Below are 230,686 nucleotides of genomic sequence, written 5' to 3'. Positions count from 1 at the left end.
GTCAGGGTGCGATTGATCAGGATCTTTATTATTCCTACGGACAGTCAGAGGATGGTGCAAGTACTTTAAGTACGTCTTCTGCTTGGGGACCCAAATTTGATGGACAGTATTATTACCAGTACGATCCTAATTTCTATCGTTTGACACCTCCAGAGCGGACTTTATGGAGACCCTATGAAAACAACCGAAAGGATCTTTTCCAAACGGAGCTCACGTCTACCAATTCGATCAGTATTTCTGGTGCCACAGAAAAGACCAGCTCAAGGTTTTCTTATACGAATGTGACGAATAAATGGATTATTCCCAACATGGGCTATAATAGGAATACCATCGCGATGCAGTTCAATAATAAGATTACGGATAAGTTGAGTCTTTCAACAAAAATTAATTTTAATAATAGAGGATCAGACAATTTACCAAATAGCGGTTATAACAATCAAAGTTACATGTACTTTGTACGGGGCATTGTGCCGAATGTGAATGCAGCTTGGCTAGAGCAGAATTGGATTCCAGGAAAGGAAGGAATTGAACAGATGACTCCGTTTTCAAACCTGTTGGATAATCCAAGAACCATATCTTATGATATGATCAATGCGCAGGATAAAAACAATATTATTGGAAATTTACAGGCCGATTATAAATTCAATAAGGAGTTGAATTTGATGGTGCGGACAGGAATCGATTGGAGCTATGATAAACGCAAACAATCGAGACCATTTGATACCTATAAATATGCTTATGGCTATTACCGGGAGCAGTCCATCAATAACCAGGAAATTACTTCCGACTTTTTATTGCAATATAACAATCAACGGAACAATCTTCACAAATTTGGCGCATCGGTTGGAGGTTCATTGATGCACAATAAGTATATTAAAGATGATGCTTACGCTAATAGTCTTATTTATCCAAACCAATATAATTTTGCCAATGCGAGGGAAAAAATCGTTTATTTACCTTACCGCGAGGAATATGCAGCCAATAGCTTATATGCCTTACTAAATTATAGTTATAAGGATATGATTTTTGTCGATGCAACGAATCGTATCGACTGGGCGAGTACATTAGCATCTCCGAAACGGAATGAAGTTAAACCATTTATATACCCTTCGCTTAATACAAGTTTTGTTATTTCCCAATTGCTAAACCTGCCAAAAGCGATAAATTTTTGGAAAGTCAGAGCATCGATTGCTCAAGTCGGAGGTGGAGGAAAACGGGCTTATCTAAACTCTTATGGTTACCGTAGTGTTGAGGGGACCACTGGAGGGCTTACAAATCCAACCACCGTTCCAGATGAAAATCTGACGTTCGAAAGTACGCGTTCTTATGAAGTAGGAACAGATTTTAGAATGTTCAGAGATCGACTTAGATTAGATCTTACTCTGTATTCAAACTCGACATTTGATCAGATTATTGAGTCTCCGCTGGATCCTTCAAGCGGTTTCAGAAATCAGATTACGAATGCTGGCGAGGTACGGAATAGGGGGATAGAGATTGCGCTTTCTGGCGATATTATCAAGAAGAAAGATGGCTTAAATTGGAATATGTATGGAAATTTTACGAGCTATGATTCGAAAGTTATTTCCATACCTGCAGATCTGCAAGGAGAATTAGTGCTATCCACGTTGTTTGGAAGTAGAGGAACAATTGTGGCCATACCTGGTAAACGATTTGGTGATATCTATGGACTCGGATATGAGCGAAATCAGGATGGTCAAATTATTTATGAAAATGGACTTCCTGTATTGTCCCAACAGAACATGTATATCGGTAATCCAAATGCAACGACCAAATTTGGTTGGGGGAATGAATTTAAATACAAAGGATTTAGATTTAATTTCTTATTTGATGGTCAATTCGGCGGAGTGGGATATTCGTTGACGCATGCCGTATTGATGGAAGAGGGAAAATTAAAAAAGACAATTCCGGGACGATATAATGGTATTATCGGCGATGGTGTTGTGAAGAATAGTGATGGAAGCTACAGCAAGAATACAGTTGTTGCGTCTGCTGGAGATTATTATGCTAAACATTTTAACCGGGATAATATAGAATCAAATACGTTTTCCACGGACTTTATAAAGCTTCGTGAGGTCAGATTTGACTATACATTACCTAAGTCTTTTGTTGAACGCTTGAAAATTGAGCGCGCATCAATTGGCGTGTACGGAAGAGATCTGTTTGTCATGACCAAATGGCCTTCATTTGACCCAGAGTTTGGATCGCTAAATTCAAGCGGTATTGAGAAGGGCGCAGAGATTGCCCAGTTCCCTTCAACCCGCACAATGGGTGTCAATTTATCATTCTCATTTTAAATCCAGCGTATTATGAAAAAGAATATAAGAAAAGCTTTTATTTTGTTGGCAGCCTGTGGGATACTACAGAGCTGTACAAAAGATTTTGTCGCAATAAATACAAATCCAAATGCAATTTCTGCGGCAGCGCCACAAAGTCTCATCGCGCCAGCTTTACTCAATGTGTTAAACACAAATTTATCACGGAATATGCGCATCAACAACGAGCTTATGCAAGTGACTGTAACGGTGAATGATGCATTGGAGATTCAACGGTATGAAATCAGACCGTCAGAAGCGGAATCTACCTGGTCCGGATGGTACGTACAGTTGACGAATATACGCGACATTTATCAGAAGGCAGGGGAAGGGCAGCAGAAGGGTTACCAGACATACCAGGGTATTTCGCTTATATTGGATGCTTGGGTGAGTTCGTTAATAACTGATATGTATGGTGATGTACCTTATACAGACAGCAATAAAGGGTATAGTGATAGTAATTTAACTCCTGTATTTGATAAACAGTCCGATATTTATGCGGATATCTTTAGAAAATTAGAAGAGGCCAATACGCTTTTGAAAGGTAAGGTTGCTGTCGAATCGACCAATTTAGCGATGGATCCTATATTTAATTCAGATCCTGGAAAATGGCAGAAATTTGGTAATTCTTTATATCTCCGATTATTGCTACGTATAGCACATAAGTCAGAAACCAATGCCGTTGCAAAGATCAAAGAAATATTAGAAACGAATGCCGCTGAATATCCGGTGATGCAAAGCAATGCCGAAACGGCTGCTTTATACTACACCAATGTACAGCCTTATATGAATCCTTATTTTAATAGCCGTGACATAGATTTTAATGGAAACAAAGGCTATTCAGAGTTTTTTATCAATAATCTGCTGGACCTTTCAGACCCACGATTAAAAATTTGGGCCACTGAAGCCACATTAGGAGTATATGGCGGTATGCAGTCCGGATACCAGAGAGGAAATGTCCCCGAGCAACAATCAACGCTTTTAACAAGTCTAAAAGCCGACTCGCATATGGGGAATATCATGAATTACGCCGAGTTGCAATTTATTATTGCTGAATGTGGTATGAGAGGGTATGCTCAGGTTGATGCGCCTGGAGCCTATTTAAAGGGGGTGAACGCGGCTATGGAATACTGGGGGCTAACAGCGCCAGCATCTTACCTAAGCAGTGCAAAGGTTCAGTTGCTGCCCACAGATAGTGATCATGCGAAATTGAAAAAGGTGCATTTGCAAAAATACTATGCGATGCTATTTACGGATTTCCAACAGTGGTACGAATATCGTAGAACCCAATTATTGGATTTATACAAAGGTCCGGGCTTGTTGAATCAAGGGAAAATGCCAGTACGTTTAAATTATCCAACAATTGTACAATCTTTAAACAAAGTAAATTATCAGGATGCTGTGAGTCGTATGGGGGGAGACGGGATAAATGAAAAAATGTGGTGGCAACCTTCAATCAACTAATCAATGAAAAAGTTAAAATCAATACTATGCAGTATGTTGGCGATGTCAGCATTGCTGTCCGGCTGTATCAAAGACAACGTCAATGAATCGATAGGGACGCTAAATCCTGAAATATCGTTGTATGCGCTACGCAGTCTATATAAAAATGCCGATTTACAGCTTAATGCGTCTTCGCTACAAGGGGCAGAACATATCAAAGTAGTGGTCGTTTCGCATGCGGAAAATAAGAATTTACCAGAAAATACACTTGCTGTACAGAATATTTGGCGAAATCAACGCCGTGGAATATTAGTTCAGGTACCCAATGCGTCTGAATTTAAATTTGGAGATTCGGTTCAGATCAATATTAGCGGTTCAAAACTGATTAAAAAAGATGGCTTATTAGTTCTTTCAGTCGATAATAATCAACAGCTTAAAGTCTACTCATCTGGTAATACTATTGCCCCATTACCTGTTGCTGTTTCCAGTCTAAAGTCGAAGTTTGATGAGTTTGAATCAACCTATATCGATATTACAGCCGATGTTGAACCTGAACCCGCAGCTGGGACAGCGTTGAAAGGAGATAAAATCTTAATGGATGGTGATAAAAATGAGATTATATTGCATACACAAGATAATGCGACATTTGCTGGGGAGTCCATCGCTCCAAGTGCATCATTCAGAGGAATTGCATTCAAGGAGGGCGAAAAGCTACAAGTTAGGATGCAGAGTTATGCTGATATGGCTTATGCCAGCGGTAAGTTATATGCAGGTTGGCCTGAAACTTTTGATGCTGTAGATGCGAGTGTGAAAGGTAGCTATGATATGAAGGATAAAAACGCGGTCTCCTTTCCAACGGGGCAATGGAACCTGTATCAGGCTATTCTAGGAACAACTGCTGGTCGTGATCGTATCGTTTCTGGAAAAAATGCCATCCGTATGCAGCAGAACTTAAGTGTTGATGGTTATGTGCAAATGAATTTTGATGTGCCGAATGGGGCCTCAAAAGTAACGCTTTGGTATGGTTCGTATTACACCGATCGTTCGTGTACGTTCAAGTTGGAATACTCGACCGACGGAGGAACGACATGGAAGCAAACAGGCGAGCCTATTTCGGACGCGCATACAACGACAGAGAGCATGAATTCAAAACAGGCTGTATTCTTAATGAATATTCAGGGGCCGGTTCGTTTTAGAGTTACCAAACTTGGATTAGGGACAAGTAACAATGTGATTAATAACGGAAGGTTGGGATTGGACGATATTGCTATTTATAAAAGTTATTAATTTGAAAAATTGATTTTCAAATGGCCCCATTGGATTGTGTAATCCAATGGGGCTTTTTTATCATCAGCTATTATCTCAACTCATCAAAAAAAATCGTTATCTTCATTATATAACTATAAACGAAGACTTATGAACTTAACAGATTTAGTTACAGGTGGAGTAGGCTCTAAAGCGATAGAGACTATTTCAAAAATTACTGGTATCAGCGAATCCAAGGCAAAATGGATTGTAGCAGCGGCAGTTCCTTTGATGATTGCAGCATTGAATTACAATGCGAAAAACAAGGGGCAGGCGGAGAACATTGATAAGGCTATTGACCAGCATAGCAGTAGCGGGATTCTCGATAAAATTGGAGATCTATTTGGACAGGGAGGAGCGGAGCAAAATGTTTCTGAAGACGGTAATAAAATTGTCAACCATATGTTCGGCCAAAATACCGAAGTCGTGACACAGCATATAGCGGATAAAGCAGGCTTGAGTTCTTCTCAAGTGACGGGTGTACTGGCCACACTTGCTCCTATCGTAATGGGATATTTAGGGCAACAAAAGCAGGCTTCAAGCGGCGGTGGGATTGGTGATCTGATCGGCTCTGTGCTTGGTGGTGGAACACAACAAAATGCAGGTGGCGGTATGTTGGGTGGTATATTAGGCTCTTTTTTAGGCGGTAGCCAAGAAGAACAGGCGCAAGCAACTGAGCAGCCGGCATCGGGAGGTAGTGTTACCGACATGTTGGGTGGATTGGCAGGTAGTTTTTTTGATAAAAATAACGATGGGCAGGCAAAGGGCAATATTCTTGATTCAATCGCCGGTATGTTTGGCAAGTAAGCTGTGTTCGGTTATTATTTTTCTTGATAAAAAACTAGTATGGGATGAAGCTAAGATGGTGCAGATCCTAAACAGGAAGCGGTCGGAAGTTCTACACTTCCGACCGCTTCCTGTTTGTTCAATTTGTATTAATCTTCGGCCGATACTTTCGGTGGAAAATTTTTATGTTTTCTTTTGCTGATTTTGTCAATATTGACGGGTTGAGGTACCTTGACATAATATCCTGTTCCGTCATATTCACGTTTATTGGGATTTTCCTTACATGCTGGCGAACAGCATCCATCCATCTCCCAGCCGCACTCATCACATTGTGTGAAATGTTCATTACAAGTTGGGTTGGCGCAGTTGATCATTTTGGTGGTTTGCTTGCCACAGTTAAAACAAGTTGATACCACGGATGGGTTGACAGAATTTACATCGACAGTAACACGATTGTCAAAGACGTAGCATTGACCTTCAAAATCTTCACCACCTGCTTCCTTTCCGTATTTGATAATGCCGCCATGTAATTGATAAACATCCTCGAAGCCTTCTTTTAACAAGAGAGCAGATGCCTTCTCACATTTGATACCCCCTGTGCAGTACGTTAATATTTTTTTTCCTTTATATTGTTCGAGCTCTTTGATTTTCTCGGGGAACTCGCGGAAATTGTCAATATCGAGGGTAACAGCATTTTTAAAATGACCAACATTGTGCTCGTAATTTGAGCGTACATCCAATACAACCACATCCTCTTGGTCTTTCATGGCTAAGAAATCCTTCGGTTCAAGGTGCACACCGGTTTGACGGTTGGGGTCAATTTCTTTTGGATCTCTCAAACCAGAGTGAACAATTTCGGCTTTGTAGCGGCAATGCATTTTAATGAATGATGGTTCATCTACATCGTCAATTTTGAACTCTGTTTTATTGAAACGACCATCGGCATAAATGGCATCCATATAGCTTTTACAGGATTCTACAGTACCCGAAACAGTTCCATTAAGACCTTCATCAGCGACAATGATACGGCCGACTAAGTCCAGTGATTTACAAAATTCTAAATGATCTGATGCGAATTTTTCGGCATCCTCGATAGGGCTGTAACAATAGTACAGCAAAGTTTGATATTGTGTCATGATATTCATTGATACCGCTGCAAACGGCGTTTAATGCTAAAAATAAATTTAGTGCAAAGCTACGAAAAATAATAAGTGGAATAAAATGACCCTCGTCACCTTTTCTTCAAAGGTTCGAGGAGGTATTCCAAGCCATTCAGCTTTATTTCATAGAGTGTTGCTAACTGCTGGCCTAGTTTTCCCTTTGGAAAGCCTTTTTGGTTATACCACACGAGATAGGGCTCAGGAAGATTACATAAGGTGTATCCCTGGTATTTGCCAAATGGCATCTTGACTGTAACAAGTTCGGTTAAAATTTCAGGATTCAACATTAGTCTTGAGGTTTTCCATAATTGAGACGGTACCAAACTGCTTTTAGCGCAATGACGCCATGATTGAATAAATTGGGAATGGCTCCATAGTAGCGTTTGAATATCGCAAAACGCTCTTTCAAGGATTCCTGATGTCTTTGTTTTGACATCCCGCCCACAAGATACCGGGCAACATATTGCTGTGCATTGACCGTTTTTTTTGCCTTTTTGGCACAACGGATAACCCAGTCAATATCAGCGCATAATTTATAATTGAGATCGTATGGCTCGACGATTTCCCGCTTGATGTAGATCGCCTGATGACAGATATTCATGCCGTAGCGAAAGCTTTTCCAGTCGAAATGAGCCGGAACCTTGTGCCGCCGTTCACCAATAATATTCCTGTTGTCGTCCACGAGGATTGTTTCGCCGTAAAGAATATCTGCGTTATCGCTCAGTTTGGCGAGGTTCTCAATGCTATTCAGATCATAGATCTCGTCTCCAGAATTTAAAAAGAGAACATAATCGCCTGTTGCTAAGGCTAAACCCTTATTCATGGCATCATAGATACCCTTATCCTTTTCGGAGAGGATGACGGCGATTTTATCCTTGTATTTTTGGATGATCTCTAACGTTCCGTCGGTTGATTGTCCATCAATGACAATATACTCTATATGACCATAGCTCTGATTGACAACAGATTTCAGGGTGTGTTCTATGTCACGCACATTGTTGTAAACGACAGTTATAATCGAAAATTTAGGATGAGCAGACATGTTTTTTATGTATTGAATTTATTTATTTTCTTCTTCAGGAATCGGATGCCACGGTTGAATAAAGATCCTTTCCGATGGGCGTAGAAATACTTGATGGCTTCATAAGCTTGCTTGTTTTCTGAAATTTCCGTCGGAAAATACCGTATAGGACTTTCCGCTAGTGTAACCTGATACGTAGCTTCTGCAGCTGTATGTGTACCCGAACCATCGTTACCAATATTTTGCGTCATTGAATTCCTTGGATACAAAACTAAACCATTTTTTTTGAATACAGAAGCGTACCAGCGTATGGCCCAAGAGTTGATCTTTCCGGCTTTAAATTCTTGCACTTGTTTCCAAAAGTTTTCTTTTCCCTCGATACTGAATTGGTGTATTTGGTCGGCGGTAAAATCCGATACAAGTTCATCAATATTGGGATTGAAATGTTGCCAGGCGCGGTCCCAGGTTGCCCAGCCCCAACTATTGGCGACCCGAAAAAAGAAAGTCTCCGGCAGTTTATCTAAATCTTTTAACGGATAACCATAACCGCTAATCTCCATGACCCGATCTTGATCTTTATAGCGTTCCAGTGCCTGATTGAAATAGTCTAGTGCAAATACCGCAGTTTCCAGATCGTCTTCCAAAACAATAATCTTTCCATGGGCATTGACCACTTTTGTAACACCATCGATCACATTGGCTGCCAAACCCCAATTTTCTGTCCTTTCTACAACAATAACCTCTTTAAAGTTCCATTGCTTATTGATAATCTTTCGTACTTCAGTAATTGCCTGAACAGATTTTTCGTTTTTTGCAGCATCCGAATAGATGTATAGCGTGGTCTGGTCTGCTAATATATTATTTTCTAAAGCTGAGAGTGTTCTTATTGTGTGATCAGGACGATTGTACACAAAAAGTATGACTGGAGCAGTATTGTTCATTTATCAATAGATTTTGTTGAAGGCTTTTTTGTTGGTCACACGGGTACGGTAAACTGCTCCTGTTTTGCCCAGCAATCTAAAAGCAATGTTTAAGTAGCTTTTTGCTTCAAAAGCATGACCTTTAAAAAATGAAGACGCCATTTTCTTTAGACTTGCCAATATTGCCATGGAAAAAGCTTTTACAAAAGTATAATTGATATTGCAATATTCTGTCAAATGATAGACAAATTCGCTTTTCAGAAAGGCCTTTCGGTCTATTTTACGTTGTTGCCTATCGTGGTAGGCTTTGGCTCCTTCAGCGAGAATAATGCTTAATCCGTAGTACTTGATGCGGTTGGCATAATCTTTATCTTCTCCATAATGGAAAAAGATCGGTGCGAAACCACCGACTTTTCGGATCACCAGATTTGGGATAAACCAAAATGCAGCATTGACGAACGTGCAAATTCGATTAGAATTTTCGATGATGGCGTTTTTTGTATAGACAGCAAAACCATAGTCCAGTGTTGTTTCGGTTCCATCGTAATGAATAGGTGAGATAATTCCGATATTGTCTGCGTTGACTTTCACTAAGTTGGCAATACAGTCCCGATCCAGCCAGGCGTCCTGATTGACCAAAAATGCATAATCATACTTTTCTTTCAAAACAATATCAAGTCCAAGGTTGTTGGCCTTTCCAAAACCTAAATTTTCGGAACTTTCTATCAGTCTTATTGTTGGATACTTTTCTTTTATGATCTGTGTTGTGTTGTCTGACGAATTGTTGTCTACAACTAAAATATCTGTTGGGTAGCTTGAATCCAATAAGCTGGGTAAGCACTTGTGAATCCAAGGCTCAAAATTATAAGAGACGATTATGGTGAGAATCCTGGCCATCTATTTTTTTCGGATAACTGTTAGGAAATAGTGGTATAATTCCAACAAAATACTGGGTTTAAAGATTCTATTTACGATGATATAACTGCATACTGCAATTCCAATTGTACTTGCAAACCGAAGATAGAGGTTGGCGATGGCTGCGGTGGCATAATGTGCTGCTAAGCAGCTTATCGCTGCCAATAGAGCATAAGCAAAAATATCTGTTAGCAGATAACGAAATGAATAGTTCATATAAGGTTTGGCTGATATGTACCAAACGAATATCCAGAGGGCATTTAATGCCGAGGTCAATCCAATGAGCAGTTCTAGGCCTAATGATTTGCCGAAAAATAGGATGGCAATTTGGAGTAGGCCAAAAACAATGATATTCCGCATATAAACTTCAGGTTTCCCCTTGCTAATGATTAAGTTAGAGAAAACATTGCTTACAGAATCAAATGCGGCACCAATACAAAATATTTGAAGAAATATGGCGCTTTGCGCCCATTTGTCGGTGATCGCAATAGTAATAAAATCTTGTGCTACCGTGGTTAAACCCAATAACATTGGAAAGGCTAAAAAGGCTGTAAAGGAAATCAGTTTGCGAAAAACCCGAACTTGTCTATCCTTATCATCTTCTATTTCTTTTAAAATAGGCTGTGTCACATTATTGACCATATTAGTCAATATATTCTGGGCCATGATGCTCCAACGATTTGGATTCACGGTATACCCCAGTTCTTCAGCGGTATAATGCCGGCCTAAGATCGCTGCATATATATTTTTGTTGATATTGATAAAAATATTGGTGACCAGTATTTTGCTGCTAAATCCTAAAATGTCACGAATAGGTTTAAGATCGAACTGGAAAGTAGGCCTGAATTTGGAAAAATACCAGAATCCGAGCATATTGAAACCACTATAGGAGACAATTTGGATCGCATATGCCCAATAGGCATAGTCCTTATAGGCTAAATAAACGCCAACTATATTTGATGCGATCAGAGCAAAGGTGCCTGTGATGACCCTTTCTTTGATTTTTAAATTCCGGAAGAGGTAAGCATTGTGCGCAATACCAAAGCTACCTAACCAAAAGGATAAAAAGGTAAATCTGCTTAGTTCTACAAGTACTGGCTGATTATAGTATAAGGCGATAAGAGGAGCTGCAAAAAATAGAACGATATAAATAAATGTTCCAATCCCTACACTTGTCCAGAATACCGCATTATAATCTTTATGTTCGACTTCTTTTTTATTGACAATCCCATACACAAATCCACTTTCTTGGAAAGCAGAAGCGAGAACAGAAAAGATGGTGATCATAGCGACTAAACCATAGTCTTCTGCTGTTAGCTTACGGTTTAGAAGGATGCCGAAGCCGAAGCCCAAAAACTGCTGGATGATACTGGCCATACCACCCCATAGCAGTCCTTTTGTTGTTTTTGATTTTAAAGAGTCATTTTTCGTTTGCGATGACATGCTAAATTAAATGAGCGGCAATATTAAAGTATTGCAATTGTATTCGCAAATTCTTTTAGGGAAACATCAGTTGGATTGACATCGGTAATCAAATAGGAAATATCACGTAACGGAACTACTTTCATTTTTTGAACTGAATTAAGTTTTTCCGCAATGCTCAGAATAGCTACTTTTTTTGAGCATTTAATCATCGCACGTTTGATTTGCACCACTTCCCAGTCTGAATCGGTCACCCCATCTTCTACGGAAAGAGAATTTGTTCCCAACAAACAAAGATCGACTTTAAGATCGGCCAGTTCATTAGCGACTTGGGCTCCCGAAACAATGTTTGTATTGCGTGAAAGTTTTCCGCCAACTAAAATGACTTCAAGATTTGGCTTTTCGGCCAATTCTAGTGCAACTAATGGACTTATAGTAAAAAACGTACACTGCAGGTGATCGGGTATTGTTCTCGCTAATTCAATTAAGGTTGTCCCGCCTCCGACTAAAACAGTCATTCCATTGGAGATTAAAGTGCTTGCTTTCTTGGCAATTTCTTTCTTTGCCTCCTTGGCATATACGTTTCCATCCTGAAAAGGGAACTGAAATGATTTTGATAATGCTCCACCATAGACTTTTAGAACTTTACCATTCTCAGCAAGTTCGTTCAAGTCGCGTCTGATTGTATCTTCAGACACATTCAGCTGAACACTGAGGTCTGAGGATAAAACTTTATTATGTAGGTTGATCTGATGTATGATGAATGCTTGTCTTTCTTCCTTTAACATTGGTCTTTTGGTTTTTAATCGGAATTTTAAAATTAATTGAGAAATCAGTCTAAATGTAGTGAAAATTATTCTTCCTTTTTATCAATTTTTGTTATGCCAGCTTTGAACCTCGGTTTGAAGCCTGTAGGCTTGCTGGCAGCAGGTTCCTGTGTTTCTATGCTGTCGTTTTCAGGTTCAGCCTTTACGCTCGTATCTAACTTAATTTCGTCTTTCGTATCGGGCAGCTGTGTTTGTTCAGCAGTTTCTATTTTGGTTACTCCGGCTTTAAACCTCGGTTTGAAGCCTGTAGGCTTGCTGGCAGCAGGTTCCTGTGTTTCTGTGCTGTTGTTTTCAGGTTCAGCCTTTACGCTCGGATCTAACTTAATTTCTTCTTTGGTATCGGGCAGCTGTGTTTGTTCAGCAGTTTCTGTTTTGGTTACTCCGGCTTTGAACCTCGGTTTGAAACCCGTAGGTTTACTGGCAGCAGGTTCCTGTGTTTCTGTGCTGTTGTTTTCAGGTTCAGCCTTTATGCTCGCATCTAACTTAAGTTCGTCTTTCGTATCGGACAGCGGTGTCTGGTCAGCAGTTTCTGCTTTGGTTATTCCAGCTTTAAACCTTGGTTTGAATCCTGTAGGTTTTGGAGCCGATGTCGATGCTTCGTCGGTCGTTTCTTCGGATGCTGGAGTGCTTGCCGCTGCGTCAGGAGCTTTGGTTACTCCAGCTTTGAACCTCGGTTTGAAACCCGTTGGTTTTGGAGCCGCCGTCGTCGCTTCGTCGGTCGTTTCTTCGGATGCAGGAGTGCTTGCCGCTGCGTCAGGAGCTTTGGTAACTCCGGCCTTGAACCTCGGTTTGAAGCCTGTCGGTATTGAATCTGGAGTGGATTCCGCTGAATCAGCTATTTCCTGTTTGGATGTTGCTTGAGCTTCATCTTTTACAGCGGCAGAAGGAGCCTTGAATCGCGGTTTAAAGCCTGCTGGTTTTGCCGTAGGAATACTGGAGGTCTCGGATGATGCATCTGGGGTAACCTGCTTTTCAACAGGTTTTGCAATAACAGTTTCCTCCTCTGCTAAATGGAAACTTTTTCGAAGCTTGTTGAACCAAAACTTTTTGCTGTGGTCAAAACTCTTTTCTCCCATAGCAGAATAATGTGCTTTGAACTCTTCAAATAAAGGTTCATCTGCAGCTTTTAAAGCTTTTAAATCAATTTTCTTTTTTATGAAAAATTCTTCAAAAGTCATTCTGGTACGAGTTTGATTTAGTCTATTACAAATGTAGTAATTTTTCTGACGGGGCTAGGCGGTGCTTTAAATAAAAAAGAGCGACAAGCGCTCTTTTTTATAGTTTTATAGGTTCAATAGCTTAAGCCATATTATGGTAAACTGCTTGAACATCGTCATCTTCTTCGATTTTATCGATCATCTTCAATACATCAGCAGCTTGTTCTTCCGTAATATCTGAATGCGATAATGCGATACGTTCCAATTTTGCAGATGTTACTTCAATTCCCTTTTCTTCCAGTAATTTTTGCATATTACCAAAGTCTTCAAAGGAAGTTTGAACGACAGCAATATCATTGCCTTCTTCATCAGATTCTACGTACAATTCTTCTAAGCCTCCATCGATCAACTCTAATTCAAGCTCTTCTAGGTCCAGTTCATCTGTTGCAGCAAAACGGAAAATGGATTTACGATTGAAAATAAAATCCAATGATCCTGTTTTCCCCAGTGAACCACCTGCTTTTGTGAAATAGCTACGGATGTTTCCTACGGTGCGGTTGGTGTTATCTGTTGCAGTTTCAATTAATACAGGTACGCCATGAGGGCCGTAGCCTTCGTATACATATTCTTCGTAACCTTTTGAATCTTTTTCCGAAGCACGTTTGATTGCGGCTTCGATACGATCCTTTGGCATATTTACTGCCTTGGCATTGTGTATTGCTGTACGAAGTCTCGAGTTAGTTTCAGGGTGAGGGCCGCTTTCTTTAACCGCCATAGCGATTTCTTTACCTAAACGTGTAAATTGAACGGCCATTTTGGCCCAGCGTTTGAATTTCCGCTCTTTTCTGAATTCGAAAGCTCTTCCCATTGTTATATTTTGTTTTTAAGATTTTCAATCATGTCGACTGTCATCTTCTGGATGTCAAATTCCGGCGTCCAGTTCCAGTCTTTTCTTGCATAAGAATCGTCTAGACTAGCAGGCCATGAATCGGCAATCTGTTGTCTTGGATCGTTCTCGATGTAAGAGATTGCAAAATTAGGAAGAATTTTTTTAATTTCTTGCGCAAGTTCTTTTGGAGTAAACGTAATTCCACCAAGGTTATAGCTGTGGCGAATGCTTAGGCTTTCTTTGGGTGCATCCATTAATTCGAGTGTACCACGGATGGCATCCTCCATATAGAGCATTGGTAAGGCCGTGTTTTCAGATAAGAAGCAGGCGTAAGTCCCGGTTTTCAATGCTTCATAAAAAATATCGACTGCATAATCCGTTGTACCACCCCCTGGTTCTGTTTTCCAAGAAATGATACCTGGATAACGGACACTGCGAATATCCAGACCACGGTGTTCTTGATACCATTCTATAAGGCGCTCACCTGCAAGCTTGCTGATGCCATAAATTGTGTTCGGATCCATTACGCAATATTGTTCGGTATTTGTTTTCGGAGAATGCGGTCCAAAAACAGCAATCGAGCTTGGCCAAAATATCTTTGAAACTTTATAGCTCACGGCTAGATCAAGCACATTCAACAGACCATTCATGTTCAATTCCCAAGCCTTCTCAGGGTATTTTTCACCTGTAGCTGAAAGCATGGCAGCTAATAGATATACTTGAGTAGGTTTATATTGTTGAAATAATGTCTCGAGTCCATTTTTGTCAAGGACATTAGCGATTTCGAAATTTTCGTCAGGGCTTTTAATCTGTGGTTCTCTAATGTCAGTGGTTACAACATTCTCTGCACCAAATTTTTTGCGCAAGGCGATAGCTAATTCTGTGCCGATCTGGCCATTTGCACCAATGATAATAATGCTTTCTTTCATTTGTAAGTTTTATTTTATGAAGCTCCTGCTTTCACTATAATGAGTGTTTATGCTCAAAAATATAAATGAATCGCTTCGCTCGTTTCTTCCTATCGATATGATAGGATCTAGCCTGACATAATTTACGTTTCATCATGTAATGAAAAATGAAATTTCAACCATGGCGGTTTATGATGCAAATATAAAGGCTTTTCAGTATCTATCAACTTTGTGGTCTTTTAGGAAGTCGGGAAAAAATGTTAATTTTTAGACTCTTGGGACTGTTTTTATGAGATTTTAAACTGTTTCAATCGTTTGTTCTTTTTTTTTGAATAAGCGGTGAAAATTTTTATTTTTTTTGAATTGCTTTAATTCTAATTTTATAGCATGAATCAAAGAACTTAACGATTCCATTTTAGCAATTTAGGCGGGAAAATGCTAAATGTTGTGACATTTTTAGCTAAGCGCTTAATATTTTGTTATTTTAATAGTGGAATTGGGGAATATTTTTTAAATTTGAAGAATTCATTCTTCGAGAATCAACTAAAAACAAAATCAAATAACAATTTTAATATACACAATTTAAACACAGACAAAAATGAAAGTGGCAGTAGTCGGCGCAACAGGCCTTGTAGGTACTGAGATGCTAACCGTGTTGGCGGCGCGAAATTTCCCAGTAACAGAATTAATTCCAGTAGCTTCAGAGCGTAGTAAGGGTAAGGAAATTGAATTCAAGGGAAAGAAGTATAAGGTGGTTACACCATCTGAGGCTATTGCTTTGAAACCTGATGTTGCGTTATTTTCTGCTGGCGGTGATACCTCGAAAGAATTTGCCCCTCAATTTGCAGAAGCTGGAATTACAGTGATCGACAATTCTTCAGCATGGCGTATGGATCCATCGAAAAAGTTGGTTGTTCCAGAAGTAAATGGTGATGTGTTAGCTGCTGAAGATAAAATTATTGCAAACCCGAATTGTTCAACTATACAAATGGTGGTGGCTTTAAAGCCATTACATGATAAATATAAAATCAAACGTGTTGTCGTTTCTACCTACCAATCTGTAACAGGTACAGGTGTTAAGGCCGTTAACCAATTGATGGATGAACGTGCCGGAAAAGATGGTGAAAAAGCTTATCCTTATCAGATTGATCTGAACGTGATTCCGCATATTGATGTTTTCCAAGAAAATGGATACACCAAAGAGGAGATGAAGATGATTTTGGAAACAAATAAAATCATGCGTGATGATTCTATTAAAGTAACTGCAACGACAGTGCGTATTCCTGTTATGGGAGGACACTCTGAATCATTGAATATCGAATTTGAAAATGACTTTGATTTGAATGATGTACGTGCAGCTTTAGCCGCGCAAAGTGGCTGTATTGTTGTTGACGATCCTGCGTCACTACAATATCCAATGCCAAAGGATGCACACGGTAGAGATGAGGTTTTTGTAGGACGCATCCGTCGTGATGAATCTCAGCCAAATACGCTGAACATGTGGGTAGTAGCGGATAACTTACGTAAGGGGGCTGCAACAAATGCAGTTCAGGTAGCGGAGTTATTGGCTGAAAAAGGATTGATCTAACTCAAGTAGATTCCATAATAAATATTGAGCCCCCATGAATTCGTTCATGGGGGCTCTTTTTGTTCCATCAGCAAATCACAATTTAGATACTTATGATTTGGTCCTTGATGTCGGGGCTATAAATTATGGTGTCAATGTTGTGGGGTGGATCGAAAATTCAATCTTGTCATTCAACGGAGCATAGCTTTCTTTGCTTTGCTCTTCCAGTCGATCTGGAAATAGAATGCCGAAAAGATGATCCGTTTCGTGCTGAAAAATAACAGCAGTAAAACCCTCGATATTTTCTTCGATAACTTTACCTTCTTTATTGATGTATTGCAGGCGGATCGCATAACTCCGTAATACATCTTCTTTACGGTTGGGGATAGAAAGACAGCCTTCTGCACCTTTGCGCTTCAGTTTGGAGCGCCATAGAATTTTAGGATTTACATAGAATTCAAATGGCTGATCCGGTTTGTCAAATCGCTGTACCCAGATTAAATTTTTATTGATGCCGATCTGTGGCGCTGCGATGCCTACACCGGGGTGATTGGGATCACGTACAGTCGCGAACATTCTTTTGGAAAGAGACTCAATCAATGGGTCGTTGTATTTGACATCACTGCTTGTCGCTTTTAAAACTCTCAGATCTTTATCGTCTGTTGTTTGCAATACGCGAAGAATTGCATTTTCATCTCCTGATAAAATGATTTTCTTGTCGGCAGCACTGAACTCCTGTCCTGCGTTAAGATTGACTGGTCTTTCATTCTTTGACTTATGAAATGCTTTTTCTCCGGCCATAATTTTTGTTTCTAAATTGTTCTCGACTGGGGGTACTGGGCAACGGTACCCGTTGCTATAGGCACAGTATGGGTTGTAGGCTTTGTTAAAGTCTATCTTAACATCGTTTCCTTTAATGTCGTCTGTGGATAAATCAATATACCGGCCCCCACTGTAGCTTTCCTGACCATTTGTTAAATCTAAAAATGGTAAAAATAAATGTTTTTTGTATGCAGGATTTTGAAATAATGCAACACTTTGGTAGACATTCAACGTATGTTCTTTTCCATGAAGCGTAAATGTTATGATAGCATAACGTTTGTATTCGTTGCTTGTGCCGTCGTAGGTCGGCATCCGGAATACCGGTTCATCAAACAGCACCTCAATTTTGGCGTTGACTTTATAGCTGGCGTCTACAGGAAAGTAATCCAAAAAAGCTACTTGATCTGGCTTTAAGGGGCCATATTGTTCTTTCGCCAATTCAGCGGCTTTTTCTTCACGAAGAGCGGTAATGTTTTGCTCGTATTTACTTTGAGCATGCGTATTCAAGCATAAGGCCAAAAGGAAACTGGCAATGAGTGTTTTTTTCATTTGTTTACATATTTATTTGCCCGATTTCACACAGTCAAATGCCCTGTTGCTTTTGCTGTTATTTTGATCCGTTTACTTATAGGGTAAGTCGGTAGACCCGCTATGATCGGATTGAATTCGGTGATCTATTGCCCCAAAAAGCAAGTTAGTTTGCTTTTGTTAAATAGTCTATCAAAGTTATAGTTTTTTTTGATTAAAAAGTCAGAATTAAAAGATCAAAAATGAAAAGGGCATGTATTGAAAAGAAGTGTCCAATTGAAATATTACATCTTCCTGTGTAATACTCAGGACTACTTTGTATTTTTGTGAAAAATATATATCCATGAGATTGATGGCCTTTGATTACGGTACAAAACGAATAGGGGTTGCGGTGACCGATCCAATGCAAATTATTGCTACAGCATTGACGACGGTACACCCGCAGGATATCTGGACATACTTAGCCGATTATTTACAGACAGAACAGGTGGAAACTTTTGTTGTAGGCAAGCCACGGCAACTGGATGGGACCGACTCTGAATCCGCACAGCATGTTGTCGGGTTTATTCGAAAACTGAAAAAGACTTATCCCACAATTGCTGTCGCTGAAATAGACGAGCGTTTTACTTCTAAAATGGCTTCTGCAGCGATCGCACAAAGTGGCAAAAAAAAGAAGGATCGTCAACAAAAAGGGCTGATTGACACGGTGTCTGCAACGATTATTTTGCAAAGCTACATGGATAGCCGTAATTTTTAGATACACAGCGACTAATACGTCAAAATAAGAATGAATAAAAAATAGAAGGATGAAGAGCATATTATTTTTTACCGAGGATACGGATTTCAAATTAAAAGAAAAGGGAAAGATTCGTCAATGGATTGCTGATGCCATCAAAGGCGAAGGATTTAAGCGTGTGGGCGAATTGAGCTTTATCCTTTGCTCGGATGCTTACTTGCTTGAAATCAATAAGCAATATTTAAATCACGACACCTATACTGATATCGTTACTTTTGATTCTTCCGAATATGAGGACACCATCGCCGGCGATATTTTTATCAGTGTGGAACGTATTCAGGAGAATGCCGAAAAATTTAAGGTTGATGTGCGAGACGAGCTTCATCGGGTGATCATTCATGGTGTAATGCATCTGTGCGGCTATCCGGATAAAAAGCCGGCAGATAAAGCCAAGATGACCGCCAAGGAGGATGAGTATCTCGGTAAAAGAAACTTTTAATATACTCCTTCGTGCATTCATTAGGACCCACAGTTCGGTGAACCGACTGAAGATTCTATTTTACTCGAGAGAAGGAAGCAATACATAAAAAAAGCGCTTTACAATTTGTAAAACGCTTTTTTTATGTTGTTTCTAACGACTAGAATCTTTCAAATTGAGAGAAGAAGAAGTTTCCTTCAATAGCAGCATTCTCATCTGAATCCGATCCATGTATAGCGTTTGCATCAATAGATTTAGCATATTTGTTACGGATTGTACCTTCAGCTGCATCAGCAGGATTAGTCGCGCCGATCAATGTGCGGAAATCCTCAACAGCATTATCTTTTTCCAGGATTGCAGCAACGATAGGACCTGAAGTCATAAAGTTTACCAACTCACCATAGAAAGGACGCTCTTTGTGTACTGCATAGAATGCACCTGCTGTCTCTTGAGAAAGTTGGATGTATTTCATTGCAATGATTTTAAAACCACCAGCAATGATATCGTTCAAGATTGCACCGATGTGACCGTTCGCTACTGCGTCAGGTTTGATCATCGTAAAAGTTCTGTTAGTTGCCATTATTTTAATTTTTTTGCAAAATTAGATAAATTGCTTTTCATATGCAATATCATTACGCCTCAATATAGACACAATTATTGATAAGCCGACTAGCTGATGTCACCCTTATCGCTAAATTATTGGTTTTTGTTCCCGGATTTGTGCCTCTACTGAAATAGATGTTTCCTTTTGTTCCCAGCCCAATGTTTTTCTCTGTATGTAACAAAACTTTGTATCTGGCCGTTTATAGAAAAGTAAAAAAACAATTGATCTAAGTTCAATACGAATATGTAACTTTGTGTTATTATGGCATTAAATCTAACAGTAGACATCGATAAAGATTCAGGCTTTTGCTTTGGAGTGGTATACGCTATTGATATGGCAGAGGAAATTTTGGAGGAAGAGGGTTATCTTTATTGTTTGGGAGATATCGTTCATAATGACGAAGAAGTTGCCCGATTGAAAGCAAAAGGCTTACGCATTATCGATCATGCCGCCCTGCCGACCTTGAGCAATGAAAAGGTATTGATCCGTGCTCATGGTGAAGCCCCCGAGACTTATCGTGTTGCTTTGGAAAATAACATTACCTTGATAGATGCCTCTTGTCCTGTAGTGCTCAAACTACAGAACCGTATAAAAACGTCGTTCGATCAAGAGGAGAAAATTTTAATCTTTGGGAAGCACGGGCATGCTGAAGTGATCGGCTTGCAGGGGCAGACAAATAATGAAGCCTTAGTTTTTCAGGATATTTCCGAATTGGATCAAGTCGAATTGCCCGCCTCATTTACCTTATACAGCCAGACAACAAAAAGCGTGGATAAATTTTATGCCATCAAAGACGAACTGATCAGGCGAGGGTATGAAGTGAAAGCTAATGATACCATTTGTCGACAAGTTTCCAATCGATACGAAGATCTTGGCGCTTTCGCCAGACAATATGATAAGATCGTTTTTGTCTCAGGTAAGAAATCCTCCAATGGAAAGGTGCTGTTTGAAGTTTGTCAGAATGCCAATCCCGCTAGTTATTTTATTTCTGATCCTGCTGAATTAGATGCATCAGTCTTTGCTGAAAATGACCGTATTGGTATCTGTGGTGCCACTTCAACGCCAATGTGGTTGATGAAAGATGTAAAAGCAAGTTTAGAAGCATTATAAGCACAATTACCCGTCACAGATATTTCATAATTCCGCGGTTTAGATCCGGAGTGCATTCTTTTTTGCGTAGCTTTGTAAGCTATGAGCAATAAAGGCAAAAAAGGTATTCTTTTAGTACAATTGGGTACACCTGATAGTCCCACTACTCCAGATGTAAAGAGATATTTAACGGAGTTCCTAATGGATCCGCGAGTTATTGATATTCCTTATTTTCAACGCACCTTATTGGTCAAGGGAATCATTGCACGTACACGTGCGCCCAAATCGGCAAAAGTATACGAAACGATTTGGGATAAAGAAACGGGATCACCTTTGATGCACTACAGTATTTTGCAACGCAATCTGCTTCAAGAAGCGTTGGGTGAAGAATACCATGTGGAATTAGCGATGCGTTACCAAAACCCATCGATTGAGGCTGCATTGAAAAATATGGAGGGTCTATTTTTGGAGTCCATTCGTGTCATTCCTTTATTTCCACAGTACGCTTCAGCAACATCGGGTTCGGTCATCGATCGTGTCATGGAGCTTATTCGCAAATGGAATTATCTGCCAGAAATCAGTTTCGTAAGCAATTTCTGTACGGACGACTTAATGGCAGAAACTTATGCGGATCATGCCCGTAGGCACGATTTGGAAAGTTTTGACCATTTTGTCTTTAGTTATCACGGCCTTCCTGTGCGGCAGCTTGGAAAAGTAGATCCGACAGGTCAGCTTAAATGCCCCGAATCAGGCTGTGATTCTTGTAAAATGACAGTCAATTCATATTGCTATCTTTCGCAATGTTATGCGACAACACGGACGATAGCTGCCAAGCTCGGGTTGAAAAAAGAACAATATTCGCTCTGCTTTCAATCCCGTTTGGGTAAAGAACCCTGGATACAGCCCTATACCTCCGATTTACTGCATGATCTTGCCGCTAAGGGTTATAAGAAGTTATTAATTTTTAGTCCTGCTTTTGTGGCGGATTGTATCGAGACCATTGATGAAATTGGCGTGGAATATGCTAATGAATTTAAACATTTAGGGGGGGAGGAAGTGTGTTTGGTAGAGAGTCTTAATGATGATCCCAAATGGATCGAATCTTTAAAACAATTGGCGCTTAATGCCAAAAACTAAAATCGATAAAAGATGTTGTTAGTAAACGCGTGTGTATTACTCATATTGGATTTTTATATTTTCTTTGCGCTCCGTGCAACGAAGATTAAATTTCCCAAAACAAAAGTATTTTCCATTCTCTGGTGGTCTTATTCTGTTTTACTGCTATTGGGCGTTTTTATCTCAGCACAATATAGTATTCCTTTAATCGTACGGTCGGTTATTTTAGTCGCCTTTTTTCTGACAGCGGCGTCAAAGATATTTTTCTTTTTGATTTTGTTGATTGATGATATCCGACGTGGGGGTGTATGGTTGAAGCGTCTGTTCGCAAAAAAGAGATCTGTTGAGGATTTAGTCGACGATGCCGGAGACCCTTTACCAGAGAATCCAGTGAAAGGGATTAGCCGATCCGAATTTTTGACCAAAGCTGGTATTCTAGTTGGTGCCTCACCCTTGATACCCTTGAGCTGGGGAATTATTTCAGGAGCCTACGACTATCGTGTAAGGAGAGTCCCCTTGTATTTGCCAAATTTGCCCAAAGCATTCCATGGAATGACCATTGCGCAGATTTCAGATGTGCACTCAGGATCTTTCTATAATAAAAAGGCTGTCAGCGGTGGTATTGATATGCTTTTAAAGGAAAAAGCGGATGTGACATTTTTTACCGGTGATATCGTGAATGCCCAAGCTTCTGAAATGCGTGGTTATCAAGATATTTTTGCGCGTGTGAAATCTGATTTAGGTGTGTTTTCTACATTAGGTAACCACGATTATGGTGACTATTATTATGGTAAAGAAGATTCTCCTGCAAAGCGTAAGAACCTCCAGGATGTTATCGATGTGCATAAAATCATGGGCTGGGATCTTTTAATGGATGAAAATCGTAAGATTAAGGTCGACGGTGAAGAGCTTTGTATTGTCGGGGTCCAGAATTGGGGGACAGGTCGTTTTCCGAAACATGGTGATATCAAAAAAGCATTAATGGGTACCGAAGAGCAACCTGTTAAGTTGCTGTTATCGCACGATCCGTCGCATTGGCGGGCTCAGGTATTGGATACCGACGTGGATGTGATGTTTGCCGGACATACACATGGTATGCAATTTGGTGTAAGGTCCGAGATGTTGCAATGGAGTCCGGTACAATATATCTATAAGGAATGGGCAGGGCTTTATCGTGCGCAACAGAACAAACGATTATATGTTAATGTCGGCTATGGCTTTTTGGGTTATCCAGGACGTGTTGGAATTCTGCCTGAAATTACCATATTCGAATTGCTAAAAGCGCAGGACCCAAAGTTTAAAGCCTAAAAAATCCCCTTTGACTTTTGAGTTAATATAGCTATAATTGTGTATTCTGTACACCAGTTATACATAACATGCAATCAACTTTAAACTTTGGGGACTCTCCCCACACACGTGTTAATATTCTTACCGGGGAAAAAGTACTTGTGTCTCCGCATCGTAGTAAAAGACCATGGCAAGGGCAAGTAGAAGATCTTCCCCGGGATAATAGACCGGAATATGATCCCCAATGCTATTTGTGTCCGACAAATAAACGAGCAGATGGTGATATCAATCCAGATTATAAAGAAAGTTTTGTCTTTGTGAACGATTTCTCAGCTTTATTAAAAGATACAAGCCAGCAGGAATTTAATGAAGATGAATTATTTATCGCCGAAACCGAAAAAGGAATCTGTAAAGTAATTGCATTCACCCCGCGGCACGATCTTACACTACCCGAAATGGATCAGGCTGCAATCAAATCGGTGGTCGATCTTTGGCAAAAAGAGTTTGTCGAACTTTCGAAGGTTGACTGGATCAAATACATTCAGATTTTCGAAAATAAAGGTGCGATTATGGGCTGTAGTAATCCGCATCCCCACGGGCAGATCTGGTCACAAAATCATTTGCCTGTAGAAATCCAGAAAGAATGCGTTCAGCAACAGCACTATTTCAATAAATATCAACGTACCATCCTGTCAGATTATGTTAAAGCGGAGTTGAGAAAAGAAGAGCGCATTATTGACGAAAATGATTCTTTTGTTTCGCTAGTCCCTTTCTGGGCCGCCTGGCCTTACGAAACGATGATTGTGAGCAAACGATCTATCCAAAACATTGCCGGCTTTGACGAGAAGGAAAAGTCGGATTTTGCCGCTATCCTCAAGTTGCTGACGACGCGTTATGACAATCTCTTCAAAACATCCTTCCCTTATTCTGCAGGAATGCATCAGTCCCCAGTAAATGACGGTGACCACCCGGAATGGCACTGGCATATGCACTTCTATCCACCACTGTTACGTTCTGCTACCGTTAAAAAGTTTATGGTTGGTTATGAAATGCTAGCGAATCCACAACGTGATATCACACCGGAGGTTGCCGCAGAACAGTTGCGAAATTGTTCGACAGTACATTATAAAGCTAAATAAGATGATAACAAAAGATACAATTGTAAATAAATTTAAAGAACTCTATCAAGAAGAACCTCTTGTCGTTACTTCACCCGGCCGGATTAATATCATTGGAGAACATACGGATTATAACGATGGATTTGTATTGCCTGCTGCAATTGACAAAGCAATATATGTTGCTGTAAGCAAGCGATCGGATGATAACATTGTGCTTTACGCGGAAGACTACAAGGAACGTCATGAGGTCAAGCTAGCGGCTATTGCTATTTCTGAGAAACATTGGCCAAACTATATTTTGGGGGTTGTTGACCAGTACCTGAAACGTGGTGCAACACTAGGTGGCTTCAACCTGTATATTGATGGTGATGTGCCACTGGGTGCTGGATTATCGTCTTCAGCAGCCGTTGAATGTGCCGTTACCTTAGCACTCAGCGAACTGTTCGATTTGCAGGTCGAACGACTCGATATTCCACAGATTGCTCAAAAGGCCGAACATACGTATGCTGGTGTGATGTGTGGTATCATGGATCAGTTTGCTTCAGCCTTTGGTAAAGAAAAAAATGTCATCAAACTGGATTGCCGCACCTTGGGTTTCGCGTATGTTCCACTTGATCTTAAGGGTTATGAAGTTGTATTATTGAATACAAACGTAAAGCATTCATTAGCTTCCACAGCTTACAATACACGTCGTGAACAATGTGAACAAGCTTCTGCATGGGTGCAGGAGAAGTACCCCGCTGTAAAGAACTTGCGCGATGTAACCATAGCGATGCTTGATGAATTGGTGAAAGATAAAGATGCCGATATCTATGCGAAAGCAAGCTTTGTGGTTCGTGAGAATGAACGCGTAGAGAAATCCTGTGATGCACTACGCTCGGGAGATGTTGTTCAGCTTGGACAGTATATTTTTCAGAGCCATGAGGGATTAAGTAAAGTGTATCAAGTCAGTTGTCCGGAACTGGATTATCTAGTGGATTACGTCAAGCAGTTTCCTGAGGTGATCGGTGCCCGAATGATGGGTGGCGGTTTCGGTGGATGTACAATCAATATCGTAAAAGAAGGCGTACTACCTTCAATTTTGCCAACACTTGAAAAAGAATACAAAGAGAAATTTGATAAAGAACTTTCGGTCATTCAGGTCAGGATTGCCGATGGTACCCGCGTACTTTAATAAAAAATAGGTGTGCAGTAAGGGGAATAACATTCACGTGCTATTCCCCTTCTTTTTTTTGCCTTTTTTGATAAGGACCTACCACATAAGTCCTAGTCAAGCTGATTCAATGCCTGTTTTAAGTCGGCGATGAGATCATCGGCATGTTCGATACCAACAGAGATACGCAACATCCCTAGCGTGATTCCCGAAGCTTCTTTCTGTTCCTTCGTATGGTGACCTCCCCACATACTCGCAGGGTGTACAATAAGCGATTCGACACCCCCCAAACTGGCCGCGTTAATAAATATGTGCAGTCCATTGATGAGTTTCTGTGCATTTAAAAATGCATCCTCTTCATCTTTACCATTGATATCGATGCAAATCATACCCGAAAATCCACTCATTTGTTGGGCTGCGAGCTCATGTTGTGGATGATTGGGTAATCCAGGATAACTGACTTTTTTGATTTTTGGATGTTGATCCAGAAACTCTGCCAGCTTCAGCGCATTGGTATTGATCTGTTCGACGCGTAGACTTAATGTTTTTAACCCCCGTAATAATAACCAGGAATCAAGCGGTGCGAGTGATGCGCCCAAAGCGACGGATCGTTTCCATACGCTGGCGATATAGTCCTGCGTACCGCAGACGATACCAGCAGTGAGGTCACTATGTCCACCTAAGTATTTCGTGGCACTGTGGACAACGACGTCTATTCCAAAATCTGTCGGTGTTTGATTGATAGGGGAGGCAAATGTGTTATCGACCATGCTCTGAATCCCATGTTGTTTGGCGAGTTTCCCGATCGCTTTTAGGTCTGTGATATGGAGATTAGGGTTCGATGGAGTCTCTATATAAATCAGCTTGGTATTTGCCTGAATAGCTTCGCCAAACGCTGAAACATCGGTCTGGTCTACGGCGGTAACCGTGATGCCATAATCTGTTAAGAACTCTTTAAAGAAAATAGCTGTTCCGGAATAATGTGCATGTTGGGCGACAATGTGATCCCCCGATTTAACGATGGCCAATATGGCTGTACTGATCGCTGCCATACCTGTTGCAAAGACCAGTGCATCCTCCGTTTTTTCCAATTTTGCTAGGATGGAGGCTACTTGGCTATTCGTCGGGTTGCCATGACGATGATAAAAATAAGGGTGTTTCGGTTCGGTCGCAGCTTTGATGTATTCCGTTGGATCAGGATCCGCAATGTAAGTGGATGTCTGATAGATTGGCGTAGTTACTGCAGATGTCTGGTTGAATTGCTGTCCTTCATGGACGAGTATCGTTTCGGTATTGGTAGCCATGCTAATAATGTTGATTGATGCTTGTATTACCTTAAGAGTCTATAATTCGATCTTGTCGAATCTTTGATCGTAAGGAACCCTTCGCTCGTTTGAAAGCATTGTTGGTGCTAATAGCGCGAAGACGGTTTATCTTGTATCTCAAATATAAATAAAATCTACTCAATATGTAGATTTTATTTATATCGGGTGCATCAATATGGCTTACAACATTAATACGTCTTACAACATTTCTTTCAGCAGGCTCAACGCATACCCAATGGTATTCACATTGTTTAACGCTAAACGAAGCTGGCCTTTGACTTCTTTGAGGTTGCTGATCTCGGGATGGCTTTGTACAAAGGACAGCACACGGCCGAATTGATCTGATTCAAAGTAGCTGGATTTGGGGTTGTTGACAAAATAACCTTTCAATGTATGCTTTTTATACGCTATTTTTTCAAACCCGATCGTCTTCCCAAACCACTGTAAACGGAGTGTATTGAATAATTCAAAGACTTCGCGTGGGATAGGGCCAAAGCGATCTTCAAGTTCTTTTTCAAAGGCTGCCAATTGCTGCTCGTTTTCCAATTTGGAGAGTTCAGTATACAGATTATACCGTTCTGTAATATTGGTTACATATTCATCAGGGATCAATACCTCAAGGTCTGTGTCAATCTGCGTAAAGGACACATATTTTCGTTCTTTCTCATCCGCGAATACTGCCGAAAACTCGTCCTCTTTTAGCTCCTGAATAGCTTCGTCTAAGATTTTATGATACATTTCGAAACCGATCTCGGCAATAAAGCCCGATTGCTCGCCTCCCAAGAGATTTCCCGAGCCACGTATATCTAAATCGCGCATGGCAACATTAAATCCAGAGCCCAGTTCCGAAAACTCTTCTATTGCAGAAAGTCGTTTATAGGCTTCCGGTGTTAAGGTCGACAATGGCGGACTCAGTAGATAACAAAAAGCTTTCTTATTGGAGCGGCCCACCCGACCCCGCATTTGGTGCAGGTCGCTCAGGCCAAACATATGGGCGTGATTGATAATGATCGTATTCGCATTTGGGATATCAAGACCCGCTTCAATAATCGTTGTTGCAATTAAGACATCAAAATCGTGATTGATAAACTTAAGCATCACATCCTCGAGCTCATCACCCTCCAGTTGGCCGTGTGCAACACCGACCCGTGCTCCGGGAACCAGCTTGCGAATCAAATTGCCCAGCTGCGGTAGATCTGCAACACGATTGTGGATAAAGAATACCTGCCCGCCACGATCAAGTTCGTAACTGACGGCCTCTCCGATTAGTGTTTCATTGAAAACATGGAGTTCGGTCTGTACGGGCTGCCGGTTGGGTGGTGGAGTCGAGATGATACTTAGATCGCGGGCCCCCATCAATGAAAAGTGCAATGTTCTTGGAATTGGCGTTGCTGTCAATGTTAGCGAGTCTACATTCGCACGCATGACTTTCAATTTTTCCTTGACCGAGACCCCAAACTTTTGTTCCTCATCGATAATCATCAGGCCGAGATCTTTGAATTTGACATCTTTGCTAACAAGGCGGTGTGTACCAATGATAATGTCTATTTTTCCTTCAGCGAGCCTGGCTAAGGTATCTTTGATCTGTTTGCTTGTCTTGAAACGGTTGATATAGTCGATCGTGCACGGAAGACCCTTTAGACGCTCCGAAAATGTCCGGTAGTGCTGTAATGCCAGGATAGTCGTCGGTACCAGGACAGCAACTTGTTTACTGTCTGCTACAGCTTTGAAGGCTGCACGGATGGCAACCTCCGTTTTTCCGAAGCCTACATCCCCACAGATCAATCGGTCCATCGGATGTGGCGATTCCATATCTTTTTTCACATCGGCAGTAGCCTTTTCTTGATCGGGTGTATCTTCATAAATAAAGGAGGCCTCCAGCTCATTCTGTAGGTAGCTATCCGGTGAGAACGCATTTCCATGCTGTGCCTTTCGTTTGGCATAAAGCATGATCAAGTCGCGCGCAATATCCTTGACTTTTTTCTTGGTCGTCTTCTTGAGTTTGTCCCAGGCGTCGGTACCCAATTTATTCATTTTGGGAACAGTTCCCTCCTTACCGGAATATTTGGAAATACGGTTTAAAGAGTTGATGTTCACATACAAAAGATCATTGTCCGCATAGATCAAGCGGATCATTTCCTGAGACTTACCGTTGACATCTACTTTCTCCAAACCTCCGTAGCGGCCGACACCATGGTCAATGTGTGTAATGAAATCGCCCGGTTTAAGATCTCGTAGATCTTTGAGCGTAATTGCCTGTGAGCGCTCGTAAGCCTTCTTACGTTTATATTTATAATAACGGTCAAATATCTGGTGATCCGTGTAACAGGCTAACTTTAAACTGTCGTCTCTAAAACCTTCGCGTAACGCTTTATGAATCGGAATGAAGGTGGCTGATTTATCGAGATCTTCCAGAATCGTATAGATGCGTTCGACCTGTTTGGTCGAATCTGAAAAGATCAGATTCTGAATCCGCTGGCTCTCATTCTCTTTGAAATTATGGATTAAGAGATTAAAATCTTTATTGAATGAAGGTTGGGGATGTATATCGAACTTGAACGTGGCTTCAGCTTTATAAAAGAACTGTTTGCCGAATTCGATGATGGGAAACTCAAAAAATAACGCATTGAGGTTTTTCTCGTCTGTAAATTCATAGGCTGGATTATGCCATTCCGGATTATCCTTTTTCTGCTTATCGGTTAACCCCGCCCATAATTTTTCCGCTTTCTTTAACCCATCTTTCACAATATCTAACGTAAATTGAGCGTCTTTGATCCAGATTGTAGCGTCCTGATCTACATATTCCAATAAAGAAATGTGTTGGGATGTCAGGAATTTCGCTTGAACATTTGGTACAATGGTTACTTTGTGGATTTTTTTGACAGACAGCTGGGATTCAATGTCAAATGTACGTATGCTTTCGATGTCATCGCCAAAGAATTCAATACGGTATGGGAGGTCATTCGAAAAAGAAAAGATATCTACAATGCCACCGCGTATCGCAAATTGTCCTGGTTCATACACAAAGTCGACACGTTCGAAATCATATTCGATCAAAAATTCGTTGATGAAATCAATACTTAGCGCCGTGTTTTCTGTTATTTCTAAGGTGTTTTTATCCAGGTCGTTGCGGTTGATCACTTTCTCCGCGATAGCCTCTGGATAAGTAACAACCATTTTCGGTAATTCCGACGTATGATTGAGCGAACTTAATGTCTCCGCACGTTGCAATACATTGGCGGAGTCCGTTTGCGTAAAATCAAATGCTTTGCGGTAAGACGAAGGGAAAAAAAGAACCTGCTTATCCAACAGGCTTTCCAGGTCACTTAAAAAATAAGAAGCGTCTTCATGAGTCGGTAAGATAAAGACCATTGGACGTTCCTGTAAGTTGTAAGAAGATACGGCTATGAATGCATCCGAAGAACCAATAAGCCCTTTCAACTGAATCTTGGGGTTTTTGGATTGTAAAGCCTTGGTAAGCGACTGAACAGTTTCGCTTTGGCTGTATTTTTCTAATATTTCTTGAATTCCCACGAGCAAAAATTTCGAATAAGTGCGAATTTAACGAAATAGTATCAAGTATCGGGTATGAAGTACTAAATTTTTTGGTAAAAAAATAGCTGACTTGCTCGTTAAGAAGGAGATGACTTTGTGAAGCTCAAAAGCTATAATAGATGAATCTGTGCAGGGGCTTATTTCGCGAGGTAAAAAGTATAGGCAAAAGCGAGCAACACCAATAAGGTGGCCAGGTAAATTAATTTATATTGCTCATAAGCTGTAACATGAAAGGATCCAATTTTAACGCGGTTTTTGCTATTTCTCATAACTAATTTAGGTCGAGGTCAATCTTCTGTTCACTAATATAGCTTTTAAGTGTTGTATTACCAAAAGCATCCAGTGTATTTTGAAAATCTTCCCGATAGTCAAATTGAAAGTCTTCATGAAGTTTACTGTATTTGCCCACCGCATGCTTGATACGCCCTGTTATATATTTATGTAATTTATGGGCAGCAGACTGATAGGAGGAGGCGAAAAGCCTGTCGTAATCAGCGATGGCTCTCTTTAGGATATAGCATCTGAATTCTACTTCACTGATTTTATCCTTCGTGACTTTTTCGTGCTCATTCACTAAACCGCTTGCTTGTTTGATAAGCTTGCTAAGCGCGATAAAATTACTGTGTTGTGGCGTATTACCAATTTGACTCAAACCACTATCGAACAATTGTTGCAGCTGCTTTCGTAGTTTTTCAATACGTTCCTCTAAATCCTCCGCATTCTCCAATAATTGGAAATGCAATTGCTTGATCAGCATTTTGTCCTTGCTTATCAGGCGTACGAGGAGTTTGTCTTTTTCCTTTTGGGGTAGGTCAAGGACAGCTTTCTTTAGTTCGGCATCTTGATGTAAGGACATAATCTGTGTGTTTTAGTGTAAAGAGAGTTATTGAGCGAAAATTCAGGCACGCTGTCAGTGTGCCCGAATAAATTGCTCGTTTCATCAGCCGGAGTTTATGTACGCAATAGCTGCCCCACATTTACCGTCGCTTGCTATTAATACAATATTCTGAACTTAATTGTATTGTCGATCTGTTTGAGTTGTTTCAATAGATCTTTATCATATTCACCTTGTATATCGGTTACCGCATAGCCAATGTCACTTTTGGTCATTAGAAATTGTGCAACGATATTGATGTTATTTTGGGCATAGACCTTATTAATCTGAGCCATAATTCCGGGAACATTTTGGTGGATATGCAGCAATCTTGTGACCTGTTTTACTTTTGGTAAAATTAGATTTGGGAAGTTGCGACTTAAATAAGTATCACCATTGTTGATAAAATCGGCCATTCGACGCGGAATAAACTCTGAATTTTTCTTTTTATTTTTCTTGTCGTCGAAAACGACAATACCTTTTGCATTGCAGATATCCTTATTGATATGCCCTTTGATATCGCCCAAATATCCGATTGTTTTTAATTTGTCGGCCTGTTGAAGCTGTTCATCACTGATGTCGATATTGTCGCCCAAGAGCAGCATCCCTACATCCTTTACATACTTTTCTTCGAATGTATCTTTTGTGCGGATAGAAAAACCGTCTCTTTTTAAGATATGAGCCGCTATTTCTGGTACATCTCCCACGATCAAACAAAGGATACGATTTTTAGGATAAGAGATGGCACGGGGCAGATCATTTACATATAAGAACTCATCAAAACTAGGTGTGATGAAGTCTGCTTTCTCAGTGACACTTTTACGTTGGATATTCTCTGTGAATGCAAAGAATTTTTCAATTAATCCCGATTCCTTCAGTTGAAAATCTGAATAACCGTCACCAATGCCAAACAGTCTTCCTTCAATATTTAATTGTTTTAATAATTGCACTTTTCCACCTTCATTTGATAATGGATTCTCTTCGTCAAAACCGATAATATTACCGTCTTCATCAAATCTGAATGTATTGGCATAGATATTTTCGGTCTTGATATGATACGGTGTAACAACAGGTGTAATAAACTCCTTAAAACCTCCTGAAACGATCCATGCGGTGTCGGCGTGTTTCTTGAAAAATTCACGATTTCGGGAAAAAGAGGTTGAAACTTTTTTCTTAAGATGTGAAACAAGTTTATCTAGATGAGATTTATTGGCATTTAATAGTTTTACGCGACCAGCCAAAGCCTCACGGAAAGATAGTTTACCCTCCATGGCAAGATTGGTGTACCGCTCAATTTCGTGATAGATAGATTCGCGATCCGGATGGTTCTCAAGAGAGATTCGTGCAAGTTCATCAAGTGCCTCTACTTGTGTAAATGTACTATCAAAATCAATGATGTAATAGTTTTTCATCTTGTTATTTTTTTATGAAACGATCGTGAGAGTGCTGAATGCTAATCTCCGATATCGGTAGGTGCCGATGGTTTCAAGGTTCGGTTGTTTGTTATGTTATCGTTTTATTGTTTGTTATATAAATCTGCAATTTCCTTCAGCGTTTGTTCCAAAGGCCGATAACTGTGGTTTAGGAGCCTCTGGATTTTAGCGTTGGAATACTGCAATTTGGCACTTGAAGCCGCCGCTGTTTCCTTTGTCAATGTTGAATCCGATTTTTTAAATACGGAAAGCATGCTGGAAACAGTAGAGGCAATTTGGAGTAAGGTCTCGGAAACTTCGATTGTCGGTTCTGGCTTGTTCATTAATACACTTGCCACGCTCAACAGATCCTTGTTGCTTATATTGAGATGATTAATGATATAGCGTTCAGCAGTAATATCGTCTCGCTCCATCAATTGAATCATGATCGCGGCAACATCCTCTACATCAACAACACCAACACTTCCTTTTGGGTAAAATCGTAGCCCTTTATTGATCATTGAAAAAATAGCTCCAGAGCCTTTGTCGTTGGCCGAAGCACCTAAAATTACGGCGGGGTTGACAATTACTGCACTTAAACCTTCGTTAATGCCACGCCATACCTCCATCTCCGCCTGATATTTTGACAACGAATAGTTGGATGTCAGTGAATTGTGCTCCCAGTGGTCTTTCTCGGATACCGGCAGGTTGTCTCTATTTGTCCCTAAAGCTGCGATTGAGCTGACATGGAGTAAGCGAATGCCCTTTTCAAGGCAAAGATTGACCACATTTGTCGTTCCTTCCACATTCACTTTAAAAAGCGCTTTAGCATCTTTCTTTTGGTAGGAAACCAATGCTGCACAATGGAAAACTTTAGTAACGCCTTCAAGAGCATCTTCTAATTCAAAATAATTGTTGATATCAGCGTCGATCCATTGCACCAACGAAGAAGATAACAACGAGGCCGGAATAGTCGATTGAGCTCTTTTGATGGCTATGACGTCAATTCCTTGGTCTATCAACTGTCTGATTAGTGTAGACCCTAAAAAACCTGTTCCTCCAGTTATTAATATCACTTGATAAAGATACTGTTAAAAATAATGTTTTCAAAAGTTAGTTAATAAATGGATATTTGTGTGAATTGCATCCTGAAAAAACCTTCATGCTTTCGCGGGTATCAAATACCATGAAAGTCAAGGTAGATTCTTTCAGTCCAATTAAAACAGTCGCTTTCAGAACAAATAGGAGATTTTACAAATTATAGCTTATGTCATCACTGTCCGTATTCTTTAGCCCGATTTCAATTACAGGTTTTGCTCCTGAGCATGGGTTCTTGAGTTCTCAACTAGGAAACGTTATTCAAGCCTATGAAACAGATTTTCCGAGCTGGGAAACGGATAAACAGCCTCAGTTGGCTATTGTCGGTGTGGAGGAAGATCGTGCATCCATCAATAATAATGGAACGGATAAAGCGCCGGATGCTGTTCGAAAACATCTTTATGCACTATATCAGGGCGATTATACGATGAATATCGTTGATTTGGGAAATATCAAAGCAGGTAATACGATTCAAGATACCTATATCGCTTTAAAATCTGTCGTGGAGGAACTGGTCAAAGAGAATATTCTTCCGATTATCATTGGCGGTGGACAGGACCTTACCTATGCACAATATTTGGGGTATCAAAATTTAGAACGAAAGATCGAGCTAGCGATTATAGATGCTCGGTTTGACCTTGATGAGGAGAACGCCGAAAATGTAAGCCTGAATTCCCGATCTTATGTGAACCATATTATTTTGCATCAGCCTGACTATTTATTCAATTTAAATGCCATAGCCTATCAAACTTACCTCGTCAGTAAAGAGTCTATCCATATGTATGATAAACTATTTTTTAATGCAACACGAGTCGGTATGATTGCGGGTAAAATGGACCAATCAGAGCCTTTGATCCGAGCAGCGGATTTGATTAGTTTTGACATAGGAGCCATTCGGGCCTCTGAGGCGCCTGGAAATGCCAATGCAATGCCCAATGGTTTATTTGGCGATGAAGCTTGTCAACTTGCCCGTTATGCGGGGATGTCGGATAAATGTTCTTCCATCGGTTTTTATGAATTCAATCCAACATTTGATCCAATGGAACAGACGGCTATGTTGGTCTCGCAAATGATTTGGTGCTTTATTGATGGTTATTATAATCGGAAACAAGATACGCCGTTGTATCCCAAATCATCTTATATCATTTATCGCACCACACTGGAAAACGAGGAGCATGAATTGGTCTTTGTGAAAAGTAAAAAATCAGACCGCTGGTGGATTCAAGTGCCTTATTTTGGATCTAAATCAGTCAACGAACGCTATTACCTCGTGCCTTGCCGTTATGAAGACTATCAATTGGCTGTCTCAGGTGAAATGCCCGATCTATGGTGGAAAACACACCAAAAATTGCAATAAAGCTTCGTTGAACGGTACATTGCTCTGATTCTGCTTCGATGGCGAAGCGGATGATGCACCTTGTAAATTGACAACAGCTTGCTAACTGACTACAGACTTTTTATAAGTGTTTTTAGTCGTGCAGATCCATTAAGTTTGAGATGTTATAGGTTTAATAAATGCAATGATGGTTAAACAGACCTGCTCAGGTAAGCATACACCATCTTCAGAAAATACAAATCATGGAAATATTTTTCTTTGCGGGAATCGTATTGTTATTGGTCATTTTGATCGTATTGGTATTAAAAAAGAATACCGATTCCAGTGCTGGTCCTGCATACAATAAAGAGGTTGAAACACTAAAAATTGAGCTTGCCAGATCGCAACAGCGGGAACAAAGTTTGCTGGAAGAACGCCTTATGCTAAAAAATGAATTGGATAAGGAACGGGAGAATCTTCTGGTCGCAGAGCGGTCTTTAGAAAGTACACGTTCATTTTATGAGGCGCAGCTCGATAAATTTCAGGAACAGAAGAATGAAATCGCCGAGATTAAACGGCAGTTCAACAATGAGTTTCAGGTTATTGCCAATAAAATATTGGAAGAGAAGACACAAAAGTTTACAGAGACCAATCATCGTTCCCTGGGGTTGATTTTGGACCCATTGAAGGAAAAAATCAAATTGTTTGAAGAGAAAGTCGATAAAAATTACAATCAGGAGGCAGCGGAAAGAAATTCTTTAAAGGGAGTTGTCCTTCAGCTGGTCGAACAGAGTCTTAAAATTAAAGACGAAGCCAATAGCCTAACCAAGGCATTAAAAGGGGATACCAAAAAGCAAGGCAATTGGGGCGAGGTAATTTTAGAGCGGGTCCTGGAGCGTTCTGGACTGATGCGCGATCGCGAATTTAGATTACAGGTCTCTCTTATGGATGCCGAAGGAAGAAGAATGCAGCCCGACGCGATTATCGACCTTCCTGAAGATAAACACCTGATTGTGGATTCAAAAGTTTCGCTAATTGCGTACGAACGTTGGATCAACGCCGACACGGATGAGGATCGTGCAATTTTCGCAAAACAACACGTACAGTCCGTGGAAAATCACGTGAAAGAACTTTCCGCAAAAAACTACCACGAGTTGTATGGTATAGAATCGCCAGAATTTGTATTGCTATTTATGCCCATAGAGTCGGCTTTGAGTATGTCTGTGGCGCAAAAACCAGATTTGTTTAGCGAGGCTTGGGATCGCAAAGTTGTTATTGTAAGTCCTTCTACCTTATTGGCAACCCTGCGTACCATAGCAAGTATCTGGAAACAGGAACGTCAGACCAGGAATGTAATTGAAATAGCAAAGGAAGCAGGAAGCCTTTACGATAAATTTGTGAGCTTTCTGAACGATATGGAGCAGGTGCAGAATCAGTTGGAGCGCGCATTAAAAAGCCATGAAGATGCAACTAAAAAACTTTCTACAGGAGCTGGGAATGTGATTGGAAAAGTAGAGAAATTAAAACGTTTAGGAGCTAAAGCAAATAAACAGATCGATTCCAAATTTTTAGATGAGGAAGATTAACGATGAGGAAGATTAACAAAAACGGACTTGCCGAAAGGTAAGCCCGTTTATAATTTTTAGCTTCGAAATGCAAAACCTACTTTGCTAACTTCTGCTAGCGGTTCTACTAAAGCTCTTTCATGCGCTTATTGATGGAAACATCAACATACGTATCCTTTAAACGGTCTACGGCTTCTTTTTGAACGGTGACATTGGTGTCTGATTCGTAATCATGAATAGTCCTTTGGTTTTGGACTTCGTTGTCATAAGGATCCTTTCCTGCCAAAAGTTTGACGATTACCGGAAGACATTCGAGGAAGACAAAAAGCAACGCAATAAAAAATACAGCATTTGCATTGGACTCGTTAACCTTTCCATTGGCATCGTACCTTAGATTGCCCAGCGCAGAGTTGCGGTCTGCAAAACCAGCGACATTGACGGCGCTGTCCAAAGAAGCGTTGGATAAAACTTTTTGGTCCAATATCCCTTCAAATTTCTGTTTCTGGCGTATAGCGTTTTGCTGGGTCGTTATCTTGTTCCGTAAAGTGTCCAAATAGCCCTCTTTTTTCTTCAGCTCTTCTTCTTTCATTTTGGCATAAGGGCCATACCCCATGACACCGGACGTTTCAGTTGTTTTGTTACCGAATATCTCGTAGTTCAATTTTGTACGGTCATTTTTAATGCTGGATTCCAATGAGTCACGTTCTGTCGTGGTTGCTTTCAAAAGTGCAACTTCATTGGCATATTTCTTATTGAAAGTACTGTTGAGCGTGTCAATTTTAGCGCGTTGGTCGGCAAGAAACCGTACACGGAGGTTTTCCCGGATCTCTTTATCGAAGATTTTTAACTCCAATGGCCTAGAGATAACCAACCCGATCAAAATAGCCAATAAAATTCGCGGCAGGGCCTGCAGAAGCTGCATAAAGCCACTTTTGGATTTATTAATACTGAGCACAATATAGCGATCCATGTTAAATATCGCTAAACCCCAAATAATACCAAATACAATAGCTAAAAGCCAGTCAAATGTTCCCCCACTAAAGACGAAATACATGGCATAACCACCCGAAAGGCTGGCAAACAATCCCGTAAAAAAAATAGTAGCACCTATGGCTGTGTACTTACTATGTTCTTCCGGATATTTTTCAAGAGTTTCTTGATGTATCCCCGCACATCTCCAAAAGAAACGGTTAATATCGCTCATTAATATATTTTTACTCAAATTGACAGATTATTTTTAACAAGATTTATGAATAAGTTTTTGTTTTACAATAGGATGACTGTTTTCATGCTCCTTTGTAACGCCTCCCCCAGAAGACACAGCATTTGCCTAATTTTATTATCTTTGAAAAAAATCAGGAATAATCAGATAATATGAAGAAAAGACAACTTTTGCCATTCTTTGCGATAGTGGCAACTGCATTTGTTGGTTGTGAGGAAAAAAAAGTGATGACAGATAATCCTCTTTTATTGGCTTACGAAACCCCATTTAATGTACCACCTTTTGACAAGATCAAAACAGAGCATTTTAGGCCAGCGTTTGATGAAGCAATAAAAATACACAATTTGGAAATTGACACAATAGTCAACAATTCGGATAAAGCAACATTTCAAAATACGATAGTCGCCTTAGAAAATGCGGGTGGATTACTGAATAATGTATCAACTGTATTTTATAATCTCAATAGTGCCAATACGAATGACAGTATTCAGGCAATAGCGAAAGATCTGGCCCCCATCTTATCGAGTCATTCGGATGAAATCTCGATGAATACCAAATTATTTGACCGTATCAAAACAGTTTGGAGCAGCCGAAATACACTTGGACTGGACGAACAGGATAATAAACTGTTAGAAGAAACCTATAAGAGTTTTGTTCGTTCTGGCGCAAATCTAAAGGATGCGGATAAGGAAAAAATGAAAAAAATTAATGCTGAACTTTCAACATTAACAACACAATTCGGACAAAATTTGCTTGCTGAAACCAATGCTTATACATTGGTCGTTGATTCCGCGAGCCAATTGGAAGGCTTGCCGGAATCGTTGAAAACGGCAGCAGCTGAAGAAGCCTTAGCAAAAGGAAAGAAAGACAAATGGGTCTTTACCTTACAGAATCCGTCCATTATGCCCTTTCTTCAGTATGCAAAAAATCGTGAGTTGAGAAAACAGCTTTGGGAAGCCTATCAGTTGCGTGGCAATCAAGATAACACCAACGATAACAAGGCAATCATTCAAAAAATTGTTAATCTCCGTCTTCAAAAAGCAAAATTATTGGGTTATTCTTCACATGCAGCTTATGTACTCGAGGAATCCATGGCGAAGAATCCGACCAATGTCTATGCACTGTTAAATAAACTTTGGACTCCAGCACTTGCTAAAGCGAAAGGCGAGGAGGCTGATATCGCACAGGAAATTAAAGCTGAAGGCGGCAATTTTGCTGTCGCTCCTTACGATTGGAGATATTATACAGAGATTATTCGCAAAAAACGTTTTGCATTGAATGAAGACGAAATTAAACCTTATCTGAGTCTTCCGGCAGTTCGTGAAGGAGCATTCGGTGTCGCCAATAAATTATATGGTTTGACATTCGTAGCCTTAAACAATGTCCCAACCTACCATAAAGACGTAGAAGTGTATGAAGTTAAAGACAAAGACGGTTCACATTTAGGTCTCTTATACGCTGATTTTTTCCCGCGCGAATCAAAAAGAGGCGGTGCCTGGATGACTTCTTATCGTAATCAGTCGACAAAAGATGGAAAACGTGTTGCTCCGGTAATTTCCATCGTATGCAATTTCACAAAACCAGTGGGAAAAAATCCTGCCTTGTTGACATTTGATGAAGCAACTACCTTGTTCCATGAGTTTGGACATGCGTTGCATGGTCTTCTTTCCAATGTAAGATACCGCTCAATGGCCGGAACTTCTGTACCACGTGACTTTGTTGAGTTACCTTCACAGGTGATGGAAAATTGGGCAGCAGATCCAGAGGTATTAAAAACATATGCTAAGCATTATAAGACGAAAGAAGCGATGCCAGATTCATTGATTCAGAAAATGGAAAAGGCCGGTACCTTTGATCAAGGATTTGCAACCGTTGAATACCTTTCTGCTGCGTTGTTAGACATGGATTATCATGCTACCACAAAAGAAATTTCAAAAGATATTAATGGCTTTGAAAAAACGGCAATGAAAAAAATAGGTATTATTGATGCTATTATTCCGCGCTATAGAAGTACATATTTTCAACATATTTTCGCAGGTGGGTATTCTGCAGGTTATTATGCTTATATCTGGTCTGAAGTATTGGATTCGGATGCTTTTGCAGCTTTCAAGGAAAAATCATTGTACGATCAAGTGACAGCAGATTCTTTCCGTAAGAATATTCTTGAAAAAGGAGGTACAGATGATCCTGCTAAGATGTACCGTACGTTTAGAGGTGCGGATCCAGATCCAAAATATCTATTGAAAAAGAGAGGTTTGAACTAATACTCACTAATCAAAAAAAGGCGATATAGAAATATATCGCCTTTTTTTTGTTCAGGTACTTGTTATTCTAAAAACTATTCTTACATTTGAATATTATTTATAATGAGTCTAAATAAATAAAGATGCTATGTGTGACACAAAAATTCTAAGCCAAAGAGGAGATACCCATATTAGTGTTTGCCATAAGTGTCAGACCTATTATATCTGGCAACAAAGTTTTGTACTGACATTTACGAAGAAAAAATTCTTCGACTTCTTGAATATTACGAAAAGTAATGGGGATGAACTCTTTTTTAGCACATTTCCAGATGGTGAATTTCGATTGATCATGAAAACACCTTATCCAGATATCGTATTTTCATTTGACGAAGAACAATGGCAGAATTTCAGAGATGCGCTCCAAGAATCTTATTACATGAATGAGTTTTATGGAATGCTGAATAATTAAGATAAAAAGTCCTGTTGCATCGCTTGTGTTTCATCTCTCTTTCCTTATGCGTTGACAACAGGCACAAACAAAACCCTCAGTTATAGCTGCATAAGTGTACGCAACTGTATCCTGAGGGTTCTTTTTTACCTATATATTGATTACTCGCCTATCGCGTAATATTTAAAATCAAGGTCTTCAAGTTCCTTACGGTTCAATAGTTTACGGCCATCGAACACAAATGCAGGCTTTTTCATGTGCTCCTTGATTTTGGCCCAGTCATAGTTCTTAAATTCATCCCATTCAGTCAATACTGCAATTGCATGTGCATCATTGCAAGCCTCATAGGCGGTATTGACCACCTTTACCAAGGCCCTGTTTTCTTCCGAAGATCGGGTATTCAGATAATCGAGGTCGGCATAGATGCGTTCAGCAGAAACTTTGGGGTCATAGACCGTGATTTCAGCTTGTTCACTCAATAGATAATCAGCCACATAGATCGCTGCAGATTCACGGGTATCATTCGTGTCTTTTTTGAATGCCCAGCCTAAGAAAGCAATCTTTTTGCCCGATACAGTATTATACAATGTTTGGATAATGTTGTCTGCAAATCGCTGTTTTTGATAATCATTCATCAAAATCACCTGATCCCAATACTCGGCAACCTCTGTGAGACCGTAACTCCGTGCGATATAAACTAAATTTAGGATATCTTTTTGAAAACAAGAGCCTCCAAAACCTACAGAAGCTTTCAGAAATTTGGATCCAATTCTGGAATCCATACCGATCGCCTTGGAAACTTCATCTACATTCGCGCCTGTTTTCTCGCATAGTGCCGAGATGGAATTAATGGAGGAGACGCGTTGTGCTAAAAAGGCATTTGCGGTTAGTTTTGACAGTTCAGACGACCAAAGGTTTGTTGTGAGAATCTTGTCGCGACTTACCCAATGTGCATAGATATCGACCAATGCAGCAATAGCTTCATCATTCTCTCCACCTATAAGCACGCGGTCCGGATTGATTAAATCCTGTATCGCTGTTCCTTCAGCCAAAAATTCAGGGTTGGAAAGAATATGGAAATTAACACCATTACCCGTGTTATCCAGGATACTTTTTAAAGCTGCCGCTGTGCGAACGGGTAAAGTCGATTTTTCAACGACAATTTTGTCGTTTTTGGCAACCGCTGCGATCTGCCGTGCACAAAGTTCAATATACTTTAAGTCCGCAGCCATCCCCTTGCCTTTTCCGTAATTCTTAGTCGGTGTATTGACCGAAATAAAAATCATGTCGGCCTCGTCGATAGCTTTTTCGATATCGGTTGAGAAAAACAAATTGCGATGACGCGCTTCCGCAACAATCTCTTGTAAACCGGGCTCGTATACAGGAAGGTTATCGAGATTTTCATCATTCCAAGCCGCGATACGGGCTGCATTGACGTCGACGATCGTAATCTCAATATGTGGACATTGCTTTGCAACAACTGACATGGTAGGTCCACCAACATAACCAGCACCGATACAGCATATTTTCTTGATTGTTTTGCTCATTTTGATTATCTTAATCAGCTATAAATTGAAGAACAAACTTAGATAAATTGCTTTTGATATGCAATACAAAGCACAGCATATCAAAACAATTTATTTATAGGAGCTGGCTCATCACTTGTTCTGCTTTCTATTTGCATAATTGCCCTTATGCAATGCTATTAAAGAAGCCATTTCGTAGTGGAGATGCAAAAGATTTATTCTAATTTTACATTAAAAAAGAAACGTTTTGATAAAGCAGGAAGTTATTGATAAGGTACTGGAAACAGCACGGATAGAGGAGGTGGTGGGAGACTTCGTGGATTTAAAGAAACGGGGAACTTCTTTGATCGGAAATTGTCCTTTTCACCATGAAAAGACACCCTCCTTCCACGTTTCTGTTTCGAAGGGCATCTATAAGTGTTTTGGTTGTGGTGTCGGTGGGGATTCCCTTAAATTCGTCATGGAACTGGAAAAGTTCTCATACCCCGAAGCCATTCGTTATTTAGCCGATAAATATTCCATTCAAATTGAAGAAGTTGAGCGTTCTCCAGCCCAGCTTGCCGCGCAGGATAAACGGGAAAGTCTATATGTGCTAAGCGCTTGGGCCAGTAAATTCTTCGCCGAGCAACTCTGGAAAACTGAAATGGGGCAGGTCATCGGACTCAACTATTTCAAGGAGCGCGGCTACCGTGAGGATATCATCAAAAAATTTGAATTGGGTTATTCGCCTGAGGAATGGACGGCATTGGTCGATAAAGCACAGGTAGCGGGTTTTCACCCAGATTATTTGGCCGCGAGTGGTTTGGCTATTGAACGCGATGATAAATCTTTATATGATCGTTTCCGTGGCCGGGTCATGTTTCCGATTCATAACCTTACAGGCCGTGTCATTGGCTTTGGTGGGCGGACACTAAAGACCGACAAAAAAGTCGCCAAATATGTAAACTCTCCTGAAAGCGAAATCTACCATAAATCCGATGTACTGTATGGATTGAATTTTGCCAAAAAAGCAATTATGGAAGAGGATAATTGCTACTTGGTCGAGGGCTATGCAGATGTTCTCTCGGTACATCAAGCTGGAGTCGAAAATGTTGTTTCCTCCTCAGGAACTTCCTTGACAACAGGTCAGATCAAGCTTATTTCCAGATTCACCAAAAATGTGACCATATTGTATGATGGGGATGAAGCGGGGATCAAAGCCTCCCTACGCGGTACAGATATGCTGCTCGAAGAAGGCTTAAACGTGAAGGTACTGCTTTTTCCCGACGGTAATGACCCCGATTCTTATGTGCAAAAGTTTGGTGCCACGGCTTTTAAAGATTATGTCAAATCCAATCAGCAGGACTTTATTTTCTACAAAACGAATATTCTGCTTCGTGATGCCAATAATGATCCAATAAAAAGGGCCGAGGTTATTCGCGATGTGGTCGAAAGTATTGCATTGATTCCCGATGAAATTAAGGTTTCTGTTTTTATCCGCGAATGTAGCAGCCTTTTGGATATCGAAGAGCGTATTTTGTTGGCTGAACTCAACAAGATTAGGCTCAATAGAGCAAAGAAGGCGGATAAGGATGCTGCTCGTAAAACTCAGAGTCCGCCGCCAAATACAGGGATGCCCCCTTTCGGAATGGACGGGCCACCGCCGGATTTCTTTATGACAGATGATGAAAGGGCGGGATTACCTCCCATAGAGTCTGTAGAACAGCCTGCACAGCTGACTTCGGAAATTCTCCAGGAACGTGAGATCGTCCGAATTTTAATCAACTATGGTGATTATCTGGCAACCTGGGAAGGTGACGGTGATATTCCAGTTGCAGGATTGCTATTGGGAAATATCAGCGACATTGAATTTAAGGATAAAGCTGCGGCTTATATTTTAAACGTCTATAGAGAAGCTGCGGAAAAATACGAAATTCCAGATACGAAACAATTCTATTCAAACTCTGACCCTGCTATAGCAGATTTGGCGATCAATTGCGTTGCCAGTAAATATTCGCTCAGCGAAAATTGGAATGACGATAAGCGTAAAATTTATGTAACGCAAGAATACGAACATCTAAAACAACTTGTCGTTACAGCGATCTATCGGATCAAGAAACGTAAGATCGAAGCAGAAATGCATCATATTCGCGAAGAAATGAAACATGAACAAGATGTGGCCAACCTGGAAGTCCTTATTTTTAAATATCAAAAATTAAAAGAAGCCGAACGTCTATTAGGCGGCTTTCTGGGCAACACTATTGTAAAGTAATCTTTGATATGGCAAAGCATCTTGAAACGGGCGAATGGGGCGAGCAAATGGCCATGGAATACCTCGTCAAGATAGGCTATAAAATAGTGTTAAGAAATTGGCGATTTAAGAATTTAGAAGTAGATTTGATTATCGTGGACAAGAATACCTTGGTATTTGTTGAAGTAAAAACGCGGTCGGGAACGGATTTCGGCGAACCTTACGAATTTGTGGATCGCAAAAAACAGCGTCTACTGATTCGTGCAGCTCAGGCTTATATTCTTAAAACAGGTTATGTCGGTGAAGTCAGATTTGATGTTGTCGCAATAACAAAATCTCCCAAAACAGCACTCAATCATATCAAAGATGCGTTTTGGGATAGTTGAGGATACGTACTTATAAATAACTATACATAGATGAGAAAAATAACTTATTTTATGGCAATTGCAGCACTAGCTTTTGCTTCTTGTAAGTCAAAAAAATCAAGTTTGGAATTTGCCTCTCCTGGAGCAAATCAAGCTGTTTTAAAAGGTGCTCAGGTCCAATTGAAATTGAAATTTGAATCTGTATCAATGGACTCTGTGGCTTATTTTGTAGATGATAAACATGTAGGGTCATCAACAGATACAACGGCAATTACGGTTGATACCAAAGACATGGCCTATGGTACACGTAATATTTCCGCCCTGGTATACAATGCTGGAAAACCCGATTCTGTTTCAAGTACATTTTATGTTGTACCTGAAAATGCGAAGAACTATGGTTTTGAGGTTGTCAACAAATACCCGCACGATACCACAGCTTTTACACAAGGGCTACAGTTTGCGGATGGTATTCTCTACGAATCCAATGGCCGTTATGGAGAGTCCAACTTGAGAAAGGTCGATCTAAAAACAGGCAAAGTACTCCAGGAGATCAAATTTGATGAAAAGACTTTTGCCGAAGGAATGACATTGGTTGGTAATAAGTTATTTATGTTGACTTGGCAACAGGGAGAAGGATATGTCTTTGATAAAAATTCTTTTGTCAAGGAAAGTTCCTTTAAATATGAAAATAGCAAAGAAGGTTGGGGCTTGACCTACGATGGCCAGCATTTGATAAAGTCTGATGGATCCAATAAATTGTTCTTTTTAGATGCAACGACCGGTAAAGAGCTAAATGCTATCGGAGTTTACGATGAAGCTGGACCCGTGGATGAACTTAATGAACTGGAATATATAGACGGCAAAGTCTACGCAAATGTCTATCAAAAGGATGTTATTGTTATTATAAATCCTCAAACAGGAGCGGTAGAAGGACGGATTAATCTTGTTGGTATCTATGAGCATACTTCCGCTTATGACAATGAATTGAATGGAATTGCTTACGATCAAGCTGGAAAACGTCTTTTTATAACAGGGAAGTTATGGAATACATTATTTGAGATCAAGACAGTTGAAAAATAAATGAACTTCAAGTCTTGATCCTTCTTCGTAAGGTCGACAGTATTGCAAGTTTGTGTAAAATTAGAAGGGGGTATCCAAAAGATTGGATACCCCCTTTTTCATGCAATTTTATACGTATTCCGCTGCCACATCATTTTAGAGATTCAATTCTCAACGGGTCTGATTTGGCTTTTTGAGCATTTTCTTTTTTATTGGCCCCATTCTTTTTTGAAGTATGGATGTTATCGTATGAGGCATGCAATTCAATCTTTTGTATAATGATGCCTCAAGGGCTGAGACAGATCGCTTTTAGAAGTGTATGGAGTGAATGAAACATTATGGCGAGCAGATCTCCGGGAGCGTGCCTCTCTAATAAAGAAGAGCAGAGTTTACCCGACATCAATATAGCTGATGGGTGTATGCTATTATTGTTGGCTGATTTCGCTAGAATAGGCAGTTATAAAAGGAAACTAAAAACCCCTTTGAACCAGTAGGAGCAAAATAGTTAAAGCAAAAAAAGGAATGAAGTTTGAAACTCCATTCCTTTTTTTATATTGATTTAATTTCGATTAATAAATCGGAGTAAACATCCAAGTATCGTCAAAACGAGATGAACCGTTAAGTCCAGTCGTGATGTAACCGTTGTTTCCTACAGCGAAACCAACAGCATCTTGGCGTGCTGAACCAGCGAAAGCGCCGTTATCATTTGTCCAGTAGTCACCAGAAATATTATATTTCCATGTACTATTGATTACTGCATTTTTGTAACCACCAACAACGAATGGTGTACCATTGATCGCGAACGCAGAGGCATTTGAACGAGTCAAATCGTACGTATATGAATTATCAGCTCTATTGATATCGTTCAATTTAGTCCATTTGCTACCATCAAATTTATAGAAATCTTTTGGGTAAGAACCGTTAGAAATACCACCACCTACATAGGCTACATTATTGACAACAAAAGAGAAAGCTGCTTTTCTTTTCGCTGAAAAAGGAGCATCACTAATTGCTTGCCAAGTATTAGCAGCAGGATCATATTTGTAAAACTCATTGGTATTTGTTGTTCCACCACTAACTACAGTTTCACCGGTTCCAACATAAGCCGCACCGTTTAAAGTAAAAGCTACTGCATTAGACAAAGCAATAGGAAGTGGAGCAATGCTTGACCAAGCACCTTTTCCGCCGTTAGCTGTAGGGTCAAATTTGTAGAAATCTGTTAGGTTGTTTGTTCCGTCATTTCCACCACCAACATAACCGACATTACCAATGGAAAAGCCGATGGCACCGTTTCTATCAACACCTGTGAAAGGTGCTTTTTCAGCCCAAGTATCTGATGCTGCGTCATACGCATACGTGTCTTTCACGCGGAATGGTTTACCACCAGCGTTACTTGCTAGACCAGTAGTGACATATGCAACGTTATTTATCAAAAAGCTAGCAGCAGATGAAGTTTGTGGCCCTTTAAAAGCAGCTTTTGCAAACCATTCATCTGATTTGGTTGTGCTGTCGTCACTTTTTTTACAAGAAGAGATAGTTGTAACTGTAAATACAAAAGCTAATAAAACGAGTAGCCAATTTTTCTTGTTCATAAATTATTGAAATTTAGTATAAAGGATGTTTAATTTAATTTTCGGATCATTCTCATTATCTTTTGCCAATATTAACCTGTCTCCAGTTGAAAACAAACTCGATGTCGGTAAAGATAGATATAATGAAGTGTTTTTGTATGCTGTTGTTTTAATTTTTGTCAAATATTCAATCAGATTGAATGTATATTTTCCATTGGAACCAAAATCATCGCCAGGAACTAATGTAGGTGCTTGCACACTTCTAGAATCAGTCGCATAGGGTGTTAATAACATACTAATTGGGTTCCCGTTTGGACTGGCAATCATCAAAATTACATTCTTGGGTTGCGCAAAATTTGTTTTGGCTCCATTTTCTACTTCGATGATCAGTTCCGCTTTATTGATTGCAATGGATGGATTGTTCACCAATTCTAATAACGTTGGAAATTCAATTTTTGCTACAACACCAGTTGAGCCTTCTAAAAATACATTGCCATCAGTTTGTTGACTTGCAAGTTGCGGATTTTTTAAGGTCATCGGCGCAAATTTTGTTGCAGAGCGATCTGCTTCAATTTGATTATACTGATAAGCCTTGTTATCAATGGAAAAATATTGTTTGCCAACGGATTTTGTTCCTTCATTATTCAGGAATGAATAATGGACCTGTAAAAATACAGTGTCTTTGAATCCAATTACTGCCGTATTGCTATTGTCAGGGACAAGTGCCAATCCTTTGAAATACTCTTGGAAACTTGTACTATTTTGAATTCGGTTATCATTATTTTTGATCATTGTAAACAACTCATTGCTAATGCTGTTGTTGAATCTAAAAAATAAGGAATCTGCCGATTGTATACGCGGTTTAAAGGAAAGTTGTGCCAGTGGGGTATTTTCATAGGCAAACTTTTGTTTACTGAATATCGCTGCTGAACTTACAAAAACAGGACGTTCATCAACAGGTTTGGTTAAATCAATCTGTGTTTGCGTAATTTCTTCTGTGACACGGTGTACTGCTATCTTTTGTACTTTCGTTGTATCACCGTAAAAATATTTGTTTGGCTTTAATACCAAGGTTACAGAATCCAAGGTAGCATCATCAGGTATAGAAGCATTACTTATCGTTCCTACTCCTAGGCGCATATAAGCTGTAGACTTCATGCTACCCGTAACAGCATTGCTATTCTTTCCTACGAGCATTGTTCCAGTAGCAGAAGTCGGAATATCGTCCAATTGATAAGTCGAAACTTTGGCGGAAACCGTATCAATTGGTACTAAACCGATTGTTTCATCTCTTGAACTATCCAATGAGAGCGAAATGTCTTTATTACAACCAACAAAAGCGGCCAATGTAAAAAGTGGAAGTAAAAGTTGAATACTACGTCTCTTAAAGTCTTTAATCATATTAATTTTTGAATAGTGCAAAAGTAATCAATGCGAACTGTTAATCAGTGTTATATTTTGTTAAATATGGTTAATTACCACAGCGATTGCAAATCTAGTAATTTAAATTTGTTTTAGTTATGGGTAGAAGATTTAAATTACTGATCAGTTTGATCGTTTTAATAGGGGCAGGAATTACTGTAGTGCTAGGCTTTTGGCTTTATGGAAGTTATACCAATCGTCGCGACCTGTTCCTTTCTACCGCAGAGCGTTCACTCTTCAATGCTGTTCAGGAGGCATACCAAGCGCGCAATGGTGATCGGAAGTTAGATGGCCACGAGGCTGATCGGAATCGCCTCCTCCAAGATGTAAAACGAGAGCTTCTGGGCTTATTGCCAGCTGCTGAACTCGATAAGGCTTTACAACGTGTAAGCGCCGAACGACCTAAAAACGAGCGATTTGATCGCGAGATCCACAGTAGGCGGGAGAAAATGTTTCCCAAAGACCGCGAAGGGCAAGGCGCAATTATCCCGCCCTTTCTGTTCCGTGACTTTGAGATGAACAAAGCCAATCTGGATTTGATCGAAAGGAAGTTTAAAGAATCCCTGAACAATAAGAGCATAGCAGTACCATTTGAAATGGCTATTGTCACGATTCCACACGATCAAATCAAAGATGTACGACGCAAATACCGCGAAGCAAATCTTGCTTGGACGAGACCCATGATGGTTAATCCCATAAAAAATGAATTTCTTGTTATCAAGTTTCAGGAGGATTGGAAGTATTTGCTGTATAGCTTAAGTTGGCAGCTGTTGATCTCACTGCTTTTGATTGGACTGCTGCTTGGGACATTCTTCTATTTGATGAAAACCATTCTCAACCAAAATAAGATGGCCGAGCTGCGTAAGAACTTTGTCGATAACATGACGCATGAACTAAAAACACCGGTTTCCACTGTGATGGCAGCTATAGAAGCGATACAGTTGTATGGTGTACAGGATGACCGGGAAAAGATGAATCGTTATCTGAATATCTCCAAAAAAGAACTGGAGCATCTGTCCAATATGATTGAAAAAGTGCTTCAGATGGATATTGATGCAACGAGAGGGATTGTGCTGCAGCGTTCTGATTTTGATCTTGTCGCGATGGTGAAAGGAGCCATTGAAGTTGCGCAGCTGAATAAGGCCAAGCAAGTGGACTTTAAGCTCATTGCCGTTCCAAGTGAGATAAGGATCAATGGCGATGAAGCCCACTTAAAAAATGTGATCAATAATTTACTGGAAAACGCGATAAAATATGCTGGACAGCACGTTTATATCGAGGTAGAAGTGAAGGAAATGAAAGAAAATGTCCATATTCGTATTACAGATAATGGTAACGGAATATCCGCAGAATACCATAATCAAATCTTTGATATGTTCTTTCGGGTTCCTTCCGGTAATCTGCACGATGTGAAGGGTTTTGGCTTGGGGCTTGCTTATGTCAAGCAGGTTGTAAAAAGGCACGAGGGCAAGATCACAGTGGACAGTGAGCTGGAAAAAGGGAGTACCTTTAATATCCGATTACCTTACAAATAAAAAGCAATATTTATATTTCAGAAAGAAAATAGGGCCGTTTATCGGACAGTAATTAGGCTGATTTATCCTAAAGATTTCTTAGAAACAAAGCCGAAATATATTTTGATTGAATGACAACGCTATGATTGAAATTTTATATGTAGAAGATGAGCCAAGTCTTGGGATGATCGTTGCCGATAGCCTGGAGGCGAATGGATTTAATGTCACCCATTGTAGCAATGGTCATGAAGCCTTGGAAGCATTTACAGCGGCTCGGCCGGATATTTTGGTCGTAGATGTCATGATGCCCGTGATGGATGGCTTTACATTGGCAACAAAAATACGCGAATCAGACACGCAGATACCCATTATCTTCTTGACGGCCAAAGTGCAGACAGAGGATGTTGTAAAGGGATTTCGTTTGGGCGGAGACGATTACGTCAAAAAACCGTTTAAGATTGAAGAATTGGTTGTGCGGATAGAGTCCCTGTTAAAAAATAGCCCCAAAATGCTGTTCGGCCAAAAGCTGATGATAGGAGACTATAGCCTCGATAGCCTAAAACATCAGTTGACCTATCAAGGTGAGGTGCTTAAGCTGTCTTTCCGTGAAAGTGAACTGCTGCGGAAGTTATACGAACAAAAAGATAAGGTCATCCCACGCGAGGATATCATGCGAGCCTATTGGAGTCATGATAAATATTTTACGGGACGAAGCTTGGATGTGTTTATCAGCCGGATACGAAAATACCTCAGTCAGGATGACCGCATCAAGATTACCAATGTCAGAGGAGTTGGCTATATGCTTACTGTTGATTGATTGATTGATTGATTGATTGATTGATTGATTGATTGATTGATTGATTGATTGATCGGAGTGTTCCACGTGGATTGGCAATGGTGCATATTAACGACGGGTTTTCATTTCTCCTTTTCTGCCGAGTCCCCGAATATGGTAGGTAAAACTTAATATGGCGTAGCGTGTTATTGCATTTGATTGGGATACACGTACCCAAAGATCATTGACCTGCTGATTGATGTTTTTATTGTCATTAAATAGATCAAATACCGTGAGATTGATCTCGGCATTCCTACGTTTGAACAATTTCTTGCCGATAGAGACATTCCACAACAAACTTGTCGTACTTGGTGAATTCAGGATGCTGCCATTGTAAAGGTAGTTGAACGTTGAATTGAGCGTCCAAGTTTTTAATAAAGTCAATGCAATGGAATTACCAATGGTATGTTTATAGACCGAATAATTCGATTTTTCGCTGGCTGAGTTCTTGGAGAAGGCGATGTTTCCATTGTAATCCAGTCCGATAATGACATCCTTACTGAATGCCGTGTTTACACCGACCCGTTGACTCAGGCCGTACGTTTGCGCATTGACCTTTTCGAGATTCAATAAGGTGTAATTCTGGTTGAAATAGAGGTTATTGTTTAGGTTGAAGTTAAGTTTCCATGGTTCAAGGCGGTATCCAAGGCTATTTTGCCATTTGAGATTATAGACCCCATTGAAATTTTCGGGCCTGATGTATTGCCCACCAGGCCCGAGTATAACATCCGCTGCGATCGTAAATGCTGAATCTGTGGTGAAAATGGTATTGGAGATTTTATGTTCAATAAAATCTGCTGTAATGTCAGAGGTGAAACTTCTGCCCGAGCCTTTATTGATCGATCTAAATTGTACCACAAGGTTATGGTCATATTCTTGCTTAAGATCCGGATTTCCCGAGCTAATGCGTAGTGGATTTTGATTGTCTATAAAATCTTGCAATTGCTCGATGGAAGGGGTATTTGTCTTTGCATTATACCGAAACTCGACCCGAGTATCCTTATTGAAATTATATTGGAAGTTGAGGTTAGGTAGTAGGCTATTGAAGCGGCTTTTTGTGGTCAGTATATTCGGAAACAATTTATCATTGACCTGTGAAGCCGTCTGATAATCTAAACCAATCTGAAATCTTATGCTATCCTTTTTGTTAAATAAGTAGGAAACCCCACCGCTATGGTAAACAAAATCATTCCGGAATTCATTGGAAAGACGATTTTTTAATTCCCCTAGCTGGCCTGTTTCGGCCAGAAATTCATAGGTCCTGCGGTCCGAATAGCGTGCCGTATTCCGAAAAGTATAATTCCCTTGCAACCGGGAATACTTACCGAGCATCTCGGTATAGGCTATCTTTGAGCGAAAGCCGTTATTGTCACCCATGGTATAGTTCCTATTGTTGACGGTGTCGACCCGGCTGAATAAGCCCTCTTTATAATAGGAGTTTAGCGCAAAATTTTCCGCATGACTCTTGTTGCTGTTAAATGAACCATTGAAATTAAAACTGATCGTGCGCCCAGGTTTGTTGAGTCTCCGCATGTAAGTGAGGTCTCCGCCCCAGTTGAAGTTTTCTCCAAAGCTCTTATTCCTACGGTCGGAACTATTCAGCATTTCTGCTAGATTTAACAAGGTATTGCCTGTGGAACTTGTATTCCTATCGTTACTTTGATAGGAGAAATTAGGCTGAAAGTCCAGTTTCTGAATCGAATCTATCTTCCAGTTTGCGCGGATAGAGAAAGCATGATTGTTGCCGTAAGTGCTGTTTAATTGATCTTGATTGTTGATTTGGTTGGCCCGGTTACCTGCCGTATATTCTGTTTTATTTTGGCTGACGATGTTATTGTCCGTATAGTTGTAGGTATAATTCGCATTGAAGTCCATGCGGTCATCGAAAAAGCGATCCAAGTAGTTGAAACCGGCGTTAAAGCGCGTCGTCACCCCTTGTCCGGTACGTCCTCTGGTGTTTCCGCGGGTCGCAAAACCATTGGGCTGATTAACATTGTTGGTATTGATGTCAATTGAATATTGCCGTTTGGGGTTCATTTTGGTTACCTGTGTATTGACGGCATATTTTCGGTCGGGACCCGCACCTCCGGAGAGCTTGCCAAAATAGGATTTTCTTTTATCAGGCTTGGTGACAATATTGATCACTTTCATGCGTTTTCCATCGTCAAAACCACTAAACTTGGCCTGCTCGGTTTTGTCATCGATAATTTGGATCTTGGCGATAACATCGGCCGGAAGGTTTTTTAGAGCAACCTTAGGATCGGTACTAAAAAACTCCCGACCATCAATAATAATCTTATTGACAGGTTCGCCCTGCGCTTTTACATTGCCATCTTCATCAATTTCAACACCAGGAATCTGTTTGACCAATTCGTCAGCATCTGCAAAATCCTGCGTGATATATTTCTTGGTGTCAAACTCCAGCGTATCTCCTTTAACCTGTATACTGCTCGAAGAAATGTTAATTTCATCCAGTACAATCTCGGCATTCGTGAGTTTAAACATTAAATCGATTGTTTGCCCGATTAGTTTTACACGCCGAAGATCCATGCTGTAGCCCATCGGCTGTGTACTGACCAAATAATCTCCGTTGGGAAGTGTACTGCTGCTGAACCGGCCCAAAATGTCCGTCGGAACCTGGACTTTACTGGAATCTTTTACCGCTATAATGGTGATGCTTGCACCTCTGATAGGCTGCGAAGTCGTATTGTCAAGCAGCTTGCCCGTAATATACTGTTGGGCTTGCCCGTTTTTCCCCAATAGCGATAAGCAGATAGAAAAGAACAAAATGGTCCAAAGTTTGATCTTCATCGGTCGAGGTGCAAATGTGTTTTAATGTGTTGTTGACGGTTATATAATTTTATTTCCCAAAAATATGGCACTATTTGTTACGAATTATTATCATTTTAGTTACAATAACCCCAAGTGAATGGAAAGATTAGATATATTTGCAGTAGAATTATAAAATCAACTGAACAAGTCCGTATAACGATCGAGTGATATGCGGATATAGATTAAAAAAATAAAAGATGAAAGAAAGTGTTTTGAGTAGAAAAGAGCGTATTATGAAAGAAGCCTTGTTGCTTTTTTCAGATCAAGGCTATACGAATACCTCTACCAAAACGATTGCCCAAAATGCAGGAGTTTCCGAAGCATTAATCTTTAAACATTTTGGGAATAAAGACGCACTGTTGGTTTATTTGATTAAATCAGGTTATCGTAAGGTTCTTACGCACCACCGCGGAATGATGACCTATCGTGAACCAAAGGAATTTTTGCGCACAATGATCAATCTACCCAATAAATTGGTTACCGCGGAACCCTTATTTTGGAAATTGCAGGAGCGTTTGTCTCATCACCCCTTTTCCAAACAACAGCACGAGCAGTTTATGAAGCCTGTGCAGCCCATTATCCATCGTGCTTTTGAAGATCTGAACTATGAAAATCCAGATCTCGAAACACAATTTCTCTTGTTGATTATCGACAAGCTGTGGAAAAAGGAAGCGATAGGTGAATTGGAAAATGTGATGGAGTTGACGCTGTTTCTAGAGAAAAAATATAACCTGATTTAGCTTAAAAAACTGAATTATAGTCTTTTCTAAACATCTATTCCTTGATAAAGTTCTTTCGTGCTTATCAAACCGATAATTGAATTGTAATCGTTGGATGGCAGTTGTATTCCGGCGCTGTTATTTTTCTATATATTAAGTGTTAGTATTGCTCACACCAATTGACATGCGGTATATTTCAGCTCTGCACCTTACGAATTGCTGTTTTATGCGTGTTTATATGAAATTGTTGCAAAAACAATTTCATATTGTCCAAAATAATAACGTCCTTAGTATTTCTATTTTAAATACATTATACAAACTAATTTATGTTCAAAAAACTCGGTCTGGGAATATTGGCATTAGTCGGCACAATTTCTTTTTTGAAAGCTCAGGACAAAAAAGATTTTGTGAAATACATCAACTCCCAGCATGCATGGGTCGATGCGGTATTCAATACGTTGACGCCAAAAGAAAAAGTTGCACAGTTATTTTTGGTTAGGGCACACACCAATTTAGGACAGAAATATATTGACTCCGTAGCTCAGGTTATACAGGACCAACATTTGGGCGGTCTCGTTGTTTTTCAGGGCGGTCCTGTCCGCCATGTTGATATGTTCAATCGGTATCAATCCCTGTCCAAGGTCCCATTGATGGTGACATTTGATGGCGAGTGGGGATTAGGCATGCGTATGCCAGATTCTACTTTGTCGTTCCCTTATCAGATGACTTTAGGGGCCGTTCAGGATAATCAGCTGATTTATCGCATGGGACGTGAGGTTGCTTTAGACTTCCAACGTATAGGTATGCATTTCAATTTTGCCCCTGATGTGGATATCAACAATAACCCTAAAAATCCCGTTATCGGTATCCGCTCCTTCGGTGATAATAAATATAATGTAACCCAGAAAGCTAAAGCGTATATGGACGGTATGGTGGATGGTGGTATCCTGGCTTCCATTAAACACTTCCCGGGGCATGGCGATACAGATGTGGATTCTCATTATGATCTGCCGCAACTACCTTTCGACAAAAAACGTTTGGATACCCTGGAGTTGTATCCGTTCAAAGAGCTTATTAAAGCCGGTGCACCTGCTGTTATGGTGGCCCACATGAATATTCCGAGTTTAGATGACACGCCTAATATGCCATCTTCCATCTCTAAAAAGGTTGTAACCGATCTTTTGCGTAATGAACTTGGCTTTAAAGGACTAACAGTTACTGATGCAATGGACATGAAAGGTGTAAAGAAGTTTTTTCCAAATGGAGAAGCCGACGTACAGGCGATTATCGCAGGGCATGATTTACTTGAAGTGTCGGAGAATAGCAAGCGTGCGATCGATTTGATTGTAAAAGCTATTGAAGAAGGACGTATCGCGCAGGCCGATATCGATGCGCGGGTAAAACGAGTGCTTGCCGCTAAGCTCTGGCTTGGTTTAGATAAATATCAGGCAACTGTACAACAGAATCTATACCATGATTTACATCGTGCTTCAGCTGTTCAACTCATTGACGAACTGTCCGATGCAGCGATCACCGCTTTGAACTCGATAGAAAAATTAAAATCCTTCAAAAAGGATTTACCTACGGCTATTATCAACATTGGTATTACAGCCAATCAGACCTTCCAAAATGAATTGGCTAGTGCACTCACAAATGAAACACAATATTTCATCACGGATAGCACAAGTAAAGATGATATCAAACGTCTTACCAAAGAAATCAAGAAGAACAAACAATTTATTATTGCCGTACACGATACGAGACTTCGTCCACGTCCGACCATGGTATTAAATAAAGATGTTCAGGGCCTGATGAAGAAATTTGCAAAAAAATCAATCCTGACTTTATTTACCAATGCCTATGCTGTGGATGGATTTGAAGCATCCAAAAAAGCAAAAACAATTTTGCTGGCCTATCAAAATGATGCTTTCATGCAGAAAGCGGCAGTGAAAACTATTTTAGGGCAAAATACGCCGAAAGGAAAACTCCCTGTTACGATAAACAAAAAATTTAAATACGGACAGGGGAAATAAAGCATTATAAAATCACACCAACACGGTACCTCTTCCAAAAATGGCCCTCCTGCAATTGCAAAGCCATTTCGGAAGGGGTATTTTTTTTAGCAGCACTTAAATCTCTTCATGGGCGGACCTGCTATCTGATGGCTTACTTTCATTTTTCATGCGATCAATAGCTGTAACGACATATTTGTACTGTTGATGCTGCTTGATATCGTCATCCGTATATTGAAGCTTATCGCCATCAAAGGTGATAAAGATGATTTTTCCAGGATCCTTAATGTTCACTTTTTCATCGAGATTGAACCGATAGACCACGTAGCCATAAGCAGACTCCCCATCAGTGGCCAAATCTGGTTTTTGCCAAAATAAGGTGTTCATTTTACCATTGGCCGAATTTTTAACCAGAAGACCGAAAGGTGCATTGGGTGGGATACTATCTAACCACGGCATTGTAGGGGGTAAAGCTGGTGTACGATACAGGTCATTTCGCATGGAATCCTGCAGTCCAACAAGATTGTCCGTGAGTGATTTGGAACTGAAATAAATACTTCCTTCCACGTCGTGCTCCTCTCTTAAGTGGCGTACCTGTCTGGGAATTTGGCTGCGGTCTGTCCAGCCGATTTTATTTTCTGTAACACGATAAGCCCCATGCCCCACATAAAAGTGACGGCCATAGGTGTGTTTCTGCCACCAGTCAACTAAGATCTCATATGCTGCAGCACGATTTTTGAAAGGAAAGTAGATCTGGGGATTGATGTAGTCTATCCAGCCTTCCTGCATCCATTTTACACCATCAGCATATAGTTCACGGTAAGCACTCAGCCCACGGGTATCTGAGCCAGCAGAATTATTTTCTTTGTTGTCCCATACGCCACAGGGGCTAATGCCATATTTTACATAAGGTTTTATCTTTTTGATGGCAACACCAAGATCGTGTACCAGTACGTTGACATTGTTGCGTCGCCAGTCGTCAATTTTCTCGATCCCGTTGTTATATTGACCAAAGGTAATCTGATCCGGTACCGGTGTATTTCTGCTATCAGGATAGGGGTAAAAGTAATCATCGAAATGAATACCATCTACATCGTAGTTTTTGACGACATCCATAATCACATCAATGATATATTTACGCACTTCCGGAATACCAGGGTTGAAAAGCTTCTTGCCAGCATAGGTGAAGAACCATTCTGGGTGGCGCTTGGTAATATGGTCATCCGAAAAATGGGCCGGATTTAATGTTGTCGAAGCACGATACGGATTGAACCAGGCATGTAGCTCCATCCCTCTTTTGTGGGCCTCGGTGATCGCAAATTCCAGGGGGTCATAAAATGGTGACGGAGGCAGGCCTTGTTTTCCGGTCAGGTATCTACTCCAGGGTTCTCTGCCCTTTGCATAGAAAGCATCGGCAGCAGGACGCACCTGCAAAATAATCGCATTCAGCCCCGCGCTGCGGTGTTGGTCCAGTAAATCAATAAACTCCTGTTTTTGCAGTGCGACATTATTGCCCGCTTTGACAGAGGGCCAGTCTATATTACCTATGGTTGCAACCCACACGCCACGAAACTCCCGCTTAGGTAGTTGTTGGGAATACGTTCTAATCGAAAATAAACAGATAACAATGGTAAAAAAAGAATATAAATATGTTTTTCCCGTCATTCTATAAATTATAGCCAACAAAGATAGGGAAGCATTTCTTACTTTTTCCCTAAAAAATGTAAGATGTTTGTTGGATACTTGTTAAAAGAACCTGAGCTTGGTTTTCAAATTGATAATAATGCAAATACAGGTAACATTGTACTTTATTTGTACTAATTTAGTTGCGGTTTTCACAAAAGCAATAGCTTGATCAGCTAACCGCAATAAAAAAGATTATGAGCAAAGAACAAATATCCGTTTTTGACATGTTTAAGATTGGTATCGGCCCCTCGAGTTCGCATACCTTAGGACCTTGGCGTGCAGCCCAGCAATTTACCGCTGTGCTCAAGTCAAAAGGCCTATTGCATGAAGTCGAACAAGTCAAAATTCTGCTATATGGTTCTTTGGCGAAAACCGGTGCCGGGCACGGTACTGATATTGCTGTTCTACTGGGGCTAAGTGGAGATGATCCGGTTACCTTTGATGTCAATCGAGTGACACCCAAAGTCGAACATATCAAGGCGGTCGGTGAACTGGAAGTCGCTGGCGAACGGACAATTCCTTTTTCCTACCAGGAAGACCTCCTGTTTCTATATGCTGAGAGCTTACCTTTCCATCCCAATGCCGTTACCTTTCAGGCCTTCCTATCCAGTGGTAGGGCGATTACCGAAACTTATTATTCTATAGGTGGCGGTTTTGTGGTCCAAGAAAATGATACGGAAAGCGTCCTGTCTGAAGTAGATCTTCCATTCCCTGTGGATACTGCACACGAACTCTTGCATTGGACGATGAAAACAGGGCTGAAAATCTCTGAGCTGGTCCTTGAAAATGAATGTGCATGGCGTGAAGAAAGTGAAACCGTAGCAGGCGTATTGAATATTTATAAAACAATACACGAATGTATCTACCGGGGCTGTCATACAGGCGGAACATTACCTGGGGGCTTAAACGTTGAACGTAGAGCCGCCAAACTAAATAAGAAATTAATGCAGGGACGCAGTTATCAAGATTACGAGTCCTGGATAGCGGCCATTCGTGAGGGCGGCCAAAACTTCCAATATATTCTTGATTGGGTAAGTTGTTTTGCACTTGCCGTAAATGAAGAGAACGCCTCTTTCGGACGCGTGGTTACAGCGCCTACCAATGGAGCTTCGGGCGTTATCCCGGCTGTATTGCAATATTATATTACTTTCCACGACGGAATGCGTGAGAACAAAATTATCCAATTTATTCTTACAGCATCTGAAATCGGTTCGATCTTTAAGAAAAATGCAACGATCTCTGCTGCAATGGGCGGCTGTCAAGCGGAGATTGGCGTTTCATCAGCGATGGCTGCCGGAGCGCTGACAGAAGTGTTGGGTGGATCGCAGCGTCAGGTGCTGATGGCTGCCGAGATTGCGATGGAACATCATCTTGGATTAACATGTGATCCAATTGGTGGATTGGTTCAGATTCCATGTATTGAGCGTAATACTATGGGAGCCATTAAGGCAATTACTGCTGCGCAGTTAGCACTGCAATCGAACCCAGATAAGGCAAAAGTGAGCCTGGATACTGTGGTTAAGACGATGTGGGAGACCGCTTTGGATATGAATGCTAAATATAAAGAAACAGCAGACGGTGGACTTGCCGTCAATATTCCATTGAGTTTGCCAGAATGTTAATGACTGTCTGAGTTTTCTCGTTTTTCGTATCTTTGACGCGGTAAAATAGATATATTCTTATAAATAGCGTAAACGAATGAAATATTGTGCAATCGCCTCCGGAAGTAATGGAAACTGTTATTATGTGGCTAAAGATGATTCTGCTATTTTGATAGATGCTGGAATCAACAGCAAACATATACACCTTCGGATGTACAATCTGGGGCTTTTACCGACTCAGATCAAAGCAATTTTCATTACCCATGAACATTCTGATCATATCAGAGGCCTATCAGTATTTGCCAAAAAATATAATCTACCGGTTTATATCACCAAGGGGAGTTACGATGGTACCCGATTGCATCTTCCATCCCATTTGGTCCATATAATCTCTCCGGACGAAGTCGTTGAAATTGGAGGTCTCAAGGTGTATGGTATTCCCAAATATCACGATGCCAAAGAACCCTGTAGTTTCCTTGTTTCAGATGGAACATACAATATCGGGGTATTGACGGATATAGGACGGCCTTGTGAAAATGTACAGCATGTTATTCAGCATTCGGATGTATTGCTTCTGGAATCAAATTATGATGAGGAAATGTTGCGTACAGGACGCTATTCGTATTTTCTGAAAAACCGGATCAGCAGTGGTTGGGGACACCTTTCAAATCGTGTTGCCGTCGAACTGTTTAACGCTTATAAAACCGATCGCCTTAAACATCTTATCTTAACTCACCTCTCCGGTGAGAATAATACGGTCGATCTGGTGCAGCAAACTTTCGAACCACACTGCGAACGTATCCAGCTTCATGTAGCAACACGCTATCAGGAAACAGAATTATTCGACCTGAAAGTTGTGCTAGAGAATCATGTAACAGCTTTTTCAATTCCTTCTGCACTCTCTTCCTAGTTTAAAATGCTCTTTTTGTTCGTTTTATTTCTTCAGTTAAAGCGTAAGAATACTGTAAAATGAAAAAATTAGTTGTTTTAAAAAGATTTCCTGTTATATTTGCTTTGTTTTTAATCAGTCTAAATAATATCTTTTTCACTTATTTGGACACAGGAAACAAAAAACACCATGTAATAGACGGCAATCTATCACATGGCGTTAATCTACATACAGCGGCAACTGCATGTAGATGACTGAAACAGCACGCTGTGTCAGTACTCCCGATATACGATATGGAAGAACTTGCAAGATAACGAATTTTATTATTTTATTCGTTGTTAAGCATATGCAAAACCTGCAAATTCTCCCATAATAAGTTGAAGAAAACTAAACATCAATCAACATATTATGAAAATTTTAATTTCATTTTTTACATTCCTTACGGTATTACTGTGTAGTCATACTAGTCATGCCCATGCCCTTTGGATTGAATCATCTTCTTATGGAACGTTAAACCAATCCCATGAAGTCAAGGTATATTACGGCGAGTTTGCAACGAATGAAAGAGATCAGGTCGACAAATGGTACTCCGACGTGAAGGACTTCTCATTAATGTTGCATGCCCCGGGACAGGAACCCGTCAAGCTTCAATTGACGAATCAAGGCGATCACTTTAGCGGTTCATTCCAACCTACAGCAGCCGGAACCTATTTCCTATCCATTGTTAAAGCACCTAAAGATCTAGGCGGTAAAACGAAATATGAATTTTCTTCCTTAGTGCCTGTTATCGTAGGAAAGTCTGCAACACTCGATTATAAATATGTAAAAAGCCCATTGCAAATTGAGTTGCTTGGTGCGGCTAACGCAAAAAAGGGGCAACGTATACAAGCAAAGATCACCAGCTTCGGCAAAGCTGTTCCACAGGCCAAAGTTTCTGTTTTTTCGGCTACTGGTTGGGGAAAAGAGTTTGTTGCGGACGAGAATGGTATCCTGACATTTGATGCAATTTGGTCGGGGCCATACGTTTTGGAAGCAAGTACGTTTGCTGAGACAGCAGGTGAACATGAAGGAAAACCCTATGCTTCGGCATGGCAGGGAAGTACAACTTTTATTACCATCAAATAACTGCAGATACAGCGCAGACAAAATAATAAAGGGTCCATCTGAAACGATGGAAACACCAATGGATCCTTGCAAAAAAAGAATATCTACTATAAAAAACATCTACCACACTACATTCATGAATAAAACTTTATCCTTTCTGGCTATTCCTATGATTAGTTCGGTTTTCTCTGTTGCACAGGCACAGACGAACAAAATAATTGAGGGAATTCTTATCAATGAAAAATCTGAACCGATCACAGGGGCGACAGTAAAATTAACCAATACGGGTGCGACCACCAGTACCGATAATGAGGGGCATTTCGCTTTTCATAAGCTTTCATCCAAAACTTATCATATTGAGATTAAGGCGATTGGTTATAGTAAGCATACGATGGAGGTGAATGCAAAAGATGAGGTGACAAACCTTGGGCCCATCATCGTAAAAGACCAATCGCAGGCCATCGACGAAGTTGCGGTTTATGGTAAATACTATGAGCATTATAAGTTTGACAGTATCTCCGGATCGTTACGTCTTAAAACACCAATCTTAGAGTTACCTCAAAATATACAGGTTATTTCTGCTGATTTAATGGCCGATCAGCAAGTTTTTGATATTGTGGATGGTATTACGCGTAATGTTAGTGGCGCAACACGTCAGGGCCATTGGGACAACCAATATGCCAATATCCGTATGCGTGGCTCTAAGATCCCTGCATTCCGTAATGGGATGAACATTGAAGCTTCTTGGGGGCCTACAGCCGAAGATGCAAGTATGATCGAGCGGATCGAATTTGTAAAAGGACCAGCCGGTTTTATGCTTGCCAATGGCGAACCTGGCGGGTTTTATAATGTCGTAACTAAAAAACCGACAGGAAATACCAAGGGATCTGTGACGCTGAATACAGGTAGTTTTAGTACCTATCGCGCTGCCGTTGACTTGGATGGTAAATTGCGCAAAGATGGCAAACTGCTTTACCGTCTGAATGTGGCCGGACAACAAAAAGATTTTTTTACAAAATATAATTACAGTAACCGGCTTGTTATAGCGCCAGTGGTTACCTATAAAGTAGATTCTTTGACGAACTTAACATTTGAATACACCTACCAAGGGTCTACCTACCTATCAAATGGTAATTATACGTTCTCACCCAAAGGATTTGCCGATCCGGGTATTGCCAATGACTTCTTCTATGGTGATCCCTCCATGGAGCCCGGAAAGCTAAAAGACCATAGTGCCTATATTTACCTGGATCGCAAACTAAACGAAAACTGGAAGTTGCATGCACAGATGGCCTATTTCAATTTTGATATGAAAGCCACCAGTACATGGCTGAATTACATGAAAGCCAATGGCGATATGCCACGTTATTACAGTATTGCCGACGAACATGGTGAAAATAGTTTTGGTCAGGTTTCTTTAAACGGAGAAGAATATACCGGAAGCGTTCGTCATCGGATTTTGGTGGGAGCCGACTATGGTAATAAGAAGTTCTGGGGCGATTTTAGAACGATTTTAGATTCGATTCCTTCAGCTCCGCTCAACGTCTATGATCCTAAATACGGTATTCCAGGCAGTGTATTCCCTACGCTGGATCGTTCGCAGAGTGTAAAGGTCCGTGCGGGCGGTAGCAACTACGTGACTTCAACAAACTATATGTCATTCTACGCGCACGATGAATTGGCGTTCCTGGAAGAGAAATTGCGTTTATCGCTTGGCTTACGCTATACAATTAATGAGACCATAGGAAAAACGTCTGTAGCTGACAGAACCGATAAAGCATTTACGCCGAGGGTAGGGTTGAGCTATTCGATCGATAAATCCATGAGTGTATATGGCTTGTTTGATCAATCTTTTGTTCCTGTCGCTGGTACCGACTGGGAAGGTAATGCTTTCAAACCAATACGCGGAAATGATTTAGAAGCAGGTGTTAAGAAAGAGTGGATGGGTGGAAAATGGATCTCCACGTTAAGTGCCTACACTATTGCCCGTAAAAATGCGCTGGTAGCTGACCCCGATCCGAGTCACGTCGTTAATGGTGTGTCATTCCAGACCCAATTGGGAGAAACCAGAAGCAAGGGTATCGAATTTGATGTCACCGGTGAAATTATTAAGGGGCTGAATGTGAATGCAAATTATGCCTTGACAGATTCGAAGATCTCCAAAGATACCAAAGAAGAAAATATAGGTAATATCACTCCGAATACGGCCAAACATACAGCCAATGCATTTGTATCCTATCGTATTCAGGATGGGAAAGTGCGTGGACTTGGCTTTATGGGAAGTGTTCAGGGAATGTTTGACCGTGCAGTTGGGACAACAAAAGAAAGTAATTTCAAGAATTATCTGCGTACCGATGCAGGCATCAGCTATCAAAAAGGGAAGTATGCCCTTTCGGTCGTAATCAATAATGTGTTGGACAACCGCAAATTGCTGACTGCTGGATCGATCTCCAAAGCAAGTGCGGCCGTTCAGAAGCTCGGTGGTGTGGATTATTATTCCTATATCGTCGAAGCCAGACGTAACTTCCGCATGGGAGTGACCTATAAATTTTAACGGACCGATCCAGATAAATTATAGAATCGATGTATAGTACACTGTTAATCGTTATACTCATGGGAGCCTATCTTTTTTACAACACGAGCAAAAAGGTGAAGTTTGGCCCTAGACCACAATGGCTCGAAAAATTGTGCGCACAAACGAAGTTTGTGCGCACATTGAGCATGCTACTGTTGATCTTTCCATTTATAGCTGTTCTTTATCTGCAAGGCTTTGGAGCAGGTTTTTTTGCTTTTTTTGCCTATTTCATGTGCATGATGTGTCTTGTGGTCCTATTAAATCCTTATCGCTATTTCAAATTATACCCAATTATGGGATTGTATGTATTTAGCCTTTGTGTTGAATTATTGATTTCTTAACCGATTAAATATGCCTGCTAATAAAAAATACCTCAGTACGCCCTTTCAGCGATTCCTGAAAATTACAGCCGGATTTATCGGTGGTTATGTCGTCATGATCTCTTTCCACGTTTTGGTCACTCATATTTTTGAGAAAAAGGATGTTGTTGCCACGGCTTGCTTCACGGGCTATCTCCTATGGGCAGTACTGCTCTTATTGGCCTTTCTTGCTAAGAGTGGATGGAAAATATGGGGGATATATTTAGTGTTGGCTGTCCTTTTCTCCCTGCCCTATTTCTTCAAACTGTAAGTCATCATGAATAACCGAAATTATAATATTTACTTCAATACACATACCATTAGCGGCATTATCATCTGCGCCATCCTCTATGTGATATTTTTTGCGGGATCATTTGCATTTTTTAGAAACGAAATCGCTGCCTGGCAGAATAACACGTCGTATAAGACCTATCGCGAAGATCATAAAAACGTTGATCATTTGCTCGACTCACTCAGAGGACAAACAAATTTGCATGGACGCGATATTACCTTTTATATGCACCGGGAAGGGACTTCAGCCTACTTGGGCTTGAGTGCATCCAACGATAGTATACTCAATAAAGAAAACCTGGCGAAGATCACGCCTGAACAAAAAGCTGCAAAAAAGAATAGCCGCAGAAGAGGTGGAGATGATGATTCAAAGAACTTTACCTATAATTTTGCCAATAAAAAGGCTGGAGACTATGTGCAGAATTACGATATGGGCGAGTTTTTATTTCGTTTGCATTTCTTGGCCCAGCTCAATCAGGTGCCGATTCGGGTAGGCATAGCGCCATTTGGTTATCTTATTGCAGGTATTACCGCTTTTATTTTTCTGTTTGCCCTTATTACCGGGTTATTGCTGCATTGGGATAAGATCGTCTCAAATTTCTTTGTGTTCAGACCCTTCAGTAAATGGAAAACGGTATGGACCGATATGCACACCGCATTGGGCGTCATTGGTTTTCCGTTTCAATTTATCTTCGCGGTAACAGGTACGTTCTTGATCATCAATTCAGTACTCGCTTTGCCGCTGAGCAAGTTGTTGTATGATGGTGATCAGCAAAAAATGTATCAGGAGATGGGGGTTAGTGCCGAAACCAATTTTCCTTATACCTACAAACCTTTAAATGCAGACATTAATATCGCTCCATTTTTAGATCTGGCAAAACACAAATGGCCGGAAGCCGATTTTCAGCGTATTACGATCAAAAACTACGCAGACTCCAATATGCATGTTATCATGGAGCTGGAACCGCATTTTAACAAAAGCTTTGCTGGATCGGGGCTGTTGTCTGTGCGAGCGGCCGACAATAAAGTTGTTGCCGAGAAATCACCAGTTAGCGATGCTAGCTATGCAGATGGGGTGCGCAGCATTATATACCGGTTGCATTATGGCGATTATGGAGGCTATCCGCTCAAGATGGTGTACTTTATTTTGGGAGTTATGGGCTGTCTTGTTATTATCTCGGGTATATTGATCTGGTTGGTAGCGCGTGACAAAAACAACGTAATTCCACGAAAACGAAAATTCAATTTCTGGGCGGCCAATATTTTCACGGCAATATGTTTGACGATGTTACCTGTCACTGCATTGACTTTCATTGCTATTAAATTGAGCCCTGAGGTCAATCAGGATTTTATATACCGCGTTTATTTCTATAGCTGGCTCCTATTTTCACTGTATTACATTATCCGGAGAAGCATACGCAGAACCAATCGCGAAACATTGCTGGTTGGAAGCATATTGGCATTTTTTATTCCACTTGCCAATGGTTTTATGACTGGTAACTGGATCTGGGATACCTTCCGCAATGGACAGCGGGATATTTTCGTCGTCGACTTTTTATGGCTGATGATCGGTATAATTGGTGTAATCGCCTATAACAAGACTAAAAAATTCTTTGAGACGATTCGTTAACAAAGATTCTTTTCTCTCTGCGAAGTGTATACACTTTGTTTTTTAATTCCAAGGGTGCTCACAAGGTGCCCTTGGAACGTTTATAGGGTACGGCTTAAATACCTTTAAGGTCAGATCCTGGTAGACAACGCCTCATGGCGCAGAGCAATTCTTATCCAAGGATACCATACTGATGATCGCGGAAATTTCCTCTTACAATACAGCCTTAAAAAATCGGCCGAGGCGCATCAGATCCTGTGCTGTCTTTTCGTTCCAGTCCACAGCATAGTTAAGCCGAATACAGTTCTTAAACTGATCGTGCTGTGTAAACATCCTTCCCGGTGCAAAACTCAACTTTTGCCTAAGCGCATAATCGTAGAGCACCGTTGAGTCTATCTTTTTGTCCAGCTCTAACCAAAGTACAAAGCCACCTTCGGGCTGCGACATTTTGGTATTTTCCGGAAAATGGGCCTCAATGCTGTTTCTAAAATTGACATAATTGCTGTACAGTTTTTTTCTGAAGCTATTGAGGTGATGGTCGTACCGGCCGATCTGTAAGAATTTGGAAACAGCTTCCTGGTAAATTGCAGGCTGCGAAATCGTTTGTATGAGCTTTTGTTTTAGGATCTTATCTTTGTATTGCCCGGGCTCAACCCAACCGAGCCGAAAACTTGGGGCTAATACTTTGGTAAATGATCCACACCACATCACCAGTCCCTCTTCGTCAAAATATTTGCATGGTTTGGGCCGTGACGAACCGAAATAGATGTTTCCATATAGGTCGTCTTCAATCAATGGAATATGGTGGTGTGCGAGCAGTTTGACAAGCTCTTTCTTGTGCTCCTCAGGCATGAGTGCGCCCAATGGATTGCTAAAGTTGGTGACAAAACAACAGACATCAATTTTATGAATAACTTTTTTCAGGGCATCCAATTCAATTCCCGTAATAGGGTGGGTCGGAATCTCGATGGTTTTGAGGCCCAGTAGTTGAAAAGCCTGAATAAAGCCAAAGTAAAGGGGGCTTTCTACCGCTATGGTGTCGCCGGGATTAGTGACGGCACGAAGGCAGCTGTAGATGGCATTCATGGCGCCCGAAGTGATAATAAGATCCTCGTCACTTATTTTTCCTTCAAGTACCAATGACCATTTGGCAATTTCTTTCCGTAAGCTTGGACTTCCCTGTACCTGTCCATATTGATCACCGTAATCATGCAGCTCATGAACCGACTCTATAATGCATCGATTAAGTTTCTGAATCGGAAGTAATGATGCACTGGGTAAACCCAGTGAAAAGCGTGTAATTTCCTTGTCTTCCAGGGAGTGGAAAACTTTATCGATCAATGCCGCGGGATCTTGTTTCTTTTCGTCGATTTTGAAGGTAGAAATGGACGGGATAGCCATCCGACGAAGCCCGGATCGGCTAACGAAATAGCCTGATTTGGGGCGTGATTCAATGAGCGATCGACTCTCTAGTTCCATATAGGCACTTTTTGCCGTATTTAAACTTACATTGTATAATTTCTGAGCGCTGCGGACAGAAGGTAAACGATCGCCATAGACCAAGGAACCATTTTTGATCTGGTTCTCAACAATATTGGCTATTTTTTTATATAACAGTTGCTGTTCCATCCTTATGCTAATTTACTGTTTCTGTTTTGATTTAACCAGTTATTATATCGGCGGATTCCTTTTATGAGCGATTCTTCCGAACCAAATAGGTTCATCAACTGTTGCTCAAAGAAGGATTGCGCTTTGTTCATAAATACGTTGGAAAGCGTATCCGAAATAGGACCGTCGTAGGTCATTTCGACCGACAGTAAATTCTTTCTGCAGAGTATTACAGACGAAAAGGCTTTTAATTGATTGCCTTGGTCGAGCACCAGGAAAGGCATGCTTATGCGTGCTGTATCTACCTGCTTTTTGTTTTGTATTTCTTTGATAAGCGCTAAATCAGAAAGATCCACTTGTCTGATCAGATACGGTTGATGTGCAGTTGTCGCCATAAGAATAAATCTTTTTGCTAATTTAAGAAGGGTACAGGATGCCGTTTAGGTACAGAGTGCCGTTAAAATAGGGGTACAGAAAAAAATTAGGTTGTCCGGTGATTTTTGTAATTTCCATTTGAGATCTTTACACTACGAAAAGGATATCTCCGGATCTATAAATTATGAAGTAGTATGCACAGCTTATTTCCTTTATTTATCGCAATGATTGCGATCATCGTATTGATCGAAATGTGGGCGACCAAACTACGGGTAGCCTATCCCATTCTCTTGGTTCTGGCGGGGCTATTCATTAGTTTTATTCCCACTTTGCCCGTAGTGACGATTGATCCGGACGTCATCTTTCTCATTTTTCTACCGCCCTTGCTTTGCGAGGCTTCTTGGTCAATTTCGTTTAAGGAGATGAAGAAATGGTGGCGTATTATCGGGAGTTTTGCCTTCTTGGTTGTATTCTTTACGGCACTTTCTGTCGCGGTTGTTGCCAATTATTATATACCGGGCTTTACACTAGCGTTGGGCTTTCTGCTGGGAGGCATTGTGTCACCGCCAGATGCTGTCAGCACAGGAGCGATTATGAAATTTGTGAAAGTTCCCAAAGCTACTTCTGCGATCCTGGAAGGCGAAAGCCTATTAAATGATGCTTCTTCCTTGATCATTGTACGTTTTGCTCTTATTGCTGTTGGGACAGGTCAATTTGTATGGGGACAAGCTGCGGTATCCTTTATCTGGATGCTGGTCGGTGGTGTGGGTATTGGCCTGTTATTGGGTTGGTTTTTTATACAGGCACACAAGCGTCTACCGACAGATGCGCCCTCGGATATTGCACTTACCTTGATTGAACCTTACTTTATGTATTGGATCGCAGAGCAATTTCATAGCTCAGGGGTGTTGGCTGTCGTTGCCGGTGGCCTTTTGATGTCCGGTCAGCGGCTGACATTTCTCAATAGTACGAGCCGGGTGCGGGGGCTGAGTGTCTGGGAGAGTTTTGTGTTTATCCTGAACGGTATCGTATTTTTTATTATTGGATTAGATCTTCCGGAGATTGTTGCGGGTTTGCGGTCCAATGGAACGTCGCTGTTGGAAGCCATCGGGTACGGTCTTTTGGTAACGGGAGTATTGATCCTTGCCCGTATTATCAGCTCGTATGCAGCCATGATTGCTACCCTTATTTTTCGCCCGGGTGTGGCGCCAAGATCGAGATCTACCAATCAGCGTTTTCTAATGCCTCTTTTGTTGGGCTGGACCGGCATGCGTGGTGTGGTGTCATTGGCAGCAGCATTATCCATTCCTGTCGTTATGAATGGTGTGGCTATTCCGCAGCGAAACCTGATCTTATTTATCACCTTTGTCGTGATCTTATCCACGCTCTTGATACAAGGGCTTACCTTGCCCTACTTAATCAGAAGGACTAGGCTGTTCGAAACATTTGAAGAAGAGCCCGAAGAGCAGGTCCGTAGTCGCATGAAGCAAGGATTGAAACATCATGTTTACCAATTTCTGAAAGATAAACATGAGAAAGAACTGCACAACCGTGATGTTATGGACCGCATTTTGAAACATTGGGAAGAAAAGGTGAATGCGGCCGATGATTCGTGGATGAATGAAAAAACGAAAGTGATATTTATGGAGCTTTTGGATGTACAAAGGGAGTATCTTCAGAAGCTAAACTGTGAGTCGACCATTGACGAGGGGATTGTTCGTTCGCAGTTATATCAACTGGACTTGGAAGAAGAGCGGTTGCGACGGATTTAGTCATAGAATTTTATAAATGCCTCAGGGCAATAATGTATTTTTAACTAAAGGTTCCAATGAGGAGCCATGCTGAAATATGAAGGTAATTATAACAGGAGCCACCGGAATGGTTGGCGAAGGCGTTTTGCTGGAATGTCTACAAAATGAAAAGGTAACAGCCGTGCTGAGCATTTCCCGCCGGACTGCTGCCATTCAGCATCCAAAATTAAAGGAACTTTTGGTCGAAGACTTTACTAAACTTTCGCTATTTAGAGATGCGATTGCGGGCTATGATGCCTGCTTTTACTGTGCTGGCGTGAGTTCTGTGGGAATGAAAGAAGACAAGTACCGTTATATTACTTATGATACAACACTAGCTTTTGCAAAGTCCCTGCTGGAAATCAATTCGGAGATCAGTTTTATTTATGTTTCCGGAGGAAGCACCGATAGTACGGAGCAAGGCAAAGTGATGTGGGCTAGGGTTAAGGGTAAAACAGAGAATGATCTTGCCAAATTACCGTTCAAAAAGGAGTATAACTTTAGACCAGGAGCAATGACGACTGTTTCAGGGCAAAAGCATGCCAATCCCTTTGCTTTTGTGGCCAAAATAATCAAATTTTTTGCCCCTTCAGCAGTACTTTCCCTACATGAAGTCGGACGTGCCATGATACATGCCGTGGAAAGAGATAACGTTAAGAATATATTGGAAATTAAAGATATTCGGGCCCTTGCTTGACCGCTTAGTTAAATATTTATATAGCAATCGGAATAATCCCGATTATTTGCAAATTATTTGACATAATTATAATTGGTTTATTCCTTCATAAGCGGCCTTCTATTCAACTTGTTCGACCAGCTGTTGGCTAGAAATTTTCTCGAAATAGCTTTCCATCTCTTGGTTACACCTTTCTATAAACGTTTTTGTGCGTTTTTGCAATTCTATAATTGTTAGTGGATTTCCTTTATAATTTGCATTATATCTAAATTCCTGCTGTGCTTCCGTAATGTTTTTGAAGGCGTTAAGCTGATCTTGATGATCCAAGCAAAATATGAAGTAGGCATCAGGAACTATCAATTTGCAGAGTTGCATGAGGAAAGTAAGGTTGACCCGTTGCGGTTTGTATTGAAGTACGGTATTGATTACGCCAAGACAAACTTGTTCCAGCGCTTGAGATAGCATAAAATATACGGCCTCTATGCTTATTGCCGAGCAGTATTCCTCATAAGGCAAGTATAATGTGCGCGCATTATTATAGCGCGTCTTCCATTGTTGACGTACATAATCTAGATTTAGCTGTGGGGCAACGATGCTTTCCAGATCGATATTGGCCATGGATGTATTTTGCAACCAGATGTCACCTGCTTTCAGGAGTGAAAGAAAAAAGGGATGACCCTTTGAAAACTGTTTGCTGAAAACGGCTGAGTTTTCCAGGGCCAGCGTGAGCGACACATTGTTGGGAAGCATATCCGCAATGAATTGTGTTAAATTATTGAGTTCGCCATTTAAAGTCTCATAAGCAACAAAAATATAGTAGGAATGGGTGATGTGGTCCTTTTTGGCTCTTTGGAGCGCATTATGGTATCTGTGATAATCAGAGTCATAACCAAAACAAGCAACCAAAGCAGGTGTACAATAACATTCAATTGCATTAAGAATAAGATCCCGAAAATTGGAGTTACAATAATCTTTTTTGTATATATCATTGTTATTTTTGTAATTTTCAACTTCGTTATTACTATTTTGAAGAATGGTTAGTTTTACCCTTATTTCTTCGTAGAGAAGATTGGAATAATCGTATATCCAGTTTAATGTATTGATCGCAATCTGATAGGCTGTTTCTAATACATCTTCATCGATAAAATAATCAAAGTGATATCGATAGTCGATGTAAGCCTTGTTAATTTTCTCCAAAGCCTGTTTTTTTTCGTTATTATCGGCTAGTGTGCCGAGGCGATCGTCGAAAGATTTGAGATAGTTTATATGGTTTTTTAAGGAATGGGACTTCTTATCCTCAACAACGAGGATATTTTCGGATGTTCGAAATGCAAGCTCTAAAGCTTGATGTAGCATGAATGCTGCGTGTGCATAATTTTTATGCTCAAAATAGAAATTGTAGCCATCAATAAAAGATCGAATCTTGCTCTTTTCCTTTTCGATATATGTCCGTGTTTTTTCGATGACTTCGTCACTTTTATTATTGGGTAAGACAAGGGGAATCTCTTGCACAGGATTCTGATAAATGCGGTTTTCAGGTTGGCAAATAAGATAGGCCCGGCCTAAACCTTGATCCACTTTTTGTTGTATTTCGTGCGTGAAGTTCACATTGATATACACATTGGGATAGGAGCCAACAGTTTTGTTTATCAGACTGTTGGCGTCGGAAAATCGAATTCCGGCATTTGAGGTAAGATTGACCTGTAGCATCTGATACTTTTTACCTTCGTGGTCAAAAGTCCATTGGTAGATTTCATCGACAGCAACAGCACGAAGGATTGCCTCGATAATAGGGTTAATATCGATATTCATAATATGGGTTGAATAAATGGTTGTATTTAGTTTTACAAATTTCCTAAGCGATCGCCTTGGTAAATTTTATTTCATCTTTATTGGTAAGGAGATAGCAGAGCTCAATCAATTTTTGAAAGTTGAGGAGGAATTCAGGGATATCCAGATCCCCATAGTATACTGTGCCTTTGTTCAATACGAATCCTCTGTGCATGAGATCTGTAAGGTTGTCGCGCCAATCGAAAATTGGATAGGTAAATAGCATTTTAATGAGATAGTACTCTGGATAACTCGCTTCCAGTAGTGATAGAGCTGTGAAATTTCCAATTGTATTTTTGTCCCGGAATATATAATATAAGGAGACCTCTCGGCGTGGAGTTAATGCTATTTCTGCATCTCTATCAACAAACCAAAAGACTTCCTCGTATAAAATATCTAAGAGTGTTATTGACTGGGTAAATAGCCAAAATCTACTTTCAGGAATATATACTTTAAACGCATTATCCCAGCTTTTAAAGTCCCTCTCTGCTGATATATATAGGCTGTTAATGAATGCTTGCCAGTCCTGTAGATCTTCTCCTCCCAAAATGTTTTTGATTTTTTGGAGGGTCTCGGTCTTTTGTGGACTTTTCTTTATTTCACCTGTCAATGTGTTGATTTTTTCAGATGTTGGAGTTTCTTCCGCTAAATTTTCAGAAATTTCGCTCTTTGCATTTTTTTCCTGATAAGATTCAGGGGTATTCGGCAGAATTGCATCTTCATAGATCTTTCCGAGAGCAGCAGCTAGGCGCAGTAGGAATTCTTTTATAGCAAGAATTTCATGGCCGTTGTCGCCTAAAAAGCCATTATCTCTGTCTCCTAAACTTATCCATAAATCATCAAGAATGTTGTACCATTGTTGTAAAGACTCATAAGAAAAAAAACGGCTAATGCTGTCTGCTGCAGTATCAATATTGCTTGCCGATGAGTCTGTTGCTAATAGCTGATTCCAGTAGTCTGAAACGCCTTTGTTGAACTTCAGCGGTTGTTCTATTGTTTTTAGTTTACATTTCCTAAAAATAACATAGGCCAATTCCACCTGTTCAATTAATTTTCTAGTGAGATATCCGGTAGAGGAACGTGGTGGGTTCATCTTTGCGTTTGAAGCCGCGTTAATTAGCGTATTTAGGTCCGCTAACCAGTCACGTATGGATGTTTCGCTTTCAAAGAACCCAATGAGATATTTCATCGGATCGTCGATGTGTTCTTGGGTTAAATAGCGAAAATGTTTCGCTTTTAGTTTCTTTTGCGTATTTTTCATCAGATTATATGTTTTAAAGTTGATGAAACTGCTGCTAGGGCTCATTACGATCTGTGCACTGATCTATAGCCTTGTTGGTTTCATATATTTTTTGATTAATAAAATAGTTTATAATTGTCTTCGATAAAGCTAAATTAAGAACTATTTTTCGGTAAAACAAATATTTTATATTAAAATTTTCGGTAATGAGTTCTGTTTTGAAGAGAATTAAGATTGTCGCAGATAGAGAAGGGATGAGTGTGTCCGCCTTTGAGGCAACTATTGGAGCGAGTAAGGGCGTTTTTACACGTGCATTGGCCAATGGTACAGATATTCAATCTAAATGGTTAATTAACCTCGTTGAAAAATACCCTCAATACTCTTCTGAATGGCTATTAAAAGGTGAAGGCGAGATGTTAAAAACTGTGCCTGTAGCAAAAGAAGAGGAGGAAAGTTATCTAACACCCGAGTTAGAAGGGGTAACTAATGCTGTTATCTATACATTAAAACAAGTTGTTGCCTCACAAAATATTACCATAAAGTCGCAAGAGAAGACAATTATGTCTTTGGAGCGATTATTGTCTTCATTAGAGCGTGAGCTTGATTCGTTAAGAAATAAATAAACAGCCAACATTTAAAAAAGCTATAAGTGAATGTAAAGGAACGTGTGCTGCTGATCGCTGAAACCAAAGGTATCAGTAAGACCGAATTTTTCAAAGATGTACAACTTTCCTATGCAAACTTTAAGGGAGGGCAGAAAAATACTGCACTCAGTTCAGATGCTATGGTGGCAATATTGTCCAAACATCCTGACATTAGTCCAGCCTGGTTGCTCATGGGTGAAGGGACTATGATGCGAAAGGATGAGAAGGGGGCGCTCGGTGCTCTACCTGCCGAAACAGCTCATGTCACTGCCGAAGGTCTTGGTATTTATAAGCAGCTGGTCAATGCCTTAGAGCAAACGGTCAAGGCACAAGAAAAAACCATCCTCTCATTGGAAGGTCAGGTGAGTTTACTGCAACGCAAATAATGACATCCGGTAGTTTATACATCTGATCGTTCCCTACCTCAAAAAATACCTGATTCCGGTGATTTCATTGGCCTCCTTTTTGTTTTAATTTCGTTATTGCAACGGTGCGTGTTTGACCGGTAGCCAGGAAAAGTTTCTGTTGCATTTATTGATGTCTCGTTCCCTGCTGTTGATCGCAATGGAGCGACCACTGGTCATGTATTCAAAGAATTAATTTTATGCCAAAAAAAGGATTACTCATGCTCTGCTTTTTTGTTAGTTGGTTTGTGCATCACGCAGTAGGACAGCCAGCGGGTCAACGGCCACTTTATACCTCAACATGGGGGCACCTTTTCCGTGAAGCAGGAAATAATAAAGACCTCTTGGGAGTTTTTCCAACAGAGGCACCTGTGTATCTGTTGGATTCCACCAATACGCAGTACAAAGTGCAGGTGAATAATGGGGATATCGGTTTTATAGACCGTCAGCCTCTGAAAAGTGCCATGGATGGAAAAAGGTCTGCCGGAGAACCACAACAATATTTCTATCGCGGAACCGAAGGCGCTCAATGCCCACATTTCTATGTACAGGTCTCGCAATTGCGCGTGCGTAAGGCACCCAATACCACAAGTACCGCTGTGCGTAGGGCGGGGCTCAATGAAATGGTATGTATCGATTATGTGCCGCTCTACACAGATGGATGGGTCTACATCGGAGACCACTTCCATGAAAATCCGGAGTACATTCAGATGAAATTTTTGGGTGCTGAGTTAAGCTATGACAAGGTCCTTAAAGAATATTTGGCTGTCAAAGGGAAGAACCAGGAGGAAGAACTGATACAGGCAGGCCGTCTACGTGAAATCGGCTGGACGAAGTATTCCAAGTTAAAACAGGCGCTTACCTATTGGAAGGAATCTTACGACAAAGCGGGAAAAGTGGACCCCAAGGTTGATATCGATTTTGAACTGTTAATGGCCGATAAATTTCAACATGAGTTCCAGTCCGAAGTGTACACAAAGAAACTGAAGGCCTTAAACTTCCATTTCGAATGGAAAGGAGTGTCTTTATTTGATGGTAAAATCACAGATGGACAAATGAAGCAACTGGCGCTGCAGGGGGTTACCGAAATCTCCGATATGCCCGAATGTGGCTGGGAGCCGCGGTATTATTATAAAACACCGAATATGATCGTTGCCTTTGAAGAAAATTATAAAGGCAAAGTGGTCGGAACCTTGTATAAGCTATTTTTTAGTGCGGGTGAAGCTATTGTGTTGGGGGACCAGCGGATGGATGCCAATTATGCGGAAAGAGACTTTGTAAACCACTTTGGTGAACTGCTTTCGGCAGACTGGATTTCAACGCCACATACTTTCTATATTCAAAATGGCGATGCAGGATTATTTATTTTCAGATTTGTTGATGGGAAACTCGCCAGCTATGAGTGTATGTATTATTGTTGATATTCGGAAATAGCGTCGGGGTCACGTAAATCCAAGTGTCTGAAAATGTCCCTCGTTTGTGTCTTTAGTAGGGGTTTTATTAACCATGAGGAACAGGGATGCTCAAAAAAGTAAGGCCCTTTGAAAGGAGATTAAAATTCCGCTTTCAAAGGGCCTTTGTATGTTATTGAAAACTTAAATTACACTATTTGCATTTCAAAGAGTTGGGCAATATGGCCTTTAAGTTTCCCTTTCACGTCTTCCATATCAACTTCTTTGCCAAGCTCCCGTTTTAAAGACGTTACATCCTTATCGTCGATGCCGCAAGGAATGATGTTGCCGAAATAATCAAGATCTGTATTGACATTGAATGCGAAGCCATGCATGGTCACCCAGCGTGAAGCACGCACGCCCATTGCACAGATCTTGCGTGCAGTTGGTTTATCCGGTTCTATCCATACTCCCGTAAACCCGGGATATCTCCCTGCTTCGATACCATAATCCGCACAGGTCAATATGATAGCTTCTTCCAGTGTACGCAGATACAGATGGATATCCGTAAAGAAGTTGTCGAGATCCAGTATCGGATAACCGACAATCTGTCCCGGACCATGATAGGTAATGTCGCCACCACGGTTGATCTTGTAGAATTTGGCCTCTTTCTCTTCCAGTCCTTTCTCATCTAGGAGCAGGTATTCCTCGTGCCCGCTTTTCCCTAAGGTGTAAACATGGGGATGTGCTGTAAAGATCAAGTAATTTGGGGTATTTGCTGCTGTTGCATTGACTCTATTGTCATGTTTGATGTCCAATACGCCCTTAAAGATGGATTCTTGTCTGTCCCAGGCTTCCTGATAATCGACAAGGCCCCAATCTTGAAACTGCACCTCTTTGTTCATTTCGTATTTTATTAAGCTGTGAACAGGTATAAGGCCCGTTCACAGCATTGTTTGTCAAAATTAATACAATAAGTTATTGTAAGGGTAGCGTTCATTGTGCATTTTCACAATAATATCGTAAAGTTTTTGTTTGAACTCTTCGATATTCGTTTTATTCGTTGCTGATAGAAAGATTGCTGGATCAGAATTTTTTGCCATCCAGGAATTACGAAAATCATCCAACGTGACCTCGATTTCCTCACCATCGTGTCCTTCTTCGACGGCCGGTTTATAAAGGTCAATTTTGTTGAACACTGTAATCACCGGTTTGTCAAGTGCTTTAAGATCCTTCAATGTTTCGTTTACCGCCTGGATATGATCTTCAAAATTCGGATGCGAGATGTCGACCACATGGATCAGGACATCGGCTTCCCGAACTTCATCCAATGTGGATTTGAAACATTCCACCAAATGGTGCGGTAGTTTGCGGATAAAACCAACGGTATCTGAAAGCAAAAAAGGAAGGTTGTCGATCACAACTTTACGTACCGTCGTATCCAATGTTGCGAAAAGTTTATTCTCGATCAGTACATCAGACTTGGAGATCATATTCATGATCGTTGATTTTCCGACATTGGTGTAACCTACCAAAGCTACACGGATCATCTCGCCACGGTTTTTTCGTTGTGTCTCGTTTTGCTTGTCGATTGCTTTTAGGCGTTCTTTGAACAGGGAAATCTTGTCCAGGATGATCCGTCTATCGGTCTCGATCTGTGACTCACCCGGACCACGCATACCAATACCCCCGCGCTGACGTTCCAAGTGGGTCCACATACGGGTCAGACGTGGTAATAGATATTGCAGCTGTGCCAATTCGACCTGTGTCTTTGCCTGTGCAGTTTTGGCATGTCGGGCAAAGATGTCCAGGATAAGGTTGGAGCGGTCCAATATCTTGCGTTTCAATTCTTTCTCAATATTACGCAGCTGCGAAGGTGAAAGCTCATCGTCGAAAACAACGATGTCAATTTCCTCCGCTTCAACGTATGCTTTTATTTCTTCCAGCTTTCCACTGCCGACAAATGTAGCGCGATCTGGGAAGCCCAGTTTCTGTGTAAACATGCCTTTGGTCTCGCCACCGGCAGTCTGTACCAAAAATTCAAGTTCCTCCAAATATTCCTTTGCTTTTGTCTCCGTCACACTTGGCGTGATCACACTCACCAGGACGGCTGTTTCGGGTTTTATTGCTGTATCGTGTATTTTAATTCTGGCCATTTTGTACTATTAAGTCTTTCAAGTGAAGTAGGGAGGTCATTAAGCTTTGCAATGTATGCTATTGCCTACCTCTTGTTATACGTTCACTTTTTAAATTATTTTCAATGAGCTTGTAAGCCCGGTTTTTGTTTGAAAAGGTAAATTTAAGAATTTATGCGTTTGTACACCACACAAGACTGATGCCGATTATGACATAATTCTCCATTAACCAATAAATTTCCTGTGATTTGCTTACCAGGGCAACTCAAAATATGTAAGCGTTCGGTCGCCATCTTTTGCCTAGTAAAAGAAGGGATATTTTTCTATATCATGTTCATAATGATGCAAAAGTAAATAAATTTGGTTTTATATACAAAAAAGATAAATTGTCTTCAAGAACTAATAAAAACAATTCGTATCCTATTTATGTTGACGAGTGGCCTTTAGATCCCAATGCGCTCTATTTATTCACTTAAACACGTTATCGATTTATTTGCTGGCCCCGCTTTTTATTTCGAAAATGACATGCGATTAAGAAATCTTGTCCCAGGCAATGCCATCTGATTTTCTGGCGAGGAAGCTTCGCAGCAACTGATTCTTTTCGCTTTGTAGCGTTGGGTCTTCTTTGAAGATAGCAATGACCGTGTTGCGGCATTCTGTAAGCAATGCCTGATCTGTCGCCAGATTCGCCATCTTGAGGTCAAGTACACCCGATTGTTGCGTGCCGGAGATGTCGCCCGGGCCACGTAACTGTAGATCGACTTCTGCAATTTCAAATCCGTCATTGGTACGCACCATGGTATCCAGCCTTAATCGTCCTTCTTTGCTCAGCTTATTGCCCGACATCAGAATACAGAAAGACTGTTCAGCACCACGGCCTACACGACCACGCAATTGATGCAGCTGGGATAGTCCAAATCGTTCGGAATTTTCAATGACCATCACCGATGCATTGGGAACATTAACGCCCACCTCGATAACGGTAGTGGCAACCATAATCTGTGTTTCGTGTTTGACAAAGCGCTGCATCTCAAAGTCCTTGTCCTTTACAGGCATCTTGCCATGAACAATACTGATCTTGTATTGTGGTAATGGAAATTCACGTTGTAAGTTCTCCAAACCTGCTTCAAGGTAGATCAGGTCCAGTTTTTCGCTTTCCTTGATGAGGGGATATACCACATAGACCTGTCTTCCCTTGGCGATCTCCTCACGCATAAAACCAAACATCCGTAAACGGGAGCTTTCAAAAAAGTGAACAGTCTTAATCGGTTTACGCCCAGCAGGTAATTCGTCAATTACAGAGATGTCCAAGTCGCCATACATGGTCATGGCCAATGTGCGTGGAATTGGTGTCGCTGTCATGACCAACATATGCGGTGGAATGACATTCTTGCGCCAGAGTTTGGCCCGTTGTTCCACGCCAAAGCGGTGTTGTTCGTCAATAACAACGAAGCCCAGGTTCTTGAACTGTACCTTATCCTCGATCAGGGCGTGGGTGCCAATTAAAATATCTAAGCTGCCATCTTCCAGTGCCTGGTGGATCAAACGGCGTTCCTTTGTGCTTGTGGATCCTGTAAGTAGCTTGATATTGACGATGTCATCGCCCACGAGCTGCTTTAGTCCATGATAATGCTGTGTCGCCAGGATTTCTGTAGGAGCCATCATACAAGCCTGAAATCCATTGTCGACAGCAAGCAGCATGCTCATGAGGGCAACAACTGTTTTCCCGGAACCTACATCGCCCTGTACCAGGCGGTTCATCTGCGCACCTGTATTGGTATCCATGCGGATTTCCTTTACAACGCGTTTCTGCGCTCCTGTTAAAGGAAATGGAAGGCGCTCGTTAAAGAACGTGTTGAATTTTTCACCGACTTTATTGAACCGCTGGCCTCTGAATTTCTGTGTGTTGAGCTGCTTGTTGTTGAGCAGCTTCAGCTGAATAAAAAATAGCTCTTCAAATTTGATGCGTTTGATGGCCTGGTTCAGCTCCTTTTGATCGCTTGGAAAATGGATGGAAGCAAAAGCCTGTTGCCTGGAAATGAGACCATGTTTAGCAAGCACATCCTGGGGAAGCGATTCGTCAATACTACGGAATACGGTTTCCAATGCAGTCTGTTGTAAGCGTTGGATTCCCTTGGTATCCAGATTAAACTTTTTGAGTTTTTCTGTCGATGAATAAACCGGCTGTAAACTCATATTGCCGATCTGTTTTACCTGCGGGTTATACAGATCCATTTCGGGATGGGTAATGGATAGCTGGCCATTGAATTCGCTCGGCTTGCCATATATAATATAGGCGGATCCGACTTTCAATGATTTTTGAAGCCAGGGGATGGACTGAAACCAGACCAGTTCCATGGAGCCGGTCTCATCTTTGAATGAGCCAACAAGACGTTTCGTTCTCTTTTCGCCCACGAGCTGTAAAGAAACCAGACGGCCCAGCACCTGTGCAGCCATCATATCGGGATGAAGTTTCCGGATTTTATGAAACTCCGTACGGTCGATATAACGGAAAGGATACTGTGTCAATAGATCACCAATCGTAAATACCTGTAGCTCTTTTTTGAGTACATCTGCTTTTTGTGGACCTACACCTTTGAGGTATTCTATCGGGGTAATTAAACGTAATTCAGCCATTCTTCTTGATGGCTAAATTACGAAAAATTTATGCGTTTATGGAGCTGTTTCTTAGGCTCGAGTAACTATTTTGAAGCGGATTCTTCATATTTAATGTCCGCTTTTCCTTCTTTACAGATCACGCCCAATGGTTTGCGATAAGATATACAATTTATTTTGGGCGCCATCATTGGTTGGTATATTTCCATTAGTCGGTTGTTGTCATTGATCATGTTTTGCAAGGTTGTTTTGTCTACCGATTTATGATAGGGGAGGTAACTTGTTCCACATACTGTCCGTATTTCTATCATTTCCCATTCTGTGGCATCAGAACATGCTTTAGGGCTCGCAAAGGCAATGATTTTACTGTATTTTTCATCGGATAGGGATTCGAGTTCCTTTTCTGTTTTGTCCTTGTAGGGATTTTCTAAATGTGATTCTGATTTACAAACAACAAATAGCATGCAACATGCCAGGAGGGTGATAAAACCCAGGATTGAGAGATTTTTCATAATATTCTTCTTGGTTTTTTTAATTGAACGGGTAATTCTTTATCTCTGCTACAGGAACTTTCTATTAAGTTTTTGTTAAGAGAAATTTGATTTTGAAATCTTTTGTGGTTGATTTCTGTTGTATTGTAGGTTCGAAACAACAATATGTTGGTAAAAATGTAGTTTTAAAACAACATAATTTAGTTGACTTGTAATATAGAAACAACAGTCTGGAAACTTTGATTAATTTTCAAGATATCATAAAAAAGGGGCAATCCAGCTATGGATTGCCCCTTTTTGAGATTTATCTCGGCTAATCTCTTGATTAGAAATTACCCTTATTTACATCCCACCAAAGTCTGGTACCGCCGTTGTCAGGTCCGCCCAACAAGGAGATTGCAGATTGTACTTCAGCTGCATTTGTATTGTATTCATTTTGTGGGAACGGTAAACGACGGATCTGTATTTTAGTGTCGATCAGTCCACCGCTATTGTTGACCACAACAGGGAATAGACGCGGATATCCTGTACGGCGGAATTCACTCCAGGCCTCTTGTCCTTCAGGGAAGATCGCCAACCATTTTTGCGTAATGATACGTTCCAATTTTTCTTCGTTGGTAGCGCCCTCATTCCATTTGATGGTCAGTGCGCTAGGTGAAGCTGCGTTATTCTTCGCGTTGAAAGGATCCTCGTAAGCCGCTGCCTTACTTGTATTATCATTGAGATAAGTGCTTAACCCAGCTGATACACCCCATTGTGTAAAGGACGTTTCCACTCCTTTTTCATAAAGTGATTGCGCTGTTCCCCCAGCATTGTTCCAACCTCTCAATGCTGCTTCGGCACGGAGGAAGTAAACCTCAGCAGCAGTCATTAATATCGGTGCTGTAGTCGCTACGAAAGTTGGCGTTGTACCTTCGGTATTCAAAGCCGATAGCTTTTGGTATTTATCCTTTTCGATGCCGTCTGCTCCTGCACGGATTCCGATATATTTTCCCGCGAAAGCTGTTGTTGTTGCGTCTTTAATGACGGGAGACATATACTTAGAGATACGAGGGTCGTTCAATCCGGTCATATAAGACGAAAGTGTCGCATTGATACGCGTGTCAGCCCAGTTTTTGGAAATAAACCAAAGTGGGTTGCTGTAGGTTCCGTCTGCTGGTACAGTGATCTTGAAGTTTTCGCTATTACTTTCCAATACACCGCCATTTGCTGGATCCAATGCTTTTTCAGCTTGTGTTTTTGCTAAAGTTGCATCGATTTTAACCAAACGCATCGCTAAACGAAGACGTAACGAATTGGCGATTTTTAGCCAATTTTTAAATCTGACCTGATTATCGGTATTCGGAAATACCAAATCGATCTGGTCTATTTTAGCAGCCATTGGGCTATCCGCTTTGTATGATTTTAATGCTGTTACAGCCTCATCGAGCTCTTTGAAGAAAGCAGCATATACATCGGATTGTTTGTCGTATGGAACAGTATTGGAGGTGCCTACTTTACTATAGGGGATAGGACCATAGATATCTGTCACTCGGCTGGCAGCTTCTACTTTGATCACCAAAGCCGAACCCCATAATGCAGGGTAAGTCTCTGCAAGTCCATTGCTTTTTAGCTTTTCAATAGATTTAATAACATTCAAATAGAGTACTTTAAATGGTTCTCCATTCCATCCATTTACCATGGCGTAATTCAGGTTGTTCTGCCCGCTATTAAACGGAGTAGGAGACATGAAGAAACCTGAAAATACATCCGCATTTAGATTCTGTTGTACCTGATAGGAATTGGGATCGCCCGCGCCCGAGAAATTGTAAATAGACATCTGTGCATTTCGCAAGAAAATGACAAGATCTTGGCCATCACCTTTTAAATCCTCATCCGTAACGCCAATGTTATTTTTGTTATAGTCCTCAAAATTCTTGGTACAACTACTTAAGGTGCCGCCAAGCATTAAAAAAGCGAGTGAGAACTTGGATATGTTTTTTATGTTAAATTTCATCTTTTAATCGTTTGTATTTTAAGACTATATAAAATATCCTCGTCATTTCTACCGATATATGTGTTTTTTAACGAGGGATATTTCATTGTTGGTCGTTTAGAAAGTCGCATTTAGTGTAAGACCATAATTACGTGTTGCCGGCATCATAAAGATATCCACCCCACTTAAGGAATTACCCGTAGACATCGTTACTTCAGGATCGAATGGAGCCTTTTTCGAAATATAGAATAGGTTTCTTCCTACAGCATTTACGCGAAGTTTTTTGAAGAAACTGTCTTTAATATTGAAGTCATAACCGAAAGTCAATTCACGCAACCGCACAACCGTTCCGTCGTAAATATATTGGCTGCTAACCGGACCCATACCAGCCGTGGAAGTGTACCATTTTTCGGCGTCCACTGTTGTTACGGCTTTACCGCTTGGTGTAACCCCATTGATGCTAACACCGCCATTGGCACGGGCGTCGCCACTCGCTTTCGAGACACCGTAACCGTCAAGCAACGCTTGCGTCACGGACATCACTTCGTAGTCAAATTTACCATCGATCAGGAAGCTTAAGTTGAAATTTTTATAATTGAAACTGTTGTTCCAGCCCATTTGCCAAATTGGGTTTGAATTTCCGAGTTTGGTATAGGTGTTGTTTTTCTGCGGAATACCGTCCTCGGAAATAAGAATCCTTCCTTGGTCGTCACGTATAAAATCTTGACCATAGATGTCTCCGAAAGAACCACCAACTTGCAATTTAGATGCAAAATTATTACGTCCCTCACCTGTTAGGGTAAATTCAGAAATACCGTCTGCAAGTTTTACAATTTTGTTTTTATTGTACGTAAAGTTGAGGCTGGTTGTCCATTTAAAATTGTCATTTCTGATCGCATCCAATGATACCAATGCTTCTACCCCTTGATTTTGAATGTCGCCGGCATTAACTGCATACATGTTGTTGAGGGATGCATTTCCAGCTGCAATTTTGAAAAACTGATTGGTAGTGTTTGTTTTGTAATAAGTAACATCCACATTCAAACGGTTATTCCACATGCGCCATTCCGTACCGATCTCCAAGGAAGCCGTTTTTTCTGGTTTTAATTCCTTCAAAAAGGCAATATCATTCACCGTTAGTACCGCATATGGGTCTACCCGGTTGGTAAGCAAGGTGGTGTAAGGAGGAAGATCATTTCCGACTTTTGCGTATGAACCCCGAATTTTGGCCATATTCACAAATTCAGGTAGATTAAGCTTGTCGTTCAAAACGATGCCCAAACCGACCGACGGATAAGCGTATGGGTTTTGCGGTGTATAGGCTAATGTGCTCGACCAATCCCAACGCGAAGTCAGATCCAAATAAATCCAGTTGTCATAGGCTAAGTTAGCCGATGCAAATACCGATTGCAATTGTCTTCGGTTTGCAGACAATGTCGAAGTGACCGGAGTTGTCGTATTTTGGATAAAGAACTGATTGGGAACTTTGAGTCCATCTTTACCGCTGGTAAAATCTGTACCTTCTGTTTTCCAGTCGGTGATACTCGTTCCAACCAATCCTGTGATTTGTAATTTATCGCCAATATTAAAGTTCATGTTGGCCGTTAAATCACCGTATTGTTGGGTGATCGTGGTATTGGTATAGCTATAAGCTCCATTTTCACGCGCTAAAATGTGCTGTGTGCCGGCATAAGCTTTCCGGTCCCATACTTCGCTGGTACGGTCTACACTACCGCGGGCCTGCACGCTGATCCAAGGTGCAATTTTGTATTTCGCACTACCATTCAAGAGCAAACGATTACGTGTTGAACGTGTAGAATTACGGTTCATAATCCACCAAGGATTTTGTTGGGTGGTTTCGTCGTCCGAAAGCGTAAACCAGTTTTGATCGTAAAGATTACGGCCTGTGTTGAACGTTTCGAAATTTTTATAATCTGCAATATTTAAGCTGCGAGGTAATAGGTAGGTTCCAACCAATGGATTATAATAGAAACCTGAAGTAGGCGCATTATCTAATTTTTGCGTAATGTAATTGGCACTTCCTTCAACGGTCAGCTTATTATCAAAGAATGAAGCACTTTCCTTGAGATTGAAGTTGTGACGCATCAGGTCATTTTCTGGAAGAATACCTTTTGCAAGGGTATTGGCATAAGAAAAATACGTTTGGTTTTTCTCGTTACCACCTGACAAAGTCAATGAATTGGTGAAGTTGCTACCCGTACGGAAAAATTCACCTAAGTTATCATAGTCGGCACCATTGGTTTTGTCGCCCCAGCTAAATACACTGGTGTTACTGTTTTTGCCACCCGAACCTTGACCATATTGGCTTTGGAATTTCGGTGTTGATACAGCCTGTTCGATCTGTGCACTTGAGGAGAAGTTGATCGTTGTGCGGCCTTGTTTACCTGATTTCGTTGTTACCAAGATAACGCCGTTGGCCGCTTGGCTACCATATAATGCCGCCGCAGATGCTCCTTTTAATACGGAGATATTTTCGATGTCTTCTGGGTTGATCAATGAAATAGGGTCGCCACCATCACGTTGTCCGCCGAAAACGTTGTCTGGCTGGCTTGCTAATGTCTGATTGTTGATCGGAACACCATCAACAACATAAAGTACTTGATTGTTCCCAGAAGCCGATTTGTTACCACGCAAAATAACTTTTGCTGAACCACCTGGTCCAGAAGAGCTGGAAGCAATGTTAACACCTGCAACTTTACCGTTTAAATTATTCGCCAAGTTGGTGCTTTTAACTTTGTTTAATTCGTCACCACTGACCTGTTGCGTAGAGTATGTTAATGATTTTTGTGCACGGCTAATACCCAAAGCAGTAACGACCACACTTTCCAGTTGCTGTGTCTGTTCGTCTAGACTTACCGTCACTGTCGTTTCGCCGGGACCAAGAGTTACCGTTTTGTTTTCATAGCCGACCGTACTGATGTTTAATATGCGGTTTTTGTCATCGACATTGATCTGGAATGCACCTTTAACATCCGTAGAACTTGCGTTGGAAGTGCCCAATACTTTGATCGTGGCACCTGGAATAGGAGCTTTGGTTTTAGCGTCTACAACCGTTCCCTTTACTTGGCTGGTTTGCGCGTGCAATAAAGATGCTGAAAAAAGTATTGTTGGAACAATACCTAACACCCTTAATGTAGAGTATAATTTGTTATTCATATAGTATATGTGTTATATTCAGTTTTTTATATACATATTTTCATAACGGTGAAATTTTAATGAAATGGGCTAATTCCATTTAGCATTTTGGTTAGAAGAGAAGATATTGAATAATCGGGGGGCAAAATAAGTGATTATTTGTAATAGTGTGTTTGCTATTCAATACCTGTTATAAGAAAAAAGAGCGGTATGATTTCCCTTAATAAAGATCTAATTTACTATAGTTGAGCAAAAATCAAAAATTTTATGAAACAAAAATGATACACTTTAACTGTTTTTAGTGTTTAATATTTTGATAATCAGTGTATTTTGTGTTTTGTCATTTTTTTTGTCGCATTTTAGCTGGTTGGTGGATATGAATAAAATAACTGTTTTCTGCTAGAAACTGGCCATTCCATGTGGATGAAGTTTCCTATTGCATTGGGTATCATTGTGCTTAACCGCGTGATGGCCTTGCAAAAACCTGTTTGATGTTTGCAGCATTAAATAGCATGATCGCAACCAGTATAATTCCGTAAGCGACATATTTGATTGGAGAAACGGGTTCTCCGAAATAGGTTGCAGCCAAAGTAAAAGCGATCAGTGGATTAATATAGAGCAGAACGCCAGTCGTTGTTGATGAAATGCCAATGAGTGCATACATGCTCAGGAATAGGGGGATAATCGTGAATAGCGATGCGATAAGAACTATGGTGCCCCAAAATATGGGGTCTGAAGGAATTGCATGATGATTATAGATTAGTTTGGGGATCACAAATAATGCACATATACTGAGCTGGACCGCCAATTGATTGAGTTTATCGAAACCCGTAGATACCCGTTGTACGATCAGATAAAAAGCGTAACAGGTAGCAATAGTGATAGCCCATAGGACATCATGAAGCGAGCCATTTGCAAGGAGGCAAACGCTGCCAAAGGCAATAAAAAGCGCTGTTTTTTGCCAGTTCGTTAGCTTTTCCTGGAGCATGAGATAGGCACCCGCCGCCGTGATCAGGGGGCAGGTCAGGTAAGCCAATGCCGCAGACTGAATGCTAATATGGTTGACCGCATAGATATAAGTAAACCAGTTGCCAAAGATTAACGCCGAAGCGAGGAAGGTAAGACAAATTTGACGGATCTTGCCCACTCGAGGTAGAAGCTGAAACTTAAGAATATCAGCTTTAAAGGTTTTTCTTCGAAACAGCAGCAGGTATATCCAAAGGATCAGGAGCGCAGTTATTATTCTAAAATAGAGAATATCCTCGGCCGGATAGACGCGTATCCAGCGTACAGGGATAGACATAAAACCCCAGATAAAAGGGGCCAAAAAAGCCGCGAAAAGATATTTTCCGCGGCTTGCTGTTTCGTTGTTATTTTCCACGGATTAATCTTTCCAGGCAATGACCGAAATTTCGACATTTACGTTCTTAGGAAGGGTTTTTACCGCAACACACTCACGCGCTGGTTGCGCTTCCTTAAAATATTCGGCATAGACTTCATTGACTAAGGCAAAATTACCCATATCACTTAAGAAAATCGAAGCTTTGACAACATCTTCAAAAGTATATCCCGCATTGGTCAAGATAGCTTCTACATTTTTTAGTACCTGATGCGCTTCGTCTTTTACACCCGAAGAAATTAATTCCATTGTTTCGGGAACCAGAGGAATTTGTCCAGAGACATATAATGTATTACCGGCTTTGATTGCCTGGTTATATGGTCCTATTGCAGCAGGAGCTTTGTCGGTATTTAAAATTTCTTTTTTTGACATGGATAACAATGTTTAGGATGTAAAAAATATTTTGTAGATAAGGCCCAATAAAAAGACAATAATGGCCGTTGCATTAATAATATGCATAGCTTTTATGCTGCCATTTGTGGGGCGATCGGCGTTACGCTTTCTAAAGAAGTACATGGAACTAAGTTACAACAGTAAATTAGAAAGTGAAAATGAAAAGATCAAAAACTTTGAACGGATTTCTTGTAGGCTACGAAACAAAATCTTATGCAAGTGACAGGTTTTTTTTGAATTTTGGTAACTTGGTAATGAAATAGAATTTATATGAATAATAAGATAGCATTAATTGGTGGCAAAATATACACTGGTGAGTCGATTTTGGAGCAAAGAGCATTGCTGATCAGCGAAGGTAAAATTGTAGCGATTGTCCATGATGATGAGGTGCCTGCAGATTATACCAGTTATCCAGTCGGCGGGTCTAATATTTGTGCTGGGCTGATTGACCTTCAATTGTATGGTGACGGATCGGACTTGTATTCTGCCGAACGTAGTGTAGCCTCTTTGGAACGCATCGCTGAGGGTTTGGTCCGTAAAGGCACAACTTCTTTTATGATGACCTTAGCGACCAATACCATTCCCTTATTTAAGGACGCCATTCGGGTGGCAGAAGGCTTTCGGCACGATGCATTTCTAGGATTGCATCTGGAAGGCCCCTTTTTGAATCCTAAAAAACGGGGTGCGCATCCCGCGGAATTAATTATCGAGCCTACAAAGGAAAAGATTGACGATCTTTTGTCCGGAAATCAGGTTGTCAAGATGATGACCATTGCTCCTGAATGTATCGCTGATGATATCTTACAGCATTTGCAGAGCTATAATCTATTGCTCAGTGCAGGACATAGTGATGCGACTTTTGAGGAAGGTACCCACGGTTATGATCTGGGGATTCCAACAAGTACCCACCTGTTTAATGCCATGTCGCCGTTACATCATCGCGAAGTCGGGTTAGTCGGCGCAATTTTTAATCATCCGACAGCACAAGCAAGTATTATTGTCGACGGACATCATGTCAGCTTTGAAGCCGTAAAAATTGCGAAACGTCAGATGGGGGAGCGGCTGTTTATGATTACAGATGCGGTAGCCGCCTGCGATAAAGACATCTATCATCACGTCTTGAACGATGGCTATTATTCCCTGCCTGATGGCACCATTTCAGGAGCGGCAATCTCCTTGCTTGAGGGGGTAAAAAATGCTGTGCAAAAAGTTGGTATATCGCTTGATGAAGCGATCCGAATGGCAACACGGTATCCTGCAAATCTTTTAAAAAGGACGGATATTGGAAACCTCAATAAGGGGAGCATAGCGAATGTCATTGTCTTTAACGACGACTTTAAGCTGGAGCAGGTGATCTTCGATGGAGAGTTCAAGCATTGATCTATGTCGGAGAAGATTAACCGATTGGCCGTGATTGACTAATATTATATGTATCTTCGTTCGTTATTTTGAAAAAACACTATTCTATAGCTTGATGAAACGTTCCCTATTATTTTTAGCGACAGCACTTTTTGTTTTATCTTCTTGTTCATCCAAGAAAAATAAGAAACAGGAGCCTGTCAATACCACAACTACAAATGTCGAAATTGTAAAAAAAGATCCACCTTCGGTACCCAAGCGCGAACGGGTGAAAAATACAATTGAAACAAAAGAACAGCCGGTTGCAGAAAAGAAGAAGGAAATTGTTGTCGATCTTCCGGTGTTACCGCGCGAGTTTCGCGCCGCTTGGGTGGCTTCTGTTGCCAATATCAATTGGCCGAGCAAAAATAACCTGAGTACCGCCGAGCAGCAACAGGAAGCAATTGGTATTTTGGATTTTTTGAAAAACAATAATTTTAATGCTGTTGTTTTTCAGGTGCGTCCATCAGCCGATGCATTTTATAAAAGTGATCTTGAACCCTGGTCTTATTTTTTGACAGGTACAGAAGGACAGGCACCTTCCCCTTATTATGACCCGCTTGATTTTTGGGTTGAGCAGGCGCATAAACGAGGAATTGAGCTGCATGTTTGGTTGAACCCCTACCGTGCTCATCATACTGCTGGCGGTGCTGTTACTTCAGCTTCCATGGCACGTAAAATGCCTGAGTCGGTTGTCAAATTGAAACAGGGCTATTATTGGTTTGATCCTTCTAAACAATCTACACAGGACCACGCTGCACGTGTGGTTATGGATATTGTCAAGCGTTATGATATCGATGGTGTGCATTTCGATGATTATTTCTATCCTTACGCGGAATATAATGGTGGACAGGATTTCCCGGATTCGGATAGTTACAATGAATACAAACGTAATGGCGGGGATCTATCACGCGGAGACTTCCGCAGAAATAGTGTGAATACCTTTATCGAACGGATTTATAAGGATATTAAGAAAGAGAAGAATTTTGTAAAATTCGGTATCAGTCCCTTTGGTATCTGGAAACCGGGTTATCCGTCAGGAATCCAGGGATCTAGCCAGTATGATATGCTTTACGCAGATGCTAAATTATGGTTGAACAAAGGCTGGATAGACTATTTTGCTCCCCAGTTGTATTGGCCTATACAGCCAGCCAGACAAAGCTATACGGCTTTGTTAAAATGGTGGGAAAGTGAGAATACCATGGGACGCCACCTTTGGCCGGGCATCAATACGGTTGGCAGACGTGGTCCGGAATATGTTCAGGAAATTGTTAATCAAGTGGAGGCAGCACGTACGCTATTGCCTGATAACCGAGAAGGGGTGATCCACTGGAGTCTGGCAGGGCTTACCAAAAACCCGGCCATGACACAAGCTTTGGTGAATGGGCCTTATCAGGTGAAAGCATTGGTACCAACAAGTCCTTGGTTAAATGCAAATCCTTTGTTGAAACCTACTTTGCTGGTAACTCCACAGGGAGGTACTACTTTTGTGAAATGGCAGCACCAGCAAATTGATCAGGTTGCAAAATGGGTATTGTATCTCAACTACGGTGGCGTATGGCAATATGAAATATTGGAGCCTGGGGTTACAGGTAAGGACATCCCAACGACATTGAACAACAAAAAACTACAGTATGTTGCGGTAAAGGCTGTTGACCGTTTGAGCAACGAAGGTCCTTATGCCGCAGAGAAGATAAAATAACGAGCTGTTGTTTCATCAACGCGTAAAAAAGGGATATCTGAATTTTGGATATCCCTTTTTTGTATCATTATCTATCGGTAATGGTCAGGACGAACCTTCTGTTGGCGCGTGTACGTAAGCCCATGTGATTCATTCAGGTTTTGTTTTGAATTGTAATCTATCCAAAGTAAATTTATGGGTATGGAAGAAATCTATAAAACGGTAAGCGAATCTGTGATTCGGATGTCACAGCTGATGTTGCCCTCCAATGCTAATTTTGGCGGTAAAATTCACGGCGGTTATATTTTATCTTTGATGGATCAGATCGCTTTTGCGGTGGCATCTAAATTTTCTGCACATTATTGTGTGACGGCCTCCGTTGGCAAAGTTGATTTTTTGAAGCCTATTGAGGTGGGCGAATTGGTGACATTGATCGCTTCTGTGAATTATGTAGGTAACTCTTCTATGGAAGTCGGTATTCGGGTCGAAGCCATGAATATTCAGACGGGCGAAACCAAGCATTGTAATTCCTCTTATTTTACGATGGTGGCAAAAGATGAAACAGGCAAGCCCGCCCGGGTGCCAAGGTTAATATTGGAGACCGAAAAAGATGTATTTCGTTTCTACCGCTGTGTGGTGAAGATGGAAGTCGACAAAGAAAGAGACCGTGCTATTCATGATCTGGAGACAGATTCTGCGGAGCAGCAGGCCTATATCAAGCAGCATTTTGATGTGAAGATCAGTCTGAGCTCCTAGGCCTTCTTTCCTTTCTTACCATTCAAATGTCCCTAGATATTTACTGTCTGTGCATTCATCGCTTCCGTCTGTTTTGTAGAAAAATACATAGACATGATAGTTGCCGACGGTTTGCTGTCGGGATAGGATAGCTGTCTGTGTTTTATGCGTAAGAGGATTCATGCTTTCATTTGTGAAAGCGCATTCATCGGGATTGTATAGCAGCAAACGGCAATTACTCGAGCTGATGTTATGTTGTGATGCAGTATCTGCATCATATTCCCAGGTGAGTGTAAATGTTCCTGTCTCTTCATCTACCTGAAATGTATGGGTGGAAATGGGATTGGGGGTTCCTTTACTCACGCGAAAGTTTTCAAAATTGATGACATAGCCAGTTGCCGTTTTTTCTACGGCATTATTGAGGTTGTAAGACATCGCATTGCCATATGCTTTCTTCTCGGGGTTATAATTTTTAAATCCGACCCGTATTAAATCTAGCATTGGGGAGATAAATTTTTGGATGAGGGAGAAACGTGACCTTGATTGAATTTGATCTGCAGAAGGTTTTTTTCTACTTTTCTTAGGTAAGCCCCTTGCATAGGTTGTATTTCCATTGGTAACAAATACTACTGATCCTGCTTTGCCCGAAAGCGTGCCATTGGCACCGTTTTTAATGACTGCCATAATCTAAGTTAATTGCGATTGATTTTTCTTTAAGTTACAAAATAAATAGGTATTGATCAATAGTAGATTCAACCTTTTTTCGGATTTACAACGAATCTTGAACGGAATTTAGTCGGACTTTATTCGCTTGCAACCGAAGAAGCACCGAAGGAGTACCGAACAAGTACCGAAGAAGCACCGAGTAATCTCCGAATACAGTAGCTAATAATTAGTCTAAAATGGCGGTGTAAATCGAATATTCCTTTGCATAAGCACGCTGTTATGTGTTGGATGCTGCATGCTATTGGTGGTTTTGTTGTGCTAATGTTTGTTTTCTGCTATCAAATTCGGTGAAAAGGTCTTGCTAAATGCTTTTATAAGATGTTTTGGTTTTTATTTTGCTGTGCTATGCGTTTTTGTATCTGTTTTTATAGGAATTAATGGTTTTTTTGCTGTCAGATTGTGCGTTAATGTGTTTATTGTTATTTCTTTTTCAAATAATTATGCATAAGCTTGCAAAAATAGGAAGCTTTTCATACTATTGTGTAGTAATTGATATAAACTTAGGGTTGGAACCGCCCGTTATGGAAAATTATTAACAACTAACTAAAAACCATGAATAAAAAAATTCTCTTATTCTGTTCAGGGGTGATGCTGTCAACCAGTTTATGGGCACAGACCAAAACTGTAACGGGTAAAGTGACGAATGCTTCTGATGGTGGTACAATGCCTAATGTAACCGTAAGCATCAAAGGTAAATCTGTCAGTACACAAACTAAGCCTGATGGAAGTTTCACCATCAATGCGGAGCCAGGCGATATTTTGATTTTCAGAGCCGTGGGTTCTCAGGAAAGACAACAACTGGTTGGGACAAATGCAACGATCAATGTTACGCTTTCTGGCAGTGAGGAGGCGCTTGAAGAGGTGGTTGTGACGGCCATGGGAATTAAGAAGGAAAAAAAAGCGCTTGGCTATGCTGTTCAGGACATAAAATCGGATGAGTTGATGAAGAATAAGACGGCAAACGTGGTCAATTCATTGGCAGGGAAGATTGCAGGGGTTAATGTAACACAGGCTTCGGGTTCTGCCGGTGCCGGAGCGCAGATTATTCTTCGCGGCGGAACTTCTCTTGAGCGCGACAACCAGCCCTTGTTTGTTGTAGACGGTGTGATCTACGATAACTCTACGGTTATTGGAGGAAATAGTGCCTTCGATGGCGCTCAAGCAACAGCAACCTCTAACAGTAACCGGGTGATGGATATTAATCCCGAAGATATCGACAATGTGTCGGTGTTGAAAGGTCCGGCTGCGGCAGCCTTATACGGGTCAAGAGCTGCTGCGGGAGCTATTATCATTACGACGAAAAAGGGACAAGAAGGGCGTACGGAGATTGGTTTTTCAAGTAGATTTTCAAATAATTGGGTGAATCGCTTGCCAGAGCAGCAAGGAAAATACAAACGTGGCTATTATAACAGTGCGGGTGTACTGGATGATTATACCACGCAATCCTGGGGCGAAAAATTTGGAAGTAATGATGTTGTTTATAACAACGTGAAAGATTTCTTCCAGCATTCGACGGTATTTGACAATACCGTTAATTTATCCGGCGGAAATAAAAATGGATCATTCTATTTGTCTGGTTCCCGCTTTGATCAAAAGGGTATCGTACCTAATACAAGCTTTGATAAAACCACGTTCCGCTTTAATGGGGATCAAAAATTTGGTAAACTGACGGTGGGCGCTAATGTGGGGTATTCGCTGGCAAATACAGATAAAACTCTAACTTCTGCGGGGCTATGGGGATCAGGTGGTACAGGAGCGATGGAGTCCCTGTACAGCTGGTCAAGAAGTGATAATATGAAGAAATACCTCAACGATGACGGGTCGAAGTATCGGATGTTTGAGGGCCGCCAGCCGCTAGAATCTGATGTCGAAAATCCATACTGGACAATCAATAAAAATATTTTGGGCGATAACACTGAGCGTATTACAGGTAGTATCAATGCAAGTATGCCCATCTTCGATTGGTGGAGCCTGACCTATCGTGTCGGGATGGATAGTTATCTGACTAAAAACTCAACTATTATCGGTGAAGGTGGTGCAATTAAGAAACCTTGGCAAAAAGGTATGATGTCGGAAAGTGATTTCAAATACAACTATTGGTCTTCCAACATCATGTCCAATTTTAATAAAAAAGTAGGCGATTTTGATTTAGGCGCTTTGGTGGGATTTTTCTCGGAACAAACCAAGACGACAACAAACCGCCGTATGGGCTATCATTTTGAGGTAGATAATTTTTACAGCTTCGAAAATATAGCTGCAGCGAATAAACAGTTCGCAGTAAACAATACAAAAAAACGTCTTTTTGGTTTGTACGGTGAGTTAAGAGCTTCGTATAAAAATATGTTGTTTTTGAATGTTACGGGAAGAAATGACTGGACCTCAACGTTACCAGTAGACAATAGGTCTTATTTTTATCCTTCTGTTGGTGGTAGCTTTGTGTTTACCGAACTCATGAAAGACAGTCGCCCAGACTGGTTGGATTTTGGAAAGCTGAGAGCTTCCTGGGCGCGCGTGGGTAAGGACGCAAATCCGTATGTAACCAATACCTACCTTTGGAAGCCTGTTGAATATTTAGGTGGAATTGTAGGCGCGGGAAATAACTGGCAGAAAGGTAATCCGTTTTTGAAACCTGAAACAACAGGTTCGTTTGAAGTCGGTGCTGAATTGCGCTTTTTTAAGGGGCGATTGGGCGTGGATTATGCCTACTATACCAATAATTCCTATAACCAGATTCTGTCTCCACGTTTAGGACAATCGACAGGATATATTTTCATCTCAGTCAACGGTGGCGATATCTACAATAAAGGGATGGAGTTGTCCTTAACTGGTAAGCCGATTGTGAAAAACGACTTTGTTTGGGAATCTACGTTAAACATGTCCAGAAACAAAGGGACAGTAGATAACTTGCTCGCAGGGGTCAATATTTTGTATGTCACAGACGTGCAGGTAGGGAATGCGAAAGCTGCATCCTTTAACGGAGGAAACTTTATGGGGATCTCAGGTTCGCAATGGACCCGTACACCTGATGGAAAAGTTGTTTTGGACGCTAATACGGGTATGCCAACAAGTGACAACCAGACGACATATAATATCGGAAACCGTGAGCCTAAGCTGACAGGTGGATTCAATAACAGCTTGACTTATAAAAATTTTAATCTGTCCTTCCTGTTTGATTTCCGTATAGGTGGCGATATTTATAACGGTACAGATTATGCGATGACGATTAATGGAATGAGCAAGCGAACCGAAGATCGTGATCAGCTGATTTTGGACGGAGCCATCCGTAACGGCGGAACAAACGACGCTCCGGTGTACGAAAACAAAACATTCACTTTCTTGGCCGACCAGATGTACACGATTAAAGGTGTGTCAACAAGCGGACGGAAGATTATCCAAGATTATTGGAGTGATTTCTACGCCCGTGAAAGTGCGAACTTTATGGTGAAAACAAACTGGTTGCGCTTGCGGAATATCTCGATGTCCTACAACTTTTCGGACGGTGTCCTGAAGAATGCCGGTGTTTCCAAAGTGGTAAAAGGTCTTACAGCTACTTTGACTGGTACTAATCTTTGGTTGTTGACCAACTACAAAGGGCTTGATCCGGAGGCCTCCGCTGCCGGATCTGGTGTAACGGGATCTAGTTCGGTAGGTATTGATTACAACGGTGTGCCAAGTACAGCCGGTGTTATGTTTGGTTTAAATTTTAGATTTTAAGATAGAAAAGTCATGAATAAATATAAGAGAATAGTCTCATTTCTGTTGGTTCTAACTTTATTTTCGTCCTGTAGTAAGAATTGGTTGGATATCAATATAGACCCGAATACGCCATCCAGCACCGTGGCTTCGGTTCAGAGTCGTTTGGCTTGGATACAGCATTATTACATGTATGCACAAGGGACAGCGGGGACACGGGCGGGGTTTGTGACACAGCAACTGACATTTGTCAACGGTACTGCATCAAACAGTATGATTGCTGGCTGGAACCCTGCGGCAGGTATGTCGACCACACCTTATCAGTTTTTCTTTGTCGGTGCAGGGGCAAATTTTAAGGATATGGAAGATAAGGCTACGGCCGATAAGGCTTACCATTATCTTGGTGCATTGCATGCTATCCGTGCCATGGGTTTTATGCTAATGACGGATTGGTATGGTGAGATGCCTTACACGGAGGCCTTGGGTACCATCATAACGCCAAAATTTGATGGTGGAAAAGTGATTTTCGAGGGTTGTCTTGCTGATATTGATAAGGCAATTGAATACTTTAATATGACACAGCCTGGCACTGCTGCCCCCTTGTCGGCCGGCGACAGTTGGAATGGTGGCGATGTAAGTAAGTGGCTGAAGATGTGTTATGGCTTAAAAGCGCGATGGTTGAATAACCTATCGAAAAAGAGCGCTTTGTACAAACCGGATGATGTATTGGCGGCGTTAAATAAGGCTGCCACTTCTGTGGGAGAAAGCACAGTGATAGCCCATATGGATGATGCGACTGATAATATCGGGGATATCCTATTTGCAGATCCTGTAAAAACGTCTATCGTTTTTAATAATGCGGGTATGAATACCAATACTTTGGTTACGAAATGGTATGAGAATTTATTAACCAATTTTGACAATAAAGGCATAGAGGATCCGCGGGCAGACAAATTATTACCTTGGGCAGAATACGGTTATCCCAAAAAGATGATCCGTTCCAAGGGAGTAGATATGCAGTCTACTATCCGCATGAACTCCGGGCCTATAGCGTCCTCTTATAATGATAAAGATGTGGCTATTCAGAGTAATGGCCGTACGGTAAACCCACACTCCTGGTATATTAACAGTGCCAATACAGCACGTTGGGGGGATACCGTTTATGTATCCATTAAAAGTAGTTCCAAGGGATATGACAGCGATGTGTCAGATACCTATAGATGGAAAGATGGTACCGTGGCTGCTTCAGGTACATTTTATTCGCGTCCCGATGCGCCTACTCATCTGGTTGCATACCCCGAAATGTGCTTTATTAAAGCTGAGGTCTTATTTAATAAGGGAGATAAAGCAGGTGCCTTCAATGCCTATAAAGAGGGAATTAAAGCACATATTGACTTAATGAATATAAAGCTGGGTTCTTATACAGACGCCAGTCCGAGCAAATCGCCAATGACCCAGGCCAAGATCGATAATTTTCTAAACAATGGCATTGGTACGGCGGGAGATATTACATTGGCTAAAATTATGACGCAAAAATTTATCGCACTTTCGTTTTCACAGCAAAACTGGAATGATATGCGTCGCTATGATTTTAGTAGTTCAGTCTATCCCGGTTGGTCAGTTCCCTATGAGTACACGGTGACCGCAGCAGCACAAACTAAAATACCGCAAGGAAAGCAGTTCAGAAGAGTACGTCAGGTTTCACATGAGATCAACTACAATTCCGATAATTTAAAAGCATCTCATCCGAATGCGTTAAATGACGATATCTGGTCATTCCCGGTTTGGTGGGATACCAAAGAATAATTTTAAATTTGAAAGCCGCAACTGCGGCTTTCTTTATCTAGTTTGTTTTTGTTATGAAATATTGTATTAATTTCCTTCTTCTTTTTATACCATTTGTGCTTTTTGCACAATCGCCCAAGATTATTCAAAAACCGATTACCTGGGATAAGGACCGTATTCAACTTTCATTGGAGTACCTCAAAAATCGGCACGGTCTATCGCAGTCGACTCCGGTTATCCATCCCAAAATGGTGGTAGTGCATTGGACCGCGAATAACAGCGTGAAAGCGACCTTTAATACATTCAATCCTACGCGGCTTCCGGGGCGTCCGGAACTGACCAAGGCCAGTGCCTTGAACGTATCTTCGCAATTTGTCATCGATCGTGACGGTACGATTTATCAGTTTTTACCAGATTCTATTTTTGCACGGCATACCATAGGTCTCAATTATTGTGCAATAGGGATAGAAAATATAGGTAGTCGCCAGAACCCACTGACTGATGCACAATTGAAAGCGAACGAAGAGCTTATCCGTTACCTCAGTAAAAAATATCCCATCGAATTTGTTTTAGGTCACCATGAGTACCAACGATTTAAGAAAACAAGCTGGTGGAAAGAAACTGATCCCAATTACATCACGGGTAAAGATGATCCGGGAGATAAATTTATGCATGAGCTAAGAAAGCATCTTGTCGATCTGAAATTGAACCCCCTACCTTAATTCATGCATAATCGAAGAATTTCGTTCTGCAGGTAAATTGCGTTTTCCTACAGGAATAAGTAATAAGTGTGCAATTGGTGATCGTTTTGCAATATATTTTGCTGGTTTGCTGTATTTTGCTGCATTGTTAATAAAATGTTAATTGTATTTGATTTGTTACGTGAGCGTGTGCTCTGCACACTTACTTATTTTTCTTTTTAATCGTCGGATTTAATGTAATTGACTGTATTTCAGTTTTTTGTAATGTGTTTTTGCTTTCAGTCTCAACTAATATATTCCGGTTTAATTCCTGTTACAGAAGTAATTTGTAAGTGAATACTTACTTTCTTTTGCGTTTTTATGTTGCTTTAAGTTTTAAAAACGAAAAGTTCTACTTACTTTTATTCTGATTTTCAATTATTCGTGCATAAAACTGCAATTTGTGTATGATCTAAGAGTCTATTTATGATGAAAAATGCCTTATTAAAGCTATCCTTTTTAATTTCTGTTTTTGCTTGGGTTTCCTGTGGGAATTCGTTGAAGTCTACGCAAGCGAGCAAAACCGCAGTAAACAGCATGACCGGCCGGGTAACGAGCCAAGTTGTTATTCCGGGTGCAGATCAACTTACGCTGTATTTACCACAACTAAAAGGTAAGAAAGTGGGAATAATGGGGAATCAAACTTCCATTGTAGGGGCTGATAAAAAACATCTTGTCGATGTCTTGATCGATAATAAGGTTGATTTGAAGTTTGCCTTTGCGCCTGAACATGGTTTCCGCGGGAACGTTGAACGTGGTGAGAAGTTTGGGAATGATGTTGATCAAAAGACTGGTTTGCCGCTGTTTACATTGTATGGAGGTAATAAGAAACAAGATTCTATCGTCAATTCAATTGATGTGATGATCTTCGACCTGCAGGACGTTGGGGCGCGCTTTTATACATACATCACTTCTTTGCACCGTGTAATGGAATTATGTGCAAAGCATAATAAAAAATTAATTGTACTGGATCGTCCAAATCCAAATGGCGACCAGGTGGATGGACCTGTAAGGCATGATGATAAGTTTAAATCAGATGTTTCCTGGCATAAAATAGCCATGATCCATGGTTTAACAATCGGCGAGCTGGCGCAGATGATCAATGGAGAGCGGTGGCTTGAGAATGGCCGCCAGGCCGATGTAACGATTGTACAGGTCAAAAATTGGAATCATAACAGTAGGTATGAGCTGCCGGTCATCCCATCGCCAAGTCTGCCAAATTATCTTTCTGTTCGGTTGTACCTTTCATTATGTCTTTTTGAAGGTACAGATATTTCGGTAGGTCGGGGTACGGATTGGCCGTTCCAGGTATTAGGTTATACAAATCCGGTCTATGGCTCCTTTACTTTTACACCGGGCGAACGTCACGGTATGTCCAAACATGTGGAGGGCAAAGGAACAGTCAATTATGGTGTTGATTTGCGCGGTCTGGATGCTGATCATCAAAAATTTACCTTAAAATATCTGTTGGACTTTTATCAAAAGACACCTGATAAATCCACTTTCTTCGCGCGGCCTGAATTTTTTGATAAGCTTGCGGGGACAGATCAATTACGTAAGCAAATCCTTGCCGGACAATCTGAAGCTCAGATTCGTGCTTCTTGGTCCGATGACCTGAAAGCCTATAAGCAAATGCGTAAAAAGTATCTGCTTTATACTGATTTCGAATAGCAATAACTAACAATATTAACTAGAATCATTTATTTTAAAACTCTATAATCAATGCGAAAATTTGTACTATTTTCTGTTGCTCTTGGATTGAGTTTTCCTTCTGAATCCTATTCTTTTGCAAAAAAAGAAGGTGCTTTGAATCGCGACAATTTAACAAGCGCCTTTCTGAGTTCTTCTGCAAAAAATGCGTTTCAAAATACGGTGCAAGGTACTGTAAAGGATGGAAAAGGTCCAGTCTCTGGGGTAAGCGTGTCTGTGATTGGCGGTACTGCGTCAACTAAGACTGATGCTCAGGGGCATTTTAAAATTACAGCTGCCGTGGGGAGCAAGTTGCGTTTTTCGTCTGTAGGATACGTGACGAAGGAGGTTGCCATTACTTCAGCTACGCTTGATGTAACATTAGCGGACGATAATCAAGCGTTGGACGAAGTGGTCGTTGTCGGTTACGGTACCCAGAAAAAAGGTAACCTAACTGGTGCGGTTTCATCGATCAATGTGAAGGAGAATCTACAGAGTCGTCCGATCGCCGATGTCGGCCGGGCAATTCAAGGGACGACGCCAGGATTTAGTGTTACTGTACCGAGTGGTGAGGTTGGATCTGATCCTACCATGCGTATTCGTGGTGCAATATCTTCCATTCAAGGGAATAGTAGTCCATTGATCTTGGTGGATAATGTGGAAATCCCGAGTATCCAATATGTAAATCCGGATGATGTTGAGTCGATCACCGTATTAAAAGATGCTGCCTCTTCGTCCATCTATGGTGCGAAAGCTGCTTTTGGTGTCGTATTGATTAAGACGAAAACAGGTGGAAGTGCGGAAAAGGTTACCGTAAATTATTCTAATAACTTCTCATTCCAAAATCCATATAAAAAGTTGGAAATGGGACGTGTTAATGCCTTGAAATATACCATTGACGCATTAGAAAGAGTTGGCGGAACCGAAACTGGTGCTTTCTATAAAGTAAATAGAGAAAGTTATGAACGCGCAGTGGAGTGGGATAAAAAATATGGATCTTCAATCGGGAAAGATGATCCAACGGTATATGGCAGAGACTGGTATGTAGATCCGGGGTCGCCGACGAAAAAGTACGGTGTTAGAACGTATGATCCATATGATTATATGGTGCGCGAGTGGGCTCCCACACAAACACATAACTTATCTTTAAATGGTACCATTAAGAAGACACAATATACAGCTTCATTTGGTTCGTTAAACCAAAGCGGTATGTTAAAGGCCGGCGATTCGGATAAGTTTAAACGGTATAATGCTGCATTAAGACTAAATACCGAACTGAATAAATATGTGACTATTAGGGGTGGAGCGATGTTTGCACAACGGAACAAGATCTATCCTTATGCGACAAACTCAACAACGGCCGATCCATGGTTGTACATGTATCGCTGGAGTTCCCTTTATCCAATGGGCTATGACGAAAATAACAACCCAATAAGGAGTCCATGGAGTGAAAATGAGGCGGCAAACCAAGCTTCCATGCTTCGCAATTATATTAATTTAAGCGCTGGTGCTACAGTTAATATAATGAAGAATTGGAAAGTAGATGTAGACTATACATTTACCAATGAGGATTATAACTGGCGTAAAAACGGGACGAGATATACAGCAGCCAATTCTTGGGTAGCAGCTAAACAACGGTTTGATGCACAAGGAAATCCAGTTTATGTCAATAAAGAAGGAGCTGTTGTCAATAAGGGAGATGCTGATGCAACTTTAGCTTATGATCTTTCCAATGATATGTATACAGCGAATGGTTCTGCGCAAGATCATATCTATATGCGTTCACAAAATGAACATAAGCATACTGTCAATGCATTTACAACGTATGAGCTCGACTTGAATGATGATCATAACTTTAAATTTATCCTTGGTTTAAATAGAGTAACAAACGATGGTTCTTACCATTGGACACAGCGTGCTGATTTATTGGATATCACAAATCCTCAGTTTGATTTGGCTGTGGGCCAAATTACGGGTAGCGGTGGTGAGTATTGGGAATCACAATTAGGGTATTTTGGCCGTGTGAACTATGCGTATAAGAATAAGTATCTATTTGAAGGTAATATCCGTTATGATGGTTCCTCCAAGTTTCCAACAGATTTGAAATGGCGATGGTTTCCATCCTTTTCAGCAGGCTGGGTAGTTTCAGAAGAAAAATTCATGGACTGGTCAAGGGCTACATTAAATCAGTTGAAGTTTAGAGGTTCATGGGGTGTTATCGGAAATCAAACGGTACCTTCTGATCTTTATGTTTCAAACATGGATGCGGGTCAGATTAATTACATCGTCAATGGCGCATTGTTGAATTCTGTGGGCACGCCAAAACTGAATTGGCCAAACGTTACGTGGGAAGATCTGGAGACCCTGGATTTCGGTGCGGATGCCAGATTCTTCAAGAATAAATTAGGTTTGACGTTTGACTGGTATCAGAAGAAGACCAAAAATATGTTTGCTCCTTTGGAAGGAACAACACTGACCTTGGGTTCTGCGGCGCCTTGGGGTAACTTCGGTACCTTGACGACCAAAGGCTTTGAATTGGCCATCGATTTTAATCACCGATTTGAGAATGGATTGGGTATTAATTTTAGGGCTAATTTGGATGACTCTAAATCTGTTTTTAGTGGCTATACGTCATTACGCACTACCGGTGTGAATTATAATGGTCGGGTATATGGTGATATTTGGGGGTATGAGACAGACCGTCTGTACCAATACAATGATTTTGTATTGGATGGAAATAACAATCCGCAGTTGGTAAAACCAAATGCAGATATGACCAAATATTATGGAAGTACAGATAACGTCTATCTCTTGAAAGAGGGGCCGAATGGTGAAAAGCCTGTCTATCAGCCACGATTCCAAAATTCAACTAATTTCTATTTTGGTCCTGGGGATGTTAAATTCAAAGATTTGAATGGTGACGGCGAGATCGATAATGGTGACGGTACGATCGATAATCCTGGCGATATGAAGATCATTGGTAATTCGACGCCTCGTTATCAGTATGGCTTTAGATTTGGTGCTGATTGGAAAGGCTTCGATGTTTCAGCATTTTTCCAAGGTGTGGGGCAACGTAAAGTTTGGGGAGCAGGATTCTTGGCGATTCCAGGATTTAACACTTCAGATGGAGCGATGCCTGCAAGCTTTGTAAACGATTACTGGACGAAAGATAATCAAGGAGCATTCTATCCGGCTGCATTCAACAACGGCGGTAGTGCGAATGTCAATAATATGCAAGTTCAGTCCCGCTATCTGTTGGATATGTCGTATTTGAGAATTAAGAACCTAACTGTGGGGTATACAATTCCTCAGCATATCGTGCAACGAGCTAAGATAAATAACTTACGTGTTTATGTTTCGTTGGAGAATTTCTTCACTTGGGATAAGCTTCGTGGCTTACCGATTGATCCGGAAGAGGTGGAAGGCTTCTCGATTTTTAATGAAACGAATTACAACGGTGGACGTACAGGTGTTGGAACACCAACATTTAAGAGTGCCTCATTTGGTGTTCAGTTAAACTTTTAAACGAATTTGACAGATGAAATTAAATAGAATAAAAATTGGATCTATCATGCTTTCCGCCATGTTATTGGGGGTGGGCTGTAGTAAGGATGTGCTGGATAGGCCTGATCAAACTAAAGTAATCGATGAAAACTTTTGGAGAAATGAAGCTGATGTTCGTTTGTATGCAAATGATTTTTATTTAAATTATTTTGTTGGCTATAATACTTTTTATGGTACGGCCTATGCTCCCTTAGTGGGATATAACTATGCAGATGACTTTACTTCTGAAGGAACGCAAGGTGGCTTTGAGTCAGTTGTTCCGACGAGTAGAGGTGCGAGTACGGTGACACCTGATATGTTGACGACCTACTCAGGGCCGACCTGGAATTTTTACTGGGTTAGAAAGGCTAATGTGATGTTGACCAGGATTGAAACAAAGGCCAAGTCAAAATTGTCAGAGGCTGAGTATAAGCACTGGACTGCAGTAGCTCGTTTTTTTAGAGGCTACGAATATAGTAGGTTAGTTTCTGTGTTTGGTGATGTGCCTTATTTTGATGTTGAAGTTGATCCTATGGATCAGGCTACAATGTATAAGGAACGTACCAAGCGCGGGGAGGTTATGGATAAAGTCTATACAGATTTTGAGTATGTGCTTGATAATATGCGTGCTGATGACGGAAAAGGTTATGTAAATAAATATGCAGCAGCGGCACTTATTTCTAACCTCATGTTGTTTGAAGGTTCCTGGGAAAAATACCATGGCTTGGATCAAGATCGTGCGAAAAAGTATCTCGCGCTTGCGGTTAAAGCGTCCGAAGTTGTCATGAATAGTGGAAAGTGGTCTTTTGGAAGTGATTTTAAAAGCCTGTTCGCATCTGAAGATCTTTCAAGCAATCCAGAGGTAATTTTCTTCAGAACTTATAATGATGCCTTGAAAGTAACGCACGCCGTAGGTTCTTACAGTAATGGTACTGAAGGGCAGAAGGGCGTTAACTTGGATTTGTTGAAATCTTTTATCTGTAACGATGGAAAGGTTTGGCAAAACTCAGCGCTCACAAATGCTTCGGACTTTTCGATGAAATCTTTGGCGAGAACGAGAGACCCACGGTTTGAAGCTTCGTTGATGGATACCGTTAATACAGCTTCATCAACATTTGCTTACGGTCATAAATTTGCTGCTAGAGAAGCCTTGACGTATATTGGAAAAACTTATCCAGCAAAATGGAGTAGTAATACAAATACAAATGATGCTCCGATTGTGCGTCTTGGTGAGGTTGTGTTGAATTGGATTGAGGCAAGGCAGATTCTTGCGGAGTTTTTTGGTGGAGCAGCTGTTACCCAAGGTGATTTGGATAAATCAATCAATGCGGTACGGAATAGGCCGCTAGACGCAGATGCCATAGCTAAAGGGGTAAAGAAAACGGCACCTTTGACATTAAATTCCCTGCCGAACGATCCAAGCCGCGATGCGGATGTGTCGCCGTTGATGTGGGAAATCAGACGTGAACGAAGAATGGAATTTGTATATGAGTATGCGCGATTGAATGATATCCGTCGCTGGAAAAAATTGGATTATATGAACTTTTCGCGCAATGTCGATTATTCACTAGGTCCCTGGGTAAATATCAAAAAGGATCTTCCAAATCGTTTGACAAAAGCTTACGAAGGTGTTTTGAAAGTCCGTGACGCAGCAGGAAATACAATCACGTACAATGGTAAAAACGCCGATGCTATGGTGGGATATTACGTTGTTCCGAAATTTGCAAACAGGGTAAGTTTTACCGATCGGTCGTACTTGGCTCCTGTTGGACTGAATCAGATTCAACAATATGCAAATTTGGGCTATATCTTAACACAGACGCCAGGCTGGCAATAGATAGCATTGTATTAAAAGGCCTTTCTGAATTTCAGAAAGGCTTTTTTACATAATGAATTTTGATTTACATGAAGATGCATAAAAATGCAATATCATTTCTGTTTTATGCATAAAAACGCTATTTTTAAGAAAACATTACGCATGAGGTTTCCAATTATCACCTTTTTTATTGCATTATCCTGCGTTTTTAACGTTGCGATAGCACAGCAGTCCTTCAAATTTGCCCACGTAACAGACACGCATGTCGGTGGTGCAACAGGTGAGGAGGATTTGCGACGTACTGTAAAGGACCTGAATACATTGAAAGATATTGATTTTGTTATAGTCTCCGGAGATATCACTGAGTTTGGTGCTGATCATGAGTTAAAGCTTGCGAAGCGAATCTTAGATAGTTTGCAGCTGCCTTGGTATGTGGTTCCGGGAAATCACGATGGTAATTGGTCAGAAAATGGAGCCAACACGTTTCGCACCGTTTTTGGTGGCGAAACCTTTTTCTTTAAGCATAAAGGCTACGCATTCATTGGAACCAATTCAGGCCCCAATATGCGCATGAGTCCTGGTCAAATTCCTCGGGAAAACCTGGTTTGGATGGATTCCATTTTTGCAGCGAATCCGGATAAACAGCTTCCATTGATCTATATTAATCATTATCCACAGGATTCATCGTTAAATAACTGGTTTGACGCACTGAGAAGAGTTAAAACGCGGAATGTCCAGTTGGCGCTTTGTGGGCATGGTCATGCCAATAAATTATACGATTGGGAAGGAATTCCGGGGGTGATGGGACGGTCTAATCTGCGTGCGAATAAAGCGGTTGGAGGTTATAATATTGTGACCATCGCCGATGGTAAAGCGAGTTATCAAGAGCGTAATCCCGGTGTAGGAATGCAGGAGAAACCTTGGGTTGTTGTTCCAATGTTCGACCATCATTATGAAAATGAAACGATAAGCTACCCGAGACCAAGTTATGCTGTGAACGCAAAATATGCGGACCAGGTTAAAGTTAATTGGACGTTTGAAGACGCCAGCGATATCGGGGCGGGACTAGCCGTTTACAAAAATAGCGTGATTACATCAAATACCGCGGGCGATATCTTTGCGCTTGACTTAAAAACTGGCAAAAAGCTATGGGCATACCGTACCGGCGGTAAAGTTTATTCTACGCCTGCTGTGTGGAAAGGGATTGTCGTGGCGGGATCATCGGATCATGCAATTTATGCGGTAGATGCCGGTAATGGCAAGTTGTTGTGGAAGGTGGAGACTGAGAAGGCGGTTTTGGGTTCACCCTTGCTACATGATGGCGTGGCTTTTATCGGTGGCTCGGATGGTAAGTTTAGAGCGCTGGACATCAAGACGGGAGCTGTAAAGTGGAGTTTTGACCAGGTCAAAGGATTTGTATCGACGCTGCCAACGTATTATTTGGGGAATGTAATTTTTGGTTCCTGGAGCAATGGATTCTATGCTTTGGATGCCAAAACGGGTAAGCTTTCGTGGGAGTGGAATAATGGACAGGCCAATCGGATGTTTTCTGCTGCGGCATGCAATCCGGTGGGGGTAAACAATCGTGTTTTTGTAGTTGCACCGGATCGTTTTATGACAGCACTGGATGCGAAGAACGGTGCGGTCATCTGGCGGGAAAAGAAAGATACCATTCGGGTGCGCGAGTCTATGGGGTTGGCTGCAGATGATAAATTGGTTTATGTGAAGACGATGGATGGGGATCTTTTAGGTATTTCGGTTGCTGGTGATCGTATGGATGTTGCCTGGAAGTCCAAACTTAAATTGCCCTACGAATTGACACCTTCTGCAATTACATCCAATGGCAAGTTGGTCTTTGTGCCGAGTCATTCGGGTTTGCTATCTGGAGTTGACGCAAAAACAGGCGCGGTAGTATGGCAATATAAAATATCCAATGGAATGGTTAATCCCGTTGCACTAAATGGGAGAAATACCGTGATAGCGAGTACGATGGATGGCAAAATAGTTTCATTACAGTTTTAAGCAATCGATTGAAATGATCTTTTTGAAAATAAATGCCTTGATATGATAAAAAAATGTCTAAACTTCTTAAATTTACGTCAAGCTTTTTTGCTTGTTTTTGCATGTTTTGTTTGTAACTTTGCGAAAGCACAGCAAAATGCTTGGATTAGAATAAACCAATTGGGCTATACTCCAGCGGGCAAGAAGGTCGCGGTATGGGGTGGGAAATCAATCAGGCAGCTTCGTTCTTTTGAAATTAAAAACGCACGAACGGGTAAAACAGTCTATGTACATCCTGTTGGAAAAGATTATGGGGCTTATGGTCCTTTTGTTCAGAGCTTTCGTTTTGATTTCTCTTCCGTGCAGGATACTGGACGCTTTTTTGTTCAGGCCGGAGATGTGAAGTCTCCAACATTCCGAATCGCTCGGGACGTTTATAAAGGAGCGGCAGATTTTGCACTGCGTTATATGCGGCAACAACGGACATTGTTCAACCCTTTTCTGAACGATAGCTGCCATACACACGATGGCTTTGCGCTGTATGCAGGAAAGGTTGGCATTCCCGATAGCTCCCGTATCGATGCGGGTGGCGGTTGGCATGATGCTTCTGATTATTTGCAATATGCGACAACGTCAGCAAATGCAACATTTCATCTGTTAGCGGCTTACCGCGATTTTCCAAAGGTGTTTGGTGATCTAAAGCAAGCAAATGGTCTTGATGGAAAAAATGGCCGGGCCGATGTGCTCGATGAGGCAAAATGGGGCTTGGATTGGCTGTTGAAAATGCATCCCAAGGCCAACCAAATGTACAATCAGATTGGTGATGACCGGGATCATGCCAGCATGCGGATGCCAAAGGAAGATCCTTACTATGGTCGTGGATTTGAGAGACCGGTGTATTTTATCGATGGCGAGCCACAGCAGCGTGGCAAGTTTATGAACAATACAACCGGGACAAGCTCTACTGCTGGTAAATTTAGTAGTGCTTTTCGCCTGGGGGCGATGTTGTTTGACAAAGGGGATCGGAAATATGCAACGCTGCTTTCGAAGAAATCGGAAACAGCCTATGCTTATGCCAATATAAAACCAGGCGTGACACAGACAGTTTCTGTGAAATCGCCCTATATTTATGCCGAAGATAATTGGGTAGACGATATGCAGTTGGCCGCTGCAATGGGTTTTTCGATGACAAAAAAAGAAAAGTTTGCACGAGAAGCCTTACGCTTCGCCCGGCAAGAAAAGATTACACCTTGGATGGTTAGCGATACTGCTGCACATTATCAGTGGTATCCTTTTATCAATCTTGGGCATTATGAGTTGGCAAAAGGATTAAAAGGACAAGATCGCGAGGAGATTGTTTCCTATTATAAACAGGGGATTGAGCAAGTCAATCGGAGAGCTGAGAAAAACGCTTTTTTTCGGGGAGTTCCCTTTATTTGGTGTAGCAACAACTTAACGGTATCCTTTGCGATCCAATGTCTCTGGTATAAAGAATTGACGGGAGATGCACATTTTGATGAGCTAGCCCAAGCTAATTTTGACTGGTTATTCGGGGCGAACCCTTGGGGCACGAGTATGGTATATGGTCTTCCGGCTGGAGGCGATACACCTGTCGATCCGCATTCGGCGTTTACCTTTCTTGGAAAGCATCCGATCGACGGCGGATTGGTTGATGGGCCCATTATGGCATCCACGTACCGCAATCTGATTGGTATCAAGTTGAATAATCCGGATAGCTATGCGGAGTTTCAAAGTGATCTGGCGGTCTATCATGACGACTACGGAGATTATAGTACGAATGAGCCGACAATGGATGGTACCGCTTCGTTGATTTATCTGTTGGCTTCAAAGGAGGGTAAGGCCATGGAGGAGCCTACCGGAAAAAAGTAACACGGGATGTTTTTGGAGCTATTGTCCGGGGCGACTCGACAAAACGGCAGGTGGCCCTGGTGTTTACCGGTCATGATTTATCTGAGGGTACTGCTGAGGTATTAGCAAGTCTAAAGCATAATGGCGTTAAAGGCTCTTTTTTCCTGACAGGTGATTATCTCAGAACTCCAGGTTTTAAGCCGTATGTCCGTCAGATGTTAAGCGATGGCCATTGGATTTCGGGGCATTCCGATAAACATATTCTGATGAGTGACTGGGGGAGTAGGGATGTGCTTTTGGTCAAACGTGACTCTTTTGTCGCTGATCTAAAAGCAAACCTGAAAGCACTGGAAGGCGCGGGTGTCAAAAGAGAGCAGCTGTCCTATTATATTCCTTCTTATGAATGGTATAATAGTGAAACAGTCGACTGGGCAAAGGCAGTTGGTCTAAATTCGGTTAATTATACACCAGGAATACGGACTGCGGCTGATTATACCTATCCTGAAATGGGGGGGCGTTATTTATCGTCGACAGCGATTCTCGACAATCTCTGGTCTTACGAAGCTCGATATGGGCTCAATGGATTTTTGATATTGATTCATATGGGAACTGATGGTCGGCGGAAAGATAAGCTGTATCATCATTTGGATGATATCATTAGCATATTAAAGGGGAAAGGGTATCAACTTGTGGATGTACCCGATTTATTGAAATAAAGAAATACAATATATACTAATAATGGTAAATACAACGGAGAAAGATTCGAATTATCAGGATTTGGACAAGATGTCTGTGCATGAGTTATTGACAAATATCAATAATGAGGATAAATCTGTGCCACTTGCTGTAGAGCAGGCTATCCCTCAGATTGAAGCATTAGTCAAAGTCACTGTGGAGAAAATGAAGGCTGGTGGTCGAACTTTTTATATCGGCGCTGGTACAAGTGGCCGTTTGGGCGTGCTGGATGCGTCTGAATTACCTCCGACATACGGCGTTCCATTTGAATGGATCATTGGGTTGATTGCTGGTGGTGATACTGCAATTAGAAAAGCAGTTGAATTTGCAGAAGATGATCTGGAGCAAGCATGGAAAGATATGGAAGCGTATGATATTGATGAAAACGATGTTGTTATCGGCATTGCGGCTTCTGGAACCACACCTTATGTTATCGGCGGATTGAAAACGGCAAACGAGAAAGGGCTTGTGACGGGCTGTATTGTCTGTAACGGAGGGTCCCCGATTGCGGAAATAGCGCAGTATCCGGTTGAAGTTATTGTTGGGCCAGAATTTGTTACCGGGTCTACGCGAATGAAATCGGGTACAGCACAGAAATTTGTGTTAAATATGTTCAGTACCGCAGTGATGATCCAATTGGGTAGGGTAAAGGGGAACAAGATGGTCGATATGCAATTGTCAAACCATAAGCTGGTCGGTCGTGGTGTACGTATCATTATGGATCAGACCGGGGCGCTTGAAGAAGAAGCTGCGGCTTTGCTTGAGCAATTTGGTAATGTAAGACAGGCAATCGAAGCTTATCAGGATACCCATTGAGCATAACCTATTAAAATCACCTATTTAAAAACAAACTATGTCACCAGTAATATTATTATCTTTTATAATAATCTATTTTGCAGTTCTGCTTGCTGTAGCTCACTTCACCTCGAAGGGAGCTTCCGATAACTCGACTTTTTTTGTCGCAAACCGGAACTCTAAATGGTATATGGTCGCCTTTGGGATGATCGGTACCGCGCTCTCCGGCGTAACTTTTATCTCGGTTCCCGGCGCAGTCGGTGCGTCTGAATTTAGCTATTTTCAATTTGTTCTTGGGAACGCCGTTGGTTTTGTCATTATTGCCTATGTATTGCTTCCGCTCTATTATAGAATGAACTTGACTTCCATTTATACGTATTTGGAAGAACGTTTTGGGCACACCACGTACAAGACCGGTGCTGCTATTTTTTTGGTTTCCCGTACGATCGGTTCGGCGTTTCGTCTTTATCTGGTCGCAATCGTATTGCAGCATTTTATTTTTGATGCCTGGAATGTGCCTTTCGCGATTACGGTCGTTATATGTTTGGTGTTAATCTGGATGTATACAAACAAGGGTGGCTTAAAGACGATTATTGTGACAGATACCCTACAGACTACCTTTTTAGTGACCGCAGTAATTCTCTCTATCTATTTTATGGCCAAAGGATTAGATTTTGGTATCGTCGATACTTTCGAGGCTGTAAAAGAAAGTAGTTATTCCAAGATCTTTTTCTGGGATGATTTTGTCGGCAGTAAAGCAAATTTTTGGAAACAATTCTTGGGAGGAATTTTTGTGACCATTGCGATGACTGGGCTTGATCAGGATCTAATGCAAAAGAACTTATCGATGGGGACCATTAAAGAAGCCCAAAAGAACATGATCACTTTTACAAGTGTTTTTGTGGTCATTAATATTTTCTTTTTAGCTGTCGGTGCTTTGCTGTATATCTATGCGGCTAAAAACGGAATTGATGTGACTCAATTAGCAACACGCGATTATTTGTACCCAGAAATTGCATTAAACCACTTGGCTATTGTTCCTGCAATCATCTTTATGATGGGGTTAACGGCTGCTACTTTTGCAACGACAGATAGTGCGCTAACGGCATTGACAACATCTTTCTGTGTGGACTTTCTAAATTTCAATAAAAAAGAAAATCCCAATGATCCAGCGCTGATCAAGCAGCGTAATTATGTGCATTTTGGTTTTTCCATTGTGATGCTGTTGGTTATTCTGGTCTTTAAGCTGATCAATGATGACTCGGTCGTCAATGCAATCTTTACTGCGGCGAGTTATACCTATGGACCTTTATTGGGTTTATTCGTTTTCGGAATATTCACAAAATATGCCGTGCGGGATAACGCTGTACCTTATATCTGTGTACTTTCGCCTACCGTCTTATTTTTGCTTAAAACCTATGTTATTGAAGTGTATACACCTTATGTTATCGGATTGGATTTGATCATTATTAATGGTTTTATCACGTTTGTGATGCTTTTGATCAGTTCTCCAGGTAAAGCAAGTGAAAAAGCATTGTCCCATAATTAATGCACTTCGGCTATAAAAAATTTCTCCATTAGTGAGAAGATGTAAATACAAGTATTGATTTTGATTTGTACGTACAGAAAAATTAAGTTAAGTTTGATATACTTAGTTTTTCTGTACGTATGTATCATAGCATAAATGAGACTACGGAGTTTATCCGTAGAAAAATTGGAGATTTTACTCCAGAGTTCGGTATCATCCTAGGTACTGGTTTAGGTAAGTTGGTGGATGAAATTGAAGTCGAGTATCAGCTGATGTATTCCAATATACCAAATTTCCCCATTTCGACTGTTGAATTTCATTCTGGTAAGCTCATTTTTGGAAAATTGAGTGGCCGCAATGTGGTTGCTATGCAGGGGAGGTTGCATTATTATGAAGGTTACGATATGCAACAAATTACCTTTCCGATCCGTATCATGAAAGTTTTGGGGGTACAAAAATTGTTTGTTTCCAACGCTGCGGGCTCCCTGAATCCTGATGTGAAAAAAGGTGACCTTGGAATTATTGAAGATCATATCAATTTGTTGCCGGATAATCCGCTACGCGGACAGAATTTGGCCGAGTTTGGTCCACGATTTCCGGATATGAGCGAGCCTTATAACCGAAAGATGATTGGACAGGCTCTTGAAATTGCAGCCAAACATGCTATTGCTGCGCGAAAAGTTGTTTATGTTTCTTCCGCAGGTCCAAATTTGGAAACAAAAGCGGAATATCGTTATATGCGCCTGATCGGTGGGGATGTGGTCGGTATGAGTACCGTTCCAGAAGTGATTGTTGCTAATCATATGGCACTGCCGGTATTTGCGATTTCTGTTGTTACGGATGAAGGCTTTCACGAGGAGCTTAAACCCGTATCATTACAGGAAATTGTTAATGTTGCGGAGAAAGCGGAACCTAAAATGACATTAATTTTGAAAGAATTAATAGCTTTGCAATAAATTACCTCTTCATGTATCTCTGTTGAAGGAGAAGGTTGTTGGATTTGTGTGCGGTGAAGGGTAATTGGTTCATTGAGGTGAATTTAGCTTTTTTGGTTTTTATATAATTTTAGATGAAGTTGATCGTACGCATACTTGCCGCATGGTGTGTTTTATTTATTTATTCCGTGGATGTCATTGCGCAGAGCAAAGAGGATTGGAGTAGCGCATTGGATTCGGCCAGAGCCAAAGAGGACGGGAAGAAAGATTCTGTCATCCTTTCTGCGAAGTATATCCGATATGCCACACTGGATATGTTAAAAAAAGGAACTTATACACGGCAGATCGATACATCACATCATAATTATCAATATTATAATCCGCAGAATTTACCTTGGAATCCCAGTGTGAACCTTGGGGCTTATGGCCTTGCCACACGGGATCTATTGTTCCAGCCTAAAAAGACCATTGGCTTTCAGTCTGGTTTTACAGCGTTGGAACGTTATTTATTGAACCCCGATTCGGTCCAATATTTTAGGGCCCGGGCGAGGTACTCCGAATTGTCCGCGGTAGGATTCTTTTTTAATGACCAGGTTTTTAGGGCTCGGGTGGCGCAGAATATCAATTCCCAATGGAATATGAATGTCGATTTCCATTCTACTAAAACGGATGGATTTTACCTTGGACAGAATTATTCGGATTTAAAGGCTTCAGTTGCTTCTTGGTATGAATCGAAAAATAACCGGTATAATTTGTTGATCAATGGCGTATTTAATCGTTTGGATGCCATGGAGAATGGCTCTATTACAGAAGATCTTCCATTTGCGCCTGGAAATAGACAGTCTCCTGATCGATTTATACCGAAATTCTATGATGCCGGTAACACAAGGGTACCTCGATCTAAGTGGTGGGATAATTCATTCTTCCTGAGACAGTCACTTTATTTGGGACGATTGGATACGATCGATAAAGGCAAGCCGACCATGCAGATCCATCCGACCAATAGTATGGCGCATAATACGCGTATCCGAAGGCAGACATACAGCTTCTTCAAGAACATGGATGACCAAAATGCAGCATTACCATACAATAATAGAGCATTGGCGCTAAACAATGATAAGACGTTGATCACGAATGTTTCCAATGAATTTGAATATAACTTTTTTCTTAGAGGGAAGTCGGTCTTTAAGAACGAGGCAAAGTTGAATTTGGCTTTTCAGCACGACATGAACTGGGTGGAGCAGAATCAGTTGGACTCCATGCGGTATTACAATAATACATCAGCCTATCCACAGCCGCTGAAGAAACTGCCGGATAGCACAACATTTGATCGTTTTTATCAGAACGGAATTGTGAAAGGTGAATTAGGGTATAAGTTTTCAGATCGTCTTGATTTTAGTTTAAAAGCGAATCAAATCGTATTTGGCCACAACTTTGGAGATTTCTTGTATGAAGCTAAAGCGGATATCTCGATGGGGGATAAAATCGGAAAGGTGACGTTGTCAGCTTATTCACAGAACAAATCTCCGGAGATGGTTTTCGAGAATTTAAATTATACCTACGGAAAATGGAATGATTTAGATCTTAAAAAGATGAAAATTCAGAATCTGGGTTTTCAATATGCCAATCCGATGCTTGGTTTCCATGGTAAGGTGGAGTATTTTTTGATGAACAATTATACCTATTTCGAAGAGTTGTCCAATCCACAGAACGATCCTAAGAAGGATAAATGGATTGTTCCGACACAATTGGATAAAGCTAATTTGCTGAAGGTAACCGTTGGACAAAAATTTAAACTAAACCATTTTACCTTCGATAATCTCGTGGTCTATCAAAAGACAGATCAACAGGATGCATTGGCAGTTCCCGAGTTGTATACCTGGCATAGTTTGTATTACAGTAACCTGTTTTACAAAGTTATTGATTATAGTATCGGTCTGGATGCAAAGTTCAATACACCTTATGCCAATCCGAATTATTCAATTGGGACAGGACAGTTTTACAATGCTTACAAACAGATTGAGTTTTCGACATATCCAATCATGGATCTATGGATTACAGCGAATATACAACGGGTGAATATGTTTTTGAGTTATAATTTTTTAAATCAGAACTTCTATCCGCATGGTTACTATACGGTCAGACGTTATCCGATGAATAGTGCTAATTTTAGATTTGGTATTTCTTGGAAGTTCTATGATTAAAAATTATTTCGGTGTTTCTTAGCTTGTTGTGATATTAAAGGCATAAAATCTTATAAAATAATTTTGAGAATAGAATTTTTAAGCTATATTTGCACACGCAATTAGGGAACGGCGTTCTTTAAAAAAGTATGGAGGCTTAGCTCAGCTGGTTCAGAGCATCTGCCTTACAAGCAGAGGGTCACAGGTTCGAATCCTGTAGCCTCCACCATACAAAGTCGGAGAATTAGCTCAGCTGGTTCAGAGCATCTGCCTTACAAGCAGAGGGTCACTGGTTCGAATCCAGTATTCTCCACCAATCCAAAACGGAGGCTTAGCTCAGCTGGTTCAGAGCATCTGCCTTACAAGCAGAGGGTCACAGGTTCGAATCCTGTAGCCTCCACAAAAGCATCATCAATTGGTGCTTTTTTTTCGTTAGGGGGTTTAGCTCAGCTGGTTTAGAGCACTACCTCGACAAGGTAGGGGTCACTGGTTCGAACCCAGTAATCCCCACGATAAAAAAAGCGTTCTTCATGAACGCTTTTTTTATGGGCTGAATTCGCTGTAAATTTGAAAGTCCCCGATCCGGTATTCAATCTATCTCGGGAATCTTTCGCATTTATTTTCTAACTATTTCCGTTTCTTCCCTAGTTTAATTCCGTAACCTGTTGTCCATTCAATAAAATCAGCTTTACCGCCATGGGCTTTAATGGAAACACCGGCAAAGAAATCTTTGTAAACTTTATAACGTACTCCTGCTCTTAAATACACGGGCATGCTCTCGCCATTGAATTCGTTGCGATGAAGATAGACTCCTACATTTCCGTTGATATAAAGGCGTGAATTTAACACATGATCAATGTAGAATGCGGGGCCGTAAGAAAATAAAGCGGAGAATTTTCCGGCTTTGTCGCCGGCAACCTTCTCGTCGTTTCCACTGGCTGAATAAAATGCATCAAACCCAGCGCCAAGCCGCCATTTGTAGCCGAAATGCTTGCTGCAGTATGCACCTAGCATAGATTTAAAATATTGGCCATCGTGTTCGCGATCAATCTGTTTGAAGCCAAAGGCATAGTTGAAATGGAGTTCCTCTGTTTTCTCCATTTGTGGAATACTACTTTTTCTATAATCAAAAGGCTTGTTTGTTGGTGTATACGAAACGGATAGGCTCAACGGGACGAGGTTTATCCCTGTGTTCGGTAATGCCAGGGCGCCATTGCTGAAGTGGTGGAAGGCTGCACCAGCCCCTACCTGAAAGTTTTTATTTAGGCGGTAGTTGACCTGAAGTCCAAGATCAATAAATACATTGTTTTTGCTGCCAATAAGTAGGTTGAACGGATTGTCCTCCTCATTATAGGGGTTGAATCTCCCGGAAAGACCGAGCGCAATGCGGTAGTTGAAATTCCATCTTGAATTTACTTTTGGCCGAATAGGAATGGCGACAAAGCCATAGGCGGCGAAAGGTCGTCCGAGGTGCTCCTGACCAAAAGTACTGCTGTAGATGCCTATGCCGTATATTGGATAGTTGTATATTTCATTGTAAATACTCTTTAATGAGTCTTGAAACTGGGTCTGAAAACCGACTCTAAAATTTAACCCACTATAGTATGAGTCAGCAAGGGTTTCTTTGGAGCGCTCATTGAATTTGAGTTCGCCCCCGCTTTCATGTTCAAGTTGGAATATAAGTCTCGTCTTAGCTGGGGTACGGCTTTGTAAAGTGTCATTCGGATTTTCTATTCGGGGTGTGACCTGTGCTGTGGCACGAAAGGAGAGCAGTGTCAGGGCCACAAAAGCAAGTATTCTTGATCTCATGAAATAAAACGTTAGCGTTTTTTAAAATTTTTGCAAAAATAAGAATGATATATCATTGTAACAACAGTATTTAAACAGTAGCGAAATCAAGTTATAAAAAATGCCATTTTTCAGCCACACCATGTCGGTTAGTGGTGAGAGAAATTAGGCAGCTTAACTATCAGGCTGTCAAATGGGTAAATAATTATTGTTTATGTCTGTAATTATATTGCATATAAAAAGCAATTTATCTAAGTTTGAGGTGAAAAGAAAAAGGAAATATGATTAAAAACCTATTTAGAATTACTGCTGTTACGTTTGCACTAACAACAGCAGGGTGTGCTTTGTTTGCTCAAAACGCCAAATTTGATTGGAAAGAAGCATCTGAGGGGGGGTACACCTACAAGTACGTCACGAATGACCCTACACATTCACGGTTTTACAAGTTAAAAAATGGCTTAACGGTGATTTTGAGCCCGACCAAAAAAGAACCACGTATCCAAACTTACATTGCGACAAAAGCGGGGAGCAAAACAGACCCGAAAGATCACACCGGTTTGGCCCATTATCTGGAGCATATGCTGTTTAAAGGAACCGATAAATTTGGTTCTAAAGACTGGGCAAAGGAAAAACCTTTGTTAGATCAGATTGATGCGCTCTATGAGAAATACAATGGTACAACAGATGAAACCGAACGGAAAGCAATCTATAAGGAAATCGATAAAGTATCTGGAGAGGCTGCGAAATATGCTATTGCGAATGAATACGATAAATTGATGGCATCAATGGGAGCGGAAGGTACTAATGCATTCACCTCATTTGAGCAGACAGTCTATCAGGAGCAAATTCCTAGTAATGTAATGGATAAGTATCTCGCTGTACAGGCAGAACGGTTTAGATATCCGGTATTGCGTCTGTTCCATACTGAGCTGGAAGCTGTGTATGAAGAGAAAAATATCAGTCTGGATAAAGATAATCGTAAGGCTGTAGAATCGATGTTTTCAGCTGCTTTTCCTAATAATAATTATGGAAAGCAGACGACAATTGGTACTGTAGAGCACCTTAAAAACCCATCTTTGAAAGCGATTCGTGAATATTTTCACACCTACTATGTCCCTAACAATATGGGGGTCATTATGTCGGGTGATTTTGATCCTACAGAGGTGGTGAAAAAGGTGGATAAGGCCTTTGCTTTTATGCAGGCGAAAGAAATTCCGGCCTACACGTTTGATGCAGAGAAACCAATTTTAACTCCTGTTGTCCGCGAGGTTAAAGGTCCGGATGCTGAATTTATGTTAATGGGATTTCGTTTTCCTGGCGCTGCAACAAAGGATGCCCGTATGCTCAATCTGATGAGTCAGATCTTGACAAATGGTTCTGCCGGTCTGATTGATCTGGATTTGGTGAAGAATCAAAAATTATTAGGTGCAGGTGCTTTTCCGTATGTGTTAAAAGACTATTCTCTGCTTCTGTTGCAGGGTAATCCTAGTCAGGGACAGAGCTTGGAACAGGTGCAACAGCTGCTGTTACAAGAGTTGGCAAAATTGAGAAAAGGAGAGTTTTCGGATGAGCTGATCACGGCGATTGTGAACAACGCTAAGAAAGACGAAATCAAGCAAAATGAAAGTTATGGTGATCGTGCTGAATCATTGATGGATGCCTTTACTTCGGGTCAGGATTGGGCGTCTGTCGTGGGCTATTCGGATGAGTTGAATAAAATCACCAAGCAAGATGTGGTTGATTTTGCTAACAAATATTTGAATGACAATAATTATGTTGTTGTTTATAAGCGTAAGGGAGTTGATAATAATGTCGTTAAAGTTGTTAAACCTGAGATTACTCCCGTAACGGTCAATCGTGATGACCAGTCTGATTTCTTGAAGAAAGTAGAAGCATTGCCAGAGGATAAAATTCAGCCTGTATGGGTAGATTACAACAAAGATATTCAGAAGGCTACTGCAAACGGTTTGCCAGTACTTGCTGTAAAGAACTCAGATAATGAACTGTTTTCGCTGTCTTATCGTTTTGATGGTGGAAAATGGAGCAATAAATTGCTTTCATTGGCTGCGGGTTATCTAGAATTTTTAGGTACAAAAGATAAATCCAGTGAGCAGTTTAGCAAGGATTTTTATCAATTGGCGTCTGATTTTTCAGTGTCTGCAGGAAATGAAGAAACTATGGTGTCGATTTCAGGCTTGAATTCAAACTTTATAGCTACACAGAACTTGATTCAGGATTTATTGCGTAATTGTGTTGCTGATCAGGAGGCTTTCAAAATGTATATTGCCCGTCTTAAAAAAGCGAGAGCAAATGCGAAAGAAAACAAGGGAGCGATCATGGAAGGCCTAAAATCTTATGCTAAATACGGCGCTAAAAATCCATTTAATAATGTGTTTACAGACGCGGAATTGGATGCTTTAAAAGCGGAGGATTTGGTGAAGGCATTGCACGATTTGGCTAATATGAAACATACGATGCTTTATTTTGGCCCGTTAACTGCCGCGGAATTTGTAGCGAAAGCGAAGCCTTTGAAACAAGGGGCTGGAGAGTATGTTCCGGCGAAAAAGGCGGTCGTGTTCGCAGAATTGCCAACAAGCAAGAACCAGGTTCTTTTTGCTAATTTCGAAATGAAGCAGGCTGAAGTATTTTGGTATAGAAGCTCAGGAGTATACAGTAGTGCCTTGACACCGACTGTTTCTCTGTTTAATAATTACTTTGGTGGCGGCATGGGAAGTATTGTCTTCCAGACTATCCGTGAATCGAAAGCATTGGCTTATTCAACTTATGCCTATTATGGACAGCCTTATAAAAAAGAAAACCATTACACCGTTGGGGCCTATGTTGGGACGCAGGCTGATAAGTTTAACGATGCGATTAAAGGCATGAATGAGCTGCTGGATGTGTTGCCTGAAAGCGCTAAAGGGTTGGATATTGCGAAAGTAAGTCTGGAAAAATCAATTGCCAGTGAACGTGTGTTGAATGCGTCTATATTAGGTAGTTATCTAGCTGCACAACGTTTGGGAAATGCAACTGATATTCGTAAAGTTGTCTATGAGCAAGCGCCAAAATTAACTTATGGTGACCTAAGCACTTTCCATAAGAAAGAGATGAGTCAAAAGCCGTACGTTTATTGTATTGTAGCGAAGGAAGAAAGTCTTAAGCCAGAGGATCTTGCGAAACTGGGCGAGGTTAAAAAGCTGGATCTTAAAGAGATCTTCGGCTATTAGATCCCGGATTGCTTGTCTTAAGAATTAGATTAGCGTATGATACGAAAGAAGCCTCCGGTGTTTGCCGGAGGCTTCTTTCGTATCAGGTTTTGTGATGCCCTTTGTTTTTTATTCTTGTTTCACGCTACGGAATCCTTGTTTCACTGTTCGCGAGTAGGATTAGTTTTAAGGTGAATTCGCTATCATGGCTACTAAAACTAGCGTATTAAAACCGGATAATCTCCTCAATCTGTTCGTTGATAAATTGCAGCGTATCTTCTTTGAATAACTGCCCTTCATCATTCAGTTCGTTCTGAACATTGGGTAGAAAGATCTTAAGGGGAAGCACGTGCATTCTTAAGTAGTGGCATATGCCCGTCAGGTGATCTATGCCGCGGAGGTTGCCATAGCGACCTGAGGATAACCCAACCAATGCAACTTTCTTGTGATAAAAACTAATCGGAAATGTACAGCAGTCAATGAACAGTTTCAGTGCTCCTGGAATACTTCCATTGTATTCGGGAGCGATGAAAATAAATAGCTCAGCTTTACTGACCATTTCTTGGATGGGTTCAAATGCGGTGCTTCTTTTTCCGTAAAGATCTGTTTCTAAAATGTTTGCTGGTAGATCTTCCAACGAAAAGATGTTACTTTCAATTGACTTACGATCAAGTAATTGCTGGTAGCATTTTGCTATTTTTAACGTCTTACTATTGGGACGGTTTGTTCCGGATATTATTAAAATCATTGTGTTGTTGATACTTATAAAAAGCGCATTTTCAAAGTGGATACATATCTTGATTTTTTGTATCTTAGCATCCTGAGGATATGTGCTTTCGATCAATCAAAAGTACGAAATATGCTGAATTAGTTTTGTTAATTTGAATCGCAGATTAAAATTTGGGCAAATTGATCTTCAGAAACGTGAAATGTAGTATAAAATGACATTTTAATTAAGAAAGGTTTTCATTCAAGATGGGAAAAGTAATTGCAATCGCAAATCAAAAGGGTGGGGTCGGAAAAACCACAACGTCAATTAATTTGGCGGCTAGTTTGGCGGTTTTAGAATATAAAACATTGTTGGTCGATGCAGATCCCCAAGCAAACTCTACTTCTGGGATTGGCTTTGACCCTCGTACAATCAGCGCAAGTGTATACGAATGTTTAGTGAATGATTTGGATCCTCGTGAGGCTATTCAATCAACAGAAACGCCAAATTTGGATCTTTTACCGGCTCATATTGATTTGGTTGGGGCAGAAATTGAGATGATCAATATGCACGAAAGGGAGTACAAGATGAAAAAAATCTTGGATCAGGTGAAACAGGATTATGATTTTATTATCATCGATTGTTCGCCTTCCTTAGGCTTAATTACAATCAATGCACTATCTGCTTCGGACTCAGTTATCATTCCGGTACAGTGCGAATACTTTGCCCTAGAAGGACTTGGTAAGCTGTTGAACACAATTAAAATCGTTCAAAACCGTTTAAATACAAGTTTGGAGATCGAAGGAATTTTGTTGACCATGTATGATGTTCGTTTAAGATTGTCAAATCAGGTGGTCGAGGAAGTGAAAACACATTTCACAGATTTAGTTTTTGATACGATTATTCAGCGAAATACCCGTTTGAGCGAAGCTCCAAGCTTTGGAATTTCTGTTATCATGCATGATGCGTCCTGCAAAGGGGCAATAAATTATTTGAATTTGGCACGCGAGATTTTACAGAAAAACGGGCATCTTAATGAAATGAATAAAACAGTAACCGCATAATATGGCAGCACATCAGCGTAAAACAGGACTGGGAAGAGGCTTAGGTGCGCTATTAAACGATAGTGTAGAAGTTCCTGCTAAAGGTAATCAGCAAGTGGAAGAAGCTCCTCTAGTTACACCAACTGCAGTAAAAACAACAAAAGAGAATGGCAGTATCAGCCATGTCCGTGTAGAAGAAATATCTGTCAACCCTTTTCAGCCGCGTACAGAATTTGATCCGGTTGCCTTACAGGAGTTATCGGAATCGATTAGTTTACAGGGTTTAATTCAGCCGATTACCGTACGTAAAATTTCGGACGGAAATTATCAGTTGATTTCCGGAGAGCGGCGTCTCCGCGCTTCGCGCTTGGCCGGTATCACCGAAATTCCAGCGTATATCCGTACCGCCAACGACCAGCAGATGCTGGAGATGGCCCTGATTGAGAATATTCAACGGGAGAACTTAAATGCTATTGAAGTAGCCTTAAGCTTTCAGCGTATGATTGAGGAGTGTAATTTAAAACAGGAAGAATTGGGTGAACGTGTTAGTAAAAACCGTTCTACTGTTACAAATTATCTCCGTTTATTAAAACTTCCACCTGTCATTCAAGCGGCAATACGCGATGGAGCCTTGACTATGGGACATGCTCGTGCCCTGATTAATATTCCAGAGGTTGATAAGCAGCTTTATATCTTTAAGTTGATTATTGATCAAGGTTTATCCGTCCGTAAGGCGGAGGAGTTGGTTCGTGAGTTACAAAAAGGCGGTAAGAAAAAAGCTGGAAAAGATAAAGCTCCGATGTCTTTTCAATTGCAGAAAATTGAAGATGATCTGGCGTCGAAATTTTCTTCTCGGGTCAAATTGAATCTGAAGAGCACGAAAGGAAAGGGTGCTATTGAGATACCTTTTGAGTCGGAAGATGATTTAAGTCGCATTCTTGAATTGTTAGATTGGTAATATGGCCAAGTTAATAAGCTTGATATTTGCGGTGTTTGCACTGTCGGTAGTACATGGACAGACTGTGGATACAATTCCTAAGAAACAGTTGGCACCCGTCAAAATAGATAGCATAAAGCAAAAATCGGTACAGGATACCGTAAAGAAGGAATCTCGGAAGGAACGTAAAAAACGGGAGAAGGAGGAGGCGAAGGCGAAAGAGAAGGTTGTGTTTAAAGATTCAACCCGTTTGGCTATCGAAGCAAAAAATAAACAAGCTTGGAAGCGCTCTTTAGTACTTCCAGGCTGGGGACAATATACAAATGGCGGCGTTTGGTGGATAAAAGTACCTGCAATCTATGGTGGCTTAATAACAACCGTACTTGTTTTCGATTTTAATAACCGTTATTATAAGGAATTACTGGGGGTATTACAAGACAAAGCTCTTGGTAAGCCGATTGATCCTTATTACATCGGAATCTCCGACCAATCTATCATCCGGGCAAAAGATAATGCGCGGCGAAATCGAGATCTCATGGTGCTACTTACGTTAGGTGTTTATGGCCTGAATGTCGCAGAAGCTTATATCGACTCGATGCTTAAATATCGCTGGAGTATCGGTGATGATAAACCCAAAAAAACGGCTTTCTTAATAGGACCTACTTTAATGGATGCTAGTCTCGCGTCGGGAACTTATTCGTTTAAACCTACGGTCGGACTTAAATTGACCATGAAATTCAATTAAAATCTCCTGTTTTAAAGGTTATATTTTGATTCCTTTTGTTTATTCATGAGTTTATTTCTTTATTAAGGGATTCATATAGCCCAAGCAAATTTAAGACAATAAGGACTGAACAGTTTTATTTTCATACGGGTTTATGGTTTTAAACATGGGTATTTCATTGAAATTTTTTAATTTTAAAAATAAACTATACTTTTTTCTAAATATATGAACATCATTCTCTTGGGATATGGCAAAATGGGGCAGATTATCGAAAGATACGCGCTGAAAAGAGGCCATCAAATTTTTTTAGTTGTCGATGAACATAATCGTCCTAACCTGACTGCTGATGATATTAAAGGTGCTGATGTCGCAATAGACTTTAGTGTACCTTCTGCAGCATTGGATAATATGAATCTTTGTCTTGAGGCAGGTGTACCTATTGTCGTCGGAACAACCGGTTGGTATGATCAACTGGAGGATGTTAAGGCGAAGTGTTTGGATGCTGATGGTTCTATTTTGTATGGATCCAACTTCTCTATCGGAGTGAATGTATTCTTCCATATCAATAGAATTTTGGCGAAGGCATTGCAGCCTTATAAACAATATGATGTTCAGGTAGAGGAAATACACCACATTCACAAATTGGATGCACCAAGTGGTACAGCAATTACGATTGCAGAGGGGATATTGGATAATAGCGATGTGAAAACCAATTGGGTAAATACTGTTGTTGGTGAACAGGATGAGCTTATTCCAAAACCACAGGAACTTTTAATAGAAAGTCATCGAATTGAAGAGGTTCCGGGAACACATACGGTACTTTATAGTTCTGAGGTTGACCAAATAGAATTTAAACATACCGCACATAGCCGTGATGGATTTGCTTTAGGAGCTGTAGTTGCTGCTGAATGGTTGAATGGCAAAAAAGGTTTCTATCAGGTTACTGAAATTTTTGATTTTAATAAATAGTACTAATTAGTAGATTATGGGATTAATTATATTTGCGGTTTTAACAGCAATATCGGGATATGGTTTGTGGCAATTGTTTGTTAAAGCTGGCAGAAATGGCTGGGAAGCGATCGTGCCTTTTTATAGCCAGTATATTCAGGCAAAATTGACGGGAAGACCTACATGGTGGGTAATTTTATTGCTCGTGCCAATTGTCAATGTCTTTGTTTTCTATAATCTTTACCTTGATTTTATCCATTGTTTTGGAAAACGCCGGTTTTGGGAGAATGCTGCTGCTGTTTTAGTGCCTTTTATCGTTCTGCCCATGTGGGCAAAGGACAACAATGTGCGTTTTTTGAATGGTTTATATGCAAAGAATTTAAAGGCAGCTACTCAGGAAGGTATTGAACTGACCGAGGAGAAACGTGCCGAAATTGCACTTGAATCTTACAAAGATTATAAAATTAAATATCCGTACAAGAAATCCATGGTACGCGAATGGGCAGATGCCATTGTATTTGCAACTGTAGCAGCGTCACTTATTCGTGGTTTTCTGATCGAGGCTTATATGATTCCTACAGGATCGATGGAGCGTACCTTGTTGATCGGGGATTTCTTATTTGTAAGCAAGTTAAATTATGGACCACGGGTTCCTAACACACCGATTGCCTTTCCTTTTGCGCATCATACGATGCCCATCACTGGTGGGAAAGCATATTCTGAATTTATTGAACTACCCTATAAACGTTTGCCAGGATTTCAAAAGATTGAGCGTAATGATGTCGTTGTTTTCAATTTTCCTGCAGGTGACACTGTCGCGCTCGAGAACCAAAATGCAAGTTATTACGATCTTGTTCGGGCTTATGGCTGGCAGACTGTCAATTCCCAATTTACGATCCAGGCAAGACCTATTGATAAAAGGGAGAACTATATTAAACGCTGTGTCGGACTGCCGGGCGATAAAATTTTCATGAAGGACGCTAAACTCTTTGTGAACGATCAACCGGGTTTTGATCCTCCAGAAAGCCAATTGGACTATCTCGTCTTAACGGATGGTACCCCATTAAATATGGATAGATTACGGGAGTTGAGAATAGAAGCGGCTGGTGGAGATCAGCAGCCTGGTGTTTATCAGTTGTTCATGACAAAAGATGAATTAGCTATAGTAAAATCGTGGTCGAATGTCAAAGAAATCAGAAGAAATCCTGGTGGTGAAGGTGCTTATCCGTACGATCCACAATACAAATGGAATTTTGACAATTTTGGGCCGATTTTAATCCCGAAGAAAGGATGGACAGTGGCATTAAATGCACAGACTCTGCCCATTTATGAAAGAGCGATCCGCGTTTACGAAAACAATAAGTTAGAAAAACGTTCGGATGGGATCTATATAAATGATGTGAAAGTAGACCATTATACGTTTAAAATGGATTATTTTTGGATGATGGGTGATAATCGCCATAATTCCTTGGATTCAAGAGGTTGGGGATTTGTTCCCGAAGATCATGTTGTCGGAAAGGCTTTATTTACTTGGATGAGCTGGGATGAGATTGGTACAGGACTTTCGAAAATTCGCTGGAACCGTATCTTTAAAGGAATTCATTAGCAACTGCCATTTGAGCAATAACACCGCTATTTGGGGTGCAATAAAAAAGGGCTTTCGTTGTGAAAGCCCTTTTTTATGAATCTGTGTTTTCTCTCAGCAAGAGAAAACCTTTGTGATCTCGTTTGGAGCTGCTGGTGACAGCGAAATTACGAATGTTTTAATGAATATTTTTGCAGTTTCTCAATCACAAGGGTGCTGACTGATGAATGCTATTCCCTGAACGTTGCATTACTTCAAACAAGCAAGATAACGTTTGATCGTTTCCTCTAGCCCTAAGTATAGTGCATCCGAAATGAGCGCATGGCCTATGCTAACTTCCAGGAGTTCGGGGATATGTTGGTTGAAATATTGCAGATTGTTAAGATCTAAGTCATGGCCCGCATTTAGACCTAATCCAACTTCACGTGCTTTTAATGCAGCTTTGAAATAGGGTTTTATTGCAAGTTCTTTATCGAAGCCATACTCCGTAGCAAATCCTTCTGTATATAGCTCAATGCGATCTGTTCCTGTTTCGGCCGCGGCCTCTACCATTTCTTCGACGGGATCAACAAAGATAGAAACACGTATACCTGCATCTTTGAACAATTTACACATATCTTGTAGATAGGCTTTGTTTTTAATGGTATCCCAGCCATGGTTAGAGGTTAATTGTCCTTCGGTATCGGGCACTAAGGTTACCTGTGCTGGTTTATTGGCCAATACAAGGTCAATAAACTTCTGTTCTTGGCAATTCCCTTCAATATTGAGTTCGGTCTGGATTTCTGCTTTTAGATCAAAAACATCCTGATATCGAATATGTCTTTCATCAGGTCGTGGATGCACAGTGATACCTTGAGCGCCAAAACGTTCACAGGCTAGTGCCGCAGATACTAGATTGGGGTTATTGCCACCTCTAGAATTTCTGAGCGTTGCGATTTTATTGATATTTACTGAAAGTCTAGTCATTTTCCTGTATGTTATGATGTAAAAATACAAATAATATCTATTTTTTTTTAACTTGCATATATGGATGGAATCGACTATAGCCTGTTTAGCGGCTTTCGCCTATTGGACGTTATTGATATCATATTGGTAGCGATTATTATCTACTATATCTATAGTTTGATTAGGGGGACCATTGCCGTTAATATCCTGATTGGCGTAGCACTGTTTTATGGCGTTTATATTGTCGTCAAACAGATGCATATGCGCTTGCTGACTGAGATATTTGGCGGTTTTATATCCGTAGGATCCATTGCTTTGATTGTTGTATTCCAGCAGGAAATCAGGCGGTTCTTACTACACGTGGGAAAGAATATATCCATGAAACGAAAAAAAGTTTTTTGGTCGTTTATCGGGAATAAAAAGGCAATACAAAAAGATTTGACGGAGGATCTAAAACCCGTTATTGAAGCCTGTAGAAGCATGTCGCGTACACGGACGGGAGCTCTATTAGTTTTCTCAAAGTATTTTGACGAGGAATATTATCAGAGCAGCGGTGAGTATATTGATGCCCATATCTCCAAGCGCTTGATTGAAAGTATCTTTCATAAAAATAGCCCATTACATGATGGTGCGGTGGTTATTGTTGATTTTAAGATTATGACAGCATCTTGTGTGCTACCATTGTCGGATAGTGAGGATTTACCGCTGCAATTCGGACTACGGCATCGTGCTGCAATTGGAGTGACGGAAATCTCGGATGCGATTGCTGTTATTGTCTCTGAAGAGACTGGTGAGATATCTTTTGCGAAGGATGGAAACGTCAATATGAACGTTTCACCAGAAGAACTTGAGCAATTGCTAAAAGACGAGTTATAAAACTAAAAGCCGAGCTGTAAAAAAGGCCTTAAATGGAATGCCCCCAAAAAGTTAGATGCTTTCTAGGGGCATTTTAGATAGAGATACCTATTTTTTTGCGGCGTTGATCACTTGTGTGTTCAATTTGATGTATTCACTATTTTTATCTGCTGTGGCAACTTCAAGACCTTTGGTTGCTGTTTCTATCGCACCTTTTTTATCACCAGCTTTTAATTGCGCTTTTGCTTTCCAATAAAGGACGTGGGCAGCTTTGGGTTGAGCTTTGGCTGCTTCGTCAAACCAGTTTAGTGCTTTATTTAGATCTAAGTTATTGCTGAAGTAATATTGGGCTGCGGCAAAATAAGGTTTTTTCTCACCCTTCATAGCCTCGTCGATGGAAGCTAATATTTTAGCCTGTTGATTGACTTTGAGATCAACCTTTACGGACGTTTTTTCCCAAGCCAGATTCAATACAGCACCTGTAGGTGTAACATTATCAAAAGAAATGGTAAATGTCTCCACTGGATTTGCTAAGGTCTGCGGTTTAACATTGAAGCGTAAGGCATCTTCAGTTTGTTTATAGGTATAGGCACCCCATTGTTTTGTGTTTTTACTAATAATAATGGTCCACTCTGATTTGTTCGGGATCGTGAAAAGCGCATAGGTTCCGGCAGAAAGCTTATGTCCATTCAACTCAACATCACCTTCAAAGGTTAATGTGGTATTTGTATTTGCACCTGTGCGCCATACTTCGTTGTAAGGAACAAGATCACCAAAAATCTTACGGCCGTTCATGCTTGGACGACTATAGTTTAGCGTCACATTTTCAATCCCTAATCCCTGTGTGATTGTTTGAGCACTACTTGCTGCAGGTAGTTTTAACTGAGCAAAGGATTCGTTTGCAGTAAACATCAGGGCTGCTGCAAAAGCAATGGCAAAGAATTTCTTTTTCATTTGTTCGATAATTACATTGTGAGCTTGTTTGCTCGATTATTTATGAATATAGAATTTTGCGACTTAATGGTTGAGGCTCATTTATTTCGGTTGAGGCACTCTACATCATGGCATTTGAAATGAACCCTGTTGCAATCGAACGAAGATTCATCACTTAAAAATAGGAAGAATTTCACAAAAAAGGGCATCTATTTTTAGACGCCCTTTCGTTATACCAATATTTTGTTTTGATATTAATTTTCTTTTCCGATTTTGTGCCCTTTCGTGGCAAAAAACAAGATATATAAGTATGCTGGAACCATTGCAAAGAGAAATGCATGTTGAAAATCAACATGTAAAGTGTCCTTCAGGTAACCATAGATTAAAGGCCAAATTGCTCCTCCGGCAATACCCATAATCATAATGCCAGATCCTGTTTTTGTAAATCGTCCCAGCCCTTTGATTCCCAGAGGGAAAATAGCTGGCCACATCAATGCATTTGCGACACCTAATAAGGCAACAAAGATATAGGACGTTAGACCTGTAGAAAATGCGGAAATTGCAGTGAAGGTAATTCCGACAATTGTACAGATACGCAACGCTGTCTGTTGTGATACGAATTTTGGAATAGAAATAATACCAATAAAATAACCAACAAGCATGCAGACAAGGGTGAAAGTAGTACCATATTTGACAAAAAATGGAGGTAGAGATAATAATCTTCCATAAGTGCCAATGATATCACCTGCCATTACTTCCACTGCTACGCAGAAGAAGATAGCGAGAAATCCTAAAAATAGATGTGGAAACTGGAAGATACTTGTCTTTTTAGTACCAGATACAGTAGCTTCATCTGTTGTTTCTTCTTCCTTATTGACATCAACCTCTGGCATTTTTACCGCGAATACGACAATAGCTAGAATCGCAACACCAATGGCTACGCCAATATAAGGACCGTGAAGTCTTTCCGATAATTCAGCGAGCAAAGCATCATGCTCTGCCCCCGCTTTCAGTTCTTTAATTTTGCTGGAAATACTGTCGTAATCTTTTAATAAAATACTTCCTAAAACCACTGGTACTATCATACCGGCTGTTTTATTGAAAATCCCTACAATAGAGATCCGCTGGGCAGCACTTTCTATTGGCCCGATGATACTGAGGTATGGATTGATCGCAGTCTGTAATAGCGCCATACCTGAAGCTTGGACAAAGATTGCAACAAGGAAGAGTTGATAGCTTAGGTTAGATGCGGCTGGAATAATAATAACTGCACCAATAATAATTAAGACCAAACTGGCAACTAGGCCATTTTTAAAACCTATTTTACCTAAAATCCATGAACTCGGCAATGCCAGGAAAAAATAGGCTATATACGAGGCAAAAAGGATTAAAAACGCTTGTGTATCTGTCTCCAAATTAAATGCCAATCGTACAAATGGAATCAATGCCCCATTGGCCCAGGTGATATACCCTAGAATAAAAAATAATGCACAGCAAATAAGCATAGGAACTATCGCTGTTTTACCCGAATTAGGATTAGTGGTCATTTTTTTAATTATATTTAGTTAAGTTATCGTTCACAGATTGGAAATCAGTCAAAAAAATAGCTTTAGACAAACGATTGCATGCAATTTTTGTTGATTTTTAAAATATCCATCCTACAAGACTACTTAAATTTATTGAATATTGGAAATAAATAAAGGCATATTTTTGGAGTATTTTGATAATTAATTGACAAAAAAAAGGAGGATAAATTGTGAAATTTATCCTCCTTTGCTTATAAACGTTGTCGAATTTTAATTGGACCAAGTTGATAAATCGAGTTAGCAGGAGCCATACAGTCCTCGTTATTTTGGAACGATTGCTACTGTAAGTCTTGAGATACAATTTAATTTGTTGAAACGATCGTACATTTTTATTTCCCAAATGTGTGTGGACCGGCCAATATGTATTGGACGACATTTCGCGGTGATTACACCGCTACTGACCGGGCGTATGTGATTGGCATTTACTTCAAGTCCCACACCGCGGTATTTGTCAGGGTCAACCACGAGATTGGATGCGATACTTCCCAAAGATTCCGCCAGAACGACAGAAGCACCGCCATGTAAAATGCCGTGCGGCTGTTTGACTTTATCTGTTACAGGCATGGTCGCCGTGATGGAGTTGTCATCTATTTCTGTTGCTTGAATCTCGAGCAGACCTGACAGATATTTATTGAAGAATACGTTAATTTCCTCAATGCTGTAATGCTGAAACCAAATTTTTGACATCGTCTGAGTTTAAATAACGTTCTTGGATAATAATGCGGTGATGATTGAGATGGCCCGCAATGACATACAAAAGCGCTTTTACACTTGTCAGCCGTTCAGATGCCATGCCCTTACGTTCTAGTTCCACATCGTTAAAACTATTGAAAAGCATCATGTTAGCTTTGCGAAGAAAGGTGAATTCTTTGCTTAAACTTTCTAATGTGCGGTCGTTGTAACGGGAATATTGAATGAGATAGTCTTGGTCATACCCGGCAAGCTCTTTAAGGTCATTACGTGAAAAACGCAATGCCCGGTAAGCCATGATACGCTCATTATCGATGACGTGGCCAACAACTTCTTTGATGGTCCACTTATCTTCGGCGTATTTAAAATTACCTCTTTCCTCAGGAATCGTGTCCAGAAATGCTGGAAAGGAGAGCGTTTGTTCTTCTAGTGCATCAAACACGTTATCGACGACAGTCTCAATATAAGGTGCGTAGACTGCTGGATATTCGTCAGATTTGAGTGGCTTCATATTTTAAATTGCTTTTTAAGATTATTCGAAATGTTGTTCCTTTACCTACTTCAGATTCTTTTACAAAAATTTGTCCCTGGTGGTACCGCACCATTCTTTTTGTCAGACTAAGGCCAAGCCCCCAACCTCTTTTCCGTGTTGTGAAACCCGGCTGGAAAACAGATTCAAAATTAGATCTCGGAATTCCTTTGCCTGTATCACTAATGTCTATAAAAATTTCTTCTTTCGCAATATTTTCTGAAATATTAACAGTTATCTTTCCTTCTGTGCCAATGGCATTTACTCCGTTTTTCAATAAATTTTCGATAATCCAATCAAAGAGTGGAATATTGAGTTGTGCTTCAAGATGTGTGTCGCCTTTTAATTCGAAAGCAATTTTATTACTGGTTCGTATGCGAAAATAATCCATATAATTTTTGATGACATCATAGAGGTTATGGTTGGTCAGTACGGGAGTAGATCCTATTTTGGAGAAGCGGTCAGCGACGATTTCAAGTCGTTTAATGTCATTTTCCATTTCATTTAGCGTGTCATCTTCTTCGGCATCAAATTTTATGCGAATCAATTCTAACCAGCCCATCAGTGACGAAATAGGGGTGCCCAACTGATGTGCCGCTTCTTTGGTTAGTCCGACCCAAACAAGATTTTGTTCAGATTTTCGGATGGAGTTGAAAACCGTATAGGCAATAATGAGAAAGAGGGCAATCAATGATAATTGTACATAAGGAAACACCCTTAACTGTTGCAAAAACCAAGAATCCTTATAATAAACATGCCATTTTTGACCATTTTCCAATTCCAATGTAATCGGAGGATGGCTCTTCTTCATAAACGCAAGCTGCTTTTGAAAATATGCCGGATCATAATCGAGATGTTTTGTAACACTGTCGTTGTGTCCGGGTTTAATATTTGTCTTTGTGGAATCGAGGTTACGCCAGAAAATAATGTCTTCCTTATCGTCAGTAATAATTGCTGGTAAATTTAGGCTGTCTCTTACGGCGTAAATAAATGTAATGAATTCATCATCAACGTCGGGCATGGTCATGATATTTTTGGTACTCATAGCCCATACCTCAGCCTTTGAACGTTCGGCATGCGCAAGATTTCGAACGAGGTAGTTGGTATAAACCAAAGAGGCGACAGCAATGACTGCTGCAAAGATAAGCAAGATAAATTTCCAGCGTTGCTGGCTAATCTGATAGGGTTTCATGATTACGTATACGTGTCCTTCATTTGCAAATTACTGAATAAATGTCTGTTTTCTGCACTTTTATTTCATTGAAGAAGTTAACGTACCATCCAAATCAAAAATTTTGTGGTAATTTTGCGGCATGAGTTCAGAAAGAAAAGTAAGAGTGCGTTTTGCACCGAGCCCGACAGGTGGTCTTCACCTTGGTGGGGTACGTACAGCTTTGTTTAATTTTCTCTATGCGCGTCAGCATCAGGGAGATTTTATTTTACGTGTCGAGGATACGGACCAAACTCGTTTTGTCCCAGGTGCTGAGGAGTATATCAACGAATGTTTAGCATGGTGTGGTCTGTCTCCAGATGAAAGCCCGTTAAAAGGGGGCGAGTACGGACCTTACCGTCAAAGTGAGCGAAAACCATCTTACCGGAAATATGCTGAGCAGTTGATCGAGAATGGTTATGCTTATTATGCATTTGATACTGCAGAGGAATTGGATGAGCAACGTAAATTGCAGCCTAATTTTCGCTATAGCCACGAAAATAGACTTCAACTGCGTAATTCATTGAGTCTGTCTGAGACTGAAACTCAACAATTATTGGATGCGGGGACTCCGCATACCATTCGTATAAAGATTCCTACCGATGAAACGGTAACATTCACGGATATGATCCGTGGAAAGGTTGCTTTTGATACAAATCTTGTCGATGACAAGGTGTTGCTTAAAGCAGATGGCATGCCGACTTATCATCTGGCAGTTGTTGTCGATGATAAAGCTATGGAAATATCGCATGTTTTCCGTGGTGAAGAGTGGTTGCCTTCGGCGCCTATCCATATTTTATTGTGGGAATACCTCGGCTGGGGTGATAGCATGCCAGGTTGGGCACACCTTCCATTAATTCTGAAACCAGATGGAAATGGTAAATTAAGTAAGCGTGATGGCGATCGCTTGGGCTTCCCTGTTTATGCAATGAACTGGACTGATGCGAAATCTGGTGATACAACAAAAGGATTCCGTGAGATGGGCTTCTTGCCAGAAGCTTTTGTCAATATGCTTGGGGTGTTGGGCTGGAATGATGGAACTGAACAGGAGATTTTCTCCTTAGATGAATTGATCCAGAAATTTGGTGTTGACCGTATCAGTAAAGCTGGGGCAAAATTTGATTTTGAAAAAGCAAAATGGTTCAACCATGAATGGATTAAACGCACATCGACAGAATCTCTGTTGCCACAGATCAATACAGTTTTGGAGCATCATCAAGTAGAAGCCGATGCCGCTTATGTGAGCCGAGTATTGGATGCCGTGAAAGAACGTTTAACCTTTGTTGAAGACTTTTGGACTCAGGCGTCCTTCTTCTTTTCGCAGCCTGCGGAATATGATTTGAGCGCGGTAAAACCTAAATGGTCTGCTGAGAAAACTGCATTTTTTGAGGATATTAACCAATCATTCGAAGGATTTAATACCTGGAAGGCTGCTGAATTGGAACCCTTCTTCAAAGATGCGATTCAGGCATCAGGGATGAAGATGGGTGAGCTTATGATGCCATTCCGGATTATGCTGGTAGGGGGTAAGTTTGGACCAGATGTATTTCAGATTGTTGAATTACTTGGTCAACAAGAGGTCATAGCGCGTGTGAAAAAAGCACTTAAAGAATTCGATGCTTAAATAGCTTTAAGTACGAGATACTGAAAAGGGGTTGTCTGCATTGCTATGCAAACAGCCCCTTTTTTCTGAAAGAGGTTGTTTATTGATTGCTGTTGTTTTTATCAAGTCATCAATGCGCGATTAAGTCATCAATGCGCGCGCGATACGCGGTTGATTAGCCAAAAAGAATCTTCCGTTCGGGTTCTTAACTGTTGTTGCTCGCGAAATCATGGAGCTTGTCTATAGGGGGGAGCGGCCTCATTTACAAGTATGGTATCCTTAGGCGCATGAAAAGTGTTTTGGCTGGGCCGAATAAAAATATTAGCCCCGTTATTAGTATTCCTAGTATCCCTAGATAAGTAAATATCTCCATGTTACTGATTAACGTTGCTTGCTGACTTAGGGTTCCCGAAATACTTTTGCTGGCAATACGGCTTGCTATCTGATCGCCATATATTCCGGCATATTTCTCCATTAATGTATCCCAATAGTTTATTGTTAAGGTATTGCTTGTATTCAATGTTTGTTCGAGTTGAATATAATGTTTTTGATTTAGTACATAACTGACGTTTTGGATAAGAGCAAATCCGACATTCGTACTCCAGAACCGAGCTGTTGTGCCCATAAGACCTGCATTGCCAACGTGATGGGATTCGACACCAGTTAAGATATAGATAACAAGCGGTGTAAAGAGCCATCCCTGACCTATTCCTTGAATAAACAAAGGAAGACCGATTGCCCAAATTGTGGTGTCAGGGTAAAATGTGGGTACAAATAGAAAACATGAGGTCGCCAAAATCAAAAAGCCGAAACCAAAGATATATTTAGGAGATACATCGCGCAGGAGTAAAAAACCTGAACTACCGACACCCAGTATTGTGCCAAACACGTTGATGTACTGTACATCAATAATATAATGCCAGGGCCACTTCCAAACTGTAGCCATTACAGTATAAACATTATTGAGGCAGCTACGAATAATATAAAACAGAAAAAACAGGGTAACACCAAAGATCACATTTTTGTATCTCAAGATCTCAAAATGAAAAAGGGGTCTTTTGACCGTCTTTTGTTTAATCATAAAGAGTGCGCCGAAAATAAGGGAAAGGGCGAAGTTTATGGTGATATTGGCGTGTTCAAACCAATAGTATTTGCGACCATAAATTAAGACATAAGCTCCACAGCTCAATGATATCAATAAAAACAAGCAACTTGCCAGATCTAATTGATAGAGGGGGAATTTTTTACCCAAGCGATTATTGTTAAGTAACAGCAAAGCTATTGCAATCACAATCAAATGCCAATAGAGGACGACGTGGATCATATCTTGCCATCCGTAATCCATAATACTTTCTTTGAGTAAGGAGGTCGTTAAAGTTGATCCCGTAAGCATAAAGGTGTACAGGAAAAAATAAGCAATCGTACGGCTTTTGGCATGCCTAATTTGCATCATAAGCAAGGGAAGAAAGCAAGCTCCTTCCAATACACAGAAAATACCTTCTACCACGCGCAGAATGCCAATAAGAAATGGATCTCTTGTCAGCGAAATGCCTAGTAGGATCAAAATGGAAAGACTGCAGGTCAAAAGAATATATGTTCTTACTCTGAAGAAGGAAAATAGCCGCTGAAATAGAAGTAAAGCAACGACAATGGCGCCATACATCAGGGATAGAAAATACTGAATATCCTCGGCTTCAATGTCCAGTACCGAAGCGGTAAATGCCGTATTGGAATGGAAGAGAGACATTAACATGAGATGTGGGAACATCGCTAATATCATTAACGGAAGTTTTATCCATTCGGGCACCCAACTATAGTATAAAGATTTATTCATACGCATGATGATTAGGATTGATGGGTAGCATGGATAACCACATTCATACCGGCACGCAATTTCTTAAGATCCTGTTTTGGATCAAATACAATTTTAATAGGAATCCGTTGTTCAATCTTTACGAAATTTCCGGTTGCATTGTCTTGAGGTATCACGGAAAATTTGGAACCTGATGCTGGGGAAAAAGAGTGAATTTTTCCTTTAAAACTAAGTTTGGGAAAGGCATCAACCTGTATCGTGACTACAGTACCTTCTGAAAGGTTTTCGAGTTGAGTCTCTCTAAAATTAGCGTTGATCCATTTTTCCTCGCTAATGACGTTGGCTAGTGTCTGGCCTTCCTTTACAAATTGTCCTGGTTGGATCGTTCGTTTGCCAACAAAGCCATCGTAGGGAGCGGTTACTACGGTATAGGAGAGAAAAAGCTGTGCATTTGTTTTCGCAGCCTTTTTGATATTGATATTAGCTCTTGCCGGCAATTCGTTTGCTTTTTCTTTGCTGCTGTTCAGTTGAGCTGAATTATATTCTTCCGTAATGGCGTGCAATTGCGCCAATGCGATATCGTATGCTGCTTTGGCATTATCGTACTGCTGTCTGGTGGCAGCCTCAGCTTCAAATAAATTCTTGAACCGATTGTAATCCTGTTGGGTCTGCCATACACTTACTTTTGCAGCCTCTAATCTTGCCTTTTGAACCGAAATACTATTAGCTGCCGCATCGGCTGTTTTGCTGAGAACCTCGGCATTTCTCTCACTACTTTGGAGTTCGGCATTCGCCATATCCACCTTGGTTTGATACTCGCTCGCGTCTATAATAAGCAGCGTGTCGCCTCGATGAACATATTGATTTTCCTCAAATCGTACCTCTTTAATAAAACCAGCGATTCTACTGGCAATGGGTGTAACATATTGATCAATTTGAGCGTCATTTGTCGTGACATACTGATTAGTAAAAATGAGGTGTCTGACTAAGACGCCAATACCGGTCAATAATAATAGGCTGGCAAATATGACGAGCACTTTATTAAATCCCTTTGTTTTGTCTTTTTTATCTTCTTTATTCATTGTTGTTTAATTGCGCGTTTTTCAATTGTTTGCTTTGCCTGTGCTTATTCCTTTGTATGTGCTTGACGTATCCTTTACCTTAAAATCATCAAAGCTTCCAGCTCAAAAAGTCTCGGAGCCATTCATCCAGTTCAGCTATGCTGTACTCGAAGTAGCAATTTTTCTGGTTTTGTATTTGACTTAAACAGGAGTACTCGGAATACGAGCAAATTTCCTCTGAGCACATGAGCATATGGCTGTACAAAGATACTGTGAGATAGAAACGTTTTGTTTTGTATAGTCGGACGAATATATGTTCATTTGCGCCATGTTGTAGGAAAAGTGTAATTTTAAGTTATGGAAGAGGAAAAACTGGCAGCTATTGATGCTGATCAATATGATTTTTATGTAGACCACATGTATGTCGATCGTATCGATTCTCGGGAGTATAAACATAAAAAGGCACGGTTGCTCTATGCCGAAGGTGGAATTGTTCATGTGTTTACAGCAACAAAGCACTGGTACTTACCGGCAAGATTTTACATGTGGATTCCGGCAAATACAACCTATCATCTGGAAAGCACAAGCTCCCGTATCCCGCTATATAGTTTTTATTTCAAGGAGCGGCAGCAGATGCCGTCCGTACTTTCAGTACCGAATATATTTCTTAGCAATGATCTGGTGCGTGAAATGTTTTTATTTGCTCAGGATTGGAGCGGAGGGGTCAGTAAAACGACCGATTATTCAAAATACTGTCTCTTGCGCGCGATGATGGCTATCATTCCGGATACAAGTTCACCAATAGATGCTTTCCCGATGCAGCATCCCTATCCTAAAAGTGAGAAACTCAGGAGTGTGGCTAGATATCTGAACAGCAACATTGATAAGGCCTTTACCATAGAACAGATTGCGGCTCGCTTTGGAATGAGTAGCCGCTCGTTGTCCAGACTTTTCAAAGACGATATGGGCATCAGTTATATTCGGTTTTTAAGAGCCATACGAATTGCAAAAGCTTTGGAGCTGATGTCAGAGAATAGCTATTCCATTCTAGAAATAGCCATGCGCGTGGGATACAACGAGCTGTCTTCTTTTAGTAATATTTTTACGCGTGTAACAGGTATCCGTCCATCGATATATATGGCGAAGATTAATGAATATAAACAGTAATATTTTATTTAGGCCAAAAGTTCCTGCAGATCTTCCTGAGATAGTGACTTGATAAAGCTTTCTTCTGTCGTGATCAGGCTTTGTGCAATCGATTTCTTTTTATTCTGTAAAGCCAGTATCTTTTCTTCGACGGTATCTTTACTGATAAATTTATAGATAAACACATTGCGCGTTTGACCGATGCGGTGTGAACGGTCTACGGCCTGTTGTTCCACAGCTGGATTCCACCACGGATCCAGAATAAAAACATAGTCCGCTTCAATCAGATTGAGTCCCACCCCACCTGCTTTTATCGATATAAGAAATAACTTAGTATCGTTGTTTTTACGAAATTGGCTAACGGCTTCATCCCGGTTCTTTGTGCCGCCATCTAGGTAGGCATAATTTATTCCTTTATTATCGAAATACTGACGGAAGATATTGAGCTGTTTTACGAACTGGGAGAAAATCAGTACTTTGTTGCCCCTTTGCATGACCATTTCAAGCGTTTCAATGACAGCGTCGAACTTGCCGGAAGCACCCGAGAACTTCTCATCCACCATTCGGGGATGATTGGCTAATTGTCGGAGCTTTGTCAAGCCCTGCAACAGCGCAATTTGGGTAGATTTTGGCTTGCTGTCCAATTGTCCGTCAAGAATGGCATTGCGATATTCAGATTTGACTTTTTCGTACAACTCGGATTGTTTTTCAGTCATTTCACAATAAAGTACCTGTTCAGTTTTTGGCGGTAATTCTGTTGCCACCTGATCTTTTGTACGTCTTAATATAAAAGGTTTGACAATCGCTTGAAGACGCTGCGCCTTTTCTTCATCTTTTTTCTTTTCTATGGGCTGTACAAATTCCTTCTGAAAATAGGTATAGCTTCCTAGTAATCCTGGATTGGTGAAGTGCATCTGTGCCCAAAGATCCGAAACGGAATTTTCTACAGGAGTTCCACTCAAGGCCAATTTGTTTTTGCTTTTTAGGCTTTTGATGGCTTTAAACGATTTGGAAGTTGGGTTTTTGATATTCTGGCTCTCATCGAGGATAATGTAATTAAAATAAAAGCCACTCAAGGTTTCTTCATCAATGCGGGCAATCCCGTAGGTAGTAATGACCAAATCATATTTAGCGAAAAGCGAGGCATCTTTAATGCGGTTGTTTCCGGTATGAAGGTGAATATTAAGCTGTGGCGCAAATTGCTGTGCTTCTTTTTGCCAGTTGTATACCAATGATGTTGGCAAGACCAAAAGTGAGGTACGGACATCCTGTTCGTCTTGGAGTTGTTCTTTTTGCTGTTGCAATAACGCTAAAGTCTGTATGGTTTTACCTAAACCCATATCATCTGCAAGACAGCCGCCAAATTTATACTGCTTCAAAAAATTAAACCAATTGTATCCTGCTTTTTGGTATGGGCGAAGATTTCCCTTGAAATGTTTTGGTTCGGGAATATCAGCAATCTCTTCAAAGTTGGCTAGATTCTGTAGTTTTCGTGTAAATAACAGTTTTGTATGCTCACTAATTTCAAAGAGTAGACCAATATGTACCTTATTTAGTTTGAGCTCATGTCGGTCTGCAGAAAATTGGAAGAGATGGTTGTATTTTGCAAACCATTCTTCCGGAATCATGGCAATTTCTCCATTTGGTAAGGTGAATTCCTTAATATTATTAAGGATATGGTTGCGCAGCTGAATAAATGGAATCTCATAGGGCCCAAATTTTGCGATAGCACTTATATCAAACCAATCATTGTCTTCATCAATGGAGATATCTAAGGAGGTGTGCCCTATGAAGAAGCGTTTTTCTTCACTATTTTGTATAATGTGGAATCCAAGAGCCTCCAGTTGTTCTTGATGGTTGTTCATCCAGTCAAATACTGAAAGCCGTTTTCCAGTTTGGTTTGCTGGCGTTAATAAGCCGAGTTGGAGATCAACATCCTGTAGTCCCAATTTTTTTAAGCTTTCATGTTGTTGTTCTTCCCATTGCAACGATCGTTTGACACGGTGGAATATATATTGATCATCTTGCGCATTATATTCCATACGAACAGTAACCTTATTCTCGGCTCCCGCGGTAAAGGTATGCGGTCCGTACTTGAATTGCAGTTGTAATTGCGAGGCTCCATCCTCGACATAAATCAAATGGAGGAGTGGAATTGCTTGGTGCTGGTGGGTCTGAATTTCAAATCCTTCGGCATAGACATGATAACGTTCAATCAGTCCACATACAAAGGTTTCGAAATATTTTTTTTCAGTGCTTCTACCGACAGAAATGTAACGTTTATTCAGGAAAGGGCTGAGCTTCTTGCCCTCAAGGGCCTGATCGAAATAATATAGGGTATTGTTTAAAAGTAACCATGCTTGTACATTGGTCAAGACAATGGCATTTTTGAACATAAACTCCAGACGCTGATTTTCGTATTTGATTGTCGGGAAATAACGTGTTTCTTCTTCGTTTCGTCGAAAATGAAATAGAATCGATGCCGCAGAGGTTGCCAATTTAATTTCTTGATCTGCTGGATAACCATCTTTGCTCATCATGAAAAGTGGTTTGTCTCCAATAGCTTCAAAAAATTGGATCATTTTTTCATCTATTTTAGGCCGAAGAAGTTCATACAACTTTTTATCGAAAACTTTGGAAAAGAAATCGACAGGTCTAATTGCTTTTTTATAGTATTTTTTGATGAGATGCGTTTGTTCGATTTCATCGAGCAATCGAATCAGTTTGTAATCTACTTCATCCAATTCCGCGGCGTAAGCATCGACAGTATTGCTAAATATACGCTGATAACGTAGTGAGTAAGTCCCGTTGGGATTGAGTTTGACCATGTGTGGCTCAATAAGATAGCCAAGATAGGGATGCTCACATATAGAATAAACGATTTTATATACTGGAAATGACTTTGACTGTTGCATTAAAAATAGCGGACCTTATAAATAAAGGTTTCTAATATACAATAAAATATACCATTAATTGCAATTTGCACGTTGAAATTTTAAAAATCGATTCCAAGGGATAGCCTCGTTAAGATCCTGTACTAACCTTCATTATGAAGTTGTTCACAGGTATCGTTAAATGCCAAAGATAACAGGTCGTCCTTCACGGCTTGATTTACCTGAGTTGAAAATTTGAGTTGTAATTAGCTTGACTCGCTATAGGAGTAAAAATCTAATAGTTTCCTTCAAAGACAAATTGTGCTGGACCTTTTAAGAATACCTCTGAGAAATGGGAGCCCTTCTTATGGAATGAAATATAAAGCTGCCCTCCTAATACGCGAATAGGAATAGTGATATCACCTTCTAAATTTTGCTGCAGAGCAACAGCCATCGCTGCTGCAGTTGCTCCAGTGCCGCAGGCATAGGTTTCATCTTCAACACCGCGCTCAAAAGTACGGAGGAAATAACCATCTCCTTCCGCTTCAATGAAATTTACATTGATGCCTTCTTTTTCATAAGTAGCATTGTTGCGAATTGCGTAGCCATCTTGGAAGACATTTTTATCCTGCAGATTTTTTACAAACTCAACATAATGTGGAGACCCCGTTTGTAATACATAAGCTTCACCATCACGTGTATAATCTTGTACATCGATCATTTGCAGGTTGACAAGGTCTGCTGCTAGCGAGGCATGGTGTATGCCGTCTACTGCCAAAAAGACAGTTTTGTCAGTAATGATGCCTAAGTCGCGTGCAAAAGCGACGATACAACGGCCCCCGTTACCACACATGCTGCCTTCTCTGCCGTCGGCATTATAATAAATCATCTCAAAATCGTAATTTTCCTTGTTTTGAAGCAGCATTAAGCCATCGGCACCAATGCCAAACCGACGGTTACAGAGTTTTTCTACCAATGCTTCATCTGCGCGGTCAAATGCACTGTCGCGGTTGTCTACTAAAATGAAGTCATTTCCTGCGCCCTGATATTTTGAAAATCTTACTTTTGATGCCATTACGTTGATTTGTAGTAACAAAAATACGTTTTTTTGTTACAAAAAACCGGGTAAAAGTTAAGATTTGTTAAAATGATTGCATTTGTCTAGCAATTAACATTTTTTAACGTGTCGGATTTTCCGAAGGCCTTGAAATGGTATTACATTTGAACATATCCGAATAAAATCGGTAATTTTAGGAGCAAAAGTTATCAGCATATATTAGGACATTTTAAAATAGAAATAAGTTTATGAATAAGGTCGGTTTAACGCTATTAACGGCTGTTTTCGGTGGAGCGGTAGCATTAGGTGGTTACAAGCTTATTGAGAATAAGAAGTTGGATGGTATGTCTTTCGAAGACAAACAAAAAGTTTATTTTGCAAACAATCCTACAGGAGTTATGTCTTCAACAGGCAATCCTGATTTCACCCAGGCTGCCGCAATAGTGTCGCCAGGTGTAGTGCATATTAAGACAACCTATAGCCGTAAAGGATCACAGCAATCGCAAGGTTCTCCGTTCGATATGTTTGAAGAGTTTTTTGGCATGCCACAAGGTGGTGGACGTCGTCAAATGCAGGCGCAACCTGTGCAGGCATCCGGATCAGGTGTAATTATCTCGGATGATGGTTATATTGTAACGAATAACCACGTCGTAGAAGATGCAGATAAAATTGAAGTCGTATTAACAGACAAACGTACGTTTGAAGCCAAATTGATCGGACGTGATCCGAATACAGATTTAGCCTTGTTGAAAGTGTCAGGCAAGGGGCTTCCTGTCGTCAAGTTAGGTAACTCAGATAATGTCAATGTCGGTGAATGGGTGTTGGCTTTTGGATACCCGCTAGGGCTTCAATCTACAGTTACCGCAGGTATCATTAGTGCAAAGGGTCGTCAGATCGGTATTCTGAGTGAAGGTCAGCAACAACGTGGTAATCCATTTGGTGGTGGACAGGATCAAATCCCGGTGAGTTCAGCGATAGAATCCTTTATTCAAACAGATGCTGTTATCAATAAAGGAAATAGTGGTGGTGCGTTGACGAATGCTTCGGGAGAATTGATTGGTATTAACTCTGCTATCGCTTCTCCGACAGGAACATATGCGGGTTATGGTTTTGCGATTCCGGTCAATTTGGTGAAAAAGATTGTCGATGACTTTGTCGAATACGGTAATGTAAAACGCGGTTATATCGGTGTTACCTATACCGAAATAACACCTGAACTTGCTAAAGAGAAAGGTTTTACAGATGTTGATGGCTTGTATGTTCAAGACGTTGTAGCTGGTGGTGCCGCAGAGGCTGCAGGTGTTAAAAAAGGAGATATCCTGACCAAGATTAATGGAAAAGTGATCACAGGTTCACCTGTCTTAAGTGAAACTATAGGTCGTGCGCGTCCTGGAGATAAGGTCAATGTCACCTACAAACGTGATGGTAAGGAAAAACAAGTAACCATGACATTGAAAGGGGAAGAATCCTTGAAGACCGCAAATACCGGCGGTAAAGCTTCTAAAAGTGCAACGGAGATTTACAATAAATTGGGTGCAAGCTTTATTCCTGCTTCAGCTCAGAAGAAAAAAGAGCTGGGTGTCAACTCTGGAGTTGTTGTGACCCAAGTGAATCGTGGTGGCATCTTTGATTACTTCGGTGTAGAGCGTGGATTGGTCATTACTGAGGTTAATGGAAAAGCTGTAAATACAGTAGACGATGTTGAAACTGCGCTTGGCGCAACACAACGTAATATTGTGCGATTGAAAGGGGTATCTCCTCAAGGTGGTGCTGTTCAATTGAGCTTCCCAGTAGAATATTAAGCGTTGAATTAAGAATTGGTTGATTAATATAGTTTAGGTGGTTCTAGCCGTAAGGTTAGGCCACCTTTTTTTTCTGAAAGTGTCTGATCTTATTGGCCAGAAAAAACCTTCAGTTTGCTTTCATTGCTGTTGGTGGCTGCGAAGTCATGAAGGTTTTATCCTTTGTATTATGATCACGTTTTTTCATTAAGGGAGTAATGAACTCGCTATGCTTGGTTTACTAAGCATTGTTTAATTTCATTGGCTTTAATGAACTCAGTTATTGGTCAGAATGATTTTTAGGCGGGTTTTTCCGCTGTTTTTGTATGCGAAATCAGGAAAATTTGGTGGATATGCTATGTCACTTGGTAACATGTAGGTCAATTTTAAGCTGGTTGTTTCCTTAATAATTTTAGTTTAGCTATTTTGCGGAATGAAGTGCCGAACAGCGCCAGTACTTGTTAAGCTGCGTCTTTCTGGCCTGATGATTTATTATATATTTTGCTATCGACAAGAATGAGAGCCTGATTATATGGGCTAAAGGCGTTCTTTGCGTCCTTTAGTTGGATCAGTCAACGGTATCGCGATTGCTTGATAGTTTTTTAAAATTATAGAGATGAAGATTTTAATGGTTTGTTTGGGCAATATCTGTCGTTCGCCCCTTGCACATGGTATATTAAAACAAAAAGTTGCGGATAATCAATTAAATTGGGTCGTTGAATCGGCGGGTACAGGTGACTGGCACATTGGTGAAGCACCCGACCGTAGGGCGATAGCCATTGCAAAGAAGTATGGTGTCGATATTTCCGGTCAGCGGGCCCGACATTTCAAGCCGCATTTTTTTGCCGAATATGATCTTATATTTGTGATGGATAGACAAAATTATGAAGATGTATGCGCTCAGGTGATTGATAAGGAAGACCTGAACAAAGTGAAATTGTTTTTAGGAGATGATGTTGTTCCCGATCCGTATTTTGACGATAATTTGTTCGATCCAGTTTTTCAGATGATTGATCAGCGCTGTGCAGAGGTTATTGCAAAAGGAGGGAATCTAACGGCATAAGTGTATTTATTTATCTTAGTTTGTTTAAAACAAAAAAATGAAGGCAGCAGAAGTAAATAAGAAGTGGAGCATTCTACAGGATGAAATTGCTTCACTATTCGATATGGAAAAGCCGGACATCAAAGTCTGTTTATTCCTCATTGGTGTTCAGGAATTGGGTAAAGGTGCTCAAAAGTTCTCAAAACGGGAAAAAGAAGAATTGATGCACATTGCGACCTGTCGTCTTTTCAGTGCAATGGGATTTTATAATCTGAAAGGTCTGGATGAAGAGGGGTGGCCACATTGGGAATTGGTAAAACCTATTCCTAACTATACGCTTTTGGAACAAGAACTGATTATGAAGTCCTTGATCATAAATTATTTTGAGGAATTAAACGTTATCTAGAAGATAGCACAATTGAAAAAATTGGAAGTTCTAATTGGGAGCATATAATTATTAACAGATGAAATTTTTAAAGGCTAGTTTAATAGCAGTATTCTGCTTTTTGCAGGTTTTGGCATTTGCGGCTAAACCCGAGTTTAAATATGTACAGATCGTTACTGACAAGGGAACCTGTGTGCTGCGGTTATATAATGAGACACCTAAACATCGGGATAACTTTGTCAAATTGGCAAAAAGTAAATATTACGACGGGACTTTGTTCCATCGTGTCATCCAGAATTTTATGATTCAGGGTGGTGATCCTGATTCAAGAAATGCCGTTGGTGGCGCTCAATTAGGTAATGGAGGACCAGGGTATACAATTCCTGCAGAGATTCAGGATGGTTTATTCCATAAAAAAGGTACTATCGGAGCGGCTCGAGATAATAATCCCGCAAAGGCTTCTTCAGGTTCTCAATTTTATCTCGTTCAGGGAAAGGTATTCACCCCTGAAGACCTCGATCGTTTGGAGCAAACACGAATGAATGGTAAGAAATTTTCGGAAGTGCAACGTCAGGCGTATACGACTATTGGTGGAGCTCCGCATTTGGATTGGAATTATACCGTATTTGGTGAGCTGGTCAAAGGCGTGGATGTCATCGATCAGATTGCAGCTGTGAAAACCGATAAGCACGATAGGCCAGAAGTCGACCAAAAAATGAGCATGCACGTGCTCACAAGACGAGAAGCGTTAAACCTGGAGCGAGAACTAAAAGGTCTAAAACCTCAGACGGGTATCTTTTCTAAAATTGGTGATCTGTTCTCTTCCAAGGATTATTAATGTCGTTATGATTCGCAAATCAGGGGTTGAAGAGCTTTTTCCCTTATTATTTAGCATCTCAATATTCAAAAAATGAAAATAGTAACCTATAATGTGAATGGTTTACGTGCAGCCTTGAAGAAAGATTGGTTAGGCTGGTTGAAAACTGTAAATGCAGATGTCATCTGTCTTCAGGAGATTAAAGCTACACCGGATCAAATTCCTGAAATTGCTTTGTTGGAACAGATGGGCTATGAGCATTACTGGTATCCCGCTCAAAAAAAAGGCTATAGCGGAGTCGCCTTGTTTACGCGTATCACACCTAAGCATATTGAGTATGGTTGCGGCCATGAAGATTATGATTTTGAAGGACGTATTATCCGTGCTGATTTTGATCAGGTTTCCGTGATGAGTACTTATTTTCCATCAGGTACGACAGGAGACTTGCGACAGGATTTTAAATACCGTTTTCTGGCGGATTTTCAGTTATATAGCGATAAGCTTTTGGTCGAAAAACCGAATTTGGTCGTTTGTGGTGATTATAATATTTGTCACCGTGCTATTGATATTCACAATCCAAAATCAAATGCAAATTCTTCGGGATTTCTTCCAGAGGAGCGCGAATGGATGGAGAATTTTATTAATTCGGGCTATATCGACTCTTTTCGCCATTTAAATCCGGATCCGCACCATTACAGTTGGTGGAGTTACCGTGCTGGAGCACGTGCGAAAAACCTAGGTTGGCGTATTGATTATAATATGGTTTCAAAACCTCTGGCAGAGAAAATCAAATCGTCCAGCATAATGCCAGATGCTGTCCATTCCGATCATTGCCCGGTATTGTTGGAGCTTGCCGTCTAATTAGATGGCATCTCACAAAAAAAGGCTTTCATATGCATGAAAGCCTTTTTTTTGTGAAGCACGAGGGACATTATTAACTAATTATTTCCCCTGGCTATGGATAATGGAAAGTTGCTGGGCAACTTTCTCTGCAATCGTTAAAAATGATTTCGTTACAGGGTCTTCGGTATCTATGGCAACTGGGAAACCATTATCTCCAGCATCAGAAATGCCTTTTAATAAAGGGATTTCACCAAGGAAAGGAACTTTATATTCTTCTGCTAAACGTTTTCCACCGTCTTTACCAAAAATATAGTATTTATTTTCTGGCAGCTCAGCCGGGGTAAAATAGGCCATATTTTCTATGACGCCCAATAATGGAATATTGATGCTATCCATTAAGAACATTCCAATTCCTTTGACGGCGTCGGCCAGGGCAACGTGCTGCGGCGTAGTGACAATCACAGCTCCGGCAATAGGGAATGTCTGCGATACGGTGATATGGATGTCACCAGTGCCAGGAGGCATATCAACGACCAAGTAATCCAGTTCGCCCCAGTGCGCATCGTTAAAAAGCTGCTTGATTGCGGAGGTGGTCATTGGACCACGCCATGGAATAGGTTGGTTTGGATCGGTGAAAAATCCTATTGAAAGTAATTTCAGCCCAAATTTTTCAAGCGGTTCAATTTTAACCTGTCCGTCTGGCATTTCTACCGAACCTGGCTTAGCGCCTTCCAATCCAAACATAATCGGAAGCGATGGTCCATAGATATCGGCATCTAAAAGTCCTGTTTTAGCACCTTTGGCATGGAGAGCAAGAGCTAGATTGGCGGCAACCGTAGATTTACCAACTCCACCTTTGCCTGAAGATACCAAAATGATATTTTTAATACCCGACACTTGTGCACCTTGCTTCCCAATCACATTGGAAGTCATATTGATCTGAACTTCGAGATTTTTGTCGATGAAATGGGCTATAGCGTTTCGACAAGCATGCTCAATATGGTCTTTAAGCGGGCAAGCTGGCGTAGTTAAAATGACATCGAAAGAAATTTTTTGGCCTTCGATTTCGATATTTTGAATCATATTCAATGTTACAAGATCCTTTTTCAAATCAGGCTCTTCAACATAGGATAATGCATTTAATACTTGTTCTTTGGTAACCATCTGTTATTCATTTGTAATCACGGATTACAAAACTACTCATTGCAGATCAATTTCATGTCATTTCTTTGTTTTTAATGGGATTTAGAAAGCTGTATTACACTAAAAGGGATGGGACATTAATCTTCCATAGTTCAGGTTCAAAACATGAAGTGAGTATTCCTATTCTTTAAACGGACCTAATAGGGACCTGATAGGGACCTCATTCGGACTTCATTCGGATGAACACCTATAAAACCCGTTTTAAATCCCTATAAAATAAGTTGTAAATTCCTGCTAGAAAATAAGCTTATTGGACGTTGTCATGCCGGTGGTCGGAATGGCTTTTATCATTTTTATCCGTCTCTGTGTGCTTAGAAAAACTTCATGTATAATTCCTCAATAAATAAATTCCTCAATAGGCAGAGGAGAGATCGATAAATTACGTATATATGCCACGCAATTAAATTGCATATAAAAGCTAATTTATCTAAGTTTGACTGTTGATATGCACGAATTTGCATTAAGTAATAATTATGTCCAATCGATTTATAACATCTTTTAAGTCCCGCAAGTGGCGATGGCTTTATATTGCGCTAGCTGCTATGCTGGTTTTGGCTATTGCAGTTGGTGCCTATGCTTATCAGAAAAGAGATGCCATGCTCATGGGAGCAATCAACAAAGCGAAAGCAAAGTTGCTTGAAAAGTATGATATGGAATTGAAGATCCAATATTATGCCTTCCAGGGAATTAGTGCAGTACAGTTTAAGAATATACAATTGTTGCCCAGACATCGCGATCAATTGGCACAAATCAATGATCTTACGGTATCTGTAAAATTGTGGCCTTTGCTATTCGGAGATGTAAAATTGGGGCAGGTTATTTTGGATAATGGGACCGTTTCTCTTGTTAAAAAAGACTCGGTCAGTAACTACGATTTCTTATTCAAGAAACAGAAAAAAGATACCGTAGAAAATGATAATCCAAAACAGAATCTGGCAGCTTTAGCAGATCGATTGTTGAAAAATGTGTTTTTTAAGGTTCCAAATGATCTTGATCTCAAGAATCTTGAGCTTTCCTATCGCGATGACAGCACTTCACAGCGCATTGTCATTCCCTCTGCGGTGATCGACGGTGGAGATATGGAAACGAAGTTCCTGCTAAACGACCATGAAGCGGCCTGGAATCTGACTGGAACAATAGATTCGGATAATCAAGAATGTGACCTTCGCCTTTTTTCTGATAAAAAGGAGGTCAATCTTCCCTTGTTGCAACGCAAATTTGGTCTTGCAGTAAGTTTTGATGAAATATCCTTCCGACTGGACAAGGCGCACAGGAGGAATAAGGAATTGCTGGAATTGCATGGGCAATGGGGCTTTAAAAATTTGAAAGTAAATCACTGGCGTATTTCTAGTAAAGATGTCATCTTTCCTGAAGCCATCATGCAGGGGGCATTGAATATTGGAGCATCATCGATTGAAGTGAGTAAAGAAAGTACCGTACAGGTCAAAGATTTTGTGTTTTCCCCTTATGTCAAGTATGTGCACAAGCCGGAGAAAGAGCTCTTCTTAGCCATACACACAGATAAGATCGAGGCACAGCACTTTTTTGATGCCATGCCAGTTGGATTATTTCCAGGTTTAGACGGTATTCAGGTGGAGGGGCATATTCAATACGATCTAAACTTTGCGCTCGAAATAAAAAAGCCCGAAAAGCTTCTTTTCTCTTCCAAAATGGATGATAGGGATTTAAAAGTCGTTAAATGGGGAGAGGCTGATATTGCGATGCTAAATACGCCTTTCACGTATACAGCTTACGAAGATGGTAAGCCGATGCGGGAGATTGTGGTGGGGCCTCAAAACCCTAATTTTACACCGCTAGATCAAATATCCCGTTATATGCAGATTAGTTTGATCAATACAGAAGACCCCTTTTTCTTTAAACACAAGGGCTTTGAGGAGAAGGCTTTTAAGCTCTCCATTGCTACAAATATCAAGGAAAAAGGGTTTAAGCGCGGGGCGAGTACGATATCTATGCAACTGGTAAAAAATGTTTTTCTAAATCGGAATAAGACCGTTGTGCGGAAGCTGGAAGAAATTTTGCTGGTATGGCTGATGGAGCGTTCACAGCAAGTCAGCAAACAACGCATGTACGAGGTTTACCTGAATGTCATCGAATGGGGGAATAATGTATATGGTATCACCGAAGCTGCGCGCTATTATTTTGGAAAAACACCGGCACAGTTGGGGCTTGGAGAGAGTATATTTTTGTCCAGTATCGTTCCACGACCTAAAAAAGGACTCAACTTTTTTGATTGGACAGGGCACCTGAAAGGGAATATGTTGCGCTATTTTAATACCTATGGTCATATTATGACCAAAACAGGGCAGATTAGTGTGGATTCAACAACTTCAAATTATGGTTTTTATGAAGTTGTTCTGCAACCGCATCTGCGGGCAGCTCGACCAGCTGTGGTAGATTCGGTTGATGTATTTGATATGGGAGATGATCCATTGTTGTTCGATCGTCTCGAAAGTAGCTCTCCTGCCGATAATCTTGAAAGTGTATCTGTTCCAAAGAAGCTAAAACAAATGGATCTAACGGAAAAGAAAGATGAGGAGGCGACTGAACCAGAGAAACCAAAACGATCGCTATTTGACAAGATATTGGGACGTAAAAAAGAAGAAAAACAAAACGACGCACACAAATAGTGTCTGTGACGAAAGAAGGATATTAACATGAAAAAGATAGAAATTGACGGATTGCTTTTCGAACCTTTATTTGAAGAAGAACAAATTCAGAAGCGAGTGCGCCTAATGGGGATTGATATAAGCCGGCGTTATGAACACAAACTGCCTGTTTTTATAGGTGTCTTGAATGGATGTTTTATGTTTATGGCAGATTTGCTTAAGCAAATTGATGTTCCTTGTGAGATGTCCTTTATTAAGTTGGCATCTTATATTGGAACGGGACAATCTGAATTAAACGAGCTTTTAGGACTTGGTATCGACCTTGAAGGTCGGGATGTGATTATTGTAGAAGATATTGTCGACTCCGGGCATTCACTCAAATACACCTTGGATGCTGTAAAAAAATTAAATCCAGCCAGTGTGATTGCTTGCGCACTTTTGGTTAAACCTGAGGCACTGCAGTATCATTTTGAGGAACTAACTTATGTTGGCTTTGAAATAAGTAAGGAATTTGTAGTTGGGTATGGTATGGACTTTAATGGTCTTTGTCGGAATCTCCCCGATATTTATAAAAACGTAGCAATCTAATGTGCTATCAAGTGATCGTTAGATTTTAATGGTAGAATTTCGCTCTATTCAAGCGTTTGATCGCTGTATAATGCTTTCAGATTGATGAGCAAAATTTCCAGATCAGACAAGGGGAATTTAGAGACAGTTTCAAACATTTCCTTTTCATCAAATTTAATGACCAAGACACCTTTATGATCTTCTTCATAGCCCGCTTTTTGTATTGTAAAGTCTATCTTTTCAAAATCAAATTCTTTTAGACTTCCTTTAAACCATTGGTAGTTAGCTGCGTAATTAAATTTGTTTTTTTGAAAATGAATAATTTCAGTGCCATAGGTATTCCATAGTGAAACCCGGATCATATACCATGCTATTAATCCGAATATACCATAGAAGACAACACTCATAAGTGTTACCCCGTCATTGAGAACATTGGCAATGAAGCCGCCTAATGGGAGAATTATCGTCATTATGGTCAGTAAATAGATGAATATTCTGGCAACTAGCGGTCCCTTTTTTTCTTTTAATACCAATTGGTTTTGTGTTAGGTCGATTTGATTCATAGCTGGCATTTCTGTTCTTAAAGGTTCGTTTTTTATGGGGTAGAGCACTTGTTTTGATTCTTTCAAATTGATTTGCGAAATCGATGCGCATTTTACTGGCTAGCCTATTTAAACGAACAGGTTTCGATATGGTCGTTCACCATTCCAACGGCCTGCATATACGCATAACAAATGGTAGAGCCGAAAAATTTGAACCCTCTTTTCTTCATATCTTTTGCTATCTTATCAGAAATAACTGTCGTTGCAGGTACCTGTTGCAAACTGCTCCAGTGGTTTACAATCGGTTGTTTTTCGGGCAAAAAGCTGTATAAGTAGTCATAGAAGCTACCATATTCTGCTTGGATTTTCTTGAAATGTTGCGCATTGGTAATGGTGGATTCAATTTTATTCCTGTGTTTGATGATTCCCGAATCGCTCAAAAGCCTCGCAACATGTTCATTGGTATAGGCCGCGACTTGATCAACATCAAAGTTGGCAAAAGCTTCTTGGTATGCTGCTCTTCGACGAAGAATTGTGATCCAGCTTAAGCCAGCTTGTGCAGACTCCAGGATCAAAAATTCAAATAAAGTTTTGTCATCGCGGACTTGTCGCCCCCATTCTTTATCGTGATAGTCTACATATTGCGGATCAGAACCGCACCATTGACAACGTATGATTTCTTTGTACATGTTCTCTGAAGATTTTTTGAATGCAATATAACTTTTTATCCTAACTTTACGACCAAAATTAAAGAGTTTCGAATAGAGACGGTTCATGAGTATTTCATTGCCGTTAAGAGAATTCATTTTAATGAGCGTAACTATCTTCAAATATCATCTTCTATTTGTAGTGCTTCTGCTATTTTCAATTACGGGATTGAATGCGCAGCGGCGGACTTTTCGGGCGGTTGTACAAAACAGCAGCACAGTTAAGGCCGATAGTCTAAATGTAGTAAAAGATTCTGTTGAATCGCCAAACCAGAAAGTCTTGGCATCTTTGAACCCTGCGTTACAGAATCAATATCGGATCGTAACCGTGAACGGGGAAGGGCTGAAGGTTCATAACATTTATAATTTTGATGTAAAGCAGTATTTTCAGGGTGAATTAAGAAATAGCAATTTGGATCGGCAATATGGCACGCTCAAGGCTCATCGTGAAAATTGGATTTTATTTACAGTTCTCGCATTAATTTTTGGTGTTGGGATGATTCGGGTATTCTTCCCGTCAGATATCAAATTGGTTTTTCAGGGCTATTGGGACGATCGGGTCTTACTATCAGTAAGTAAGGAGGATACGATACTGACATCTTGGCCATTTATTTTTCTGTTTATATTATTCTCTGGGGCAATAGGCTTATTTGTAAGTCTATTTTATGCGTATGAATTAAATAGATTTGATTTTATTACTTTTCCCAATTATATGAAGACTGTGGGAATGGTTGGCGCTTTGTTTGCACTAAAAATCGGGTTTATTCGGTTCTTATCCTTTGTGTTTCAAATCAGAAAGTTGGTAAAAGAATATGTGACCGTGCTGTATCTGATTTATTTCAATACACTTTTTTTAATGCTTCCTGTATTATTAATTTTGAGTCTTGTGCCTTTGACATCGGTGGGTGTGGTGCTGCATTTGGCCATCGTTGGAGCGGCCTTACTCTTTTTCTATCGATTTCTTAAGACAGCGACTCATATTATGTCCATGTATAAATTTTCAATTTCCTATTTAATTTTGTACCTTTGTTGCCTAGAAATAGCACCAATATTAATACTGTTAAGATTATTGAGCTAAAACTGGTTAATATGCAAACTTCAGACGTAGAAAGAGCAAAGAAGGTAAAAAGTGTACTGGTGACTTTACCAAAACCTGAAAACGATAAGTCCCCTTATTATGATTTAGCAAAGAAATACGGGTTAAAATTAGATTTTCGAGGTTTTATACACGTAGAAGGAGTTCCTGCCAAAGATGTGCGTAGGGATAAGGTTAATCTAGCAGATTATTCTGCCGTAATATTTACGAGTAGAAATGCTGTAGATCATTATTTTAGAATTTGCGAAGAGATGCGGTTTGAAGTGTCTGCAGAAATGAAATATTTCTGTATTTCAGAGACGATTGCCCTTTATCTTCAGAAGTATATTCAATATAGAAAACGGAAGATTTTCTTTGGTAAACAGACCGCGAAAGACCTTGAAGAGGTATTGAAAAAACACAAAGGGGAGAATTTTTTGTTCCCTTGTTCGGATGTTGCTAATGAGGAAACAAGTAATTGGTTACTACAAAACGGCTATAAATTTACACCAGCTGTGCTTTTTAGGACTGTGGTAAGCGATTTGACGGATTTGAAAGATGTTTTCTACGATGTTATCGTGTTCTTTAGTCCTTCAAGTGTACAGTCCTTATATGATAACTTCCCTGATTTTAAGCAGAATAATACAAGGATTGCAGCATTTGGCGCTTCTACGCAACAGGCTCTTTTAGATCACGGATTAATTTTAGATATCCCTGCTCCAACACCAAAAGCGCCAAGTATGACGATGGCTGTCGAAGAATATATCAAAAAGGTAAATAAGTAGTAGCCTAACATAAGGTAAATAACAAAAAAAGGGTTCTTAAGACCCTTTTTTTGTTATTTATGCAATTTTAAGGACCACAAAATCGCTAAAGACTTCTATGGGGAAGGGCGTTTTATCATTCCGAATCGATGTCGGTACGACGACAATTTTACGTATCGGCAGATGATCAATAGCTGTGGTATGTTCCTCTTGTAAAAGATAGATGAATAATATGTTTATCTTAAGGGGGTAGAAATGGTTGCGAGTCGAATCGATGATGTTAAAAAGTAATAAAAGTGACGAAGGTCATGGAGATTTTAAATATATTTCTATTAAATTGCTAGGAGTAATTTGTTCCAATTAAAAATAAAGCATAGGCAATATTTTTAAAATTTGATAGAAATATTTTTTTTATGTTTGTAATTAAGCAAAATTAGTCAGTCGTGAAGTTAAAGCAAGTTGATAAAATTTCGGGCATTCAATCAGAGGACTTCTTAAAGAATTATCTGAAACCAGGTTTTCCTGTAATTATATCAGATTTTATCAGTGCAGAAAGTCCAGCATGGAAGAAATGGAGTTATGATTACTTTAAGGAAATCGCAGGAGATATAAAAATAGATGTCTATGGAAAAGAGGAGGAATCAATGGACCGTGCTGCCAGTGCTCCTGTTGGCCATATGACATTTGCAGAGTATTTGGATCTGATCACAAAAGAACCTACTGAGTTACGGTTGTTTTTGTTCAATCTGCTCAAAATACGTCCTGAACTGAAAAACGATGTTATTTATAATGATGTCACCGGAGGTAAGGTCTTGCAATGGTTGCCATTTATGTTCTTTGGTGGAGAGGGGTCAAGTACCCGTAATCATTTCGATATCGATATGTCACACGTATTTATCTCTCAATTTCAAGGATTAAAACGTATTTGGCTTTTTCCGAATGATCAATCTGATTTGATGTACAAATTGCCCTACAATTTTCATAGTATTGCCAACCCAAAATATAGTAGTGAAGAGGAATATCCCGGAATTAAGTACCTAGAAGGTTATGAAGCAGTCATTCATCCTGGCGAAACCTTATATATGCCAGCAGGCTGGTGGCATTACATTCAATATGAGACAGAGGGCTATTCGATTTCTGTTAGGGCATTAGCAAATTCGATCAGTGAAAAGTTGAAGGGGGCGCGTAATCTGTTTATCACGAGACATTTTGACAATACCATGCGAAAGATCTTCAAAGACCATTGGTTCCACTACAAAATCAAAACGGCGAAACGCCGAGCCAATAATGCAATCAAAAGAAACAAACGTTAATATAGAAAGGGGAATTTTACATTCCCCTTTTGTTTTTAAATACACTTATGTACCACTGATGTACCGCATTTAGTTTTATCTCTCCCTATTAAAGCCTTTGTTGTACTTATTCTTCTGCATCAGCCCATTTACTCGCTTCCCGGTAGAATAGTGTATAAGGGTCGCTTGGATAAACTACCGTGTCCGGATTATGTCGAAATGGAATAGCCGGATTAAAGATTTCCTGAAGAGTATCCCGCAAGAATTCGACAAAATTCTCTTTCTGGAAAGCAAGGAATTCATCGGTCAATACCCCTTCTTTACCACTGAATAATGTGCCCTCTTCCCGCATTTTACGCGCAACATAGAGATGGGGTTCAAGTTGTTTTCTTCCTGTCTTCTGTTCGAATACATAGGCATAAAATAGGGTTTGGACCATCGCCTTATTTTCGGTGTTTGGCGCAAATACCTGATCAATTCCTTTAAACATGATCGAATCACCACCTGTTTTGTAATCGACAATTCTACTGATAATACGATCGTCGTGTGTTACGACCTCGTCTACCCGGTCAATAATACCGTAAAGTGTGACCTGTTGTTCTTCTCCATTGATCTGAATAGGAAAGGGCAGTACATAATCGTTGTCGTTCTCGAGTTCAATAATCCGAAATGCTTTGTAGTTGTTGATGTCATATTCGAGATACATCTTGACATACTCGCAGGCAATTTTCAGCATGATCCGCTGCAAGCTGTTTAAATCATTTGTTGCCTTTAATTCGATCTGATATTGCAGGCCTATTTCACGGATCACCTGTGCCTCTACCTTGTCGAACTGCTTCTGCAAGACACTTGTGGGCGTAAAGTCCTGTTGTCCTTTGAACGGTAGGAATATCTTCTCCATCACATTGTGGATGACAGTTCCCAGTTTATTCATCTCAAATTCCTGAGAGATGGAAGGGGGCTCTTTAATGCCGGCAATATGTTTTAGAAAAAATTGCAACGGGGACTGCAGATAAGTCGTCAGTGCCGTTGCAGATATCCGTTTCTGGTTGACGATAAAGTCCTGGTACATCTTTTCCCAAACCTCGCCACGCTTCTCAATAACAATTTCTTGGGCTTTATCCGCAAATTGAATGGTCTGTTGCTGAATTTTTCGGTCAAATCTAAATTTACTTTCAAACTCCAGCTGTTTGATAAAGCGACTTTCTTCGCCAGTAGAGCTTTCGTCAACCAAGCCATTGTAGAAAATATGTATTCCTTCACTGTATTGAAAATGGCGATAAAATAAATAGGCCGACAAGGCATCCTGATTTTCTAATATGGGAAGCCCATAAGCACTTCTTAGGCTGTTAGGAATAAAAGTAGGTGAATTTGACGTTTTGGGTAGAATGCCTTCATTTGCTCCTAGAATATAGACGTTGTCAAAATTTAAACAACGACTTTCCAAGAGCCCCATTATCTGAATACCTTCTAGGGGATCACCTTCTATGGCCGAATTTATTGGGGCGATGGCTTTTTTAATCAAGCCGATTTGGAAGCTGATACTTAATGGAGCAACAGTTTCAAAGCCCAATAGCAGCTGATTCAATGTTTTCTTTGTTTCAATCAGGAGGTTGTTGTCAATTTGGCGGATACGCTCCTGAGAAGAAATACTGTGCAACAGATCATCAACGAGCAGGATGAGCGAGGGTATCAAATAGGCTGAATTGTCAATCGGTACAAAAAATTGAGGCAAAGAGCTTTTGATATGAAGTTCCTCCAATGCGATCTCAAAGAGCTGTTTATCGGCAATCTCCTTCTGAATCTGAAGTTTGTCGGCTAAAGAAACCATACTGAGCGGATGGTTGATGAAGGTTTCTATTATCTGATAAGGAATCTTCCGTTTCTTGAACTGGGATATCTCCAAATGGACTTCCAGCCATAGGTCCAGTATTCCGTAAATTGGAGACTGTGTCAAGGGATATCCTGTTGTGATATTGGGTTTGACCTCGGGTAGACTTTGCAGCAAAGGGACAAGTAGGTTTTCATCCGCTAGGAGAATGGCGGATGTTTGTTCCATTTTATTATTGCGTTCGAGAATGTCATACAGCAATTTTGTTTGGCTGATCTTTCCGGTGCTGGCATATAGATTTACGGTTGAGGTCCTATTGCCAATAATATTCGGGCTATCGCCTAAAGCGTTGACCAAACCTGTTTGAAAAATATTACGTCGAATAAAAAGGCCGGCCTCTTGCATCGTGTCTTCGAGGTAATAGGCATCGGCATCAAAGTAGAATAATGCACGGCCTTCATCCTGCCATTGTTTAAATAATTTTGTTTCGGCCTTGTTCAGTGCATTGAAACCGACAAAAAGGATGTGCTGGAAGGAAGATGCAAACTGCTGATGCGTAGCCTTACCTTCAACCAGATCACGGTAGACTGTCGGATAGTTTGTTTGGCCCTCTGTTTTAAGCTTTTCTTTGAATCGATCATATAATACGGGCAGTCTTTTCCAAAGTTGAAGAAAACGCTCTTGTACTCCACTATGCCCCGCAATAGAAAAAGACTGCCAAAATTGACGGATAAACCCTTGCTGCTCTTGTGTGAGATGTTGGAAAGCGATGTCGATTTTGGTATTGTCATAAAGTTCTAAGTAAATCTGCTCGATGGGGACGAGGTCGTAATCCAGTTGGCCGAAGTCGCTCAATATAATTTCGGCAATCGGATAAAATTCTTCCAGCGTTTCTGGTAGTTTGCCTTCAGCGACCAATAACTCATTATGAATATTAAACAGGTGGAAAAATTGGGTTAAAGGACTGGCTTCGGTATCGTCGGTCGAAAGCCTAAGAAACTCTTGGATCGTAAAGAACTGTGGCGACCAAATGGCCTGTCCGTACACTTCAGAAAGATGTTTTTTGAGATAGGTAATTGGCCGTTTATTATTAAACACGATGGCTATTTCACTCAGGTCGTTTCCAAAACGCTTTTGAATGTCTGCTGCTACTAATTTTAGAAAGGCTGTTTGCATCGTGCTGTTATTTTACTTCAGTTAATTGATTTGATTTCGCATAGTAGAGATAGGCTTTAACGTTGCTGTAGCCCAGGTTCTCCAAATTCTTTTTATAATTGTCGACTTGATATTTGTGTCCGATATAGTCTGTTTGTGTGAATTTAAAATCCAGTACAATTGTTTCCTCTTTGGAAGTGAAGACTTTATCAGGACGAATGGTCTCTCCTTTGGCGGTAATGATGCTCGCTTCGTTCCAGATTTTATAGTTTCCTGTGAGCCATTTATTGATCATGGGGTGCTGCCAGATCTGATTGATTTCCTGCATGAGAAAAGGCTCTTCTTCCTTGGAGAGGATGCCTTCCTGAATCAGCTGGCGTACCAGTTTGTGGATATCTTCTTCCTTTGAAATTTGGGCCATAATATCGTGGGCCAATATGCCGTACTGCGCGGCTTTCTCCAGCATCATAATATCGTTGATGTTGCGCGTACTGGATTTTTCTAAGGCCATTTCCAATTCTTTGGAAATGGGATAATGGCGAAGGGAAATAATATTGTTTTTTTGAGCCTGACTTTTTTTTCGTTCGATTATCTGATCGATATATATGCCTCTTTCTTCCAGTGTAAACGGGGATGTTGAAGTCTCTAAGACCTGATAGAGTACATCGCTGATATATTCATCTTTGATATCATAACCAGTAATTTCGCCCGTCTTCTTGTCAACAGATTCTTTGAAGGAAGGTGCCGTAATATAGAGGTGTTCAACAGCACGTGTTGTTGCTACATACAATGTATTGAGGGCATCCATGTAGTTGAACAGCATCTCTTCAAAATATTGCTTGAAAAATACTGATTTGCCGACCGTGGAAGTATATTTTATTGGAATTTTTCCCAATTGGGCAAAAGGGGTATCTGATGTCTCGATCCAAAAATCGCCATTAATCATGCCGTCAAGATCCCACGAACAGAATGGAATCATCACAACATCATAAGCCAGGCCTTTTGATTTGTGGATTGTCGTTACCTCGATCGCATCAATTTCTCCGTTGGAAGGGAGCACAGCCCGATTGCCATCCTCTTCCCAAAATTCCAGGAACTGTATAATGCCACGTTCGCCATTGGTGGAGAAAGCTGAGATCATATCCTTGAAAGCTAGGAGGTAGGGGAGGTGGATATTGTCTTTGGTTGTAAAACCGTAGATTTCAATAAGTTTCTCAATTAAATGGACTAAAGGCTGCTTCTGTGCCATTTCCCAGGAGTCAATCAGCGCCTCAGGGAGATAATCTTTCAGGGTACGGATGTCATTGCTAGCAAATTTTAACCATGCATTTTGATCGATTGTCTTATTTTGAATATGCTGGTAGAGATAGACCATCTTTGCTTTATGGATGGTATGTTTGTCCGAATTATAGACTAAAGCCTTCAACGTTTCGATCAATAATCCTACAGCATCATTGCTCGCTAGGGATAATGCATCGCCTGATATCACTTCAAATGTAAGCTGTTGCTCTTTTTTGAAATCCATGAGCTTTTGGATCACCAATTTAGCCTGCGCATTACTCCGTACCAGGATACCGATCTGTTGAGCCTGATAACGACCGCTGCCGATCCAGTCGCCTATTTTTTGACATAGCTGCAGGAGCGATTCTTCAACAACCTGATTTCTTCGATAGCGTCCATCAGTGACAGGAATGTAGGAGATTTCAATAGATCCTAACTGGTCAAGTTTTCCTTTTTTATGCTCAGGGACCTCTTGTTGACTGTTTTCATAAGCTTTGACCAACATGTTGTCATTGCCGGCAGAAATCCACCACTGTTTACCTTCTTCATCGAGGTTTTCGGATACTTTTTCATTCAGTACCTGCTGTAGATGTTGGGGAATACTACTAAAGAGGTAGTTGTTTAAATGAATGATATTTGGAAGACTTCTAAAGTTGGTGTCGAGGCTTCCGTTTTCGATAAAGGTTGTTTTGCTATCCTCGTCCAGGTGAAAGGTATGACCAATCTGTTGTTCTACCTGTTGGAGTAAAATTCGCCAATCACCATTTCGCCAGCGATAGATACTTTGTTTGACATCACCAACGATCAGGTGTTCGCTCACTGTGCCTTTGGCATCGGCCAATGCATTAATCAAAAGCGGACTATAGTTTTTCCATTGGATACGCGAAGTGTCCTGAAATTCGTCAAACAAAAAGTAGTTAAAACGATTGCCAATCTTCTCCCAGATAAATGTTGGATCGCTATTTTCATCCAATCCGAGTTTGTTTAATAGAATTTGTGAGTCAGAGATTAATTGAGCGCCATTGTCCCGTCGCCATTGTGTCAGTAAGTCGCTCATTTCCTTGAGCAGGCGTAGGTAATAGAGATTACTTTGTACCGCTTGATACGCAATGTAAGCGGATAGATTATCATGTAGCTTTTGGAAAGATGCCAGGATGGGGCTTAGTGCGGCGATAAGATCATAACGTATATTTTTGTCACTATCTGTAAAAGCATCCTCATTATCGATCAATTGGAGGTATCTTTCCAATACTTTGGCGATTTCAGAAGCGCTCAGTTTTTCCGTTTTTTTGTTGGTTTTGCTTGCGGAGATTATTTTGTTGCGCGATTTGCCTTTCAGGTCATTTTCGGAGATGTTAAAGTTTTTGAACGTTTCACTAAACGCTTCAATCGTCATGGAGAGCGCTTCGGTAAAGGAGTTTATCTTCTGTTCAACCTCCTGATTCAGGAGATTAAAAACCTCCTTGGGATTAGCAGAGTTGATATAGCCGTCAAATTCCTGGAAGTTTTCAGAGAAAATAAGGCTTGCCAAACTCATTAATTGTTGGCGGTAGTTCCAATTTTCATTTTTTGCTATTTTCTTTTCCGCATACGCTATAATCCAGTCAAGTAAGTCGGGGCGTTCATCCAGCAATTGATTAAGCATGACTGTTAAGTCATTTTTCACTTTATTGACATTCATTTCAATCTTATAAGCTGCATCAAGATTGAGTTCATAAGTAAATGCACGAATGACTTTTTGGGAAAAACCATCAATTGTACTTATGGTAAAATGACTATAGTCATGTAGGATACGACGGTAGACACGGTAAGCTTTCTCTTGTATCAGGTGCGGGTTCCAATCTGGCTGTTGCTCGAGTAGAAGCTTTCTGAAATCTTCAATTTTAAGGCTACGATCGCCTGTTGCCAAGCCATGGAGTACCGAAAGGATACGTTCCTTCATCTCAGCGGTTGCCTTATTGGTAAATGTGACCGCCAAAATCTCCTTATAGCTATTCTCGTTGGATAGTAGGAGTGTGAGATAGTGTAAAGTTAAGCTAAAGGTTTTTCCTGAACCGGCCGAAGCTTTGAGTATTTTTAATGGCGCAACAGATTTCATAGAATGAAGGTAGAAAGTAAAAAGTGAATTGGCAAAAATGTCAGTGACTATTTCGAAGGGAAAGTACACAAGCGGTTCATCCTGTTTACATTTGGTAAAATAGCTTTTTTTTGAAAGTGTCTTATTTTATTGGCCAGAAAGAACCTTCAGTTTGCTATCATTGCTGTTGGTATCTGCGAAGTCATGAAAGTTTTGAAGAAAAGGGCTATTTTGTACACTGATTTTTTGAAAGACTTGTTTCACCTACAGTATGGTAAGAGCAAAATCTTAACGTGCGTAGGACGTGTTTAACCTGAAAGTGGTTACTGAAAGAAGCTAACCCTGTCGTTTTCAGTGAAGTTTTATTAAATTATAACGCTGATTAAAAAAAAATAACTATCTTTGCATCCCCTCTAGTATGAAGCTCGGGGGATATGTTGAATACATAAAATAAAATTAAAAAATGGCAACTAAAATCAGATTGCAAAGACACGGTAAAAAAGGACGTCCTTTTTACCACGTAGTCGTAGCGGATTCTCGCGCTCCACGTGACGGTAAATTCATCGAACGTATTGGTTCTTACAACCCAAACACAAATCCAGCAACTATCGTTTTGGATTTTGAAAAAGCTTTGGATTGGATGAATAAAGGTGCTCAACCAACTGACACTGCTCGCGCTATCCTTTCTTACAAAGGTGTTCTTTACAAAAAACACTTGCAAGGTGGTGTGAAAAAAGGTGCTTTTGATGAAGCTGCTGCTGAAGCTAAATTTACAGCTTGGACTGACGCTCAAGAAGCTAGAATCTCTGGTAAAAAAGATGGTTTAGCACAAACTAAAGCTGAAGCTAAAAAAGCTGCTTTAGTGGCTGAAGCTAAGAAAAAAGAAGAAAAAGCTGCTGCTGTAGCTGCTAAAAATGCTCCTGTAGCAGAAGAAACTGCTACTGAAGAGACTGAAGCTCCTGCATCAGAAGAAACTGAAGGTTAATTCTTTCATAAAGTATTCGAGAAAGCCGACTCAATCTTGAGCCGGCTTTTTTTGAAACAGCCAATAGGCTAATCGTTTGCCAAATCATGTCTCACAGCTAATCGCCAAATAAGAAAAATATGACTATTGATCAATGCTTTTACATCGGTTACATCAGTAAAACAAGAGGTCTTAAAGGAGAAGTACAACTGTTTTTTGAATTCGAAGAATACGAGAGTTTGGATATCGATGTTGTCTTTGTGGAACTGAACAAAAAGCTTGTTCCTTATTTTGTTGATGCCATTAAATTTCAAAAAAATAGCACTGCTTATGTAACATTTGAGGATGTGGATCATATCGATAAGGCTCAGGTACTCGTTCGTAAAAAGCTATATCTTTCCAATGATAAAATGCCCGAGCGCGACCCGGATGATTTTAGATATACTGATTTAATCGGATTTTTAGTGATCGATGAAAACCATGGCGAACTGGGGCAAATAACAGATGTTCAGGAATTCCCACAACAATTTGTCGCCACAGTAGATATGGATGGCAAAGAACTGATGTTTCCGCTGTCCGACGATTTGATCTTAGGAATTGATGGCGAAGAGGAGATCATTGAAGTTGAATTGCCTGAGGGATTGGTCGATCTGTATAAGGAATAGGCATATCCCCAAGCTTATTCAATTGAATATCCTATACTTACTATTGCAGTAATTTCTTATCTTGGTCCTTATATATTAATATTACTATTGGCCATAATTATTAATTGATTTTGAAACCGTTATTACTGCTGTTATTCACACTCTCATTGTCTTCGTGTACTTTCTTTGGGAAGAAAAAGGAGTTTCCTGAAGGTAACTACCAAATGATATTGGGCTATCCAAATGATGAGTATCATAAATTAAAAAGAGAATCTCCCCAAAATGTGGAGGCAGATACCTATGGTAATGATCCTATTCTATACCGATCCTTTCTTTCGCTTCATGATAAGGACCAGTTTGTCATGGCGATTGATGATATCTTACTCTTTGGTAAGTACAAATTTGACGGTGATAGATTAGAATTGACGGATGAGAAAAAAGGTAGTGTCGCTTTGGATATTGTTAAAATAAAAAAAGATTTTGTTCAGCTGAGAGGTGATTTTTCACAGTTTAGCTCAGCACGTATACCCACTAGTGAAAGACTTTATATCAACTTTGTGTTAGATAAAACCCTTATCCGGGAAACGCCCAGTAAATTTGATAGCCAAGTGAATTTATGGCGAAATGCTCCGGTAAAATCAGAAAGTGAAAAGGAGATAAAAGCGAGGGCCTTGAATTTTGTAGATTATTCTATCGCTTATTTCCAACACATATCAAGCTCTGGCACCCATCACGATTATCGAATGGATGGTGTCGAATCACCAATTATTTATGCCGAGAATGGCATTGTGCTCAAGGCATGGGCAGATGTTCCTGATTCTTGGAAGGAATTATTTTACAACGAAAAAGAGGCATTAGTCGCCTATCACTATTTATTTGACGGATTTAAATATGGATCGAAAGAAGAGTACCATGTTCGGGGACTCTTATTGATCACATTTTATCTCAAAAATTTACGGAATTCTTTGGCAGCTAATCTTTAGCCAATGTTCTTGTGGCATAGTCAATCTCTTCGCTGTCTATGATCCTCGATCGTTAATTCTACTGGTTTTTCTAGGTCTTTAACTCTTGGTAGCGCGAAGAATCCTGTCGTTGCATGGACACAAAGCTAAAGTGACGTTGAAACTCTTGGTAGGGCGAAGAATCCTGTCGTTGCATGGACACAAAGCTAAAGTGACGTTGAAACATCGTTTATTGAAGTCTTTTTGCTGCTATTTTTGCCTTTTCGAAAAAATATTTTTGTCTTTTGATTTTTTAAAACGATATTAGCAACGCTTATAGAGAAAGGCCGAGGGAATAGACCCGTTGAAGCCTTAGCAACCTGTATTGTTCAAGGTGCTAAATTCTACCCTACTCCATGTGGGAAAGATAAGTTACATGTAGATAAACGATTCCTCGACGTGTGCGTTTCGATGTAAGCCAACCAAACTAAAAACAGTTTTTTAATGAAGATTATCGATCATATCCAGAATGCCAAAGGAAAAACATTGTTTTCTTTTGAGCTATTGCCACCGGCGAAAGGGCAGGGCATCCAAAGTATTTTTAAAACCATGGATGAACTGATGGAGTTTAAACCTCCTTTTATCGACGTCACCTACCATCGGGAAGATTATATCTATAAAGAGCATGCGAGTGGATTACTGGAACGTGTTTCCTATCGTAAACGTCCTGGGACAGTGGCGATATGTGCGGCCATCATGAATAAATATAAAGTGGATGCGGTGCCACATTTGATATGTGGGGGTTTTACAAAAGAGGAAACTGAAAATGCATTGATCGATTTGAACTTCCTGGGGATAGATAACGTTTTGGTGTTGCGGGGTGATGCACGTAAGGGCGATGCCGATTTTATACCAACCGATGGTGGACATGCTTTTGCAACAGACCTATTGGAACAGGTAACCGATATGAATAAAGGAAAGTATCTGCATGAAGACATTATCACGTCGGAAAAGACTGATTTTTGCATCGGAGTAGCCGGGTATCCCGAAAAGCATTTTGAATCTCCAAATTTCAATACTGACTTTAAATATCTGAAACAAAAAGTCGATATGGGAGCAGAGTTTATTGTGACTCAGATGTTCTTTAATGTTGAAAAATACAAGGAATTTGTAACAAAATGTAGGGACAATGGAATCCATGTGCCTATTATTCCGGGATTAAAACCACTGACAACAAAAAAGCAATTGGTGACCTTGCCAAGAATTTTTCATTTAGATATTCCAGAGGAACTGAGTGACGCTGTCGCGGCATGTAAAACGAATGCCGACGTCAGACAGGTAGGTGAAGAGTGGTTGGTACAGCAATGCCAAGAGCTGATTAAATTTGGCGCTCCGGTATTACATTTTTATACGATGAGTAATCCTGGTCCAACAAAGAAGATTGTTGAAAAACTAGCCTAACTCATAAAATGATAAAAAAGGGAGCAGATAAGCTCCCTTTTTTATGATAATATTCATTGTGAAAGCCTGAAATAGGTTGAAAGTCTCGGCAGCGTGGTTTAGGTCGATCTCTATATTCAGTGTTGAATAGCCTGTTTACAGTCAGGTACTGGTGTTAAATAGTGTTAATTCGTGTGTCGGAGTCAGGATAACTTTTTAACTTAAAGTGCTAAAAAGGATTTTAACAATAGACCAATTGACCTTATGACGTACAATAGATTAAATTCTCTACTCGGTTTTGCTTGCGGACTAATTGCCACCTGTGTATATATCGCTACAGTTGAAAAGACGGTAAGCTGGTGGGATTGCGGTGAATTTATAGCCTGTGCCTATAAATTGGAGGTGGCACATCAACCGGGAGCACCATTGTTTCTTCTTATTCAGAATATATTTTCTAATCTCGCTTTAGGGAATAAGGGGCAGATCGCCTATTGGATGAATATAGGTTCTGCAGTTTGCAGTGGAATTACTGTTACCTTTTTATTTTGGACAATAACCGCCATTGCTAAAAAGCTACTCAACAAAGACAAACAAGCTTCTTTGTCAACCTACCTGCAGATCTTCGGCGCAGGAGTTGTCGGTGCAATGGCATTTAGTTTCAGCGATTCATTTTGGTATTCGGCAGTAGAATCTGAAGTTTATGCAATGTCTTCCTTATGTACAGCAGTTGTATTTTGGGCAATTTTAAAGTGGGAAGTCCGTGCAGATGAAGACGGTAGCGATCGTTGGCTGGTTTTTATTGCTTTTGTTATGGGGCTTTCGATCGGAGTGCATCTATTAAATCTTTTAGCAATCCCGGCTATCGCGATGGTTGTTTATTTCCGAAGAGCGCGACAGGTTAATGCGAAAGGGACAATAAAAGCTTTCCTCGTCGGAGTGCTGATCTTGGGGGCCGTTTTGTGGGGAATTATTCAATGGTTAGTCGGTCTAGCGGCTAAAGTGGATCTCGTATTTGTGAACTCATTGGGAATGGGATTTGGTACCGGAATTTTTTTCTCGTGCCTATTATTGGGGGGATTGATAATTTACGGTCTATATTATTCCTATAAAAAGCAGAAATATACACTCAATACAGCCTTGCTGGTTCTTTGTTTTGTTTTATTTGGATACAGTTCCTACACCATGGTCATGATCCGTGGGAAAGCAAATCCATCCTTGAACAATAATGCGCCGGATAATGTATTTTCTTTTTTAGGATATTTGAGCCGTGAACAATATATACGGGAACCGTTACTCAAAGGACCTTATTATGACTCGCAAGTGGTTGGCGTCGATAGTAAGACGAGCTATCGGAAAGATAAGTCGGAGTATGTTCCCTTCACACAGGTAGACAAATATCAATTTGATAAGGAAACCTTTTTCCCGCGTATCTATAGCCAAGATGGAAGCCATCAAGCTTATTACAGAAGTTACCTCAATTTGAAAGAAGGGCAACAGCCAACGTTTTCCGATAATTTTAAGTTCTTTTTTAATTTTCAACTGGGAGATATGTATACCCGATATTTCTTATGGAATTTTGTGGGTAGACAGAATGACAGGCAAGGATATGGGACCTATAGTGACGGCAACTGGTTGTCGGGGATCAGACCATTGGATAATTGGCGTTTAGGGGGGCAAGATAAAATATCTCGATCGCAGGAGCATGACCCGAGCCGGAACACTTATTTTTTTCTTCCATTGCTACTCGGAATAGCTGGTGCGATCTGGTTGTACCGAAACAATAAATCTTATACCTTGGTACTGACCTTGCTGTTTGTGTTTACGGGGGTAGCGATCGTAGTTTATCTCAACCAAACTCCTATGCAACCCCGGGAACGAGATTATGCTTACGTGGGGTCTTTCTATGCTTTTGCGATCTGGATTGGGCTGGGAGTAATAGCATTTGTTCGGTTTTTCAACCGTTTTGTACAAACACGTTACGCTTTAGCGACAGGTATTTCTTTTGCGCTGTTGGGAGGCCCTATTATTTTGGCTCATCAAAACTGGGATGATCATAATCGGTCCGAGAAATCGTTGGCAAGGGATATGGCACGCAATTATTTGGAATCCTGTGCTCCAAATGCTATTCTATTTACCTATGGCGATCATGATACATTTCCTGTATGGTATTTGCAAGAAGTAGAGGGCGTACGTCCGGATGTTCGGGTTGTCGTTTTAAGCTATCTCACAGGCGATTGGTATATGCAACAGGCCAAACAACCCACGTATCAAGCGGCAGGGCTCCCCGTGACGATTCCCGCTGAAAAGACGAAAAAAGGCGTTCGTGATTATATCCCTTTCGTAGATAGACAACTTGACAATGCGGTAGATATACAGCAGTTATTGCAGTTTGTCACATCGGATGATCCGGAGTATAAAGTTCAGCTGAATTCCGGTGATATGGAAAACTATTTCCCTTCCAAGAAAGTCCAATTGCGCATTGATAAAGACGAGGTGGTTAAGAAAAATGCGGTTCCGGCGTATTTTCAGGGAGCTATAGTTTCTGCAATGGAATGGGAAATTCCGAATGATCATCTGACCAGGTCGGATTTAACCCTGTTATCCGTGCTTGAAAATAATCATTGGGACAGACCGATATATTTTTCGAATATGCTGCCAAGTGATATTAAGTTGGGACTGGATAAATACCTGGTCAATGAGGGCTTTACTTCTCGATTGATGCCTGTCACTGCTACAGATCAGTCGACAGGAAAACGAAGTGAGCAGGGTGGGCTAGTTAATATGGAGGCGTTATATAGCAATATTATGCATACGTATCATTGGGGTAATGTTAAAAATGCACAATACTTGGATACAGATTCGTTCCGCTTTGCAAGCATGTACGCCCGTGATATATTTGGAAAAGCTGCCCGAATGCTTTTAGCCAATGGCCAGGTCAAACAAGCTGGGGAGGTGGCAAAAAAAGCATACGATCAATTGCCCGATCGCGTATATGCGATGTCGGACGCCATCAATTATGCCGATATTATCGATAGTCTGTATCGCTCGGGGCAACCTCAGCTGGCCAACAGGATGATGGACCGGAACCTTGATTATGTTGCTGAAAATATGGAATACCTACATCAATTGGTAATGGATAAGAAAAACCTGAGCTTTGAGTGGAATGATATTCAGACCGGCTTGGACTCTGTAGACCGGTATAAGGCTATTTTATTGGAAGCAAAGGATACCAAACGATTGGCACGTGTTGAGCAGTTGAGACAGCAATATCAAAATTGGTACGGCGTAGAATAATTTTGATGATGAACTGAACCAAATTACCAGGCACGCCTAATGGGGCATTGGATCAACGTATTTGAGATAAGAAACCAGATGAGGCCTCTTCTAAAATATTGGAAGAGGCCTCAATACATATAGGATAGGGAATGAGCCGAGTTATTAAAATTTCATGCCGACTCCAAAGCCGAGCAGGAATGGGTTGATGTCAACTTTTGCCGGTATGGATAGGTTGGGGGCGAGGTTTGACGCATCCACATTGACATCGGTCTTTAAAAGAATATACTTAGCATCTAAATTCACGAAATATTTTTCAGATAGCTTAAAATCAATTCCCAGTTGAGTCGCAAAGCCGAAAGCATTATCATATTTTACATTTTTAACCGTCTGCCCCGCATTGACGCTATAGAATATGGTGTAATTTATTCCCGCTCCTACATAGGGTTTAATGGCACCGTCGGGGAGGAAGTGATATTGCGCTGTCAGTGTGGGAGGGAGGAGCCATACACTCCCAAGATCCACATTGCTGGATGGACTGCCACCAATGGCAGTTAAATTCGAACCTGTTGTATTAACTTTATGTTTTGTAGTCCCAAGGATCAATTCCGCCGCAATGTTTTTTGTGAAGAAATAGGTGAAGTCAAGTTCAGGGATAAATTTCGTATTGATGTCGACGTCTCCGCCTATGGTATTAATCTTGGCCGATTCGTTTGGCATGACTGTCACACCTCTGAGTCTCATTTGCCAGCGTTGATTAGGGATTGTTTGTGCCTGTAAACTTAGTGCGCCTAGGGTAAGTGTTAGTGCAATTAAAAGTAGCTTTTTCATATCATTAAGGGTATTTTGTTTGCTGTAAAACTATTGCTAAAATCACGGCAAAAGAGTGACGATAATCAGGTTGAAAAATGAATGATACGATGTTTTTCCTATTGCAGATGATGTACCTTTATAAATTACTGTTGTAAAAAATAGGAAAGTATGGGTAGGTGTAAATCCGCTGTAATAGTTTTTCAAGCCACATTGGGATAATAGGCCTATTACACGCATTTGTCTCGCCTGAGCACGAGCAAACGTTATGAAAGTATGTCATTCGCGCAACTGCGGATTGTGCACCAGAATAACTACTAGGAGAGTTGGGGGCAAGAGGGGACCGGAGTTTCGTTTAGCAGGGTTAATGGGGATACAAATCCGGCATGTCAATGCATATTGAATGGAATAGGAATGCTTCTAAAATAGAACAGGTCGGAATAAATCCGACCTGTTCTATTTTAGGAGTTACGGTTTTACGCATTTTTCTTCACTTCCTTACCCCAGGAGTCTTTTAATGTAACCGTACGGTTAAAGACTAGATGGTCTGGCGTTGACTGTGTGTCTAATGTAAAATAACCCAATCGTATAAATTGATATCCCTTTCCAGGCGTAGCGTTAGCCAGATCCGGTTCAATGTAAGCACGTTGGATAATATGTAAACTTTCAGGGTTGATCGATGCTTTAAAATCTTCTGCAGCGGCAGGATTTTCATCATTGAACAATCTGTCGTACAACCTTACTTCGGCTTCTTTCGCATGTGGAACCGAGATCCAATGGATTGTTCCTTTAACTTTTAATCCTGAAGTATCTTCTCCTGATTTTGAGTTTGGAACATAGGTACAATGAACTTCCGTCACGTTTCCGTTTTCATCTTTCACAAAATCATGACAGGTAACGATGTAAGCATGTTTCAAACGTACGGAAAGCCCAGGGCCCAAACGGAAGAATTTTTTTGGTGCATCTTCCATAAAATCATCGCGCTCTATCCAGAGCTCTTTTGAAAATGGAATGGAGCGTGAACCTTCACCGCCTTCGACTTCAGGGTTATTCTCACCAATAAGATCCTCTACCTGACCATCAGGATAGTTTGTGATCACCAATTTGATTGGATCAAGGACAGCCATTCTGCGCCATGCCGTTTTGTTGAGATCCTCACGGATACAGAATTCCAAAAGACTGACATCGATCATGTTTTCACGTTTTTGAACACCGATTTTTTCACAGAAGTTGCGGATACTCGCCGGTGTATACCCCCTTCTGCGCAATCCTGAGATCGTAGGCATGCGCGGGTCGTCCCAGCTTTCAACAAACTTATCATTGACCAGTTGCAGTAATTTACGTTTACTCATGACAGTATAGGTCATATTCAAGCGTGCAAATTCGTATTGTTTGGAAGGGAAAATCTCCAATTTATCTATACACCAATCATAAAGTGGGCGATGTGGAATAAATTCCAATGTACAGATGGAGTGTGTAATTTTCTCAATGGAGTCTGATTGGCCATGTGCAAAATCATACATCGGATAGATACACCATTGATTCCCCGTTCTGTGGTGATGAGCGTGCTTGATGCGGTATAATAAAGGGTCGCGCAAGTGCATATTTGGGCTAGCCAAATCAATCTTTGCCCGAAGTACTTTTTCGCCATCTTGGTATTTACCGGCGCGCATATCTGCGAATAAGGTCAAATTTTCATCAATAGACCTGTCGCGATATGGTGTCGGAACACCGGGTTCTGTTGGGGTACCTTTTGCTGCTGCAATTTCTTCAGCAGTGCTGTCGTCCACATAAGCTAGACCTTTTTTTATTAGCTCAACGGCATAACGATATAGTGTCTCAAAATAATCTGAAGTATATAATTCCTCTGCCCACTGGAATCCAAGCCATTGAATATCTTTCTTGATGCTTTCAACATACTCGGTATCCTCAGTGACAGGGTTAGTGTCATCAAAACGTAGATTAGTCTTGCCATTATACTGCTGTGCTAATCCAAAATTCAAGCAGATGGATTTGGCGTGACCAATGTGGAGGTAACCATTTGGCTCAGGAGGAAAACGTGTCAATACACGTCCGCCATGCTTTCCTGTTCGAAGATCCTCTTCGACAATTTCCTCGATAAAATTTAATGATTTTTCTTCACTCATAATACAAAGTTAATTATTCGTAGCGAGATATTAGCTAGGAGATCGTAGATATTCGCCTTAGTATGAGTGATTGAATGTGCTGGCTGTATCGGTAAGAATGGGAAGACGTAATAAGGTTTGGACCCACAATAAAAAAGGGACGAAATTTCGTCCCTTTTTACCGATTTTTATTACTACGCTATTTATAAGCGAAGACTTCACCTAGCTCGTCATTATTGGTAAACGTACAGTGTTGATCGATCAATTCTCCAGTGCCGATATTGATAATCATGCCGTGTACGGCAAGATCATCACGCTCTTTCCATGCATTTTGAATGATTGACGTCGCGCACAGATTGAAAACTTGCTCTTGTACATTGAGCTCGATTAAACGATCTACTTTTTTATCATGCTCTTGGATCGCATCAATCTCTGCACTGTGTAAGCGATATACATCTTTGATATGACCCAACCAGTTGTCAATAATACCGTACTGCTTGCGGCTTAAAGAGGCTGCTACACCACCACAGCCATAGTGACCTGCGATAATGACATGTTTTACTTTCAAAACATTGACCGCATAGTCTAAGACGGAAAGCATACTCATATCGGAGTGAATGACCATGTTGGCAATATTACGATGAACGAATACCTCTCCAGGCTTTGTACCTGTCAATTCATTTGCAGGTACTCGGCTATCGGCACAACCGATCCAAAGAATTTCTGGATTTTGACCTTTAGAAAGCTGTTGGAACCGCCCTGTAGCATCATTCTTTACAAACTCCATCCACTCTTTATTTCCCTTAATGATATTGTCAAATCCTATTTTTAAATCTTTATTTTCCATATTCTTCTTATTTCACTCTTGCCCGAAGGCATCGTTTCAATTTTATTATAATAATACAAATGTCTAAATTCATTGTTTACTTCAAACAACTTATTTTTATTGAATAGCTGTTCTTGCTATTCAATAACCGTCTCTCCCCCATTTCAATCCAGCTTGCTAGCCGACCAATGGAAGGGAATGGCTTACGAGATACGTCAAAGGTCCGTATCCTATGAAGGTTTCTTATACACCACCTGCAAAAGTTCGATGTCTTTGCCTTTACTTCTGGCATTCTGTTCAAAATCTTTGATGACTTCGATGACATCCTTGTCTATAAATTTACTGAATGTCCCATCGATTCGGATCTTACTGATCGATTTTGGTAAGCTGTACAATTTTTGTTGGATAGGAACCTTGTTCAAAAATGATACTTCCTCCGCTAATGTAATGACAGCCTTATCTTCTTCATTGTCTTTTTCAATATTATATTTAAAAGCATTTTTCATATTGGCTCTTAAGATATAGAATGTCGCCACGACAATACCTATCCCTACCCCCATAAGGAGATCGGTAAACACAATCGCTACAATGGTGACAAAAAATGGGATAAATTGATCTAAGCCTTTTTTGTACATTGAGGTGAATAGACTTGGTTTAGCCAATTTATATCCTGTATGGAGAAGGATGGCCGCCAGACAGGCCAAAGGAATCATGTTCAGCATTGTTGGGATAGCGAGCATAGCGACCAATAGCCATATACCATGCATGATGGCAGATTGCCTTGTTTTTCCGCCTGCATTGACGTTTGCTGATGAGCGTACAATTACGGAGGTCAACGGCAGACCGCCCAGAAGTCCACTGGTCATATTTCCGATGCCTTGTGCAACAAGTTCGCGGTTGGTTGGCGTATTTCTTTTGTAGGGATCTATTTTATCAACGGCCTCGATGCTCAATAAAGTCTCTAAACTTGCAATAATTGCAATCGTAAATGCAGCTATCCACACATCTTTGTTGACAATCTGTGTAAAGTCCGGGAGGGTAAATAATCCTGTGAATTCAGCAAAAGAACCGACAATAGGGACTAGTACAAATTGCTTGTCATGCAACTGGAATGCTGAGCCGTTGAAAAGATAAGCTAAACTTACGCCTAGCATCACGACAACCAATGGGGCTGGCACCTTGTTGAGCTTTGGAATAGATGGCCAAAAGATTAGGATCGCCAATGACGAGGCGCAAATGATCAATGCACCAAAGTTGATCGCAGAGGCTATCGTGTCAAAATAGGCACCGATACCATGACCATTGTCCATTTCGAAGGCATGTGTTTCCACTAAGCCCAATGCCAAAGGAATCTGCTTCATGATAATTGTGATGCCGATCGCAGCAAGCATACCGACAATGACTGCTGAAGGGAAATAGTTTCCGATCATCCCTGCTTTTAATATACCGAGAATAACTTGTACTACACCGGCAATCACGACGGCAAGTAGAAAGGTTTCATATGCCCCTAGGCTCTGAATAGCACCTAAGACAATAACTGTAAGACCAGCAGCTGGCCCACTTACACTGAGTGGTGATTTACTGATTGAAGCGACAACGATTCCACCAATTACACCAGTCAATAATCCTGCAAACAATGGCGCACCAGAGGCCATTGCAATTCCCAAACATAATGGAAGTGCCACCAAAAACACCACAACACTAGCAGGGAAGTCATATTTTAAGTCTCTTTTCGATAGTTTCAGAAAAGCCGACGTACGAGTTCCAAACATAAAATTTGTGTTTATCTGTAAAAAATTTTCATCAGGCGACCTTTAACTGGCGTTGTATCATGTATACCGTTTGGCGTTCAACAGCATAACAAAGCGTTAGTGCCGAGCCAAATCAACGATAACATCAACAGAGCCAAAGCCGATTACTTCAGAAAAATCAAAGATTACCGCACATACTTTACCTTTAGCATGCGGGTTGACGGGATACATCCCTAGGGATGCCTTTATGAATAGTTAGGAGGCGGTGTTGGAACCGTAGGATGGAAAGCTAAAATGCTTTTCTCATTTTTAAGATAATTCTTCTGTTTTCCTTGGTTCTCAACGAGAATGGTTTCAAATACAATAGGTTCTTCTGTTTTTGTATTGAAAAATTTTGAGGCAGTTTCAAGTGTATCATTACTTGCGCCGTTATTGTTTTCGATTTCCAGTTGTAAAACGACCTGTAAGATGGTACTTTGATCTAAGCTGTTTGAAAAAATAGGCGAAATAGAGATGGCCATCTTTGTGAAAAAGATGATAGCACAAAGGAATGCTGCCACAAATCTAAACTGCTTATTTAACATTTTTTATTACCTTTAATCTTACTGTTTACATCGTAAAAATAGTAATTCTATGTTAAATTCAAATTAATAGTGCACTAAAAATAAAATTTGGCACGAAATTGTGACGAAGAGATTATTTTTTGAAAAGTTTTCAATTTTTATTGATTTATAAATATTAAGCCTTTTGTATGGCAAATAAAGAACAATTTATAGAGAAGGTTCAAGCTTCCTATAATCCCAAAGGAGCGTTTATCTATCTGGGAGCGGGAATGCTTAATGGCGAAATTCTGGCAGAGGCAAAAGTGAATTTAGCCTTGAAAATGATGAACCGTCACGGACTTATTGCAGGGGCTACCGGAACCGGTAAAACACGTACGCTACAATTGATCGCTGAACAATTGTCGGATGCCTCTGTACCAGTATTTATGCTGGATGTTAAAGGTGACCTATCGGGCCTAGCAGTGCCAGGGGTGACCAACCAAGCCCTTATTGATCGGGGAAATGCCGTGGGGGTGCCGTTTGAGCCATCGTCGTTTCCGGTAGAACTGTATTCACTGTCCGGCAATAAGGGGATTCCGATGCGGATTACTGTAGAAGATTTTGGGCCCGTCTTGTTGGGCCGGATACTCGAACTTAATGAAACACAGACCGGCGTATTGGCTGCGATGTTCAAATATGCACAGGATCACCAAATGCCGTTGATTGATTTCTCAGATACGAAGAAACTGCTTACTTACCTTTCTGAAGGACCCGGCAGCGAAGAAATCAAAGGTGATTATGGTAAGATTAGTTCGGCAAGCTCGGGAACCATCCTGCGTAAGATCGTCGCATTGGAACAGCAGGGGCTAGCGCATATCTTTGGTGAGAAAGAATTTGATATTAACGATCTATTTCAGAAGGTAGATGGTAGGGGTGTGATTAGCCTATTGAATATTTCTGACGTGCAAGATCAGCCGGTGCTTTATTCTACATTCTTATTGAGCTTATTGGCACAGCTATTTAAAAATATGCCTGAGGTGGGTGACTTGGACAAACCCAAGTTGGTCTTCTTCTTTGATGAAGCCCACCTGCTGTTCAATGGGGCTCCTAAAGCCTTTTTGACTCAAGTGGATCAAATCATTCGCCTTATCCGTTCGAAGGGGATCGGCGTTTTCTTTTGTACACAGTCTCCAACCGATGTACCTGAATCTGTATTGGCCCAGCTGGGTAACCGTGTGCAACATGCATTGCGTGCCTTTACGCCCAACGATGCTGAAAATTTAAAGAAGACTGTAAAAACCTATCCAAAATCCGATTTTTATGAAATTGATCAGGTCCTGACTTCTTTGGGTACTGGACAGGCATTAATCACAGTATTGAATGATAAAGGTATTCCTACAGAGGTTGTCGCTACACATTTGGTGCCGGCGCGTGCAGTTATGGGACCTGCAGATGATGCAACGGTTAGCCAAATTATCAATCAGTCTGATTTGCGGGCAAAATATCAGGAGCGACTAGAAAATCGCTCTGCGGCTGAAATCATAGACGAAAGAATGCAGGCTGCAGCACAGGAAGAACAACGCGCGGCCCAGGAAAAAGAAGCGGAAAAAGCAAGTCGGCCAAGCTCCAGAAGACAGACACCTCTAGAAGCTGCCCAACGAACAGCAACAACGACCTTAGCAAGAGAGGGAGTTAAGTTTTTGGGCAAACTAGCGACGGGTTTATTAAACGCATTCTTAAAAAAGAAATAATACTAATTTTTGGATTCTTTTCGTTTCAATACTATACCTTTGAAGGCGGAGCCGAACTTAGCTAAATTTGCTTTTGAGGGCAATTTTAGCTAAGTTTGCGGACGAAAAGAAAATTCTATTAACGCAATTAAATATGAGTAAACCAACCCTTTTGATTTTGGCAGCAGGAATGGCTAGCCGGTATGGTTCTTTAAAACAAGTAGATGGTTTTGGCCCACACGGCGAGACAATTATTGACTATTCAATTTACGATGCTATTCGCGCAGGATTTGGAAAAGTTGTATTCATTATCCGGGAAGAATTTCTGGAAAAGATGAAAACAGTATTTGATGAAAAATTGAAAGGTAAAATAGAAGTAGATTACGCTTTTCAAGATTTTGACCTAACAAAATTCGGTGTTAATCACGTTATCGAAAGAACAAAACCTTGGGGTACTGCCCATGCGGTGATGAGTGCTAAAGATAAAGTGCATGAACCATTTTGTGTAATCAATGCAGACGATTTCTACGGATCGGATTCTTTTCAGAAAATGGCCGAGTTCTTAACAACCGAGGTTTCTGATCAACAAATGTCGTTGATGGGCTTCCAGGTTGGAAATACCATGTCCGATTATGGCTACGTTTCACGCGGAGTATGTGAGGTTACCCCTTCTGGACATATGGAAAGTGTAACTGAACGTACAAATATATACTACAAAGGCGAAGGCGACGATCGCAAAATCGTTTATGAGGAAAATGGGGTGGAGACAGATCTAGATCCTAAAACCCGTGTTTCGATGAACTTCTGGGGTTTTACACCAAAGATTTTCGAAGTAGCCCAGGCGATGTTCCCTGCATTTGTTGAGGAAAATAAGGAAAATTTAAAAGCAGAATTTTTCATTCCTTCTGTACCAGATTATATGGTGAAGCATAAATTGGCTGATTTTAAGGTAATCCCAACTTCTTCGAAATGGTTTGGCGTAACTTATAAGGAAGATAAACCTATCGTACAAGAATCAATTTCAAAATTGGTGGCTGATGGAGTATATCCAGAAAAGTTATTTTAAGAGCTAAAAGAAATAGCTTATCTTTCACCTGTATTGTCAAGCAATACAGGTTTTTTTTTGACCTGTGCGCTAGATTACTTGAGCGGAAATAAATCTTTGATGAAAAAAATTCTTAAAGTGTTTGGTTATCTTATTTTAGGATTGTTGTCTTTTTGTGTGCTCTATATTGTTGCTGAATACAGTTTGTCAAGAATTTCGGCTCCAAGGAAAAATATAGACGAAGAGAAGACGATTCAGGTTTTTGTTCAGTCCAATGGTGTTCATACCGATATCGTATTGCCTGTCGTTAACGAAGAGATGGACTGGTCGCAACTATTTCCTTATGGGAATACGGTGGGGAAACATAGCGGATATCGGTATGTCGGTATCGGTTGGGGGGATAAAGGATTCTATTTGGATACACCAGAATGGAAGGATCTTAAAGCATCGACGGCCTTTGTGGCTGCCTTTGGATTAGGGGAGTCTGCCATTCATGTGACCTACTACAATTCGGTTCAGCAAGATGAATTATGTTTTGCTTATCAGATCAGTAAATCCCAATACCGTGATCTGATAAAATATATAGAAGATTCGTTGGATCGAAATCAAGCGGAAGCTATTTTGGTGAAAACAGATGCGCAGTATGGCGACTCAGACGCCTTTTACGAAGCAAAAGGAGCCTATAGCATGTTTTATTCGTGCAATACCTGGACCAATAATGCCTTAAAGAGAGCGGCGATGCCAGCAGGTATTTGGGCTACTTTGGACAAAGGAATCTTAAGTCACTATAAGGATAAGAAGTAGCTGGAAATGCATAAGTGTATTGCGGTGAAGGTTAAACGAGATAGTGAAAGTAATAGACATAAAAAAGCTCCGGGAATAATCCTGGAGCTTTTTTTATGAGGAGGAGTGATTATTTCACTTCTTCGTAATCTACGTCAGTTACATCATCACCACCTTGGTTTCCACCTTGAGCTTGACCTGCATCACCTTGAGGTTGTTGTGCACCACCTTGAGAAGCAGCGTACATTTCTTCAGAAGCAGCATTCCAAGCATTTTGCAATTCTTCAGAAGCAGCATCGATATCAGCAAAGTTTTTCGCTTCGTAAGCAGCTTTTAATTTTGTTAAGCCAGCTTCAATTGGCGCTTTTTTATCTGCTGAAATTTTATCGCCATATTCTTTCAATTGTTTTTCAGTTGAGAAGATTAAAGCGTCAGCTGCATTTACTTTGTCAGCTTCTTCTTTTATTTTTTTGTCAGCATCAGCATTTGCTTCAGCTTCTTCTTTCATGCGTTTGATTTCGTCGTCAGACAAACCTGAAGATGCTTCGATACGGATGTTTTGTTCTTTTCCAGTCGCTTTATCTTTCGCAGATACTTTGATGATACCATTGGCATCAATATCAAAAGTAACTTCGATTTGAGGAACGCCACGAGGTGCTGGTGGAATATCGTTCAAATGGAAACGGCCGATTGTACGGTTTTGGTTTGCCATAGGACGTTCACCTTGTAAGATGTGAATTTCTACAGATGGCTGATTGTCTGAAGCTGTAGAGAACGTTTCCGATTTTTTAGTTGGAATTGTTGTATTTGCTTCGATCAATTTAGTCATCACACCACCCATTGTTTCAATACCCAATGAAAGTGGAGTAACATCCAATAATAAAACGTCTTTTACTTCACCTGTCAATACACCACCTTGGATCGCAGCACCTAAAGCGACAACTTCATCCGGGTTTACACCTTTAGAAGGCTCTTTTCCGAAGAATGCTTTTACAGCATCAACGATTGCAGGGATACGCGTAGAACCACCTACTAAGATAATTTCGTCAATATCAGATTTGCTAAAACCAGCATTTTTCAATGCAGACTCACAAGGAGCAATTGTTCTCTTGATCAAGTCAGCTGCCAAAGCCTCAAATTTAGCACGTGATAATGAACGAACTAAGTGTTTTGGACCAGTTGCATCTGCAGTGATATATGGCAAGTTGATTTCAGTAGAAGTTGCGCTTGATAATTCGATTTTCGCTTTCTCAGCAGCTTCTTTCAGACGTTGCAATGCCATTGGATCTTTTTTCAAGTCAAAGCCATTGTTTTCACTTTTGAATTCTTCATTTAACCAGTTGATGATTACGTTATCAAAGTCATCACCACCTAAGTGTGTGTCACCGTCAGTAGATTTAACTTCAAATACACCGTCACCTAATTCCAATACCGAAACGTCATGTGTACCACCACCACAGTCAAACACAACAATTTTCATGTCTTTGTGTGCTTTGTCCAAACCGTAAGCTAAAGCTGCTGCTGTAGGTTCGTTAATGATACGTTTTACAGATAAACCAGCGATTTCACCAGCTTCTTTTGTTGCTTGACGTTGTGCGTCGTTGAAATATGCAGGAACTGTAATAACAGCTTCAGTTACTTCTTGACCTAAGAAATCCTCAGCGGTTTTCTTCATTTTTTGAAGAATCATAGCAGAGATCTCTTGTGGTGTATATTTGCGGTCGTCAATTTCTACACGCGGTGTATTGTTGTCACCTTTAACGATTTTATAAGGTACGTGTTCAGCTTCTTTTACAGCTTCATCGTATGAAAGTCCCATAAAACGTTTGATGGAATAAATAGTTTTATGTGGGTTAGTAATTGCTTGACGCTTTGCTGGGTCCCCAACTTTGCGCTCGCCACCTTCTACGAAAGCTACGATCGAAGGAGTTGTACGTTTACCTTCGTTGTTCGTAATTACTACAGGCTCGTTACCTTCCATTACGGCAACACATGAGTTTGTAGTACCTAAGTCAATTCCTATAATTTTAGACATATCTTGTGTTTTAATTTTTTACTTAAATAAATTCTATCAGTCTATTATCAACCCTTATGCCAATCCAAAAGTTTTGTAAAAAAAACACTATTTGTCATCAATTTGTCCTTAGGTACTGCCAAACTGACATTTTCAATACACCAGTTGCTCTAATATCCTTTTTTTAGCTGACTCGTTTTGGCGATTGCGTGGCATATATCTGCCAAAGATTTCCGAAAATTCAGCAAGTTTCATTTTTTTTGATTTTTTATCCCGCCAATCAGAAGGAACAAGTTTATTGGTATAGGCGATATTTGTAGCCCAATATTGAATATGCATTTCAGGGATGACAAGACCCAATATCATGCCCGGGAGACCATGGCTTAATGCTGGTCCTGCCGATACTGGAATCTCTTCCGAATAGTAAGCGATCAGATAGAGTGAGTCTTTGGTAGCACCATTGACTCTGCGGCAGTTTACTCCGGCGATATTTCGGAATTCCTCCGTGAAACGCCAAGTAATGCTGTCCAAAGTTTCCGAAAGAATATATTTTTCGTCGATGTCAAGCTGAATGTCTGCTGTGCCGGTTTTCAGATCCTGGTAGAGGACTTTGCCGTTCTTGTTGGCGCCACCCCTAAATTGCCCTCTTTGGTTTCCTCCGATTCGGACCGCACCCTGAGATCTGCCCCCTCTGACTGTGCCCGAAGTTATAGTAGGTGCGGCCATTTTGACTTCACCACGTTGTTTTTCGTTAACTACGCTTTCCTCAGGCATCAACACGGTAGAATTCTCATCAAAGTAGAAGTTTAATTTTTCCGTATGTGAATCCGGCATCTTGTCGAGATATTCCATCATGCCCATCCCTCTGTCCATTCCTTTCGAGCTCATGTCGTTGGATAGCTGCCGCATGCGTGCTTTTGTGTACGTGACTTTGTCAAAACTGATCGTACCCCTACTTCCAAAATAGGCATATTGTGCCTGAAGCGATAAACCACACAGGCAGCAGATGATAACGGTCAAATATATTTTTTTAATCATTTCCTTTCCCTAGATATTTGTTGAAATCCCATTTTACACCGACCAAAAAATATTGTGTCAATACCTGTTGAACGGACTCTGAATAGTTGGTGTCACTCGCGTTACGACGTGTGTTGTTAAATGTATTGAACAGGTCAAAGGCCTTTAAGCTGAGTGTCATACTCTCATCTTTCAGTACTTTTTTCTCTAATTCAATATTGGTATAAAATTGATTGATTGATTTTTTATAAAGTTTCGTAGGTCCTGTATAGCTATAGTAAATGTTTGCCATGACATTAAACTTCTTCGGTAGAAAGTATTTGATGTACGCCGAACTCCCACCTTGAAAACTTGTTGCGTTGTATTGGGTGTTGATCGAGTTTTGCTGTACATTAAAACCAGCATTCGCCGAAAGATCAAAGTCGAATCCTTCTGAGTCCTGCTCATTTAAGCTAGAACCTAAACTAAAGTTGGTATTCTTTGCATTATTCAGCAGAAACTCGCCGCCGGACTGTCCGCCTTCAAATTTGGTATAGCTGTAGCTGTTGTTAAACCTGACGTTTGCACTCTTGTTAAAATTGATGCGACGATTGGCCAAAGGCTGCATATGATTGATATTCAAGCCGCCATTCCAGTTGGATTTACCCGATAGGTTTTCATAAGAACTGATTTGAGCCGAGTTGTCTAGTATGGTTGTTTTGTTGACAATAGGATTATTAACAAATGACAAGTTCCCGTTGATATTGATATTCGTTCCTTTCAATAAACTGAACGCGTTATAATTGGCCGAAATGTTATTGTTCACCGCGCGTTTTAGGTCGGGATTACCGACTTGTTGAAACAACGGATTGGTCTGAGGTTGCAGTGGTTGTAACTGATCAAACGATGGGATGATATTGGAACTTTGATAAGCTAAACGTATATTTTTGCTATTTGAAAGGCGATAATTGGCATCAACATTTAAATTGTTATCCCAGAAATTCCGGGCAAGATCAATTGATCTATAACTATCATTTAACTGTTGATTCTTGTAGAACGTACGGTTGGAAAAATTGATCTCCAACTTTTCTTTGCGATAGGAAAAGTGCACATTCACACCTTGATTGGTATTATTGTCGATCTGGTTTTGAGAATATAGTGAATCAAACTTTTGTGTAATATTGTTTATTGAATTTTGGGTATTTGTACTCTTCGAATGATTGAAGCTGTAGCCTAAAGCCAGATTGATATAGTCACTGATACGGTTGTTGAAATTGATCGAAGAGTTGAAGTCATTGCCTTTATTCCGGCCATGTCGCGTTTGGTTGATAATTGTACTATCCCCGGTTTTGTAAAAATAAGTCCGTGAATTGACTTTACTCTCTGAATCTGACTCTTTGTGATTATTGCCGACCATCACATTTAAAGAACGCCCCGCTTTTAATCGTTTTCTATAATTTAGGCGAAAATTATTGTTGGAACTTGAGGAGTTCGATTGATTGTTCTCCCTAAAGTCACTGATTGGGTTGCCCGATCCATCGCCCGTTTTGCTGTCTGTATAAGTTAGATTAGCGTTGGTAGCCCAATTGGCATTGGATTGGAGTTCCATATTTTGCGTGGAATCCAGTCGCATGTTAAGGTTTGATCTGAAACCATTACTTCGGCTATGTCTCTCGCTATCGTTTTTACTGTTTTTTTCCTGAATGGATTGATCAGGCAGCACATTTTTATTGTAAGTCTCCGAGTGGTTCTTGTTGCTGTTGTTGTCGTAACCATAGTTGGCGTTTACTTTTAAGGCCTTTTTGAAGAACTGATTTTCATAGTTTGCTCCAAGATTTGTATTCAGTGGTTCGCCCGTAATCTGGTTGTTCATCCGTAAAGAACCTTCACGACCACTTGAACTACCCATGTTATTGTGACTGCCCGTAATCCCAATTCGCTCGGTCTTATTAAATTTGGCCGCGAACAGATTTCCAGCATACAATCCTTTGGATCCCGCCAACGCCTCAATATTTCCAAAGACACCCTTTCTTGCTTTCTCCTTAAGTACTACGTTAACGGTTTGGATCCTTACGCCATCATCGATACCTGATAACTCGGCTTCCTCGGATTTCTTTTCATAGAGCTGGACCTTATCGACAGCATCTGCACGTACATTTCGAATGGCTATTTTGGGGTCATAACCAAAAAACTCCTCCCCATCGATAAACACCTTCTGTACAGATTTCCCTTGGGCAGTGATACTTCCGTCTCCCGTAACCGTAAAACCGGGGAGACGACGTAGTAAATCCTCTAACTTCGCATTCTTTTCCGTGGCAAAACTCGCCGCATCATATTCGATGGTGTCGCCTTTCAGTGTAATTGGAAGACGACGCGTAACAATCACCTCCTGTAAGACATTTCTTTGGGAATTTATTTTGATATCATGCAAGTCGAGATCTTTATCTGCAATTTGGATCGTATCACTGTAGAGTTCAAACTTGGGGTATGTGGCTAAAATAATGTAGCTTCCGGGCTTGATATTTTTTACCTGAAACTTTCCCTCTTCATTGGCTCTGTTAAAATAGCGAAGGACTGAGTCGCGGTTCAATAAAATAATTGAAGCATTGGTCAGAGGTTTGTCATCCGCCTTGTCCAGAATCCTCCCCTTGATGTTTATTTGGGCGTAGGCACTATTGAAGATGACAAATAGTAAAAGTATTAATTGAACTAATCTTTTCATGTACGGGTTGTATCTTTCAAATATAATTTACTTAATCGTTAATAAATGTAAAACATCTCTTCTGAATGTAAAATCTTTGGTATATAAGGTAGAGGAAATCACATTTTTTCTTGCTGTACATGTACTTTTTGAGCATCCTATTTTTTATTGCATTCAATACAGATTGTTGGCGGAAGGTTGTTTGAGAAAGTTGGAAGTAAAATTTACCTTTGCACAAAATTGGTATTATGACGTTTGAAAATTACTTACAACAATTCGAAGATATCTTAAATCATCCTGAGAATCACCCTACCTATCAAGATGATGAATATTATCAGTACACAAAAATGAACTGGACAAGAATGGGCCGTTGGTTAAAACGCTTCGAACCAACGTCGACTTTTGAACAATTTGTTGAGTCAATTACTGAAAAGCAACAATGGATCATTATTACTGAACCTTGGTGCGGGGATGCGGCGCATTCGGTACCTATGTTGGCGAAGATGGCCTCAAAAAATCCCAATATCACGGTGGATATCCAACTGCGTGATAGTGCTCCGTTTCTGATCGATTCTTATCTAACAAACGGAGGCAAATCTATTCCAATTCTGGTGATACGTAACGAACAGGGGCAGGATTTGGCTGTCTGGGGCCCAAGACCTCAAGCCTGCCAGGAGCTGTTTTTGCATATGAAAGCGCAAGGGGCAGATTTCTCCGAAATCAAAGAGGAGATTCAAAAGTGGTACAATGCCGATAAAGGAACCGAAATCCAAAAGGAAATCCAGGCACTGCTCGAAAAATAAGAAAATTACATCCTTATAATAGACTGGCAATTTTTAAGTTTAACCGGATCATCATCTCAGGAATAGACCTGGTCTTTCCTGAGCATGGTTTGAAAAACTGCTGTTAAACCCGGAGCTATTTAAACCTATTTCCAGGTAAGATAAGTATACGATATTCGGAGATTAGTCGGAGCTTGTTCGGTACTTCCTCGGTACTTGTTCGGTACTTCTTCGGTTGCAAGCGAAGAAGTACCGCTGAAGCTACGTTTCATGTCCGTCGCTAATCCCTGTAAAGGCTGAAGTTATCTGACTCTTGCTATTGTCTAGTTCCAGCTTATTTTGGACCTATTTTCGGCGTAACGTAATTTCTTTAGGGCAAATAGACCTAATGTCGCCTTTGCGAAAGATCAAAAGATTTTAAGTAAAACGATCCAGTGTTTTTGTTAGCTTTATATGAATTATGGACCATTTTTATGGTGGCTTTTTCAGTTTGCTTGAGCGACAACTAAAACTAAAAAAATATGAATATTGAGGATCTAAGAGATTATTGTTTATCGATTGGGCCGGTGATGGAGGAGACTCCCTTTGGGCCAGATACATTGGTATTTAAGGTAGGTGGTAAGATTTTTTTGTTGGTAGGCCTGGATCAGGTTGATGGGTTACGATTTAATGTTAAGTGTAACCCCGAAAGGGCCATTGAATTGCGGGAACGTTATGAGCATACCGTACTGCCGGGCTATCACATGAATAAAAAGCACTGGAATACCGTGGTTGCCAACCAAGAGATTGATGATAGAAAGCTGGAGGAATTGATTTTACACAGCTATCAGCTTATTGTTGAAAGTCTGCCCAGTAAAATCAGATCGGAAGTCAAAGGGCTATAACCGGACTTTGCGTGTAAAGAATTAGTTGTCTATTCAGAAAAAGTCGTTTAAATGACTTTTTTTGAGGCTAGGATTGGTAGCTTTGCTAAAATCAGTGCATTGCTCAAAGCATTGGTCGATAAATTTACACTAAATATTATTTTTATGAAACGAACACGAAGTTACTCGTGGATAATCTGTTTTATGCTTCTTTTCAGTTTGGGAAGTTGTATAAAGGAAGAAGCGCTCAATATGGAAGCGGATATTATCGCTGTTCATGCCGATGAAGATATCTTTTTGCTGAACCCGGTCATCTCAAATACGCAAGTTACACTTTACCTTCAGCCCAATATTCATGATCTTACCAAATTGAATATGACTTTTGACCTGACTCCTGGTGCATCCATTGAGCTTTTGAAGGATTCTTTGAAAATGCCTGCCGGAACTCAGGATATGAATAAAGTAATTATTGATGAATTGCTAAAAAACGGCGTATATTATAAAGTTACGTCCGAAGATCATCAGTTTACAAAAAACTACCTGATTAAAATTGTGAAAACAGATGGTGGATTTGTTCCAACAGCATATGGTTTTGAAGATACGGCGATTGATAAGGATGATAAATACACCATATTTTATAATAAAATTGATGGCCAGGATTTCTATAATTGGGCTTCCGGAAATCCAAGTTTCTCCTTGACATTGAGCTTAGGAGGAGGTACCAAGGACCCCGAATCATATCCCACTAAAACGAGTTCGGATGCACATTCAGGATCGAAAGCGGCTTTATTGGAAACGAAGTTGACCGGTGCTTTTGGGGCGATGTTCAAGAAACCTATTGCTGCCGGAAATCTTTTTATAGGAGCGTTTGATACAGGACCTGTATTGACAGACCCGCTATCGGCAACGCAGTTTGGCCTTCCTTTCAATCAGATACCGCTGGCCTTGGAAGGTTACTATAAGTATAGTCCTGGCGCAACGGTGACGGATGAAAACATGAAACCTGTTAATACCAAGGATTCCTGTGATATCTATGCGGTTTTCTATAATCGCAAGCAGCTTATGGACTCGCAATCTGATCCCAACAAGAAAGTTTCCTATTTGACGGGACATAATATTTTAAAAGATCCAAGTATTGTGGCTATTGCCAGGTTGGAAAATGGGGGCGCAACCAAGGCTGATGATTTTGTCAAGTTTACATTGCCATTTAAGTACACGGCGAAAGTAAACGAAGCTGATGTTGCCAATTTGGATTATAGCATTGCGATTGTAATGTCTTCGAGTAAATATGGTGATAATTTTATAGGTGCTGTCGGTAGTAAGTTGACGGTGGATGATCTCAAAATTGTAACGAAGAAGTAATGAAAATGATAAAATATACAATCGCACTGGCTGCGATGGTTTTGATAGGATCTATTGCCAATGCGCAGGAAAACACAGCGGATGAGGGTAAATTGGGTTTTGATGTGATAGTAGGCGGTAAGATCGGCGGCGCAGCCCCCCTATCATTGCCACGTGAAATTCGAAAGATTAAAAGCTATAATCCGAATGTTCCCTTTTTTGTCGGAGCAAGGGCAAACTATCATATTGATTCCCAATGGGGAGTATCTTTGGGAATCGTCTTCGAAGGAAAGGGAATGGATACAGAGGCGAGTGTTAAAGGATACAAGACGACATTCAATGCGGTGAATGATGCAAAAGAGGAGCTGAGAGGTTATTATACGGGTGATATCACAACAAAAGTACATAACCTGTATCTGACTGTTCCGATCCAAGCTACCTATCAGCTTTCAAGTCGTTGGAATGTACAGGCAGGTCCTTACATTTCTTTTGCGGTAAAAAAGGAATTCTATGGCGAGGCCTACAACGGCTATCTTAGGCATGAGGAGCCTACCGGAAATAAGATTGTTGTAGATAATGCTGATTATGATTTCTCGGAGAGTGTTAGAAGTATTGATGTTGGTATGAGTTTGGGCGCACATTATGCTATCGACAAAAGATTCTTTGCGTTGGCACAGTTGGATTATGGCTTCAATAATATTATGAAAACCGGATTTGAAAGTATTAGCTTTGGGTTACATAATATCTTTATGAATGTTGGTATAGGTTATAAATTGAAATAGCTTTAATATCCATAAAAAAGAAATGGCCGATCCTAGGATCGGCCATTTCTTTTTTTATACTGTTATGCTCATTTAAATGATGCGGAGTTTTACATTTTTAATCCGATTTCTCTTAAGCGTTCATCCAGGTACTGACCGGCGGTATAATCTTCGTAGGCCTTCGGGTGTTCCGCATCGATGCAGGAATCCAATGAAGCCAAACTCATGGCGGATTTTGGATGTAAAAAGAAAGGAATAGAAAAACGGGAAGTACCCATCTTCTCACGTGGTGGGTTTACTACGCGATGCGTAGTAGATTTCAACTTATTGTTTGTTAACCGTTGCAACATATCACCTACATTGATGACGATATCTTCACCCTTGGCTTTGATAGGAAACCATTCCCCGTCTTTTGTCATCACTTCAAGACCATCCGCACTAGCTCCAATCAATAAGGTGATGAGGTTAATATCTTCGTGGGCGCCTGCGCGTACTGCGTCAGGGGCTAAGGCGTCAGGATCGTTTATTGGGAAGTAATGGATAGCACGTAGAATAGAATTACCGTTGATGACATATTGTTCAAAGTAATTTTCTTCCAGATCGAGGTAGGTCGCGATCGCTTTCAATAAGTCGCGGCCTGTATCTTCTAGTTTTTTATAAACCTCAGCGGTTACGCCATTAAAGCGAGGAATTTCAGCTACTTCAGGATTGTCCGGAAAATCAGCTTTGGAATATTCTTCACCAACAATCGTTTGACCGCGTTGCCAGAATTCTTTTAAGTCAGGTGTTTTCGCGTCTTTGGCTTTTTCTCTTCCTTTTGCGGTATAGCCACGTTGACCTGCAAGTTCTGGAAATTCATATTTTTCCTTGATCTCAGTAGGCAAAGCAAAAAATTCAGGAACCACCTGATATAATTCCTCAATCAGCTCTTTTGATAAGCCATGATTTGCAATCGTTACAAAGCCTGTTTCATTGAAAGCTTTGCCAATATCTTGGATAAATTGATTTCGTTGTTCTTGGGTTCCTTGTGTATAATGTAGCAAGTCCAAGCGAGGTATGTTTACTAAAGCCATACAGTGTTGATGTTTGTTCAGGACAAAGTTAACGGAATTAATTTTGATTATTAAACAGGGACTGTTAATAAAAGTTTTGTGTTTCTGTTTATTTTGCTGTATGTCAGTGTTTAAAAGTTTTCCACATTTCACAATTGACGACAAGTATCGTTAGGTATGTATGCCGAATTATGCTGACGAACATATGACAAAATTTATAATTTCGAACTTGTTATTCTAATTGCTAACTGGTATATTTGTTATGCAAGCATAATAAATAGCTTGTGAGTACGCTTATGAACCAAAATCAGACAATCGATTATTTTTTAAAAACAGGCTGGCAGACAATAGCCAATAAATATAATCAAATTGCTTCGCAGTACGGTTTTACCCAGGCTGCGGGATATATTTTGATTAACATCCATAAAGAGGGTACACCTGTTTCTCAGATTGCAAATTTGACAGGAGTTAAAACAACTAGTTTGTCTCGGGTGTTGAATAATTTGGAGTCATTGGGATTTATATACCGCGAAACGAGTGAGACCGACAAGAGGTCCGTAAAAGTGTATTTAACCGAATTGGGGCGAGAGAAAAGACGGATTGCTAAAGATGTTGTTCGTAATTTCAATCAATATTTAGCGGACAATTTTTCAGAAAATGAACGGGATCAATTGATTGCTTCTTTAGCGAAACTCAATGAGCTCGCAACAAGTTACAAAGAAGAAGTAATCATCTAGGAATTAAACCAAATGTACAGAAGTGCATGATAAATATGTTATGATGAACAGAAATATTAGAAAAGTGGCAGTTCTCGGATCGGGTGTTATGGGCTCGCGAATTGCTTGTCATTTTGCTAACATTGGTGTTGAAGTTTTGCTGTTGGATATTGTTCCGCGCGAACTGCTTCCGGCAGAACAAGCCAAAGGCTTAACTTTGGAGAGTAAGATCGTTCGGGACCGAATTGTCAACAGCTCCTTAGAAACGGCTTTAAAAACAAACCCTTCGCCAATTTATAGCAAGTCATTTGTAAGACGTATCAAAACAGGGAATTTTGACGATAATCTAAAAGACATTGCTTCTGTGGATTGGATTATCGAGGTTGTCGTTGAGCGGCTCGATGTTAAAAAATCTGTTTTTGAGCGTGTTGAGCAATTTCGAAAACCTGGGACATTGATTACTTCCAATACTTCTGGTATCCCTATTCATTTAATGACAGAAGGGCGAAGTGAAGATTTTAAAGATCATTTCTGCGGCACACACTTCTTCAATCCGCCGCGCTATCTCCCTTTATTGGAAGTCATTCCAACACCGCATACCAAGCCCGAGGTTGTTGACTTTATACTTCACTTTGGTGACAAAATGCTGGGTAAATCGGTTGTGTTATGTAAAGACACTCCGGCGTTTATTGGTAATCGTATCGGTGTTTATTCGATGTTGGCGGTTACTCATTTAGTGGAACCTCTTGGATTGACCGTTGAGGAGGTCGACAAATATACCGGTCCTGCAATGGGGCATCCCAAATCGGCGACTTTTCGTACAGCCGATGTGGTAGGACTTGATACTTTGGTGAATGTTGCCAATGGACTGGCGCAGAATGCCCCAGAGGATGAAGCCAAAGGCGTTTTCCAGCTTCCTGCATTCATCAGCAAGATGGTCGAGAATAAATGGTTGGGAGAGAAAACCAAGAAAGGGTTTTATGAAAAAGTAAAAGCTGCCGATGGTAATTCGGAGATTTTATCTTTAAATCTAAAAACACTGGAATTTGGTTCACAGCAAAAAGTGAAATCCACTACTTTGGAAGCTACCAAGCCTGTGGAGGATATCCGCAAGCGGATGAAAGTATATGAACAAGGAACCGATAAAGCGGCGGAACTCTTCCGTGCCATGCATTATCCATTGTTTGAATATGTATCCCGCCGTGTTCCCGAAATTACAGATGACTTCTTCCGGATCGATGATGCCATGCGTGCTGGATTTGGTTGGGAGTTAGGACCATTTGAAGTATGGGATGCGCTAGGTGTTCGCGAGACCTTAGCTAAAATTAAGGCCGAAGAAAAACGACTTCCGGGTCAGGACGGGGAGGTTGCTTCCTGGGTACACGAGATGTTGGAAGCCGGATGTGAATCATTCTATAAAATAGAAAATGGTGTACGTCACTATTATGATATTGCGACCAAATCGTATAAAGCTATTCCCGGTACCGAAGATCTGATCGTATTGGATCACATCCGGGAAAGTAAGACAATCTGGAAAAATACGGGTGTTTCTATTATTGATCTGGGCGATGGTATCATTAATTGTGAATTTCATACCAAGATGAATACCATTGGTGGGGATGTTATCCAGGGATTGAATAAAGCCATTGACCTCGCTGAAAAAGAGTATCGCGGTTTAGTGGTGTCCAATGATGGAAAAAACTTTTCTGCTGGAGCCAATATCGGAATGATTTTCATGATGGCCGTAGAACAGGATTTTGATGAATTGAATATGGCCGTTCGTGCATTTCAAAATACATCCATGCGCTTACGCTATTCGTCAATACCTGTAGTCGTTGCGCCATTTCAAATGACGCTTGGTGGAGGCTGTGAATTCTCCATGCATGCCGATTTTGTTCAGGCTCATGCCGAAACCTATATGGGCTTGGTTGAACTGGGGGTTGGTGTTATTCCTGGTGGTGGCGGAACCAAAGAATTTACGCTACGTGCCTCGGAGGAATTTAAAGATGATCAAATTGTCCAAAATACGTTAAAAGATAAATTCCTGACTATTGGTCAGGCAAAAGTTTCGACTTCTGCCTATGAAGCCTATGAGCTCGGCTATTTGCAGAAAGATAAATTTGCAATCACCATGAATCGTGCCCGTCTTCTGGCGGATGCCAAGGCAAAGGCATTAGAGTTGGCAGATGAGGGGTATGTTCAGCCTGCTCCACGCAATGATATCAAAGTTTTGGGAAATCAAGGATTAGGAATCGTTTATGTGGGCGCTTCATCAATGCGTGAAGGCAATTACATCTCTGATTATGATCGTAAGATCTCAGAGAAACTAGGCTGGGTAATGTGTGGTGGAAATTTATCGTCACCGACGGAAGTGTCTGAACAGTATTTACTGGATCTTGAACGTAAAACATTCCTTGAGCTTTGTGCTGAACGCAAAACGCTTGAAAGAATTCAATTTATGTTGACCAAGGGTAAGCCTTTACGGAACTAGAACTCACTACTCACGAAAAAATTAAAAATAATGGAAGCATATATAGTAGCAGGATTTCGTACAGCAGTAGGCAAAGCGCCCCGGGGAGTATTTCGCTTTATGCGGGCCGATGATTTAGCCACGGATGTTATTAAACATCTTGTATCCACTGTGCCGAATTTAAATAAAGAAGATATAGATGATGTCATTGTTGGGAATGCCATGCCGGAAGCGGAGCAGGGACTCAATATGGCCCGTTTCATTTCACTGATGGGATTGGACACGGATAAGGTCCCGGGTGTAACCGTTAACCGGTACTGCGCATCAGGCCTAGAAACCATTGCAACCGCGGTAGCAAAGATTAAGACTGGGATGGCAGATGTTATCATTGCCGGTGGTGTAGAGGTGATGTCCGGAATGCCTTTTGGAGGTTGGAAGATTGTGCCTAATCCTGTTGTGGCAAAAGAGCATCCTGACTGGTATTGGGGAATGGGATTGACTGCCGAAGCCGTAGCCAAAGATTACAATGTTTCACGCGAAGATCAGGATGCTTTTGCACTTAAATCAAATCAAAAGGCAGTTGCAGCTATTCAAAACGGTCATTTGAAAGATGGGATTGTGCCTATTACTGTAAAAGAAAATTATCTGAAAGACGGTAAGATTGCAACGCGCGAATATGTTGTTGATACAGATGAAGGTCCTCGGGCTGATACTTCCCTGGAGGCTTTAGGGAAACTAAAACCAGTCTTTGCAGCGAATGGTTCAGTAACGGCGGGGAATTCCTCACAAACTTCTGATGGAGCAGCATTTGTCTTGGTGATGTCTGAAGCAAAAGTGAAAGAACTTGGTGTTAAACCAATTGCAAAGCTTGTTAGTTTTGCTGTGGCAGGTGTTCCACCGCGCATTATGGGCATAGGGCCTATCTACGCTATTCCAAAGGCCTTGGCGAAAGCTGGGCTTAAAAAAGAAGATATTGATCTATTTGAACTGAATGAAGCTTTTGCGTCTCAATCGTTAGCCGTTATTCGCGAACTCGGATTAGACGAAGAGAAAGTGAATGTCAATGGTGGTGCTATAGCATTAGGGCATCCACTTGGTTGTACAGGCGCGAAATTGACAGTCCAAGTCCTAAATGAGTTAAAGCGTAGAGGCAAAAAATACGGCATGGTGACGATGTGTGTTGGAACTGGCCAAGGAGCAGCTGGTATTTTTGAGTTATTGGACTAAATAGGTCTTTAAAAACAGCGATATAATTAAAATATGGATCTCTGATCTCATAGCGAATAGAAGTATTTAACAACATTGTGGACAGCATTCGTCGCATAGTAAGATTTTGCTGCCCATACAAATCTAAAAAGACAATGAGCGAAAATAAAGCAATTAAAGGCGGAGAGTTCGTGATTAGGGAGACGCCCTATACAGCAGTTTTTATTCCGGAAGAATTTGATGAAGAAGCCAAAATGATTCGTCAAACTTGCTTGGATTTCTTGGATACGGAGGTATTGAACAAACTTGATCGTATAGATGCACAAGAAGAGGGGCTTATGCCTGGTTTGATGGATAAGGCCGGTGAACTCGGGATGCTGGGAGTTTCTATTCCCGAAGAATATGGTGGTTTCGGCAAAAATTTTAACACGTCTATGCTTGTTGCAGATGCGGTAGGTGGTGGGTTTTCTTTTGCTGTTGCATTGTCTGCTCATACGGGAATCGGAACACTGCCTATTTTGTATTATGGTAATGATGCCCAAAAGGCGAAATATATTCCAAAGCTTGCTACCGGTGAATGGAAAGCTTCATATTGTTTGACAGAGCCCAATGCCGGATCGGATGCAAATTCTGGACGTACCTCGGCAAAATTAAATGCTGAAGGAACACATTATTTGATCAATGGTCAAAAAATGTGGATTACAAATGGTGGTTTTGCAGATATCTTTATCGTATTTGCAAAAATCGATGATGATAAAAATCTGACGGCATTTATTGTCGAAAAGGATTTTGGTGGTATCACGATGAATCCAGAAGAACATAAATTAGGCATCAAAGGGTCGTCAACACGTCAAATCTTTTTTAATGACTGTGCCGTTCCCGTAGAAAATATGCTTTCTGATCGTGAAAACGGATTTAAGATTGCTGTAAATATCCTGAATATTGGACGTATAAAACTAGGCGCTGCCACAATTGGTTCGGCACGTATGGTGATTAATCATGCGGTGCAGTATGCTAATGAACGTGTGCAGTTTAATCTGCCGATTTCTAAATTTGGTGCCATTCGTTATAAGCTCGCTGAAATGGCAACACGTTTGTTTGCTGTGGAATCTGCGTCATATCGCGCGGGTCAAAATATCGATGATGCCTATGATGCACTGATTGCTGGTGGTATGGATGAAGCGAAAGCAAAATTGAAGTCTGTGGAGCAGTTCGCAATTGAGTGTGCTATCATCAAGGTATGGTGTTCGGAGATGTTGGATTATGTGGTTGATGAGGGCGTGCAAATCTATGGTGGAATGGGCTATTCTGCAGATGCGCCGATGGAACGCGCTTATCGGGACTCACGGATCAACAGGATTTTTGAAGGTACCAATGAAGTGAATCGATTACTTGTGGTTGACATGTTGTTAAAACGGGCCATGAAAGGTGAATTGGATCTGATGGGACCAGCGCAAGCTGTAGCCGGAGAGCTTCTAGCTATTCCGGATTTCGGTGAAGAGGACGACGCACCTTTTGCTGCAGAAAAGAAAATTGTGGCAAACCTTAAAAAAGCAGGCCTATTGATTGCCGGAGCAGCTGTGCAAAAATTGATGATGTCTCTTTCCAAAGAGGAGGAAATCCTCATGAACATTGCAGATATTATCGGGTATGTTTATATCACTGAGTCAGTCTTGTTGCGTGCGGAAAAATTGCTGCATACAGGATCAGCTAAAGCAGACTATGCGAAAGATATGGCTAAAATTTACCTGTATGGTGCTATTGATAAAGTTAGCGCTGCTGGCAAAGAAGCATTATATTCTTTTGGCGAAGGCGACGAACTGAATATGATGTTAGTTGGTTTGCGCAGATTCACAAAAGCACAGCCATTTAATGTGAAAGATGCACGTCAGCGAATCGCAAAAAAATTGATCGATGAGAATAAATATTGTTTTTGATTGATAATAGATTATTGGTTTTGGTTGATGGCCGGAGAGAAATCTTCGGCCATTTTTGTGTTACAATACTAGAAAGTAACGGTAATTATGTTAAATTTAACCTTTAAACCCTAACCATTCTATGACATCTTCAAAATCATTTGCATTTACAGAAGACTGGGTAGTCGTCATTTTGGGGATTGCTACCATATTTCTTGCTCTCTCAGGAATTGTTGCGCCGGTACCTAGTTTTTCGTGGAGTAATTCTGCCGAACTCGTCTCAACGATATTCGAACCGACCAATTTACTGAAGCTTTTTGAGCAGTTTATTTTTGTATTCGTTACGGCGATATTAGGCGCGTTTCTTTTGGGAAAATCTGTAAAATATTTATTAGTTGTATTTCCGACTGTATTTATCCTTACGGTATTTGCCCTGATTTTGGCAGGCAACGCAACGGTGAAAGAATATAATCTCGAAGCTGTGATTTTTAGTTTGATTATCGGTTTAATTATCAGCAATTGCTTTAAACTGCCCAATTGGTTTAAAGAGGCACTCAGTACGGAACTGTATGTCAAGATAGGCTTAATTTTGCTCGGAACGACAGTGATTTTCGGAGATATTCTCAAAGCGGGATCTTTGGGGCTTATTCAAGCACTGGCCGTTGTGCTGTCTGTTTGGTACTTCGCGTTTTGGATCTGTAAAAAGCTAAAGATTGACAAGGAAATGTCCCTGATGCTGTCGAGTGCGGTTTCTATTTGTGGCGTCTCCGCCGCAATAGCAACATCTGGAGCCATCAAAGGCGATAGCAAAAAACTTTCCTATGTGATTTCGTTGGTCCTGATTACAGCAATTCCAATGATGATTTTCATGCCCTATATGGCGGAGTGGATGGGCTTGTCGCAAGAAGTTACCGGAGCTTGGCTTGGAGGAAGTATTGATACAACCGGAGCTGTAGTAGCTTCTGGCTCCTTGGTCGGTGAAGAAGCGTTGAAGATCAGTACCATTGTGAAATTTTCCCAAAATGTATTGTTGGGGCTGGCTGCTTTTGCCATTAGTATTTATTGGACCTACGCTAAATCTGTTGATGATGAAACCAAGCGCGATAAACCGACATTGAAAATTATATGGGAGCGTTTCCCGAAGTTTGTGCTGGGATTTGTGTTTGCATCGTTGCTATTTTCATTCGTTATCTCCCCTGAGAAGATCGACGCCGTCAAAGGAAGTTTGAAAAACCTGCAGGGTCTCTGGTTTACCTTAGCATTTACATCAATAGGTTTGGAAACGAACTTTAAGGATCTTTTTGTCCAAGACAACAAGAAACCGCTATATGCCTTTCTGATTGCCCAGACTTTTAATGTTATTATTACTTTATTGATTGCGCTGGTGTTATTCCGCTAAGAAGGTAAGTGTTATGATCTGAGGCGGATCGTTAAATATGATTGTAAAAATGGCTGTCCAACAAGGACGGCCTTTTTTGTTCCGTGCTCCTCATACACTCTCGGATTCACCGCTTTTTACAGCTCACTTCATAAGTCCAAAGCCAGCCGCATGCAGTAGATCATCTTGACGACGACTGTAGCTTTCATGATTTTTTACACCGGATGAAATGCGATTAGCCTTTTTATTCTCTTTAAGTGCCTTAAAATTAATGGTTAAGGGTATTTTAAAAAAAATATTATTAAATCTATCAAATTAGTAGTCTTTTAAAAAATATTTATATATTTGTATCGTTATCTGATTTTCAGGTAAATAGAAAGGTGGGCAAAAAAGACTGACTTGACTATGAATCCAACTAACCATGAAATTGATTTTGTAGAAAGGTATGTATTTAAAGTTGTTTGAAATTGCCACGCTATAAGTGCATATATGGATTTGCTTTATGCAGTATGAAATAAAAGAAAATAACAAGATAAAAAGAATGAAACAAAATTACTCTTCAAAAACAAGTTTATTGGTTGCTTCGGTAGAAGGAGCTGTTGTTGGCCTAGAAAGTTGCCAAAAACGAATGTGTTGTTAAAATTTCTCTCTTACACTCTCTTATATTAGAAAAGGGAAGCCGAGGCTTCCCTTTCACAAAGTTTTAACAATGAAGCAAGTATCGATTGGCGTTGGCACTTGTTTAGATTCACCATTAAACTGAATAAATTTATGAAAAAAAATGCTATTTTTCGAATTAGCGTCGTTTTTAGCTTGCTTTTAACGGGTTCTTACCACAGCTATGCGCAAGTAGAAAATCCTAAACCTATTATAAATGCCTCATTAACAGGTACCGTAATTGACGCCGTAACAAAAGAACCATTACAGGGGGTAACGGTTCAGCTGGAAGCTGTTACGCACCAAGTAAAAACAGACAGTAAAGGAGTTTTTCAGTTTGTAACTGGACAAAAATTACCATTTTCATTGATCGTATCCATCGTCGGTTATCAAACTCGTCACATCGTGGTAGATCATTCTCCTGCCGTGATTGAACTTACACCACGATTGGAAGCTTTGGATCAAGTGGTCGTCACCGCACGTCGCCGTAAAGAGCAATTGCAGGACGTGCCTATTCCCGTATCAATTATTCGTGGAGCAGCATTAGAAGATGCAGGTGCTTTTAATGTTAACCGGTTGAAAGAACTGGTGCCAACTGTTCAGTTGTATGCATCGAACGCACGTAATACAACACTTAACATACGCGGACTTGGTTCCACCTATGGCCTCACCAATGATGGGATTGATCCTGGTGTTGGGTTTTATCTTGATGGCGTATATATTGCTCGTCCTGCCGCAACTTGGCTGGACTTCATTGATATTGATCAGATTGAAGTACTGCGGGGACCACAGGGTACCCTCTTTGGAAAAAATACAACCGCGGGAGCTTTCAATATCACCTCACGTCTGCCTCAATTTACGCCCGAGGCCAATGTGGAAGTCAGCTATGGAAACCAGGGGTTTATTCAGGCGAAGACTTCAATCTCAGGACCATTGGCAAAAAACTTGGCTGCGAGAGCTTCTTTCTCTGGTACACAGCGGGATGGAAACTTGTTTAATGTACATACCAATAGGAAGATCAATGATATCAACAACCTGGGCTTTAGAGGGCAATTGCTGTTTACCCCAACCGAAAATATCAAACTCGTACTTTCTGGGGACGTGTCATCACAAAAACCGGACGGTTATGGCTGGGCGGTTGCCGGAGTTGTAAAAACACAGCGTGCAGACTATAGACAGTTTGATGCAATTATTAAAGATCTTGGCTACGAGTTGCCCTATAAAAGTGCTTTCGAACGTAAGATAGATCTGGATACGCAATCCAAAGCCGATAATAAATTGGGTGGGGTCGCATTGAATGCCGATATCAAGATTGGAGAAGGGACACTGACCTCTACTTCTGCTTGGCGAACATGGACGTGGGTTCCGCTCAATGACCGTGATTACTTAGGACTTCCGGTATACACCGTTTCAGCAGGTAATTCCGTCCATAACCAGTGGTCACAGGAGTTCAGATACTCTGGGAAAATCAGTGAAAAGGTCAGCGGGGTTGTTGGGTTATTTGGCCTTTGGCAGGATCTGGGCACAGACCCTGTACATACCGAAGAAACAGGATCTGCCTTTTGGCGTTTTCAAAAAAGCTCTACCAGTGCTTTGTGGCAAACTCCGGGCTTATTCGATAATTTTGGAATCAAGACTGTTTATGGCATCAAGAGTACGAGTTTAGCTGCTTATACGCAGATCGATTGGGCTGTTACGCCAAAATTACACATCTTACCTGGTTTGCGTTACAACTATGATAAAAAGGTTGCAAACTACGATAGACAGACCTATGGCGGCTTGCAGACATCAGACCCCGCATTGCTTGCCTTAAAGAATGGTGTGTATACAAACCAGACTTTTGATGTCAATGCTGATGCCGATAATTTTTCAGGCCAGCTCTCGGCAAGATATCGCTTCAATCCGAAGATAAATGCTTATGCAACTTATTCCATTAGCTATAAGCCAGTCGGTATCAATGTCGGTGGATTGCCGACAGCAAATGGAGCAGTGCTGCTGGATCTCGCCGAAGTAAAACCGGAGGCTGTCCGTCATAAGGAAATTGGTGTGAAGACGAATCCGACACGCAATGCACTCCTCAATCTGACCGTCTACCAAACGGATATCAAAGACTATCAGACGCAAGTGCAGACACCAGAGCCTGGGGTAAACCGTGGTTATCTGGCCAATGCCGAAAAGGTACGTGTAAAGGGTGTTGAATTGGATGGTAATATCAACATCGGACATTTTCTCCGATTGAATGGAGCATTGGCCTATACTGATGCCAAATATGTTAAATTTACCAACGCACCTGTTCCCTTAGAAGAGGTTGGCGGAGCGCAAGCTTTTAAAGATATCTCTGGTGGCGTCCTTCCTGGTGTTTCCAAATGGTCCTGGTCCTTGGGTGGCGAAGCGAATAAAAGTGGGAAGTTGATCGGAATTAATGGATCTTACTTTTTGGGCGCAGACCTATTTCACCGGTCTAAATTCTCATCCAGTTCCTCACCATCACAGTACCTAAACATTGATGCCTATTCGGTATTGAACGCTCGGCTAGGATTCAGGGGATCGAATGGTATTTCGGTGTTTGTGTGGAGTAGAAATCTAACCAATAAAGATTACTACGAACAATTGCTGGCAGCACCTGGAAGCTATGGACAGTATGCAGGAGTAGTTGCCGATCCGCGGACTTACGGTGTTACACTGCGATACAATTGGAAACAAGGAAATTAAATCCGTAATTCATATTATATTTTTATCGACCGTCTCCATTTCGTTATGGGGACGGTTTTTGTTTTGCGCTAATTTTCAATAGCTCCTTTTTTTATATATGGAAATTTGTATCTTAAATCATCATTAAGGTGAATGATTTGCGCATGAACGAAAAAGAGCTTTTACAACACTATAAAACAAGCGGTGACTTGTCTACGCTGGGGAAACTATATTCGCCCTATATGTCCTTGCTTTATGGTGTGTGCTTTAAATACTTACAAGACCCCGACCGTAGTCAGGATGCTGTGATGCAGATATTTGAAGAACTTATCACGAAGCTTCGGCAATATGAAGTCGATAATTTTAAGAGCTGGTTACACGTTTACAGCAAAAATTATTGCCTGATGCAGTTACGTAAAGATAAGCGGACAACACAGGTTGATATTGAAGACAATTTGTTCGAAAGTGAACAAAAGTTAAATGAGACCAGTGAAGTCAAATGGGAAGAAAAAGACTTTGAGAAACTGGAGGGATGTATGCAGACTTTAAACCACGAACAACAAGAATGTGTACGTTTATTCTATCTCGAGCAAAAATGTTATAAAGATATTGCAGATTTGACCGGATATGACTTGAATAAGGTCAAGAGTGCTATTCAAAATGGAAAGCGCAATCTAAAAATCTGTATGGAAAGGAAAGAAAATGGAAAATAATTATCAATTATCACGGATTCATAATTACATCCATGGTTTGATGACTAAGGAGGACATGTTTCAACTGGAACGGGAAGCATTGGAAGATCCCTTTTTACAAGATGCTATCGATGGTTATCGATTACAAAATGGTGTGGATGCCCGACAATTGAGTCTATTGCAGCAACGTCTCAATCGTCGTGTAGAAGATACCGTTGCGACAAGACATGCCCAATATTTCACTTGGCAGCGTCTGGCGATAGGTGCTACCGCAGGGGTACTTTTTGTGACTTTATTGGCCTTGCTCTATTTTAAACATTTTAGCGGTAAAGCGGAGCGTACAACGGATGTAGAGTTGAGCGAGCCTGAAAATAAGGTGTCTGTTGAACCATTGTTGGATGGAGGTGATGCAACGCCGCGTGAAGGATGGAAAATTTTTGAACAGTACCTCAATCAGAAGTCCGTTACATCTGTAAGAGGAGGCGAAATTATTGTCAATTTTACAATCGACAAAAATGGAGTGCCTACTCATATCAGTGCTGAAGGACAACCAGATCAGGCTCTCGTTGATGAAGCGGTTCGACTTCTGCAGTTTGGGCCAAAATGGCAGGGAACAAAAGGGCGTCTGAAAATTGTGTTCCCCGTCAAAGAGGAACGGAACTCGGCAAAAGTAACTGTAATTAAACCGCCGCATTGTTTTGGAATCGAAAAAAAATAATAGTGATCTGATAAAAAGCAGCGAGCCATTTCTTTAATAGGAAATGGCTCGCTGCTTTTTTATATAGTCTGAATTACTTAAAATGCATATCTCAGGCCTAATTGTACTTGATAAGGATTACCATTTAAATTGGATACCCCCACACCAGAACTCATATTATAAATATATTGTTGACTGGTTGCATCAAAGCTTTTGATGGCATATAGATTTTGCTTACCCAGATTGTGTCCTACACCCCAAGTTTTTTTCAATAGGTTGGCTACATTGAAAATGTCTATCGAAGCTTCAATGCCATGTTTCTTGTAAACTTTTAGATTTTTAGCCAAATGTAAGTCAAATACGCCGTAAAAACCGTTGATGCCGCCGTTTCTTTCGGCGATGCGGTCGAGGTTACCATTGATGTATTTTTTAATGCTCTGTTCTGCCTTTGGATTATCCAAAATGGCTTGAATGCCCGATTTGATGTAATCGGGTGTGTTTTTATTGCTGGGGTTGTAAACGAAGGCAAGATCGTTGGAATTTACAAAATCACCATTAACATTCCCGTTAACCGCTAGGGAATAGCGCGTTCCTGCAATTCCGCTAAAACGTAAACCCATAGATACACCCCATAGCGATGGCATAGTACCATAAAAAACAACTTTATGGCGGAATTGATTGTCCGAATACGTCATCGTACTCAAGTCGCGTGGATCATCTTTCACCATCAGCGAAAGGGTAGCGGAATTTGCGACGTTGCCGTTGTAGGAGGTATTGTCTTTTGTGTCGTTCCAGGTGTAAGATACGGTTATCTGCCCGTCTTTATAATAACGATAAGTTCCGTCCAGCACAACCGTATAAGAATTGTTTTTTCCTTCACTGTTCATTTCCAGTACGCGGCCTATTTGTTTTGTTTTACGGCTATTGGTCCAGTTGGCGGCACCGTTTGTCGTATTGATGCTTGATGCCGGAACATACACCCCACGGTTACCTTCGGCGGTCAGCCTAAAGTAAGGATCCTCCACCATATTGCGATCTACATACATATAATTGTTGCGCCCCCAGGTTCCGTAAGCGCTTAAACCGATGCGTAGCGAAGGTGTGAAAAAGTGATTGATGGAAATATTCGCTTTATATACAGTTGGCACTTTTACATCCTTGCTATTGGTATTGATGGTAACAAGTTTTTCGATCTTCGGGTTGTCCAGCAGTTCGCGCCCTGGAGCTGTATCGGGGTCTTGGCGATATCCTGCAAAATTTGGTTTGGGAATTAAAGTAGGGTCAGTAATATCTACACCGGCAATGCGTGAGCCATCAAACAACATATTGTTTAACATAGAATAGGGGTTGAGGGCCGAACCGAATATACCAGCGCCAAAACGGATTATATTTTTCTTTTCTTCATTGATATCCCAGTTGAACTGCACGCGGGGTTGTATCTGAAAAGTGTTGATACCATTATCGGTTGAAAGGCCCAGTTCGTCATAGACTGTTTGGTTGAATGTAGCCTTCTTTAGGTATTTCGTATTGTCCAGACGTAGGCCGCCGACAACATCAAGACCCCTAGCGATTTTAGCTTCCATCTGTCCATAGAGACCTACAGCTAGATTGTTGACCAAGGTGTTTTCTTTGTCAGTCATATATACATCACGGGCATAGCGATAAGGAGTCAGGTTATCGAAATTTTGTAGACCAGTAAAATAGAAACGACCATTCATTTCGCTGCCGTAGCGGAAATCCATGTTCGTATACATGACATCTGCACCGAAGGTATATTTGATTTTATCTGTGTTATAATAGAGGTTGTTGACCAGTTGTAACATATTTCCGTTGAACCATTCTGGTGCATAACGCTGACCACCAAGCTGTATTGAATTGGTATATTTATTTGTGCCGTCCACCGATTGAACAGATTCAACGATCGCACGTGGAATACTGTGTGACTGATCAAATCCAGCTACATTGTGCTGTGCTTCAGAACGCTCATAAAAATGTTGCACCTTCAAATCGTTGGTCAATTTGGAACTTATCGACGTGCGCAAGGAGGCCATGAGGCTGTTGTTAATATACCTTCTGTTGGTGTAGGATTCAAAAGCATTGATGCCTGTATTGTCTCCCTCTTGTTGATTGTCCATGTCGTAGACAAAGTTGTTCCGAATAGTCAATAAGTTTTTATCGTTCAATTGCCAATCAATGCGGGCGAAGGCCGCGTCGGTCTTTTTCTTCTTGTCAAAGGAACCAAACAGGCGATCGGCACTTGCACCATATTTACCTACAGCAATGCGGGTAAACTCATCTAATGTAGCCTGGGTTACTTTGTAACGTGCAATGTCCTCCGTTGTTTGAATGTCTGCGATCTGAAGAGGACGGGTGTCCATCTGACGGTCCCAAGTTACAAAGAAGTGAGCTTTGTCTTTTATGATTGGACCTCCAAGTGAGAATCCATATTGATAGGTGGAGAATTTTTGTTTTCGGGCTGTTCCATTGAGGTTGTACTTACTCGAAAGCCAACCTGCCCGGGCAAAAGTAAATGCACTTCCAGTTAACGTATTTGTACCGGATTTGGTTACGGTGGTAATGCTGCCCCCTCCGCTGCGACCGAATGTGACATCGTAGTCATTGGTCACTACTTTGAACTCTCGAATGGCTTCCATAGAGATTGAATAAGCTCCGCCGCTATTTCCACCGGCCACTGTACTGCGTGAATTCATTCCGTCTACCGTAAAATTGGTCGATGAAGCGCGCTGTCCAGCTAGATTTGTACCACTGCTGACAGGCGATAAATCAATCAGAGAGGAAAAATTACGTCCATTTACAGGCATTTTTTTGAGGTCATTGGCCGTAATGGCGGTAGATGCACCCAATGTCTTGATCTTGTTTTTTAGGTCAGCCGCAGTGCCTTGAACGATAACTTCATCCAATTTATTTTCAGCTGATGATAAGGTGAAATCCACATTGAGTTCGTCACCATAGCTCAATTTATAGTCGGTCTTTTTTTGTTCTGCATAGCCAACGTGGTTGATTGTGATGCTGTATGGCGAACCCAAAGGTAATTGCTGAAAGGTATAGACACCATTTTGGTTGGTCAGTGTCGTTTGTTTAAATCCTGTTGATTCATTCCTTACCGATACAGATGTTCCTTTTACAGGCCCATTGTTGTCTATGATCCGACCTGTAATCGTCGCTTCGGTACCCTGAGCCCAACTGTTGGTTGGAATTTGGAAAAATGTAATAATGGTTAATACCATTAACCAAACGATGTTTCTTTGCATAATAATTTCACTTTTTAGTTGATTAGCGTCTGTCACAAGTATGTTGCGAAATTATCTCTGCAAGATTGTTAAATGGTTAAGATCTCATTATGAAATATTTAATAAAAATGGGTTTTGATGGTCCGTCATGCATAATTAATTAACCTATAAACAGCGAGCGGCTCAGATACCTCTAAGCCGCTCGCTGTTTATTATAAAGTTGAGAAGATTTATTCTTCCCAACGAATTTTATCTGCAATTGGTGTGCGGATAGGTTCGCGTGCCTCAGATTGATGGTGTCCTAAGTAGAATAGACCAATACATTTTTGATTTTCTTCGAGATTTAAGAAACCACCCAAATGATTGATTAAACCGGGAGTCGCCCAGTATCCACCAATGTTTAGCGAGTGTGCAGCTAACCACATGTTTTCAACTGCTGCAGCTGTACAGGCCAATTCTTCCCATTCGGGAACTTCACCTGTATAATTGACAACAATAGCGATCGCAACGTTTGACTGTGTTGCTTTTTTGCCCATTGTTATTTCTGTTGCTTCAGTGTACTTCTCTGCTGGTGTTACCGATTTGTAAATACGTGATAACTCCGTGCCCAAACGTTCCAATCCCTCTTTGCGGAAGATGACAAAACGCCAAGGTTGTGTCCTTTTATGTGTTGGAGCAGCATTGGCCGCTTCCAAGATACTCAAGATATCTTCTTTACTGACTTCTTCTTCAGTGAAGGAAGCTTGAAATACTGATCTTCTGTAGTGTATTGCCTTTAATACGTCGTTTTTCATTATAATTTATTTTTCCTTTATGCTTTTTCTTCCCATAAAGATACAACATGCAAAATTGTTTTGACGGCTTTTTCCATATCTTGTACAGCTACCCACTCTTGTTTTCCATGGAAAGCATGCCCTCCGGCAAAAATATTTGGACAAGGCAGCCCCATAAACGAAAGACGGGAGCCATCTGTTCCACCACGGATACTTCTTCTTTCGGCTACCATTCCTGCTCGGTTGATGGCTTCCATCCCGATTTCCATAATTTCAGGATGCTGATCCAGCACTTCTTTCATATTACGGTATTGTTCTTTTACAACAAAAGTATAAGTACAGTTTGGATATTGCTCCACGATTGATTTTGCTATACCTTCCAGTTCATCTTCATGTTTCTTGAGATTGGCCGTAACGTGATCACGTACGATAAATTGAATTTCTGCTTTTTCCACAGATCCACTGATATGAACAGGATGTACGAAACCGTCTTTTTTGTTGGTGCTTTCAGGTGAAAGCCTATCTTTCGGTAGCGCCTCAATTATTGCACTGGCGATTTTGATGGCGCTTTGCATCTTCCCTTTAGCAAAACCTGGATGCACCGATACGCCATGAATAGTTAATGTAGCTCCATCTGCGGAAAATGTTTCATCTTCGATGGTTCCGGCTCTTTCACCATCCATGGTATAAGCGAAATCTGCTGCTAAACGTTTTAAATCTGCTTTATCAACACCTCTACCAATCTCTTCATCCGGTGTGAAAAGAATTTTGATGTCACCATGTTTGATTTCAGGATGTTTCATTAATAAACGGGCAGCATCCATGATTTCGGCCACACCTGCTTTGTCATCTGCACCGAGTAAAGTAGTGCCACTCGCTGTAATGATATCATGGCCAATTTGATTGGCTAGATCGGGATGTTCGGCATATTTGATGATAATACTATTGTCATCAGGAAGCACAAGATCTTGGCCCTGATAGTTAGCATGAACCAGTGGTTTTACATCTTTTCCAGAAGAGTCCGGAGATGTATCCATATGAGAACAGAAACAGATAACGGGAACTTGCTTTGTGGTATTGGATGGAATAGTTGCGTAAATATATCCATTTTCATCCATTGCCGCGTCTGAAATACCCAATGCCAGCAACTCCGTTACAAGTAACTTTCCTAGGTTCTTTTGCTTTTCTGTAGAAGGACATGTTGGTGAATTTGCATCAGATTGTGTGTCAATCTGTACATAGCGTTGAAATCTTTCGGATACCGAAAAATCACTTATGTTGTTGATCTCAAATGTGCTCATTTTCTAATAGCCCTAATGTGATAAGGGTGGTCAAACTTAGATAAATTGCTTTTTATTTGCAATTTAATTTGGTTGCATTTACAAACAATTTACCCTTCATACATGCGTTTGACGCTATTGTAACAAATGGGCAATAACAGAAAGGGATCGGAGCGGATAGAATCCTAATTTTCCTAAAGAGAATGTACCGCTAAAGAAAATGTATCGCTAGATAGCATTGTGCTGGAGATCTTTTGAGCTGTTTGGTTTATCCATGGATAGGAAAAAAGAAATCATGATGGTCCTGCATCAATTAAAACCTTCATGACTTCGCAGACACCAACAGCAATGAAAGCAAACTGAAGGTTCTTCCTGGCCAATAAGACCAGACAATTTCAGATAAAAAAAGGACCTATCAAATTGTTGACAGGTCCTTTTTTTACATGTAAATCGTGTTCTATTTCTTTTGATCAGCGTAACCAAATACCTTCTGCAGGATATTGGTATTTCTACTGCCACCTATGTTGTGTCTAATTTTTGACTCCTGGTCGGCAACTTTGATAAATAGACCATCTATTGCTTTCTGCGTAACATATGCCGTAAGATTTGTCTCCACTTTATTGCCTAAAGGAAGGTTGTTGTAAGCTGTTGTCAATTGGGTCCAGTACTGGTCCACATTGTTTGTACCCATGGCAGATTTGATAACAGGACTAAACTTGTTTGTTAATTCGGTCGATGTATTTGTTTTAAAAAACGTTGTCGCGGCGTCTTCTTTGCTACCTAAAAGAATGTTGGTTGCATCTGTAATCGTCATCTTCGAAAGTGCATTGACAAATACTGGGGCAGCCTCTTTAACGGCTCCCTCCGCAGCTCTGTTCATGCTCTGTATAAACTGATCGCACAATTTCCCCATCCCAACAGCACGAAGCGTTTTTTCTACTTTCTGTGCTTCGGCAGGCATCAAAATCTTTACTGCTGCATCTCCCAAAAAACCATCCTTCTTGGCTAGAGATTCGATACTCAGATTTAAGCCGTTGCTTAAAGCCTGTTTGATTCCCAACGATGCATCCTTATTGGACAAAGATGCCAAGGTATTCGATTTTGATGCTATTGCGGTCGTATTTGTTGTTGTCGTTGTTTTGGTACTGTCGGTCTGGCCCTGATTTGCTTTTGCCAATGTCTCACTGATTTTCTTAAAAATCTGTGCTTCGCTTGCATTGGAATAAAGTAATCCGGAGACAAATAGTGTACAATATAATAGTGGAAATTTCATCATGTTTTTATTTTGCTGTCAAAATTAAACATATCGACTGTTAATTTATGTGAAAGTTTAAACCAATTGCCAGGAAACATAGCTATTGTCGGGAATCGTAGCAGATACGCTACAGCGTGCTGAGTCCCTATTCCTGATGCGGTGTAAATAAAAGCTGTCCCACAAAATAAAACAGCAGATCCTAAGCGAACCTGCTGTTTGTGTTATAGGGTTGTTGTTATTAACAAGATATTATTTCCAGGAGAGTGTCGTTGCTACTGGAAAGTGATCCGATGGAAATTTATTCATGTATGTATCGGTCAGGATACCATATTTTTTTACTTGGAAAGGTTTGGTGATAAAAATATGGTCTATGCGGCCTGTTGGTCTAATGCTTTTGCCCCAACCATTGAAAGAAGAATTGGGCTCATATTTAAATGTTGCCAATTCATGTACATCAGTGACCACTTTGCTATTGGCCAAGGTGAAGTAAGCATCATCTTTTTCATCGACGTTGAAGTCGCCTGTTAAAATTAATGGTAGGTCTTTGGCAAACTCTTTTGCTTTTGTCAGAATCAATTTTGCACTTTCGGTACGTGCAGTACGACCGATATGGTCAAAATGTGTATTCATAAAGATAAAGCGTTTTTTGTTGGCCTTGTCTTCAAAGATACCCCAGGTACAGATTCGCGGTAGTGCTGCATCCCAGCCTTTATTCGGGTGTTCGGTATCTGTGGCTGAAAGCCAGAAAGTTCCACTCTTTATCGCTTTAAAGCGATTTGTATTGTAATAAATCGCCGAGTGCTCGCCCTCTTGTGCACCATCGTCGCGACCTACACCCACGTAATCAAATCCAGGAAGGAGCTTTTTGAGATCTTGAACCTGATCAAAAAAACCTTCTTGGATACCAAAGATATCAAAACCATGGTATTTGATCAGATTGGTAAGCGGGACTTTCCGGTCGTTCCACATGTTATCGACATCGACGGTATTTCTTTGGCGGATATTATAACTGCCTGCAATAAATTCCTGCCCATACGATAGGAGGGATAAACACAGCGCTATAACGAGAAAAAGACTTTTTTTCATTTATTTGAATTATTTATGCTATTTATGAGTGATCTTCATGTGTTTAAATGAACTCGTTTCACTCGGTTATTTGTTCATCATTTATTCTTTATATAAAGGCAATCATGCTGCCTCGGACGACACGAGTGTTTAGTTTCATCGCTATAAATGTCCTTTGTTCACTCGGTTTGTCCTTATTTCTTTAATATGCGGAGCAACAACTCAGGTTCATCAGTGGTAATAAAATCAATTTTCTGATTGATTAGATTTGTCATTTCTTCTTCTGTGTTTACGGTCCATGCATTCACTTTCATACCAAGTTGATGCGCATCTTTCAGCCATGTCGCATTCTTTTTAAAGACGGAAAAGTGATAATCCACCCCATTAATCCCAGCAGATTTTACATCTGAAGGAGATTTATCTCCTGTAAGATATTGGATATTAGCCTTAGGAGCCAATTCGTGGATCTTTTGACAAGCTTCAAAGCTGAAGGAAATGTAATCCGTAATTTTCTCAGCTTTTAAGCTTTTGACCATTTCAACCGTTTTTGTGGTCGCTTCAAGCGTACGCTCGACCCCAAGTTTATTGATTTTCAACTCAAGGATAAGGCGTAAACCCTTTAATTTTTTTCCAGCATTAATATATTCTTCCAACGTGGGAATGGATTCACCGTTAGGATGTTTCTTTTCTAAGAGCTCTTTGTAGGTTGCCGTTGCGATATCAATGCCATAGAAATCATTGTCATGGTTGACCACAAGAATATTGTCTTTGGTCAAATGTACATCAAACTCGGATCCGAAGAGCTTGAGTTCGTGGGCCGCTGTTAAGGAAGCAATGGAATTTTGCGGAAGATGGCTGTTTTTCCATACGCCACGATGTGCAATGGCTTTCGTTTGTGCGAATAATGCGGAGGATGAGATTACCATAGCCAGTGTCAGACAGCTAAAAATATGTTTTTTCATGCTATAATTATGTATGAGTGTTTGTTTTCAACGGCATAATGTGCACGTTTCACTCGGTGATTTATTCCTATTCTATGTATTTATAATACCGATTACGATACTAGCAGTAAAAATCGACCTTGGTGACAGGATCGTTTCTTACAAATTTGTTTAAAAGCTGATTTTACATGGAACAAAAAAAGTGGTACTTTTTATCTCGATGTACAAGATCTAAAGTACCACTTTTATATTTAGGAATTGTTAAGTGTAATTTATTTTTTACCATTCCATTCAGCCATAAACTCATCCAGAAAGTTGAGCATATAGTCATGACGATGTGCTGCTATTTTTTTTGCAGCCTCTGTATTCATCTTATTCTTTAACAATAATAGCTTTTCGTAGAAGTGATTGATTGTAGGAGCTTCCGAATGTTTGTACGCTTCCTTATCCTTATATTCTTGAACAGGAATGTTCGGATTATACATCTCACGGCCTTTATTGCCACCAAAGCTAAACGCACGGGCAATGCCTATTGCACCGATAGCATCCAAACGATCTGCATCTTGCACGATTTCCATCTCTTTTGAATGGAATGACACTTCCCCCAAACTTGCTTTGAAAGACATATTGAAGATGATTTTCTTCACATGGTCAATGATTTCAGGCGAAATTTCTAGACTTGCCAAAAACTCTCCGGCAACACGAGGGCCTATTGTTTCATCACCATCATGGAATTTACTGTCAGCGATGTCATGTAACAGTGCAGCCAATTCGCAGACCATAACATCCGCTTCTTCATCTTCTAAAATTAACTTCGTATTGTTCCATACGCGTTGAATATGCGACCAATCGTGGCCTGCTTCTGCAAATTTCAATCGATCTTGCACAAATGCTACTGTGCGCTCAATAATGTTATTCATACAATACTTTTGTTTTTTCGCGAGTACCCTCGTATAATTCGTATTCTAATAATCTACAATCTAATTTACCATTATAAAATTCTATGCGTCGGAACGCACGTAGCCCGATTTTCTTTGCCAGATCTGGATTTCCGGTAAATATATAGCCTCTATAACCTTTGCACTCCTGTTTCATGAAATCCCCCATACGCTTATAGGTAATCTCTAACTTGCTGTGCGTGCCCAGACGTTCACCGTATTCAGGATTGAATAAAATGACACCACCTTCTTTAGGAACGTGTGTTTCGGCAAAATCGCATACTTCAAACGAAATTAATTGCTCCACACCAGCAGTTCTTGCATTCATCTTTGAGACGTTGATTGCCTCCTCCGAAATATCGCTTGCAATAATTTGTGGAGCCGCTTTTTTATTGATCTGATCTTTGAGTAGTCGGCGCTCCTGGAAGAAAACTGTTTCATCATAACCTATGAAATGCATAAATGAATAGTTCATGCGCAGCAACCCTGGTTTTCTGTTTGTTGCTATCAGTGCCGCCTCAATGGCTAAAGTTCCGGATCCACACATCGGATTTACAAAAGGTGAATTACCATCCCATTTGGAAGCAATAATTGTTGAGGCTGCAAGAGCTTCCAGCATTGGCGCTTTTCCAGGGATCTTACGGTAACCATGTTTTGCCAGTGTCTCGCCTGAGGTATCGAGAAAAATTTCAGCACGGTCATCTTTCCAGTACAAGTGGACAACCGCTTTATTATTGTCCGGACCTGAATTAGGGCGCAGACCTTTTTTTTCCTTTATACGGTCCACAATTGCATCCTTAACCTTTACGTTTGCAAATAAAGGCGTGCTGATTGTCTCATTATCAACATTAGAGCTGACAGAGAAATATCCGTCAAATTGAATAAGTTCTTCCCAGGCAATTTTACTCAATTCTTCATAGAGCTCCGTCGGATTATTGGCTGTAAACTCCTTTAACGAATACAAAATCTGAGAGGCTGTGCGTAGGTTCAGATTAAGCTTGATCGTATCGTTTATACTGACCTTTAATTCTACGCCTGTAGGGAATGCCCTGACAATGTCAAAACCTAACTCTTTAACTTCCTGTTGCAAATAAGGTGATAAGCGCTTATTGCACGTTATAATAACTTTATTGGGGGTGTTGAAAACTTCCATCATATTTTGTACAAAGTTAATTAAACTCTTCCTCAAAAATTGCTTAATTTTACGCTTTAATATTTATTTTTTTGATTATGGAAATTAGAGGAAAAGTACACGAGATAGGAGCGACACAACAAGTGACAGAATCATTCAAAAAACGCGATATGATTGTAGCTTATGCCGAAAACCCACAATTTGTTGAGTATATCCGTTTTGAGGCAACACAAGACAGAACGTCAATTTTTGATAACCTTGCAATTGGTGAAGAGGTAGAAGTATCTTTTAATCTTCGTGGTCGTCCTTGGACTAATAAAGATGGCGTAACAACTTATTTCAATTCATTAGTAGCATGGCGTGTTACAAAATTAGGTAATGCTGCTCCAGCTCCATCTTCTCCAGGTTACGCAGATATGCCTGCCCCTGTAGATTTGGCGGGTTCATCAGATGATGACGATCTACCATTTTAATCTGAATAGGATTGTGTAGCCTATCGCCACGCGGTAGCAAATAGATTATTTAAACTGTTCGCAATACAGTTATTTACGATAGAAAGGCTTCCTCAAGAAGCCTTTTTTCTTTGGAATCCAGTAGGCGTGCCTGATTTTTCTTGGCGCTGAAATTGCTTGCTATATGGTATCGTACATCAAAAACAACAGATATGAAATTAACCGTATTGTTCTCTTGCTTAGCAATGATTTCGCTAAGTGCATGTAATCAAACCTCAAAAGATAGTCAGCATACAACCGCAGATTCTACTGCACATGAGACTGTGGCGGTGGATACTGCCCATACATCGCAGAATTCGTTGGATTGGGCCGGTACCTATGAAGCTACTATTCCCTGTGCTGATTGTGAAGGTATCAAAACAAATATCACCTTAAAAAATGATAATACCTTTGCCATCGTCAGTGAATATATTAATAAAAATACCAAGGTCGAAGATGGTGGTAAAGTCATGTGGCACGACAACGGATCCGTTGTTCACCTCACGGGGAAGGAAACAAATATGAAACTGAAGGTGGGTGAAAACAAGCTGATTGGGCTAGATCAGGAAGGCCATGCGATTGAAGGCCCCAATGCGCATCTTTATGTATACAATAAGGTCGAAGGCGAGAAATTGTAAAACGAATCTCCGATAACGGAATTAGCCACTGATGTATTTACCGTATGGAACTTTTCGTAATAAATAGGTCAGTAGGGCGCTAGCCAACAACGTGAGCACCGTTGCTGCCGGGATTTTCCACAAAGTGGATAAAGGAAGCAAAGGATGAATATAATTGAGCAGCAAAATATGGCAAAGGTAAATGCCAAAGCTGTGGATGTCGATAAATTCCCAGAAGGCGTTGAGTTGTTCTGGGAGTTTAAGGCCTTGCACGAAGACGAATAAAAAGCCTGCACTCAATGCGATGTTGGGGGAAAGATAGTTGTAAAGTGTTGGATCAAATTCACCTCGGGAGCTACTTAGATAATATGTCCCCGATGCTGTAATTAAACAGCAGATCAGAAAAAATGTAAAACTTGACAATTTTACCATTGGGATAGGGTAATTACGTAAGTAATGGCCCAAGACCAAATAGCCTGCATAACCCGAGAAAAAGGTCAGGTCAAAATTAGGTAGGTAACTATTGAACCATTTATTCGTAAAAAATAACGCTGCAAACCACAATCCCAAAAAGATCTCAAGCTCTCTCTTACTGCAGTTGCCCACAATTTTGCGTATGAAAGGAACTGCAAGGTAGAGCCCAAGTATCATATATAGGTACCAAAGGTGCGCATTCGTTCCTGACTTTAAGCGAATTAACACAATGTTGATAACTTGTGGAAAACCGATATAGTCAAAATTGATATAACGGACAAAATAATAGAAAAGATAGACGATGCTCCAAAAAAGAAAAGGCGGGACAATTTTCAATAAACGTTTCCGATAAAATTGTCCCGTACTTTCGTCTTTCTGTAACAGGAGGGCACCTGAAATAACGACAAACAGGGGTACCGCAAAGCGCGAGAAGCTATTGAGCAAATTGGCATAACTCCAGTCGAATGATTCAAATTCATTGCTGTTTAAGTAGCCCGAAGAGGAATGAATCAAGATAACGAGGAATATCGCAACAATACGTAGTATACTGATATAACTTGTTCGCGCCATTTGATTATGCTGTTTTTATTGAGTTTTATTGTCGTAGACTTTCAAATACAGCAAAGTCAGGAGTGCTCCAATGCTCGCCATGCCCACACCAACGAGGGAAGGTGTATTATAAGCTAAACCCCAGGTTATTGGGATTCCACCTAAAAATGCACCTAAGGTATTCCCGAGGTTAAAGGCTGCCTGACCACCTGCTGCGGCCAATGTTGCTGCTTCTTTTGAGGCGCGGATCAACATCAGTTGTGTCGGCGAACCAATAGTGAAGGACACCAGTCCTGTAATAAAGGCTAAAGGATAGGCTGTCCAGCCCAGTGGTGATATAAAGTAAACCATCACAAGGCATATCGCCATAGCGGAGAAACTCGCGATTGCCGCTTTGGTTGGGGAGATTGTATCAGCCAGTTTTCCGCCGATAAGATTTCCGAAAAACATGCCAACACCGATCAGGATCATAATCAAGGGGACACGATCAGCAGCGATGCCCGACACATTGGTCACCAAAGGCGCGATGTAGCTGATCCAGGCGAAAAGTCCACCGGTACCTATGGCAATAATAGCCATTAATAACCAGGCAATTTTTTTGTTGAAGAAGTTTAACTGACTAAAGATATTATTTCCTTTGGCGGCCTCAATTTTTGGCATCCATGCATAAATTGCTGCAAAAGTGATTAATCCCAACATACTGATAATACCATACGTTAAACGCCATGAATAATGATGGCCTAAATAGGTGCCGAGTGGTACTCCAGCCAAATTGGCAATAGTCATTCCGGTAAACATAATGGATATAGCCTGTGCTTCTTTTCCTTTCGGAGCCAGTCTTGCTGCCACGACAGACCCAACACCAAAAAATGCTCCATGCGGAAGTCCGGCCATAAAACGGGAGAGACTAATCAAAAACTGCCCCGGTGCAATACTGAAAAGGCCATTGAAGATAAAAAAGAGCAGCATTAAAAAGAGTAATACCTTCTTCGGAGGATATTTTCCTGTAAATAGCACTAATGTTGGGGCACCTACAACGACACCCAGTGCGTAGAGTGCAATCAGGTGAGCAGCGGTAGGGATTTCGATATGAAGATCTTTGGCAATGTCAGGCAGGATGCCCATCATCGTGAATTCGGTCATTCCGATGGCAAGTCCGCCAAATGCCAAAGCGATAATTCCTTTGTTCATTGTGTTTTAAGGTTGAGGTTGTACGATAATGGTACGAAGATAGTAAATAGATTGTACTAAAAATTATTGATACCTTTTTTGAGGGACACAAGTAATATTTTTAGTCTTTCTTAAGATGATCTGACGTTGATCTAACCTGCTTTCCAGTACTACCGAATCTGCAGCATGATAAACGACTTTAAAGCGGGGGATATACTGACCGGAAAGATAGCAACCTGAAATCTTCTGTTTGCCATTTTCCTTGGTATAGATACCATCGACAATGATGGAGTCTCCGCGCAAAACATAAATACCTTTTGCATGTTCTGTCCAGGAGCCATTTTTGTAACAGCTATCTGGTATGGTTTGTACTTTATTGTTGACGTGCATGGTCGCGTAAACAGAGTCACAGGTAAACTTGAAGTCGGTCAAGGTGTATTGCATCATCTGCTGCTGTCCAGGAATGCTGTCTTGGACCCATTCTCCCTGTAAAAAGGGGGCACCTTCGCTCTGCATATCCGAATTGAATTTGCAGGCTGTAAAAAAGAAAAACATACCTATGGCAAGCGCCAATAGGTATGTTTTTGTTCGTATATTTTTTATTGAAATAAAAGTCACAGCTTATTTTAAACTTCCAACCATATCTTCTGGTTTTACCCAAGCATCGAAATCTTCAGGAGTCACATAACCTAAACGCACTGCTTCTTCTTTAAGCGTAGTGCCATTTTTATGCGCTGTCTGCGCGATTTCTGCCGATTTATAATAACCAATTTTTGTGTTTAGAGCGGTTACCAGCATCAATGAGTTGTCAACCAATTCTTTGATGCGTTTGTAGTTCGGCTCAATACCAGCTGCACAGTGCTCTTCAAATGAAACACAAGCATCACCTAATAGGCGAGCAGACTGCAAGAAGTTTGCCGCCATTAATGGTTTGAACACGTTTAGTTCATAGTGACCTTGCGTTCCACCGATCGTAATAGCCACATCATTACCCATCACTTGTGCCGCAACCATTGTCAATGCTTCACATTGCGTTGGATTAACTTTACCTGGCATAATTGATGATCCTGGTTCGTTCTCCGGGATCAGGATTTCACCGATACCTGAGCGTGGGCCAGAAGCCAACATACGGATATCGTTTGCAATTTTATTTAATGCTACAGCCAATTGCTTTAATGCACCGTGTGTTTCAACTATTGCGTCATGAGCTGCCAATGCCTCAAATTTGTTTTCAGCGGTTACGAAAGGTAGGCCTGTAAATTCGGCGATATATTTAGCAACGACAACGTCATACCCCTTTGGAGTATTTAATCCTGTCCCTACGGCAGTACCTCCCAATGCAAGTTCTGATAAATGCGAAAGTGTATTTCTTAAAGCTTTCAGACCATGGTTCAATTGTGCGACATAACCTGAAATCTCTTGACCTAAAGTCAACGGAGTAGCATCCATTAAGTGTGTACGGCCAATTTTTACGACATTTTTAAACTCTTCAGCTTTTTTAGCTAATGTGTCACGCAATTTTTCTACACCTGGAATTGTAACTTCTGCAACAGCTTTGTAAGCCGCGATATGCATTCCAGTAGGGAAAGTATCGTTAGATGATTGCGATTTGTTTACATCATCATTTGCTTTTAACACGGGCTCGCCTTCACCGATCTTATGTCCAGCCAATACTTGTGCACGGTTTGCGACAACCTCATTTACATTCATATTGGATTGCGTACCTGAACCCGTTTGCCAGATAACCAATGGGAATTGGTCATCCAATTTGCCTGCCAAGATCTCATCACATACAGTAGCGATCGCATCACGTTTCTCTACAGGTAATACTCCCAACTCGTGGTTAGCATAAGCAGCTGCTTTTTTCAAATAAGCAAAGCCTGCGACGATTTCGTGTGGCATCGAAGCTGCCGGTCCGATTTTAAAGTTGTTGCGTGAACGCTCTGTCTGTGCACCCCAGTATTTGTCTGCAGGGACTTGAACTTCACCCATCGTGTCTTTTTCAATTCTGAATGACATAGTATGTAAGTATAAGTAAAACGTAAAAATTATAAGTATATGTGCGAAGCACCTAATACATCAATTACAAAGTTACAGGATAATACAGTAAAGAGCAAGGATTAAAGCATAAGGATTGAGAATAAAACCCAATAAGCAGGTCTTAAAAACCAAGACGTTTTGTTAAGGAATCATTCACATGGTGGAAAACTTGTTTCGGTTTTAATGCCCGCCAAGGTAGCTCATTCAATGCGCCACCGAAATTGATGTAATAATCTATATTCTGTTGCTGGAACTCTTCGATCACATGTTCACGGAAACCGACGCCAGCAATCCAGCCATCATCGATATCCTGAAACCATTCCTCATAGTAAGAGTCGTCTGAAGCATGAAAATTCAGTACATTCTCCCCGATTAAAATAAAATACTTGATGCCTTGACTGATCAATACATCGATAATTTCTCGCTTGAGCAACATAATATCGTTGTAGATCGCATCATTCCATTCACCAATCAGCTCGATAATACAGTATTGTTTTTCATAGTCCACAAATAGTATTTTTAGATATAAGGTAAGCGAACCGAATTCGTCCCATTGTGGGTGCAAAAGAAAATTATAGATCTGTTTGTCAAAATCGAATTCGCTATAGATTGTACCATAAAATGGGGATTGTTCATCTTCAGCGGCAATGTAATAGTCCCGCCAATTATAATAAGGTTCGATTTCGTGCATAAAGTGGAATCTTTTTCAATTCAAACTAAGATAAATTTACGCGCATTTGCAAGTTAAATTATAGACATCATCTTCATCTGTTGAAATTAAATGTTCGGTGCCCTTATCGGCTGTTCTGTTGTTATTTTTGAATTTTTTACAAAGATTTCTAATCGAGCATGATGCTGTTTCCGCCTGAAAACAAGGAAGGGAACTTTTTATTTTTAATGTAAAAATATGGGTTCAGGTGCTCGTTTAACCGAATAAACTTGCTATTTTTGATGAAGTAATTAATTGTTGAATAGTTTGTCTCATCTTCGATAATTCATGAAGATTTCCCATGCAGAAAAGTATTAAACGAAATATTTTTGTAGCCGCTACATATGCTGCAGTATTGCTTCTTGGCTTGCTGTTGGGACAAAATTATGCCGAGGAGCAGGGAAGCAACCAAAAAACAACCTTTTCGAGTCTACGCTCGAATGGCAACTCGGACAAATTACAATATCTCATTCAATTAATTGCTGAGAATTACGTTGATAATGTCAGTATAGATACCGTTCAAGACGAAGCCATTGAACATGTCGTATCCCGTTTAGATCCTTTCTCCACCTTTTTAAGGCCGAATCAAGTGCTTGCAAAGCAGGAAACGCTTGAAGGAACATTTGATGGTATCGGTGTGGAGTATTTCCGCCTGAAAGATACGCTACTTGTTGTTGGAATGGTTGCTGCTGGTCCCGCTGAAAAAGCAGGTATGCGTATCGGCGACCGCATTTTAAAGATCGGGAATAAGGATCTTGTCGGAAGAAAGGTAGCCGAGTCCGAAATTGAAAGGCTGATCCGTGGAAAGAAAGGAACAGCTGTATTGATTGCTATTCAGCGTAATGGAGTGGTAATGGCCAATCCAATAAAAGTCATTCGCGATCAGGTAAATGTTTCCAGCTTAGATGCATCCTATATGATCGCTCCGAAAACAGCTTATGTGAAAATTCGGAGATTTGGGCATAAGACAGCAGACGAATTCAGACAGTCGCTCATAGATTTACGGAAAAGTGGGGCGCAGGATCTTATTTTGGATCTGCGTAACAATGGTGGTGGATTTGTCCATACGGCGATTGATCTGGCGGGGCAATTTTTTAAAGAAAAAAGATTGTTGATGTATACCGAGGGTGCCAATGAACTGCGCCAGGATTTCTATTCGGAGAAAGCTGGTGATTTTGGTGACGGCAGGGTCATTGTGCTAATCAATGAAAGTACGGCATCAGCAAGCGAAATCCTGAGTGGTGCTCTTCAGGATCTGGATCGGGCAACGATTGTCGGCCGCAGGTCCTATGGTAAAGGCTTAGTACAAGAACAATTTGACTTTTCGGATGGCTCTGCAATCAATCTGACTGTGGCTCGCTACTATACCCCTCTTGGAAGATGCATTCAGCGAAAATACACACGCGCCAATTTTGATGCTGCGAAATACATGACAGGCTTCGATCTATGGACGATGGACACTGAATTCAGCCAAAAAGAAATGTTTACCACCAGCAAAGGGAAACTTGTTTTTGGTGGTGGTGGTATTCTTCCGGATGTTACTATTCCGATTGACACCAACGAAACCAGTGCCAAATACCGCGAGATATTTCATTCCAATGCGATCGAAGAATTTGTTTATGATCGCTTCACGAAACATTTGCCCGCATATTCTATAGAGAATTTTATTAGCGGTTACCACTTACCGACAACAGAGTTTGATTTATTTATTTCATATCTCAACAGTCAGAAGCGGATTTCAGTCACCGCCAAAGAAGCAAAAAACTTACATGATTTGATTCAATCCGATATCGAAGCCTTGGTCGGTCGCTATTATTTTGGTCGTGAGGCCTATTATAAAATCAAAAATCGAAGGGATAAATTTATTGAAATAGGACTTAAAACATTGGGTTATCAGATGCCTAAGGTTTAAGCCTAAGATCAGACCATACGGGGTAATGATCCGATAATTTCTGTTTGACAATTTGATAGTTCATTACCTGAAATTTCTGGCTAGCAAAAATATAGTCGATCTGAAAGATCGGTAGGAGGGCATGATGGGTCACTCCCCAGCCGTTACCTTTCTCCTTAAACGCATTGTACAAACCATCTCCAATTAAATTGACCGAGTAGCTCATTGGCGTATCGTTGAAATCACCTACGGCAATATAAGGATATTGACATTCATTCATGTGCTTCTTTAACGAATGCGCCTGTTCGCTGCGTAGCTCGAAGGCATTCTTAAGTTTGCGGCTCAATTTACGGGTCCTCGAATTATCGGATTCATTATTATTGGACAGGTTTTGGATAAATTCCTTGTCTTCATTTTGCAGCGCAAAAGAACGTAGATGTATATTGTAGATGCGGATCAGGGTATCCTGCTTTTTGATATCAACATAACTAATCCGGTTGATTCCGTAATCGTTGTCTCTGATGGTTCCTGAATCATAGATCGGGAAACGCGAAAGAACAGCCATTCCATACGCCTCATAATCGTTTTTAGAGCTCGGTTCAAAGAAAAAATAGTCATATCCCAATTTATCTTTGAATTCCTCAGAGAAAACATGTTTTCCCTTAATCTTGCTAATATATTCCTGAAAGCAGATCACATCAGGAGAGATGCTGTCAATAATGCGGACAACGTCGGCTTTAAAGTTCTTTTTCTCATCGTTTACCTTCTTGAACAGGTGAGCATTGAAAGTCATGATGCGAAGCGTACGTACCTCCGATGATATAGGGGCATTCTCTTTGCGAATATTCCAATGCTTAGTTAAAAAAGGCCACCCAATGAGGATCGTTATGAGCGAATAAAGCGCAATTTTTCGTTTGCGGAGTAGCCAATAAAAGATAAATCCAATATTGATAAGGAGGATCGGAAGGTAGCCTAAGCCCATAAATGCAATCGGCCAAAAGGATTTGGGATTAATGAAGGTCGCCGAATAACTCATAAGTAATGCAACGATCGCAAGCATATTTGCCAGGAACATTGTTTTACTGATAAAGCCCAGTTTTCTCCTTAAAAATGTCCTTCTATCCATCAACCTTGTCACCACTATTGCTTGCCCTAAAGAGCGTTTCTTTTTCATGGTTCGTTAGACTGTCGTAGCCAGAAATAGAAATTTTATCTAAGATAGCATCGATTTCATCCTGATTGGGTAAGTCATAACGATGTTTCCGATTTGCCGGTATATTGTTACCCACAACAACTTTCATTTTTGCAGGCTTCTGTTGTTTTTTCTGAAAAATTGTAGACCAATCCATCCCCGATTTTAGCGCATAAGTGAAGCCCATTCCAAAAAGGACAACAGCAAAATACGAAATGGCAGCAGGTCGATTCGTCATCGTAAGGGCAAGAAATTCTAATCCAAAATAGACAATGGCCACTAATTTTAGCTTGATGTTACCCAGAAGCAGAAGCCGTAGCTCATACTTGGGGACCAAAGTCACAATCGCGGCTAATACCGCTGCCAAGGGGAGAGAACCTCCCATAAGCTGTAAGTTACTTGGCATGGGAATAAGTGACCCAAAGCCCATATAGAGCACGCTGCCGAGCAGCCATGAGGCGATATAGACAAACAGAAATTGCCGGGTGTTTAAGAAGGTAAAAAAGATCTGACCGACCCAATAAAGCCAGAGACTATCAAAAAGTATGGTCCAAAGTTTGACGTAAACGAAATTCGATGTAACCAATGACCAGGGTTGTGCAATGAAACTTGAGAAATTACTCGGTAAACTTAATAGACGCACCGTAGGTTCCAAGAAGCTTTGTGGTACAATTTTTAATTCGAAGAGTAGGTCTAAAAAATAAATGAGGACAAATAAACAGACCTGGATACTGATCACCAGAGGTACGGGCGAGCCAGTTTTATAGGTTTGTCTCCAAAAATCTTTTAAACCGATGTTATTCATTGCGCACGATATTAATAAATTCCTTTTCTAATCTTCCACAGTTTAAGCAGTAGATAGCCAAATAGTGCACCACCGACGTGAGCCAGGTGAGCCACAGAATCTCCTGGTCTAGATAAGCTCATGTATATTTCGATGAGGATAAATCCACCGATCATATACTTCGCTTTGACTGGTACAGGAATAAACAAAAATTGAAGCGGTATGTTTGGAAAAAGGTAGGCAAATGCCAATAGTACACCATAAATAGCTCCCGAAGCACCCAACATTGGAATAAGGTAGGTTAATGCTTCGTTGTTCCCGGTATTGGCCATGGAAATAAGTTCGTTCCCGCTCATGCCATGTAGCGGAGCGAAAGAACCCGTCGCATTATAGAGTTGTATGCCATTCACAGCCGTATAAAGAAACCAAGCACCGATTCCTGAAACCAGGTAGAAATTTAAAAAACGTTTTGACCCAAGCACCTGCTCAATCATAGGACCGAACATGACCAGGGAAAACATATTGAAGAAGATATGGGTAATGTTGTTTTTGTCATGCATAAACATGTGCGTGATCACTTGCCAGATTTTAAAGTAAGGCGAGTCGGGGTAATAGACCGCAAGATAATCATATGCTACAGGTACAAGTTGAGATCCAATATAAAATATAATATTGATGATCAATAAATTCTTGATAACAGGTGTCAGTTGTGGAAACATATATTTTATCTTCTAATTTTTACCAAATTTTTCCGCTAATTCTTGCAATGTAAATGTTACAATTACAGGATTTCCATAGATGGAGATATTGGGTGAGTGACAAGCAAAAAGTCTGTCCACAAGCTCTGCCATTGCTGTATTGTCCAATGCGGTGCCAGGTTTAATGGCTGCATTACGGGCAAGGCTTTTTGCGAGATTTTCGCGCTTAGCGAGCTTATACTCAGATTGATTGTTTTTGTAATCCTCCAATATTTTCTCAATCATCTTAATTTCGTCGAATCCTGTCCCTAAATCTGCAGGAATTCCGTCAATAATATAGGAATTTTTTCCAAATTCACGAATTTGAAAGCCTAAGCCGTTGATGTCCTCCAGGAGGTCCTTCATTAACTCATTATCCGCAGCATTCAGATCCAAAGTCTGGGGAAACAAACTTTGCTGACTTAGACCTTTATGTTGGTCCAGCTGTGAGAGAAATTGCTCAAAGAGAATGCGTTCATGTGCCGCTTGCTGATCGATCAGGATAAATCCGGAGTGAATCTGCGAAACAATATATTTATTATGTAACTGGAAAAAGAGCTTCGAGGATGATTTATCTTCAACCTGGATGATCTGCGGGTCATCGGTACGTAATTCCGGCTCGCCATGCAATGGTAACTGAACAGATTCCTCCTTTTCGACGATTTGATACAAAGAATCCCAATTGCTGGGTATGCCACCTGTTTTCTTGTTAAGTCCTTCAGCGTAGCTTTCTGAACGGCTGTAGCTCGAATTGGATTTCGATTTGTCTGTATCAAAGGGGTTGAAGTCCGGATTAAAGGTAACTGTTGGAACGATAATTTCATCCAGTGCCTTTTTTGTAATGAGATTGGTGAAGCTAGTCTCCTGTTCAAAATCCAAGGATGGCATGATGTTGTACCGTCCCAATGATCTTTTTACGGCTGAACGGATAATTGCATAAATGGCTTTATCGTCCTCATACTTAATTTCAGTCTTGGTCGGATGCACGTTGATATCAATGCGTGCAGGATCTATGTCGATAAATAAGACATAGAAAGGAAATGTTTCTGCCTGCAGAATATCTTCATAGGCGTTCATGACAGCGTGGTGCAGGTATGGATCACGCACAAAGCGTTTGTTGACAAAGAAAAACTGTTCACCACGAGTTTTTTTCGCAAACTCAGGTTTCCCCACAAAGCCCTCTACCTTGATGATGGATGTATCTTCTTCCACAGGGACAAGACGCTGATTGTAATTGTTTCCGAAAATATGGACAATACGTTGTTTTAGTGTCTCTGCCGGCAAATGGTAGATTTCATTTCCGTCGCTATGTAAGGTTAGGAAAATCTGTGGGTTCGATAAAGCAATACGTTGAAATTCATCAATGATATGACGCATTTCTACCGAGTTGCTCTTTAGAAAGTTTCTCCGTGCAGGAATATTGTAAAAAAGATTTTTAACTAAAATATTTGTCCCGGCAGCAACAGCTTCGGGGTATTGGTTGACAACTTTTGATCCCTCTATTTCAACGACTGTACCTAGCTCATCTTCAATACGGCGTGTTTTGAGTTCGACCTGTGCAATTGCGGCAATGGATGCCATCGCCTCACCACGGAAACCCATCGTACGAATAGCAAATAAGTCTTCAGCCTTACGGATTTTTGATGTTGCGTGGCGCTCAAAACAAAGGCGAGCATCAGTTACGCTCATACCACAACCATTGTCAATGACTTGAATCAACGACTTGCCTGCATCTTTAACAATAAGTTTTATTTTGTCAGCTCCAGCATCAATAGCATTCTCAATCAATTCTTTAATTGCAGACGCTGGTCGCTGCACCACTTCTCCCGCCGCAATCTGATTAGCAACATTATCTGGAAGTAATTGAATAATATCCGACATATAATACAAAGTTAAGAAATATCCATGTTTGCAGCGTATAAACACTGACGAAAATCAATCGGACATTCCACATGTTCTTTAAAAACAAAAGCGTGTAATGCGTTCATTTATACAAATGAAAATGGAGTAGCAACGACCAACTGTTTAAAGCCGCAAAGAACCTATAAACGTATTTATTCATGAAATATGCCGCCATCCAGTGGACGTCAAAGTCAGTGTGCGTTGTCTAACACCTGTGTAAAACACAGCTGATATCGAGCTGGAAAAATATTCCCTTCGCAATAACCGAGCCACCCTACGAACAGAAACCGCATAATTCGCAGCTGCTGTTTTGTTGATATTACATTTCCAGTTTTAAGAAACGTGCCGTTTCGCTTTTGTTATTTTTAATTAAGTTTTCAGGCGTTCCTTCAAATAGAACCTGACCGCCCTCTTTTCCACCTTCGGGACCGATATCAATGACCCAATCTGCCGATTTAACAACATCAAGATTGTGCTCGATGATCAAAACGGTATTCCCGCGTCCGACCAAGCGATTGATAACGCCCATAAGGACATTGACATCTTCAAAGTGTAGTCCTGTAGTCGGTTCGTCAAGGATATAAAATGTATTTCCAGTATCTTTTTTAGAAAGTTCCGTAGCTAATTTTACCCGTTGAGCCTCACCTCCCGATAAGGTTGTGGAGGATTGACCTAAGGTGATGTATCCCAAACCTACATCCTGCAGTGTTTTGATCTTTCGATAGATACTCGGGACGTTCTCAAAGAAATCCACAGCATCGTTGATACTCATATCAAGTACATCGGAGATGGATTTTCCTTTATACCGTACTTCTAAAGTTTCTCGGTTATAGCGTTTTCCGTGGCATGTTTCACAAGGAACCTGTACATCGGGAAGGAAATTCATCTCAATGACTTTCAATCCGGCCCCTTGACAGGTTTCACAACGGCCGCCTTTGACATTGAAGGAAAAGCGTCCTGGTTTATAGCCCCTGATCTTAGCTTCTGGCAATTGAACAAACAAGGTTCTGATATCCGAAAATACGCCTGTATAGGTGGACGGATTGGATCGTGGTGTACGGCCGATAGGACTTTGGTCGATCTCGATGACTTTATCAATATGTTCTAATCCTTCAATTTTTTTGAAAGGAAGCGGAGTAGCTTTGGCTCTGAAAAAATGTTTATTCAGAATCGGATATAATGTTCCCGTGATTAAGCTGGATTTGCCCGAACCCGAAACCCCCGAAACAACAATGAGTTTTCCTAATGGAAAAGAGACAGACAGATTTTTTAAGTTATGTCCTGTTGCGCCATGTAATGACAATGTTTTTCCATTGCCCTCACGACGTTTCTCCGGAATCTTAACCTCTTTTGTCCCGTTGAGGTATGCCGCTGTCAGAGAGTCTGATTTTAGGATTTCTGCTGGGGTACCTTCGGCAACTACTGTACCGCCGTGAACCCCTGCTGCAGGACCCATGTCAATAACATGGTCCGCATGTAGGATCATGTCTTTATCATGTTCGACAACAAGGACCGAATTGCCAATATCGCGTAGGTTTTTGAGGGCATTGATCAACCGTTCATTGTCTCGCTGATGAAGTCCGATACTCGGCTCATCCAGAATATAAAGTACATTCACCAGTTGGGAACCAATCTGTGTTGCCAGACGGATCCGTTGTGCCTCCCCTCCGGAAAGTGTTTTAGCAGTACGATCCAAGGTGAGGTAATTTAAGCCTACGTCCAGCAAGAAGCCTAAGCGTGCGCGGATTTCCTTTAAAATCTCTGTTGCAATAATAAGCTGGCGTTCATCAAGTTTGCTTTCTACCTGATCAAACCACTCCTTGATCGATGTAATATCCATCGTGGAGAGCTCATGGATGTTTTTATCCGCTATTTTAAAATGTAAAGACTCTTTTTTCAAACGCGCTCCCGCACAGGTTGGGCAGGTGACTTTCGTCCTGAAATCATCTAAAGAAGGGGCTTCATCCGAAGATTTTCCGGAAAACTCTTCCAGCATCTTAAAGATTCCTTCAAATTCAACACGATATTCTCGTGTGCCATAACTGCCATAAGATACTGTTACAACGATAGGCTCTTCCTTATTGCCAAATAAAAGCTGGTCTATCTGTTCTTCATTGAGCTTTTCAAGCGGCGTTGAAATGGTAAAATCTAATTTTTTTGCGACAGCCTTCAAGACTTCTGAAGTCCAGTTCTCCCGGGTAGGTCCCAAAGGGGCTAAACCCCCTTTTTGAATACTGAGTTTTTTGTCTGGAATAACCGCATTTTTATCAATTTCAAAAATATAGCCTAATCCATCACATGTCGGACAGGCACCATAAGGCGAGTTGAATGAGAAAGTGTTGGGCTGCGGTTCATCATAAGAGATACCCGATTCAGCATCCATGAGATAACGGCTGTAGAATTGCTCCTGATTATCCTTGGTGGAGACCTTGATAATACCTTTGGCAGTTTTCATCGCCTGCATAACCGAAGTCTGTAGGCGCTTTTTATCTTCACGCTCTACTTTCAAACGATCCACGACGATCTCAATATCGTGAATTTTATAGCGGTCTACTTGCATTTTAGGAACAAGGTCCAAGATCTCTCCATCCACGCGCACCTTCACATAACCTTGTTTACGGATTTGCTCAAACAATTCCCGGTAGTGACCTTTACGGCCTTTAACCACTGGAGCCAAGATATTTAAAGCCTGCCCTTCAAATTCAGTCAAAATACGTTCGATAACCTGATCGTCCGACATACGCTCCATTTTCTTACCGGTCACATAGGAGAAAGCTTCCCCCGCTCGGGCAAATAGTAGACGCATAAAATCATACACCTCGGTAATGGTTCCAACAGTGGATCTGGGGTTTTTGCTGGTGGTTTTCTGCTCAATGGAGATCACTGGACTTAAGCCCGAGATCTTGTCCACATCCGGACGTTCCATGCCGCCCAAAAATTGACGGCTGTAGGCACTGAATGTCTCCATATACCGACGTTGTCCTTCAGCATAAATGGTGTCAAAAGCCAAAGAAGACTTTCCGCTGCCACTTAAACCTGTAATAACAACCAATTCATTTCTCGGAAAAGAAACATCTATATTTTTTAGATTATGCGCACGCGCTCCAAATACCTGAACTTCACTTTGTTCGCCCAAATCTGGGCTTCTTTTTACTGCCATGAAAACTCCTTAAAGTCCCTGTTGAGGGATAAAATGCAAAACATGCAAAATTACAGATTTTAAAGGAATTATGCGAGCCAATCTGACTTTTGGAATAAAATGTGATATACAAGTGATTTAAAAAAATAATGTACCTTGCACAGTAAATCTAAATTTATGCGAAAATACGACGTCAGCAAACAAGAGAAACAATCGATCGACGATATTGTCCAATTTTGGAAGAAAGAAAACCTGTTGGATGAACAAAAAGCGAACGAGCTGATGGATAGTTTGGACGTAAAAAGTTTTGACTGGGGACAACTGGCGAGATATGCTTTTTGGATTGCCTTGGCTTCTTTGGTCTTTGCTGTTTTTTCGTTGTTTACAGATGCATCATTCTTGGCCTTTGTCGATACACTTTACGAAGCGCCTAATATCCTATTTTGCTTCTTTTTTGCTGCTGTGGCCGTATTATTCTATACGCTGGGTTTTCGGTATAAGAA

Annotated in this window: 177 protein-coding genes, 4 tRNA genes and 1 riboswitch (2 of these 182 running past the window's edge); of the genes, 98 read left to right on the top strand and 83 right to left on the bottom strand. The window is 40.7% G+C overall.

The window, feature by feature from the left end; all coding sequences use genetic code 11:
• The 4 genes from B3600_RS09530 to B3600_RS09515 all read left to right on the top strand — a co-directional run.
• On the top strand, positions 1-2,315 hold the 3' portion of the coding sequence (locus B3600_RS09530) for a SusC/RagA family TonB-linked outer membrane protein (protein WP_286752790.1). It extends 937 nt beyond the left edge of the window; 2,315 of the gene's 3,252 nt are visible here — the last part of the coding sequence; its start codon lies beyond the left edge, outside the window; the stop codon is at positions 2,313-2,315.
• 12 nt (positions 2,316-2,327) lie between these two features.
• Positions 2,328-3,797 carry a SusD/RagB family nutrient-binding outer membrane lipoprotein gene (locus tag B3600_RS09525; protein ID WP_070561428.1) on the top strand — a complete coding sequence of 490 codons (1,470 nt, stop codon included), beginning with the start codon at positions 2,328-2,330 and terminating at the stop codon, positions 3,795-3,797.
• Positions 3,798-3,800: 3 nt separating this feature from the next.
• Complete coding sequence (locus B3600_RS09520; protein ID WP_139144882.1) at positions 3,801-5,063, top strand: DUF5689 domain-containing protein; 1,263 nt, start codon at positions 3,801-3,803, stop codon at positions 5,061-5,063.
• Positions 5,064-5,192: 129 nt separating this feature from the next.
• Positions 5,193-5,888 (top strand): DUF937 domain-containing protein, encoded by a 696-nt coding sequence (locus tag B3600_RS09515; RefSeq protein WP_286752789.1) that lies wholly within the window; start codon positions 5,193-5,195, stop codon positions 5,886-5,888.
• A gap of 128 nt (positions 5,889-6,016) precedes the next feature.
• Here the strand turns inward: B3600_RS09515 and B3600_RS09510 are convergent, their stop codons facing one another.
• From B3600_RS09510 to B3600_RS09465, 10 genes are all read right to left on the bottom strand, one after another.
• Complete coding sequence (locus B3600_RS09510) at positions 6,017-7,003, bottom strand: rhodanese-related sulfurtransferase (RefSeq protein WP_046673166.1); 987 nt, start codon at positions 7,001-7,003, stop codon at positions 6,017-6,019.
• Positions 7,004-7,098: 95 nt separating this feature from the next.
• Positions 7,099-7,314 carry a DUF3820 family protein gene (locus B3600_RS09505; RefSeq protein WP_046673143.1) on the bottom strand — a complete coding sequence of 72 codons (216 nt, stop codon included), beginning with the start codon at positions 7,312-7,314 and terminating at the stop codon, positions 7,099-7,101.
• Entirely contained in the window at positions 7,314-8,069 is a 756-nt protein-coding gene (locus B3600_RS09500) for a glycosyltransferase family 2 protein (protein WP_286752788.1), read from the bottom strand. Before B3600_RS09500 ends, B3600_RS09505 begins: the two co-directional genes overlap by 1 nt.
• 5 nt (positions 8,070-8,074) lie before the next feature.
• Positions 8,075-8,989, bottom strand: coding sequence for a glycosyltransferase (locus B3600_RS09495; protein WP_286752787.1), 915 nt, complete (start codon positions 8,987-8,989; stop codon positions 8,075-8,077).
• A 3-nt stretch (positions 8,990-8,992) separates the two neighbouring features.
• Complete coding sequence (locus B3600_RS09490) at positions 8,993-9,865, bottom strand: glycosyltransferase family 2 protein (RefSeq protein ID WP_286752786.1); 873 nt, start codon at positions 9,863-9,865, stop codon at positions 8,993-8,995.
• Positions 9,866-11,326 (bottom strand): lipopolysaccharide biosynthesis protein, encoded by a 1,461-nt coding sequence (locus B3600_RS09485; protein ID WP_286752785.1) that lies wholly within the window; start codon positions 11,324-11,326, stop codon positions 9,866-9,868.
• Between the two features lie 23 nt (positions 11,327-11,349).
• The gene (locus B3600_RS09480) at positions 11,350-12,093 is read right to left on the bottom strand and encodes a DeoR/GlpR family DNA-binding transcription regulator (RefSeq protein ID WP_046673148.1); all 744 of its coding nucleotides are present in this window, start codon (positions 12,091-12,093) and stop codon (positions 11,350-11,352) included.
• A 65-nt stretch (positions 12,094-12,158) separates the two neighbouring features.
• Positions 12,159-13,310: a hypothetical protein gene (locus B3600_RS09475; protein WP_286752784.1), complete on the bottom strand. Its 1,152-nt coding sequence runs from the start codon at positions 13,308-13,310 to the stop codon at positions 12,159-12,161.
• Positions 13,311-13,431: 121 nt separating this feature from the next.
• Positions 13,432-14,157, bottom strand: coding sequence for a YebC/PmpR family DNA-binding transcriptional regulator (locus B3600_RS09470; RefSeq protein WP_046671585.1), 726 nt, complete (start codon positions 14,155-14,157; stop codon positions 13,432-13,434).
• Positions 14,158-14,159: 2 nt separating this feature from the next.
• A complete protein-coding gene (locus tag B3600_RS09465; protein ID WP_046671586.1) occupies positions 14,160-15,107 on the bottom strand; it encodes an NAD-dependent epimerase/dehydratase family protein in 948 nt (315 codons plus the stop codon).
• 577 nt (positions 15,108-15,684) lie between these two features.
• On the opposite strand from B3600_RS09465, the gene B3600_RS09460 reads away from it, so the two are divergent.
• Positions 15,685-16,674 carry an aspartate-semialdehyde dehydrogenase gene (locus B3600_RS09460; protein ID WP_286752783.1) on the top strand — a complete coding sequence of 330 codons (990 nt, stop codon included), beginning with the start codon at positions 15,685-15,687 and terminating at the stop codon, positions 16,672-16,674.
• Positions 16,675-16,797: 123 nt separating this feature from the next.
• Here the strand turns inward: B3600_RS09460 and def are convergent, their stop codons facing one another.
• Complete coding sequence (def, locus tag B3600_RS09455; protein WP_286752782.1) at positions 16,798-18,024, bottom strand: peptide deformylase; 1,227 nt, start codon at positions 18,022-18,024, stop codon at positions 16,798-16,800.
• Between the two features lie 322 nt (positions 18,025-18,346).
• On the opposite strand from def, the gene ruvX reads away from it, so the two are divergent.
• Positions 18,347-18,760 (top strand): Holliday junction resolvase RuvX, encoded by a 414-nt coding sequence (gene ruvX / locus B3600_RS09450; RefSeq protein WP_070561409.1) that lies wholly within the window; start codon positions 18,347-18,349, stop codon positions 18,758-18,760.
• 49 nt (positions 18,761-18,809) lie between these two features.
• The gene (gene ybeY / locus B3600_RS09445) at positions 18,810-19,238 is read left to right on the top strand and encodes an rRNA maturation RNase YbeY (RefSeq protein WP_070561407.1); all 429 of its coding nucleotides are present in this window, start codon (positions 18,810-18,812) and stop codon (positions 19,236-19,238) included.
• Positions 19,239-19,377: 139 nt separating this feature from the next.
• Here ybeY and B3600_RS09440 read toward each other — a convergent pair whose 3' ends face one another.
• Positions 19,378-19,797: a nucleoside-diphosphate kinase gene (locus B3600_RS09440; RefSeq protein ID WP_046672716.1), complete on the bottom strand. Its 420-nt coding sequence runs from the start codon at positions 19,795-19,797 to the stop codon at positions 19,378-19,380.
• Positions 19,798-20,082: 285 nt separating this feature from the next.
• On the opposite strand from B3600_RS09440, the gene B3600_RS09435 reads away from it, so the two are divergent.
• The 5 genes from B3600_RS09435 (at position 20,083) to galK (ending at position 25,605) form a co-directional block, all read left to right on the top strand.
• Complete coding sequence (locus B3600_RS09435; RefSeq protein WP_070561403.1) at positions 20,083-20,931, top strand: 4-hydroxy-3-methylbut-2-enyl diphosphate reductase; 849 nt, start codon at positions 20,083-20,085, stop codon at positions 20,929-20,931.
• Positions 20,932-21,012: 81 nt separating this feature from the next.
• The gene (hemH, locus tag B3600_RS09430; RefSeq protein ID WP_070561401.1) at positions 21,013-22,047 is read left to right on the top strand and encodes a ferrochelatase; all 1,035 of its coding nucleotides are present in this window, start codon (positions 21,013-21,015) and stop codon (positions 22,045-22,047) included.
• 12 nt (positions 22,048-22,059) lie between these two features.
• Positions 22,060-23,334, top strand: a complete 1,275-nt coding sequence (locus tag B3600_RS09425; RefSeq protein ID WP_070561399.1) for a metallophosphoesterase — start codon at positions 22,060-22,062, stop codon at positions 23,332-23,334.
• Between the two features lie 68 nt (positions 23,335-23,402).
• Complete coding sequence (locus B3600_RS09420) at positions 23,403-24,452, top strand: UDP-glucose--hexose-1-phosphate uridylyltransferase (protein ID WP_286752781.1); 1,050 nt, start codon at positions 23,403-23,405, stop codon at positions 24,450-24,452.
• Between the two features lies 1 nt (position 24,453).
• Positions 24,454-25,605 (top strand): galactokinase, encoded by a 1,152-nt coding sequence (galK, locus tag B3600_RS09415; RefSeq protein ID WP_286752780.1) that lies wholly within the window; start codon positions 24,454-24,456, stop codon positions 25,603-25,605.
• A 92-nt stretch (positions 25,606-25,697) separates the two neighbouring features.
• Here galK and B3600_RS09410 read toward each other — a convergent pair whose 3' ends face one another.
• The 6 genes from B3600_RS09410 to B3600_RS09385 all read right to left on the bottom strand — a co-directional run bounded on the left by B3600_RS09410 (position 25,698) and on the right by B3600_RS09385 (position 33,826).
• Positions 25,698-26,888, bottom strand: a complete 1,191-nt coding sequence (locus B3600_RS09410) for a trans-sulfuration enzyme family protein (RefSeq protein ID WP_286752779.1) — start codon at positions 26,886-26,888, stop codon at positions 25,698-25,700.
• Positions 26,889-27,107: 219 nt separating this feature from the next.
• Positions 27,108-30,443: a transcription-repair coupling factor gene (gene mfd, locus B3600_RS09405; protein ID WP_115046397.1), complete on the bottom strand. Its 3,336-nt coding sequence runs from the start codon at positions 30,441-30,443 to the stop codon at positions 27,108-27,110.
• Between the two features lie 158 nt (positions 30,444-30,601).
• Positions 30,602-30,733 (bottom strand): hypothetical protein, encoded by a 132-nt coding sequence (locus B3600_RS09400; RefSeq protein ID WP_286752778.1) that lies wholly within the window; start codon positions 30,731-30,733, stop codon positions 30,602-30,604.
• Between the two features lie 2 nt (positions 30,734-30,735).
• Entirely contained in the window at positions 30,736-31,320 is a 585-nt protein-coding gene (locus tag B3600_RS09395) for a hypothetical protein (RefSeq protein WP_070561391.1), read from the bottom strand.
• Between the two features lie 137 nt (positions 31,321-31,457).
• Entirely contained in the window at positions 31,458-32,750 is a 1,293-nt protein-coding gene (locus tag B3600_RS09390) for an HAD-IB family phosphatase (protein ID WP_070561389.1), read from the bottom strand.
• A gap of 104 nt (positions 32,751-32,854) precedes the next feature.
• Positions 32,855-33,826: an NAD-dependent epimerase/dehydratase family protein gene (locus tag B3600_RS09385; protein ID WP_286752777.1), complete on the bottom strand. Its 972-nt coding sequence runs from the start codon at positions 33,824-33,826 to the stop codon at positions 32,855-32,857.
• A 191-nt stretch (positions 33,827-34,017) separates the two neighbouring features.
• Here B3600_RS09385 and B3600_RS09380 point away from each other — a divergent pair, with 191 nt between their 5' ends.
• Positions 34,018-35,205 carry a formimidoylglutamase gene (locus B3600_RS09380; RefSeq protein WP_070561385.1) on the top strand — a complete coding sequence of 396 codons (1,188 nt, stop codon included), beginning with the start codon at positions 34,018-34,020 and terminating at the stop codon, positions 35,203-35,205.
• Positions 35,206-35,426: 221 nt separating this feature from the next.
• Positions 35,427-36,749, top strand: coding sequence for a DNA recombination protein RmuC (gene rmuC, locus B3600_RS09375; protein ID WP_286752776.1), 1,323 nt, complete (start codon positions 35,427-35,429; stop codon positions 36,747-36,749).
• A 106-nt stretch (positions 36,750-36,855) separates the two neighbouring features.
• On the opposite strand, the gene B3600_RS09370 is transcribed toward rmuC, so the two are convergent.
• The gene (locus tag B3600_RS09370; protein WP_286752775.1) at positions 36,856-37,932 is read right to left on the bottom strand and encodes a DUF4407 domain-containing protein; all 1,077 of its coding nucleotides are present in this window, start codon (positions 37,930-37,932) and stop codon (positions 36,856-36,858) included.
• A 170-nt stretch (positions 37,933-38,102) separates the two neighbouring features.
• On the opposite strand from B3600_RS09370, the gene B3600_RS09365 reads away from it, so the two are divergent.
• Positions 38,103-40,214: a M3 family metallopeptidase gene (locus tag B3600_RS09365; protein ID WP_286752774.1), complete on the top strand. Its 2,112-nt coding sequence runs from the start codon at positions 38,103-38,105 to the stop codon at positions 40,212-40,214.
• 127 nt (positions 40,215-40,341) lie between these two features.
• Positions 40,342-40,662 carry a hypothetical protein gene (locus tag B3600_RS09360; RefSeq protein WP_070561379.1) on the top strand — a complete coding sequence of 107 codons (321 nt, stop codon included), beginning with the start codon at positions 40,342-40,344 and terminating at the stop codon, positions 40,660-40,662.
• A 140-nt stretch (positions 40,663-40,802) separates the two neighbouring features.
• On the opposite strand, the gene B3600_RS09355 is transcribed toward B3600_RS09360, so the two are convergent.
• Complete coding sequence (locus tag B3600_RS09355) at positions 40,803-42,188, bottom strand: nucleotide sugar dehydrogenase (RefSeq protein ID WP_286752773.1); 1,386 nt, start codon at positions 42,186-42,188, stop codon at positions 40,803-40,805.
• Positions 42,189-42,414: 226 nt separating this feature from the next.
• Here B3600_RS09355 and dnaG point away from each other — a divergent pair, with 226 nt between their 5' ends.
• Genes dnaG through B3600_RS09340 form a run of 3 tightly spaced genes read left to right on the top strand, consistent with a single transcriptional unit; the run spans position 42,415 to position 45,842 of the window.
• Positions 42,415-44,418 carry a DNA primase gene (gene dnaG, locus B3600_RS09350; RefSeq protein WP_115046406.1) on the top strand — a complete coding sequence of 668 codons (2,004 nt, stop codon included), beginning with the start codon at positions 42,415-42,417 and terminating at the stop codon, positions 44,416-44,418.
• Positions 44,419-44,426: 8 nt separating this feature from the next.
• Positions 44,427-44,783 (top strand): YraN family protein, encoded by a 357-nt coding sequence (locus tag B3600_RS09345; RefSeq protein WP_286752772.1) that lies wholly within the window; start codon positions 44,427-44,429, stop codon positions 44,781-44,783.
• Positions 44,784-44,813: 30 nt separating this feature from the next.
• Positions 44,814-45,842: a glutaminyl-peptide cyclotransferase gene (locus tag B3600_RS09340; RefSeq protein ID WP_046672698.1), complete on the top strand. Its 1,029-nt coding sequence runs from the start codon at positions 44,814-44,816 to the stop codon at positions 45,840-45,842.
• 548 nt (positions 45,843-46,390) lie between these two features.
• Here B3600_RS09340 and B3600_RS09335 read toward each other — a convergent pair.
• Complete coding sequence (locus B3600_RS09335) at positions 46,391-47,413, bottom strand: Kelch repeat-containing protein (protein WP_286752771.1); 1,023 nt, start codon at positions 47,411-47,413, stop codon at positions 46,391-46,393.
• Between the two features lie 3 nt (positions 47,414-47,416).
• Entirely contained in the window at positions 47,417-48,793 is a 1,377-nt protein-coding gene (locus B3600_RS09330; protein ID WP_286752770.1) for a DUF4270 family protein, read from the bottom strand.
• A 119-nt stretch (positions 48,794-48,912) separates the two neighbouring features.
• Between B3600_RS09330 and B3600_RS09325 the strand changes: the two genes are divergently transcribed.
• Positions 48,913-50,349, top strand: coding sequence for a sensor histidine kinase (locus B3600_RS09325; RefSeq protein ID WP_286752769.1), 1,437 nt, complete (start codon positions 48,913-48,915; stop codon positions 50,347-50,349).
• A 121-nt stretch (positions 50,350-50,470) separates the two neighbouring features.
• Complete coding sequence (locus B3600_RS09320) at positions 50,471-51,145, top strand: response regulator transcription factor (protein WP_070561365.1); 675 nt, start codon at positions 50,471-50,473, stop codon at positions 51,143-51,145.
• A gap of 87 nt (positions 51,146-51,232) precedes the next feature.
• Here the strand turns inward: B3600_RS09320 and B3600_RS09315 are convergent, their stop codons facing one another.
• The gene (locus tag B3600_RS09315) at positions 51,233-53,974 is read right to left on the bottom strand and encodes an outer membrane beta-barrel protein (RefSeq protein ID WP_286752768.1); all 2,742 of its coding nucleotides are present in this window, start codon (positions 53,972-53,974) and stop codon (positions 51,233-51,235) included.
• A gap of 218 nt (positions 53,975-54,192) precedes the next feature.
• On the opposite strand from B3600_RS09315, the gene B3600_RS09310 reads away from it, so the two are divergent.
• Together B3600_RS09310 and B3600_RS09305 are read left to right on the top strand one after the other, a co-directional pair.
• A complete protein-coding gene (locus tag B3600_RS09310) occupies positions 54,193-54,735 on the top strand; it encodes a TetR/AcrR family transcriptional regulator (RefSeq protein ID WP_070561361.1) in 543 nt (180 codons plus the stop codon).
• A gap of 305 nt (positions 54,736-55,040) precedes the next feature.
• Positions 55,041-56,747: a glycoside hydrolase family 3 protein gene (locus tag B3600_RS09305; protein ID WP_201640014.1), complete on the top strand. Its 1,707-nt coding sequence runs from the start codon at positions 55,041-55,043 to the stop codon at positions 56,745-56,747.
• A gap of 96 nt (positions 56,748-56,843) precedes the next feature.
• Here the strand turns inward: B3600_RS09305 and B3600_RS09300 are convergent, their stop codons facing one another.
• Positions 56,844-58,391, bottom strand: a complete 1,548-nt coding sequence (locus tag B3600_RS09300; protein WP_286752767.1) for a glycoside hydrolase family 10 protein — start codon at positions 58,389-58,391, stop codon at positions 56,844-56,846.
• A gap of 215 nt (positions 58,392-58,606) precedes the next feature.
• Here B3600_RS09300 and B3600_RS09295 point away from each other — a divergent pair, with 215 nt between their 5' ends.
• The 7 genes from B3600_RS09295 to B3600_RS09265 all read left to right on the top strand — a co-directional run bounded on the left by B3600_RS09295 (position 58,607) and on the right by B3600_RS09265 (position 66,861).
• Complete coding sequence (locus tag B3600_RS09295) at positions 58,607-60,034, top strand: L-serine ammonia-lyase (RefSeq protein WP_075994516.1); 1,428 nt, start codon at positions 58,607-58,609, stop codon at positions 60,032-60,034.
• A gap of 76 nt (positions 60,035-60,110) precedes the next feature.
• Positions 60,111-60,923: an MBL fold metallo-hydrolase gene (locus B3600_RS09290; RefSeq protein ID WP_075994515.1), complete on the top strand. Its 813-nt coding sequence runs from the start codon at positions 60,111-60,113 to the stop codon at positions 60,921-60,923.
• Between the two features lie 387 nt (positions 60,924-61,310).
• Positions 61,311-62,027 (top strand): DUF4198 domain-containing protein, encoded by a 717-nt coding sequence (locus B3600_RS09285; RefSeq protein WP_286752766.1) that lies wholly within the window; start codon positions 61,311-61,313, stop codon positions 62,025-62,027.
• A 115-nt stretch (positions 62,028-62,142) separates the two neighbouring features.
• Entirely contained in the window at positions 62,143-64,560 is a 2,418-nt protein-coding gene (locus B3600_RS09280; RefSeq protein ID WP_286752765.1) for a TonB-dependent siderophore receptor, read from the top strand.
• Positions 64,561-64,589: 29 nt separating this feature from the next.
• Complete coding sequence (locus tag B3600_RS09275; RefSeq protein ID WP_112375062.1) at positions 64,590-64,922, top strand: hypothetical protein; 333 nt, start codon at positions 64,590-64,592, stop codon at positions 64,920-64,922.
• A gap of 10 nt (positions 64,923-64,932) precedes the next feature.
• Positions 64,933-65,211, top strand: a complete 279-nt coding sequence (locus tag B3600_RS09270) for a hypothetical protein (RefSeq protein ID WP_046672687.1) — start codon at positions 64,933-64,935, stop codon at positions 65,209-65,211.
• Positions 65,212-65,217: 6 nt separating this feature from the next.
• Positions 65,218-66,861 carry a PepSY-associated TM helix domain-containing protein gene (locus B3600_RS09265; protein WP_201640017.1) on the top strand — a complete coding sequence of 548 codons (1,644 nt, stop codon included), beginning with the start codon at positions 65,218-65,220 and terminating at the stop codon, positions 66,859-66,861.
• A gap of 192 nt (positions 66,862-67,053) precedes the next feature.
• On the opposite strand, the gene B3600_RS09260 is transcribed toward B3600_RS09265, so the two are convergent.
• Together B3600_RS09260 and B3600_RS09255 are read right to left on the bottom strand one after the other, a co-directional pair.
• Positions 67,054-68,469: a PLP-dependent aminotransferase family protein gene (locus B3600_RS09260; protein ID WP_286752764.1), complete on the bottom strand. Its 1,416-nt coding sequence runs from the start codon at positions 68,467-68,469 to the stop codon at positions 67,054-67,056.
• Between the two features lie 2 nt (positions 68,470-68,471).
• On the bottom strand, positions 68,472-68,843 hold the full coding sequence (locus B3600_RS09255) for a hypothetical protein (protein WP_286752763.1): 372 nt from the start codon (positions 68,841-68,843) through the stop codon (positions 68,472-68,474).
• Positions 68,844-69,017: 174 nt separating this feature from the next.
• Between B3600_RS09255 and B3600_RS09250 the strand changes: the two genes are divergently transcribed.
• Together B3600_RS09250 and B3600_RS09245 are read left to right on the top strand one after the other, a co-directional pair.
• Complete coding sequence (locus tag B3600_RS09250; protein WP_286752762.1) at positions 69,018-70,595, top strand: Na+/H+ antiporter; 1,578 nt, start codon at positions 69,018-69,020, stop codon at positions 70,593-70,595.
• Positions 70,596-70,671: 76 nt separating this feature from the next.
• Positions 70,672-71,310 carry an NAD-dependent epimerase/dehydratase family protein gene (locus B3600_RS09245; RefSeq protein ID WP_286752761.1) on the top strand — a complete coding sequence of 213 codons (639 nt, stop codon included), beginning with the start codon at positions 70,672-70,674 and terminating at the stop codon, positions 71,308-71,310.
• Positions 71,311-71,409: 99 nt separating this feature from the next.
• Here B3600_RS09245 and B3600_RS09240 read toward each other — a convergent pair whose 3' ends face one another.
• Complete coding sequence (locus tag B3600_RS09240) at positions 71,410-73,101, bottom strand: HEPN domain-containing protein (protein ID WP_286752760.1); 1,692 nt, start codon at positions 73,099-73,101, stop codon at positions 71,410-71,412.
• A gap of 43 nt (positions 73,102-73,144) precedes the next feature.
• The gene (locus B3600_RS09235; protein ID WP_286752759.1) at positions 73,145-74,380 is read right to left on the bottom strand and encodes a hypothetical protein; all 1,236 of its coding nucleotides are present in this window, start codon (positions 74,378-74,380) and stop codon (positions 73,145-73,147) included.
• Between the two features lie 185 nt (positions 74,381-74,565).
• Between B3600_RS09235 and B3600_RS09230 the strand changes: the two genes are divergently transcribed.
• The 3 genes from B3600_RS09230 to B3600_RS09220 all read left to right on the top strand — a co-directional run bounded on the left by B3600_RS09230 (position 74,566) and on the right by B3600_RS09220 (position 76,828).
• Positions 74,566-74,982: a hypothetical protein gene (locus tag B3600_RS09230; protein WP_286752758.1), complete on the top strand. Its 417-nt coding sequence runs from the start codon at positions 74,566-74,568 to the stop codon at positions 74,980-74,982.
• Positions 74,983-75,008: 26 nt separating this feature from the next.
• A complete protein-coding gene (locus B3600_RS09225; RefSeq protein ID WP_286752757.1) occupies positions 75,009-75,389 on the top strand; it encodes a hypothetical protein in 381 nt (126 codons plus the stop codon).
• Between the two features lie 218 nt (positions 75,390-75,607).
• Positions 75,608-76,828 carry a hypothetical protein gene (locus B3600_RS09220; protein ID WP_286752756.1) on the top strand — a complete coding sequence of 407 codons (1,221 nt, stop codon included), beginning with the start codon at positions 75,608-75,610 and terminating at the stop codon, positions 76,826-76,828.
• Between the two features lie 179 nt (positions 76,829-77,007).
• On the opposite strand, the gene lipB is transcribed toward B3600_RS09220, so the two are convergent.
• The 9 genes from lipB to B3600_RS25525 form a co-directional block, all read right to left on the bottom strand.
• Positions 77,008-77,703, bottom strand: a complete 696-nt coding sequence (gene lipB, locus B3600_RS09215) for a lipoyl(octanoyl) transferase LipB (RefSeq protein ID WP_070561330.1) — start codon at positions 77,701-77,703, stop codon at positions 77,008-77,010.
• 60 nt (positions 77,704-77,763) lie between these two features.
• Positions 77,764-78,954, bottom strand: coding sequence for a GTPase HflX (gene hflX / locus B3600_RS09210; protein ID WP_046672676.1), 1,191 nt, complete (start codon positions 78,952-78,954; stop codon positions 77,764-77,766).
• Positions 78,955-79,464: 510 nt separating this feature from the next.
• Positions 79,465-81,570, bottom strand: a complete 2,106-nt coding sequence (gene recG / locus B3600_RS09205) for an ATP-dependent DNA helicase RecG (protein ID WP_286752755.1) — start codon at positions 81,568-81,570, stop codon at positions 79,465-79,467.
• A gap of 65 nt (positions 81,571-81,635) precedes the next feature.
• Positions 81,636-82,061, bottom strand: coding sequence for a hypothetical protein (locus B3600_RS09200; RefSeq protein WP_070561326.1), 426 nt, complete (start codon positions 82,059-82,061; stop codon positions 81,636-81,638).
• Positions 82,062-82,365: 304 nt separating this feature from the next.
• Positions 82,366-84,036 carry a RagB/SusD family nutrient uptake outer membrane protein gene (locus B3600_RS09195; protein WP_070561324.1) on the bottom strand — a complete coding sequence of 557 codons (1,671 nt, stop codon included), beginning with the start codon at positions 84,034-84,036 and terminating at the stop codon, positions 82,366-82,368.
• 96 nt (positions 84,037-84,132) lie between these two features.
• Entirely contained in the window at positions 84,133-87,192 is a 3,060-nt protein-coding gene (locus B3600_RS09190; protein ID WP_286710261.1) for a SusC/RagA family TonB-linked outer membrane protein, read from the bottom strand.
• Positions 87,193-87,628: 436 nt separating this feature from the next.
• Positions 87,629-88,552 (bottom strand): EamA family transporter, encoded by a 924-nt coding sequence (locus B3600_RS09185; RefSeq protein WP_286752754.1) that lies wholly within the window; start codon positions 88,550-88,552, stop codon positions 87,629-87,631.
• A 3-nt stretch (positions 88,553-88,555) separates the two neighbouring features.
• The gene (locus B3600_RS09180; RefSeq protein ID WP_046672670.1) at positions 88,556-88,942 is read right to left on the bottom strand and encodes a RidA family protein; all 387 of its coding nucleotides are present in this window, start codon (positions 88,940-88,942) and stop codon (positions 88,556-88,558) included.
• Between the two features lie 12 nt (positions 88,943-88,954).
• A complete protein-coding gene (locus B3600_RS25525; protein ID WP_312128511.1) occupies positions 88,955-89,086 on the bottom strand; it encodes a DUF6728 family protein in 132 nt (43 codons plus the stop codon).
• Between the two features lie 147 nt (positions 89,087-89,233).
• On the opposite strand from B3600_RS25525, the gene nagA reads away from it, so the two are divergent.
• The 3 genes from nagA to B3600_RS09165 all read left to right on the top strand — a co-directional run bounded on the left by nagA (position 89,234) and on the right by B3600_RS09165 (position 92,798).
• Positions 89,234-90,343, top strand: a complete 1,110-nt coding sequence (gene nagA / locus B3600_RS09175) for an N-acetylglucosamine-6-phosphate deacetylase (protein WP_286752753.1) — start codon at positions 89,234-89,236, stop codon at positions 90,341-90,343.
• A 94-nt stretch (positions 90,344-90,437) separates the two neighbouring features.
• On the top strand, positions 90,438-92,063 hold the full coding sequence (locus B3600_RS09170; protein WP_159333459.1) for a glycoside hydrolase family 10 protein: 1,626 nt from the start codon (positions 90,438-90,440) through the stop codon (positions 92,061-92,063).
• A gap of 180 nt (positions 92,064-92,243) precedes the next feature.
• Positions 92,244-92,798, top strand: a complete 555-nt coding sequence (locus B3600_RS09165) for an acyl-CoA thioesterase (protein ID WP_046672667.1) — start codon at positions 92,244-92,246, stop codon at positions 92,796-92,798.
• A gap of 15 nt (positions 92,799-92,813) precedes the next feature.
• On the opposite strand, the gene B3600_RS09160 is transcribed toward B3600_RS09165, so the two are convergent.
• The gene (locus B3600_RS09160) at positions 92,814-93,461 is read right to left on the bottom strand and encodes a DUF6266 family protein (RefSeq protein WP_159333457.1); all 648 of its coding nucleotides are present in this window, start codon (positions 93,459-93,461) and stop codon (positions 92,814-92,816) included.
• Between the two features lie 594 nt (positions 93,462-94,055).
• Here B3600_RS09160 and B3600_RS09155 point away from each other — a divergent pair.
• The 17 genes from B3600_RS09155 to B3600_RS09075 all read left to right on the top strand — a co-directional run bounded on the left by B3600_RS09155 (position 94,056) and on the right by B3600_RS09075 (position 117,325).
• Positions 94,056-97,217, top strand: a complete 3,162-nt coding sequence (locus B3600_RS09155; RefSeq protein WP_286710256.1) for a SusC/RagA family TonB-linked outer membrane protein — start codon at positions 94,056-94,058, stop codon at positions 97,215-97,217.
• A 12-nt stretch (positions 97,218-97,229) separates the two neighbouring features.
• Positions 97,230-99,002, top strand: a complete 1,773-nt coding sequence (locus tag B3600_RS09150) for a SusD/RagB family nutrient-binding outer membrane lipoprotein (protein ID WP_286752752.1) — start codon at positions 97,230-97,232, stop codon at positions 99,000-99,002.
• 53 nt (positions 99,003-99,055) lie between these two features.
• Entirely contained in the window at positions 99,056-99,703 is a 648-nt protein-coding gene (locus B3600_RS09145) for an N-acetylmuramoyl-L-alanine amidase (protein WP_159333454.1), read from the top strand.
• A 444-nt stretch (positions 99,704-100,147) separates the two neighbouring features.
• Positions 100,148-101,392 (top strand): exo-beta-N-acetylmuramidase NamZ family protein, encoded by a 1,245-nt coding sequence (locus tag B3600_RS09140; RefSeq protein WP_286752751.1) that lies wholly within the window; start codon positions 100,148-100,150, stop codon positions 101,390-101,392.
• A gap of 51 nt (positions 101,393-101,443) precedes the next feature.
• Positions 101,444-104,935 (top strand): SusC/RagA family TonB-linked outer membrane protein, encoded by a 3,492-nt coding sequence (locus B3600_RS09135; protein ID WP_286752750.1) that lies wholly within the window; start codon positions 101,444-101,446, stop codon positions 104,933-104,935.
• Between the two features lie 13 nt (positions 104,936-104,948).
• Positions 104,949-106,790 carry a RagB/SusD family nutrient uptake outer membrane protein gene (locus B3600_RS09130; protein WP_070561302.1) on the top strand — a complete coding sequence of 614 codons (1,842 nt, stop codon included), beginning with the start codon at positions 104,949-104,951 and terminating at the stop codon, positions 106,788-106,790.
• 141 nt (positions 106,791-106,931) lie between these two features.
• A complete protein-coding gene (locus B3600_RS09125) occupies positions 106,932-108,791 on the top strand; it encodes a PQQ-binding-like beta-propeller repeat protein (protein ID WP_286752749.1) in 1,860 nt (619 codons plus the stop codon).
• A 42-nt stretch (positions 108,792-108,833) separates the two neighbouring features.
• On the top strand, positions 108,834-110,660 hold the full coding sequence (locus tag B3600_RS09120; protein ID WP_286752748.1) for a glycoside hydrolase family 9 protein: 1,827 nt from the start codon (positions 108,834-108,836) through the stop codon (positions 110,658-110,660).
• 50 nt (positions 110,661-110,710) lie between these two features.
• On the top strand, positions 110,711-111,355 hold the full coding sequence (locus B3600_RS09115; protein WP_236560312.1) for a polysaccharide deacetylase family protein: 645 nt from the start codon (positions 110,711-110,713) through the stop codon (positions 111,353-111,355).
• 22 nt (positions 111,356-111,377) lie between these two features.
• Positions 111,378-112,190 (top strand): N-acetylmuramic acid 6-phosphate etherase, encoded by an 813-nt coding sequence (murQ, locus tag B3600_RS09110; RefSeq protein ID WP_286752747.1) that lies wholly within the window; start codon positions 111,378-111,380, stop codon positions 112,188-112,190.
• Between the two features lie 37 nt (positions 112,191-112,227).
• Positions 112,228-113,718, top strand: a complete 1,491-nt coding sequence (locus tag B3600_RS09105) for a sodium:solute symporter (protein WP_115046435.1) — start codon at positions 112,228-112,230, stop codon at positions 113,716-113,718.
• Positions 113,719-113,837: 119 nt separating this feature from the next.
• Positions 113,838-114,653 carry a purine-nucleoside phosphorylase gene (locus tag B3600_RS09100; RefSeq protein WP_286710248.1) on the top strand — a complete coding sequence of 272 codons (816 nt, stop codon included), beginning with the start codon at positions 113,838-113,840 and terminating at the stop codon, positions 114,651-114,653.
• A 113-nt stretch (positions 114,654-114,766) separates the two neighbouring features.
• On the top strand, positions 114,767-116,836 hold the full coding sequence (locus B3600_RS09095; RefSeq protein WP_286752746.1) for a putative porin: 2,070 nt from the start codon (positions 114,767-114,769) through the stop codon (positions 116,834-116,836).
• Positions 116,837-116,966: 130 nt separating this feature from the next.
• A tRNA-Val gene (locus tag B3600_RS09090) sits at positions 116,967-117,044 on the top strand.
• Positions 117,045-117,053: 9 nt separating this feature from the next.
• Positions 117,054-117,131, top strand: a tRNA-Val gene (locus B3600_RS09085).
• A gap of 9 nt (positions 117,132-117,140) precedes the next feature.
• Positions 117,141-117,215 (top strand) — tRNA-Val (locus tag B3600_RS09080).
• 35 nt (positions 117,216-117,250) lie between these two features.
• Positions 117,251-117,325 (top strand) — tRNA-Val (locus B3600_RS09075).
• A gap of 117 nt (positions 117,326-117,442) precedes the next feature.
• On the opposite strand, the gene B3600_RS09070 is transcribed toward B3600_RS09075, so the two are convergent.
• On the bottom strand, positions 117,443-118,624 hold the full coding sequence (locus tag B3600_RS09070) for an acyloxyacyl hydrolase (RefSeq protein WP_286752745.1): 1,182 nt from the start codon (positions 118,622-118,624) through the stop codon (positions 117,443-117,445).
• A 260-nt stretch (positions 118,625-118,884) separates the two neighbouring features.
• On the opposite strand from B3600_RS09070, the gene B3600_RS09065 reads away from it, so the two are divergent.
• Positions 118,885-121,830 (top strand): M16 family metallopeptidase, encoded by a 2,946-nt coding sequence (locus B3600_RS09065; RefSeq protein WP_286752744.1) that lies wholly within the window; start codon positions 118,885-118,887, stop codon positions 121,828-121,830.
• A 205-nt stretch (positions 121,831-122,035) separates the two neighbouring features.
• Here B3600_RS09065 and B3600_RS09060 read toward each other — a convergent pair whose 3' ends face one another.
• Positions 122,036-122,557 carry an NADPH-dependent FMN reductase gene (locus tag B3600_RS09060; protein WP_286710244.1) on the bottom strand — a complete coding sequence of 174 codons (522 nt, stop codon included), beginning with the start codon at positions 122,555-122,557 and terminating at the stop codon, positions 122,036-122,038.
• Positions 122,558-122,784: 227 nt separating this feature from the next.
• Between B3600_RS09060 and B3600_RS09055 the strand changes: the two genes are divergently transcribed.
• From B3600_RS09055 to lepB, 5 genes are all read left to right on the top strand, one after another.
• A complete protein-coding gene (locus tag B3600_RS09055; RefSeq protein ID WP_070561294.1) occupies positions 122,785-123,582 on the top strand; it encodes a ParA family protein in 798 nt (265 codons plus the stop codon).
• 1 nt (position 123,583) lies between these two features.
• On the top strand, positions 123,584-124,519 hold the full coding sequence (locus B3600_RS09050; protein WP_159333448.1) for a ParB/RepB/Spo0J family partition protein: 936 nt from the start codon (positions 123,584-123,586) through the stop codon (positions 124,517-124,519).
• Position 124,520: 1 nt separating this feature from the next.
• Positions 124,521-125,243 carry a DUF5683 domain-containing protein gene (locus B3600_RS09045; RefSeq protein WP_201640035.1) on the top strand — a complete coding sequence of 241 codons (723 nt, stop codon included), beginning with the start codon at positions 124,521-124,523 and terminating at the stop codon, positions 125,241-125,243.
• 204 nt (positions 125,244-125,447) lie between these two features.
• Positions 125,448-126,191, top strand: coding sequence for a 4-hydroxy-tetrahydrodipicolinate reductase (dapB, locus tag B3600_RS09040; protein ID WP_286752743.1), 744 nt, complete (start codon positions 125,448-125,450; stop codon positions 126,189-126,191).
• A gap of 16 nt (positions 126,192-126,207) precedes the next feature.
• A complete protein-coding gene (gene lepB, locus B3600_RS09035; protein ID WP_286752742.1) occupies positions 126,208-127,776 on the top strand; it encodes a signal peptidase I in 1,569 nt (522 codons plus the stop codon).
• 228 nt (positions 127,777-128,004) lie between these two features.
• Here lepB and B3600_RS09030 read toward each other — a convergent pair whose 3' ends face one another.
• Positions 128,005-128,721 (bottom strand): pyridoxine 5'-phosphate synthase, encoded by a 717-nt coding sequence (locus B3600_RS09030; protein WP_046672649.1) that lies wholly within the window; start codon positions 128,719-128,721, stop codon positions 128,005-128,007.
• A gap of 60 nt (positions 128,722-128,781) precedes the next feature.
• On the opposite strand from B3600_RS09030, the gene cdaA reads away from it, so the two are divergent.
• The gene (cdaA, locus tag B3600_RS09025) at positions 128,782-129,576 is read left to right on the top strand and encodes a diadenylate cyclase CdaA (protein ID WP_046672648.1); all 795 of its coding nucleotides are present in this window, start codon (positions 128,782-128,784) and stop codon (positions 129,574-129,576) included.
• A gap of 87 nt (positions 129,577-129,663) precedes the next feature.
• Here the strand turns inward: cdaA and B3600_RS09020 are convergent, their stop codons facing one another.
• The 5 genes from B3600_RS09020 to B3600_RS09000 form a co-directional block, all read right to left on the bottom strand.
• On the bottom strand, positions 129,664-130,509 hold the full coding sequence (locus B3600_RS09020) for a DUF2911 domain-containing protein (protein WP_286752741.1): 846 nt from the start codon (positions 130,507-130,509) through the stop codon (positions 129,664-129,666).
• Between the two features lie 233 nt (positions 130,510-130,742).
• Positions 130,743-132,035 carry a glucose/galactose MFS transporter gene (gene gluP / locus B3600_RS09015; protein WP_236586154.1) on the bottom strand — a complete coding sequence of 431 codons (1,293 nt, stop codon included), beginning with the start codon at positions 132,033-132,035 and terminating at the stop codon, positions 130,743-130,745.
• Between the two features lie 300 nt (positions 132,036-132,335).
• A complete protein-coding gene (locus B3600_RS09010; protein WP_286752740.1) occupies positions 132,336-132,761 on the bottom strand; it encodes a hotdog fold thioesterase in 426 nt (141 codons plus the stop codon).
• Entirely contained in the window at positions 132,727-133,275 is a 549-nt protein-coding gene (locus B3600_RS09005) for a DinB family protein (RefSeq protein ID WP_046673623.1), read from the bottom strand. Before B3600_RS09005 ends, B3600_RS09010 begins: the two co-directional genes overlap by 35 nt.
• On the bottom strand, positions 133,256-134,485 hold the full coding sequence (locus tag B3600_RS09000) for a sensor histidine kinase (protein ID WP_070561286.1): 1,230 nt from the start codon (positions 134,483-134,485) through the stop codon (positions 133,256-133,258). The genes B3600_RS09005 and B3600_RS09000 overlap by 20 nt, the downstream gene beginning before the upstream one ends.
• Positions 134,486-134,606: 121 nt before the next feature.
• On the opposite strand from B3600_RS09000, the gene gltX reads away from it, so the two are divergent.
• The gene (gene gltX / locus B3600_RS08995; RefSeq protein WP_115046443.1) at positions 134,607-136,127 is read left to right on the top strand and encodes a glutamate--tRNA ligase; all 1,521 of its coding nucleotides are present in this window, start codon (positions 134,607-134,609) and stop codon (positions 136,125-136,127) included.
• A 241-nt stretch (positions 136,128-136,368) separates the two neighbouring features.
• On the opposite strand, the gene B3600_RS08990 is transcribed toward gltX, so the two are convergent.
• Together B3600_RS08990 and B3600_RS08985 are read right to left on the bottom strand one after the other, a co-directional pair.
• Positions 136,369-137,940 (bottom strand): MFS transporter, encoded by a 1,572-nt coding sequence (locus B3600_RS08990; RefSeq protein WP_159333443.1) that lies wholly within the window; start codon positions 137,938-137,940, stop codon positions 136,369-136,371.
• An 11-nt stretch (positions 137,941-137,951) separates the two neighbouring features.
• On the bottom strand, positions 137,952-139,001 hold the full coding sequence (locus B3600_RS08985) for an HlyD family secretion protein (protein ID WP_070561283.1): 1,050 nt from the start codon (positions 138,999-139,001) through the stop codon (positions 137,952-137,954).
• Between the two features lie 336 nt (positions 139,002-139,337).
• On the opposite strand from B3600_RS08985, the gene B3600_RS08980 reads away from it, so the two are divergent.
• Positions 139,338-140,147, top strand: coding sequence for an AraC family transcriptional regulator (locus B3600_RS08980; protein WP_115046447.1), 810 nt, complete (start codon positions 139,338-139,340; stop codon positions 140,145-140,147).
• An 8-nt stretch (positions 140,148-140,155) separates the two neighbouring features.
• On the opposite strand, the gene B3600_RS08975 is transcribed toward B3600_RS08980, so the two are convergent.
• Together B3600_RS08975 and dapF are read right to left on the bottom strand one after the other, a co-directional pair.
• Positions 140,156-143,041: a DEAD/DEAH box helicase gene (locus B3600_RS08975; protein WP_286752739.1), complete on the bottom strand. Its 2,886-nt coding sequence runs from the start codon at positions 143,039-143,041 to the stop codon at positions 140,156-140,158.
• Positions 143,042-143,294: 253 nt separating this feature from the next.
• Positions 143,295-144,074 carry a diaminopimelate epimerase gene (gene dapF / locus B3600_RS08970; RefSeq protein WP_286752738.1) on the bottom strand — a complete coding sequence of 260 codons (780 nt, stop codon included), beginning with the start codon at positions 144,072-144,074 and terminating at the stop codon, positions 143,295-143,297.
• A gap of 230 nt (positions 144,075-144,304) precedes the next feature.
• Between dapF and B3600_RS08965 the strand changes: the two genes are divergently transcribed.
• From B3600_RS08965 to B3600_RS08945, 5 genes are all read left to right on the top strand, one after another.
• Complete coding sequence (locus tag B3600_RS08965) at positions 144,305-145,858, top strand: Do family serine endopeptidase (RefSeq protein ID WP_046673632.1); 1,554 nt, start codon at positions 144,305-144,307, stop codon at positions 145,856-145,858.
• A gap of 595 nt (positions 145,859-146,453) precedes the next feature.
• On the top strand, positions 146,454-146,900 hold the full coding sequence (locus B3600_RS08960) for a low molecular weight protein-tyrosine-phosphatase (protein WP_070561279.1): 447 nt from the start codon (positions 146,454-146,456) through the stop codon (positions 146,898-146,900).
• Positions 146,901-146,937: 37 nt separating this feature from the next.
• Positions 146,938-147,285, top strand: a complete 348-nt coding sequence (locus tag B3600_RS08955; protein WP_046673634.1) for a hypothetical protein — start codon at positions 146,938-146,940, stop codon at positions 147,283-147,285.
• 58 nt (positions 147,286-147,343) lie between these two features.
• Positions 147,344-148,102, top strand: a complete 759-nt coding sequence (locus tag B3600_RS08950; protein WP_046673635.1) for a peptidylprolyl isomerase — start codon at positions 147,344-147,346, stop codon at positions 148,100-148,102.
• 72 nt (positions 148,103-148,174) lie between these two features.
• Complete coding sequence (locus B3600_RS08945) at positions 148,175-148,942, top strand: exodeoxyribonuclease III (RefSeq protein ID WP_286752737.1); 768 nt, start codon at positions 148,175-148,177, stop codon at positions 148,940-148,942.
• An 81-nt stretch (positions 148,943-149,023) separates the two neighbouring features.
• Here the strand turns inward: B3600_RS08945 and B3600_RS08940 are convergent, their stop codons facing one another.
• Positions 149,024-150,088 carry an Mrp/NBP35 family ATP-binding protein gene (locus tag B3600_RS08940; protein ID WP_286752736.1) on the bottom strand — a complete coding sequence of 355 codons (1,065 nt, stop codon included), beginning with the start codon at positions 150,086-150,088 and terminating at the stop codon, positions 149,024-149,026.
• A gap of 512 nt (positions 150,089-150,600) precedes the next feature.
• Between B3600_RS08940 and B3600_RS08935 the strand changes: the two genes are divergently transcribed.
• Both B3600_RS08935 and hpt read left to right on the top strand, forming a co-directional pair.
• Entirely contained in the window at positions 150,601-152,775 is a 2,175-nt protein-coding gene (locus B3600_RS08935; protein ID WP_286752735.1) for a transglycosylase domain-containing protein, read from the top strand.
• Between the two features lie 27 nt (positions 152,776-152,802).
• Positions 152,803-153,342, top strand: coding sequence for a hypoxanthine phosphoribosyltransferase (gene hpt, locus B3600_RS08930; RefSeq protein ID WP_046673639.1), 540 nt, complete (start codon positions 152,803-152,805; stop codon positions 153,340-153,342).
• A gap of 44 nt (positions 153,343-153,386) precedes the next feature.
• On the opposite strand, the gene B3600_RS08925 is transcribed toward hpt, so the two are convergent.
• Positions 153,387-153,884, bottom strand: a complete 498-nt coding sequence (locus B3600_RS08925) for a hypothetical protein (RefSeq protein WP_070570331.1) — start codon at positions 153,882-153,884, stop codon at positions 153,387-153,389.
• Positions 153,885-153,988: 104 nt separating this feature from the next.
• The gene (locus B3600_RS08920) at positions 153,989-154,552 is read right to left on the bottom strand and encodes a DNA-3-methyladenine glycosylase I (protein WP_046673739.1); all 564 of its coding nucleotides are present in this window, start codon (positions 154,550-154,552) and stop codon (positions 153,989-153,991) included.
• A 121-nt stretch (positions 154,553-154,673) separates the two neighbouring features.
• Between B3600_RS08920 and B3600_RS08915 the strand changes: the two genes are divergently transcribed.
• The 3 genes from B3600_RS08915 (at position 154,674) to B3600_RS08905 (ending at position 157,722) form a co-directional block, all read left to right on the top strand.
• Positions 154,674-155,648 carry a DUF4271 domain-containing protein gene (locus B3600_RS08915; RefSeq protein ID WP_286752734.1) on the top strand — a complete coding sequence of 325 codons (975 nt, stop codon included), beginning with the start codon at positions 154,674-154,676 and terminating at the stop codon, positions 155,646-155,648.
• A gap of 11 nt (positions 155,649-155,659) precedes the next feature.
• Positions 155,660-156,430 carry a uroporphyrinogen-III synthase gene (locus B3600_RS08910; protein WP_046673642.1) on the top strand — a complete coding sequence of 257 codons (771 nt, stop codon included), beginning with the start codon at positions 155,660-155,662 and terminating at the stop codon, positions 156,428-156,430.
• A gap of 422 nt (positions 156,431-156,852) precedes the next feature.
• Entirely contained in the window at positions 156,853-157,722 is an 870-nt protein-coding gene (locus B3600_RS08905; protein ID WP_046673643.1) for a cupin-like domain-containing protein, read from the top strand.
• A 106-nt stretch (positions 157,723-157,828) separates the two neighbouring features.
• Here the strand turns inward: B3600_RS08905 and B3600_RS08900 are convergent, their stop codons facing one another.
• The gene (locus B3600_RS08900) at positions 157,829-160,708 is read right to left on the bottom strand and encodes a PD-(D/E)XK nuclease family protein (protein ID WP_286752733.1); all 2,880 of its coding nucleotides are present in this window, start codon (positions 160,706-160,708) and stop codon (positions 157,829-157,831) included.
• A 7-nt stretch (positions 160,709-160,715) separates the two neighbouring features.
• Positions 160,716-164,066, bottom strand: coding sequence for a UvrD-helicase domain-containing protein (locus tag B3600_RS08895; RefSeq protein ID WP_286752732.1), 3,351 nt, complete (start codon positions 164,064-164,066; stop codon positions 160,716-160,718).
• 442 nt (positions 164,067-164,508) lie between these two features.
• On the opposite strand from B3600_RS08895, the gene B3600_RS08890 reads away from it, so the two are divergent.
• The 3 genes from B3600_RS08890 to B3600_RS08880 all read left to right on the top strand — a co-directional run bounded on the left by B3600_RS08890 (position 164,509) and on the right by B3600_RS08880 (position 166,636).
• Positions 164,509-165,030, top strand: coding sequence for a 30S ribosomal protein S16 (locus tag B3600_RS08890; RefSeq protein ID WP_286752731.1), 522 nt, complete (start codon positions 164,509-164,511; stop codon positions 165,028-165,030).
• A gap of 119 nt (positions 165,031-165,149) precedes the next feature.
• Positions 165,150-165,674, top strand: coding sequence for a ribosome maturation factor RimM (gene rimM / locus B3600_RS08885; RefSeq protein WP_286752730.1), 525 nt, complete (start codon positions 165,150-165,152; stop codon positions 165,672-165,674).
• Between the two features lie 110 nt (positions 165,675-165,784).
• Entirely contained in the window at positions 165,785-166,636 is an 852-nt protein-coding gene (locus tag B3600_RS08880; RefSeq protein WP_070570361.1) for a hypothetical protein, read from the top strand.
• Positions 166,637-166,706: 70 nt separating this feature from the next.
• On the opposite strand, the gene B3600_RS08875 is transcribed toward B3600_RS08880, so the two are convergent.
• Positions 166,707-166,841, bottom strand: a complete 135-nt coding sequence (locus tag B3600_RS08875; protein ID WP_286752729.1) for a hypothetical protein — start codon at positions 166,839-166,841, stop codon at positions 166,707-166,709.
• A gap of 84 nt (positions 166,842-166,925) precedes the next feature.
• Positions 166,926-167,028: riboswitch (SAM riboswitch) on the top strand.
• Positions 167,029-167,098: 70 nt separating this feature from the next.
• On the opposite strand from B3600_RS08875, the gene B3600_RS08870 reads away from it, so the two are divergent.
• Both B3600_RS08870 and B3600_RS08865 read left to right on the top strand, forming a co-directional pair.
• Complete coding sequence (locus B3600_RS08870) at positions 167,099-168,055, top strand: methylenetetrahydrofolate reductase (protein WP_046673648.1); 957 nt, start codon at positions 167,099-167,101, stop codon at positions 168,053-168,055.
• Positions 168,056-168,298: 243 nt separating this feature from the next.
• Positions 168,299-171,328: a DUF2723 domain-containing protein gene (locus tag B3600_RS08865; protein WP_286752728.1), complete on the top strand. Its 3,030-nt coding sequence runs from the start codon at positions 168,299-168,301 to the stop codon at positions 171,326-171,328.
• 144 nt (positions 171,329-171,472) lie between these two features.
• Here the strand turns inward: B3600_RS08865 and B3600_RS08860 are convergent, their stop codons facing one another.
• The 5 genes from B3600_RS08860 to B3600_RS08840 all read right to left on the bottom strand — a co-directional run bounded on the left by B3600_RS08860 (position 171,473) and on the right by B3600_RS08840 (position 177,404).
• Complete coding sequence (locus tag B3600_RS08860; RefSeq protein ID WP_070570317.1) at positions 171,473-172,138, bottom strand: OmpW/AlkL family protein; 666 nt, start codon at positions 172,136-172,138, stop codon at positions 171,473-171,475.
• 455 nt (positions 172,139-172,593) lie between these two features.
• Entirely contained in the window at positions 172,594-174,264 is a 1,671-nt protein-coding gene (locus B3600_RS08855; RefSeq protein WP_286752727.1) for a glutamine--tRNA ligase/YqeY domain fusion protein, read from the bottom strand.
• 178 nt (positions 174,265-174,442) lie between these two features.
• Complete coding sequence (locus B3600_RS08850; RefSeq protein ID WP_046673652.1) at positions 174,443-175,090, bottom strand: carbonic anhydrase; 648 nt, start codon at positions 175,088-175,090, stop codon at positions 174,443-174,445.
• Positions 175,091-175,299: 209 nt separating this feature from the next.
• Complete coding sequence (locus tag B3600_RS08845; protein ID WP_286752726.1) at positions 175,300-176,841, bottom strand: SulP family inorganic anion transporter; 1,542 nt, start codon at positions 176,839-176,841, stop codon at positions 175,300-175,302.
• A 224-nt stretch (positions 176,842-177,065) separates the two neighbouring features.
• On the bottom strand, positions 177,066-177,404 hold the full coding sequence (locus B3600_RS08840) for a hypothetical protein (RefSeq protein WP_053003623.1): 339 nt from the start codon (positions 177,402-177,404) through the stop codon (positions 177,066-177,068).
• 167 nt (positions 177,405-177,571) lie between these two features.
• Between B3600_RS08840 and B3600_RS08835 the strand changes: the two genes are divergently transcribed.
• The 3 genes from B3600_RS08835 (at position 177,572) to B3600_RS08825 (ending at position 180,941) form a co-directional block, all read left to right on the top strand.
• Positions 177,572-179,113 (top strand): helicase HerA-like domain-containing protein, encoded by a 1,542-nt coding sequence (locus B3600_RS08835; protein ID WP_286752725.1) that lies wholly within the window; start codon positions 177,572-177,574, stop codon positions 179,111-179,113.
• Positions 179,114-179,246: 133 nt separating this feature from the next.
• On the top strand, positions 179,247-180,158 hold the full coding sequence (locus B3600_RS08830; RefSeq protein ID WP_046673742.1) for a sugar phosphate nucleotidyltransferase: 912 nt from the start codon (positions 179,247-179,249) through the stop codon (positions 180,156-180,158).
• A gap of 99 nt (positions 180,159-180,257) precedes the next feature.
• Positions 180,258-180,941, top strand: coding sequence for a TIGR02117 family protein (locus tag B3600_RS08825; protein ID WP_070570357.1), 684 nt, complete (start codon positions 180,258-180,260; stop codon positions 180,939-180,941).
• 109 nt (positions 180,942-181,050) lie between these two features.
• Here B3600_RS08825 and dnaK read toward each other — a convergent pair whose 3' ends face one another.
• From dnaK to B3600_RS08810, 3 genes are all read right to left on the bottom strand, one after another.
• Positions 181,051-182,955: a molecular chaperone DnaK gene (gene dnaK / locus B3600_RS08820; RefSeq protein WP_046673656.1), complete on the bottom strand. Its 1,905-nt coding sequence runs from the start codon at positions 182,953-182,955 to the stop codon at positions 181,051-181,053.
• A 132-nt stretch (positions 182,956-183,087) separates the two neighbouring features.
• Positions 183,088-183,972 carry a GLPGLI family protein gene (locus B3600_RS08815; protein WP_286752724.1) on the bottom strand — a complete coding sequence of 295 codons (885 nt, stop codon included), beginning with the start codon at positions 183,970-183,972 and terminating at the stop codon, positions 183,088-183,090.
• On the bottom strand, positions 183,965-186,652 hold the full coding sequence (locus B3600_RS08810) for a TonB-dependent receptor (protein WP_286752723.1): 2,688 nt from the start codon (positions 186,650-186,652) through the stop codon (positions 183,965-183,967). Before B3600_RS08810 ends, B3600_RS08815 begins: the two co-directional genes overlap by 8 nt.
• 227 nt (positions 186,653-186,879) lie before the next feature.
• Between B3600_RS08810 and B3600_RS08805 the strand changes: the two genes are divergently transcribed.
• The 4 genes from B3600_RS08805 (at position 186,880) to B3600_RS08790 (ending at position 190,399) form a co-directional block, all read left to right on the top strand.
• On the top strand, positions 186,880-187,434 hold the full coding sequence (locus B3600_RS08805) for a thioredoxin family protein (protein WP_046673658.1): 555 nt from the start codon (positions 186,880-186,882) through the stop codon (positions 187,432-187,434).
• Positions 187,435-187,934: 500 nt separating this feature from the next.
• Positions 187,935-188,297 carry an MmcQ/YjbR family DNA-binding protein gene (locus B3600_RS08800; protein WP_046673659.1) on the top strand — a complete coding sequence of 121 codons (363 nt, stop codon included), beginning with the start codon at positions 187,935-187,937 and terminating at the stop codon, positions 188,295-188,297.
• Positions 188,298-188,441: 144 nt separating this feature from the next.
• Positions 188,442-189,638, top strand: a complete 1,197-nt coding sequence (locus B3600_RS08795) for a PCMD domain-containing protein (RefSeq protein ID WP_286752722.1) — start codon at positions 188,442-188,444, stop codon at positions 189,636-189,638.
• A 5-nt stretch (positions 189,639-189,643) separates the two neighbouring features.
• Positions 189,644-190,399 (top strand): porin family protein, encoded by a 756-nt coding sequence (locus B3600_RS08790; protein ID WP_286752721.1) that lies wholly within the window; start codon positions 189,644-189,646, stop codon positions 190,397-190,399.
• 89 nt (positions 190,400-190,488) lie between these two features.
• Here B3600_RS08790 and B3600_RS08785 read toward each other — a convergent pair whose 3' ends face one another.
• Positions 190,489-191,451, bottom strand: coding sequence for an isopenicillin N synthase family dioxygenase (locus B3600_RS08785; RefSeq protein ID WP_070570303.1), 963 nt, complete (start codon positions 191,449-191,451; stop codon positions 190,489-190,491).
• 275 nt (positions 191,452-191,726) lie between these two features.
• Between B3600_RS08785 and B3600_RS08780 the strand changes: the two genes are divergently transcribed.
• From B3600_RS08780 to B3600_RS08745, 8 genes are all read left to right on the top strand, one after another.
• Positions 191,727-192,167, top strand: coding sequence for a MarR family winged helix-turn-helix transcriptional regulator (locus tag B3600_RS08780; RefSeq protein WP_046673745.1), 441 nt, complete (start codon positions 191,727-191,729; stop codon positions 192,165-192,167).
• A gap of 40 nt (positions 192,168-192,207) precedes the next feature.
• Entirely contained in the window at positions 192,208-194,637 is a 2,430-nt protein-coding gene (locus tag B3600_RS08775; RefSeq protein WP_286752720.1) for a 3-hydroxyacyl-CoA dehydrogenase/enoyl-CoA hydratase family protein, read from the top strand.
• Between the two features lie 30 nt (positions 194,638-194,667).
• A complete protein-coding gene (locus B3600_RS08770) occupies positions 194,668-195,843 on the top strand; it encodes an acetyl-CoA C-acyltransferase (RefSeq protein ID WP_070570298.1) in 1,176 nt (391 codons plus the stop codon).
• Between the two features lie 134 nt (positions 195,844-195,977).
• A complete protein-coding gene (locus tag B3600_RS08765; RefSeq protein WP_286752719.1) occupies positions 195,978-197,759 on the top strand; it encodes an acyl-CoA dehydrogenase family protein in 1,782 nt (593 codons plus the stop codon).
• 121 nt (positions 197,760-197,880) lie between these two features.
• The gene (locus B3600_RS08760; RefSeq protein WP_286752718.1) at positions 197,881-199,137 is read left to right on the top strand and encodes a YeiH family protein; all 1,257 of its coding nucleotides are present in this window, start codon (positions 197,881-197,883) and stop codon (positions 199,135-199,137) included.
• A gap of 750 nt (positions 199,138-199,887) precedes the next feature.
• Positions 199,888-202,485 (top strand): TonB-dependent receptor, encoded by a 2,598-nt coding sequence (locus B3600_RS08755; protein ID WP_286752717.1) that lies wholly within the window; start codon positions 199,888-199,890, stop codon positions 202,483-202,485.
• Positions 202,486-202,628: 143 nt separating this feature from the next.
• Positions 202,629-203,177, top strand: coding sequence for an RNA polymerase sigma factor (locus B3600_RS08750; protein ID WP_286752716.1), 549 nt, complete (start codon positions 202,629-202,631; stop codon positions 203,175-203,177).
• Positions 203,167-203,874 (top strand): hypothetical protein, encoded by a 708-nt coding sequence (locus tag B3600_RS08745; protein WP_286752715.1) that lies wholly within the window; start codon positions 203,167-203,169, stop codon positions 203,872-203,874. The genes B3600_RS08750 and B3600_RS08745 overlap by 11 nt, the downstream gene beginning before the upstream one ends.
• Positions 203,875-203,951: 77 nt before the next feature.
• Here the strand turns inward: B3600_RS08745 and B3600_RS08740 are convergent, their stop codons facing one another.
• The 8 genes from B3600_RS08740 to B3600_RS08705 form a co-directional block, all read right to left on the bottom strand.
• Positions 203,952-207,125, bottom strand: a complete 3,174-nt coding sequence (locus B3600_RS08740) for a TonB-dependent receptor (RefSeq protein WP_286752714.1) — start codon at positions 207,123-207,125, stop codon at positions 203,952-203,954.
• 209 nt (positions 207,126-207,334) lie between these two features.
• Positions 207,335-207,898, bottom strand: a complete 564-nt coding sequence (locus B3600_RS08735) for a nitroreductase family protein (protein WP_236560304.1) — start codon at positions 207,896-207,898, stop codon at positions 207,335-207,337.
• Between the two features lie 17 nt (positions 207,899-207,915).
• Positions 207,916-209,178, bottom strand: coding sequence for a peptidase T (pepT, locus tag B3600_RS08730; protein ID WP_112375015.1), 1,263 nt, complete (start codon positions 209,176-209,178; stop codon positions 207,916-207,918).
• A 436-nt stretch (positions 209,179-209,614) separates the two neighbouring features.
• Positions 209,615-210,433 carry a DUF4197 domain-containing protein gene (locus B3600_RS08725; protein WP_286752713.1) on the bottom strand — a complete coding sequence of 273 codons (819 nt, stop codon included), beginning with the start codon at positions 210,431-210,433 and terminating at the stop codon, positions 209,615-209,617.
• 228 nt (positions 210,434-210,661) lie between these two features.
• Entirely contained in the window at positions 210,662-211,498 is an 837-nt protein-coding gene (locus tag B3600_RS08720) for an endonuclease/exonuclease/phosphatase family protein (protein WP_286752712.1), read from the bottom strand.
• 173 nt (positions 211,499-211,671) lie between these two features.
• Positions 211,672-212,439 (bottom strand): glycerophosphodiester phosphodiesterase, encoded by a 768-nt coding sequence (locus B3600_RS08715; RefSeq protein ID WP_286752711.1) that lies wholly within the window; start codon positions 212,437-212,439, stop codon positions 211,672-211,674.
• A gap of 251 nt (positions 212,440-212,690) precedes the next feature.
• Positions 212,691-213,338 (bottom strand): HD domain-containing protein, encoded by a 648-nt coding sequence (locus B3600_RS08710; RefSeq protein ID WP_046673674.1) that lies wholly within the window; start codon positions 213,336-213,338, stop codon positions 212,691-212,693.
• Positions 213,331-214,509 (bottom strand): THUMP domain-containing class I SAM-dependent RNA methyltransferase, encoded by a 1,179-nt coding sequence (locus B3600_RS08705; RefSeq protein ID WP_286752848.1) that lies wholly within the window; start codon positions 214,507-214,509, stop codon positions 213,331-213,333. Before B3600_RS08705 ends, B3600_RS08710 begins: the two co-directional genes overlap by 8 nt.
• A gap of 77 nt (positions 214,510-214,586) precedes the next feature.
• Here B3600_RS08705 and B3600_RS08700 point away from each other — a divergent pair, with 77 nt between their 5' ends.
• Both B3600_RS08700 and B3600_RS08695 read left to right on the top strand, forming a co-directional pair.
• A complete protein-coding gene (locus tag B3600_RS08700; protein WP_070570272.1) occupies positions 214,587-214,961 on the top strand; it encodes a DUF3127 domain-containing protein in 375 nt (124 codons plus the stop codon).
• 191 nt (positions 214,962-215,152) lie between these two features.
• Entirely contained in the window at positions 215,153-215,617 is a 465-nt protein-coding gene (locus B3600_RS08695) for a copper resistance protein NlpE (RefSeq protein WP_286752710.1), read from the top strand.
• A gap of 21 nt (positions 215,618-215,638) precedes the next feature.
• On the opposite strand, the gene B3600_RS08690 is transcribed toward B3600_RS08695, so the two are convergent.
• From B3600_RS08690 to B3600_RS08670, 5 genes are all read right to left on the bottom strand, one after another.
• Positions 215,639-216,640: an acyltransferase gene (locus B3600_RS08690; RefSeq protein ID WP_286752709.1), complete on the bottom strand. Its 1,002-nt coding sequence runs from the start codon at positions 216,638-216,640 to the stop codon at positions 215,639-215,641.
• Between the two features lie 15 nt (positions 216,641-216,655).
• The gene (locus tag B3600_RS08685; protein WP_286752708.1) at positions 216,656-217,810 is read right to left on the bottom strand and encodes an MFS transporter; all 1,155 of its coding nucleotides are present in this window, start codon (positions 217,808-217,810) and stop codon (positions 216,656-216,658) included.
• Between the two features lie 63 nt (positions 217,811-217,873).
• Positions 217,874-218,362, bottom strand: a complete 489-nt coding sequence (locus B3600_RS08680) for a fumarate hydratase (protein ID WP_231585252.1) — start codon at positions 218,360-218,362, stop codon at positions 217,874-217,876.
• A 48-nt stretch (positions 218,363-218,410) separates the two neighbouring features.
• Positions 218,411-219,808, bottom strand: coding sequence for a class II fumarate hydratase (gene fumC, locus B3600_RS08675; RefSeq protein WP_070570264.1), 1,398 nt, complete (start codon positions 219,806-219,808; stop codon positions 218,411-218,413).
• 142 nt (positions 219,809-219,950) lie between these two features.
• Entirely contained in the window at positions 219,951-220,520 is a 570-nt protein-coding gene (locus B3600_RS08670; RefSeq protein WP_046673680.1) for a hypothetical protein, read from the bottom strand.
• A gap of 319 nt (positions 220,521-220,839) precedes the next feature.
• Between B3600_RS08670 and B3600_RS08665 the strand changes: the two genes are divergently transcribed.
• On the top strand, positions 220,840-222,450 hold the full coding sequence (locus B3600_RS08665) for a S41 family peptidase (RefSeq protein WP_286752707.1): 1,611 nt from the start codon (positions 220,840-220,842) through the stop codon (positions 222,448-222,450).
• Here the strand turns inward: B3600_RS08665 and B3600_RS08660 are convergent.
• The 5 genes from B3600_RS08660 to uvrA form a co-directional block, all read right to left on the bottom strand.
• A complete protein-coding gene (locus B3600_RS08660) occupies positions 222,440-223,603 on the bottom strand; it encodes an endonuclease/exonuclease/phosphatase family protein (RefSeq protein WP_286752706.1) in 1,164 nt (387 codons plus the stop codon). The two genes, B3600_RS08665 and B3600_RS08660, sit on opposite strands and share 11 nt — an antisense overlap.
• The gene (locus tag B3600_RS08655) at positions 223,548-224,426 is read right to left on the bottom strand and encodes a rhomboid family intramembrane serine protease (RefSeq protein WP_286752705.1); all 879 of its coding nucleotides are present in this window, start codon (positions 224,424-224,426) and stop codon (positions 223,548-223,550) included. The genes B3600_RS08660 and B3600_RS08655 overlap by 56 nt, the downstream gene beginning before the upstream one ends.
• 11 nt (positions 224,427-224,437) lie before the next feature.
• Positions 224,438-225,124: a rhomboid family intramembrane serine protease gene (locus B3600_RS08650; RefSeq protein ID WP_112375007.1), complete on the bottom strand. Its 687-nt coding sequence runs from the start codon at positions 225,122-225,124 to the stop codon at positions 224,438-224,440.
• 12 nt (positions 225,125-225,136) lie between these two features.
• Positions 225,137-227,023, bottom strand: coding sequence for a DNA mismatch repair endonuclease MutL (gene mutL / locus B3600_RS08645; RefSeq protein ID WP_286752704.1), 1,887 nt, complete (start codon positions 227,021-227,023; stop codon positions 225,137-225,139).
• A gap of 340 nt (positions 227,024-227,363) precedes the next feature.
• Complete coding sequence (uvrA, locus tag B3600_RS08640) at positions 227,364-230,204, bottom strand: excinuclease ABC subunit UvrA (RefSeq protein WP_046673686.1); 2,841 nt, start codon at positions 230,202-230,204, stop codon at positions 227,364-227,366.
• Between the two features lie 156 nt (positions 230,205-230,360).
• Between uvrA and B3600_RS08635 the strand changes: the two genes are divergently transcribed.
• Positions 230,361-230,686: the 5' portion of a hypothetical protein gene (locus B3600_RS08635; RefSeq protein ID WP_046673687.1), read on the top strand. 730 nt of this gene lie beyond the right edge of the window; the window shows 326 of its 1,056 coding nt (coding positions 1-326); the start codon lies at positions 230,361-230,363; its stop codon lies beyond the right edge, outside the window.

Origin of the sequence: Sphingobacterium sp. UBA2480, assembly GCF_002341965.1 — a bacterium.
Lineage (GTDB): Bacteria > Bacteroidota > Bacteroidia > Sphingobacteriales > Sphingobacteriaceae > Sphingobacterium > Sphingobacterium multivorum.
The sequence above is the reverse complement of the archived record's forward strand: the minus strand, read 5'-3'. Positions and strand labels throughout refer to the sequence as shown.

Bases quoted from the DNA above. Each gene is read 5' to 3' on its own strand.
- B3600_RS09525 (WP_070561428.1), top strand. From the start codon at position 2,328: ATGAAAAAGAATATAAGAAAAGCTTTTATTTTGTTGGCAGCCTGTGGG.
- B3600_RS09520 (WP_139144882.1), top strand. From the start codon at position 3,801: ATGAAAAAGTTAAAATCAATACTATGCAGTATGTTGGCGATGTCAGCA.
- B3600_RS09515 (WP_286752789.1), top strand. From the start codon at position 5,193: ATGAACTTAACAGATTTAGTTACAGGTGGAGTAGGCTCTAAAGCGATA.
- B3600_RS09510 (WP_046673166.1), bottom strand. From the start codon at position 7,003: ATGACACAATATCAAACTTTGCTGTACTATTGTTACAGCCCTATCGAG.
- B3600_RS09505 (WP_046673143.1), bottom strand. From the start codon at position 7,314: ATGTTGAATCCTGAAATTTTAACCGAACTTGTTACAGTCAAGATGCCA.
- B3600_RS09500 (WP_286752788.1), bottom strand. From the start codon at position 8,069: ATGTCTGCTCATCCTAAATTTTCGATTATAACTGTCGTTTACAACAAT.
- B3600_RS09495 (WP_286752787.1), bottom strand. From the start codon at position 8,989: ATGAACAATACTGCTCCAGTCATACTTTTTGTGTACAATCGTCCTGAT.
- B3600_RS09490 (WP_286752786.1), bottom strand. From the start codon at position 9,865: ATGGCCAGGATTCTCACCATAATCGTCTCTTATAATTTTGAGCCTTGG.
- B3600_RS09485 (WP_286752785.1), bottom strand. From the start codon at position 11,326: ATGTCATCGCAAACGAAAAATGACTCTTTAAAATCAAAAACAACAAAA.
- B3600_RS09480 (WP_046673148.1), bottom strand. From the start codon at position 12,093: ATGTTAAAGGAAGAAAGACAAGCATTCATCATACATCAGATCAACCTA.
- B3600_RS09475 (WP_286752784.1), bottom strand. From the start codon at position 13,310: ATGACTTTTGAAGAATTTTTCATAAAAAAGAAAATTGATTTAAAAGCT.
- B3600_RS09470 (WP_046671585.1), bottom strand. From the start codon at position 14,157: ATGGGAAGAGCTTTCGAATTCAGAAAAGAGCGGAAATTCAAACGCTGG.
- B3600_RS09465 (WP_046671586.1), bottom strand. From the start codon at position 15,107: ATGAAAGAAAGCATTATTATCATTGGTGCAAATGGCCAGATCGGCACA.
- B3600_RS09460 (WP_286752783.1), top strand. From the start codon at position 15,685: ATGAAAGTGGCAGTAGTCGGCGCAACAGGCCTTGTAGGTACTGAGATG.
- def (WP_286752782.1), bottom strand. From the start codon at position 18,024: ATGAAAAAAACACTCATTGCCAGTTTCCTTTTGGCCTTATGCTTGAAT.
- ruvX (WP_070561409.1), top strand. From the start codon at position 18,347: ATGAGATTGATGGCCTTTGATTACGGTACAAAACGAATAGGGGTTGCG.
- ybeY (WP_070561407.1), top strand. From the start codon at position 18,810: ATGAAGAGCATATTATTTTTTACCGAGGATACGGATTTCAAATTAAAA.
- B3600_RS09440 (WP_046672716.1), bottom strand. From the start codon at position 19,797: ATGGCAACTAACAGAACTTTTACGATGATCAAACCTGACGCAGTAGCG.
- B3600_RS09435 (WP_070561403.1), top strand. From the start codon at position 20,083: ATGGCATTAAATCTAACAGTAGACATCGATAAAGATTCAGGCTTTTGC.
- hemH (WP_070561401.1), top strand. From the start codon at position 21,013: ATGAGCAATAAAGGCAAAAAAGGTATTCTTTTAGTACAATTGGGTACA.
- B3600_RS09425 (WP_070561399.1), top strand. From the start codon at position 22,060: ATGTTGTTAGTAAACGCGTGTGTATTACTCATATTGGATTTTTATATT.
- B3600_RS09420 (WP_286752781.1), top strand. From the start codon at position 23,403: ATGCAATCAACTTTAAACTTTGGGGACTCTCCCCACACACGTGTTAAT.
- galK (WP_286752780.1), top strand. From the start codon at position 24,454: ATGATAACAAAAGATACAATTGTAAATAAATTTAAAGAACTCTATCAA.
- B3600_RS09410 (WP_286752779.1), bottom strand. From the start codon at position 26,888: ATGGCTACCAATACCGAAACGATACTCGTCCATGAAGGACAGCAATTC.
- B3600_RS09400 (WP_286752778.1), bottom strand. From the start codon at position 30,733: ATGAGAAATAGCAAAAACCGCGTTAAAATTGGATCCTTTCATGTTACA.
- B3600_RS09395 (WP_070561391.1), bottom strand. From the start codon at position 31,320: ATGTCCTTACATCAAGATGCCGAACTAAAGAAAGCTGTCCTTGACCTA.
- B3600_RS09390 (WP_070561389.1), bottom strand. From the start codon at position 32,750: ATGAAAAACTATTACATCATTGATTTTGATAGTACATTTACACAAGTA.
- B3600_RS09380 (WP_070561385.1), top strand. From the start codon at position 34,018: ATGTCATCACTGTCCGTATTCTTTAGCCCGATTTCAATTACAGGTTTT.
- rmuC (WP_286752776.1), top strand. From the start codon at position 35,427: ATGGAAATATTTTTCTTTGCGGGAATCGTATTGTTATTGGTCATTTTG.
- B3600_RS09370 (WP_286752775.1), bottom strand. From the start codon at position 37,932: ATGAGCGATATTAACCGTTTCTTTTGGAGATGTGCGGGGATACATCAA.
- B3600_RS09365 (WP_286752774.1), top strand. From the start codon at position 38,103: ATGAAGAAAAGACAACTTTTGCCATTCTTTGCGATAGTGGCAACTGCA.
- B3600_RS09360 (WP_070561379.1), top strand. From the start codon at position 40,342: ATGTGTGACACAAAAATTCTAAGCCAAAGAGGAGATACCCATATTAGT.
- B3600_RS09355 (WP_286752773.1), bottom strand. From the start codon at position 42,188: ATGAGCAAAACAATCAAGAAAATATGCTGTATCGGTGCTGGTTATGTT.
- B3600_RS09345 (WP_286752772.1), top strand. From the start codon at position 44,427: ATGGCAAAGCATCTTGAAACGGGCGAATGGGGCGAGCAAATGGCCATG.
- B3600_RS09340 (WP_046672698.1), top strand. From the start codon at position 44,814: ATGAGAAAAATAACTTATTTTATGGCAATTGCAGCACTAGCTTTTGCT.
- B3600_RS09335 (WP_286752771.1), bottom strand. From the start codon at position 47,413: ATGAACAAGAAAAATTGGCTACTCGTTTTATTAGCTTTTGTATTTACA.
- B3600_RS09330 (WP_286752770.1), bottom strand. From the start codon at position 48,793: ATGATTAAAGACTTTAAGAGACGTAGTATTCAACTTTTACTTCCACTT.
- B3600_RS09325 (WP_286752769.1), top strand. From the start codon at position 48,913: ATGGGTAGAAGATTTAAATTACTGATCAGTTTGATCGTTTTAATAGGG.
- B3600_RS09320 (WP_070561365.1), top strand. From the start codon at position 50,471: ATGATTGAAATTTTATATGTAGAAGATGAGCCAAGTCTTGGGATGATC.
- B3600_RS09315 (WP_286752768.1), bottom strand. From the start codon at position 53,974: ATGAAGATCAAACTTTGGACCATTTTGTTCTTTTCTATCTGCTTATCG.
- B3600_RS09310 (WP_070561361.1), top strand. From the start codon at position 54,193: ATGAAAGAAAGTGTTTTGAGTAGAAAAGAGCGTATTATGAAAGAAGCC.
- B3600_RS09305 (WP_201640014.1), top strand. From the start codon at position 55,041: ATGTTCAAAAAACTCGGTCTGGGAATATTGGCATTAGTCGGCACAATT.
- B3600_RS09300 (WP_286752767.1), bottom strand. From the start codon at position 58,391: ATGACGGGAAAAACATATTTATATTCTTTTTTTACCATTGTTATCTGT.
- B3600_RS09295 (WP_075994516.1), top strand. From the start codon at position 58,607: ATGAGCAAAGAACAAATATCCGTTTTTGACATGTTTAAGATTGGTATC.
- B3600_RS09290 (WP_075994515.1), top strand. From the start codon at position 60,111: ATGAAATATTGTGCAATCGCCTCCGGAAGTAATGGAAACTGTTATTAT.
- B3600_RS09285 (WP_286752766.1), top strand. From the start codon at position 61,311: ATGAAAATTTTAATTTCATTTTTTACATTCCTTACGGTATTACTGTGT.
- B3600_RS09280 (WP_286752765.1), top strand. From the start codon at position 62,143: ATGAATAAAACTTTATCCTTTCTGGCTATTCCTATGATTAGTTCGGTT.
- B3600_RS09275 (WP_112375062.1), top strand. From the start codon at position 64,590: ATGTATAGTACACTGTTAATCGTTATACTCATGGGAGCCTATCTTTTT.
- B3600_RS09270 (WP_046672687.1), top strand. From the start codon at position 64,933: ATGCCTGCTAATAAAAAATACCTCAGTACGCCCTTTCAGCGATTCCTG.
- B3600_RS09265 (WP_201640017.1), top strand. From the start codon at position 65,218: ATGAATAACCGAAATTATAATATTTACTTCAATACACATACCATTAGC.
- B3600_RS09260 (WP_286752764.1), bottom strand. From the start codon at position 68,469: ATGGAACAGCAACTGTTATATAAAAAAATAGCCAATATTGTTGAGAAC.
- B3600_RS09255 (WP_286752763.1), bottom strand. From the start codon at position 68,843: ATGGCGACAACTGCACATCAACCGTATCTGATCAGACAAGTGGATCTT.
- B3600_RS09250 (WP_286752762.1), top strand. From the start codon at position 69,018: ATGCACAGCTTATTTCCTTTATTTATCGCAATGATTGCGATCATCGTA.
- B3600_RS09245 (WP_286752761.1), top strand. From the start codon at position 70,672: ATGAAGGTAATTATAACAGGAGCCACCGGAATGGTTGGCGAAGGCGTT.
- B3600_RS09240 (WP_286752760.1), bottom strand. From the start codon at position 73,101: ATGAATATCGATATTAACCCTATTATCGAGGCAATCCTTCGTGCTGTT.
- B3600_RS09235 (WP_286752759.1), bottom strand. From the start codon at position 74,380: ATGAAAAATACGCAAAAGAAACTAAAAGCGAAACATTTTCGCTATTTA.
- B3600_RS09230 (WP_286752758.1), top strand. From the start codon at position 74,566: ATGAGTTCTGTTTTGAAGAGAATTAAGATTGTCGCAGATAGAGAAGGG.
- B3600_RS09220 (WP_286752756.1), top strand. From the start codon at position 75,608: ATGCCAAAAAAAGGATTACTCATGCTCTGCTTTTTTGTTAGTTGGTTT.
- lipB (WP_070561330.1), bottom strand. From the start codon at position 77,703: ATGAACAAAGAGGTGCAGTTTCAAGATTGGGGCCTTGTCGATTATCAG.
- hflX (WP_046672676.1), bottom strand. From the start codon at position 78,954: ATGGCCAGAATTAAAATACACGATACAGCAATAAAACCCGAAACAGCC.
- recG (WP_286752755.1), bottom strand. From the start codon at position 81,570: ATGGCTGAATTACGTTTAATTACCCCGATAGAATACCTCAAAGGTGTA.
- B3600_RS09200 (WP_070561326.1), bottom strand. From the start codon at position 82,061: ATGAAAAATCTCTCAATCCTGGGTTTTATCACCCTCCTGGCATGTTGC.
- B3600_RS09195 (WP_070561324.1), bottom strand. From the start codon at position 84,036: ATGAAATTTAACATAAAAAACATATCCAAGTTCTCACTCGCTTTTTTA.
- B3600_RS09190 (WP_286710261.1), bottom strand. From the start codon at position 87,192: ATGAATAACAAATTATACTCTACATTAAGGGTGTTAGGTATTGTTCCA.
- B3600_RS09180 (WP_046672670.1), bottom strand. From the start codon at position 88,942: ATGTCAAAAAAAGAAATTTTAAATACCGACAAAGCTCCTGCTGCAATA.
- B3600_RS25525 (WP_312128511.1), bottom strand. From the start codon at position 89,086: ATGTACTTCTTTAGAAAGCGTAACGCCGATCGCCCCACAAATGGCAGC.
- nagA (WP_286752753.1), top strand. From the start codon at position 89,234: ATGAATAATAAGATAGCATTAATTGGTGGCAAAATATACACTGGTGAG.
- B3600_RS09170 (WP_159333459.1), top strand. From the start codon at position 90,438: ATGAAACGTTCCCTATTATTTTTAGCGACAGCACTTTTTGTTTTATCT.
- B3600_RS09165 (WP_046672667.1), top strand. From the start codon at position 92,244: ATGGAAGAAATCTATAAAACGGTAAGCGAATCTGTGATTCGGATGTCA.
- B3600_RS09160 (WP_159333457.1), bottom strand. From the start codon at position 93,461: ATGGCAGTCATTAAAAACGGTGCCAATGGCACGCTTTCGGGCAAAGCA.
- B3600_RS09155 (WP_286710256.1), top strand. From the start codon at position 94,056: ATGAATAAAAAAATTCTCTTATTCTGTTCAGGGGTGATGCTGTCAACC.
- B3600_RS09150 (WP_286752752.1), top strand. From the start codon at position 97,230: ATGAATAAATATAAGAGAATAGTCTCATTTCTGTTGGTTCTAACTTTA.
- B3600_RS09145 (WP_159333454.1), top strand. From the start codon at position 99,056: ATGAAATATTGTATTAATTTCCTTCTTCTTTTTATACCATTTGTGCTT.
- B3600_RS09140 (WP_286752751.1), top strand. From the start codon at position 100,148: ATGATGAAAAATGCCTTATTAAAGCTATCCTTTTTAATTTCTGTTTTT.
- B3600_RS09135 (WP_286752750.1), top strand. From the start codon at position 101,444: ATGCGAAAATTTGTACTATTTTCTGTTGCTCTTGGATTGAGTTTTCCT.
- B3600_RS09130 (WP_070561302.1), top strand. From the start codon at position 104,949: ATGAAATTAAATAGAATAAAAATTGGATCTATCATGCTTTCCGCCATG.
- B3600_RS09125 (WP_286752749.1), top strand. From the start codon at position 106,932: ATGAGGTTTCCAATTATCACCTTTTTTATTGCATTATCCTGCGTTTTT.
- B3600_RS09120 (WP_286752748.1), top strand. From the start codon at position 108,834: ATGATAAAAAAATGTCTAAACTTCTTAAATTTACGTCAAGCTTTTTTG.
- murQ (WP_286752747.1), top strand. From the start codon at position 111,378: ATGGTAAATACAACGGAGAAAGATTCGAATTATCAGGATTTGGACAAG.
- B3600_RS09105 (WP_115046435.1), top strand. From the start codon at position 112,228: ATGTCACCAGTAATATTATTATCTTTTATAATAATCTATTTTGCAGTT.
- B3600_RS09100 (WP_286710248.1), top strand. From the start codon at position 113,838: ATGTATCATAGCATAAATGAGACTACGGAGTTTATCCGTAGAAAAATT.
- B3600_RS09095 (WP_286752746.1), top strand. From the start codon at position 114,767: ATGAAGTTGATCGTACGCATACTTGCCGCATGGTGTGTTTTATTTATT.
- B3600_RS09070 (WP_286752745.1), bottom strand. From the start codon at position 118,624: ATGAGATCAAGAATACTTGCTTTTGTGGCCCTGACACTGCTCTCCTTT.
- B3600_RS09065 (WP_286752744.1), top strand. From the start codon at position 118,885: ATGATTAAAAACCTATTTAGAATTACTGCTGTTACGTTTGCACTAACA.
- B3600_RS09060 (WP_286710244.1), bottom strand. From the start codon at position 122,557: ATGATTTTAATAATATCCGGAACAAACCGTCCCAATAGTAAGACGTTA.
- B3600_RS09055 (WP_070561294.1), top strand. From the start codon at position 122,785: ATGGGAAAAGTAATTGCAATCGCAAATCAAAAGGGTGGGGTCGGAAAA.
- B3600_RS09050 (WP_159333448.1), top strand. From the start codon at position 123,584: ATGGCAGCACATCAGCGTAAAACAGGACTGGGAAGAGGCTTAGGTGCG.
- B3600_RS09045 (WP_201640035.1), top strand. From the start codon at position 124,521: ATGGCCAAGTTAATAAGCTTGATATTTGCGGTGTTTGCACTGTCGGTA.
- dapB (WP_286752743.1), top strand. From the start codon at position 125,448: ATGAACATCATTCTCTTGGGATATGGCAAAATGGGGCAGATTATCGAA.
- lepB (WP_286752742.1), top strand. From the start codon at position 126,208: ATGGGATTAATTATATTTGCGGTTTTAACAGCAATATCGGGATATGGT.
- B3600_RS09030 (WP_046672649.1), bottom strand. From the start codon at position 128,721: ATGACTAGACTTTCAGTAAATATCAATAAAATCGCAACGCTCAGAAAT.
- cdaA (WP_046672648.1), top strand. From the start codon at position 128,782: ATGGATGGAATCGACTATAGCCTGTTTAGCGGCTTTCGCCTATTGGAC.
- B3600_RS09020 (WP_286752741.1), bottom strand. From the start codon at position 130,509: ATGAAAAAGAAATTCTTTGCCATTGCTTTTGCAGCAGCCCTGATGTTT.
- gluP (WP_236586154.1), bottom strand. From the start codon at position 132,035: ATGACCACTAATCCTAATTCGGGTAAAACAGCGATAGTTCCTATGCTT.
- B3600_RS09010 (WP_286752740.1), bottom strand. From the start codon at position 132,761: ATGTCAAAAATTTGGTTTCAGCATTACAGCATTGAGGAAATTAACGTA.
- B3600_RS09005 (WP_046673623.1), bottom strand. From the start codon at position 133,275: ATGAAGCCACTCAAATCTGACGAATATCCAGCAGTCTACGCACCTTAT.
- B3600_RS09000 (WP_070561286.1), bottom strand. From the start codon at position 134,485: ATGAAACCCTATCAGATTAGCCAGCAACGCTGGAAATTTATCTTGCTT.
- gltX (WP_115046443.1), top strand. From the start codon at position 134,607: ATGAGTTCAGAAAGAAAAGTAAGAGTGCGTTTTGCACCGAGCCCGACA.
- B3600_RS08990 (WP_159333443.1), bottom strand. From the start codon at position 137,940: ATGAATAAATCTTTATACTATAGTTGGGTGCCCGAATGGATAAAACTT.
- B3600_RS08985 (WP_070561283.1), bottom strand. From the start codon at position 139,001: ATGAATAAAGAAGATAAAAAAGACAAAACAAAGGGATTTAATAAAGTG.
- B3600_RS08980 (WP_115046447.1), top strand. From the start codon at position 139,338: ATGGAAGAGGAAAAACTGGCAGCTATTGATGCTGATCAATATGATTTT.
- B3600_RS08975 (WP_286752739.1), bottom strand. From the start codon at position 143,041: ATGCAACAGTCAAAGTCATTTCCAGTATATAAAATCGTTTATTCTATA.
- dapF (WP_286752738.1), bottom strand. From the start codon at position 144,074: ATGGCATCAAAAGTAAGATTTTCAAAATATCAGGGCGCAGGAAATGAC.
- B3600_RS08965 (WP_046673632.1), top strand. From the start codon at position 144,305: ATGAATAAGGTCGGTTTAACGCTATTAACGGCTGTTTTCGGTGGAGCG.
- B3600_RS08960 (WP_070561279.1), top strand. From the start codon at position 146,454: ATGAAGATTTTAATGGTTTGTTTGGGCAATATCTGTCGTTCGCCCCTT.
- B3600_RS08955 (WP_046673634.1), top strand. From the start codon at position 146,938: ATGAAGGCAGCAGAAGTAAATAAGAAGTGGAGCATTCTACAGGATGAA.
- B3600_RS08950 (WP_046673635.1), top strand. From the start codon at position 147,344: ATGAAATTTTTAAAGGCTAGTTTAATAGCAGTATTCTGCTTTTTGCAG.
- B3600_RS08945 (WP_286752737.1), top strand. From the start codon at position 148,175: ATGAAAATAGTAACCTATAATGTGAATGGTTTACGTGCAGCCTTGAAG.
- B3600_RS08940 (WP_286752736.1), bottom strand. From the start codon at position 150,088: ATGGTTACCAAAGAACAAGTATTAAATGCATTATCCTATGTTGAAGAG.
- B3600_RS08935 (WP_286752735.1), top strand. From the start codon at position 150,601: ATGTCCAATCGATTTATAACATCTTTTAAGTCCCGCAAGTGGCGATGG.
- hpt (WP_046673639.1), top strand. From the start codon at position 152,803: ATGAAAAAGATAGAAATTGACGGATTGCTTTTCGAACCTTTATTTGAA.
- B3600_RS08925 (WP_070570331.1), bottom strand. From the start codon at position 153,884: ATGAATCAAATCGACCTAACACAAAACCAATTGGTATTAAAAGAAAAA.
- B3600_RS08920 (WP_046673739.1), bottom strand. From the start codon at position 154,552: ATGTACAAAGAAATCATACGTTGTCAATGGTGCGGTTCTGATCCGCAA.
- B3600_RS08915 (WP_286752734.1), top strand. From the start codon at position 154,674: ATGAGCGTAACTATCTTCAAATATCATCTTCTATTTGTAGTGCTTCTG.
- B3600_RS08910 (WP_046673642.1), top strand. From the start codon at position 155,660: ATGCAAACTTCAGACGTAGAAAGAGCAAAGAAGGTAAAAAGTGTACTG.
- B3600_RS08900 (WP_286752733.1), bottom strand. From the start codon at position 160,708: ATGCAAACAGCCTTTCTAAAATTAGTAGCAGCAGACATTCAAAAGCGT.
- B3600_RS08895 (WP_286752732.1), bottom strand. From the start codon at position 164,066: ATGAAATCTGTTGCGCCATTAAAAATACTCAAAGCTTCGGCCGGTTCA.
- B3600_RS08890 (WP_286752731.1), top strand. From the start codon at position 164,509: ATGGCAACTAAAATCAGATTGCAAAGACACGGTAAAAAAGGACGTCCT.
- rimM (WP_286752730.1), top strand. From the start codon at position 165,150: ATGACTATTGATCAATGCTTTTACATCGGTTACATCAGTAAAACAAGA.
- B3600_RS08875 (WP_286752729.1), bottom strand. From the start codon at position 166,841: ATGTTTCAACGTCACTTTAGCTTTGTGTCCATGCAACGACAGGATTCT.
- B3600_RS08870 (WP_046673648.1), top strand. From the start codon at position 167,099: ATGAAGATTATCGATCATATCCAGAATGCCAAAGGAAAAACATTGTTT.
- B3600_RS08865 (WP_286752728.1), top strand. From the start codon at position 168,299: ATGACGTACAATAGATTAAATTCTCTACTCGGTTTTGCTTGCGGACTA.
- B3600_RS08860 (WP_070570317.1), bottom strand. From the start codon at position 172,138: ATGAAAAAGCTACTTTTAATTGCACTAACACTTACCCTAGGCGCACTA.
- B3600_RS08855 (WP_286752727.1), bottom strand. From the start codon at position 174,264: ATGAGTGAAGAAAAATCATTAAATTTTATCGAGGAAATTGTCGAAGAG.
- B3600_RS08850 (WP_046673652.1), bottom strand. From the start codon at position 175,090: ATGGAAAATAAAGATTTAAAAATAGGATTTGACAATATCATTAAGGGA.
- B3600_RS08845 (WP_286752726.1), bottom strand. From the start codon at position 176,841: ATGTTTGGAACTCGTACGTCGGCTTTTCTGAAACTATCGAAAAGAGAC.
- B3600_RS08840 (WP_053003623.1), bottom strand. From the start codon at position 177,404: ATGTTAAATAAGCAGTTTAGATTTGTGGCAGCATTCCTTTGTGCTATC.
- B3600_RS08835 (WP_286752725.1), top strand. From the start codon at position 177,572: ATGGCAAATAAAGAACAATTTATAGAGAAGGTTCAAGCTTCCTATAAT.
- B3600_RS08830 (WP_046673742.1), top strand. From the start codon at position 179,247: ATGAGTAAACCAACCCTTTTGATTTTGGCAGCAGGAATGGCTAGCCGG.
- B3600_RS08825 (WP_070570357.1), top strand. From the start codon at position 180,258: ATGAAAAAAATTCTTAAAGTGTTTGGTTATCTTATTTTAGGATTGTTG.
- dnaK (WP_046673656.1), bottom strand. From the start codon at position 182,955: ATGTCTAAAATTATAGGAATTGACTTAGGTACTACAAACTCATGTGTT.
- B3600_RS08815 (WP_286752724.1), bottom strand. From the start codon at position 183,972: ATGATTAAAAAAATATATTTGACCGTTATCATCTGCTGCCTGTGTGGT.
- B3600_RS08810 (WP_286752723.1), bottom strand. From the start codon at position 186,652: ATGAAAAGATTAGTTCAATTAATACTTTTACTATTTGTCATCTTCAAT.
- B3600_RS08805 (WP_046673658.1), top strand. From the start codon at position 186,880: ATGACGTTTGAAAATTACTTACAACAATTCGAAGATATCTTAAATCAT.
- B3600_RS08800 (WP_046673659.1), top strand. From the start codon at position 187,935: ATGAATATTGAGGATCTAAGAGATTATTGTTTATCGATTGGGCCGGTG.
- B3600_RS08795 (WP_286752722.1), top strand. From the start codon at position 188,442: ATGAAACGAACACGAAGTTACTCGTGGATAATCTGTTTTATGCTTCTT.
- B3600_RS08790 (WP_286752721.1), top strand. From the start codon at position 189,644: ATGATAAAATATACAATCGCACTGGCTGCGATGGTTTTGATAGGATCT.
- B3600_RS08785 (WP_070570303.1), bottom strand. From the start codon at position 191,451: ATGGCTTTAGTAAACATACCTCGCTTGGACTTGCTACATTATACACAA.
- B3600_RS08780 (WP_046673745.1), top strand. From the start codon at position 191,727: ATGAACCAAAATCAGACAATCGATTATTTTTTAAAAACAGGCTGGCAG.
- B3600_RS08775 (WP_286752720.1), top strand. From the start codon at position 192,208: ATGATGAACAGAAATATTAGAAAAGTGGCAGTTCTCGGATCGGGTGTT.
- B3600_RS08770 (WP_070570298.1), top strand. From the start codon at position 194,668: ATGGAAGCATATATAGTAGCAGGATTTCGTACAGCAGTAGGCAAAGCG.
- B3600_RS08765 (WP_286752719.1), top strand. From the start codon at position 195,978: ATGAGCGAAAATAAAGCAATTAAAGGCGGAGAGTTCGTGATTAGGGAG.
- B3600_RS08760 (WP_286752718.1), top strand. From the start codon at position 197,881: ATGACATCTTCAAAATCATTTGCATTTACAGAAGACTGGGTAGTCGTC.
- B3600_RS08755 (WP_286752717.1), top strand. From the start codon at position 199,888: ATGAAAAAAAATGCTATTTTTCGAATTAGCGTCGTTTTTAGCTTGCTT.
- B3600_RS08750 (WP_286752716.1), top strand. From the start codon at position 202,629: ATGAACGAAAAAGAGCTTTTACAACACTATAAAACAAGCGGTGACTTG.
- B3600_RS08745 (WP_286752715.1), top strand. From the start codon at position 203,167: ATGGAAAATAATTATCAATTATCACGGATTCATAATTACATCCATGGT.
- B3600_RS08740 (WP_286752714.1), bottom strand. From the start codon at position 207,125: ATGCAAAGAAACATCGTTTGGTTAATGGTATTAACCATTATTACATTT.
- B3600_RS08735 (WP_236560304.1), bottom strand. From the start codon at position 207,898: ATGAAAAACGACGTATTAAAGGCAATACACTACAGAAGATCAGTATTT.
- pepT (WP_112375015.1), bottom strand. From the start codon at position 209,178: ATGAGCACATTTGAGATCAACAACATAAGTGATTTTTCGGTATCCGAA.
- B3600_RS08725 (WP_286752713.1), bottom strand. From the start codon at position 210,433: ATGATGAAATTTCCACTATTATATTGTACACTATTTGTCTCCGGATTA.
- B3600_RS08720 (WP_286752712.1), bottom strand. From the start codon at position 211,498: ATGAAAAAAAGTCTTTTTCTCGTTATAGCGCTGTGTTTATCCCTCCTA.
- B3600_RS08715 (WP_286752711.1), bottom strand. From the start codon at position 212,439: ATGAAAAAACATATTTTTAGCTGTCTGACACTGGCTATGGTAATCTCA.
- B3600_RS08710 (WP_046673674.1), bottom strand. From the start codon at position 213,338: ATGAATAACATTATTGAGCGCACAGTAGCATTTGTGCAAGATCGATTG.
- B3600_RS08705 (WP_286752848.1), bottom strand. From the start codon at position 214,509: ATGGAAGTTTTCAACACCCCCAATAAAGTTATTATAACGTGCAATAAG.
- B3600_RS08700 (WP_070570272.1), top strand. From the start codon at position 214,587: ATGGAAATTAGAGGAAAAGTACACGAGATAGGAGCGACACAACAAGTG.
- B3600_RS08695 (WP_286752710.1), top strand. From the start codon at position 215,153: ATGAAATTAACCGTATTGTTCTCTTGCTTAGCAATGATTTCGCTAAGT.
- B3600_RS08690 (WP_286752709.1), bottom strand. From the start codon at position 216,640: ATGGCGCGAACAAGTTATATCAGTATACTACGTATTGTTGCGATATTC.
- B3600_RS08685 (WP_286752708.1), bottom strand. From the start codon at position 217,810: ATGAACAAAGGAATTATCGCTTTGGCATTTGGCGGACTTGCCATCGGA.
- fumC (WP_070570264.1), bottom strand. From the start codon at position 219,808: ATGTCATTCAGAATTGAAAAAGACACGATGGGTGAAGTTCAAGTCCCT.
- B3600_RS08670 (WP_046673680.1), bottom strand. From the start codon at position 220,520: ATGCACGAAATCGAACCTTATTATAATTGGCGGGACTATTACATTGCC.
- B3600_RS08665 (WP_286752707.1), top strand. From the start codon at position 220,840: ATGCAGAAAAGTATTAAACGAAATATTTTTGTAGCCGCTACATATGCT.
- B3600_RS08660 (WP_286752706.1), bottom strand. From the start codon at position 223,603: ATGAAAAAGAAACGCTCTTTAGGGCAAGCAATAGTGGTGACAAGGTTG.
- B3600_RS08655 (WP_286752705.1), bottom strand. From the start codon at position 224,426: ATGAATAACATCGGTTTAAAAGATTTTTGGAGACAAACCTATAAAACT.
- B3600_RS08650 (WP_112375007.1), bottom strand. From the start codon at position 225,124: ATGTTTCCACAACTGACACCTGTTATCAAGAATTTATTGATCATCAAT.
- mutL (WP_286752704.1), bottom strand. From the start codon at position 227,023: ATGTCGGATATTATTCAATTACTTCCAGATAATGTTGCTAATCAGATT.
- uvrA (WP_046673686.1), bottom strand. From the start codon at position 230,204: ATGGCAGTAAAAAGAAGCCCAGATTTGGGCGAACAAAGTGAAGTTCAG.